The organism is Serratia sp. B501 (assembly GCF_051172315.1).
In the GTDB taxonomy this organism is placed as follows: Bacteria; Pseudomonadota; Gammaproteobacteria; order Enterobacterales; family Enterobacteriaceae; genus Serratia; species Serratia ureilytica.
This window is the reverse complement of record NZ_JBPIZB010000002.1, coordinates 171,168-397,974: the sequence shown is the minus strand read 5'-3', so window position 1 is coordinate 397,974 and position 226,807 is coordinate 171,168. Positions and strand designations below refer to the sequence as shown.

Here is a 226,807-nt window from a genome sequence, read left to right as displayed (position 1 = left end):
CGCATGATGATTTTGCCGTTTTCCGGCAGATCTTTCAGGCTCTTGTACTTCTTCGAGTAGATGCCGATAGGCTCAATATGGATCGCGCCGGCGCTGACGAAGTCGTAGCTCTTGTCGTCGGCGTGGTCTTTCAGCACCGAGTTCAGGTAAGGCACGTGCTGGAAGTAGTTGGCGTCGATGTCGTGGCTGGCCAGCGCGGTGTTCGGCAGGATGTAGTCCTGGAAGCGCTTGATCTGCAGATCGATGCCTTCCTTCGCCAGTATCGGTTTGGCCTGTTCGAGGATCTCGGCGTGCGGCACGTTGGAGGCGCCAACCACCAGCTTGGTCGCCGCGGCGGCGCCGTAAGAGGCGAGGGTGGCGACAGAGGCGAAAGCCAACATCAGTAGGTGCTTTTTCATCATCGTTTTCCTTGGTTAATTAACGTTTATCGAGCGTTCTTGTCAGGGTGTCGCCAATGAACTGAATGACGAAAACGATCAGCAGGATCGTCAGCGTCGCCACCAGCGTCACGTCACTGTGGTTGCGTTGGAAGCCTTCCAGATAGGCCAGGTTGCCCAGGCCGCCGGCGCCGATCACCCCGGCCATCGCGGTGTAGCTCACCAGCGCGATCAGGGTGACGGTGATGCCGGAAACCAGCGCCGGCGAGCTTTCCGGCAGCAAGACGCGGAAAATCAGGGTGCGGTTTTTGGCGCCCATCGAGCGCGCCGCTTCGATTACCCCTTTGTCGACCTCGCGCAGCGCGATCTCCACCAGCCGGGCGTAGAACGGCGCGGCGCCGACGATCAGCGCCGGCAGGGCGGCGTCCGCGCCGAGAATGGTGCCGATCAGCGACTTGGTGAACGGGATCAGCAGCACGATCAGAATGATGAACGGAATGGAGCGGAAGACGTTGACCAGCACGGAGATCAGGGTGTAGACCGTGCGGTTTTGCAGCAACTGCCCCTTCGAGGTTAAAAACAGCAGCACGCCGAGCACGATGCCCAGCACCAGCGTGGCCAAACCGGCGATGCCGGTCATGTAGAGCGTTTCCCAGGTGGCGTCCCACAGTTGGTCCAGACGCAGGTGGGGGAACAGGGATTCAATCATGTTGGATAACCTCGACGGCGATGTCTCTTTCGTTCAGCAGGCTGAGCATGTCGGCGACGTGTTGTTCGTTGCCTTCGGCGTGGATGTACAGTTCGCCGAACGAACCGTTGAGGGTGTGGCTGATCTTGCCGTGCAGAATGTTGACGGTGAGCGGGTAGCGCCGAATCACCTCGGCGATCACCGCCTGATGAGTTTGTTCGCCGACGAAGGTCAGCTTGAAGATCGCCCCCGGCAGGTGGGCGGTGAGCTGCGGGTTGAAGCTCTCAGCCGTGTCCGCATACTGCGACACCTGTTTGACGAACTGCCGGGTGATCGGCTGCTGTGGCCGGGTGAACACCTCGAGCACCGGCCCCTCTTCGACGATGCGGCCGTTTTCCATTACCGCCACGCGGTGGCAGATTTTGCGCACCACGTGCATTTCGTGGGTGATCAGCACGATGGTCAACTTCAGCTGGCGATTGATGGCCAGCAGCAGGTCGAGAATGGCGTCGGTGGTTTGCGGATCGAGCGCCGAGGTGGCCTCGTCGCACAGCAGCACGCTCGGGTTATTGGCCAGCGCGCGGGCGATGCCGACGCGCTGTTTCTGGCCGCCGCTGAGCTGCGACGGGTAGGCGTTTTCGCGCCCCTGCAGGCCAACCAGCGCGATCAGTTCCGCCACGCGCGGGGCAATCCGCGCCTTGGGGACGCCGGCTATCTGCATGGAAAAAGCGATGTTTTGGCTGACAGTGCGCGACCACAGCAGGTTGAAGTGTTGGAACACCATGCTGATTTTCAGCCGCGCCTGGCGCAGGTGGCTGCCTTTGGCGCGGGCGATATCGAATCCGCCCACGTCAATGCGGCCGCTGGTGGGCTTTTCTAGGCCGTTGAGCAGGCGGATCAGCGTGCTTTTGCCGGCGCCGCTGTAGCCGATGATGCCGTAAATTTGCCCGGCTTCTATCGCCAGGCTGACGTCGTCAACCGCCACGACGCGGCCCTGTGCGCTGTCAAAAGTTTTGCAAACGTTCGAAAGAACGATCATAGCGAAGCGGATCCTTATTGATACATCACAGCATTCCGTCCGGGGCGCGTCGCGCCGGACAAGGATCGTTCGGCTTTTCGGCGGGGCACAACCCGGCGGGAAGTGACGGACGGAACCTCTGTTGCGGGTGAATACCGGGCAATCCTACCGAGGGTTGATAGTGACAGGAAGAATGTAAAATCTATTACTTATTCTGATTTGATATATTAGGCGGCGGGCGATAGAAGGGGGAGAAAACCGGCCGCAGGGCGGCCGGCGGAGGCGGACTAGCGTTTTTCCAGCTTCATGTGCAGCAGCGGGAACGGGTTGCCCTGGCCGTCGAGCGGTGAGCGGCCGGTGATGACAAAACCGTAGTGGCGGTAGAAGCCGCTGGCCTGCGGATTTTGCTCGTTCACGTCCAGCTGCAGCTCATCGTGCAGCGTTTCCGCGTGGGTCAGCAGCGCTTTGCCCACGCCTTTGCCGCGCTGATCGGCATCGATAAACAGCATCTCCACCTTGTTGCCGTTCAGACCTATAAAGCCGCAGGGATGCCCCGGCTGCTCTTCGGCCACCCAAACGTTGACCGCCGGCAGGTAGTCGTTCAGCACCAGCGGGAACAGCTGTGCGATGTTGTCTTCGGTTAAAAAGTGGTGAGTGGCGCGCACCGAACGCAGCCAGATATCTGCCAATTGCGCGTTGTCTTCCGCCGCGCGTGCTCTGATGGTAATCATCGAACTCTCTGCTATCTAAGTTGAAGGAAAAGAAACTAGATAGAGGTTTTGTGGGGTTAGTGCCGAATTAACGTGGGTTAACGCCCTGCAAAGTGCCTCTGCAGTGGATCGAATAGGCCCGCCTGGTTGCAAGCGGTATAACAACTGTAATTCAGTAAGTTAAAGCTTTCAACCGCCGCAGGGCGCAATGAGGCGCTCGCCGCGTGATACACTGGCCGCTGAATGAGCAAGAGGGCGGCAGGATGGAAGCGGTACGCGCAGCGATAGAAAAACAGGTGCTCAGCCTGACCGGGCTGGCGCTCGGCGGCGTCGATTTTGAGAATCCGCCCGGCGATCCGGGGCTGTTCGGCCCGCAGTCGGTCATCTGGCAGGTACACCGCGATTTCACCCCGATGCTGTGCGGCGGCGTCAGCGCCTTGCTGTTGCAAATGCTGCACCCGTTGGCGCTGGCCGGCGTATGGGATCACTCCAACTTCCGCGACGATATGATTGGCCGCCTGCGCCGCACCAGCCAGTTCGTGTCGGTCACCACCTTCGGCCCGACCGCCGAGGCGGAGCGGCTGATCGCCAAAGTCAAAGCCATCCACCTGCGGGTGACCGGCGTCGGCAGCGACGGCACGCCCTATGCCGCCAGCGATCCGGCGCTGCTGACCTGGGTGCACGTGGCGGAGAGCAGCCGTTTTCTGGCCAGCCACCTGCGCTACCGCAACCCGCATCTTTCCCGCGATTTGCAGGATCAATACTATCGCGAAGCGGCGCGCGTGGCCGCCGCGCTGGGGGCGACCGCCATCCCTCAGTCCTGCGCGGAAGTAGACGACTATCTGCAGGCGATGCGGCCGCAGCTGGTCTGTGACGAACGCACCCAAGAGGTGGCGCGCATTCTGCTGAAGGCGCCGGCGCCGAGCGCGTTAGCGCGCCCACTCGGCGGGGTGGTGATGCAGGCGGGTATCGATCTGTTGCCCGATTGGGCGCAGCGGCAGTTCGGCTTTCATCCGGGCGCGTTGCGGCGGCGGCTGGTGCGAACGGGGGCTGCAGGCCTCGGCAAAGTGCTGGGCGCGTCGATGCGCAACGGTTCCTATCAGCGCGCGGTGCGGCGCATCACTCAGCCGTCATGAGCCGCAGCCGCTATAATTAGTCTTTGTTTATCTTCGTTTACGGCCGTTTTTGAGACTTTTACGGGTGATCCGGCCAGTAATGCGTTTTACACTTGGGGGCAAAGCCACATTCCATTTTTGGCGCGCAGCCGATTCTGCCGCGCCCTGACCCTATTGAGGTGATATGAACGAGTCATACGTACTTGCTGAAGTCAGCAATGAGAACCAGACGCTGGTCGCGGTGGTTCAGCAAGGGAGCAGGGCAGCCTATTTTTACATCTATCCCGCCGAAGCCTACAGCGATCGCTATCAGGTGCGCGCCTGCTGGCTGCGCAATCTGGCCGCCGCGCCGCTGCAGGAAGATCGCGCCGCGCTGGAGCAGGGGCAACCGCCGATGCTGGCGGCGGAATTTTGCCGCAACCTGGAAGGGGAAGCGCCGCTGAACCCGGAAGGGCTGATGGTGGTGTGGAGCGAAAGCGACGACGGCGCTGCCCTGTGGTATTACGGCCAACTGCTGGCGGTGATCCCCGGCTGGAGCCTGTATATCGACCATTCGGTGTGCTATTCGGCCAGCTGCATCAAGGAGAGCCCGTTGACCTATCCGCTCGGTTCGGCCTCGACCAACACGCAATATGCGCAGGCGGAAAGCACCCGCCAGTTTTGGCGCAGCTGGCAGCGTGAAGAGGGCAATCCGTGGCCGAAGATGCAGCGCGATTTTCAGGCGCGCTATGAGCAGCATTTCGGCCCTTCGGTAAAATACTACGCCATCGATCAGGGCAAGTGGCCGCCGATGGCCATCACTCAGCACGAGCGCGACGGCATCTATTACTTCCTCACCATGGGCGTCAGCATTCGGCCGATGCCGTGGGTGGAGATCCTGTTCAACGATGAGGCTTCGCGCTATCGCCGCATGGAGATGGCGATCGCCATCGACAGCCAATACATGACCGAAGACAACGCGGTGCAGATGGCCAGCGCGCTGGCCGGTTTCGCTCACGCGCCTTGGGCGCGGCTGACCTGGATCGGCGAAGGGCATACGCTGGAGTCCGACGTGGCGCCGTTGGGCTATGAAGGCTATATTTTATCGTCGTCCTTCTACCCGCATCACGCGCACCTGACGTTGCCTCAGCAGTATGGCGACCCGGTGAACCTGTTCTGGGCCAGCCCGGTGTTTACCGCCGAACGCCAGCTGGCGCACGCCACGCCGAACGGCGGGCACGATCTGGTGAACAGGTTGCGCGAGCAGGGCGTCGACCATATTTTCCGCCCGCGCCAGCCGGTGTGCTGACGCCACTTATCTTCTCTTCAGGAGCCGCCATGACCACCGCGCTGTTGATTATCGATGTGCAGGAAGGTTTGTTTACGCCGCCGCCGGCGGATGCCGCGGGCACCGTTGCGCGCATCAATCAACTGAGCGAGCGCGCCCGCCGGGCGGGTGTGCCGGTTGTCGTGATTCAGCACCACACGCCGGACGACGAGCTGCGGCACGGCAGCGCCGCCTGGCAAGTGCTCGCGGCGCTGAAGGTGGCGCCGGGCGACCATCGGGTGGATAAAACCACGCCGGACTCGTTCCTGCGCACCTCACTGGGCGCGTTACTGATTGCCAACGGCGTATCGCAGCTGGTGGTTTGCGGCTACTCCACGCCGTTTTGCATCGATACCACGGTGCGCAGCGCGGCGGCGCACGGCTATCCGGTGACGCTGGCGGCGGATGCCCACACCTGCCACGACAAATCCTATGCCGACGGTTTGCTGATCCGCACCCACCATAACGAGACGCTGTCGAATATCGACAGCTTCGGCGTGCCGATCCGCGCCGTGCCCGCAGCGGACATCGTGTTCTGAGAACGGAAAACGGGGGCCAGCGCCCCCGTTCGTTATTTCAGGCCCGCCCGCCGCGCCGCCACCTTGGCCAGCGCGGCCCAGTCCAGATCCGCATCCCCTTGCGCCATCGCGTCGAGGAAGTTGTCCTTCAGCACTCCGGCGAACGGCATCGGCGTATGGCTGTCGGCGCCGGCGGCCAGCGCCAGCCCGACGTCCTTCAGCCCCAGCACCAGCCGGAATCCGGCGGGTGAATACTTCTCGGTGGCGATCAGCGCACCATAGCCCTGGTAAGCCGGGGCGGCGAAGACGGTGCTGCTCAGCATCTGCAGGTAGTCGGCGCCGGAAACGCCGTAGTTGCGCACCAGCGCGCTGCCTTCCGCCATCGCTTCAATGGCGCTGGCCAGCGTAAAGTTGGTGGCGATTTTGACCACGTTGGCCTGCGCCGGATCGGCGCCGAAGTACCAGGTTTTTTGGCCGAGGGCATCGAACAGCGGCTGCGCTTGCTTCAGCCGCTCGCTATCGCCGGCCGCCAGAATATTCAGCTTGCCGGCGGCGGCCACGTCGACCCGGCCCAGCACCGGCGCGGCGAGATAACCGATGCCGTGTTCCGCATGCAGCGTCGTCAGGCGTTTGGCGAGTTCGACCGAGATAGTCGCCATATTGATATGCAGCGCGCCCGATTTCATCCGCTGCAGCAATCCGCTGTCTACCACCACCTGTTGCGTCGCGGCATCGTCGGCCAGCATGGTGATCAGCACGTCGGCATCGGCCAACTGTTCCGGCCGTTCGGCCTGCCGCGCGCCGGCGCTCACCAGCGGCTGCGCCGCCTGCGGCGAACGGTTCCATACCGTCAACGCAAATCCCGCCTTCACCAGGTTAGCCGCCATGGCGCTGCCCATCCCACCCAGTCCGGCAAATCCGATCTTCATCATGCGCTCCTTTTTCAGGTTGAAGGTTTTACCCTAGCGCGCCGGGCCAGGAACGCAAATGCCGGAGTGTAACGCCGTCTTACGCGCCGGCGGCGGGCTATTGACGCATTGCCGCTGCGGGTATACCTTGATGGCATGAATATATCGATGCACTCCACCCACAATCAGTCATGGTGGCGCCTCTTCTGAGGCGGCACGAGTATTCACATCTCTTTTTAATGCCGCCGGTTTGGCGGCATTATCTTTTGTGGCGTTGATCCGGCGGTCTACAGACCTTCAGGAGCACTGTCATGAGCTACACCATTCTTACCGGCGATCGCGCCACCGGCCCACTGCATTTAGGGCACTTCGTCGGCTCGCTGCGCCAGCGCGTAGAACTGCAGCACCAGCATAACCAAACGGTGATGGTGGCGGATCTGCAGGGCCTGACCGACAACGGCAACAACCCGCAAAAAATCAGCGCCAACGTGCTCAACGTGGTGGCCGACTATCTGGCGGTCGGCATCGATCCGCACAAGACCACCATTTGCCTGCAGTCGGCGCTGCCGGCGTTGGCCGAGCTGACGATGTACTACCTCAACCTGGTCAGCGTGGCGCGGCTGGAGCGCAACCCGACGGTGAAAAGTGAAATCGCCGAGAAGGATTTCGCCCGCAGCCTGCCTGCTGGTTTTCTGATCTATCCGGTCAGCCAGGCGGCGGACATCACCGCCTTCGGCGCCACCCACGTGCCGGTCGGCGAGGATCAGCTGCCGATGCTGGAGCAAACCAACGAGATCGTGCGGCGCTTCAACCACATCGTCGGCCAACCGGTGCTGACGGAGTGCCAGCCGCTGTTAAGCAACGTCGGGCGTCTGCCGGGGCTGGACGGGCAGGGCAAAATGTCAAAATCGCGCGGCAACGCCATTCAGCTTGGCGCCGGCGCCGATGAGGTGCACAAGGCGGTGATGAGCATGTTCACCGATCCCGGCCATCTCAACGTCAGCGATCCCGGCCGGGTGGAGGGCAACATGGTGTTCACCTATCTGGACGCCTTCTGCGAAGACGCCGCGCTGGTGGCGGAGCTGAAGGCGCACTACCGGCGCGGCGGGTTGGGGGACGTGAAAATCAAACGGCTGCTGGAGGATTGCCTGCAGAGCCTGCTCGAACCGATCCGCACCCGCCGCGCCGAATTCATCGCCGATAAAGGCGAGCTGACGCGCATCCTGCAGCATGGCACCCGCCGCGCGCATCAGGTCAGCCAGCAGACGCTGCAGCAGGTCAAGGCGGCGCTGGGGCTGGACTTCTTTAGCCTGGAATGATGCGTACGCCGGGGCGGCACGCGTCACGCCCCGGCCATAAAACCATCATCCCACTGTCATAAACTTATCCGTTAATAGGTGCCCATAATGATTAGCCACTGAAACCAGAGAAATCATATGGCTCAGGCACTGTTAAAATTGGCGAAGCACGACTTTCCAGGGCAGCACGCCGCCGCATCCCGCAAAGTGTTATCGGTAAAGGGGCTCGGCAAAGCTTACAAAGCGCAGCAGCGCGTGCTGGATGACATCAATTTCGATCTGCACGCCGGCGAATTCGTGGCGGTGATCGGCCGCTCCGGCGCAGGCAAGTCCACGCTGCTGCATACCCTCAACGGCACCATTCCTTCCAGCTGCGGCGAGATGCTGCACTTCGAAGACGATGGCGTGGCGCAGGATATCGCCCAGCTTGCCGGCCGCCAGATGCGCCAATGGCGCGCGCGCTGCGGCATGATCTTCCAGGACTTCTGCCTGGTGCCGCGGCTGGACGTGATGACCAACGTGCTGCTGGGGCGCCTGAGCCACACCTCCACCCTGAAATCCTTCTTCAAACTGTTCGATGACGCCGACCGCGCTCGCGCCATCGAGCTGTTGCAGTGGCTTAACATGCTGCCGCACGCGCTGCAGCGCGCCGAGCACCTCTCCGGCGGCCAGATGCAGCGCGTCGCCATCTGCCGCGCGCTGATGCAAAACCCGCAAATCCTGCTGGCCGATGAACCGGTGGCGTCGCTCGATCCGAAAAACACCCGCCGCATCATGGACGCGCTGCAGAAAATCAGCGAAGACGGCATCGCGGTGATGGTGAACCTGCACTCGGTCGAACTGGTGAAAGAGTATTGCTCGCGGGTGATCGGCATCGCCCACGGGAAGATCGTGTTTGACGGGCATCCTTCGCAACTGAACGAACGGATCCTGCACCAGCTGTATGGCGAGGAAGCCAATCAGATCCATTGAAGCACTTTTGACCTTTACCCTTTACACACAAGGCACACCTAATGAAAAAAGTATTGAGTCTGACCACCCTGATGGCCGGCGCGATGATGGTATTTAATGCTGCCGCAGCGGATGCGCCGAAAGAGCTGAACCTGGGCATTCTCGGCGGCCAGAACGCCACCCAGCAGATCGGCGATAACCAGTGCGTGAAGCAGTTCCTGGATAAAGAGTTGAACGTCGATACCAAGCTACGCAACTCATCCGACTATTCCGGCGTGATCCAGGGCCTGCTGGGCGGCAAGATTGACCTGGTGCTCAGCATGTCGCCGTCGTCGTTCGCTTCGGTTTACATCAAGGATCCGAAAGCGGTGGACATCGTCGGCATCGCGGTTGACGACGTCGACCAGTCGCGGGGCTACCACTCGGTGGTGGTGGTGAAGGCCGGCAGCCCGTACCAGAAACTGGAAGACCTGAAGGGCAAGGCCATCGGCTTCGCCGATCCGGATTCCACCTCCGGCTTCCTGATCCCGAACCAGGCGTTTAAAAAGCTGTTCGGCGGCACGGTCGACAACAAATACAACAACACCTTCTCCAGTGTCACCTTCTCCGGCGGCCACGAGCAGGACATCCTCGGCGTGCTGAACGGCCAGTTCGAAGGCGCGGTGACCTGGGCGTCGATGATCGGCGACTACAACACCGGCTACACCAGCGGCGCGTTCACCCGCATGATCCGCATGGATCATCCGGACCTGATGAAACAGATCCGCATCATCTGGCAGTCGCCGCTGATCCCGAACGGCCCGATCCTGGTGAGCAACTCGCTGCCGGCCGACTTCAAGGCCAAAGTGGTCACCGCCATCAAGAAGCTGGATAAAGACGATCACGCGTGCTTTATCAAAGCGATGGGCGGCAAACAGCACATCGGCGACACCACCCTGGCGGAATACCAGACCATCATCGATATGAAGCGCGAGCTGACCAAAGGCGACCGTTGATTCCCGGCTGCCTCGGCCGCCCGAATGAAGGGGTTCAGCATGCTGAACCCCTTGTTCCATAACGATGGAAGACCTGTTTTGAATACCGATTTCGCACACTATTACCAACGGATCCGCAGCAAGCAAAAGCGCGAAGCGCTGCTGTGGTCGCTCGGGCTGGTGGTGCTGTACCTGGGCGCCGGCAACCTCGCCGAGTTCAACCTGCACACCGTCTGGGTGTCTATTCCGCACTTCTTCGACTACCTGGCCGAAACCGTGCCGACGCTGCACTGGAACCTGCTGTTCGCCGATGGGCGTACCGAAGGCTCGCTGGCCTACTGGGGCTATCGCCTGAACATTCAGCTGCCGCTGATCTGGGAGACCCTGCAGCTGGCGCTGGCGGCGACCATTTTCTCGGTGCTGGTGGCGACCGTGCTGGCATTTCTGGCGGCCGGCAATACCTATACTCCGGCCTCGGTGCGGCTCGCGATCCGCACGCTGGTGGCGTTCTTGCGCACCATGCCGGAGCTGGCGTGGGCGGTGATGTTCGTGATGGCGTTCGGCATCGGCGCCATTCCCGGCTTCCTGGCGCTGGCGCTGCACACCATCGGCAGCCTGACCAAGCTGTTCTACGAATCGATCGAAACCGCCTCCAACAAACCGGTGCGCGGGCTGGCGGCCTGCGGCGCCACGCCGCTGCAGCGCATGCGCTTCGGCCTGTGGCCGCAGGTGAAGCCGGTGTTTCTCTCCTACAGCTTCATGCGGCTGGAGATCAACTTCCGCCAGTCGACCATTTTGGGGCTGGTGGGGGCGGGCGGCATCGGCCAGGAGCTGATGACCAACATTAAACTCGACCGTTACGATCAGGTCAGCATGACGCTGCTGCTGATCATCGTGGTGGTTTCCGTGCTCGACTACGTGTCGGGCGAGCTGCGCAAGCGCGTGGTGGAGGGGGCAAAATGACAGCGGGCACTCCGGCATCGGCGGAAACGCAGCGCCAGTTGAAACAGCAGCATCCGGCGATCTTCGCGCAGCAGGGGCGCTACCTGCGCACCGTCGGCCTGATCGCCTTGGCGATCGTGCTGTACTACGTGTTCTTCTTCCTGGTCTTCGGCATTAGCTGGCCGCAGTTTATCAACGGCTGCCAGCAGCTGGGGCGCTATTTCCTGCGCATGTTCGTCTGGCATGACTTCGCCAACTGGCCGTTCATGTACTACTTCCAGCAGATCGGCATCACCATCGCCATCGTGTTCGCCGGCACCATCACCGCGTCGCTGATCGCGCTGCCGCTGTCGTTCTTCGCCGCGCGCAACGTGATGTCGACGCCGCTGCTGCGGCCAATTTCGGTGCTGGTGCGCCGCTTACTGGACGTGCTGCGCGGCATCGACATGGCGATCTGGGGGCTGATCTTCGTGCGCGCCGTCGGCATGGGGCCGCTCGCCGGGGTGTTGGCTATCGTGATGCAGGACGTCGGGCTGCTGGGTAAACTGTACGCCGAAGGCCATGAGGCGGTGGACAAGTCCCCCAGCCGCGGCCTGACGGCGGTGGGCGCCAACGGGTTGCAGAAGCACCGTTACGGCATTTTCACCCAGTCGTTCCCCACCTTCCTGGCGCTCAGCCTGTACCAGATCGAGTCCAACACCCGCTCAGCGGCGGTGCTGGGCTTCGTCGGCGCCGGCGGCATCGGCCTGGTGTATGCGGAGAATATGCGGCTGTGGAACTGGGACGTAGTGATGTTCATCACCCTGATCCTGGTGGTGGTGGTGATGATCATGGACAAGGTCTCGTCGATGCTGCGCAACAAGTACATCATCGGCGAAGATATCCCGCTGTATCAGCAAAAAAGCCAAATCGATTGAGAAACCCCTTGCCGATCCCTATACTGCCGCACATTCAAGGTGTGTGGCAGTCATTTCGTTTCGCAATGTGCGCACGTCCCCGTTAGACAAGTAAAGGCAATGCAATCCCATGATGAACAACGACGTGCTGCGCAGCGTGCGCTATATGCTGAGCATTAACAACGCCAAAATGGTCGAGATTATCAAACTGGACGATTTCGAGGTGGCGGTGTCGGCGATGGACGCTTACGTGATCAAAGAAGGCGAGCCGGGCTACGAGAAGTGCCCTGACGAAGTGATGGCGCACTTCCTCAACGGCCTGGTGTTCTTCAAGCGCGGCAAGGACGACAAGTTCCCGGCGCCGGCGGTTGAACTGCCGATCACCAATAACCTGGTGCTGAAAAAGCTGCGCGTGGCGTTCGAGCTGAAAGACACCGACATGCACCAGATTTTCACCGCGGTGGACTTCCGCATCTCCAAGCCGGAGCTGAGCGCGCTGTTCCGCAAAGAGGGCACCAAGAACTACCGCCCGTGCGGCGATCAGATGCTGCGCTACTTCCTCAAAGGGTTGGCGCAGCGCGTTCGCGGCGAGTAACGCGCAGCGTTCACCGAACATCAGGCGCAATCGCAAGGTTGCGCCTTTTTTATTGTCTCCTCCCTCCTACCTTTGTTGTACTGGCCCTCAGCCACCCGCCATCGATGGAGGGCGTGCCGCCCATCCGGTTACTTTTTCATGGTCAATTCAATCACCCAAACCATGAGGAAAGCAGGATGCCAACCATCACGAAAACCCAATCACTTTACACGTTGACCCGGCCGGTCTGGCTGGATGCGGCAGGCATGAGCAAAGGCATCGATCACGATCGCCAGCACCTGGGCGTCATTCTCGCCGCCGGGCAGGTGCTGCGAGTGCGCCAGACCAACGCGGCGTTTACCGGCAAGCTCACGCTGCGTTTGCTGAATGACGACAGCAAAACGGAGGCGGAATTCAGCGTCGGCGCGAGCTGGGTCGAGGCCCAGGTCAATGCCGTCTCGGTGCCGTTCATCGATACGCCGTATGGGCAGGGCGAGCCGGCGTTGGAGTTCGAGTACCCGGACACGGCGAAAGCGCTGCCGGTTTATCGCCGTGGCGAAAACGAAGCCGCATTCTTTGCCCGCTGGGACGATCGGGACGCCGAGTTTGCCCTGGTCGATGCGGAATACGCAGTGTTGCTGGTGCCGAAAATCAGTAAACCGACGCTGAAGTCACTGGGCGAAGCGAAAAACATCGACGGGCTGATCGCCTACTACGATCGCATTTTCACTTTCTACAATGCGCTGACCGGCGTCTCGTTCGAGGCTGAACACGAATCCGATCGCAATATTCGCAACCGCTACTTTATGAAGGCCGATAAACACGGCGCCGGCGCCGCGTATTACGGCGGCCGCTGGACGGCGGAAACCAGCAGCTCGGTCAGCAGCTTCTGGCTGACGCCGAAAGACAGCAACTGGGGCAGCCTGCATGAGATCGCGCACGGCTATCAGGGGCACTTTATGGGCGACAAATATTTCTCCACCGGTGAGATGTGGAACAATATTTACGCCGCTTGCTATCAAGACGTGATGCTGGGGGAACGCAAATACCAGGAGGGGTGGCTGTATAACTACGGCAACGCGGCCGGCGTCGAGAAGAAAATCATCGATTTGATCGCTCAGGGCACGCCGCTCAACCAGTGGGATCTGCGCTCCAAGCTGTTCTTCGCGATGCTGATGGTCGACAAGGCAGGCAAGAACGCCTTCACGCACTTTAATCAGCAATATCGTCAAAGCTGCAACACGCCGGGCTTCGTGCCGTCGGAACATGCCTTGCTGGATCTGCTGTCGGCAAGCTTCGCCGCGGCCGGTGAGCAGATCGACGTGACGCCGTTCGTCGAGCTGACCGGCGGCGTGATCACCCAAGCGCAGCGCGATCGCAACGCGTTCAGCCACGCCAAGGCGGTGTATCCGCTGTATCAACTGGTGGACGCGCAGAGTCTGTCGGCGGTGCAGGCGCAGCTGAAACTGGATTCCTCGCTGCGGCTGGTCGACTCCTGCCAGCTCAAGGCCAGCGGGCTGAAAGGCGACGTCACCCTGAGTCTGGATATCGATGACTTTGCGCAGATCTACGGTGAAGACCTGATCCTGATGGAAGGGGCGCGCTATGCCCACAAAGTTCGTATCGACGCGCCGACCCTGGCCCTGACTGCGCTGCCGATCGGCGTGTATACCTTGCGGTTGCCGACCGGCAAAGATCGCAAATATCGGCCGACGGCGGGATACCTGACGGTGAAACAGGGGAAAAACGCGGTGACGCTTCGTTTTGAGCGCAAAGCCGCTTCGCCGATCGTGTCGCAGGAGATCAATCTGTTGGGCCTGAGCGATGCGGTCTTCGCCACCGTGGTCGTCGATCGCGCCAAAGGAGCGGTGGTGGTTGACGTGACCAGCACCACGCCGCACGCCTACTTCCCCGGTGAAACCTATGCCCGGGTGACGCTGCGCGATCGGCAGGGCGCGGTGCGCTTCAGCAAGGAGATTCAGGGCACTCAGGCTACGTTAAGTCATGACGAGCTGCCGTTTGCCGAGGGCGATGACATCGAGATTTACCATGTGGAGCCGAGTCGGGTGCGTTTGAATCCGCCGGCGGCCGGCGTCATCGATAACAAAAACAAAACCAACGTGCTGCGTATCGAAACCAGCGGCTTGAAAAACCCGGCGTTGCCCGGCGATCCCGAGCAGGCGCTGCTGGCGCGCCTGGAACAGGCGGCGCAGCGTTTACGTCGCCTGTTGCCGGCTTACTATGCGCCATCGTCGTCGTTCAAGGATGATATTTATCTGGCGATCGGCGCCTTTGCCGAGCCGCAGCGCGAGTCACTGTTGGCGACCTATCGGGATTGCCTGCCGGCCGACAATACGCCGCCGGGCGCTAACGTCGGCAATGCGTTTACCGTGGCGTGCAAAGGGATTGGCGATCGCCAGTTCCTGACCGGCGCCATCGATCTGGTGAAGAAAACCGTCACCGTCACGCTGGCGGCGGGGATTGCTCACCACTACTTTGCCGACAGCTACGCCTTCCTCAGCGTGACGGATGCGGACGGCAACACCTTGCTCAGTTACGACGTCATCGGCAGCCAGAATCAACCGGCCAAAACCTGGGTGTTGCCGCTGTCGGGTTACGGCGGTGAGGTAATCCATCTGCGGCATGAAGAGCCGGACAACCGCCTGGCGATCGTCAACGAAATGCAGCACCTGCGGCTGGCGGAGAAGGGCAAGCAACAGACCTATTGCATTACGCCGGTCGGTTTGAAACGCATCAACGACTGATTCCCCATCGGCCTGCGGGGCGGCGAGTGTCGTCGCCCCGGTTTTTCCTCTGCGTCATCCCGCCATTGCACTCTTTTTGTTCTCCCGCTGCGCGCCGCTGGTGCAGCCCGCTTGCCGCCGCCGTCATAAGTTTTAATTATAATTTATTGAAATCATGAGATTAAAAATTGGCACGCCGGTTGCTCTGTTGAATCCCATCTTGTGTACCAGATGGAATTCAGTCGATGAGCGAACCTGTTGTAGCGTGCGGTTTTACCCTCAGTGAATGGCAACACCATTACCAAACCCGCCCGGCGGGCGAGCGCCTTGCCTGCGTCAGTGCGACGATCGAAACGCTGGTCGCCGGGCTGAACCCAGACGATAACGCCTGGCTGTATCTCGCCACGCCGGCGCAGCGCGAGCAGCAGTATCGGCAGCTGGCACAGAGGTTCGAGGCGGTCGCCGGCGATCTCAGCCGCCTGCCGCTGTTCGGCGTGCCCTTCGCCATCAAAGACAATATCGACGTTGGCGGCTGGCCAACCAGCGCCGCCTGCCCGGCGTTCACCTATCAGGCCGCGGCGGACGCCACCGTGGTCGCCCACCTGCGCGCCGCCGGGGCGATCGCCCTTGGTAAAACCAACCTCGACCAGTTCGCTACCGGGTTGGTGGGCACCCGCTCACCGTATGGCGCGGTGGTCAACAGCTTCGACAGCCGCTACGTCAGCGGCGGTTCCAGCTCCGGCTCCGCCTCGGTGGTGGCGCACGGCCTGGTGCCGTTCGCGCTCGGCACCGACACCGCCGGTTCGGGGCGTGTGCCCGCCGGGTTCAACAACATCGTCGGGCTGAAGCCGACCAAGGGGCGGTTGTCTAACCGCGGCGTGGTGCCGGCCTGCCGGTTGAACGATACGGTGTCGGTCTTCGCGCTGACGGTGGCCGATGCCGCGCAGGTGGCAGAACTGGCGAGCGGCTTTGACGCGGCAGACCCGTATTCCCGCCCCGATCCGCATACCGCGCCGGCGGATATCCCCGCCGCGCCGCGTTTCGCCGTTCCCGCCCAGCTGGAGTTTTTCGGCGACGTTCAGGCCGAGCGGGCGTTTCACCGAGCGCTGGCGCAGCTGCAGGCGGGCGGCGCCACGCTGGAACCCCTCGATTTCGCGCCGTTTCGCACTCTGGCGGAACAGCTGTATTACGGCCCCTGGGTGGCGGAGCGCACGGTAGCCATTGAGCAGGTGCTGGAAGCGAGCCCGCAGGCCATCGATCCGGTGGTGCGCGGCATCGTCGGCAACGGCCTCGGCTACAGCGCCTGCGACGCCTACAAGGCTGAATACCTGCGCGCCGAGCTGGCGCGGCAAATCGCCCAGCGGCTGGCGCCGTTCGACGCGCTGGTGGTGCCGACCGCGCCCACTATCCGCACCCTGGTGGAGATGGCGCAGGAGCCGGTGCTGTTCAACTCGCAATTCGGCACTTACACCAATTTCACCAACCTGGCCGATCTGAGCGCGCTGGCGCTGCCGGGGCCGCTGCGCGAAGACGGTCTGCCGGCGGGCATCACCCTGATTGCGCCCGCCTGGCATGACCGGGCGCTGGCGGCGTTTGGCCTGCGCTGGCAACGGCAAAGCGCCTTGCCGCTCGGCGCCATCGGCCGGGCGTTGCCGCCGCAGCCGGCGCCGGCCCCGTCTTCGGGACACGTGCGTTTGGCGGTAGTGGGCGCTCACCTTAGCGGCATGCCGCTCAACGTCCAGCTGACACAGCGCGACGCGGTGCAGGTGGAGCAAACCGCTACCGCCCCCTGCTATCGCCTGTATGCGCTGGCCGATACCGAGCCGCCGAAGCCGGGGCTGGCGCGCGCGGCGCAGGGGGCGGCGATCCGCGTTGAGCTGTGGGACATCCCGCTGGCCCGTTTCGGCGAGTTTGTGGCGGAAATTCCGGCGCCATTGGGCATCGGCACGCTGCTGCTGGCGGACGGCCGGCGGGTGAAGGGGTTTATCTGCGAAGCCTGGGCGCTGGAAGACGCGACGGATATCACTGAGTTTGGCGGCTGGCGTGACTATCTCGCCAGCGTTAAGGGGGCATGAACATGTTTACTACCGTACTGATCGCTAACCGCGGCGAAATCGCCTGCCGCGCCATTCGCACCCTGAAACGCCTGGGCGTAACCAGCGTGGCGGTCTATTCCGACGCCGACCGCAATGCGCCGCACGTCGCCGAGGCCGACAGGGCGGTGGCGCTCGGCGGCGACAAGGCCGCCGACAGCTACCTGCGCATCGACAAGATCCTCGCGGCGGCAGCGGCCACCGGCGCACAGGCGATCTACCCCGGCTACGGCTTTTTGTCCGAGAGCGCCGAGTTTGCCGACGCCTGCGAAGCGGCGGGCATCGCCTTTATCGGCCCGACGGCGGCGCAGATGCGCGAGTTCGGCCTCAAGCACCGGGCGCGCGAGCTGGCGGCGTTGGCCGGGGTGCCGATGACGCCGGGCACCGGCTTGCTGGAGAGCGTTGAGCAGGCGGTTGCCGCCGCTGCACGCATCGGCTACCCGGTGATGCTGAAAAGCACCGCCGGCGGCGGCGGCATCGGCCTGACGCGCTGTGACGACGAGGCGGCGCTGCGCGACGCGTACGACAGCGTCAAACGGCTGGGAGAGCAGTTCTTCCGCGACGCCGGCGCCTTTATCGAACGCTTCGTCGATCGGGCGCGCCACGTCGAGGTGCAGATTTTCGGCGACGGCCAGGGGCGGGTGGCGGCGCTCGGCGAGCGCGACTGTTCGCTGCAGCGGCGCAACCAAAAGGTGGTGGAGGAAACCCCGGCGCCGCATCTGCCGGCGGCGACCCGCCAGGCGCTGCACCGGGCGGCGGTGGCGCTGGGCGAGTCGGTGAATTACCGCAGCGCCGGCACCGTAGAATTTATCTATGACGCCGCGCGCGACGAGTTTTATTTCCTGGAAGTGAACACCCGCTTACAGGTCGAGCACCCGGTCACCGAAATGGTCACCGGCCTGGATCTGATCGCATGCATGCTGCAGGTGGCGGCGGGCGACGCGCTGGATTGGGCGGCGTTGCAACGCGCGCCGCAGGGCGCGGCGATCGAGGTGCGCCTCTACGCCGAAGATCCGCTGAAAAACTTCCAGCCCAGCCCCGGCGTGCTGACCGAGGTGCATTTCCCTGACGACGTGCGCCTCGACGGTTGGGTGGCGACCGGCAGCGAAGTGTCGGCGTTTTACGACCCGATGATCGCCAAGCTGATCGTGCACGGCGCCGATCGGGCGCAGGCGCTGGAAAAATTGCGCGTGGCGCTGGCGGCGACCCGTTTGCACGGCATCGCCACCAACCTCGATTATCTGCGGCAGGTGATCGCCACGCCGCAATTTCAGCGCGGCGACGTCTGGACGCGCCTGCTGGACGATGTGCGTTTCCAGCCGCACTGCCTCGAAGTGCTGCAACCCGGCACCTACAGCAGCGTGCAGGATTATCCCGGCCGCCTCGGCTATTGGGACATCGGCGTGCCGCCGTCCGGCCCGATGGACGACTTCGCGTTTCGGCTGGCCAACCGCATCGTCGGCAACCACCCGGCGGCTGCCGGGCTGGAGTTTACTCTGCAGGGGCCGACGCTGCGCTTTCACTGCGACGCCACCCTCGCGCTGACGGGCGCGAGCTGCCCGGCCGATCTGGACGGTGAAGCGGTTGCGTATTGGCGGCCGATCGCGGTGCGGGCCGGGCAGGTATTGACGCTGGGGCGCGCCACGCAAGGCTGCCGCACCTATCTGGCGGTACGTAACGGCTTTGACGTGCCGGTGTATCTCGGCAGCCGCTCCACCTTCGCGCTGGGCCAGTTCGGCGGCCACGCCGGGCGCATCTTGCGCGTGGCGGACATGCTGGCGATCGCCCAACCGGCGCTGGCGGCCAGCACCACGCCGGCGCCGATCGCCGCGCCGCAGGCGATGGACGACAGCCTGATCCCGCACTACAGCGACCAGTGGCACATCGGTGTGCTGTACGGGCCGCACGGCGCGCCGGACTTTTTCACCGCTGAATCGATAGAGGCCTTTTTCGCCACCGACTGGCAGGTGCATTACAACTCCAACCGCCTCGGGGTGCGCCTGTCGGGGCCGAAGCCCGAGTGGGCGCGGGAGGACGGCGGCGAGGCCGGTTTGCATCCTTCCAACGTGCACGACTGCGAGTACGCCATCGGCGCCATCAACTTCACCGGCGACTTCCCGGTGATCCTGACCCGCGACGGGCCCAGCCTCGGCGGCTTCGTTTGCCCGGTGACCATCGCCAAGGCTGAACTGTGGAAAGTGGGGCAGGTGAAGCCGGGCGACCGCATCCGTTTCCATCCGATCGGCTTCCGGCAGGCGCAGTCGCTGGAGCAGGCGCAGCTCGGCAGCATCGAAGCGCTGGCGGCGGTGAAGGCCATCACCCTGCCGCCGCCGGATCTGGCCCCGGCGGAGACCGTTTCCGCCGCGGTGCTGGCGGCGCTGCCGGCGGCGGAAGGGCGCCCGGCGGTGGCGTATCGCCAGGCGGGGGACGGCTACATCCTGATGGAGTACGGCGACAACGTGCTCGATCTGGCGCTGCGGCTGCGCATTCATCTGCTGATGCAGTCGCTGCGGGAGGAGGTGATACCGGGCGTGGCGGAGCTGGCGCCGGGCGTGCGTTCGCTGCAGATCCGCTACGACAGCCGGCAGATTAGCCAGGCCGACCTGCTGCAGCGCCTGCTGGCGCGCGAACGGGCGCTGGGGGACGTCAGCCGCCTGAAGGTGCCGACGCGCACCGTGTGGCTGCCGATGGCGTTTGAGGATTCGGCCACGCTGGGGGCGGTGGATCGCTATCAACAGACGGTGCGCGCCTCGGCGCCCTGGCTGCCGAACAACGTCGATTTCATTCAGCGCATCAATGGCCTGAGCCGACGCGAGCAGGTGCGCGACATTCTGTTCGACGCCAGCTACCTGATCCTCGGGCTGGGCGACGTCTACCTCGGCGCGCCCTGCGCGGTGCCGCTCGATCCGCGCCATCGCCTGCTGAGCTCCAAATACAACCCGGCGCGCACCCACACCGCCGAAGGGACGGTCGGCATCGGCGGCATGTACATGTGCATCTACGGCATGGACTCGCCGGGCGGTTACCAGCTGGTGGGGCGCACGCTGCCGATCTGGAACAAGTTTCTCAAAAACCCGCAGTTCACCGCCGGTGAACCCTGGCTGCTGCGCTTCTTCGATCAGGTGCGCTTCTACCCGGTCAGCGAGCAAGAGCTGGACGAGCAGCGCGAAGCGTTCCGTGAAGGGCGCATGCAGGTGCGCATCGAAGAGAGCGAGTTCGACTTCGCCGCCTACACCCGTTTCCTGGCCGACAACGCCGAGGCGATCGCCGACTTCCAGCATCGTCAGCAGCAGGCGTTCAGCGCCGAAGTGGCGCGCTGGCGCAGCGATGACGACGAGGCCGAGGCGCAGCTGTTGCCGCCGGAGGAAGAAGACGCCATCGACGGCGATCTGGTCAGCGCCGATCTGAACGGCAGCGTGTGGAAGATCCTGGTGGAACCGGGGCAGGCGGTGGCGGCCGGGCAGCCGCTGATCGTGGTCGAGGCGATGAAAATGGAGCTGGCGGTCACCGCGCCGCGCGCCGGGATCGTTAAACGCATCAGCTGCCGGCAGGGGCGGCCGGTCGGGCCGGGCGACGCCCTGCTGTGGCTGGAAAAGGCGGTCTGAACGGAGGAGCGATGATGCAAATCACCAACGGAGAGCACAAGGCGCGCCCGGAGGGGCTGGCGGAGCGCATTTATCTGCAGCTCAAGGCCGACATCTTCGAGTTTCGCCTGCTGCCGGGCGATCGCTTCAGCGAAAGCGACGTGGCGCAGCGCATGGCGGCCAGCCGCACGCCGGTGCGTCAGGCGCTGTTTCGGCTGGAGCGCGAAGGCTATGTCGAGGTGTTGTTTCGCAGCGGTTGGCAGGTGCGGCCGTTCGATTTCGCCTACTTCGAAGAGCTGTACGACCTGCGCATCGTGCTGGAGCAAGAGGCGGTGAAACGGCTGTGCGAACGCCCGGCTGGGGAAACGCCGGACGCGCTGGCGGCGCTGAGCCGTTTTTGGACCGAAGCGCCGCGCCTGGCGGACGGCAAGGCGGTGTCGCAGCACGATGAGCAGTTTCATCAGGCGTTGGTGGCCGCAGCGGGCAACGGCGAAATGGCGCGCATTCACCGCGAACTGACCGAAAAGATCCGCATCATTCGCCGGCTGGATTTCACCCAGCAGGCGCGGGTGGACGCCACCTACCGCGAGCACGCCGCCATTTTGCAGGCGATCCTGCAGCGGCAAAGCGGGGAGGCGCAAACGCTGCTCGGCGAGCACATCGCCGTCAGCAAGGCAGAAGTGCGAAAAATAACGCTGCACATGTTGCACCAGGCGCGGGCTCAGCAGCCTGCGCGCTCGGCGTAACGATTTTGATTTCACACACATCAGGAGTTTGAATTATGCAACGTCGTCGTTTTATCAAAGCTTTTGCGCTGTCCGCCGCCGCTGTCGGCCTGGGCCTGGCCTGGAGCGCGCAGGCCGCCGACACCATCAAGGTCGGTATTCTGAGTTCGCTCTCCGGCACCATGGCGATTTCCGAGACGCCGCTGAAGGATGTGGCGCTGATGACCATCGACGAGATCAACGCCAAAGGTGGGGTGCTCGGCAAAAAGCTGGAGCCGGTGGTGGTGGATCCGGCCTCCAACTGGCCGCTGTTCGCCGAAAAGGCGCGCCAGTTGCTGAGCCAGGACAAGGTGGCGGCGGTGTTCGGCTGCTGGACTTCGGTGTCGCGCAAGTCGGTGCTGCCGGTGTTTGAGGAGCTGAACGGCCTGCTGTTCTATCCGGTGCAATACGAAGGCGAAGAGATGTCGCCGAACGTGTTCTACACCGGCGCGGCGCCGAACCAGCAGGCGATCCCGGCGGTGGAATACCTGCTGAGCGAGGACGGTGGCGGCGCCAAGCGCTTCTTCCTGTTGGGCACCGATTACGTCTATCCACGCACCACCAACAAGATCCTGCGCGCCTTCCTGCACAGCAAAGGCGTGCAGGACAAGGATATCGAAGAAGTCTATACGCCGTTCGGCTACAGCGATTACCAGACCATCGTCGCCAACATCAAGAAGTTCGCCGCCGGCGGCAACACCGCGGTGATCTCCACCATCAACGGCGATTCCAACGTGCCGTTCTACAAAGAACTCGCCAACCAGGGCGTCAAGGCCACCGACGTGCCGGTGATCGCCTTCTCGGTCGGCGAGGAGGAGCTGCGCGGCATCGACACCAAACCGCTGGTGGGCAACCTGGCGGCCTGGAACTACTTCGAATCGCTGAATAACCCGACCAACAAACAGTTTGTCAGCCAGTGGAAAGCCTACGCCAAGGCGCACAATCTGCCGAATTACGCCACTGCGGTCACCAACGATCCGATGGAGGCCACCTACGTCGGCCTCCACATGTGGGCGCAGGCGGTGGAAAAGGCCGGCACCACCGACGTCGATAAGGTGCGCGCGGCGATGGCCGGGCAAACCTTCGCCGCGCCGTCGGGCTTCACGCTGACTATGGACAAGACCAATCACCACCTGCACAAGCCGGTGATGATCGGCGAGATCGAGGGCAACGGCCAGTTCAACGTGGTGTGGCAGACCGAGGCGCCGGTGCGCGCGCAGCCGTGGAGTCCGTATATCGCCGGCAACGACAAAAAACCGGATTACCCGGTGAAAGGCGGCAAGTAACGTCACTCAGCGCCGGCGCGGCTCGACGCGCGCCGGCCCAACAGAAGAGGCAGCTGATGCAATCTCCGTTTTTATCCTCTCTGCGCGCCGGGCTGTGGCTGTTGTGCGCCTGGCCCCTGCTGGCGCAGGCCGGGCCGGCCGATGAGTTCGCGGCGGCCACTCGCGCGCAGCAGGCCAAACTGCTGCAGGCGTGGGCGGCCGAGCCGGACGCCGCGCGCCTGCCGTTGCTGCAGGGGCTGCAGCAGGAAACCGTGGCGATCGACGGGGCGAAACGCGCCTTTATCCGCCAGGGCGACCGCTATCTGCCGCTTGAAGGTGAGGCGGCCCCGGTTGGCGAGCCGAAGAAGGTGTGGCTGAACAACCGGCTGCGCATTCTGATCGCCAACGCGTTGTCGGCGCAGCGGTTGGTCAGCGCGGACGCGGCGGTGCGGCTGCAGGCGGCGACCGCGCTGCAGCGCGAGGCGCAGGGCGAGCAGCTGCCGCTGTTGACCCGGCGGCTGGCGCAGGAGAAAGACCCGCAGGTACGTGACGCGCTGAGCATTGCGCTGGCGAACCTGCAATTGGCCGACGCCAGCCCGCAGGTGCGCTTCAATGCGGTGCGGCTGCTGGGGGAATCGGGCGAGCCGGAAACCCGCGCGCGGCTGCAGGCGTTGACCGATGCGGCCAATGAGCCGGACGCCGCGGTGCGCGCCGAGGCGCAGCGCAGCCTGCAGCGCGTGCAGCACCGCCTGATGATCGGCGATCTGCTCGGCCAGGCGTTCAGCGGCCTGTCGCTCGGTTCGATCCTGCTGCTGGCGGCGCTCGGCCTGGCGATCACCTACGGCCTGCTCGGCGTCATCAATATGGCGCACGGCGAAATGCTGATGCTCGGCGCCTATTCCGCCTATCTGGTGCAGGGGCTGTTTCAGCAATTTGCGCCGCAGTGGCTGGCGCTCTACCCGCTGGCGGCGCTGCCGGTGGCGTTCGCCATCACCGCCGGGATCGGTATGCTGCTGGAGCGCACGGTGATCCGCCACCTGTACGGCCGGCCGCTGGAAACCCTGCTGGCCACCTGGGGCATCAGCCTGGTGCTGATCCAACTGGTGCGGGTGCTGTTCGGCGCGCAGAACGTCGAGGTCGCCAACCCGGCGTGGCTGTCGGGCGGCGTGCAGCTGTTGCCGAACCTGGTGTTGCCGTGGAACCGCATCGCGGTGATCGCGTTCGTGCTGCTGGTGCTGGCGTTGACCTGGCTGCTGCTGAACAAAACCCGGCTCGGCATGAACGTGCGCGCGGTGACGCAAAACCGCGCGATGGCGGCCTGCTGCGGCGTGCCCACCGGGCGGGTGGACATGCTGGCCTTCGGGTTGGGATCCGGCATCGCCGGGCTCGGTGGGGTGGCGCTGTCGCAGTTGGGCAACGTCGGACCGGAGCTGGGGCAAGGTTACATTATCGACTCGTTCCTGGTGGTGGTGCTCGGCGGCGTCGGCCAGCTGGCGGGGACGGTGGCGGCGGCCTTCGGCCTCGGCATCGTCAACAAGATCCTCGAGCCGCAGATCGGCGCCGTGTTGGGCAAGATCCTGATCCTGGTGCTGATCGTTCTGTTTATTCAAAAGCGTCCGCAGGGGCTGTTCGCCCTTAAGGGCAGGGTGATTGACTGATGAGCCAACCATTGACCGTAACCGGCGTGCAGAAAGCGCCCCGGCTGGCGTTGAGCATCGGCGGGCTGGCGTTGCTGGCGCTGCTGGTCATGCCGTTCATGACGTTGTTGCCGGCGGATCATCCGCTGGCGGTGTCCACCTATACCCTGACGCTGGCGGGCAAGATCCTGTGCTACGCGGTGGTGGCGGTGGCGCTCGATCTGGTGTGGGGCTATGCCGGGCTGCTGTCGCTCGGCCACGGGCTGTTCTTCGCGCTCGGCGGCTACGCCATGGGCATGTACCTGATGCGGCAGGCGGCGGGCGACGGGCTGCCGGCGTTTATGGCGTTCCTCTCCTGGAACGAGCTGCCGTGGTTCTGGAGCGGCACCCAGCATTTCGCCTGGGCGCTGTGCCTGATCGTGCTGGTGCCGGGCCTGTTGGCTTTCCTGTTCGGCTACTTCGCCTTTCGCTCGAAAATCAAAGGGGTGTACTTCTCGATCATGACCCAGGCGCTGACCTATGCCGGCATGCTGCTGTTCTTTCGCAACGAGACCGGTTTCGGCGGCAATAACGGCTTTACCGGTTTCACCACGCTGCTCGGCTTTCCCATCACCGCCGCCGGCACGCGGGTGGCGCTGTTCCTGGCGACGGTGCTGCTGCTGGCCGCCAGCCTGGCCATCGGCTTTGCGCTGGCGCGCAGCAAGTTCGGCCGGGTGCTGACCGCGGTGCGCGATGCGGAAAACCGCCTGACCTTCTGCGGCTACGATCCGAAGGGCTTCAAGCTGTTCGTCTGGACGCTGTCGGCGGTGCTGTGCGGGCTGGCCGGCGCGCTCTATGTGCCGCAGGTCGGCATCATCAACCCCGGCGAAATGTCGCCGACCAACTCGATCGAGGCCGCCATTTGGGTCGCCCTCGGCGGGCGCGGCACCCTGGTGGGGCCGCTGCTCGGCGCCGGCATCGTCAACGGCGCCAAGAGCTGGTTCACCATGGCCATTCCCGAATACTGGCAGTTTTTCCTCGGCCTGATGTTTATCGTCGTCACGTTGTTTCTGCCCAAAGGGGTGATTGGCCTGCTGCGTCGGAGGAAATCCTCATGAAGGCGATGCAAGTGACCGACGAACTGTTTACCCATCCGCTGCCGGCGGACAAATACCGGCAGCAAACCGATCCGGTGCTGCAGCTCGACAACGTCAACGTCAGCTTCGACGGTTTTCGCGCGCTGACCGATCTGTCGCTGCGCATTGGCGTCGGCGAACTGCGCTGCGTGATCGGCCCCAACGGCGCCGGCAAGACCACGCTGATGGATGTGATCACCGGCAAAACCCGGCCGGACAGCGGCAGGGTGTTTTACGACCAGACCGTCGATCTGACCCGGCTGGCGCCGATGCAGATCGCCCATGCCGGCATCGGCCGCAAGTTTCAAAAACCGACGGTGTTCGAGGCGCTGACGGTGTTCGAAAATCTGGAGATCGCCCAGAAAACCCGCAAGTCGGTATGGGCCTGCCTGCGCGCCCGTTTAAGCAGCGAACAGCGCGACCGCATCGACGAGATGCTGAAGACCCTGCGGCTGGGGCATGAGCGCCACCGGCCCGCCGGGTTGCTGTCCCACGGGCAGAAACAGTTTCTCGAGATCGGCATGCTGCTGGTGCAGGAACCGCACCTGCTGTTGCTCGACGAGCCGGCGGCCGGCATGACCGACGCTGAAACCGACTACACCGCTGAACTGTTCCGCGAGCTGGCGGGCAAGCATTCGCTGATGGTGGTGGAGCACGACATGGGGTTTGTGGAAACCATTGCCGATCGCGTGACGGTGCTGCATCAGGGACAGGTGCTGGCGGAAGGATCGCTGGCGCAGGTGCAGGCCGATGAACGGGTGATTGAGGTATATCTGGGGCGCTGAGGAGGCGTAATCATGCTGCAGGTAGAGGAATTGAATCAGTATTACGGCGGCAGCCACATTCTGCGCGGCCTGTCGTTCGAGGCGCGCATCGGCGAGGTGACCTGCCTGCTGGGGCGCAATGGCGTGGGCAAGACCACGCTGCTGAAATGCCTGATGGGGCTGATCCCGGCGCGCAGCGGCAGCGTCCGTTGGCGGGGCGAAACCATCACCGGTAAAAAGCCGCATCAGCGGGTGCAGGCGGGCATCGCCTATGTGCCGCAGGGGCGGGAGATTTTTCCGCGCCTGACGGTGGAGGAAAATCTGCTGATGGGGCTGGCGCGTTTTTCCGGCGCCGACGCGCGCGCGGTGCCGGATCCGATCTATGAACTGTTTCCGGTGCTGCGGCAAATGAAGGATCGGCGCGGCGGCGATCTTTCCGGCGGGCAGCAACAGCAGCTGGCGATCGGCCGGGCGCTGGCCTGCCGACCGCAGCTGTTGATCCTCGACGAACCGACGGAAGGGATCCAACCTTCGGTGATCAAGGAGATCGGCGCGGTGATCAAACAGCTGGCGGCGCGGGGCGATATGGCGATCCTGCTGGTGGAGCAGTTCTATGACTTCGCCGCCGACCTGGCGGACAGCTATCTGGTGATGTCGCGCGGCAGCATCGTGCAGCGCGGCGCCGGCAGCGCTATGGAACAGGACGGCGTACGCGGGCTGGTGGCGATTTAACGTTGGGTCAGCTGAAAAAGGATTGGCTGAGCGGATCGCGGGAATGATGCAGCACTCTGATGATATTCACCTCCCGCCTGTGCTGTCGAAAATAAATCAGGTGGTTGGCGACGGGCAATACCCATAGGCCGGGGCCGATTGCATCGATGTTTTTGCCGAGTTGGTGGTGGCTAAGGTTATCGAAAGCCTGATGCAGGCGGCGCAGATAATCTTCGGCCACCTGCAAGCCAAAGTGCGCCAACCCGTAAAAATAGATCTCTTCCATATCGTCCAACGCTTTTGGACGAACGGTTACTCTCCTGCGCATCCTTTTGCTTTGCTCCGTATTCTTTCCATGAACACATCACGATCCCATTCGACGGCTTCGCCGCTGTTCTCTCCTTCGGCGATCAAGCGCCTAAGCTCTTCCAGTTTTGAGGCGGCGGTACGTTCGCGCAAAGTGCGCACGGATTCGCGGATGACTTCGCTGGGCGTTCGGTAATCGCCGCTGGCCACCAGGTCTTCGACGAAGCTACGCAGTTCGTCACCCAGATCTACCGTTAGTGTTCTGCCCATTGTTCCTCCTCACTTTCGGCTATGCTGCGTCATTGTAAGATTAGTTCTTACATTGTGCACGTCAAACTATCAGGATCTCAATAGCGGTCCCGTCATGAGGACGGGAGCCACCCGTTTATTCATTAAGGATAACCATGAACGAAATCACTGTGTCACGCCTCGGTTGCATCGTCCTGTCCCTGTTTCCGGCCCTGTGGGGGCTGTTCAGTCTGTTGAACAATACGGCGGATTTCGCCGGCACCGCGCGCAATGCGGTGGGGCCACTGCTCGCCATGCAGGATACTTATCAAACGCCGGGGCTGATGTGGCGCGCGATCAGCGCCGACTGGGCCTGCATGTTGGGGTTGGCGGTCATCACCGCGCTGGAAACGCTGGCCGGCCTATTCGCGACGGCGGGCGTGGCGCTGATGATCGGACGATTGAAAGGCTCTTACGCCGCTTTCGCCAAGGGCAAAGCCTGGGCGATGCTGGGGGCGCTTTGCGCGATAACGGTGTGGGGCGTCGGCTTTATGGTGGTCGCCGGCGACTGGTTTATGGCCTGGCAGGCCAAGAAGGATCCGCTGGCGGTGCAGCTGGGGGCGCTGATCTACCTGGCGCCCAATGCGTTTGCCTTGCTGTTCCTGATGCTGCAGCGGGAGCCGCGCTAAACGACGGCGGAGCGGGGCGCGGTTACAGCGCCTTGCTCATATACCAAATGCCTATCGAGCCCTGGGCGCTGGTGTAGCAGGTCTCGCCACAAATGCTCAATCCTTGACGCTGATAAAAACGTTGGGCGCGGGTGTTGCGTTGCAGCACTTCCAGCCACAGCGTTTTTTGCCGTCGGTCGATAGCCCGCTGCTGTACCTGTTCGTACAGGCGCTGGCCATAGCCGTTGCCGGCATGGTCCGGCAGAAAATAGATTTTCTGCAGCTCTGCGCCGATGTGCTCGGTTGGTGCCAGCAGGCTGTCGAAGTTCACCCGCGCATAGCCGACGAGGGCGTCATCCTCATGGGCCAACAGCCAGCATACGTCGGGATCGCGCAGCGTCCGTTCCAGCGCGGAGACGGAAAAATCCTCCGCCAGAAAGGCCTCCAGCTCGTGCGGGTAGCGCCACAGCTCACCGAAGTGGGCGCGGTAGGTGCGGATGCCGATATCGCGCACTTGCGTTAAATCTTCCAGCAATGCCTGACGAACGGTGAACATTAGTGCCCCTTTGAGTAAGAAAAATTACAGCCGTTGTTCCAGATGCCGGTGAGGCACCATCGCCTGATGCAGAATGGCGAGAACGGTGATGCCGGCAGGGCGGTTGCGGTAGTAGATCCTATGGCTGGCGTAAGGAAAACTGCGTATCTCTTCGCCCAGATCGTGGAAGTGAGCTTTACCCGCTTCCGGCATATCTGCCAAATGATGCATGACCTCTCTCAACTGCTCAAGATAGCGGCGAGATTGCGCTTGGCCCCAGTGCTCGATGGTGAAATGACGAATAGCCAGCAGATCTTGTTGGGCCTGCGGGGTGAGGCGAAACGCGGGCATCTCAGTCTGTTTCATCGGTGAGTAGACGGTTGAAGAAGGCATCGCCGTCTACCGCCTTACCGGCGTCTTCCTCGGCGGTAGCCTGCGCGATTTTTTGCTGCAGTGCGCTTAATTTGAGATCTTCCAGCGCCTGGTAATCTTCTACAGACATGACGACGGCGACCGGTTTGCCGTTGCGATTGATTTGCACCGGTTCACGCTGCGCCTTGAGCAGCAAATCGCCGAATTGGGTTTTGGCCTCGTTCGCGGTGAGTGCGTACATTTAATCGCTCCAGTTAATTAAATCGTTCGATTTAACCATTATACGGCGCGATGAAAAAATCACCAATGCTATTCCGGCGGGCAGGTTTCGTTGGACAGATGCCGCGGTGTTTCACGGCGAAAACCCAAGCCGATGATGCGGCCGAACAGGCGCGGCAGCCAGCGGCTGTTGCCGACGCGGGCGATCAAGCGCGAGCCGCCCGCCGCGCGGCGTTCGCCCGGCTTGCGCTGGCTCATTTTGATCTGCAAAAACTGGATGGCGCGAGTGGGGAATTCGCGCCGGCGCTGCACGCTCAGCAGATGCTTTAGCTGCAGCCGATGCTGGCGCAGCGGCGGGATCAGGGCGTTGGCGGCGGCCACCGCGTCCTGAATCGCCAGGTTGACGCCCACGCCGCCGATCGGCGACATGGCGTGCGCGGCGTCGCCGATGCACAGCACTCCCGGTTTGGCCCAGCGATCCAGACGATCGATGCGAATGCTCAGCAGTTTCACCTGATCCCACTCGACGATCTCCTGCAGGCGATCGTCCTGGAACGGCGCCACCTCGGCGAGGTGCAGCAAAAATTTCTCCAGCCCGCTGCGGCGGATCGCATCGAAGCTGCCTTTGTCGATCGAGTAACCGCACTGCCAGTAGTCGCCGCGATCGATCATGATGAAGTTCTGTTTCGGCCCGGTATGGCCCATCGACCAGGCCGGATCGCCCGGCTGCTTGCTGAGCTTCATCCACAATACGTCGCGCGGCGCGCCGAAGGATCGGCTGCTGAGCGCCGCCTGTTCGCGCACCACCGAGTTGCGGCCGTCGGTACCGACCACCAACTGGCTGCGCACGCGGATCGGGCCTTCCGGCGTGTCGGCCAGCACGCCGCACACCTGGCCGCGGTCGTACAGCAGCTGGTGAACCTGCGTTGAGGTCAGCAGCCTAAAGTTGGGGAAGGCGGCGGCCTGCTGGGCCAAAAAGTTGAGGAACTCCCACTGTGGCATAAAGGCGATAAATTTGCAGCGCGTCGGCAGGCGGGTGAAATCCGCCAGCTTGATGTCGCGTCCGGCGACTTCGGCGTGCAGAGATTCCGCGCGCTGATGCGGCAGCGTCAGCAGTTCGTCGAGCAGGCCCAGTTGATGCATGACTTCCAGCGTCGACGGGTGAATGGTGTCACCGCGAAAATCGCGCAGGAAATCGGCGTGCTTCTCCAGCACCGTCACGTCGATCCCCGCTCGCGCCAGCAGATAGCCGAGCATCAGCCCGGCGGGGCCGCCTCCCACGATGCAGCAGGTGGTGGCGTAAGGTGTGATTGGTGATGACGACATGACGGTTGACCCCGGAGAGCGGCCCGCATCCCGCGAGCCGCAAATGAATATGCAATATTGATAATGATTATCAATATCACATTGAGCTGTCAACCCGCGGCGCAGTGTGGTCAAAGGGAGCGGACAGAGGGGCAGAACCGGCGGGCAGGGTAAAACGGTATTGCATCGCGAGCATAAGGATTCTCCGGAAAGACATTGACCCGGAGAGCGTGACACGCCATCTTTATCAGTAAAATCGGTATTATTTTGATTGATGGTTCAGAAAATCAGGATGGTCAGCATGGGGCGAATAACGTTCGATCTCGAGGATTTGCGCAGCTTCGTCACCGGCGTCGAGCTGGGCAGCTTCGCCAAGGCGGCTGAACGGCTGGGGCGTTCGACGTCGGCGGTCAGCGCCCACCTGAAAAAGCTGGAACAGCAGGTTGGCGCGCCGATCCTGCGCAAGGCCGGGCGCGGCATGGTGATGACCGAGACGGGGGAGACCCTGCTCGGTTACGCGCGCCGCCTGCTGGAGCTTAATGACGAAGCCGCCGCCGCGGTGCGCGGGCTGGATCTGCAGGGCACGGTGCGGCTGGGGCTGCAGGAGGATTTCGGCGAGACGTTTCTGCCGCAGGTGTTGGGCAGCTTCGCGCGCGCCAATCCAAAGGTGAGGATCGAGGCGCGCATCGCGCGTAATGCCGAGCTGATCGACTGGGTGCTGAAAGGCCAGCTGGATCTGTCGCTGGCGTGGGATGGCGGTCTGAGCACGCCGTTTCATCAGGCGCTGGGGCAGCGGCAGTTGCACTGGATTGCGTCGCCCGGCTTCGCGCTGGCGCCCTGGCGAGAAGGGGATGAGCCGTTGCCGTTGGTGATGTTCGACGCGCCCTGTCTGATGCGCAGCGCGGCGACGCAGGCGCTGGATCGCGCCGGCATACCCTGGCGCATCGCCTTTAGTAGCCGCAGCCTGAACGGCGTGTGGGCGGCGGTGAGCGCCGGGTTGGGCGTTACGGTGCGCACGGCGGCGGGCTTGCCGCCCGGCCTGTCGCCTCTGGCCCCCGATCTGCTGCCCGCTCTCGGCCAACTCGGCGTGGTGTTGCACCGCGCCGAGGATCAGCCTTCGGCCGCCGTGCAGCGGCTGGCGCAGATCGTGGTCGAGCGGATCGAAACTTAATCTTGGGCGATAGGCTGCTTGCCGCTCAGCTGGCCCCATTCGCTCCAGGCGCCGTCATACAACTTGACCTGCGGCGCGCCGAGCGACAGCAGGCCAAACGCCAGCACCGCCGCCGTCACGCCGGAGCCGCAGCTGGTGATGATTGGGCCGTTGATGTCCACCCCCTTGTCGCTGAAGGTTTGGCGCAGCGCCTCCAATGATTTGAAGCGGCCGTTTTCCAGCAGCTCGCCGTACGGAATGTTGATGCTGCCGGGAATATGGCCGCGGTGCAGGCCGGGGCGCGGCTCTGGCGCTTCGGCATAAAAGCGCGGCGCGGCGCGCGCGTCGAGAATTTGCACCGGCGTGCCTAACGCTTGCTCCACTTGCCGCATATCCACCACCGCGTCGGCGTTGAACCGGGCGTTGAACGTCTGCGGAGCAGGCTGCGCCGGGCCGGTTTCCAACGCTTGCCCCAGCGCGGTCCAGCCGTTCAGCCCTTCATCCAGCACATAGACGCGCTCGGCGCCGAAATTGCGGAAAGTCCACCAGCCGCGCGGTGCGGAGAACTGGTTGCCCTCGTCGTAAATCACCAGAGTATCGCGCTCGCTGATGCCCAATTGGCCCGCCGCCGCGGCGAATTCCACCGCCGTCGGCAACATGTGCGGCAGCGCAGTGTTTTTGTCCGCCACGTCGTCGATATCAAAATAGACCGCGCCGGGGATATGGCCGCGTTCGAACTCGGCAAGCATGTCTTTTTTCGGCGTCAGCCCGACCGGCGACATCCGAACGTCGATCACCACCAGATTTTCATCGTTGATATGTTGCGCAAGCCATTGGGGAGTCACCAGAAACGGAGAGTTCATCGTCATTGTTCGCCTGTTGTGAAAACGGATTTTCACTATACACCAGGCCGCGCGGGGATGAAGTATGATGTTCAGTCAAAGGCGATGGGGCCGGGAGCGGAGAAATCATGACGGACGAGGCGTTTGGCGGGGCCAAGATCGCGCTGCTGTGCGACGGTCTCTTGCTGGTTTACCAACGGGACGACAAGCCGGGCATTCCGTGGCCCGGTCAGTGGGATCTGCCCGGCGGCGGGCGGGAAAACGGCGAAACGCCGCTGCAGTGCGTGCAGCGGGAAACGCGGGAAGAGTTCGGCGTGGCGATCGCCGAACACCAGGTTGTCTGGCGCCGGCGCTACGCCGGCATTTTGCCCGGCTCCCCGCCGACCTGGTTTATGGCCGGCGAGATCGCCCCGGCGCAGATCGCCGCCATTCGCTTCGGCGACGAAGGCCAGCGCTGGCGGATGATGCCGGTGGCGCAGTTTATTGAGCATCCGCAGGGCATCGAGCATCTGCGCCGCCGGGTGGCGGAGTATTGGCGGCGGCGCGGTTGATGACGGTATTTCAGCGCGTCGCCAGTTGATTGATCTGCGGCGGCTCCAGGATGCGCAAGGCAGTTTCCCGGCGCGCCACCGCCAGCATCGCCAGCCCGATTCGTTCGGTGCTGCTCACCTGCGCGGGAAACAGTCGCAATGCGCCGAGCCACAGCGGCTTGAACAGCCGATAAATCAGATCGTATGCGCGGACTTTGGAGCGAATGCCGTGCAGCGGCACAATGGCGCCGGGGCGGAACATCACCGCGTGGAACGGCAGCGCCAGCAGCGCGTTTTCGGTGGCGCCCTTGACCCTGGCCCACATGCTGCGGCCGCGTTCGCTGCTGTCGGTGCCGACGCCGGAAACGTAGAGAAAGACCATCGTCGGATTCAACCTCGCCAGCGGGCGGGCGGCGGCCAGCGTCAGATCGTAAGTCACCGCGCGATACTCGGCTTCGCTCAGGCCGGCGGACGAAATCCCCAGGCAGAAGAAACAGGCGTCATAGCCGGCGAGCTGTGGCTCCAGCGCCGACAGATCACGCAGATCGGGCAGGGAGAGCTGGCGCAGCTTGGCGTGGCTTTGCGCCACCGGGCGACGGCCGATGCTGAGTACTTCGCTGACGCGCGGATCGCGCAGGCATTCCCGCAACGCGCCCTGGCCCACCATGCCGCTGGCGCCGAAGATAATCACTTTCATGCTCTGTTCTCCCACTGGCCGGCGGTGCGCTGCATGCGCCAGCGGCTGGGCGTCAGCGCTTCCCACTGAATAAAGGCGCGGCTGAACGAATTCAGCTCTTCGAATCCCAGCACAAAGGCGATTTCCCCTGGCTCAAGATCGGTCTCCGCCAACAAGCGGCAGGCGGTGCGGTGGCGGGTTTTGTCCAACAACTGCTGGTAGCTGTAGCCGTGTCGTTGCAGACGGCGCTGCAGCGTGCGCGGGCTGAGATAGAGCTCCGCGGCCACGCTGTTGACGCTGGGGCGCTGGCCGCGCATGCTGCGGCCGAGGATCGTCATCACCTGTGTGGGCAAGTCTTGCTCGGCGCGCGCTTCGGCCAACTCGGCTTCCAGCTCCGGCAGCAGCAGCGCCAGCATGTCCTGGTCGTGGGTGATGAGCGGCTGCTGCATCAGCGCACGGTCAAATACCAGCACGTCCAGCGGCGCGTCGAATCGCACCGGGCAGCCGAAGTGGCGCAGCAGCGGTGAGTGGGGATCGCGACGGCGGGTCACTTCAAGCGCCTTGGGCTGCAGCGGTAAACCGGTGCCACGGCGGCACAGGGTGGTGATAGAGGCGAACATGGTGTCTATCAGCAATTCCGGCGTATGGTCCTCAATCATCGTCCAACGCGTATGCAGCCGAACGCTGTCGCCATCTTCCTCCAGCATCAGTTCTTCCGGGCACACCAACCGTTTGTAGCGAGCGACTTTACGCAGGGCCTCGCCCATCGTGGCGGAGTGCAGTGCGGCGACCGACGCGATATCGTAATGCTCCGGCGCGACGTCGCCGCCCAGCCGCAGACCAAAGGCGGGATCGTCGCTCAGTTGGGCGAGGGCGCGCCAGACGGCGAAGAACTGCTGGGTGGTCAACCGCACTTTTACGCGCCGCTCGCTGAGCAGCCCGGCGGGCAAGCCGGCCAACTGACCGACCCGTTCGAGATCGACGCCTTGCGCCGCGAGGCGCACCGCCAACGCGTTGGAAACCGGAATTTGATCGCTGCTCATGGTTGTTGCCTGCCAGTGGTAAGAGAAGGCATTACTCTAAAACAGCCTGTCCGTGCGCCGATAATCCGATCGCGTCAAGATTTAATCCGATTGCGCCAAACTGTCGGTTGGCATCAGCGCCTGGATGGTGGCGCCGACCCGTTGTACCGCCTGTTCGATCTCCGTCGTCAGCGTCGGCGCATAGTTGATGCGCAGACAGTTGCGGTACTTGCCGGCGGCGGAAAAAATGCTGCCGACGGCGATTTGCACGCCTTGCTGTTCAAGATGGCGGTTCAGCCGCAGGGTGTCGAACGCCTCGTCCAGTTCGATCCACAGCATAAAACCGCCGCGCGGCCGGCTGACGCGGGTGCCAGCCGGGAAGTATTTCAGGATCAGATCGGTCATGCGGTCGCGGTTTTGCTGGTAGCGGGCGCGCATGCGCCGCAGGTGCTTCAGATAGTGCCCGCCGCGGATGAAGTCGGCGATCGCCAGCTGCGGCTGGGTGGCGGTGGCGCCGGAGCCGATGAACTTCATGTGCAGCACCCGCTCCAGATAGCGGCCGGGCGCGATCCAGCCCACGCGCAGCCCCGGCGCCAGCGTTTTGGAAAACGAGCTGCACAGCAGCACGCGGCCATCTTCGTCGAACGATTTGATGGTGCGCGGCCGCGGGTAGTGATAGGCGATGTCGCCGTAAACGTCATCCTCGATGATCGCCGCGTCGTGGCGCTGCGCCAGCGTCAGCAGCCGCTGTTTATGGGCGTCGGGCATGATGTAGCCCAGCGGGTTGTTGCAGTTGGGCGTCAGCAGGACGGCCTTAACCGGCCACTGTTCCAGCGCCATCTCCAGCGCCGCCAGGCTGACGCCGGTCAGCGGATCGGTGGGGATTTCCAGCGCTTTGATGCCCAATCCCTTTAGCGTTTGCATGGTGCCGTGGAAGCAGGGGGAATCGACCGCCACGATGTCGCCGGGTTGGCAAACGGCGCGCAGCCCGGCCGAGATCGCTTCCTGACAGCCGGTGGTGATCAGCAACTGATCGGCGCCGATTTGGCAGCCGGAATCCAGCAGCAGGCGAGCGACCTGTTCGCGCAGCGCAGTCACGCCCTGAATGCTGTCGTAATACAGGCTGCGCAAGTCGCCGTGACGGGCGGCGTTGCGCAGGGCGACGATCAGCGGTTTCATCGTCGGCTCGGCGATGTCCGGCATGCCGCGCCCCAGTTGGATCAGGCCCTCGCGCGGCCGGGTGCGCACCAGTTCCAGCACCTGTTCCCATTGCGAAATGTCCACCGGCCGCTGCGTCGGCGCCGTCATGGCGGGCAGCTCGGCCTGCGTGCGCTGCGCATGCACGAAGTAGCCCGATTTCGGCCGCGCTTCCACCAGGCGCTGTTCTTCCAGCAGGCGGTAGGCTTGTTGCACCGTGCTGATGCTGACGCCGTGTTCCAGGCTCAGTGCACGCACCGAAGGCAAGCGGTGGCCGACCGGATACAGCCCTTGCTGAATGCGTTGGCTGAGAATGGCGGCCAGCGTGGCGTAGCGTGTCATACAGATATCCCTCATCAGGAAAAGTAACCGAAAAACCGGTACAGATGCCTCAAAAGTAAACCATTCAGCGCATTTTGGTATGCAGCTGTATGAAAAAAATAGCGCTAACGTGCATCTGTATTGTTTTTTGCCCGGCGCGCATCATCACAACAAGGCGAAAACATCAGGGGGAATAATAAGATGGCTCTGTTTGATGGCATGACGACGTGGCGACGGGTAGGCTGGTCACGCTGGCGTTGGTATTTGTTGCGTCTCAGAACGCGCAGAGAGTTACTGCTGCTGAACGACAGGCAACTGGCGGATATCGGCCTGACGCGGGCCGATGCCTGGCGAGAAGGGTATAAACCGTTCTGGAGAGAATAAGGAAAGCGGATGCTGAAATTATTGGGCAAAGCCTCATCGATCAACGTGCGCAAGGTGCTGTGGACCAGCCATGAGCTGGGGCTGACGCTGGAACGGGAAGACTGGGGCAGCGGCTTTCGCTCCACGCAGGAACCCGAGTTTTTGGCGCTCAATCCCAACGGCCTGGTGCCGGTGCTTATCGACGGCGCACGGGTGCTGTGGGAATCGAACACCATTTGCCGCTATCTGGCGGGGCGGGAAGGGCGCCGCGATCTGCTGCCGCAGGAACCCGGCGCGCGCGCGGCGGTGGAGATGTGGATGGACTGGCAGGCCACCGATCTGAACGGCGCCTGGCGCTATGTGTTCATGTCGCGAGTGCGCGGGCATGCGGATTACCAGGATGCCGCCAGCCTGGCCGCCGCCGAGCGCGAGTGGAATCGGCTGATGGGCTTGCTGGATGCGCATTTGGCGCAGCACGGCCCTTACGCCGCCGGCGCTGCCTTCACGCTGGCGGACGTGGTGCTGGGGCTGTCGCTCAACCGCTGGCAGATGACGCCGTTCGAGCGGCCGGAGTATGCGGCGCTGGCGGCCTATCAGCAGCGCCTGCTGCAACGCCCTGGCTACGTTCAGCACGGTGCCAACGGTTTACCGTAATATGAAATAAATGGTTCATTTTACCTTATCCGGATACGGCAACGCCGCGTTCGGATTTTCCTTTTGCATCATCCTGTCAACGTTTCATGAACGACATCACGAATCCGAACTTTCTTTTTCCGTGCGCTTGTTATTGAAATTTATATTCCATATAAAACCGTTATCAGCTGGCGCGTTTCACTCAGGGCGCCGGGTTTCAGGCAAGATTTCGGTCACGGGAGAGGATGATGAAACAGGTACGCGTTGGGTTAATCGGCACCGGCTATATCGGGCGTTGTCACGCTATCGCTTATGCGCAGGCCCCCACGGTATTTCCCCTTAAAGGGGATCTGGTGCTGGAGATGCTGGCGGAGGTGACGCCTGAGCTGGCGGCGCAGCGCGCGGCCGAGTTCGGCTTTGCGCGTTCGACGGGCGACTGGCGGCAGCTGGTGGCCGATCCGGCGATCGACGTGGTGGATATCTGCGCCCCCAACTTCTTGCACAAAGAGATGGCGCTGGCGGCGATCCACCACGGCAAGCACGTGTATTCGGAAAAACCGCTGGCGCTGGACGCCGCCGACGCGGCGGAGATGGTGCAGGCCGCCCGCGCCAAGGGCGTGAAAACGCTGGTGGGTTTCAACTACATGAAAAACCCCACCAGCCAGCTGGCGCGCGAGATCATCGCCAACGGCGAAATCGGCGAGGTGGTGCATTTTTACGGCACCCATAATGAGGATTACCTGGCCGACCCGCGCACGCCGATCGACTGGCACTGCCGCCGCGCCAGCGCCGGGCTGGGCGCGTTGGGGGATCTGGCGGCGCATATCGTCAATATGGCGCACTACCTGGTGGGCGATATCGTGGCGGTCTGTGGCGATATGCAGACCGTGATCAAACAGCGGCCGGATCCGCAAGACCCGTCGCGTATGCATCCGGTGGAAAACGAAGATCAGGCCGGCGCGCTGCTGCGTTTCGCCGGCGGGGCGATGGGCACTATCGAAACGTCGCGCATCGCCTGCGGGCGCAAGATGGGGCTGACCTATGTGGTTACCGGCACCAAAGGCACGCTGAGTTATACCCAGGAACGGATGGCCGAACTGAAGCTGTATCGGCACGATGAACCGGCGGAGCGGCAGGGGTTCAAGACGTTGCTGGCGGGGCCGAAGCACCCGGACTACGCAGCATTCTGCATCAGCGCCGGGCACGGCATCGGTTTTAACGATCAGAAGACGGTGGAGATCCGCGATCTGGTCAACGGCATCGCCGCGGGCGATCGCATGTGGCCGGACTTTGAAGAGGGCTGGAAGGTGTCGTGCGTGCTGGACGCGATAGCCGCCTCCGCCGAGCAGCGGCGCTGGCTGGAGATCAACCGCGATTGAAAAGAAAATGGCGCTCTCCGCGGACAGCGCCATTAATTTATTATGTTGCTAGCTTAATAGCTTATTAAATTAATTTTATAATAAGTAATTGGCTTGATAACTTAGAACGAGAAGCACGAACAGCCGAACGCGCCCCAGAAGGCATTCTCGTCCGACACCGGGATGCTGGAGCGGCGCGCGATGTCATGCTGGTGCGCGTGCACGCCGCACGGGCCGCAGCATTGGTGCGCCTGGCTCACTACCCCGACGCGGGCCGCCGCCGACGGCGGCGCGGAGCGGTAATGGCCCGGCACCTGGGTGACCGGCGACCACTCCGGCAGCACAGGCAGCGGCGGCGGCGCCAGCGGCGAGAAGCTGCCGGCGGCGTAGACCACCTTGCCGTCCACCACCGTCATTACCGACTCGATGCCTTTGATCTGCTCTTCCGGCACGCTGAAGTAGTCCTGCGACAGCACCGCCAAATCCGCCAGTTGGCCGACTTTGATCTGGCCTTTCTTGCCCTGTTCGGTGGAGAACCAGGCGCTGCCCTGGGTCCACAGCATCAGCGCCGTTTCGCGATCCAGCCGGGCGCTGTCGTCGTACATCGCCATGCCGCCGACGGTGCGGCCGGAGACCAGCCAGTACAGCGCCGTCCACGGGTTGTAGCTGGCGACGCGGGTGGCGTCGGTGCCCAGCCCGACCGGCAGCTCGGCCGCCAACATTTTCGCTACCGGCGGCGTATGTTTGGTGGCTTCGATGCCATAGCGGTCGGCGAAATATTCCCCCTGGAACGCCATGCGGTGCTGGACCGCAATGCCGCCGCCCAGCGCCTTGACGCGCTCGATATTGCGCTCGGTAATGGTTTCGGCGTGGTCGAACAGCCAGTGCAGGCCGTTGAACGGAATATCGCGGTTCACCTTCTCGAACACGTCCAGCATGCGGCTGATGGATTCGTCATAGGTGGCGTGCAGGCGGAACGGCCAGCGGTGCTCGACCAGATGGCGCACCACCCGCTCCAGCTCGTCTTCGGTGCCCGGCGGCAGATCCGGGCGCGGCTGCAGGAAGTCTTCGAAGTCGGCGGCGGAAAACACCAGCATCTCGCCGGCGCCGTTGTGGCGATAGAAGTCGGTGCCCTGGCCCGGTTTGAGCATGTCGGTCCACAGCTCGAAGTCTTCCAGTTCCTGCTTCGGCCGCTGGGTGAACAGGTTATAGGCGATGCGGATGGTCAGCTGCTTTTTCTCGTGCAGCTCGGCGATCACCTGATAATCTTCCGGGTAGTTCTGGAAACCGCCGCCGGCGTCGATGGCGCTGGTGAGGCCGAGGCGGTTCAGCTCACGCATGAACTGGCGGGTGGAGTTGACCTGCTGTTCCAGCGGCAGCTTCGGCCCTTTCGCCAGCGTGGCGTACAGGATCATGGCGTTGGGTTTGGCGATCAGCATGCCGGTCGGGTTGCCGTTGGCGTCGCGCTGGATCTCGCCACCCGGCGGGTTCGGCGTGTCTTTGGTGTAGCCGACCACTTTCAGCGCCGCGCGGTTGAGCAGCGCGCGATCGTATAAATGCAGAATAAATACCGGCGTGTCCGGCGCCGCCTGGTTGATTTCGTCCAGCGTCGGCATGCGGCGTTCGGCAAACTGGAATTCGGTCCAGCCGCCGACTACTCGCACCCATTGCGGGCTCGGCGTGCGCAGCGCCTGCTCTTTTAACATGCGCAGCGCGTCGGCCAGCGAAGGCACGCCTTCCCAGCGCAGCTCCAGGTTGTAGTTCAGGCCGCCGCGGATCAGGTGCAGATGCGAGTCGTTCAGGCCCGGAATGGCGGTGTGGCCGTGCAGATCGATCACCTGCGTTTCCGGCCCGGCGTGTTGCATGACTTCGGCTTCGCTGCCGACCGCCAGAAACTTGCCGTCGCGAATGGCGACCGCCTGCGCGGTGAGGTTTTGGCGGTCAACGGTGTGAAATTTGCCGTTGGTGAGGATCAATGAAGCGTGGTGGTTCATAACATTCTCCCGGCGAACCGCCTAGCGGCGGATCAGCCATTGATGAAAAACGCGAGTCACGATGGGCATCCACAGGTACACCACCAGGGCGACCACGGTGGCGTCATTGAGAAAATGGCCGAGCAGCGTGCCGTTCAACTGCGGCAGCGTCAGCCCCCAAAACCAGGGCACCAGATTGGTGGAAGGGAAGATCACCAGCAGGGTGATGATGAACTGCTTCCACTGGGGCGGTTGGCGCACGCCGGGGTTGGGCGGGGTAAACCAGAACTCCGCGCCGGGGCGGATCTCGATATGGTCATTCTCCAGCAACAGCGGAGTGACTTCTTCGATGTATTGCTTGCGCAGCGGCGAGTTGAGCCAGCGGTAGAGATTATCGACATTGTCGAAGCGGACCAGCACCGTATAGGCCTGTTCGCTGTCGGATGGGCGGATGACGTTGACGCCCAGATGGCCGGTGAAGCCCGCGGCGTCCGGCATGATGCGGTTCAGCCAGGCCTCATAGGCCTGCTCGTTCCCCGGCGCCAAACGGTGGGTGATCACCAGCGTGACATGCTGCGGATGGGCCATAAAACCGACTCCTGAAAATACCCCGGCGCGGGGCCGGGGCAGGGGGAATTATTTCACCGTGCGGGCCGGTGCGTGGTGCACCATGGTGTAAGCGTAGTCGACGCCCATGCCGTACGCGCCGCTGTGTTCGCGCACCAGCGCCATCACCGCGTCGTAGGTGTCTTTGCGCGCCCAGTCGCGTTGGTACTCCAGCAGCACCTGCTGCCAGGTCACCGGTACGGCGCCAGCCTGCACCATGCGATCGATCGAGCGCTCGTGCGCATCGACGGAGGTGCCGCCGGAGGTGTCGGTCACCACATACACTTCATAGCCGGCTTCCAGCGCCATCAGCGCCGGGAAGGTCAGGCACACTTCGGTCCACAGCGCGGAGATCACCAGCTTTTTGCGGCCGGTGGCTTCCACGGCTTTGACGAAGGCCGCGTCTTCCCAGGAGTTCATCGAGGTGCGTTCAATCGGGGTGATTTCAGGGTGTACCGCCAGCAGCTCCGGCCAGATATAGCCGCTGAAGCTTTCGGTTTCGACCGAGGTGAAAAGGGTAGGAACGTTGAAAATCTTGCCTGCCTTCGCCAAACCAACAACGTTGTTTTTCAGTTGCTGACGATCAATATTAGCCACGCCGAAGGCCATTTGCGGTTGATGATCGATAAAAATCAGTGCGGAGTTGTCTTTATCAAGCAGTTGAAACTTGGACATAATTTACCTTCCCAGTGATATTTCGGTTGAACATCTGATGAGTGTAACGCCGATAAAACCCATGGTAGGCAGAGGGCGATTTCAAAGATACCGCAGAATTTTTGCCGACTTGTTGAGTTTTTTTATACACGGGAGAAAACATGAGATTAAACCTGGAAGCGCTGCTGATTTTGGATGCGCTGGACCGGCACGGATCTTTCGCCGCCGCGGCCGCCGCACTGTTTAAAACCCCTTCGGCACTGAGTTATATGGTGCAAAAGCTCGAGAACGATCTCGACATCACCCTGCTCGATCGCTCCGGCCATCGGGCGAAGTTCACCGATACCGGCAAGCTGATGCTGGAAAAAGGGCGGGTGCTGCTGCGCGCGGCGCAGGATCTGGAACAGCAGGCGCGCTATGTCGAAAACGGCTGGGAAAGCGAGATCACGCTCGGGATCGACGCCTCCTTCCCGTTTGCCCGCCTGTTGCCGCTGATAGAAGAGTTCTACCGGCAGCATCACCATACCCGGCTGCGCTTCAGCCACGAGGTGCTGGCCGGCTCCTGGGAGTCGCTGGTTTACGGCTGCGCCGACATTATCATCGGCGCCATCTGCGAGCCGCCGTCGCGGGTGGGCTATGCGTTCAGCCGCCTGGGGCAGCTGGATTACGTGTTCGCCGTCGCGCCGCAGCATCCGCTGGCCGCGCTGCCGGAACCGTTGCCGAAGGATGAGATCCGTCAGCACCGGGCGGTGGTGGTGCGCGATACCTCGCGCGTCAACGCGCCGCAGAGCCTGAACCTGCTGGAAGAGCAAGACACGCTGACGGTCTTCGGCTTCGACGCCAAGCTGCAGGCGCAGCTGGCCGGGCTGGGCTGCGGCTATCTGCCGCGCGCCTTGGCGGAACCTTACCTGAACAGCGGCGAACTGGTGGCGAAACGCGTCGAATCGGAACGTTGCAACGACATCGCCTACTTTGGCTGGCGGGAAAGCGCCAGCGGCCTGGCGGCCAAGTGGTGGCGCGAGCGGCTGCAGCGTTACGCGGATGACGGTGAGGCTTACCCAGCGGCGCAGTAAGGGCGCTCGATAAAGATTAATCCCCAATAAGGACATAGGGAATGAAAAAGACACTAAGCCTGTTGGCGCTGTTGCTGTTGAGCGGCTGCGGCGCGGGCGCCGGGCGTCAGGCCGGCACCCCCTTGCCGTCGCCGCAGGCCGAGGCGCCGGTTGCGGCGCCGCTCAGCTATCCGGTGCGGGTGCATAACGCGGTGAGCCGCGAGCTGCGTTTGCCGGAGCACGCGCGCGGCCAACGCTGCACCATCAGCATCCGTTTGCGGCCGGACGGGAAACTGGCGAGCAGCAAGATCGTAAGAGGCGATGCGCCGCTGTGCGCGGCGGCCAACGCGGCGGTGCAGCGCGCGCAGTTTCCGCCGATGGCCAGCGCCACAGAGTACGCGCTGTTCAACGCCGTGGTGCTCGATTTCGTTCCCTGAAGGGATGTGACCGACGGGCCGCCTGCGCGGCCCGTTTTTTCTCGTTTCACCGTTTGCGTATTCACGCTTTTCCGCCAATAGTGTTCTCCGGGCATGCACCCAGACAATTTTTCATTGGCCGGCCAACGGGAGCAAAAGACATGAAAGGCGAGCATCATTATCAGGTCTCGGTGACCTGGCAGGGAAATCTGGGCGCAGGCACGGAAGATTATCGCGCTTATGGACGCGATCACCTGATCGGCGCCGTGGGCAAGGCAGATATCGCCGGCTCAGCCGATCCGGCCTTCCGCGGTGACGCGACGCGCTGGAATCCGGAGGATTTGCTGGTGGCATCGCTCAGCGCTTGCCACAAATTATGGTACCTGCATCTGTGCGCCACCTCGGGGATTTCGGTGCTGGCCTATCAGGACGATGCCGTGGGCGTGATGCGCGAAGACGCCGCGCGCGGCGGCTTTTTCACCTCGGTGACGCTGCGGCCGCAGGTCACGGTGCGCGACGGCGACGATCTGCAACTGGCGCAACAGCTGCATGAGAAGGCGCATCACCTGTGCTTTATCGCCAATTCGGTGAATTTCCCGGTGGCGTGCGAACCGCAGGCCGCGTACGCAACCCGCTGAATTTTCACTTAGCTTTGCCATTTTCGTTATTTTGAACGTCACTGCGGCTCACGGATACTGGGGGGAAATCCCCAACCGCGAGCCGCAGCATGTCCCACGCCCACTATTTGCACCCCGAACAACGCGACCGGATCCGGCGGCTTTATCAGCGTTGGTACTGGCGGCTGGAACTGCCCACCTGGGGGATCATGGCGGCAGTGTACGGCGGCTGGTTTGGCGTGGCGCATTATTGGCAGGCGCTGGGCCCGTGGCTTGGCACGCCGCTGCTGATCCTGCTGACCACCGGGTATATGTCGCTGCAGCATGAGCTGATCCACGGCCATCCGACGCGCCGGCCGCGCGTCAATCAGCTGTTCGGCCTGTTGCCGCTGGCGGTGTGGTATCCCTATGGGCTGTATCGCGATTCGCATCTGCGCCACCATCGCAATGAACACCTTACCAATCCGCACGAAGATCCCGAAAGTTACTACTTCAGCGCCGCGCAGTGGCGGCGTTATCCCCGCCTGTTGCCGCTGCTGGCCGCGGTGCGTAATACGCTGATCGGCCGGGTGCTCCTCGGCCCGGCGCTGGATATCGCCGCGACCCTGGCCGCGGCGGTGAAGGCGCTTGCCGGTGGCGCATGGCGCGTATGGGCGATGTGGCTGGTGCACCTGTCGTTGTTGGCGGCGCTGCTGCACTGGCTGCAGGCGCAGGGTATCGGTACGGCGTTTTACCTGTTGGCCATCAGCTATCCGGCGCTGGCGCTGACCAAGGTAAGATCGTTTTTTGAGCATCGCGCCGTGGACGCACCGCAGGCACGTTCTATTATTAATGAGGCGGGCTGGCCGTGGCGGCTGTTGTTTCTCAATCTGAACTACCATTTAGTGCATCACGATCTGCCCGGCCTGCCCTGGTATGGTTTGCGCGAAGTCTATCTGGCGGAACGCGAAGCGTATCAGCGCCGCAGCCAGGGATTTGTCGCGCAAGGCTACGGCGAGTGGCTGCGCGATTACGCGCTGACGCCGATCGACGTCGGCGTGCATCCGCTGAGCGCCGGCGAACGGCGGGAGGAACGCGGTGCCCGGCCGAAGAAAAACTTTATTGCGCGCTGGAAGCGCGTTTCTCAGGATTTTCCAACCGAACTGGCCCATGAGCCAGAAAACATATAACCAGAGGAAAAGTATGGCAATCACCTTATCACGCGGACGTTCCTTTGCCATCGCGCTGGCTCTGCTGGCCACCGGCGGCCTGGCGCAGGCGGCCGACTCGGTACGCGTCGGCTCCAAGATCGATACCGAAGGTTCGCTGCTCGGCAACATCATCGTGCAGGTGCTGGAAGCCAACGGCATCAAAACCACCAATAAGCTGCAGCTCGGCACCACCAAGGTGCTGCGCGGCGCCATTACCTCCGGCGAGATCGACATTTACCCGGAGTACACCGGCAACGGCGCGTTTTTCTTCTCCGATGAGAAAGATCCGGCATGGAAGAACGCCCAGGCCGGCTTCGAGAAGGTGAAACAGCTCGACTACGACAAAAACAAAATCGTCTGGTTGGACGCGGCGCCGGCCAACAATACCTGGACTATCGCCATTCGGCAGGACGTGGCGGACGCCAACCATCTCAAAACGCTGGCGGATCTCGGCAAGTGGATCAACGGCGGGGGCAAGTTCAAGCTGGCGGCCTCGGCGGAGTTTATCGAGCGGCCGGATGCGCTGCCGGCGTTCCAGAACGCCTACGGTTTCAAGCTGAATCAGGATCAGCTGCTGTCATTGGCCGGCGGCGACACGGCGGTGACTATCAAGGCCGCGGCGGAGCAGACCTCCGGCGTCAACGCGGCGATGGCCTACGGCACCGATGGCCCGGTGGCGGCGCTGGGGTTGCAGACGCTGGCGGACCCGAAAGGCGTACAACCCATCTACGCGCCGGCGCCGATCGTGCGCGAAGCGGCGCTGAAAGCGCACGCCAATCTGCCTGAACTGCTGAAACCGGTGTTCGCCTCGTTGGACGGGCCGACGCTGCAAAAGCTCAACGCGCAGATCGCTGTGGAAGGCCAGGACGCCAAACAGGTGGCGGCCGCTTACCTGAAAGAGAAAGGATTTGTTAAGGGATAACGCCGAGGTGCCCCCTCTTGCTACGGGAGAGGGGGAAAACCGATGGCGCCGGAGAGTTTCTTTGACTATTGCCGTAAAACATCGCGTGTTGTTAACGCTGTTCGTGCTGTTGCTGCTGGCCGCCTTCGGCCTGCCGTTCCTCAGTTATGCCCCCAATCGTCTGCTGTCGGGTAAAAGCCTGTCCTTATTCTCCCTGTTGCACGGCCCGGCGCTGTGGCTGCTGTTGCCGCTGGCGGCGTTGGCGATCCTCAGCCTGTTGCCGCCGACGCGGGGGCGTGCGCTGTTGACGGCGCTGGCCGCCTGCGGGGTGCTGACGCTGGTCTTTTGGATCGGCGGACAGGCCGCCGAACGCCTGGCGCAGGAGGGATCGCGCCTGGCGCGCACCTCCTGGGGCAGCGGTGCCTGGCTGACGATGGCGCTGAGCCTGCTGATCGCCGCCGACGCCATGACGCGCCTCACCGCGTCGCATCTGCGGCGAATGCTCGGCAACGCGCTGGTGCTGGTGCCGCCGGCGCTGCTGCTGTTCGGCCATCAGCTCGATCAGCTGTCGCTGCTGAAGGAGTATCACAATCGCCAGGAGGTGTTTGACGCCGCGCTGCTGCAGCACCTGACCATTCTGCTGGCGACGATGGCGCCGGCGCTGGCGATCGGCGTGCCGCTCGGGGTGCTGTGTTTTCGCTCCGAGCGCTGGCAGAGGCCGATCTTTTCCGCGCTGAACATTATCCAGACCGTGCCTTCCATCGCGCTGTTCGGCCTGCTGATCGCGCCGCTGGCGGGGCTGGCAGCGGCGGTGCCCTGGCTGGCGGAACACGGCGTCAGCGGCATCGGCATGGCGCCGGCGATCGTGGCGCTGGTGCTGTACGCGCTGTTGCCGCTGGTGCGCAGCGTGGTGGCGGGGCTGCAGAGCGTGCCGGCCGGGGTGATTGAATCCGCCACCGGCATGGGGCTGACGCGCGGGCAGATCTTCCTGCGCGTGCAGCTGCCGTTGGCGTTGCCCCTGTTCCTGACCGGCGTGCGCATCCTGGCGGTGCAAACCGTCGGCATGGCGGTGGTGGCGGCGCTGATCGGCGCCGGCGGCTTTGGCGCCATCGTGTTTCAGGGGCTGCTCAGCAGCGCGCTGGATCTGGTTCTGCTGGGGGTGATCCCGGTGGTCATGATGGCGGTCATCGTCGATTCGCTGTTTAAATTTTGGGTTTCAATCCTGGACGTATCGCGCCGATGATTCACTTTGAGCAAGTCAGCAAAATTTTTCAGGGCAAGCCGGCGGTAGACGATCTCACGCTGCACATCGCCGAGGGCGAATTCACCGTGTTGATCGGCACCTCGGGTTCCGGCAAGTCCACGACGTTAAAAATGATCAACCGCCTGATCGAACACGATCGGGGCAAGATTCTCTTTGCCGGTGAAGAGATCCAGTCGTTTAAACCGCAGGATCTGCGGCGGCGCATGGGCTATGCGATCCAATCGATCGGCCTGTTTCCACATTGGACGGTGGAGGAGAACATCGCCACCGTGCCGCAGCTGCTGAAATGGCCGCGCGCACGCATTCGCGATCGGGTTACCGAGTTGCTGGAACTGCTGCACCTGGAACCGGATCTGTTTCGTCGCCGCTACCCGCACCAGCTTTCCGGCGGGCAGCAGCAGCGGGTCGGAGTGGCGCGCGCGCTCGCCGCCGATCCCGAGGTGTTGTTGATGGACGAACCGTTCGGCGCGTTGGATCCGGTCACCCGCGCGGCGCTGCAGGCGGAAATCGCCCGCATTCATCAGATCTCGGGCCGCACCATTGTGCTGGTGACGCACGACATCGACGAGGCGTTGAGCCTGGCGGATCGCCTGGTGCTGCTCGATCAGGGGCGGGTGGTGCAACAGGGCACGCCGCTGACGCTGTTGACCGCCCCGGCCAACGACTTCGTGCGTGACTTCTTCGGGCGCAGCGATCGCGGCATCAAGCTGCTGTCGCTGGGGACGGTGGCGGAGCGGGTGCGGCCCGGTGTCGCCGGGGGCGAACCGATCGCCGCCGCCATGAGCCTGCGCGAGGCGCTGTCGGTGTTCGTGGCGCGCGGCAGCGACTGCCTGCCGGTGGTGGATGAACGGGGCGAAGCGTTGGGGGTTCTGCACTTCCACGATCTGATCGCCGGGCAGGCGCTGTCATGAGCGGGCGTCTCTGGCGCCTGCTGCGCGATCCGCTGCCCTGGACGCTGGCGCTGCTGTTGGCGCTGGTGTTCGGCATGGATCATCTGCGCGGCCTGTTTGCCGCCTGGTTCCCCGATCTGGACCGGCCCATTTATCAGCAGGACAGCTTTATCGCGCTGGTGGAGGCGCACCTGTCGCTGGTGGCGATCTCCAGCCTGATCGCGGTGGCTCTCGGCGTGGCGGCGGGCGTCGCCGTGACCCGACGCGGCGGCCGGGAGTTTCGTTCGCTGCTGGAAACGGTGGTGGCGGTGGGGCAGACCTTCCCGCCGGTGGCGGTGTTGGCGGTGGCGGTGCCGGTGATGGGCTTCAGCGAGCAGCCGGCGATCATCGCGCTGGTGCTGTACGGCTTGCTACCTATCCTGCAGGGCACGTTGGCGGGCATCGAATCGGTGCCGCCCGCCACGCGCGAGATCGCCCGCGGCGTGGGGATGAGCGCCTGGCAAATTCTGTGGCGGGTTGAACTGCCGCTGGCGGCGCCGGTGATTGTCGCCGGGATCCGCACGTCGGTGATCATCAACATCGGCACGGCGGCCATCGCTTCCACCGTCGGAACCAAGACGCTCGGTTCGCCGATCATCATCGGCCTGACCGGGTTTAACACCGCCTATGTGATCCAGGGCGCGGCGGTTGTGGCGTTGTTGGCTATTATCACCGATATGCTGTTCGAACGTTGGGTGCGTTATCTCACCGCCTGGCGTCAGCAGACGCTGGCGGCCACTCCGGCGGGGTAAGGGGGAAATGATGCAGGTGTCTCTACCGATGTACGGCGTTGGCCGGGAGCAGGCCGACGCTTTCTGGCAGGTCTTGCGCGGCAAGCTGCTGCGGCTGGGGCTGCCGGCGGCGCCGGAACGGCTCAGTTGGCCGGACGATTTAGCGCAGCATTGGCGGCGCGAGGATCTCTTGCTCAGCCAAACCTGTGGTTATCCGTTGGTCAGCAGCCTGCCGCAGGTGCAGCTGATCGGAACCTATCATTATCGGGTGGAGGGGTGCGACGGGCCAAATTACCGCAGCTGGCTGGTGGTGCGCGCAGGCGACTCCGGCGAACGGCTGGCGGATTTTCGCGGCCGGACGGTGGCGTATAACAGCACCGATTCCCAGTCCGGCTACAACGGTTTGCGCGCGCTGATCGCGCCGCTGGCGCAGGACGGGAAATTCTTCGGTGCGGCTATCGCCTCCGGGGCGCATTATCAGTCGCTGAAACTGATCCGCAGCGGGCAGGCGGATATCGCCGCCATCGATTCCATCAGCATGGAACTGCTGCGCCGCGCGCAGCCGCAGGCGCTGGAGGGGCTGAAAATCATTGGCCGCACGGCGGCAGTGCCGGGTTTGCCGCTGATCACCGCAGCCGGCACGCCGCCGGAACAGGTGGACATCCTGCGCGCCGGCGCCCGAGCGATGCTGGATGAGGCGGTCAGCGACCGCCTGCTGATCGGCGATTTCAGCCTGGTGCCGCGCTCGGCTTATCAGATTATCACCGTGCTGGAGCAGCAGGCAGCCGCACAGGGCGTAACGGCGCTCTAGCCGCCGTTACAGCAGGCCGCCGCCGTCGATATCGATCACGCTGCCGGTGACGAAACCGTTCTCCATCGCCAGCAGGTAACCCGCTGCGACGTCGGCCGCCTGGCCGATCCGGCCGACCGGCAGACTGACGCCCACGCGCTCGAACAGCGCCTGACGCTGCGCGGCGCCCATGCCGTCGTAGGCTTCGGTGGCGGTGATGCCGGGGCTGACCACGTTCACCCGCCGCGGCGCCAGTTCCTTCGCCAGCTGTTTACCGACCGCTTCCAGCGCGGCGTTGATGCCGGTTTTGATCAACTGACCGCCGAGGTATTTGCGCGACAGCTGGCCGGAGGTCAGGGTGATGGAGCCCCGCGGCGCCAGCGTCGGCAGCGCGGCCTGCACCGCGCGCAAGCTGCCCCAGAATTTGACGTTGAAGTCGGCCTGTGCCTGCTCAAAAGCAGTCTCCGCCAGCGGTTTCGCTTGCACCAGCGGCCCGGCGGTGATCACCAGATGGTCGAAAGCGCCGACGGCGGCAAACAGCGCATGCAGCGACGCTTCATCGGTCAGATCGGCCTGCATCAGATGCAGCGCGTCGTTTTTCTCCCCGGCGTGGGGAAGGCGGCGCGAAGCCAGCACCACTTCAGCGCCGCGCGCCGCCGCTGCGTAGGCCACCGCGGCGCCAATGCCGCTGGTGCCGCCCAGGATCACCAGCTTTTGTCGTTTCAGGGGGGAGTCAGGAATTGTCATGTTAAGGCCTCTTTTTAGGTAAGTTTCAACGGGATCTATCTTTCCTGATTGAAAATCACCTAACAATCGGCCTTGCTGACAAACTCTTATTAATATTTTTTAAAGATCATGCGGCGCTAAAGCGGGCGTTTAGCTTCTGATCCACGATGATTTCGAAATCGGTAAACAGCGCTCGGGGTTTCACTGAACGCCCCTGTTTTTCCAGTGCCACCAGGCCGTGCCCGCTCAGCGTTTTCAGCGTGGTGGACAGATTGCTGACCTGGCGCCCCGACAGTTCGGCCAACTGGCTGATGGTCTCGGGGCGGGCAGTGTCGATCAGACGCAGCAGGGCAATATTCTCGTTGCTGAGCACCTGGGCCAGCGCAATCATCGACGTAAACCACACTTTGGGCTCACGTTCCTGTGGCTGGTATTCCCCTTTTGCGATCGCCAGTGTGCGCTTGCGAATCAGTTCTTCAGGCATCACGCCAATCAGTGCTTTCATCATCAACCTCGGTTTTCTCTCTTGCGTATGACTTCGTCTATCCGGGTAAAAAAATCTTCCACCAACTGATAGGCGGAATGAAACTCGTAGGGTGAGCCTTTGTCCGTCGGGGAGTCATGTTGGTGATCGTAAACGACGCGGCCCGAAAATTTACCTTTGCGGGGTGTTTTAATGGCATGCGCGTTGTCTATGCCAAAAACCCGGGTATTGTGGTTATCATGCAAGGTCAAATTGTAACGGATGCCGTGAGGGATAAAGGCCGTTTGGGTCACCGTCCAAGCCTCGATTTTCCACCAATAGCCATCCTCACGATTGACCCGCGTGCCATGCAGGCTAAGGATGTAGTCCAGTCCGTTGTGTTCATCCATTGATCAAAGCTCCATTTATTATGATCTAATCATAACAATTGGGCGTTTTATCGTCAATCCGATACGCCGTGAATCCGGCTCTCTAAGAAGGGAAATACATGACCTCATTTGTCGATCTCGAGGTGTTTGTTCGCACGGTGGACGGCGGCAGTTTTTCCGCCGCGGCGCGCGCGCTGGACATGACGCCGGCGGCGGCCAGCATTGCGGTGAAAAGGCTGGAGCAGCAGTTGGGCGCGCGGCTGCTGGTGCGTTCCACCCGCAGCCTGAGGTTAACGGAGGAGGGGGCTCGCTATCTCGACAGCGCGCGCCTGGCGCTGGGCGCGTTAGCCGAAGGAGAGCAGGCGATCCGCGAGAAGCATCAGGGGTTGTCCGGGGTGCTGCAGATTTCCGCGCCGTCGGATTTTGGCCGCAATTTGCTGCTCTGCTGGCTGGATGAGTTCCGCCTGCAGCATCCGCATATTCAGCTGCAGCTTCTGATCAACGATCGGCAGGCCGACCTGTTCCGCGAACCGGTGGACGTGGCATTGCGCTTCGGGCCGCTGGCCGACTCTTCGCTGGTGGCGCTGCCGATCTTGCCGCAGCATCGGCGATTGATCTGCGCCAGCCCGGATTACCTGCGGCGTCACGGCGCGCCGCAAACGCCGGCCGATCTGGTTCGGCACAGCATTCTGGTGTATCAGCCCAGCGGCAAACGGCAGGTGGAATGGCGGCTGTGGCGCGGTGAGGAGGGGGTCGAAGTGCCGCTGAACGGCAGCTATTTTACCGATGACGGCGAGGTGGCGCGGCGCTGGGCGCTGGCGGGGCACGGCGTGGTGCGCAAGTCGGCGATCGACGTGGTGGCCGACATTCACGCCGGGCGGCTGGTGCAACTGTTGCCGGAATGGCGCAGCGACGCGGTGCCGATCAATCTGGTCTGCCCGCATCGTTCGCAGGTGTCGGAACGCGTCAGGCAGCTGCAGCGCTTTTTACAGCAGCGCTGCCAGCGTTGGATGGACGATCACTTGGCCTGAAGGGTTTCGGTTTGCGCCGGCGTGGCGGCGGTATCCCCGGCAGGCGCGCTTTCTTCGTGCGGGGTGGTGGAACGGGTGTAGATGTTCAGCCCGGCGAGGAATACGCCGCCCAGAGAACCGAAGGCGCACAGGGCGATGACGATGACGAACGCTTTTTTCAGCATAGGAATAATTTCGCAGGTTGCTTGGAACAGCGGGAATTATAGCCCCTTCGCCGGGTGAAACAAGAATCGTTTTTAACGGCGGCCCGCAGACCGCCCTTTGTGATCATCGCCGTTCGCAGTCGATGGCCTGTACGTTGGCCGGGCGGGCGAACAGGTATTTTCCCAGCGTCACCAGCACCACCGCCGCCACGATGATCACCAGCGCCAGCCACTCGCGCGGCGCCAGCGATTCACCGGCGAAACCGATGCCGAGCAGCACCGCCACCACCGGGTTGACGTAGGCATAGCTGGTGGCGACCGCCGGGCGCACGTTCTTCAACAAGAACATATAGGCGCTGATCGCCAGCATCGAACCGAAGACGATCAGATAGCCCAGCGCCAGAAAGCCGCCGGTGCTCGGCATCTGAACGAGGCGCTCGCCGCTCAGCTGGCTGGCTGCCAATAACACCACGCCGGCGACCAGCATCTCCGCCGCGCCGGCCATCGGCCCGGCCGGCAGCGAGATGCGCGATCCCAACACCGATCCGAAGGCCCAACTGGCCGACGCCAGCAAAATCAGCAGCGCGCCGGTCGGATTGCCCACCAGGTTGTTGCCGGTATTAAGCAGCACGATGCCCACCAACCCGAGCGCGATGCCGGCCCATTCCAGCTTGGTGTTGCGCATGCCCCACAGCAGGCTGAAGCAGAGGGTGAACAGCGGCACCGTCGCCACCATCACCGCCGCGATGCCGGACGGCACGTGTTGGTGTTCCGCCACCGTCACCAGGCCGTTGCCCACCGTCAGCAGCAGAATGCCGATGGCGCCGGCGGCCAGCCACTGCTTCGGCGTCGGCAGCGCGTGGCCGCGCCAGGCCAGGAAACTGAACAGCACGATGCCGGCTAGCAGAAAGCGAATCCCGGCCATCATCAGCGGCGGCCACTGTTCGACGCCCAGACGAATGACGAAATAGGTGGAACCCCAAACGATATATAACGTGAACAACGCCCCGATCAACGGCAGGACGCTACGGCTTTGTTGGCTAAGCATAGGATTGTATTTTGCGGGAATGATTATTATTAGAACGCTCAGTAAACCCGATCGGGCAACCGATAAGCAATGGCCTGCGGCATTATTTTTCCGGCGGCCGAAAGCCGTTCAATGGCCTTGCTGTTTCCACTGCAGCCAACTCACGGCCGGCAGATAAATCGACCAGCCGATGGCCAGCAGCAGCAGCATGAACTCCGGCGGCATGCCGGGGCAGCAGGGCGTCCAGTTTCCAGGACACGGCGTAGGCGAAGGGGCCGAGGGCTGCGCCCAATACCGCCAGCGGCCAGGGCGCCGCTCTGACCACGTCCAACAGCCAATACCACCAGCAGCCGAAGCCGATCCACAGCGCGATGGTCCAGAGCGGCAGGCCGTGTTGCCCGCTGTAATGCAGCACGCCGCTGTAGCTCCACAGACCATCCATGCCGATGCCGCCCAAGGCGGCCAGGGCGGCGCCCTTGCGGCGGGCGGCGGGGGTAAAGATCAGCGCCAGCGCCGCACCGGCCAGCAGTATGCCGTTGAGCCGATCGCGAGTCAGCAGCGCCAGCAGCCAGCAGACGCCCAGCCCCAGCGTCGCCAGCCAGAATCCGGCATGCGGCTTCTTCATCGTTCAACTCCCGTGGGGTTACTCTGCCGCCGTGCGCAGCGCGCCGACGGAGGTGTCAGAACGGGCGCAGGGCCCGTTGTTTGCCTGAATATTCGATAATTCAACCTTAGAAGGGAAGGTGCGGGGTGCACAAGCAGAATAATCTGTACCGGTTGAAAACGCGGGCAAAAACCGGTGTTACAAGAGAGAAATCCGGTAGGCGCAGCGGCGAGAGCCGGCCAGAATGTGTTCGGCGCGCTCCACCTGCGCCTGCAGCACTTCGGTGAAGATGCTCAGTTCAGCGCGGCAGAAGCCCTGGCAGACGGTGGCGGCGGCGCAGATCGGGCAGTGGTTTTCCACCAGCAGATAGGCGCCGTCTTCCTCCTGACGCCATTCGGCCATATACCCTTCGCGGCAGCGGATCTCGGTGAGGCGCGCCACGCGTTCGCGCAGATCGGTGGCGCCGATCATCGCCTGCTTGTAGTTGATGCGGTTTTCCTGCTCACGGGTCTCGATCAGCAGGTCGATCGCCTGTTCACCCAGCTTGTCACGCACGGTGCGCAGCAGCTGCACCGTCAGATCCGCATGGGTGTCCGGAAAGCGTGCGTTACCGGCGGCAGTCAAATGCCACAGCTGCACCGGGCGGCCCACGCCGCGCGTTTCCGCGATCGCTTCGACCAGCCCCTCTTTCGCCAGCTTGACGAACTGCTGGCGGGCCGCTTCACCGGTGGTGCCGAGCACTTTTCCTGCGTCTGAGGCTTGCTGCGGGCCGCGGGTCTTCAATAGCGTCAGCAAGCGGTCACTGACCGATTGTGCGGTGCTGCCGCCATTTTCCAAGTTTATTCTTGACATATTTCTCCGCCTCGCCCTAACTTATTCCAAGATAACTCTTGTTAAATTTAACGCAATCTCATGACCAACTCAATGCCATTCCTCTGAAAACAGGACAACAACCGTGATAACCCATGACGATAGCCGCTGGAGCGACCTTTTCTCCGGCAAAAATGCGGCCAGTGCGATCGCGCTCTCGCTTGGCGTGGCGCTGCATGCCATCAATATTCTGGTCGCCACCACCATTCTGCCCTCGGTGGTGCAGGATATTGGCGGTCTGGATCTCTATGCCTGGAACACCACGCTGTTCGTGGTGGCGTCGATCCTTGGCTCCGCGCTGTCGGCCCGCCTGCTCAGCGGCTACGGCGCGCGCAACGCCTATCTGGTCGCTTCGCTGTTTTTCATCGCCGGAGCGGGGCTGTGCGCGCTGGCACCGAGCATGCCGGTGATGCTGATCGGCCGCACGGTGCAGGGATTCGGCGGCGGGCTGATCTTTGCGCTCTCCTACGCGATGATCAATCTGGTGTTCGAGCAGCGATTGTGGCCGCGCGCCATGGCGCTTATCTCGGCGATGTGGGGCATCGCCACGCTGGTCGGCCCGGCGGTAGGCGGCATTTTCGCCGAGTTGCACGCCTGGCGTTGGGCCTTCGGCATTCTGCTGCCGATCATGGCGCTGTACGCCGCGTTTACCTTCCTCATCCTGCCCAAGGGCCAGGCGCAGCAGGCGGCCGCGCCGCTGCCGACCGCGCAGCTGCTGTTGCTGACCGTGGCGGTGCTGGTGGTGTCCGCCGGCAGCCTGGCGCACAGCGTCTGGATCAACCTGGCGGGCATCGCGCTATCGCTGGCGCTGATGGCCTGGCTGATGAAGCGCGAGGCGCGCTCGCGCGCGCGCCTGTTGCCGCATGGCGCGCTGCGGCGCGGCTCATCGTTGGCGGCGCTCTATATTACGGTGTCGTTGCTGGTGATCGGCATGACCAGCGAAATCTTCGTGCCCTATTTCCTGCAGTTGCTGCACGGCCAGTCGCCGCTGCTCTCCGGCTATATCGCCGCGACCATGGCCGCCGGCTGGACGTTGTCCGAAATCCTCAGCTCCGGCTGGCGCGGGGCGGGCATTCGCCGGGCGATCGTCAGCGGGCCGCTGTTCGTGCTGGTGGGCCTGCTGGCGCTGGCGATCCTGATGCCGACGCCCTCCGGCGGTCACTGGCAGGCGCTGACCCCGATCGTCATCGCGTTGTCGCTGGTGGGATTCGGCATCGGCTTCGGCTGGCCACATCTGCTGACGCGCATTTTGCAGGTGGCGCCTGAAGCGGACAAAGACATCGCCGGCGCCTCGATCACCACGGTGCAGCTGTTCGCCACCGCATTCGGCGCGGCGCTGGCGGGGATGACCGCCAACCTGGCGGGGCTGAACGATCCGGGCGGCGCGGCGGGCGCGGCATCGGCGGCGCGTTGGCTGTTCTTGGCGTTCGCGCTGGCGCCGCTGCTGGCGGTATTCAGCGCCTGGCGCTGCGCCGCGATCGTGCCGCCGGCCGCCGAGACGGGCAATTTTGTACCCAACCCGTCCTCGCGCGAGTGCTAGAACGCTTCTCCTCATTCGGCGATGTTTGCGGTGATCCTGGCGTTATTCCTGCGCGACATTGTTAAAATCCGCTTGCTACATCTCTAATTTGAGATTATTTCTCTTATATGGGATTTTCAAGCGGAGTGTGAACGATGGATAACGGTCTGGACAATGCCGACCTGAGGTTGGCGCAGCGGCTGGCGGATTTGCGCCAGCAACGGGCGTGGTCGCTGGAGGAGCTGGCGCAGCGCACCGGCCTTAGCCGGGCGACGCTCTCGCGGGTGGAGCGCGCCGAGACCAGCCCGACGGCGTCGTTGCTGAACCGGCTGTGCGCCGCCTATGGGTTGACCATGTCGCGCCTGCTGAGCGAGATCGAAGACGAGCCGCCGGAGCTGTTGCGGCCGCAGCAGCAACCGGTGTGGGTCGATCGCGCCAGCGGTTTTCACCGTCGCTCCGTTTCTCCCCCCGCTGCGTTGTATAAGGCTGAATTTATCGAAGCCCGGCTCGATGCCGGCGCGCAGATCGATTACGACCTGCCGTCGATTCCGGCGTTGGAGCACCATCTCTGGCTGCTGTCCGGGCAGTTGGAGTTGACGCTGGAAGGGCGCGTTTTCCGGTTATCATCCGGCGACTGCCTGCGCTACCGCCTGTTCGGCGCCTCCCGTTTCCATGTCCCCGGCGATGAGCCGGCCCATTACACCCTCGTTATCTGCAGGCCATAGCCATGATTGAATTGCAACAGTGGGACGCCGGCGCGGCGCAAAGCGCCATTGTCGAATTGGCCGAGATGCTGCACGCCAGCGTGGCGCACGGCGCCAGCATCGGTTTTGTCATGCCCTTTACGCTGACGCAGGCGCAGGCGTTTTGGCAGGGGGTGCTGCCGGCCATCGCGCGGGGAGAGCGTGCGATGCTGGTGGCGCTCGCGAACGGCCGGCCGGTTGGCACCGTGCAGCTGTTACTGGCGATGCCGGACAACGGCCGTCACCGGGCGGAAGTGGTCAAGCTGATGGTGCACCCGCAGGCGCGGCGGCAGGGCGTCGCCCGGCTGTTGATGCAGGAAGTGCAGGCGCTGGCGGCGCGTCATCGCCGCAGCCTGTTGGTGCTGGATACCCTGAGCGGCAGCGCGGCGCAGGGGCTGTACCGTCAATTGGGGTTCGAGGCGGCGGGCGACATCCCGCAATACGCCCGCGCCAGCGACGGCGGGGCGTTGGAGGCCACCTGCTATATGTACAAACTGCTGTGAGCGTTAGCGCCCGCGCCAGGCTTTGATCGCCTGCTGGCGCACCTGCAGCTTTTGCTGCGGCGTCAGCTTGTTGTAGTCGCGAGCCAGGCCGCTTTCCCAGTCGCCGTACATCGGGTTGGGTAGTACGATGAATTCGGTGCCGAACTTAGCCTGGTTCTCGCTGACGAACGCCCGGCGCTGCGCATTGTCCTGGTGGTAAGTCGCGGCGCCGAAGTCGTTCAGGTTGTCGCCCGCGTACACCACGATGTCATAGCCGGCTTGTTTGATGGCGTCGAAGCGCGCCTGTTTATTGGCGGTGTCGGTGCTGAGCAGCACGGTTTTTGCCGACAGGCCGGTGAAACCGAGCTTCTGCATGTTGGCCACCGTGGCGGCGTAGTCGCTCTGTTTACGGTTCGACACGTAGAACATGGTCCCCTGATGGGCGTTAACATAGCGGGCGAACGCCACTGCGCCCGGCACCGCGGCGGCCTGTTCGGCCTGCGTCCATTTGGCCCAAGTCGCGCCGTCGTACGGTCGGCCCTGCTGCGCCTGCCAGCCGGAGTAGGCGCTGTTATCCAGCATGGTTTCATCCAGATCGACCACCACCGCCTTTTTACGGCCTGGCGCGGCCCTGGCCTGATCGAAGGCGCGCTGCGCGCTGTTGAACGCCTGATGCGCCAGCGCCTGGTATTCGCCGGACTGTTGGAACCAGTTGACCGCCAGCACCGATTGATCCGCCAACCGCTGCTGGGCCTGCGCGTCGGCGTGCGGTGACTGCGCGCAACCGGTCAAGGCCAGCAGCGCGACGCCCATCGCCGCGCCGAGGGTGAGTGTGCGTACCTGTTTTCCTGCCATTGTTATCTCTCTTTTTTATTGTGGGCTGTCCAGCAGCATATCCATCTCGAACTGACGCAGGGGATCCTGCCGCCAGCCAAGATGCGTAAAGAAGGGGGCGGCCACCTCGGGCACAAAAACGTTGGCGGTCAGCGGCAAAGGGGCGAACTGCGCTTGCAGAGCGGCCAGCAAGGCGCGGGCATGCCCCTGGCCGCGATGCTGCGGCGGCACGTAGATCAGGCGCAGCCAGCAGTGCTCGGCGCCGGGCATCACCACGGCGTAGGCTTGGCGTTCGAGGGTATAAGCGCGCGGTTTGCCCGGCAGTTTGAACAGCGATTCGGGGGCGATCAGCCAGGGCAGGTCGGTGGCGCCTTCCGCCGTCAGGCGATGGCTGACGGTCAGCGGATCGACGGCCTGCAGCACCGCCTTGCCTGGCGGCACGGCCGCCGGCGCCTGATGGCCGGTCAGGGTGCGCACGATGCGCAGCCCGGCGCGGTGGTACAGCGCCAGCGCGGCTTCGTTGCCTTCGATCACTTCCAGCGACAGCCGATGGTCGCCGCGCTGACGGGCATCCGCTACTACCCGCTGCATCAGCGCCTTACCCAGCCCCTGACCGCGCATCTCGGGGCGTACGGAAAAGGCCGCGATCCGGCTGTGCCGGCCGCGGCGGGCGATCAGCGCCACCGCCACCGGTTCATTGCGATGGGTGACGATCAGGCTGTCGTTCAGGCTGAGATCTTCGGCGCCGAAGCGGGCGGCGAAGGTCGGCCCGTCGAGGACGAAACGCACGATATAGTTTTCAAAACAGTGGTTGAGGATGTTCGCCAGTTCGTCGCTGCTGTAGCGCACGGCGTTGTGATAGTTAAACCGACTGTCGTTATGCATGGCTGATTCCGCTCGGGGGAAAGCTATACATGTAGACCCGTTTGTTTGGCAAGGCAAGCAGGGGCATTCGCCGGCGGGGAAAATAAAAACAAAAAAGCCGGACGCAGCCGCCCGGCGAAATAAAACTCTGGGTATCAAGTGACGCTAAAGTTTGCAGTGGTGGTTATTCATTCATCACATCAGAACTGATAGGTCAGGGCGACGGCAATCACGTTGTCGTCTTTCAGACCCAGCTTATTATTGCTGTCGAGCTGGTTGATTTTATAATCCACATAGGTCGACATGTTCTTGTTGAAATAGTAGTACGCGCCGACGTCGATATATTTCACCAGGTCGGTATCGCCGATGCCTTCAATATCTTTGCCCTTCTGCTGAACGTAGCCCAGCGATGGACGCAGACCGAAGTCGAACTGATATTGCGCAACCAGTTCCAGGCCTTCGGCTTTATTGGCGAAGCCGCTGACGGAAGTGGAGCGGTTATTGATGGTGGCGGTGCCGGAAATTGGCGCGATGTTGCGGCTTTCCGAGTAGGTCGCGGCCAGGTAGACATCGTTGTTGTCATACTTCAGACCGGCGGCCCAGATATCGGCCTTGTCGCCTTTACCGAAGGTGCCCGCTTTCTGACTGGCGGTGCGGTTGGAAGAGGCATAGGCGGCGCCCACGCTCAGGCCGTCGATGATTTCATAGCTGGAGGAAAGGCCCCAGCCGTCGCCGTTCGCCTTGCTGGCGGAGCGGCCGTCGTTTTCGTTCTTGCCCTGATACTGGACGGCGAATTTCAGGCCGTCGACCAGACCGAAGAAGTTGTTATTGCGGTAGGTGGCGACGCCGTTGGTGCGGCCGTTCATGAAGTTGTCGGTTTTGACGTATGCGTCGTCGCCGAATTCAGGCAGCATATCCGTCCAGGCGCCGACGTCGTAAATAATGCCGTAGTTGCGACCGTAGTCGAAAGAACCGAGGTCTTTATATTTCAGACCGGCGAAGCCCAGACGCGTTTTAGTGTCTTTGGTGCCGTCGGATTCAGAATGGTTAGCGGCGATCTGATATTCCCACTGGCCGTAACCGGTCAGCATATCGTTAATCTGAGTCGCGCCTTTAAAGCCGATACGGACGTAGGTTTTATCGCCATCGTTGCCGGCATCATCGGAGAAATAATGCAGGGCTTTCACACGACCGTAAAAATCGAGCTTGTTGCCGTCTTTATTGTAGATTTCTGCTGCCTGTGCCGCTTGCGCAAGTAAAAGTGCCGGAATAATAACGGCCAGAAGATTACGTTTCATGGGTTACCCTGCTTTATTCGATTAAAAGACGCTATCATCAGTTGCATTGCTGCTTTACTGTGCCGTCCGGTTGTTGGCGGCGGAGAATTTTTACCGTAGTAATGTGATCTATTTATGACAAAAAATTCATTTTCATGTCGAACGATTAAAAAAGTCGCGCAAAGGGTGAATTTTTTCTGCAACCGACGGTCTGCGGCTGGTCTACAGTTACCGATAGCCTGATCGGTTTCCGGAGGAATCATGCACGATACTTATACATTGTTCGGTACGCAGGGGTGTGGCTCGACCATCGTGGCCGCCGCGTTGGTGCTGACCGCGTTCCCCTGGGGCTACGAGGAAGTGGATTACACCCAGGACGGCCCGGAGCGGGATCGCCTGTTGGCGTTGAACCCGCTCGGTCAGGTCCCCACTCTGGTGCTGCCTGATGACGAAGTGATGACGGAGAGCGCGGCGATTATCCTGCTGCTGCACGATCGCGCGCCGCACGCCGAATTGGCGCCGCCCGGCGGCTCGCCGCTGTTGCCGCGCTTTTTGCGCTGGCTGTTGTTCATCAACGCAGAGATTTATCCCACTTTCACCTACGCCGACCATCCGCAGCGCTGGCAGCCGAAAACGGAAGGGGCGGAACAGCTGAAAAACGCAGTGATGAGCTATCGCGAGCGTTTATTGCGGCAGTTGAACGCCGCCGCCGGTGCCGCCGGCCCGTGGTTTCTCGGCAAGAGCTTCAGCGCGCTGGATCTGTACGTGGCGGTGATGTGCAACTGGCGGCCGGGGCGCGCGTGGTTCCGGCAACACTGCCCGCGGCTTTACGCCATCGCCGAACGGGTGGAGCAGCGGCCGGAGCTGAATGCGCTGCTGAGCGCCCATTTCGACGGCGTTGCGCCGCTGGAATCGTAATATCTCCCCGCCGTCGGCGGGGAACCCTCCCGTTTTTCTGAACCGAGACTGCCGAAAATCCCGATTTTCACTCGCCTCGTCGGCGGGTAGCGTAAGGCTATCCGCAACTGACAGGAGAGTGTGATGCAATCAGAATCCCGGGCCGGACAACAGGCGTTCGGCGATATCGCCCCCAAGCTGGCGCAGCTCAGCGACAGCGTCTTGTTTGACGATGTCTGGCAGCGGCCAGAGCTGAGCCCGCGCGAGCGCAGCCTGATCACCGTCGCCGCGCTGGTGGCGCTCAACCGCCTGGAGCAACTGCCGTTTCATCTGCAGCTGGCGCAGCGCAACGGCGTGGCGCATCAGCAGCTGGCTGAGCTCATCACCCACCTGGCGTTTTACGCCGGCTGGCCCGTGGCGGCGTCGGCCGTGGCGCGCCTGCGCGAGCTGGAACCGGAGGCGCCCCATGCCGTTTAGCCGCATCGCCCTGCATCAGGGCAAATCCGCCGACTACCTGCAAACCTTGTCCGACAGCCTGCATCAGGCGCTGGTGGAGGCGTTCGAGGTGCCGCCGGCGGACAGGTTTCAGGCGATCGATCAATACCGCCCCGGTGAGCTTATCTACGATCGCGACTATCTCGGCGGGCCGCGCAGTGCGGATTTCGTGCTGTTCTACATCACCGCCGGGCGGCCGCGCGACAGCGACACCAAGCGGCGTTTTTACCGGCGGTTGGCGACGCTGCTGGCGGAGAACCTGCGGCTGAACCCCGAGGATGTGATGGTGGTGATCGCCACCACCCAGTTGGACGAGTGGTCGTTCGGCGGCGGTCGCGCCTCGATGATCGATCCGCAGGCGTAACTCGGGCTGACGCCGCCGGCGGTCTGTGGGACAATAGCGCCATCATTTCGTTTAGATAAGAGTTGAATGGCGCTCTCCTCCGCAGTTAAAGATCAGATTGGCCAGTGGTACAAAGCCCTGCAGCAGCAAATACCGGATTTTATTTCCCGCGCGCCCCAGCGTCAGATGATCGCCGAGGTGGCGAAGACGCTGGCCGGCGACTACCCGCGCCATCTGGCGATCGAGGCGCCGACCGGCGTCGGCAAAACGCTGTCTTACCTGATACCGGGCATCGCCGTCGGGCGGGCGGAGAGCAAACCGCTGGTGGTCAGCACCGCCAACGTGGCGCTGCAGGATCAGATCTACAGCAAGGATTTGCCGCTGCTGAAGAAGATTATTCCCGATCTGAAATTTACCGGCGCCTTTGGCCGCGGGCGTTACGTCTGCCCGCGCAACCTGGCGGCGATGAGCACCGACGTTAGCCAACAGGGCGATCTGACGCTGTTTCTCGACGACGAGCTGGCGCCGTCCAGCGGTGAAGAGCAGGCGCTGTGTCAGAAACTGACCAAGGCGCTGGCCCGCTTTGAGTGGGACGGGCTGCGCGATCACTATCAGCAGAGCATCGACGATCCGCTGTGGGCCAAGCTGAGCACTGACAAGGCCAACTGCCTGGGACGCAACTGTCACTACATTCGCGAATGCCCGTTCTATATCGCCCGCAAAGAGATTGAGAGCGCCGACGTGGTGGTGGCCAACCACGCGCTGGTGATGGCGGCGCTGGAGACGGAATCGGTGCTGCCGAACCCGAAAGAGCTGCTGCTGGTGCTGGACGAAGGCCACCATTTGCCGGAGGTGGCGCGCGATGCGCTGGAGATCGACGGGGAAATCACCGCGCTGTCGACCAACCTGCAGTTGGACATGATCGTGCGCCAGGTCGAACAGTGCATGACGCAGTACCGGCCGAAGAATCCGCCGGGGCTGGCCAACAGCGAACGGCTGAAGAACCATTGCGAGGAGCTGCGCGAGCTGGTGCAGATCTTCGAGCATCAGGTCAGCGCCTACCTGCCCGGCGACAGCGTGGCGGCCGAGCACCGTTTTGAAATGGGCGAGCTGCCTGCGGAGATGGTGGAGAGCTGCGCGCGGCTGTTCAAACTGACCGATGCGCTGCGCGGGCTGGCGGAGTTCGTGCTTAACGATCTTACCGAACAGACCGGCAAGCACGACATCATGCGTCTGCACCGCTCGATCATTCAGATGAGCCGCACGCTGGGCTATCTGGAGGCGATGAGCAAGCTGTGGCGGCTGGCGGCGCTCGACAAGTCGTCCAACGCGCCGATCTCCAAATGGGTCACGCGCGAACTGCGCGATAACGTCACCCATCTGTATTTGCACTGCGTCGGCATTCGCGTCAGCGATCAGCTGGAAAAGCTGCTGTGGCGCAAGGTGCCGCACGTGGTGGTCACCTCGGCCACGCTGCGTTCACTGAACAGCTTCGCGCGTTTGCAAGAGATGAGCGGGCTGAGCGAGAAGGCCGGCGATCGCTTCGAAACGCTCTCATCGCCGTTCAATCACGTCGAACAGGGCAAGATTGTCATTCCGCAGATGCGCTATGAACCGGCGCTCGCCAACGAGGCGGAGCACCTCGAGGAAATGGCGCGGTTTTTCCGCGCCGAGCAGGCGAGCGGCAAGCACAAAGGCATGCTGATCCTGTTCAGCAGCCACCGGGCGATGCAGACTTTCCTCAGCTACGTGACCGATCTGCGGCTGATGCTGCTGGTGCAGGGCGACCAGCCGCGCTACCGGCTGGTGGAAGAGCACCGCAAGCGGGTGGAGAAGGGTGTCGCCAGCGTGCTGGTGGGGCTGCAATCGTTCGCCGAAGGGCTGGATCTGAAAGGCGAACTGCTGACCCAGGTGCATATTCACAAAATCGCGTTCCCGCCGATCGACAGCCCGGTGATCATCACCGAAGGCGAGTGGCTGAAATCGCTGAAGCGTTATCCGTTCGAAGTGCAGAGCCTGCCGAGCGCCTCGTTCAACCTGATCCAGCAGGTCGGCCGCCTGATCCGCAGCAACCAATGTTACGGCGAGATCGTGATCTACGATCGCCGGCTGTTGACCAAAAACTACGGTTCGCGGCTGTTGGCGTCGTTGCCGGTGTTCCCGATTGAGCAGCGCGCGGTGCCGGAGGCCGACAAGGCGCATCTGGCGGCGCTGAAATCCGCCGCCGACGCGGCTAAAAAAGAGAAGAAGCGCGGCAACCCTTTCGCCCGCAAACGGCGGCGTTGATCAGAGCAGCGGCGGCAGGCGGCGCTTGACCGGCGTGGTTTTCACGATCGAGGTGTTGCTCTGCGCGTGCTCGGCCAGCCGATCGAGGGTGTGGTCGAGCTGTTCCATCGAGTGCGCCACCAGCCGCACGATAAAGCAGTCTTCGCCGGTCACCTTATCGCATTCGACCACTTCCGGGATCGCCTGAATCAGCTGTTCGACCTTCTTCAGCATGCCCGGCAGCGGCTTGATGCGCACCAGCGACTGAAAGGCGTAACCCACCGCCTGCAGATTGACGTTCAGGGTATAGCCCTGGATCACGCCGCTTTCCTCCAGCCGCCGCAGTCTTTCCGACGTGCTCGGCGACGACAGGCCCACCTGCGCGCTCAGCGTTTTCAACGATGCGCGCGCATCTTCCGCCAGAATGGTCAGGATTTGGCGATCGATATCATCCATAACGCCTCCGTTAGGTTTTTTCTTGATTGTGGCTGCGAGAAAAAGGCAGTTAAGCATATCTGCCTTTTTTATGCTATGGAAAGCCGCCCTGCGAAGCCGCAAGCTATGTCTCTGGGCAAGCTTTGAGGAACGCAGAATGAATGCAGAGATAAAACGCGGCTCGCTGGAGATGGCGGCGGCGATGCTGATTTCCGGCTCCATCGGCTGGTTTGTGCTGATGTCCGGCCAGCCGGTGGTCAACGTGGTGTTTTGGCGCTGCGCGGTGGGGGCGCTGGTGCTGCTGGCGGTGTGCGGCGCGCTGGGCCAGCTGCGCCGCGATGCGCTGACGCGCGCCACGCTGCTGCTGGCAATCGCCGGCGGCGTCGCGCTGGTGATCAACTGGCTGCTGCTGTTCGCCGCCTATTCCTATGCCTCTATCTCCATCGCCACCGCGGTGTACAACACCCAGCCGTTTATGCTGGTGGGGCTGGGGGCGCTGTTTCTGGGGGAACGGCTGACCGCCCGCAAGTTGCTGTGGTTGGGGCTGGCGTTCGGCGGCATGATGCTGGTGGTGCTGGCGCAGCCGCGGCAGGCGGGGGAGCAGAGCCATTATCTGGCGGGCATCGCGCTGGCGCTCGGCGCGGCGTTTTTCTACGCCCTGATGGCGCTGGCGGCCAAGCGGCTGAAGGGCACGCCGCCCCATCTTATTGCGCTGATCCAGGTAACGGTGGGGGCGGTGATGCTGCTGCCGCTGGTGGATTTTCATGCGTCGGCCAGCGTGGGGCAGTGGGGGATGCTGGCGACGCTCGGCGTGTTGCATACCGGCCTGATGTACGTGCTGATGTACGGCGCGTTGCAGAAGCTGCCGACTCACCTGATCGGCTCGCTGTCGTTCATCTACCCGATCGCCGCCATGCTGGTGGATCGCCTGGCGTTTGACCACCGGCTGTCGGCATGGCAACTGCTGGGGACGGCGATCATCCTGCTGGCGGCGGCGGGCATGAACCTGCTGGGCGAGCGGCGAGCGCGACTGCTGCCGGCCTCGGACGGCCGGCGCGCCGGCTGATGCTCAGTTCGGTTTTTTCAGCCGGCGCCATAAAGTGGTGCGGCTGATCCCGAGCAACCGGGCGGCGGCGGCGTGGTCGCCCCCGCACCGCGCCAGGGCTTCGCGGGCGGAGACGGGCGCCGCCGGCGTCTCGGGCGGCGGGGCCACCGCCAGCTCCGGCAGCAGCCACTGCAGGGTCTCGCCGCTCGGCGCGACGCCGGTGCTCAGCATCAGCGCCACCCGTTCCATCATGTTGCGCAGCTCGCGCAGGTTGCCGGGCCAGGCGTAATGACCCAGCGCGGCGTAACACCCGGCCAGGGCGGCGCGCAGCGGCTCCGTCAGCGGCACGTCGAGCGCCGCCAGCGACTGTTTCAGAAAGTGTTCCGCCAGCATCGCGATATCGTCGCCGCGCGCCCGCAATGGCGGCAGCCGCAGCCGCAGGGCGCTCAGGCGGTAAAACAGATCGGCGCGAAAATCGCCCTGTTGAATCGCCTGCTCCAGGCGGGTGTGGGTGGCGCTGATGACGCGAAAGTCGACCTTTACCGGCTGTTGCCCACCGACCCGGGTGATGGTTTTTTCTTCCAGCGCCCGCAGCAGCCGGGTTTGCAGGTGCAGCGGCATTTCGCCGATCTCATCCAGAAACAGGGTGCCGCCGTTGGCGGTTTCCAGCAGCCCGCGTCGGCCGCCGCGCCGTGAACCGGTGAAGGCGCCTTCTTCATAGCCGAACAGCTCCGCCTCCAGCAGCGATTCGGCGATGGCGCCGCAGTTGATGGCGACGAACGGCGGTGTCGCGCCCCTGGACGGCGCGCCGCGCCGGGAAAAGTATTCGCGGTGGATCGCCTGCGCCGCCAGCTCTTTGCCGGTGCCGGTTTCGCCTTCGATCAATACCGCCGCCGGCGAGCGGGCGTACAGCATGATGGTGCGCCGGGTCTGCTCCATCTGCGGGGAGTCGCCCTGTAAATCGCTCAGCCCATAGCGCGGCTGCAGGGTATCGCGCGCGGCGTAATCGCCGCCGCGCTTGGCGCCGCCCAGCATCAGGCGCGTTACGTCCAGCGCATCGCTGAAGGCGGCGCGCAGGGTGGCGGCGGAATAGAGAAAAATGGCGGTGAGCCCGGCTTCTTCCGCCAGATCGCTGATGAGGCCGGCGCCGACCACGGCCTGAATACCGGCGGCTTTCAGCTCGGCGATCTGGCCGCGCGCGTCCTCTTCGGTGACGTAACTGCGCTGCTCCAGCGGCAGATCGAAGGTTTGCTGGAACTCCATCAGCGCGGGCAGGGGCGTTTTATAGGTGATGACGCCGATCCGGTCGGCGGTTCTGCGCGCCTGGCTCAGCGCCTGCAGCAGGTCGAAGCCGCCGGGCTTGACCAAAATGACCGGCACCGACAGGCGGCTTTTCAGGTAGGCGCCGTTGGAGCCGGCGGCGATGATGGCGTCGCAAGGCTCGGTAGCCAGGCGAGCGCGGATATGCTGCACCGCCTCCTCGAAGCCGAGACGGATCGGGGTGATGGTCGCCAGATGGTCGAACTCGAGACTGATATCCCGGAACAGATCGAACAGGCGGGTGATGGAGACGGTCCAGATCACCGGTTTGTCCGGCGTGCGGGACGGCGTGATGTGATCGCTCATGGTGGGTTACCGAATGAAAGTGGCTGCATTAGGTGTAGCCTTGTTTCAGTCATGTTTCAAATATGCCGAGTGAAACCGCGATTGAAACGTTAACTGAAACGTTTTTTATCCCTTAGCCTGGCGATTGGCGCAGCAGTTTTTGTAACGTATTTATTTTTATCGCTTTTAATTTTTTCCTCGCCAAAGTGCAACCTGGCCCGCCCCTTGCTCTGTCTGTTCCATCTAGCTAATCGGAGAGAACGTCATGACGCTGCGCTCACCCGGGCTCGCCTTTCGTCAGGCCCTGAGTAAAGAAAAACCCCTGCAAATCGCCGGCGCGATCAACGCCAACCATGCCCTGCTGGCCCAGCGGGCGGGGTTCCAGGCCATCTATCTTTCCGGCGGCGGCGTGGCGGCCGGTTCGCTGGGGCTGCCGGACCTGGGTATTTCGACGTTGGACGATGTGTTGACCGATATTCGCCGCATCACCGATGCCTGCCCGCTGCCGCTGCTGGTGGATGTCGACAGCGGTTTCGGCGCATCGGCGTTCAACGTCGCCCGCACGGTGCGCTCGGTGAGCAAGGCCGGGGCGGCGGCGCTGCATATCGAAGATCAGGTCGGCGCCAAGCGCTGCGGCCATCGGCCCAATAAGGCCATCGTCTCCACCGAAGAGATGGTGGATCGCATCAAGGCGGCGGTAGATGCGCGCAGCGATCCGGACTTCGTGATCATGGCGCGCACCGATGCGCTGGCGGTGGAGGGGCTGGAGGCGGCCATCGAGCGCGCTCAGGCTTACGTGGCGGCCGGGGCCGACATGCTGTTCCCGGAAGCGATTACCGAGCTGGGCATGTACCGCCGCTTCGCCGAAGCGACGCAGGTGCCGATACTCGCCAACATCACCGAATTCGGCGCGACGCCGCTGTTCACTACCGAGGAGCTGCGCAGCGCCCAGGTGGATATGGCGCTGTATCCGCTGTCGGCCTTCCGAGCGATGAATCGGGCGGCGGAGCGGGTGTACCGCGCCCTGCGCGAGGAGGGCACGCAGAAAAACGTCATCGACACCATGCAGACCCGCAACGAGCTGTATGAAAGCATCAACTACTATTTGTTCGAAGAGAAACTCGACGCTCTGTTCGCTCGCCAACGCGACGAATAAGCGCCATTCACGCAGAAGCCAAATGAGGACAGTATGAGCCAAGCGATCCCCCCGCAAAGCCCGACTGACGTTAAGCCGAAAAAATCCGTGGCGTTATCCGGCGTGCCCGCCGGGAATACCGCGCTGTGTTCCGTAGGGCGCAGCGGCAACGATCTGCACTACCGCGGTTACGACATTCTCGACCTCGCGCGCCACTGCGAGTTTGAAGAGGTCGCCCATCTGCTGATCCACGGCAAGTTGCCCAACCGCGACGAACTTCATGCCTACAAGCAGCGGCTCAAAGCGCTGCGCGGCCTGCCCGCCAGCGTGCGCACGGTGCTGGAGGCGCTGCCGGCGGCATCTCACCCGATGGACGTGATGCGCACCGGCGTTTCGGCCCTCGGCTGCACGCTGCCGGAAAAAGAGCAGCACGGCGCGGCCGGCGCGCGCGACATCGCCGACCGGCTGCTGGCGTCGTTGGGATCGATGCTGCTCTACTGGTATCACTACAGCCACAACGGCGAGCGCATTCAGCCGGAGACCGACGACGATTCCATCGGCGGCCACTTCCTGCACCTGCTGCACGGCGCAGCGCCTTCCGCCAGCTGGGAGCAGGCGATGCACGCGTCATTGATCCTGTACGCCGAGCATGAATTCAACGCCTCGACCTTCGCCGGCCGGGTGATCGCCGGCACCGGATCCGATGTCTATTCGGCGATCGTCGGCGCCATTGGCGCGCTGCGCGGGCCGAAGCACGGCGGCGCCAACGAGGTGTCGCTGGAGATCCAGCAACGCTATGAAACGCCGGACGAAGCGGAAGCCGACATTCGCCGCCGCATCGACAACAAAGAGGTGGTGATCGGCTTCGGGCACCCGGTGTACACCGTCTCCGATCCGCGCCATCAGGTGATCAAAGAGATCGCGCTGCGCCTGTCGCAGGAAGCGGGTGCGATGAAGCTGTATGACATCGCCGATCGGCTGGAAAGCGTGATGCACGACACCAAAAACATGTTCCCCAACCTCGACTGGTTCTCGGCGGTGTCTTATCACCAGCTGGGGGTGCCCACCGAAATGTTCACGCCGCTGTTCGTCATGGCGCGCGTCAGCGGCTGGTCGGCGCACATCATCGAGCAACGGCAGGACAACAAAATCATTCGCCCGTCCGCCAACTATACCGGGCCGGAAGCGCGAGCCTTCGTACCGCTGGATCAGCGCTGAGCGCCGGTCGTTATCGTGTCGTTTTCACTCTGGAGCCTTTGGGAATCATGATGCTTGAGTCTGCCAATACCCGCCGTCCGCCGTTCGATCGCGAAATGGTCGATATCGTCGATTATGTGATGAAAGAGGCCGTCGATACCCCGGCGGCGTACCGCACCGCCCATTATTGCCTGCTCGATACCCTCGGCTGCGGGCTGGAGGCGCTGAGCTACCCGGCCTGCAAGAAAATGATGGGGCCGGTGGTGCCGGGCGCCGAGGTGCTGAACGGCAGCCGGGTGCCCGGCACCCGTTTCCAGCTGGATCCGGTGCAGGCGGCGTTCAATATCGGCACCATGATCCGCTGGCTCGACTTTAACGACACCTGGCTGGCGGCGGAGTGGGGCCACCCGTCGGACAACCTGGGCGGGATCCTGGCGGTGGCCGATTGGCTCTCTCGCCAGGCGGTGGCGGCGGGCAAAGCGCCGCTGACCATGCGGCAGGTGCTGATCGCCATGATCAAGGCGCATGAGATCCAGGGCTGCCTGGCGCTGGAAAACGCCTTCAACCGGGTAGGGTTGGATCACGTGCTGCTGGTGAAGGTGGCGTCCACCGCGGTGGTGGCGCAGCTGCTCGGCCTGAGCCGCGAGGCGATCCTGAACGCGGTGTCGCTGGCGTGGGTGGACGGGCAGTCGCTGCGCACCTACCGCCACGCGCCGAACGCCGGCACCCGCAAATCCTGGGCGGCGGGGGATGCGACCGCCCGCGCGGTGCGGCTGGCGCTGATGGCCGCCACCGGTGAGATGGGCTATCCCTCGGCGCTCACGGCGCCGATCTGGGGATTCTACGACGTCTCGTTCAACGGCAAACCTTTCCGCTTCCAGCGGCCGTACGGCGCGTATGTGATGGAGAACGTGCTGTTTAAAATTTCGTTCCCGGCGGAGTTCCATGCCCAGACCGCCGTGGAGGCGGCCATGACGCTGCACCGCCAGATGCAGGCCGCCGGCAAAACCGCCGCCGATATCGCCAGGGTGAGCATCCGCACCCACGAGGCCTGCCTGCGCATTATCGACAAGCAGGGGCCGCTGGATAATCCGGCGGATCGCGATCACTGCATTCAGTATATGGTGGCGATCCCGCTGCTGTTCGGCCGGCTGACGGCGGCGGATTACGAGGACCGGGTGGCCGAAGATCCGCGCATCGACGCATTGCGTAGCAAGATACATTGCCATGAAGATCCCGCCTTCACGCGCGATTATCACGATCCGGAAAAACGCTCGATAGCCAATGCGCTGACGGTGGAGTTCGCCGACGGCAGCCGTCTGGATGAGGTGGCGGTGGAGTATCCTATCGGCCATGCGCGGCGGCGCGAAGAGGGCATCCCGCTGCTGATCGAGAAGTTCAAAACCAACCTGGCGCGCCAGTTCCCGGCCCTGCAGCAGCAGCGCATTCTCGAGGTGTCGCTGGACCGGCAGCGGCTGGCGCAGATGCCGGTCAACGAGTATCTCGATTTGTGGGTGATCTGACGCGAGCGGCGCTGACAAGCCAGGTCGGCGTCGCTATGATGGACGCTCCATCCCCGTCCGTCTTCTTATCAGGTGATTCATGATTGATGCCGCAACGCTGTTGTTGTTTTCCGGTGCCTGCGTGGCGCTGGCGCTGACCCCCGGCCCGGATATGCTACTGATCGCTTCGCGCAGCGTCAGCCAGGGGCCGCGGGCCGGTTTCGCTTCGCTGGCGGGCATTCAACTCGGCACTTACTGCCATGCGCTGGCGGCGGCGCTGGGGTTGTCGCAACTGTTCGTCGCGGTGCCGCTGGCTTACGACGCGGTGAGAATGTTGGGCGCAGCTTATCTGCTCTATCTGGCGTGGAAAACGTTGCGATCCGGCAGCAGTCTGCAGGCTTCCGCCGGGTTGCAGGCGGTGCCGACGGCGCGCATTTTCCGACAGGGGCTGCTGACCAACATCCTCAACCCGAAGATGGCGCTGTTCGTGCTGGCGCTGTTCCCGCAGTTTATCGATCCGCGCGCCGGCTCGGTGGTGGTGCAGATGCTGGCGCTGGCGACGGTGCTGAATCTGGTCGGCTTGCTGATTAACGGCGGGGTGATCCTGGCGGTCAGCGGCATGAAAAGCCGTTTCGCCGGCCGCCGTTTCAGCGCCCGCTGGCCGAACTACCTGCTGAGCGGCGTGTTCGCCGGGCTGGCCTGCAAACTCATTTTCGACAGCCGTCGTTAATCCTCGCGCAGCAGCGCTTCAAACGCCGCGCTGGCCGGTTCGTCCGGCAGCGCGCTGTACATCACCAGCCGCAGATGGTTCTCTTCGTCGACGATGAAAGAGGCATGGTCAAAGGTGACCGGGCCGATCTCCGGGACGACGAAGCTGCGCCGCCCCTGACAGCGTCCGTGAATGTCATGCTGCCGCCAGAGCCGGCGGAACGGCGGCGACACCCGCTCCAGCGCCTGCACCCGTTGGCGCATTACCTCATCCTCCGGCGCGCGGGCGTAGTCGCGGCGGAAGCTGGCCAGGATTTGCGGCGCCTGCGCCTGCCACTCCAGCAGGCGCTCATTGAGCTGCGGATCGGCAAACAGCATCCACAACATGTTGCGCTCTTGCGCTGGGCGCTCGCCGATGGCGAACAGCCGCTGTGCCGCCGGATTCCAGGCGATGATGTCCCAACTCAGGTTCATGACGTAGGCCGGACGCAGCGCCAAATCGTCCAGCAGACGCCGCACCAACGGCGAAACCTGGCACCACTGATGCCCAACCGGCACCGGCGGGCGCTGATGCGCCAATAAGAACAGGTGGTAGCGGCCGGCGGCGTCGAGCTGCAGCACCCGCGCCAGATTTTCCAAAAACGTCACCGACGCATTGATTTCCCTGCCTTGCTCCAGCCAGGTGTACCAGGTGAGGCCGACGCCGGCCAGCGCCGCCACCTCCTCGCGCCGCAATCCCGGCGTGCGGCGGCGGCTGCCGCTCGGCAAGCCGACCGCCTCTGGCGACAGTTGTTCTCGCTTTTGCCGCAGAAAATCCCCCAGTTCGTGGCGGGTGCGTTCGAGGGTGCGTGGGGGCATGTCGGCCGTCCTGTTGCTGTCAGTAATAGTATAAATGGCTATATAGTAACAGTTTAAACCTTGTTCCATACTGCGGCCATCATAATCTCTGGAGGTGGTATGGAACATTCATTATCTCGTGAGCGGCGAGGGCTGCCCGGCCTGCCGGTGCTGCTGTTGGGCGGTTTTGTCACGGTGTTCGATCTGTTCGTGGTCAACGTGGCGGCGCCGGTGATCCAGCGGCAGTTCGCCGCCGATTTCGCCAGGGTCGGTTTGATCGTCGCCGGTTACGAGCTGGCGTTTGGGGTGCTGTTGATCGCCGGTGGGCGCCTGGGCGATCGCTTCGGGCGTCGGCGCTTGTTCAGCCTCGGCATGCTGGGATTCACGTTGAGCTCTCTGCTGTGCGGGCTGGCGGGATCGCTCGGCCTGCTGATCGCCGCGCGTATTCTGCAGGGGGCGACGGCGGCGCTGTTGTTCCCGCAAATTTACGCCTTGATGCGGGTGCTGTACGAGCCGCAACAGCGGCGGCGCGCCTTCGCCTGGCTGGGCATGACGTTGGGATTGGCGGCGATCTTCGGCCAGATCCTCGGCGGATTTATCATCGAGGCCAACCTGTTCGGCAGCGGCTGGCGCATGATCTTTTTGATCAATTTGCCGATCGGCGCACTGGCGCTGTGGGCGGCGCGGCGCATTCCCGAATCGCGGGTGGCGCAGGCGCAGCGGCTGGACGGCGTTGGCCTGTGGCTGGCGGCGACCGGCCTGTCGCTGTTGCTGCTGCCGTTGCTGGAGGGGCCGGCACGCGGCTGGCCGTGGTGGATAGCGCCGATGTTGGCGTTGGCGATGCTGACGCTGTGGGGCTTCCTGCGTTGGGAGCGGCGTCTGGCGCAGCGCGGTGACGATGCGGTGCTCGATCCGGCGCTGTTCCGCCAGGCGGGTTTCGCGCCGGGTATGGCGGTGGTGCTGGCGATTTATGCCACCGCCTCCTCGTTTTTCTTGTGTTTCGCACTGCTGCTGCAGGCGGGGGCGGGGCTGACGCCTTTTCAGGCGGGCAGCCTGTTCGCCCCGGCCAGCGCGGCCTTTATGTTGGCCTCGATGCTGGCGCCCCGGCTGGCGCAGCGGTGGGGCAACGGCGTGCTGAGCGTGGGCGTGGCGATTTACGCCGCCGGGTTGGCGCTATTGATGGCGCAGGCGCTGTGGGATGAGGCGCTGACGCATCCGCTGCGGCTGCTGCCGGGGTTGGTGGTGCTGGGGTTCGGTCAGGCGCTGAGCATGACGCCGCTGCTGAATCTGGTGCTGGGTTTGGCGCAGGAGCGGCAGGCGGGGATGGCGGCGGGTCTGGTCGCCACCGTGCAGCAGGTGGGAGGCGCGTTGGGCATCGTGGTCAGCGGCGTCGGTTTTGTGCCGCTGTTGGCGAGCGGCGGCGCGGCGGAGCGCTATGCCCAGGCCTTTGCCGGCGCCATGGTATTTAATCTGTTGGCGATGGGCGTGGCCCTGTTGTTGTTAAACCGGATCACTCGAAATAGCCAGAAAGCGGATCTTAAGTAGGCCGCCGGCGGGTGCTTTACTGTTGTCATCATGAGAGCGCGATAAGGAGCCCCACTGATGTTTCAACCCGCCGCATTTCGCGAAGACGATCTGGATGCCCAACTGGCGTTGATCCGCGCCCACCCGCTGGGGCTGTTGGTCAGCCACGGCAAGCACGGATTGACGGCCGACCCGCTGCCGTTTGTGGCCGATGTCGAACAGGGGCAGCTGCGGCTGCGGGCGCACCTGTCGCGCGCCAACGAGCACTGGCGGCGGTTGCGGCACGCCGCGGAATGCCTGGTGATCTTTCAAGGCCTGGAAGGTTATGTGTCGCCAGGCTGGTACCCGAGCAAACGCCAGACCGGCAAGGTGGTGCCGACCTGGAATTACAGCGTGGTGCAGCTGTATGGCGTGCCGACGGTGACGGACGATCCGGCCTGGCTGCGCCGCCAACTGATCGCTCTTACCGCGCAGCAGGAAGGGCGACGCCCGGAACCCTGGCGGCTCGATGATGCGCCGGCCAACTACATCGCCGCGCAGCTTAAAGGCATCGTCGGCATCGAGATCGCCGTCACCCGGCGTGAAGGCAAATGGAAGATGAGCCAAAACCGCAGCGCCGACGACGCCGGCGGGGTCATCGCCGGGCTGCGCGAGGGCGATGACTCGCAGCGGCGACTGGCGCAGGAGGTTGAGCGGCGGCGCGGATAGGGTATGCTAACTGAAGGGCAGCCAGGGGAACCTTCGGATGGATTACACCAAAATTATCAAAGAAATAGGCCGCGGCAAAAATCATGCGCGCGACCTGGATCAACAGACCGCTTTTCAACTGTATCAGGCGATGCTGGCCGGGGAGGTCCCCGAACTTGAGCTTGGCGGCATTCTGATCGCGCTGCGCATCAAGGGCGAAGCCGAAGAGGAGATGCTGGGGTTCTACCAGGCGATGCAGCAGCAGGTATTGTCGCTGCAGGCGCCGCAAGGGCGCCCGCTGCCGGTGGTGTTGCCGAGCTACAACGGCGCGCGCAAGCAGGCCAACCTGACACCGCTGCTGGCGCTGCTGCTGGCGAAAGTGGGCCTGCCGGTGGTGGTGCACGGCGTCCTGGACGACAGCACCCGCGTGACCAGCGCCGAGATTTTCCGCGCTCTGGGGCTGCCGTGGTCGGAACAGGCCGCTCATGCCCAGCAGCGCCTCGATAATGGCGAGGCGGTATTCATGCCGGTTTCCACGCTGTCGGCGCCGTTGGCGCGGCAGCTCGGATTGCGTTGGCGCATGGGGGTGCGCAACAGCGCCCATACGCTGGCCAAGCTGGCGACGCCGTTTGGCGAACAGGATGCGTTACGCCTCGCCAGCGTCTCTCATCCGGAGTATGTTGGCCGGGTGGCGTCGTTTTTCCGCCAGATTGGCGCCCGCGGGTTGCTGATGCACGGCACGGAAGGCGAAGCCTACGCCAACCCGCTGCGCTGCCCGCAGATTCATTATATTGCCGGCGGCGAACAGCACGTATTGCTGGAGCGCACCTTGCCGGATGAAACGCCGGCATTGCCGGCGGCGAAAGACGCGGAAACCACCGCGCGCTGGACCGAGCGCTGCCTGGCGGGCGAGGTGGCGATCCCGCAGGCCATCCAGCGGCAGGTCGCCTGTTGCCTGGTGGCCGCCGGCGAGAGCGAGACGCTGGAGCAGGGGCTGCAGCGCCTGCGTCAGGCCTAAGCGCGACTATACTGGGATATTTCCTCATCGGCTGAGAAGGACGGTTATGCAACAGGCTCTCGATTACTTCAATCAATTGAACCAGGATTACCTCGACGTTCACCGCGCCAAAGAAGAGCTGTTCTGGCAAAACTACATGGGCACTGGCGATGAAGACGTCTCGGCGCGCTTTTCCGCCGCGGAAAGCGCCTATAAGCGCTTCGTCGCCGAACCGCGCCGGCTGGCCGAGATCCGCAGTCTGCTTGCCGGGCTGGAAGCGTTGCCGCAGGAGGCGCAGCGCGATGCGCTGATCCATGGCCTGCAAGGTTGGCTGCGTTTCTTCGACTGCAACGCCATTGAAGACTCGCAGGCGCAGGCGCTGTTGGATCAAATCATCCACGCCGAGTCCGATCTCTACTCGCGCCGAAAGGGCTATCAGGTCACGCACCTGAACGCCGACGGGCGGCGGGTGGCGGCCTCGCTCGGCGAGCTGCTGACCAACCAGGCGACCAACCCGAACGAAGACTCTCGCCGCAGCTCGCAGCAGGCGCTGCGCGATCTGGAGCAATGGCTGCTGCATAACGGCCTGCCGGAGCTGATCGGCCTGCGCAACCGCTTTGCGCGCCAGATGGGTTATCGCAACTATTTCGACTACAAGGTGAACAAAACCGAGCGCATGACGCCGGAGCAGCTGTTCGCCATTCTGGATCGCTTCGAGCGGGAAACCCGCGAGGCCAACGCGCGTAGCCTGCGGCAGCTGGCGGCCGACAAGGGCGACCAGGCGCTGGAGCCGTGGAACGTACGCTTCGCCAGCGCCGGCGACGTTACCCGTCAACTGGATCCTTACTTCCCGTTTTCTCGTTCGCTGGAACGCTGGGTCGACAGTTTCAAACGCCTGCACATCGGTTTTGGCGGCGCCGAGATGAATCTCGATCTGCTGGTGCGCAAAGGCAAGTTTGAGAACGGCTTCATGCACGGCCCGGTGCCGCCGTTTGTGCGCCAGGGGGAATGGGTGCCGGCGCGCATCAACTTCACCAGCCTGGCGCAGCCGGGGCAGGTGGGCAGCGGCGCTTACGGGCTCAACACCCTGTTCCACGAGGGCGGCCACGCGGCGCACTTCGCCAACATCCGCCAGAATGCGCCGTGCTTCTCGCAGGAGTTCCCGCCGACCTCGATGGCCTATGCCGAAACCCAGTCGATGTTCTGCGACAGCCTGCTGGACGACGCTGACTGGCTGAAACGCTATGCGAGAAACGCCGCCGGCGAAGCGGTGCCCGATGCGCTGATTGAGGCCGGCATCGCGGCGCGCCAGCCGATGCGCGCGTTCAACGAACGCCATATCCTGCTGGTGCCGTACTTCGAGTGGGCGTTGTATCAGTGGGATGACGAGCAGCGCACGCCGGAAGCCATCACCGCACTGGCGCGCGAGGTCGAGCAAAAGATCCTCGGCATCAGCGGCAGCCCGCGCCCGACGTTGGCGATCCCGCACCTGCTGTCGCTGGAATCCGCCTGTTCCTACCAGGGCTATCTGCTGGCGATGATGGCGGTGGAGCAAACCCGTCACTTCTTCCTGCAGCGCGACGGTTACCTGACGGACAACCCGGCCATCGGCCCGGATCTGGCGCAACACTACTGGTTGCCGGGCAACAGCGTCAGCCATGACGACACGCTGCGCAGCCTGACCGGCGAAGGGTTTAATCCGGACTATCTGGCGCAGGCCTGCAACCAGACGGTGGCGCAGGCGTGGCACGAGGCGCAGCAGACGATGGCCGCCGCGGCCAAGCGCCCGCAGCCGCCGGCAGATTTCGATTTGCAGGCGCACATCCGGGTGGTGGATGGCGAGACGGTATTGGCGGACAACGCTGAGGGTGACGACCGGATGTGCCGCGACTTCGCTGCGGCGATAGAGGCGCGCTTGGCTTAAGGCGGATAATAAAATCCACGCCGCGGCGTGGATTTTATTTAATGGCTAAACCGGGCGCTATTTTATTCGAAATAGACGTCGGGATTATCGGCCAAAGACACGAAGCTCTTGGTGTTTCTATCCAGAGTGCGAATTTCGCCGCTTTCGATGTCGTACACCCAGCCGTGCAGGCGCAGCCCGCTGTTGCGCAGACCCACCGCCACAGAAGGGTGGGTTTTGATATTATTTAGCTGAGCAATAACGTTCTCTTCGACCATAGCGTTAACTTTGTCTGTTTCGCTATTCCACGTTTTCTTCTCGACCACCGCTTTTGCCGCATCGGCATAGTGCAGCCAGTGGGCCACGGCGGGCATGGGATCGAGGCACTGGCAGGAGGCTATCGCTTTCATTGCGCCGCAGTTCGAGTGGCCACAAATCACGATATCGGTAACCCCCAACGCCACCACTGCATACTCGATGGTGGCAGAGACGCCGCCCGGCTCCGGGCCGAAGGAAGGGACGATGTTGCCGGCGTTACGGATAACGAAAAGCTGCCCAGGTTCTTGCTGTGTGACCAGCTCGGGCACTAAACGGCTGTCAGAGCATGAGATAAACAGCGCTTTGGGATTTTGGCTGGAGGCAAGGCTGCGGAACAGTTCCTTGCGCTGCGGGAAAATCTCTTTCTGGAAACTGAGGAAACCTTCAATGATATGTTGCATACAACGCTCTCTGCATCTGTAGTCTGCGTAACATGATAATCATCCTCTCCCGTTAGTCCAGCTATGGGCAGGTAAAAAAATGTGTGTGCAAACCGCCTGCAAACCCCATTGAATACAGGGTTTCTGCCTGTTGGCGACAGAATTTTCCGGCTCGTTTACGCGTGGGGTGCTGACAAAGCGGACGGCAAAAAACTCGCTGTCGTACCCATTCAGCGCTAATGCACTTGAACATAAAAAAAGCCCGCCGGGGTGATAGCCGGCGGGCTTTTTGACGTCTGGGGCGGCGATTATTTGTAGATAACCGCGGTGGCGTGCATCAGGTTATTGCCGCTGGTGGAGGTGATGGTAAAAGCCTTGGCGCCCGCCGCATCGGCTTTGGCGGCCAACTGGGATTTCAGGCTGCTCAGGTCTGTTGCGCCGCTGGCGACGATCACGCCGGCTTTTTCGAATTGGGCGGCATCCTGCGCGCTGACGTGTTCAGCGGCGAAAGTGGTGAAAGAAACGGTAGCCAGAGCGATAGCAGCAGCAAAAGTTTTGATGGTTTTCATGTTCGTCATTCCTGTCAAAGCGGATTAGGGAGAAAGGGAGTGCCTTTCGATGGGAAGATTATTGCGCAGGAGAAGACGTGATGAAATCGGAGAGTGTTGACGGTTTTATTCAGATTTTTTGATTGTTAATTCCCCCGTTCATCTTCTGTATAAACGGGGGAGACGATCAGCGCGTCGGGCGCGTCAGATCGAAACGGTGCTGCTCGGAAATGCCGTAGTAGGCGCTCGGGCCGCCGGCGCGCAGGATCGGTTCGGCGGCGGCGGTCTGGTAAACGCCGTGTTCATCCAGCAGCGCCGGATCGAGATGCACCGCCACCACTTCGCCCAACACCAGCCAGGTCTCCACCTGTTCCCCGGCGGCGGTTTGCAACTGAATGCATTGGGTCAGGCGGCATTCGAAGTTCACCGGGCTTTCGGCCACGCGCTCGGCTTTGACCCGGCGCCCGGGCAGCGGCGTGACGCCGGCGAAGGCGAATTCGTCCTCACCGCGTGGCAGGGTGATGGAACTGTTGTTCATCGCTTCCGCCAACGGGCGCGTCGCCAGGTTCCAGACGAACTCGCCGGTTTCCACGATATTCGCCACGCTGTCTTTCCAGCCGGTGCTGGCGAAACCGATGATTGGCGGGCGGTAGTTGAAGCAGTTGAAAAAGCTGTAGGGCGCCAGATTACGCAAGCCGGCGGCGCTGCGGGAAGAGATCCAGCCGATGGGGCGCGGGCCGACGATGGCGTTCAGCGGATCGTGCGGCAGGCCGTGGCCGGCGGCGGGTTCATAATAATAACGAGATTCACGGCTCATGGGGGCCCCTGTGGCAATCGATGAAGCTTTCATTGTGCCGGGTTTCCCGCCGCTGCGCCATTCCGGGCCGGATGTGTTATCTTACGCGCCGGAAATACCTTCAAGAGAGCCCGTCACGGTGGAAAAAAAGAAAACCTTCCCGCAGCAGAAAAGCGGCTTGCATCCGCGCAACCGTCATCGTTCGCGCTACGATTTCCCGGCGCTGATCGCCAGCTGCCCGGCGCTGGCGCCGTTCGTAAAACCGAACGCCTGGGGCGATGTCTCGGTGGACTTCGCCGATCCGGCGGCGGTGAAAATGCTCAACCGTGCGTTGCTGCAACACTTTTACGGCATCGAACACTGGGATATTCCGGCTGATTACCTGTGCCCGCCGATCCCCGGCCGCGCCGACTATCTGCACCACCTGGCGGATCTGCTGGCGACCAGCAATGGCGGCGAGATCCCGCGCGGCAAGGGCGTGGCGATCCTCGACGTTGGCGTCGGCGCCAACTGCATTTACCCGATCGTCGGCCTGCGCGAATACGGCTGGCGTTTCACCGGCTCCGAAATCGATCCGGTGTCGCTGAACGCAGCCAAAATGATCGTCGAAATGAACCCGACGCTGCGCAACAGCGTGCGTCTGCGGCTGCAAAAACAGCCTGAGCTGATTTTTAGCGGCATCATCGGCGCGGCCGAGAAATTCGACGCCACCCTGTGCAACCCGCCGTTCCACGCGTCCGAGCAGGAAGCGCGCGCCAGCACCCGCCGCAAGCTGCATAAATTGGGCAAAGGGGAAGTGGCCGACAAGCCGGTGCAAAACTTCGGCGGCAAGAACAACGAGCTGTGGTGCGAAGGCGGCGAAGAAGCCTTTGTGCGCAAGATGGTGGAAGAGAGCGTCAGCAAGGCCAATAACTGCCTGTGGTTCACCTCGCTTATCTCGAAAAACACCACGTTGCCGGCCATCTACCATGCGCTGAAAGTGGCGGGGGCGGCCGAGGTGCGCACCATCGAGATGGCGCAAGGGCAGAAGATCAGCCGCTTCGTCGCCTGGACCTTCCATGACGCCGAGCAACAGGCCGCCTGGGCAGCCGAGCGCTGGCGTTAAGTCTTCAGGTGCCTCGGTATGGGAGCAAAGTCCCATACCGAGGACCGGTTTTCCCCGTTTTATTGACTTATCGCATCAGCATTTCTTAACTGTAGTCATACCTATAAAAACCCCTCCAGGCAGTGTGCAATGTCTCTCTTCACGATGTAGGAGACAGGCCGCGGCGCAGCCATGCCGCGAACTTAGTCCATCACACTGACGGGATTTATTATGATTCCTTTAGCTACGCAACAAGAGGTCGGCGCCTTAATCATCGGCATTTTCGGGCGTTTGCCGACGGCGGCGGAAATCGATTACTACGACAGCGCATTTGATATCGGCAGCCAGCCGCCCGCCTATATGGCCAGCATTTTAATGAGCCAACCCGATGCCGGTTGGATGAGCGGCCAAAGCGAATACGACATTCTCAGCCAGGTTTATTTCTCCGTTTACAATACCGCTCCCGATCCGGATTACATCAATGCCTTACTGCAACTGGGGCATTTCAACAGCGCTGTCGCCAGCGTCGTCATCGATCTCTTTAACTATCTGGGGGACGATCCGGTGATGCTGGCGCAGTGTGATGCGCTCGATCAGCGCATTGCAGAAGGTTTGTATCCCGGCACGGCCGCTGATGCCGCCGGCGGGAGCGGCGACGCGCAGGCGATGTTTTATCTGTTGCGAGCGCCCTGGCAGACCGATGAAATTGCGCATGACGGCAAGCTGCTCAATCAGGGGGGCGATCTGGCTGCGTTGGCGCAGAGCAAGATTGCCACCCTGCCACTCAACGATCTTTCCGATCATGACTTCATTTTGCATCTGTTCGCACAGGGATTCGAACGGCCGCCGACGGCGCCAGAGTTGGCTGCTTACCAGCAACGGCTGACGGAAGGCGCGACGCGTGGCGATCTGCTGGTGGATATGATCGCGCAGTTGCGCGGGGTGGTGGCGCCGGAAGATGCGGCGGCTCAACAGTATTTCAATGCGGCGGGCCAGGAATATTCGCCGGGCGAACTGCCGGCGACCGAGTATCTGGAGCAGATAGCGGCGCTGTTCCGTGCATTGCCTGAGCGGGCGGTGGACAGCGTCTCGCTGGACAATTGGAGCAAGACGCTGGCCTCCGGCACCTTGAGCTATACCGAATTGGTCACGGCCCTTCTGGCGACGCCGGAATTTCAGGCGCAGATCGGTGGTTTACAGGGGGACGACTTTATTCAGCACGTCTATCAGGCGGTGCATGGCCGGGCGGCGAATGAACAGCAGTTGGACCACTACCGGGCGTTGGGCGGCGACAAGGCACTGGTCACGCAGGCGGTGATTGCCGATCTGATCAATGCGCCGCCGGCAGGTGACGTTCAGTATGAACAGTGGATGTTTGCGCGCGATGTCGGCGCCAGCCTGGCATATAAAACGACCGCTTTTCTCGCCACCAGCGAGGGCGGCGGCAACGCGTCGAGTACGGTGAATACGCATGCCCACCATACGCTGAGCAATGCGGAAACCGCCGTGCTGTTCAGGGTGTTCCTGGATGCTGACGCGGACGTCACGGTTGACCTGAGCTATGCCTCGCAGCTTTCTTACCTGATCGTCAATGGCGACGCTGCGGCGGATATCTGGCTGCATAATAACCCTGCGGCTCGGTATGGGGTGGACATGACGGTAAACAATGCCAATGTGACAGTGCATGGCACCTATGGCGACGATCGGGTGCAGCTCACCTCGCAGGCCGATCTCGCCACCGCCCAAGGGCACTTTTATCTGAACAACGGCAATGACAGCCTGCTATGGGGAGGCAATGCCGATGGCGGCGCCAATCGTGTGGGGTGGATGTTCAGCGCCGATGGTGGTGCCGGGCGCGATATTTTGTCCGCTAATCTGATCGTCAAAATGACCTCGACGCTCGACCTTTTTGGCGTGCGCATCAGTACGGTGAGCAGCAATGCCGCCCATTTCAGTCATTTCGAACAGATAGATATGGCGGGTTACATCGGCCAGGCGGAAGCTACGCTGACGCAAATCGGTTGGAACGGTTACAGCACAAAAGCGCTGGCGACGAGTGCTCATGTGTTTGACTACGGGGTGTTGAGCGGCAACGCCACCGTAGAGGGAACGGACGCTGGGAAGATCGTGCAGAGTTGGGCGGCGCAGGCGCTTGGCCGTGAGGGATTGCTGTTGTCCGGCCGGGCGGACAACGTCAAGGTGATCAACGCCAATGCCGATGCGGCACGCCTTGAAATCAGCGGCATCGGCGATCATGCGGACAGCAGGCTGGAGATTGCCTTCCTGGAGAATGCCACCGATCGTTTCGATCTGCTTTTCTCCGGGCGCGGCAACGCCGGCTCGTTGGCGCTTGACTCGCATGGGGATGAAAAGCCATTGACGTTGATCGCCATCAGCACCGGCGCTTGGGGAAATGGCGCGCTGACGTTGACGGGGCAAAATGCTCAGGTGCAAGACATTACGCTGTTCGGCGGCGCGAATTTCAATCTGACGCTAACCGAAGGGTATACCCAGGTTCGCCACATTGACGCTTCGGCCTTCACAGGAAATGGGTTCACCCTCACGTCGTCTCATGGCGGCAGCGGTGACGGCACGATCGTTCAAATGCTGGATTTACTGCCCTTGAGTGGCGACGCGCAGGCCAAATTGGCGCCGCTGCTGCAAGATCTCGGGCTACGGGGCGAACAGCTGTTGGTCAAAGGCGGGGGAGGCAGCGATCAATTTAACGTTATGGGGGACACGACGATCGTCGCCGGCGCAGGGAAAAGCCACGTTACGCTGCAGAGCAGCAAGGCAGCATCAGGCGTGACGTTAAAAGACTTTTCGCTGACACAGGGAAGTATCGACGATGTGCTTTCGGGTCTGCGGATTGTCCATGGCGCCGGCGGTAAGCTGGCGGATTATGGGGTCAGCGATGCGCAAAGCATGGAGGCGAGAATCAGCGCCCTGACGGCCGAGCAGGGCGGCAGTGCCAGTCAGTTGTTGGCCGCGTTGCTCGATCTCGGTCAGCCCGGAGCATTGAGCGCCAAGGTCGGGATCAGCAGCGTTATCGGTGGGCAAAGCGGCAGCTATCTTATCGTCGATAACAATGATGACCACCGTCTGGATGAGGCCGACAGCGTGATCCTGCTCCTGGGGCAGAATCATCAAAGTTTGCTCAACGAACTGCGATATGTTCCGGAAATCATGCTCAATGGCATCGTGGTTGAGCCAGAAGCGCTGGTCGCGTAACTGGCGATATTTTCGCTTAACGGCGCCGGTTATCCTGCCGGCGCCGACAAAAATCCGCATTTTACCTTTCAATTTTCATCACTTACGTTATTCTCAATACAGTTATTCATAATAAAAATCTTAGGTTGTTGGTTTATTTAAATTCGAATAATTACTTTACTGAATAAATAAATTTAATCCGGTTAAGAGCAATAACCAGAAGGATCGGCGCTGCCCGCTCCTTCCGCGATGGCACGTCTGCGTGTGGGCGCGGCATGTGGCCAGACAAATAAGAAAAGCGCCATCATCTGCCACAAGGACTACACCCTATGCTTTTACGATTCAGTCAGTTAACTACCCACAAAGGCGCCGAGCTGAGCGCGATAGAACACGCCGTTCCCATGATTGTATTCTCGCCCGACGGCACGGTATTGCGCGCCAACGATCTCTTTCTCAGTACGCTCGGATTTCAACGCGATGACGTGATAGGCCGGCATCACCGTATTTTCTGCGATCCCAACTATGTCGCCAGCCCGTTATATCGCGAACATTGGGAGACGCTGAATAAAGGGCAACCCATCACGGACACGATAAAGCGCATCGCGAAAAATGGCGAGGCGGTGTGGCTGCAGGGCACCTATGCGCCGGTGTTGAATAAACAGGGTAAGGTGGTGGAAATCGTCAAGATCGCCAGCGAAGTGACCGAGCGAGTGACCCAGGCGCAGGAACACCGCAGCCTGCTGGCGGCGCTGAATCGCTCGATGGCGATGATTTCTTTCACGCCGCAGGGCGACATTGTCAGCGCCAATGACAATATGCTGGCGCTGATGGGCTATCGGCTGGATGAGGCGTGCGGGCAGTCGCATACGGTGCTGTGCCCACCGGCGTTCGCCGCTTCCGACGATTATCGGCGGCACTGGCAGCGCCTGGCGCGCGGCGAGTTCATCACCGGGCGTTTTGAGCGCGTCAACCGGCGCGGCGAACGGGTATGGCTGGAGGCCAGCTATAACCCGATCCTCGACAACGACGGCCAAGTGGTGAAAGTGGTGAAGATCGCCCAGGACATCACCCGGCTGATGCAACAGCAGCAGCATGAAGAAGAGATGGTGCGCAACGCGCATCATCTGTCGCTCGATACCGACCGGCAGGCGGCGCAGGGCGCGGTCATCGTGCAGCAGGCGGTGAAGGGCATGCAGCAGGTCGAAGCGGCGGCGCGCGAAACGTCGGACGTGGTCACCGAGCTTGGCAAGTGCTCTCAGCAGATCGGCACCATCGTCGAAGCCATTCGTAAAATCGCCTCGCAAACCAATCTGCTGGCGATTAACGCCTCCATCGAAGCCGCCCACGCCGGTGAGCACGGGCGCGGTTTTGCGGTGGTAGCCAACGAGGTGCGCACGCTGGCGGAACAGTCGCGCAAGGCGGCGACCGAGATCGAACGCATGACCAAGTCTATCCAGCAAGGCGTGGCGGCGGCGATCGCCGGCATGGCGACCTGCGTGGAACAGGCCGGCGGCGGTGTGGCATTGACCCATGACGCCGGAGAAGTGATCAATCAGGTCAACATCGGCATGCATGACGTCGTGAAACTGATGCAGGCCTTTACGTCGGTGAAGCAGGGCGACGCGCTGCACTGAGTTTGCCGGGCGCGGCCCCTGAAAGCGGGGCGGCGTTTGTCTCTTCCCACCGATCTCTGTGCCGTTGAGCCGCGGTTCAATTTTACCGGCCTATGCTATCCTTAAATATGAACGAACGTTCGTTCATTTATTTGTGTCAATTTACGGCGCCCAGCGCCCCTTCACCGTTTCGGGAGCTGCCGATGGGAAACCGAGAAAAGATTGTCGACGCTGCGCTGCACAGCTTTACCCATAAGGGATTTCACCAGACCAGCATGCGGGATATCGCCCAGGCGGCGGGCGTCAGCGTGGGCAACCTCTATAACCATTTTTCCGGCAAGGAGGCGCTGATCGGCGAGATCGCGCTGCTGGAAAACGGCGTATTCGCCGAGTTCGCCGCCGCATTGCGGGCCGAGAAAAAGCGGCCGAAACAGGCGCTGTCGGCCTTTTTCACCGCCTATCACGCTTTTGTCGCCGAACCGGACAATGTGCAACTGTCGGCGGAGATTGTGGCTGAAGTGGCGCGTAACCCGGCATTGGCCGAGCCGTTCAGCGCCAACCAGCGGCAGTTGATTGAGGCGCTGGCGACGACGATCGCCGAGGCTCAGCAAATCGGCGAGATCGCGCCGGCGATAGCGCCCTTGCCGCTCGCGCAGCTGGTGCTGGACGTGATCGAAAGCCAGGCCTGGCGGCAGGCGATCTTCGCGTCGCCTTCGCCGGAGGCGATCACGCCGGTGCGGCTGTTGGAACAGCTGCTCTACCGCCAACCCTAGTCGAGGTTGATATGTTGCACATTGAGCCTTATCGCAACGCTGACCGCCTGCAAACGGCGGCGTTGATCTACGCCGCGTTCTGCGACAAATTCCAGCGCGCGAGCCGTCTGAGCGCCCGCCTTCAGTGGCGTCTGTTCTATCGGCTGTGGAGTTGGGAGCAAAGCGGCAGCCGGGAGCGCAGCTTCGTGGTGAAACAGAATGAACAGGTGGTGGCGGCCTTTGCCCTGAATGCCATCGATGGCGAGAACCGCGCCGGGCTGCGTCCGCACGCCTTGCCGATTTGGCGGCTGTGTCGCCGCTATGGCTGGCTGAACGTTTGGCGCATGTATCTGCAAATTGCGGTGTTGCAGCACACCCCGGCGGCCGATGAGCTGTATCTTTCCTACCTGGCGGTGGCCGAGAGTCAGCGCGGCAAAGGGGTTGGCAGGCGACTGCTGCAGTGGATGAACGACTACGCCGCCGAACAAGGCGCAGGCCGGCGCCTGAGCCTGCACGTCAGCCGGCGCAACGTCGATGCGCAGCGTCTGTATCAGCGCTGCGGTTTTCAGGTGCGGCGCGAAGAACATTACGCCTCGCTGGGCTTGCTGTTCGGCCAGGCCGACTGGGTGTTGATGGAGAAACGCAGCGGGGAGGCGACGTGCGCAGAATAGGGCTGTGTCTCGTGGCGCTGCTCTTGCCGGTGCTCGGCTGGGTGATTTACGTCAACGACTTTCGCTTTGTCACCGAACCGGTCGTGGTGACCGCCGGTGGCAATCGGCTGACCGGCACGCTGGTGCTGCCGGAGCATGCGCCGGTGAAGCCCGGCGTCGTGGTGTTCGTGCACGGCGATGGACCGGCCAACGCCAGCCGCGACGAAGGCTATTACGGCATTTGGGAGACGATGGCGCAGCAGGGCTATGCGGTTTTATCCTTCGATAAGCCGGGCGTGGGCGGCTCCGGCGGCAACTGGCTGCATCAGACCATGGCGGATCGCGCGCGGGAAACCGTCGATATCATCGACTGGGCCCGGCGGGACGGGCGCTTCGATGCGCGCTGCGTGGGGCTGTGGGGCACCAGTCAGGCGGGGTGGGTGATGCCGGAGGTGGCGCGTTTGCGCCCCGACATCGCGTTTACGCTGGCGGTGGCGCCGGCGATCAACTGGCTGCGGCAGGGGCGCTACAACACCCGGGCGGCGATGGCGGCGGCAGGGGACGATGAAGCGTCGATCGCCGCGCGCGAGGCGCACTGGCGCCACATCCAAACGCTGCTCGAACAGCCGGACGGCTACGAACAGTACCGCCGTGAGTCTGGCGCCGCCGCTGCATTGAGCGCCGACCGCTGGCGCTTTATTCGCGCCAACATGGCCAGCGACGCGACGGCGGGATTGCGGCATTTCGCCACGCCGGTGCACCTGATCCTGGGCGGGCGCGACGTCAACGTGGACGCGGACGAAACCGAGCGCGTGTATCGGCAAACGATCCCGGCCTCGCTGCTGACGGTGACGCGCATCGACGAGGCCGATCATGTGATGGTCAAGCCGCTGTTCGCGCGCCATCCGTGGCTGATCAACGTGGTGGGCCTGTTTGCCCCGCGCTCGGTGCAATACGACGCCTACCGGCAGGACGTGGCGGCCTTCCTGGCCGCTCAGCCCTGCGGGCGCGGGCGCTAACCTCAGATCGCCGCGGGCGGCGCCTGCTCGTCATGCGGCTGCGGCGCGCGGGAAATCTGCATCGCCTGCTGCGGCATGCCGATGCCGGCCCGATCGAAATGGATTTTCACCAGCCGGTCGAGGGCGTATTGCACCACCCACTGTTTCAGCGCCTGCGTGCGCACCGTCACGCGAGTGGTGAACGAACGATCGCCCAGCGCTACCACGCCGTTGAAGACCGGCTCGCCAATCAGGAAATGCTTCACCTGTTCATCCTGCTTCAGCGCCCCGATGGCCTGATGCAGCACCTCATTGACCCGATCGATGTCCTCGTCGCGGCTGACGGTGTAATTGGCGCGGTATACCCCGAACTCACGCGCGTAGTTGGCCAGCGTGGTGATCGAAGAGTACGGCACGATGTGATAGACGCCGTAGTCGTCGCGCAGGCCGATCGAGCGGATGGTCATGCGCTCCACGGTGCCGGTGATGCCGCTGACGGTCACGTATTCGCCGGTGTTCATGCCGTTTTCAAACTGGATGAACACGCCGGTGATCACGTCTTTCACCAGCGTCTGGGCGCCGAAGCTGATGGCCAGCCCCAGCGCGCCTGCGCCCGCCAGCAGCGGCGCGATGTTCAGTCCGACCTGCGACAGCACGATCATCACGGTGATGGTGCTGATAACGATAGCCAACACGTTGCGAAACAGCGTCAGCAGCGTGCGTTCGCGCGCGCTCGGCCGCACGCCGTTGCTCAGCTCCAGCGCCAGGCGGTGCTCGATGATGCTGGCCATCAGCGTCCAGCTGAACACGGCGATCAACAGGATCAGCAGAATATGCACCAGCCCGCCGAGCGTCCGCTGGCCATTTTCGCTGCCCGCCCATTGATACAGGTTGATCAGATGCCAGGCATCGAGCAGAAACAGCGTCACTGCCAGCACCACCATCACCCGCAGTATCTTCAACCCGTTGGGGATGTAAGAGTTGATGCGCCGCTCGAGCATCGGATAGCGCAAATTGACGTCGCTCGGTAGCGAAATGCGGCGGAAAATCCAGCGGGTCAGCATGCCGGACAGCAGAGCGCCGACACCGACCACCAGCAGGCTTTTTACCGTGGCGCTCATCATAAAGCGCAGGCTGTTGCCGATGTCGAACTGGGACAGCACGAACAGCACCAGAAAATAGGCGATCGCCAGCAGGTGCCAGACATGCCCCAGCCCGCGCAGGATCACGCTGAAAAACGCCATCGACCGTTCGGCCAGCAGGTTGATCTGTTGCTGTATCGGTTTGCGGTTGTGCAGGATCAGCCAAATGGCGTATAGCGTCAGCGCCAGCATCACCACCAGATTGACGGCGGCGGCGGCCGAATAGCTGATCTGCACCGCCACCACCGGCACCACCACCATCAGGCCATAGCCGATCAGGCCGCTGAGCCAGGCGAGGCGGGTGTTCCAATAGCGCGCGCTCCGATCGCTGAAGGGGAACGGGCGCAGATAGTCGAAGCTGGGGGCGAAAATCAGCCGCAGCACCGCCTTGAAAAATTCAATTACCGCGAAGGCGCTGAGAAACAGGGTCTGCAGCCGCAGGATGGTGGCGCTGTCGGCGTGGACGTGGCGGGCGAACAGGTTGCCTGCCGCCAGCGCCAGCAGCAGCACCAGCAGATCGATGGCGAAAGCGCCGAGAATGGCGGCGGGGCGCTTATACCACGGGCCGCGCTGCAGCCTGGCGTTGTGCCCCCAACTGCCCATGCGCTTGTACAGCGGCGCGATCAGCCGGCGGATCAGGTGGAACAGCGCAAAGGTGACCGCCACCGTCAGCAGAAAGTAGCCCAGCGCGCGGAAAAAGCCGGCGGGATTGAAAACGCGCTTCGGGCCGGAATCGATCAGCTTTTGCAGCGCGCCGAGCTTCTGGTTAAAGGTGCCGATGCCTTCCTGCGCCAGCGAGTTCAGGCTGTCGCTCAGCGTAGCGGGCGTCGATTCCTCCGGCGTTGTCGGCGCGGCGGCCGCAGCGTCGCCGGCGGTCTGTTTCAGGTGGTCGATGAGTTCCGCGCGCGCTTGGTCGTCTTGCAGTAGATCGGCCAGCGCGGCGTAGGCGGCTTTCTGCTGCTCGCTCTTGTCGGCGGGCGCAGGCGGCGCGTTTTGCGCCAGCGCCGGTGGTGCGAAGACGCTCAGGGTCAACAGCAGCAGCAGGAAAAGCAGGTGTTCTCGCAGATGAGAACCTCGTCGGGAGTCTGCGTTTGGCGGCATGGTTCCTCTCTTTGGCGTTCTGTGATCGGCGGATGTCAGAGCAATACGATGAAAAACAATCAATATAGTAGGAAAGGAAACGCGATGGGGCGTGGGAGAGCGTGCGGAATGAAAGCGGCGGGCGCGTGGCGCGCCCGCCGTTAAACCGCCAGGATCAGGAAACGTGCTGCAGGAATTCCTGCAGACGCGGGCTCGGCGGATGGTTGATCAGATCGTGCGGGTTGCCGTCTTCGGCAATCCGGCCCTTGTCGATAAAGATCAGGCGCGACGCCACTTTTTCGGCAAAGCCGACTTCGTGGGTGACGATGACCATCGTCATGCCTTCCTCGGCCAGATCCTGCATCACCTTAAGCACTTCGTGGCGCAGCTCCGGATCGAGCGCGGAGGTCGGCTCGTCGAACAGCATCATTTTCGGCTTCACCGCCAGCGCGCGCGCGATCGCCACGCGCTGCTGCTGGCCGCCTGACAGTTCGGACGGGTAGTGGTGGGCGCGCTCCGCCAGACCGACCTTGGCCAGCAGCTCGCGCGCCAGCTTTTCCGCATCGGACTTCTTCGCGCCGCGCACGCGGATCGGGCCGAAGGCGACGTTTTCCAGCGCCGTCAGGTGCGGGAACAGGTAGAACTGCTGGAATACCATGCCGGCTTCCTGGCGGATCAACCGATCGTCCACTTTCGGATCGTTAGCTTTCAGGCCATCGACGATCAGATCGCCGCTGGTCACCTCTTCCAGCTTGTTGATGCAGCGCAGCAGGGTGGATTTGCCGGAGCCGGACGGCCCGATGATCACCACCACTTCGCCTTTGTCGATCTTCAAATCGATGTTGTGCAGCACCTGGGTTTGGCCAAAATGCTTGGAGACGTTTTTAAATTCAATCACAGGATTTTCATCCTTCTTTCCAGACGACGCAGCACGAAGCTCAGCACCAGAGTAATAATCAGGTAGATAACCGCCACGGCGCTCCAGATTTCCAGCGCGCGGAAGTTACCGGCAATAATTTCCTGACCCTGACGGGTCAGCTCCGCCACGCCGATCACGATGAACAGCGAGGTGTCTTTGATGCTGATGATCCACTGGTTGCCCAGCGGCGGCAGCATGCGGCGCAGCGCCAGCGGCATAATGACGTAGCGGATGGTTTCGCGGCGCGACAGGCCGAGCGCCAGCCCGGCTTCGCGGAAACCGTTATGGATAGACAGCACCGCGCCGCGGGTGATTTCCGCGATGTAGGCGCCGGAGTTGATCATGATGGTCACCACCGCCGCGGTGAACGGATCGATGCGCAAATCGGTGAACGCCATCGGCAGGGCGAAGTAGATGAACATCACCTGCACCACGATCGGCGTGCCGCGGATCACTTCGATAAACACCAACGCGATGTGGTTGGCGATCCATCCGCCGTAGGTGCGGGCAAAGCCGGCGACGAGGCCGATGATCAGGCCGCCAATCAGACCGAGGACCGAAATCCACAGGGTCATTTTGGCGCCCTCTAACAAGATAGGAATGGCGGGCCAGATGGCGCTCCAGTCGAACTGCATGATATTTCTCCCGGTGATCCCAAACGTGGGTATCAGATACAACGAAGCGCAGGGGGTTAAGCGACCCCCTGTGCTTAAGTTAATAGCGTGCCAAGTTCACCGCTTACTTAGGTTCGGTGCCGAACCACTTCTTGTAGATTTCGTTATAGGTGCCGTTCTCGCGCAGGGTTTTCAGCGCGCCGTTCACCTTCTCGCGCAGCTCGTCGCTGCCTTTAGGGAAGGCGATGCCATACTGCTGCGCTTCCAGCGAATCGCCGACGGTTTTGAACTTGCCGGCGCCGGCCGTCTTGATGAAGTATAAGATGTTTGGCGTGTCGTGCAGCACCGCGTCGGCGCGCTTGGTGCCCAGTTCCATATAGGCGTTGTCAATGTTCGGGAACTGACGCAGATCCTTGGTTTTGATGTGCTGCTTGGCGTAATCCACCGAGCCGGTGCCGCTTTTGACCGCCACCACTTTACCGTTCAGATCGTCGATGCCTTTCACGCTGTTGTTGTCGGCATTGACCATGACCAGCAGGCCGCTTTTGTAGTAACCGTCTGAGAAGTCGATGGCTTTCTTGCGCTCATCGGTGATGGTGATGCCGGCCAGCGCCAGATCGACGTTTTTGGTCTGCAGCGCCGGAATGATGCCGCCGAAGTCCATCGGTTTCAGGGTGTAGTCCAGCTTCAGCTCTTTGGCGACGGCGGCCCACAGGTCGATGTCGAAGCCGACGTATTTGTCGCCTTGCTTGAACTCAAAAGGAACGAAAGCGGTGTCGGTGGCGACCACCAGTTTGTCTGCTGCGTGGGAACTTACGGCAAAGGCCAGGGAGAGTGCGGCCAGGGAGACTTTAAAAATCGACTTCATGAGAGGAATTCCTGTACAGGTTGCGGATTACCCATTTTTTATATTGCAGTTGGTGCCATGAAAAAATCGTGCCATGTTTTCAACTAATATAAAAACAAAGAGTTACTGCGTGATGTTGTGCCGTGATGGCGAATAGTTATGGTTATGCACCACGATGAGGCACCGAAATGGTGCGTAAGAATTATCTTGGTGCACGGGGCTATCATTAACCAAATTTTGGCTGTGAAACAACCGTTCTTTAACGTTTTTGCTTCAATATTGATAACTAACTCTAACTTTCATGATCCATTGACGGTGCAAGCGTGACTGCGAGAGGGGAAAAAGGGGAGCAGATAATGCTAGCGCAACTGGCTGTCTTTGCTGCCGCGCCGGTTGTACAGGCTGCTGGCCGCGTGTTTTTTGTCTTGTTCGGCCTGGCAGGCGACACAAAAACGCACCCCCTTCAGCGCCTTGCTGCGCGCCTCGGGGATCGGTTCTCCACATTCCTGGCAATAGCGTTCGCTCTCGCCATGCCCGAGCGCATCACGCGCACGCTGCACCGCATCGTTGACGGTAGAATCAATTTGATCTTGTACGGCGCCGTCCGCCGCCCAGCCGCTGGCCATCATGACCTCCTGACAAGGGAAACCTACCGTTTAATATGGGCCGTTTTTTGCACAATTCAACGGCCGCGCAAAAGAAAACAGGCCGGGCGAAGCCCAGCCTGTTCTGCCCGGCACGACGGGCGGTCTGCAACGCGCTGCGGCGTTATTCGATGTTGGATTCGATGAACCACAGGAACTTGTCCAGATCGCGCGAGGCGGCGGTGAACATGTCGGCGGTGTCTTCGTCTTCCACTTCAGTAATGGCCTTACGGATGTCATTCGCCACCGCGCCGTAGCGATCGGCCAGCGCTTTCAGGTGTTCTTGCACGCTGTGGATATTGGTCGGATAGCTTTTCAGCGGCGTGCGATCGTTCACCACCTGTACGGTGCCCAGCGCCACGCCGCCCAGCTGCACCACGCGTTCGGCGAAGGTGTCCTGGTGCTCGATGATGGCGGTGCGGAAGCCGTCCAGCATTTCATGAACCGCGATAAAGTTCGCGCCACGCATGTTCCAGTGCGCCTGTTTGGTGATCAACGAAAGATCGATGAATTGCACGACCTGATGGTTCAGCGCCTTGATGGCGGCCAGTTTGATTTTTTCGTCCAGATCGTTACGGGTATACAGCAGATCAGAAGATTTCGTTTTCACCAGTTTAGCGGTACTCATATCAGATATCCTCTTGATTAGTCGTTGTCCTATTTCGTTACGGGATCAATTATAGCAGGGCTGTTTATTTTTGCCGGACGAAAATGGCTATTGCACAAATAGGGTTAGCCTACGGATAATGGGTCTGGTTGAATTTTTACTTAATGCAACATAATGAAAAATATAATTATTTATCATTCGCTGATTTATTGTTTATGGCTGTGAAAATTTACCTTGGTTATTTTATTTTTTCGCCTGCGGGCTTCGGCTAAATATCCGCTCTGTTATCGTGGTGTTAATTTCTCATCCATTCATATTGATAGCGGTAATTGATGCCGCTACAGTAGGGCAATTATCCTCTCTCTTTATAGGCGAATAATGAAAATTAACGTCGTCGGCACCAGCGGCAGCGGTAAAAGCACCCTGGCGCGTCAACTGGCGGAACGGCTTGGCGTGCCCTATATCGAGATGGACAGGCTGTATTGGCGGCCCGAATGGCAGGGAACGCCTGATGACGCGTTCCTGGCGCGGCTTGAACAGACGCTGGCCGAAGCGGGGGATGGCTGGGTGCTGGACGGCAATTACAGCCGCACGCAGCCGATCAAGTGGCGCGAGGTCGATTATATTCTGTGGCTGGACTACGGTTTCGGCCGCACGCTGTGGCAGGCCGTGCGCCGCGCGTGCCGACGCGCGGCCGGCAAACGTGAGCTGTGGCCGGGCACCGGCAATCGGGAAAGCTTCCGCCGTTCTTTCTTCAGCCGCGAGTCGATCGTGCTCTGGACGATCCGCACTTACTCGAAGAACCGGCGAAAATACCTGGCGGAGATGGCTCGTCCCGACGCCGGATGCCGTTTCGTGCGCCTGCGTTCTCCCCGCCAGGCCGCCGATTTTCTACGGGCGCTGCCGCAGGTTCACAGCAGCAGACGGTGATGGATCCTCACCACCGCTTTCTTGATTTGCTGCGGCCGCTGCCACACGCAGCCGGTCTTGTGCGGCTCCATCTGGAAAAAGAGGGCGAACATACCGTGCGTCATGTGCAGCGTTTGCGGGTGGCGTTTGATGTCCAGCAGCAGCAGATCGCTATTTTCCGCGTGGGGTTGCTCGCGATGTCCGTTGCCCGCCAGGCCGTATTCGATGCGCTCTTCACCGCTGATCAGCAGATGCAGCGCAATGTATTCCTGATGCATTTCGGCGCGCTTTTCCGCCGCCGGCGCGGTGGTCAGCGTCATCACGTCCATAAAGATGTTGTCGCCGTCGATCGGGTGATGCCCCAGCGCCAGTTCTGGCAGGTCGCATCGGCGCAATTCGGTCAGGGTTGAAACCAGCGCCGGCGCGAGTCCGCGGCCGAAGCGTGGGTTGAACAGGCTGTTGTGAATCACTGTTATTCTCCATGTGAGCGAAAGTCCAAAGAGCCTGCGATACAGGCTAAGGGGAAGTATGCCGACTTGTCACGAGGAAAACAGTTAACCCGCCTGCATTCCGACGTTGCGGTCTGCAGGCGAGTCGGGTCATCAGGAAAGGCTTTCGAGGCGAGGTTTGGGCCGAATGGTGAGGGCGGAACCCATGGAGGCGGCGATGATCGCCGCCAGCGCCAGCCATTGCACGCCGCTCAGGTGTTCGCCGAGGAACAGCATGCCGGATAACGCCGCCATCGCCGGTTCCAGGCTCATCAAGGTGCCGAAGGTGCGCGCCGGAATTTTGGGCAGCGCGATGATCTCCAGCGAATAAGGCAGCGCGGTGGAGAGGATCGCCACCGCCAGGGCTATCGGCAGAATCTCAACGTTGAACAGCACGCTGCCGGTTTGCCAGGCGCCGATCGGGCAGAACACCAACGCGGCGATCAGCGAGCCGAGCGCCACCGTGCCGGGGCCGTGATCGCCGCCGGCCTTCTGGCCGAAGATGATATAGACCGCCCAGCAGGCGCCGGCGCCGAGCGCGCAGGCGGCACCGAACGGGTCGATTCCGCCTACGCCGTGGCCAAGCGGCAGCAGGAACCACAGCCCGGCGATCGCCAACGCCACCCAAAGGAAGTCAATCGGCCGCCGCGACGAGAACATGGCCACCGCCAGCGGGCCGGTAAACTCCAGCGCCACGGCGATGCCGAGTGGCACGGTGCGCAACGACAGGTAGAACAGGTAGTTCATCGCGCCGAGCGACAGGCCGTAAATCAACAGCGGCAAGCGGCTGCCGGCGGCGATGCGCATGCGCCACGGGCGGAAGATGATGAACAGAATCAGGGTGCCGATGAAAAGACGCAGCGTCGTGATGCCTTCCGCGCCCACGATCGGGAACAGGCTTTTGGCCAACGAAGCGCCGCTCTGGATCGACACCATGGCGATGATTAACAGACAAATGGGCAGCAGCGCGGAGGGCGCTCTGCCGGCAGTAGATAACGACATCCTTAACGGGCCTTTTATGCGCCGTTCCTCAGCCTTGAGAAAACGGTCGAAACGGGGATGCGAGCAGTGTAAATGAAATGGCGAAAATCTGTCTGAGAAAAGCGCGCATCGTGGTGAAATCCGCCGATCCTCGGATGAGATGTGGCGGATTTGGTCAAAAAATGCGCTTTTTCTTAAGAATTATCTGGATATTAAATAGGTGATTTTTGTCACAGAAAGTCGTAGAATACGGCCGAAAATAGAGCGAAAAGAAGAAGATACACTGTTCTTGAAATCTTCTGTTACACGATATAAAGCATTAGACACTCATTTCAAGGCAGAGTTTCACGCTAATTTTTGTTATATTTTCAAAGCATGAACAAATGGATGTACTTAATAATAAAACGCGTTTGAGGTGGTTATGAAAAAAATTGCATGTCTTTCCGCAGTAGCAGCTTGCGTATTAGCAGTTAGCGCAGGTACCGCATTCGCTGGTCAGAGCACCGTATCCGCTGGCTATGCGCAGGGTGATTTCCAAGGCGTTGCTAACAAAGCCGACGGTTTCAACCTGAAATACCGTTACGAGTTCGACAACAACCCACTGGGCGTAATCGGTTCCTTTACCCACCTGGAAAAGGACGGTTCTCAGGACGGTTTCTATAACAAAGCTCAGTACAACTCTATCTCTGCCGGTCCAGCATACCGCATCAATGACTGGGCGAGCATCTACGGTCTGGTTGGCCTGGGTTACGGTAAATTCACTACCAACGCTCAGAACGGCACTTCTCGTCACGACACCGCTGACTACGGCTTCACCTACGGCGCCGGTCTGCAGTTCAACCCAATCGAGAACGTTGCCCTGGATGTCGGTTACGAGCAGAACCGCATTCGCAGCGTTGACGTTGGCACCTGGAACGTTGGCGTAGGCTACCGCTTCTAAGTGTGTTCGTGCCTGCGGGCATGAACCTGCGGCCTTGTTTGCCGCACCCATAAAAAATCCGCCTTCGGGCGGATTTTTTTTATCTGTCATTCACCGCCGCGCCCCGTCGGCTGCGTCGAAAAGCGCGCGCTGCGGGCATCGCGCTCGTAACCTTGCGGCTCGGTCAACAACCCGTATAGCTCGGGGCGCCGCCCGTAGATCCAGCGGCGACCGGTGCTGAGCGGGATCAGCGTCAGATCGAGCTCGGCGCTGACCATCCGGTCTTCTGCCGCCCAGGTCTCCGCCACGATCCGGCCGTAAGGATCGAGGATCATCGCGTTGCCGGTGCGTATTTCATCGTCATCTCGGCCCACGCCGTTGCTGAACAGCAAGAACAGCCCGTTGTCGTGAGCGCGCGACGGCAGCCAGCGCATCAGCCAGCCGCGGCCGTGTTCGCCGCGGAAGGCGGCTTCTATCGCCTGCGGATCTTCCGCGCGCCGCTGCCACAGCGCCTGCGGGATCGGCTTCATGCCGTGCGGGCTGCGCGAATGGGTGCCGCCGGTCTGGTGCGGGGCGATAAGCACGTCCGCGCCCAGCAGCGCCGTTGCGCGCACATTCTCCACCAGATTATTGTCCCAGCAGATCAATATGCCCACGCGTACGCCCCAGGGTGTATCGAACACCGTATAGCGGTCGCCGCTGGCGATAGCCGGGTGCTCGAAGGCGTGCAGTTTGCGGTGCACATGCAGTTCGCCGTCCGGCAGACAAACGGCATAGGCGTTGTAACACAGGCCGTCATCGCCCAGCTCGATCAGCCCGACGCCAATCGCCATGTTGTAACGCTCAGCCAGCGGGCGAATGCGCGCCAGCGAAGGGCTGCTCACGATCGGCTCCGCCAGCGCCCGCACTTCGGCGTCGGACAGATGGCGCACGTGCCAATAGCCGGTGACGCACATTTCCGGGAAGGCCAACAGTTGTATCTGTTGTTCGGCCGCTTCCGCGATAAAGCGTTCCATGGTCGACAGGTTGTAATTCTTGTCATTGGCGCGATGCTGGAATTGCACCGTGGCGGCGCGTAATGAGGTGGTCATGGGATCTCTCCGGTTGGGGTCTGCATTGATTACAGCAGGCGAATTGATTACTGTATAATCAATTAAATTCCTTATTTGATAACCTAATGGAATGGATATAAAACAACTGCGCGCCCTGGTGGCGTTGGCGGAGCAGGGCAATTATCGGCAGGCGGCGAGCCTGCTGTGTATCAGCCAACCGGCGCTGAGCAAGCAAATTCAGGCGCTGGAAGCCCAGCTTGACGTTCGGCTGTTCGAGCGTGGCCGACAAGGGGCGGTGCTCACTGCCGGCGGGCGGCGGCTTTACCCGGAGGCGCAGGCGCTGGTGGAGCAGTATCAGCAGTTCCAGCGGCGCGCGCGGCGGGTGGCGCTCGGGGAAGCGGGGCGGCTGGCGCTGGGGTTTGGCCTGTCCAGTTTTCATCTGGCGCCGCAGCTGGTGGCCGCCTTTCGCCAACGGTTTCCCGAGGTGGCGATTGGCCTCGAAGATCTGCCGTCGGAGCGGCAGTATCAGCTGTTGCTGCAGGGAGAGTTGCAGGCGGGGTTCGTGCGCTTGCCGGTCAATACGCCGCTGTGCGGCGTCGCGTTGTTGAGCGATCGGTTGGTGCTGGCTGCGCCGGGTGCGCTGGCGCTGCGCGCCGACGATCTGATGGCGCGTTTCAATCAGCTGCCGCTGTTGCAATTGACCCCTAAACGCGGGCGCGGGCTGAGCGATCAGTCGCTGCGGTTTATCGCCGCTCACCGGTTGACGCCGAACGTGGTGCAGCAGGCCGGTGATATCCAGACGCTGTTGGCGTTGGTCGCCGCCGGCGTCGGCGTCGCGCTGCTGCCGCACAGCATCACGCATATCGCGCCGGCCGGCATCGACATTTTATCGCTGAGCGGCGAGGAGACGGAGTGGCAGGTCGGTATCGCCTGGGATCCGCAGCGCACCGACGCGCTGCGGGATAACTTCATTCAGACGGCGTTGGCGGTGCAACGCGCTTAGGCATTCAAAGCGGGCAGTGCATCACCACGATCGGGTTTTGATGGTACTCGCTGCGGTGGCTTTCGCTGAAGCCGACCTTTTTCGCCAACGCCAGCGAAGCCTGGTTTTCAGGCGAGATGATGCAGACGGTTTTTTCCCCCGGCAGGTGCGTTTTCCCCCAGGCCAGCGCCGCCCGCAGCGCCTCGGTGGCATAGCCTTTGCCGTGCGCCGAACTCACCAGCGTCCAGCCCATCTCCGGCGCATCGAGCGCCGGGGTGATGTCGCGCAGGAAGTTAGAGAAGCCGATGCTGCCGAGGTACTCGCCGCTCTGCTTGTCACGCACCGCCCAATACCCGTATCCCAACAGCGCCCAGTGGCCAACGTAGCGCATCAGGCGCCCCCAGGAGTCTTCCCGGTCGCGCGGGGTGCCGCCGATATAGCGCACCACCAGCGGGTCGGCCCACAGCGCGGCCAGCGAGTCGAAGTCGTCCAGCGTGTGCGCGTCCAGCCGCAGGCGTTCGGTGATAAGCGTTGGCGCGGTGTTGATTACGGTCATGTTGCTGCTCCTGCACAGGATGAAAGGCGATGAAAAACAACGGCGTTCAGTATGCCAGAGAAATCACGCCGCCAGCCACAACAGCCAGGTGAACAGGAAGCCGCTCAGGCCGAGCAGGGTGGTCAACACCGTCCAGGTCTTCAGGCCATCGGCCACCGACAGCCCCAGATAGCGCGTGACGATCCAAAAACCGGAGTCGTTGACGTGCGAAAGCCCGAGCCCGCCGAAACAGGTCGCCAGCGTTACCAGCACCAGCTGCAGCTGATTCAAGCCGCTGACCGCTTCCGACAACAGACCGCCGGTGGTCAGGATCGCCACGGTGGCGGAACCCTGCGAGGCGCGCAGCGCCAGCGAAATGATAAAGGCGGCGGGCACCAGCGGCAGGCCGATGGCCGTCAGCACTTCCGCCAGCGCCTTGCCGACGCCGGACTCCACCAGCACCTTGCCGAACACGCCGCCCGCGCCGGTTACCAGGATCACCACTGCGGCGGTCGGCAGCGCGGCCCCCATCACGTCGCCGGCGTGTTGCAGGCTCCAGCCGCGGCGCAGCGCCAGGAAATAGAAGGCCAGCAGCAGGGCGATCATCAGCGCCACCGCCGGCGACCCTAGCAGCGACAGCGCATCGCGCAGCGCCGAGCCGGCCGGCAGGAGGGTGGCGGAGACGGTGCCGAGCATGATGATGGCGATCGGGATGACGATCAGTGCCGCCACCAGGCCGGCGCCGGGCGGGTTGATGCGATCGCTGAGCGGCGCGTGATCTTCCGGACGCGGCTCCGGCGCCGCCAGCTGCAGCTGTTCCAGCACCTCTATCGATAACGGATAGGTTTTGCGGTTGAGGTAGTTGGCGGCGAAATAGCCGATAACGCCGACCGGAATACAGATCGCGAGGCCGATAATGGTTAGCCAGCCGATGTCGGCGTTGAGCAAGCCGGCGGCGGCGACCGGGCCGGGGTGCGGCGGCAGCGCGACGTGTACCGTCAACATCACGCCGGCCATCGGCAGGCCGAACTTGAGCGGCGACACTTTGGCGACCTTGGCGAAGCCATAGATAATCGGCGCCAGAATGATAAAGCCGACGTCGAAGAACACCGGAATGCCGAGAATAAACGCGGCGAGGGTCAGCGCCGCGACGGTATGTTTCGGCCCCAGACCCTGGCTGAAACGCTGCGCCAGCGACTCGGCGCCGCCCGATTGTTCGATCATGCGGCCGAGCATCGCCCCCAGACCGATGATGATGGTCACCGAGCCGAGCACGCCGCCCATTCCGGCGGTCATCACTTTCATCACTTCGCCGGTCGGAATGCCGCTGGCCAGCGCCACCAGCAAACTGACCACCAACAGCGCGACAAAGGGCTGCACCTTCGCCTTAATCACCATCAATAACAGCAGCACCACGCCGAGTACGGCAATCAGCAACAGCAGAGAGGTAGACATGAAAAAAGCCTTTCGTTGGGTAAGCGTTGGGCACCGCGATCGCCGCGTGGCGATACGGGTGCGTTTCATTGTTATAAAATCGATTTCCTGGTGTCGGCGTGCGGCTTTAGCGGTAAGGCTTCAGCCAGCCGAGCCCGGCGGCGGTGTCGCCGCGCGGGCGGTATTCGCAACCGATCCAGCCCTGATAGCCGAGCGCATCCAGCCTGTCGAACAGCCACGGGTAATTCAGTTCGCCCTCGTCGGGCTCATGACGATCCGGCACCGAGGCTATCTGGATATGCGCGTAGCGCCCGGCCAGCGTCTCCAGCAGCCCGCTGATATTGCCGTCCACCAACTGCGCGTGGAAAAAATCGAGCTGGATGAACACGTTCGGTCTTTCGATCGCCGCCACCGCTTCCGCCGCCTGATGCTGACTGGCGAACAGGTAGTCGGGTTTGACCGGCGGGCTGAGCGCCTCGATCAGCACCTTGACGCCATGCGGCGCAAAAGCGTCGGCGGCATAACGCGCATTGGCGATAAAGGTGTCGAGATAACGCCGCCGATCCGCGCCCGCGGGCACCACGCCGGCCATCAGGTGCACGCAGGGGCAGGAAAGGGCGATGGCGTAGGTCAGCGCGCGATCGATATCGGCGCGCGCATCCCGCTCGCGGCCCGGCAGCGCCGCCAGCCCCCATTCGCCGGCGGCGGCATCGCCGGGCGCGGTGTTGAACAGCACCTGTTGCAGGCCGTGTTCGCGCAGTTTCTCGGCCAACAGATCGGCGGGATGCTCGTAAGGGAACAGGAATTCCACCGCGCTGAAGCCCTGTGCGGCAGCGACGGCAAAGCGATCGAGGAACGGCACCTCGGTAAACATCATCGACAAATTGGCGGCAAATTTAGGCATGGTTCAGCTCCGTAATTCGGCAATTTCATCAGCGGTCAAATAGCGGATCGGACGATCGCCGAGGGTGAAGATCAGCCGCGCCGCATCTTCCATCTCTTCGGTATTGTCCGCCGCCGCTCGCAGGTCTTTACCCGTCACCACCGGCCCGTGGTTAGCCAGCAAAAAGGCGCGGTGGGTCGGCGCCAGGCGGGCCAGATCCTGCGCCAGCCTTTCGTCGCCGGGCCGGTAGTAAGGCACCACCGGCACCTTGCCGACGCGCATCACCACATAGGGGGTGAACGGTTTGATGGCGTTGTCGGCGTCCAGCCCCTGCAGGCAAGAGAGCGCCGTGAGGTAGGTGCAATGCAAGTGCACGACCGCTTTGCATTCGGGGTTGTTCAGATAGAGCGCCCGATGAAAGCTGATCTCTTTCGACGGTTTGTCGCCGGAGAGCCAGTCGCCGTTCAGGCTCACTTTAGACAGGCGATCGGCCTGCAGCTCGCCGAGACAGGAGCCGGTCGGCGTCGCCAGCAGCGCGCCGTCCGGCAGCAACAGCGAGAGGTTGCCGGCGGAGCCGGTGGCGTAGCCGCGTTGGAAAAACGAGGCGCCCAGGCGCACCATCTCTTCACGCGCCTGCTGTTCAATCGTCATGCTCATACCGGGAACTCCGTTTGCGCGCGCGCGAAGAAGGCTTCATCGCCAAAATTACCCGATTTCAGCGCCAGGGAAATCGCCCGATCGCTGGCGCGCACCCAGGGAACGCCGGGGGAAATGCTGGGGCCGATATGGAAGCCGCGAATACCCAGCGCCTGCGTGACCACGCCGGAGGTTTCGCCGCCGGCGACGATAAAGCGGCTGAATCCCAACTGGCGCAGTTGCACCACCAGCTCGGCGAACAAGGCTTCCACCGCCTCGCTGGCGGCGGCGCCATGCCGTTGTTGCGTTTGCTGCAGCGACTCCGGCGATGCAGTGGCGTAGATCAGCGGGGCAAGCGTTTCTCCGGCATGGCGCTGCGCCCAGTGCGCCAACTCGACGGCGTAGGCGGCGCGCGTCTGGGGATCGAAGCAACGGTTGATATCGATGGCCTGCGCCGCCGCGCGTTCGCGATAGTGCGCCACCTGCCGGTTAGTCATGACGGAGCAGGAGCCAGACAGCACCGCCGCCTTTTCCCCCTGCGGCGCGCCGGCCGCCTCTGCCGAACGTTCGCCGTTCTGCGCCCATTGCCGCGCCAAACCGATCGCCAGGCCCGAACCGCCGGTCACCAGCTTCATCGTTTTCAACGCTTCGCCCTGGGTAAGCAGATGCCGTTCGTTGAGCGTGTCCAGCACCGCGTAGCGCACGCCTTCCTGCGCCAATTGCTGCAGCTTCTCGCTGACCGCCTCGGCGCCGCGATCCATTTCCGCCGCCGTCACCAGCCCACAGCGTCCGGCGGCCTGGGATTCCATCAGGCGAAGCAGGTTGCTGTCGGTCATCGGCGTGACCGGGTGATGACGCATGCCGGACTCAGACAGCAGCTGTTCCCCGACGAACAGGTAGCCCTGATAGACCGTGCGGCCGTTTACCGGCAGCGCCGGGGAAACAACCGTGAAATTTTCCCCCAGCGCGGCGAGCAGGGCATCGGTCACCGGGCCGATATTGCCCTGTGCGGTGCTGTCGAAGGTGGAGCAGTATTTGAAGTAGAACTGGCGGCAGCCCTGTTTTTGCAGCCAGGCCAGCGCTTGCAATGCCTGTTCGATCGCCTGCTCTGCCGGGCAGGAGCGCGATTTCAGGCTGATGACGACCGCCTGAGCGTCGACCGGCGTTTCGTCCTGCGGCACGCCGTTCAACTGCACCGTCGGCAGGCCGTTTTGCACCAGAAAACTGGCGATGTCGGTCGCGCCGGTAAAATCATCCGCGATTACTCCAAGCTGCATCAGAGCGTCTCCTTTTTCTGCGGCAGATCGATGCCGGCAAAGATTTTGATCACCGCGCTGTCATCTTCTTTACCGTAGCCGGCGTTGCTGGCGGCGGTAAACATGGTGAAGGCGGTGGAGGCCAGCGGCAGCGGGAAATGCAGCGCCTTGGCGGTATCCGCCACCAGCCCCAGATCCTTGACGAAGATATCCACCGCCGATTTGGGCGTATAGTCGCCGTCGACCACGTGACGCATGCGATTTTCGAACATCCAGGAGTTGCCGGCGGCATGGGTGACGACGTCATACATGACGTCCAGCGGGATGTTGGCGCGGGCGGCCAGCGCCATGGCTTCCGCCCCGGCGGCGATGTGCACCCCGGCCAACAGCTGGTGGATGATTTTTACCGTCGCGCCCAGGCCGATGGTTTCGCCGATGCGGTAAACCTTGCCGGCGATGGCGTCCAGCACGGGTTGCAGGCGCGCGAAGGTGGCGTCGGCGCCAGCGGCCATCACCGTCATCTGGCCTTCTTCCGCCTTGGCCGCCCCGCCGGAAACCGGCGCGTCCAGCATCGCCAGGCCGTAGTCCAGCAGCCGTTGCTCGATCTGTTTGGCGTCATCGGCGGAAATGGTCGAAGACACCATCACCGCCGTGCCCGGCTTGAGCTGCGGCGCCAGGCCTTGCTCGCCGAACAGGATTTGCTTCACCTGCGCGGCGTTTACCACCAGCAGCAACACGGCGTCCAGCTCGGCGGCGAAGTCGCGCGCGCTGGGGGCCGTTTGTTTCGCGCCGGCCTGTTGCAGCGCCGCCAGCGCCTGCGGATTGAGATCGGCGCCGTAGGTGGTCAATCCGGCGCGGAGGCATGAACGCGCGGCGCCCATGCCCATCGCCCCCAGCCCGATGACGCAAACGGCATAATTCCCTGGGTGTGTCATACTGCACTCCTGTTAATTTTAGTGATAATTTGTTTTGTTGTGTTAAATGTAAGCGCTTGTCGGTCGATTATCCGCGATCGTTATCACAATAATTAACAATGCGTGAAACGGACTTTTCGTGCGATTTCTGGCCTAAATCAACATTACAATTATGTTTTTAAATAAGTTTATGTTTGGCTGGCCTAACTGCGCTCGCCGTCACGCTGCGAGAAATAAGGGCTATCGGCGAACGAAAATTGACGTAAAATCACAATTATTATCACCGCAGCAACGAGAGGGAACCGTGATACCTGTAGAACGCCATCAACAAATTCTTGCGCTGGTATCCGAACGCGGCGTCGTCAGTATCGCCGAGCTGACCGAACGGCTGGGGGTGTCGCATATGACGATCCGCCGTGACGTGCAAAAGCTGGAAGAGCAGGGGGCGGTACAGTCGGTCTCGGGCGGCGTGCAGGCGCCGGAACGGGTGGCGAGCGAACCTTCTCACCAGACCAAAGAGGGGATGTTCGGCCGGCAGAAAATCGCCATCGGCCGGCTGGCGGCGCGGCAAATTCCCGCCAATAGCTGTATCTATCTGGATGCCGGCACCACCACGCTGGCGCTGGCGAAACAGATCGGAGAACGTGACGATTTGACGGTGGTGACCAACGACTTTGTCATCGCCGGGTTCCTGATAGAGCATAGCCAGTGCCGAATCATCCACACCGGCGGCACCGTGTGCCGGGAAAACCGTTCCTGCGTCGGTGAGGCGGCGGCGCAGGCGCTGCGCGGTCTGTTTATCGATCTGGCGTTCATCTCCGCCTCTTCGTGGAGCATGCGCGGCCTGTCGACGCCGAACGAAGATAAGGTGATGGTGAAGAAGGCCATCGTCGAGGCCAGCCGCCGCCGCATTTTGCTCAGCGATACGTCCAAATACGGCAAAGTCGCCACCTATCTGGCGCTGCCGATCGCCGCCTTTGACGCCGTCATTACCGATGAGGGGTTGCCCGCCGCCGCGCGGGAGGCCATTGAGCAAGCGGGGATTGCATTGCTGACGGCGGAAGAAGAAGAATAAGAATAAGAACGAACCGGAATCAGGATGAAAGTTCGGTATCGATGCTATGTGCGGGCGGTTCACTGGTTTCAACGCCGCCGCATTCACGCCATTCGCGGCGCCTTTGTTCCCACCACTCTTCGTGGAAGGCTTGCATCTCTTTCAGGCGCTGTTCCTTAACGTGCTGTTGGTAAGTATGGGATGCTATGGGGGCTACGTGGGATTTCGATGACATAGAGGCCGTCCTTTATAAACTCTATTTTGTATAAATAATGCCCTTTGTGCGCGTATTTTTTCAACAAAAAATCATAAATTTTAGCTAATGCTGGCCTTAACGGTGCACTTAAGATGATCCTGGCATGATACTGATAGGCAAACTTGAGAAGAGTTTCCCCGATGCCAACAACGAATAAGCGTTCGCGTTGGAGAAGGGTATAATGCATTGCGGTATAGGTATCGAAAGCTGAGCGCCGATGCCTGCTTACGTCGCTCAACGCCTTAACATCATAAAACTCCAGAGAGAAAGCATTATTGAGGAGAGCAGTGTCCACATACACAGGGGCAAACCAATGGTGCATGTTTTGCCCAATTCTCTTGAAATCCAAATGATAGATGGCCGATTTACCATCACCTTTTCTGACGGCAATCTGATATCTGTATGTGTCTGCTATTCCAGTGTGTGACTCCCTCACATCAATCTCCATGATAAAATCCTTTTTACTATTATTTTTCCTATAGTTATCCCCTTTGTGACGAACAGATTATTAACCGCGGCGGAGACGATCCTCCAGCCGCCGATGAGGGTTGTGCGCAGCACCGCGCAAAACTAAATGCCGCTGAACCAGTTGTAGCCCTGATCCTCCCAATAGCCGCCCGGATTGACGTCGCTGACGAAGATCGCGGCGATATGTTTGGCGTTTTTGAACCCCAGCTTGGTCGGCACGCGCAGCCGCAGCGGGTAGCCGTAGTCCGCCGGCAGCGCCTTGCCGCCGAAATCCAACGCCAGGATGGTCTGCGGATGCAGCGCGGTGGCCATGTCGAGGCTGGCGTAGTAACGGTCGGCGCATTTGAAGCCGACGTAACCGGCATTCAGATCCGCGCCGACGTGCTGCAGAAAGGTGCGCAGCGGCACGCCGCCCCATTGGCCAATGGCGCTCCAGCCCTCAATGCAGATCAGGCGCGTGATCTGGCTTTGCTGTGGCAGCCGCTGCAGCTGTTCCAGCGTCCAGGGCGCTTTTTTCTCCACTTTCCCCGCGACCTCAAGCCGGTAGCCGGCGAGATCGATCTCGGGGACGTTGTATTCCGGGTAAAATGCGTTAAAGGGGAAAGGGTGGGTGATTTGGTCCGGCCGGTAAGTTTGCGCCAACCGCTGGCCGCTGAACAGCCAGGCCTGCACCCGGTCGTTCCAGCGCGACATAGCCCACAGCACCTTATCCACCCGATCGCCGTCTTGCAGATTACACCCGGTCAGCATGGCGATGCCGCCCAGCGTCAGCCCGGAGCGCAACATCAGCCGGCGTTGCAGATTGACCAGCTGCTTTTTTTGGTCCGGTTCCAGCGTCGGCGCGGTTGCTCGCTGTTTTTTCTCATTCATGTTTGCCACCCGTTATCATCGCCCACAGGGTTTTAGGCACGACAGCCACCATAAAGACGTGGATCGCCACAAACAGGCCGATGCCGGCCATGGCGAAGAAATGCACGTAGCGCGCGAAGTCGAAGCCGCCAAACAGCGCGACCAATCCTTGCAGCTGAACCGGTTTCCAAATCGCCAGGCCAGACAGCACCAGTAATAGCCCCAGCGCCAGTACGCCGAGGTACATCAGTTTCTGAATGGCGTTGTAGCGGCCATGCCGGTGGCGCAGGCGCAGCGTCATCGCCAGCCAGATATCCTGCCGCAGCGCGTCGGCGCGAAGCGGCAACAGATCGCGGCGAAAATGGCCGCTGAACAGGCTCCACAGCAGATAGCAGACGGCGTTGAGCGCCAATAGCCACATCACCGCCAAATGCCAACCAATCGCGCCGCCCAGCCAACCGCCGAGCGTCATCTGCGGCGGAAAGCGGAAATCGAACAGCGGCGAGGCGTTGTAGATTTCCCAACCGCTCATGAACATGCACACCATGGCGAACAGGTTGATCCAATGAGCGATTCGAACCGGCCAGCGATGCACCGGCGGCGACGCGTTGGTCTTCATGGCATTCCTCCGGTTACATCGGCGGCACGGTGCCGTCTTTGCCGGCGGAAATACGCGTGGCGACGCGCTGGCCCTTATCGTCGGCGGCGGAGAACAGCACGATGTGCACGCCCGGTTTCAGCAGGCTCAGATCGCCCGGATCCAGCGTTACGATCGGCACGTCTTCCGGCACGACGACGGTTTTCTGCTGGTTGCCATAGGTGACGGTCAGGGTGCGGCCGTTGGATTTCACCAGTTTGCCGACGGTGCCGTTGGTCATGGTATCCACTTTGCCGTCGGCGGATTCCCAGGCCGAATGCCCTTCGCCGGTGCCGCGCAGGCTGGCGGCGAACACGTGCACTTCCAATGCTTTGAGCGTGCCGTCCGGCTGCGGCACGGCGGCGGTGCCGATAAAGCTGTCCGGTTTGATATCGTCCAGCGTGGCTTTGGAAACGCTGAGCACTTTAGTTTGCTCGTTCAGCTTGACGCTGAGTGTCTCGCCCTTGCGGTCGGTCAGCTGCAGATTGCCGTCGGCAACCTGCGTGATGGTGCCGCGCAGCGGTGCAATCACCTTGCCCGGCGGTTGGGCGGCGGCCAATCCGCTGGAAAGCAGTAACGTGGACAACAGTAAACCGGCTATACGATGACGGGTAATCATAACGTTCTCCTGAAATGAGTTTGCCGGTTAAGCATGGTTGACCTACTGGGTCAGCGCCATGGCCGTTTGATGACATTAATGTCATCAAGTTTGTCCGCCGAAGCTGCTAGTATTTTTGCAGACGTAACGAGGTGGCGAGCATGCGAATACTGGTAGTTGAAGACGATATCGGCACAGGGGATTACCTGAAGAAAGGGCTGGGGGAAGCGGGCTATGGCGTCGATTTGGCGCGCAACGGCACCGATGGGCTGTTTCGCGCGTTGGAGCAGGACTACGATGCGATCGTGCTCGATGTCATGCTGCCGGGGCTGGATGGCTGGCAGATCATCGAGGTATTGCGCAAGAAAAGCGACGTGCCGATCCTGTTTCTCACCGCCCGCGATGGCGTGCAGGATCGCATCCACGGTCTGGAGCTGGGCGCGGACGACTATCTTATCAAACCATTTTCCTTTACCGAGCTGGTGCTGCGTTTGCGCACCTTGCTGCGCCGCGGGCCGGCGCGCGAAGCCGATCATTACGCCATCGCCGATCTGCAATTGGACGTATTGCGCCGCCGGGCGGTGCGCCAGGATCAGGTGATCCCGTTGACCAATAAAGAATTCATGCTGCTGCATCTGCTGGTGCGGCGCGAAGGCGAAGTGCTGTCGCGTACGCAGATCGCCTCTCAGGTGTGGGACATGAATTTCGACAGCGACACCAATGTGGTTGACGTGGCCATCAAACGCCTGCGCGCCAAAATCGACCGGCCGTTCGATGTCAAGCTGATCCACAGCGTGCGCGGCATCGGCTATGTTTGCGAGCCGCGCTCGTGAACGCCCGAGCTTCACGTCGGCCGGTGTCGCTGACGCTGCGTACCGCCATGCTGTTCGCGCTGGTGGCCGCCTGCGTGGTGAGCGGGGCGGGCTGGTATCTGTTCGGCGCGATGCGCCAGGAAATGACGCTCCGCAGCGATCTGCAGGTGACTGGGCGCGTAGAGTATTTCCGCCATTTACTGGGGCAGCGCTTTCCTTTGGCGCGCCTGACCGCCAATAACGGCCTGTTCGAAAATATGCTGGGCAATGAACAGGACGTGTTGATTTTCCAAATTCCGGGGCAAAAACCGCTCATCAATGTGAATCCGGCCAGGGTGGCCCTGCCGCCGATCGCGCCGACGCAGCCCGAACAGGCGCAGACGCTGGCCGCCGTGCGCGGCGGGGAAACGGCGCAGGGGGTGCCGCTGCGCGTGGCATCGGCGATGGTGCGTCTGGAAGACGGCAGTTTGCTGCAGATCTCCGCCGCGCACGTCATGGTCAATGAGCAGAAGATGCTGGCGCGTTACCTGTGGCGTATTGTCGCGGCGGTCATTGTGGCTTTCCTGCTGATTGCGCTGCTGGGCTATGGGGTCATGCGCCGGGGATTGAAGCCGCTATGGCGCATGGCGGCGCAGGCGTCCGAGATCGCGCCCAATACATTGTCCACTCGCCTCAGCGAACAGGGGGCGCCGAAGGAGTTGCAGCAATTGACCCGGTCGTTCAATGCGATGCTCGATCGGTTGAATGAAGGCTATCAGCGGCTGACGCAGTTTTCCGCCGATCTGGCCCATGAGATCCGCACGCCGGTGGGCGCGTTGATGGGCCAGTGTCAGGTGGCGCTGTATCAACCCCGCAGCGTGGAGGAGTACGAAACCCTATTGTCGAACAATATGGATGAGCTGGAGCGTATTTCGCGCATGGTGGAAAACATCCTGTTTCTGGCGCGCGCCGGTGAGGCGCAATCCGCGCTGAACTACAGTCGTCTGGATGTGGCGGCCGAGCTGCGGCGGGTGGCGGATTACTTCGAAGGGCTGGCGGAAGAACGCGGCATCGCGCTGAGCTGCGAAGGGGAAGGTGAGCTGAAGGCGGACGCGATGTTGTTCCAGCGGGCGCTGAGCAACCTAGTGGCCAACGCGGTGCGCTATGCCGATGAAAACAGCCTGATCGTGTTGCGGGCTGAACGGCGTGCCGATGCCTGGTGGGTGCAGGTCATCAATCAGGGGCCGCCGATCGCGCCGGCGCATCTGGAAAAGCTGTTCGATCGTTTCTACCGCGCCGATCCCGCGCGCAGCGCCGGCAGCCACGCCAGCGGCCTCGGGCTGTCCATCGTGCGCGCCATCATGACGCTGCACGGCGGTGAGGTGCGCGCCGAATGTATCGAGCGCGCGTCTGTCGCCAGCCTCATTTTCAGCCTGCGGTTCCCGCTAGCGCAATAACCGATATGCCGGATTAACGCGGCGGAATGGCAAAGCGGAAGCAGGCGCCGCTTTGTGGTTGTTCGATCAGCTGAATGTCGCTGTCGTGCAGCTGCAGAATGCGCCGCACGATCATTAACCCCAGCCCGCCGGCGGGGCGTCGGGCGCCGCTCAGGACAGACGGCCGCACGAACAGATCGGCGCGCAGCGTCTGCGGAATGCCGGGGCCGCTGTCGCTGACCTGCACCATCACCTGGTCTTCCTGCCGCCACAGCCGCACGCCGATGTCGCCGCCGGGCGGCGTATGGCGAATGGCGTTGTCCAACAGGTTGGTCAGCACCCGCTCAATCATGCTGAGATCGGCGAACACCGGCGGCACGCCGGGGGCGATGTCGGCGTGCAGCCGCTGGTTGCGCGCCTCCGCCGCCAGCTCGAACTTCTGGAACACGTCCTGCAGCAGTTCGCTGAGGGAGAAGGGCTCTTTCTGCGGTTTCACCACGCCATATTCCAGCCGCGCCAGCTCGAACAGCTCCTGCGCCAGCTTGCCCACCTTGCGGCTCTGCGCCAGCGCGATCTCCAGATAGCGCCGCCGATCGGTGTCGCTCAGGGTGGCGGCCTTGACCGACAGCGTTTCCAGATAGCCGTGCAGCGAGGTGAGCGGGGTGCGCAGATCGTGCGAGACGTTGGCGATGAACTCACGCCGCAGCCGATCCTGCTGCGCCAGCGTTTGCCATTGTTCGGCAAGGCGCTGCGCCATGCGGTGGAAGGCCTGCTGAAGCTGGCTGACTTCGTCGCGCCCGGCCGGCACCGCCGGCAGCGCCGCGTAGGCCTGCACTGCCTCAATGCCGCCGCTGTCCAGCGCATTGACCTGACGGGTCAGGCGCCGGATGGGGCGAGTGACCCAGTAGAACGCGAAACCGCCGGCCAGCAGGCTGAACAGCACCATCACCCCGGAGGTCCACAGCGCCATCCTGGCCGCCGAGTTGAACTGGGCGTTGCTGGCCAGCGCCGTGTACTCTTCACCGAGCAAGACCACATACAGATAGCCCTCGACCCGGCCGTCGATCTTCAGCGGCGCAACGCTGAACACTTTGCGCCCGTCCGCGCTGCGCGGATCGTCGCCGTACACCGGCATCTGCGCGCCATCGAGCAGCGCCTGCAGCGGCGCCAGCGCGACCCGCTGCCGCTTCAGATGCCCGGCCGGCGCGGCGTTGCCGATGATTGCGCCCTGTTTGTCGAGCAGATAAACCTCAACGCTGGGGTTCACCGCCATCAGCTGATCGAACAGGGTATGCACCGCCTGCGGATCCGGCCCGTTAACCCCCAGCAGCGGATTGCTGTCGGCGATATGCTGCGCCAGGTTGCCGGACAGGCGCTGGATCACCGCCTGGCTGTACTGGGTATTGCTGCGCACCTGCATCCAGCCGGAAAAGGCGCAGCCGATGACGATCAGCAGCGCGAAGATAATCGTGAGGCGTTGCGCTAACGTAAGGTTTTTCATGGCTCACTCTTGCGGCGCGGCCGCGAATTTATAGCCCATGCCCCACACCGTGAGGATGCGCTCGGGTTCCGCCGGGTTGCGCTCGATCTTGATGCGCAGCCGGTTGATATGGGTGTTGACGGTGTGCTCATACCCCTCGTGCTGATAGCCCCAGACCTGATTCAACAGGCTGAGGCGCGAGAACACCTGGCCCGGGTGGCGGGCGAAAAAGTACAGCAGGTCGAATTCGCGCGGCGTCAGCTCGATCGGCTGTTGGTGCAGGCGCACTTCGCGGGCGATAGGATCGATGGTCAGATCGTTGAAGCTGAGCGCGCCGGCGTCCATGCGCAGGTTGCGGCTCATCGCCTCCTGGCGGCGAAACAGCGCCTTGACCCGCGCCACCAGCTCCAGCATGGAAAAGGGTTTGGCCAGATAGTCGTCGGCGCCCAGCTCCAGCCCCAGCACGCGGTGCACCTCGCTGGAGCGCGCGCTGGTGATGATGATCGGCGTGTAGCGCGTCATGGTGCGCGCCCGGCGGCAAATCGCCAATCCGTCTACGCCCGGCAGCATCAGATCGAGGATCAAGGCGTCCCAGCCGCCCTGTTCCAGCATCGCCATGCCCTGATTGCCGTCGGCGGCGTGGCTGATGGCGTAACCCTCGTCACGCAGATGCAGCTGCAGCAGCTCGGCGATGTCGCCGTCGTCCTCGACGATCAAAATTCGTTTTGGCTTGTCCATTCTCATTACCGCTGATTAGCCCGATTCTCTCTGAAGTCTACACAACCGCCACCGGCGGAGTTATCACATTTTATTTAACTTTGCGTGAGGTCTTGGGGAACAAATCCGGTGAATACTCGGTTCATCGCATCGTTAGCTGGCAGGAATCGTTATGAGCCTCACTCTCACCCCGGAACAACGACAGACCGTACATCCGCTGTGGCTGCGGTTAACGCATTGGCTGAATGCGCTGGCGATGCTGATCATGGTGACCAGCGGTTGGCGCATCTACAACGCTTCGCCGCTGTTCAATTTCAGCTTTTTCAACGAGCTGACGCTCGGCGGCTGGCTGGGCGGCGCGTTGCAGTGGCACTTCGCCGGCATGTGGCTGTTTGGCGTCAACGGGCTGTGTTACCTGCTGCTGAACCTCGCCAGCGGGCGCTTCAAACGCAAATATTGGCCGCTCAGCCCGAAGCAGTTTCTCGCCGATGTCGGCGCGGCGCTGCGCGGCAGGCTGCAGCACGCCGACCTGCGCCACTACAACATGGTGCAGCGCGTGGCCTATCTGTCGGTGATGCTCCTCGGCGTGCTGAGCGCGCTGTCCGGACTGGTGCTGTGGAAATCGGTGCAGTTTCCGCTGCTGCGCACGCTGCTCGGCGGCTATGAGGCGGCGCGCTATATCCACTTTTTCGCCATGTCGGCGCTGGTGGCCTTCGTCGCGATTCACCTGGTGATGGTGGCGCTGGTGCCCCGCACGCTGCTGGCCATGCTGCGCGGACGCTAAGGAGTGAATGATGGAAAAGGATAAACAGATCATGACGATCGTTGAAGGGCAGGCGATCGTCAAAGAAGCGCAGCGTTTGCTGACCGCGTCATCCCGCCGTCGCTTTCTGCGCAACGGTCTGACGCTGGGCGGTATCGCCATGCTCACCGGCTGCGATCTCAGCGGCAACGCCAACGTCGAGCAGGCGCTGAGCCGCATTTCGCGCCTCAACGACCGGGTGCAGGGCTGGCTGTTCAACGGCGATCGCTTGGCGCCGGTCTACCCGGAGTCGATGATCACCCGGCCATTCCCGTTCAACGCCTTTTACGCCGAGGAGGATGCGCCCGACATCAACGGCGACGACTTTCGGCTGGAGGTGGCGGGGCTGGTGCAGGACAAGCGTGCCTGGAGCCTGCCGCAGCTGCATCGGATGGCGCAGGTCAGCCAGGTGACGCGTCATATTTGCGTCGAGGGTTGGAGCGCCATCGGCAAGTGGGGCGGCGTGCCGTTCGCCACCTTTCTTAAGGTAATCGGCGCGGATCTGAGCGCCCGCTATGTCAGCTTCAAATGCGTCGACGACTACTACACCAGTATCGACATGGCCACCGCGCTGCATCCGCAGACGATTATCGCGCTGACCTACGACGGCCAGATCTTGCCGCGCAAGTACGGCTACCCGATGAAGCTGCGCATGCCGACCAAGCTGGGCTACAAGAATCCGAAGCACATTCAGGTGATCGAGGTCACCAACCGCTTCCCGGGCGGTTACTGGGAAGACCAGGGTTACAACTGGTTTGGCGGCAGCTGAGGCGGCCGCCGGCCATTCTCCGGCACTCCGGTGCCTTTGACATGACGGAAGGAAATACCATGAAAAAGTTATTCGCAATGATGATGTGCAGCGCGCTGATGCTGGGCGTAGCCGGCGCCAACGCCGCGGACGGCATGGGCAAAGACGCGATGAAAAAGGACGGCATGAGCCAGATGTCGCACGACGGCATGGCGAAAGACGGCATGAAGAAAGATTGCATGGGCAAGGCGTGCATGAAGAAAGACAAAATGGGTAAAGACGGCATGAAAAAAGAGGGCATGGCCAAAGACGGTATGGCTAAAGACGGCATGAAGAAAGACGAGATGAAAAAGGACGCGATGGGGCAGTAAGCCGCCGCGCCCGCGGCCGCAAGCGGCAAACCGCGGCGGCTGCGGGCAACATAAGGAGAGAGGATGATGCTGACGACATGGCTGCGGCGCTTTCGGCGCTCGAACGGGGACGTTATCTTTATGCGCGCGGCGCTGGTGGTGATCTTCGCCGCCTTCGGCTACGCCAAATGGTTTGATTACGAGGCGCAGGGGTTGGTGCCGCTGATCGGCAACAGCCCACTGCTGAGCTGGATGCATCAGGCTTTCGGCATTCGTGGCGCCAGCTATGCGCTGGGCGTCGCCGAGTGGAGCTTCGGCTTGCTGCTGCTGGCGGGGTTCTGGTCGCGGCGTCTGGGTTTGCTGGGGGCGATCGGATCGACGGTGACCTACCTGACCACGCTGACGCTGATCTTTTCCACGCCGGGCGCCTGGGAGCCCTCCGCCGGCGGTTTTCCCGCCATGGCCGGGGCCACCAGCTTTTTAATCAAGGATCTGGTGTTGCTGGCCGGCTCCCTGGTGCTGCTGAAGGCCGATTTGCCGGCCGATAAGACGTAAAAAATGTCCAAACTCAAGTAATTCCTGGCGCGTGCGCGATGAACCATAAGCCTATGCTGGGCAAGAGATTAGAAGACCTGCTCGGCACTCCCGCCCGTTTTGCTGTCATAGGCCAGGAACCACATAGGAGCATCACGGGCGGCCAGGACGGGCCACACGAAAGAGATGCCCATCGGCCCCATGTACCAGCTCCGGCGCCGTGACGCAGACATCGTATGTGATCAGGGCGCCCCAATCGTGGCTAATCAACTCCACGGGGCGCCCCGGAGACCAGCGATCGATCAGCGCGAGTATGTCGCTGGTGAAGGCTGCGAAGTCTAACGGCCCCGTTGTCGGGGACGGCGCGTAACCACGAAGCCAGGAGGCTATTACATAACGTCTGCGGCGGGTGGTCTGGGAATCCATGCAGGACGATGGTCGGTTGGCCATCTGGATCTCCCTGCAGCGCGTGAAAGGTGCCGTGGGGCAGGTCGACAGTGACATGTTCGAATTCCATGTCTTCCTCCTCAAACCAGCATCGACTGCTGGGCGGAGATCCCCGCCGTCGCACCTTGCCATATTGCTGTGGTCACGGAGGCCATGGCGGGGTTTGCTAAATCGCCGGCGGCGTAGATACCGGGCATACTGGTTTCGCGGCGCTCGTCGACTTTGAGGGCGATACCGGTTGGCGTTTTGAGCGTGTCGAGGCCCAGTGATTCATGCAGGCTTGCGGACGGCTTGGTGCGCGGATGCGCGAACAAAATATCGACCGCCACATCGGGGGCTGTATCGAGCTTGACAGTGGATTTATGGCCGCCGTGACGAGCGATCCCGACGATCCGGCCATCAGCGACCGATACGTGGCGGTGCGCCATATCGGCCCGGATATCGGGCGCAATATCGTGACCATCAGCGAAGACTGTCAACCTGTCGGTCCAATCGTGGAACAGCCTAACCTGGTTCATCGACTGCGGGCCAGACCAGACGAGGCCCCAATGCCGGTCGGCGACTTCAAACCCATCACAATAAGGGCAAGGCACGATGGATGAGCCCCAGCTTTCGGCAAATCCCGAGACGTCAGGCATCTGATCGACGACGCCATAGCTCAGGATCAGGCGACGTGCCATTAGACATTCGTTATCGTCCGTGACGACGCGGAAATCGTCGATGGTGCCAGACACGCTGTCGGCACGGGCAGTGACCAGCCTGACTGTGGGATAACGCGCGAGTTGCTGCCGCGCCTCGTCCAGGATGTATAGCGGCGGCTTGTGATCGTGGCCGAGCAGGCCATGCGAGCGGTCGGCGAAGCGGTTGCGAGGCCGGCCGGTATCGAGAACGATGACGTGGCGGCGAGCTCGGCCGAGTTGCAGGGCGGCGGCGAGGCCGGCAAAGCTGCCGCCGATGATGATGACGTCATTCATGGTGATGGGTTCCGTGTTATCGATGGTTGATGCTGACTTAGCGGTTGAATTTGACAGCTGCCAACACGCTTGCAAAATTAAGATACTGTTTGGTATCCTATGTTGGTGTTTAGGATACTGTCAAGTACTGGAATTTGCGTGAACGAAAAAAAACATGCTCGACGCGGCCGCCCCACCAACGAAGCCCTCGGCCAAACGATAGTCAGCGCCGCAAACGAACTCTTTGTGGAACTGGGTTTTCAAGCGACGACAATGGACAAGGTTGCCCAACGGGCGAAGATATCCAAGCTGAGCATCTATCGGCATTTCGAGAACAAGGAGGCGCTGTTCAGCGCTGCCATCGCGGCCGGCTGCCATCAGTTGTTTGCACCACAGACCCTTCTTGAAGGCGTCGACGGTTCGGTCGAAGATCAACTGATGGCTGTGGGGGTATCCCTGCTTCGCACGCTGTTGAGATCTGACGTCCGGAGTGTCGAAGCCATGGTTATGGCTGACAAGACGACGCAAAACTCGTTAAGCAAGCTCCATTACGAAGCCGGCCCCGCCAATGTCATCGCACAAATCGAAGCGCTGTTGCGACAGTTGCACACGAAGGCGCTTCTGAACGTGCCTGACCCTCTCGGGTCTGCCCGCCTGTTTGCCGCACTTTTCAAAGGATCCGATCTCTTGATGATCGTACGATTCGATCCGGCGAGAGCAGCGGACGACAACGAAATTGAATCCTATTGCCGGTCTGCCGTTACCATGTTCATTGCCGCGCACGGTGGCGACGGCCAGGCAGGTGGATGGCCGAAGATAGCTGGTCGGCGGGACTGAATCGCCGGCATGGCGTCACCGCCAAAGCCCTGATCGCCCAGCAGCGGATGATGCAGTGGTCAATGATGCCTTGATGGCCGACTCGGGTGCTGGGTTTGTTGCGGGGCCCCATGAACCTCTTGCACAGCTCCTCAACGCTGGACTAGCCATTCCTGTGCCAGCGAGCGGGTCTGTTCGATGGTCAGCGCGCCGGACAGGCCCAAGGCCGGCTTGCGGCGAGCGCTGGCATTCGTTCGGTAGTGAAGCATAAACACCTTGCGACTGGCCGGCGTAATCTTGCAGAGGAGGCCGGGAAGGAGGGAGTCGCGCAGCTCGATGGCTTGTGCTTGGGAGGGGGCTGTATCGACTGCGGGCTTGGTGAGCTTGATCTTAGCCATGATGATCCCTCGGAAAGACCCTATTCCCAGGAGCCTTGTAGGAGCCAGTGGAAGGGAAGCTGGGGCAAGTTTCAGAAAGCACTGGTATATGTTGAGCTTGGTTAACTTATTGATAAATATTATATGTAGACCTATGGCGTAGTCCGGTGAAATGCGGTGTAAGAGTCATCGTGCAATAAAAAAGGGCGTAGCCTGGCTACGCCCTCTGGTTATTTCTCGGCCGTCACATATCCGGGAAGGTCAGGGTGCCCCCCGGCGCTTCGCGATGAATGTGCAGGAAGTTCAGGTGCTTCTCGTACTGGTCGAGAATATCGCCAATCACCTGTTCCTTGCTGTAGTCCATCAGGTCGTTGCCCTGGGTGCCTTCCATCAGGAAGGTTTCCAGCCGGTAGTAGTGCGACTTGCCGGAGCGGGCGCGGTAGGTGAAGCCCGGCACCGAGTAGCGCATCGGCCAGATCTGATAGATGAAGTTCTGTTCCTCGCCCAGGTGCACCAGCAGCTCCAGGTGGTTCAGGCGTTCGTCCTCGGTCGGCGGCACTTCGCTGAACTCCACCTTCGCGCCGCGCAACTCCAGCTCGCGCGCCACGTCCTGCATCGCCGGGCGGCAAACCTTATCCAACATTTTCTGCGTGTACTGGGTGCCCGGGTAGTTCATCACTCGCGACAGACGCTGTTTCCAGTTGAGCACGTCGTGGCTGGAGACCGGCACCGGTGCCAGGGTGCTGAGCGCGCTGGCCTTGCGGTAGTCTTCCACCCGCAGCGATTTGTACAGCCCGGCCATCACGAAGAAGATCACGAAGCTGAACGGCAGGCCCATGATCACCGTGGTTTTCTGCAGCGCCGGCACGCCGTCGGTCATCAGCATGCCGATGGTCAGCAGGCCGATGGCCACCGACCAGAAAATCCGCAGCCAGTTCGGCGCATCATTATTGATGTCGGCCAGGCGCGAGGTGAAGTTACCCAGCACCAGCGAGCCGGAGTCTGCCGAGGTGACGTAGAACAGCAGGCCGGTGATGGTGGCCACCGAGGCGCTGAAGGTGAAGCCGGGGTATTGCGCCAGCAGGCTGTAGAAGCCACGCTCCGGGAACTGCATCACTTCCTGCGCGAATTCCGCGTTGCCGTGAATGATCTGATACAGCGCGCTGTTGCCGAAGATAGACAGCCACAGCAGGGTGAACACGAACGGAATGATCAGCGTGCCGACCACGAACTGGCGAATGGTGCGCCCGCGCGAGATGCGCGCCAGGAACAGGCCGACGAACGGCGACCACGCCACCCACCAGGCCCAGAAGAACAGCGTCCAGTTGTTCATCCACTCCACCGGCCGATCGAAGGCGAAGCTGTTGAGCGTCATGCCCATAAAGCGATTGACGTAATCGCCGACGTTGAGCACCAGCGCGTTGAGCAGGAACTCGGTGTCGCCAAAGAACAGCACGAACAGGATCAGGCCCAGCGCCAGCAGCACGTTCAGCTCGGACAGGATGCGGATGCCCTTGTTGACGCCCGAGGTGACCGAGATGGTGGCCATGATCACCGACAGCAGGATCAGTGAGCCTTGCACCGTCAGGTTTTCCGGGATTTCGAACAGCACCTTGAGGCCGTAGTTGAGCTGCACCACGCCGATGCCCAGCGTGGTGGCGATGCCGAAGATGGTGCCGAGCACCGCGGCGATGTCCACGCTGTGGCCGATCGGCCCGTTGATACGCTTACCGAAAATGGGGTACAGCGCCGAGCGGATGGTCAGCGGCAGATTGTAGCGATAGCTGAAGTAGCCGAGGGCGATGCCCATCAGCGCATACATCGACCAGCCGGTCAGGCCGTAGTGGAACAGCGTCCAGACCATCGCCTGGCGCGCGGCTTCCAACGTTTGCGCGTCGCCTTCCGGCGGCATCATGTACTGGGTCACCGGCTCGGCGACCGAGAAGAACATCAGGTCGATGCCGATGCCGGCGGCGAACAGCATCGCCGCCCAGCTCATCAGGCTGAACTCCGGCTTGGACTGCTCCGGCCCGAGCTTGATCGAACCGAAGCGCGAAGCGGCGATAAACACCACGAACACGATGTATAGCGTCGCCGCCAGCAGGTAGTACCAACCGAAGGTGGTCGACACCCAATTCAGCGTGCGGGTGATCCACTGCCCGGAGAAGTCGGTGAAAAAGATGGTCATCAGCGAGAAGGCCAGGATCAGCCCTGCCGAGGTGAAGAAAACCACAGGGTTGAGGCGGTCCTGCTGCGGTTTGGAGGAGGTTTCGTGGGTTGTCATCGTCATCCTCTGAACTGAGAAAATCGTGCCGCTCCGTATTCCGGGGCGCGTTGGCGCATCCGGAAAACGGGCGAATGAAGGCGGCGGCCGTCTCCGTAGAGGAGGGCCTGAATGATGCCGCTTTCGCCTGTGAATGAAGCGCCGGCGCGCTTCGCGGCGGGAACCGCTTACAGCCACTGATTTTGGTCAGATTCGTTAATTACCTCACAAAAATCAGCCAGTTCCACAACCAGAAAATACATTTTTTTAACCAGGCGGCAATAAAATATATGCAATTTTTATTGAACGTTCAATCAAAAAAAAGTTTAATAGTCCTCATGATGACCTGAATCACGGGCGAAACGGCAGTGAAATTTGCCCGCTGAGATAAGGCCGAAGTCGGTTTTGTGAGAGTCGAAATATGCCAAAGGTAGGAATGCAGCCAATCAGAAGGCAGCAGTTGATTGATGCCACGCTCGCCGCGGTAAACGAAGTGGGAATGCATGACGCCACCATCGCGCAGATCGCGCGGCGGGCCGGCGTTTCCAACGGCATCATCAGCCATTATTTCAAGGATAAGAACGGCCTGCTGGAAGCCACGATGCGCTATCTGATCAGCCATCTGGGCGAGGCGGTGAAGCTGCGGCTGCAGGCGCTGACCGACAACAGCCCGGCGGCGCGGCTGCAGGCGATCGTCGCCGGCAACTTCGACGACAGCCAGATCAACAGCGCGGCGATGAAGACCTGGCTGGCCTTTTGGGCCAGCAGTCTCTACCAGCCGCAGCTCAACCGCTTGCAACAGGTGAACGGCCGTCGGCTCTATTCCAACCTGTGCGCCGAGTTTCGCCGCGTTATGCCGCAGCCGCAGGCGCGGTTGGCGGCCAAGGGGCTGGCGGCGCTGATCGATGGGCTGTGGCTGCGCAGCGCGCTGCGCGGCTCCGCGTTCAATCAGGCGCAGGCGCTGGCGCTCACGACCGAATACATCACGTTCCAACTCCGGGGGCAAACGCCGCCCGGAGGATAACTCAAGGAGATCCTATGTCCCGTTTTGGCTTGCAGAAGCTCTATATTCATGGCGCCTATGTAGACAGCACCGCTGGAAAAACCTTCAACGCCATTAACCCGGCGAACGGCGAAGTTCTGGCTGAAGTCCAGTCCGCCGGCGCTGAAGACGTCGATCGTGCGGTGGCCAGCGCGGCCAGCGGGCAGAAGGTGTGGGCGGCGATGACGGCGATGGCGCGTTCGCGCATCCTGCGTCGCGCGGTGGATATTCTGCGCGAGCGCAACGATGAACTGGCGGCGCTGGAAACGCTGGATACCGGCAAAGCGATGTCGGAAACCACCGCGGTGGATATCGTCACCGGCGCTGACGTGCTGGAGTACTACGCCGGCCTGATCCCGGCCATTGAAGGCGAGCAGATCCCGCTGCGCGATACCTCGTTCGTCTACACCCGTCGCGAGCCGCTGGGCGTGGTGGCCGGCATCGGCGCCTGGAACTACCCGATTCAGATCGCGCTGTGGAAGTCCGCGCCGGCCCTGGCGGCGGGCAACGCGATGATCTTCAAGCCGAGTGAAGTCACGTCATTGACGGCGTTGAAGCTGGCGGAAATCTACACCGAAGCCGGCCTGCCGGACGGCGTGTTCAACGTGGTGACCGGCAGCGGGGCGGAAGTGGGGCAGTATCTGACCGACCATCCGGGCATCGCCAAAGTCTCTTTCACCGGCGGGGTGAAAACCGGCAAGAAGGTGATGGCCAACGCGTCGGGTTCGACGCTGAAGGAAGTCACCATGGAGTTGGGCGGCAAATCGCCGCTGATTATCTTCGACGACGCCGATCTGGATCGCGCCGCCGATATCGCCATGATGGCCAACTTCTACAGTTCCGGCCAGGTGTGCACCAACGGCACCCGCGTCTTCGTGCCGGCGGCGCTGCAGGCGCAGTTTGAGGCGAAAATCCTCGAACGCGTGAAGCGCATTCGCCTCGGCGATCCGACCGATCCGCAAACCAACTTCGGGCCGCTGGTCAGCTTCGCGCACATGGAATCGGTGCTGCGCTTTATCGAGAGCGGCAAAAACAGCGGCGCGCGCCTGCTGTGCGGCGGCGAACGCGTCACCCATGGCGAATTCGGCAAGGGCGCTTATGTGGCGCCGACGGTGTTCAGCGACTGCCGCGACGATATGGAAATCGTGCGCGAGGAGATCTTCGGGCCGGTGATGAGCATCCTCAGCTACCAGAACGAAGAGGAAGTGGTGCGCCGCGCCAACGACACCACCTTCGGCCTGGCCGCGGGCGTGGTGACCAACGATCTGGCACGCGCGCACCGCGTGATCCACCAGCTGGAAGCCGGCATTTGCTGGATCAACACCTGGGGCGAGTCGGCGGCGGAAATGCCGGTCGGCGGCTACAAGCAGTCCGGCGTTGGCCGCGAGAACGGCCTGACCACGCTGGAGCACTACACCCAGATCAAATCGGTGCAGGTCGAGCTGGGCGAATACGCCTCGGTATTCTGATCTTCCCGTCGTCTTTCGAGCCGCAGCCGCGTTGGCTGCGGCCGACAATCTCTAGAGCGCCCAAATACACAGCCTGTTGCCGAGCCGCGCTTCGCGTCTTTGCCTGACCAGGCCTCTATAAAGTAAGGAGATAATGAATGGAATTTGACTACATCATTATCGGTGCCGGTTCAGCCGGCAACGTGTTAGCCACCCGATTGACCGAGGACGCCGACGTCAGCGTCCTGCTGCTGGAAGCCGGCGGCCCGGATTACCGGATGGATTTCCGTACCCAGATGCCGGCCGCGCTGGCGTTTCCGCTGCAGGGCCGCCGCTATAACTGGGCGTATGAAACCGATCCTGAGCCGCACATGAACAACCGCCGGATGGAATGCGGCCGCGGCAAAGGGCTGGGCGGTTCATCCCTGATCAACGGCATGTGTTACATTCGCGGCAACGCGATGGATTTCGACAACTGGGCCAAGGCGCCGGGTCTGGAAGACTGGACCTATCTGGACTGCCTGCCGTATTTCCGCAAGGCGGAAACGCGCGATATCGGCCCGAACGATTACCACGGCGGCGATGGCCCGGTGAGCGTCACCACGCCGAAGGCCGGTAATAACGAACTGTTCCACGCCATGGTGGAGGCCGGCGTGCAGGCGGGCTATCCGCGCACCGACGATCTGAACGGCTATCAGCAGGAAGGGTTCGGCCCGATGGACCGCACCGTGACGCCGAAAGGGCGCCGCGCCAGCACCGCCCGTGGTTATCTGGATCAGGCCCGTTCACGGCCAAACCTGAAGATCGTCACCCATGCGCTGACCGACCATATCGTGTTCGACGGCAAGCGCGCAGTGGGCGTTAACTATCTGCAGGGCGACAGCAATCAGCTGACCCATGCCAAAGCGCGCCGCGAAGTGCTGCTGTGCGCCGGCGCCATCGCCTCGCCGCAAATTCTGCAGCGTTCGGGCGTCGGCCCGGCGGCGCTGCTGAAAAGTCTGGACATCAACGTGGTGCACGATCTGCCGGGGGTGGGGGAAAACCTGCAGGACCACCTGGAGATGTATCTGCAGTACGCCTGTAAGAAACCGGTGTCGCTGTACCCGGCGTTGCAATGGTTCAATCAACCGAAAATCGGCGCGGAATGGCTGTTCAACGGCACCGGCGTCGGCGCCAGCAACCAGTTCGAGGCCGGCGGTTTCATCCGCAGCCGCGCAGAGTTTGCCTGGCCGAACATTCAGTATCACTTCCTGCCGGTGGCGATTAACTATAACGGTAGCAACGCGGTGAAAGAGCATGGCTTCCAGGCCCACGTCGGTTCGATGCGTTCGCCGAGCCGCGGCCGGGTGCAGGTGAAGTCGAAGGATCCGCGCCAGCACCCGAGCATTCTGTTCAACTACATGTCGACCGAACAGGATTGGCAGGAGTTCCGCGATGCTATCCGCATCACGCGCGAAATCATGGCGCAGCCTGCCCTGGACGAATACCGCGGCCGCGAGATCAGCCCAGGGCCGGAGGTGCAGACCGACGAGCAGCTGGACGCCTTCGTGCGCGAGCACGCCGAAACCGCCTTCCACCCGTCCTGCTCGTGCAAGATGGGCGAAGACGAGATGGCGGTGGTCGACGGCCAGGGCCGGGTGCACGGCATGGAAGGATTGCGGGTGGTGGATGCGTCGATTATGCCGCTGATCATTACCGGCAACCTGAACGCCACCACCATCATGATCGCCGAAAAGATCGCCGACCGCATTCGACAGCGCGCGCCGTTGCCGCGCAGCACCGCAGACTACTACGTCGCCGGCGATGCGCCGGTGCGCAAGCAGTAACCGACACGCCCTCTCGCCGTTGAGGGGGAGGGCCGCCGTAGCAAGCAACCCCTCTCCATATGCTCTTCCCCAAGGCGAGGGGGCAACTCTCTTTTTATCCCTTATCCCATCATGCCGCCGGCAGCGAGATCGCCTGATCGAAACTGTTGGGCGTCGCCATGCGCCACATGCGGGCGTAGAACTCGCTTTTGATCTCCGGCTGCAGCAGCGCGCCCGGCTCCAGGTAGTAATAGATATCGGCGTACACCTTGATCTCGGTCGGCGTGATGCGGCGCAGCATATGGTGCGAGGTCAACTGCTCCGGGCGGCTGACGCCGGCCGCCGCCAGCATGTCCGCCAGCGCTTTCACCGTATTTTGATGAAAGTGATAGACGCGCTCCGCCTTGTTCGGCACCACCAACGCCTTCTGACGCAGCGGATCTTGCGTCGCGACGCCGGTCGGGCAGTGGTTGGTGTGGCAGCTTTGCGACTGGATGCAGCCGACGGCGAACATAAAGCCGCGCGCCGAATTCACCCAGTCGGCGCCGAGCACCAGCACGCTGGCGATGTCAAAGGCGCTGATGATCTTGCCGCTGGCGCCAATCTTGATTTGGTCGCGCAGGCCGCAGCCCACCAGCGTGTTATGCACGAACAGCAGCCCTTCGCGCAGCGGCATGCCCATATAGTTGGAGAGTTCGAGCGGGGCGGCGCCGGTGCCGCCTTCCTTGCCGTCCACCACAATGAAGTCCGGCAGAATGCGGGTGTGCAGCATCGCCTTGACGATGGCGACGAACTCCCACGGGTGGCCGATGCACAGCTTGAAACCGACCGGTTTGCCGCCTGACAGCTCGCGCAGCTGCTGGATGAACTGCATCATTTCCAGCGGGGTGGTGAAGGCGCTGTGCGAGGCCGGCGAGATGCAATCGACGCCTTCCGGCACGCCGCGGGTGGCGGCGATTTCCGCATCCACTTTTTTCGCCGGCAGAATGCCGCCGTGGCCCGGTTTGGCGCCCTGGCTGAGCTTGATTTCAATCATTTTCACCTGCGGGCTTTGCGCCTGTTCGGCAAAGCGGCGCGGATCGAAATGGCCGTCGGCGGTGCGGCAGCCGAAATAGCCGCTGCCCAGCTCCCACACCAGATCGCCGTTGTTTTCGCGGTGATAGCGGCTGATGCTGCCCTCACCGGTGTCGTGGTAGAAATTGCCTTTGGCTGCGCCGAGGTTGAGTGCGCGAATGGCGTTGGCGGAGAGCGCGCCGAAGCTCATCGCTGAAATGTTGAAGATTGACGCGGAGTAGGGCTGGCGGCAGTCGGTGCCGCCGATGGTGATGCGAAAACTGGTGGGATCGGCGGCTTCCACCGGCCGCATGGAGTGGCCGATGCATTCATAACCGGTTTGGTACACGTCCAGCAGGGTGCCGAACGGCTTGTCGCCCATCTCGTTTTTCGCCCGGCGATACACCAGCGTGCGCTGGGTGCGGGAGAACGGGATCTCTTCATTATCCTGCTCGAGGAAATACTGGCGCAGTTCCGGACGGATGAACTCGAAGAAGAAGCGCAGGCGGCCGATGATCGGGTAGTTGCGGCAAATGGCGTGGCGCTGCTGCGTGAGATCGTAGATACCCAGCACCATCAGGCAACCGCAGGCCAGGGCCGGCAGCCAGAACCACGGATGGTTGTGCATCATGATCAAGAAAACCAGGGTGAGCAAGATGCTCAGCACAAAGCAGGTATAGCGGCTGAATAAGGACGACTTCATAACATCTCCTGATGTTTATTTTTAATCCACACGACATGACTCACGGATAATCCGTGTGCAAATCGTAGCCAACAGGAGAGGATGTTGTGTGTCTGTTGCTGCTTTGTCGCCGGTTGTTACATTAATTTAACTCAGCGAGAGGGCGGGTTGCCGCGCGGCGTACCGCGCAACAAACCAGGGCGTATTATTTGCCGGCGACGAAGATGGTGCTCATGCTGCGCAGCCGCAGCTTTTTCATCGCGCTGTATTTCTGCGAGAAGATAGTTTTCGGGTGCGTGCCGCGTTTTTCCGCGATATGCAGCAGGCTGTCGCCACGCAGCAGATTGAAGATCACGTCGCTTTCCGCAGGGCTGAGCTCGCGGGTTTTCTGCACCCGGATACCGCCCGGCTCTTTGCTTTCCAGCAGCCGCTGGATTTTTTCCTGCAGCGAATAAAGCGGAATGCGGGTGGAGACCAACTCGACGGAAATCCCCAGGATCGACAGCAGTTTCACCACGCGCTCATCGTCATAGAACACCAACAGGCGCGTTTTGCTGTTGTACTGCTGGTGCAGGGACACCAGGCTTTCGATCACGTTGACGCTCTGCTCCAGGTTTTGCGAGGTGAAAATCAGTGCGATATCGTGCTTGGTGATCTTTTCCGCTTTGGCGCCGCCGTGCATGAAATCGGAAAACAGGCGGATATCGTACGCGCCGTAGTGTTTCTTCAGCAGCACCGACAGGCCAACATAGCTGTACTTACACTCACTAATCACAAGAACGTTGTTTTTAGACATAGGGCAAACACCAATACCGAGTTAAAAGTATTCAGCTGTAAGAAGCGAGTTCAAATCCTTGATGCTGGATTCCTTCCACAGCTTTCCCTGCAGTGCGTAATATGGCATTTCATCCAGCCATTTCTTGTGTTCGGGAGTTTCAACTCCTTCGATAATTACCTTGTAATGATTAAGGTAAAAGAAGCGCAGTAACGCGCGCATCAAGCCCTCGCCGCCGGACTTTTTCATAAAGTCCCAAAGCAGAAAACGATCGAGCTTAACGAAGCGGAACTGGCTGTTGTACAACGCGGAAAAACCCGCATAGCCAGAACCAAAATCATCGAGCCAAAATGAATAACTATTCAATGACGGATCGCCGTGCACGCGATCTTTCACCAGCCGGGTTGAATTCTCGCTGATCTCAAAATGAATACAGCGCAGGGCATTAATTCTTTCGGCAAAGTGAGTATTCGCCAGCGATTGCAGGGAATAATCGTCAACATTCAAAGTGGCTATCACTTGGTTTTCATGAAACCAGTGTTTGTATTTATCGATCAGATTGATCTGATCCATCAAAATCTCAATCCGGGTAGCGCTGTCGGCATGGCGAAAGAACTGTTCAGGAGAAAAATGGGCATATTCGCTATTAAACGTAAAGCGAGACAGGCATTCAACGGCCAGCAATTGTCCAGATTTCGCGAACATTGGCTGGAAAACATAATTAATGCCGTTATTTTTCTCTCTGAAAGAACCGCTCATTTCCCAATCCTTGGATTGATATTTAACTTGTTGATTTTAAATGGTTAAAAAGAAAGTTACTCCGTATTTATTGGTAAATTTCTTATTTAAAGCGTCAGGATGGCCGAAACGTGTCGCCAGACCATTTAACGCGGAATTCGTGCCAAAGTCCAAACGTCGCAATCTGTTACTAAATGTAAATATTCGGGATAATATTCTGATTTTCAGGCCTTAACGCAAAATGTTGAACTCTGTAGCTTTCCCAAACACAGATTATTCCTATTCATATGAATCGTCAACATCGATCGATAGGTATCCGCCGATAGTTTATTCCTATCAAGAGGGGGCTTATGAATGTTTTAAACGATTTAACATTAAGAATATGCTTAGTCTATATTTCGTCCGGCAATGAGTTCATCGAGGCAACGCTCCTTTTCAGCAAGGGAGTGCTATCGCTGAGTGTATGCTCAGTGGCGGCAATATATATATAAGCCCGCCACTGAATCGATTATTTTATTGTTCTATGGAGCTGGAAATGAAAAAAGTATTATTGCCTTTGGCTGCCCTGGTATTGTCTGCAACTGCTTCCAACGCAATGGCAGCAAACGGCAACGTTAAATTCACCGGTGAAATTGTACAGTCCACCTGTAAAGTTGTTGATAAAGACCAGAATAAAGAAGTTTACCTGGGTAAATATCCTACCACCGCTTTCCCAACTGCCGGTTCTACCAGCGGTGCTAAAGCTTTCGATATTAGCCTGGAGAAATGTGAAGCGGGTAACTACACCCTGCGTTTCGACGGTAACACTCCAGCTGGCCACCCAGAGCTGTTGGCTGTAACTGGCGGCGCAACTGGCGTTGGCGTTGAAATTCTGGATAACAACGGTTCTACTCTGCCAATCTCTCAGGAAGTGGCTACCCCAGCTACCGTAACTGTTGCTGCTGATGGCGATAACCCAGGCGCTGCGACTTTCAACCTGCGCGCTCGTTACAAATCCTTCCAGGATCTGGTAACTGCCGGTCAGGCAAACTCTAACGCTACCTTCACCATCGAATACAAATAATTCGCTGGCAGGATAGATAGAGTTATTGGCCAAGGATGGCTAAATTTTGAGAGTTGAGACATTCCGATGAAAAAAATTCTGACTGGTATTTTATTCGCATTCTCTGTTAATGCCTTTGCCGGCATTCAGGTTGATGCGACGCGTGTCATCTATAACAGTGCAAGTAAATCCGCATCGCTCTCAATCAGCAATGACAGCGACGATACCTACATGGTGCAAACCTGGCTGGATACTGGCGACGCAAGCCAGATGCCTAAGAATTTGCCGATCGTGGTGACACCACCCATTTTGAAGCTGGCTGCCAAGAAAGACGCCATTTTGCGTTTTATTTATTCCGGCAGCGGTTTGCCGCAGGACAGAGAATCTCTGCTCTGGGTTAACGTACAGGAAATTCCGCCAACGCCTAAGCAAGATAACGTGCTGCAGGTGGCGATCCGTACCCGTATCAAGCTGTTCTACCGCCCGGATTCGTTGAAAACCAACCTGCAGCAGCAGGCAGAAGCGCTGAAATGGACGCGCCAGGGCGGCAACTTGGTCGTGACCAACGATGGCCCGCTGTTCGTCACGCTGGGCGTATTGAACCTCAAGAGCGGCGGTAAAAGCTGGAAAGTGAACGCCGACATGGTCAAGCCACACGACAGTCTGCGTATTTCCCTGCCTCAGGGGGCGCAATCAGCCAACAATATGTCGTTTACCTATATCAACGACTATGGCGGTCACACCGAGATTAAAAACGTCGCACTGAATTGATTTGAAGCACTTCAAGGAATGAAAGAAATGGCACACAAAAGAATAACAACCCTCGCGCCAAAACGTTTGGTGAAGCTGATTAATGGTGTAATTTATTTTTCTGCTGTGCCTTTTTCATTCTCACATATGGCCATGGCGGAGGAGCAGTTCAACACTTCCTTCATCCATGGCGATGACAATATCGCCCAGGTGGCGTCGTTGGCCAGCGGGGATGATATTCTGCCGGGTAAATATCCGTTTGATATCTATCTCAACGGGCAGCGTATCGATCACCGTGAAATCGAGTTCAAGAAAGAATCCAAGGAATCTCCTGTCGCACCGTGCCTGACGGCGGCGGACTATCAGGATTACGGCGTAAAGCTGCCTGGCGATCTGACCACCGCAGGTGCCGAGCAATGCTACGCATTGCCGCAGCAGATCTCCGGCGCCAAGCTGAACTATGACGCCGCCGTACAGCGTATGGATCTGGAAGTGCCGCAGGTGTTTCTGATCCCGCGTCCGCAAGGCGCCATTTCACCAAAAGTTTACGATCGTGGCATCAATGCCGGCTTTGTAAACTATAACTTTAGCGGTACCCATAACCGCTACGGTAATAATCAGAACGACAAGACCTCAGACTATTATTTTTTGAGTCTCAACAACGGCCTCAATATCGGCGATTGGCGCCTGCGCAACAACTCGACGTTGAACCAACAGTCGGGCGCCGGTACGCATTGGAAGAACATTTCCAGCTGGGCGGAAACGGACATCGTTTCTCTGCGCAGCCGTCTGGTGATCGGCCAGACCAACACTAATAACAATGTTTTCGACAGCATTCAGTTCCGCGGTGTGCAGATGTCCAGCGCCGACGACATGCTGCCGGAAAGCCAGCGCGGCTATGCGCCGGTGGTGCGCGGTGTGGCGACGACCAACGCGCGCGTTGAAGTGCGTCAGAACGGCTATACCATTTACAGCACTAACGTTCCGCCAGGGCCGTTTGCGCTGACGGACATTTTCCCAAGCACCTTGAGCGGTAACCTGGATGTGACGGTCATCGAAGCCAACGGTTCGAGAACCTCATTCGTCGTGCCATTCTCCTCGGTGCCGAACATGCTGCGCGAAGGGATTTGGAACTATCAGCTGACCGCCGGTAAATACCACGACGGCACCAGCCGCTATCAACCCAAGTTTGTACAAGGTACCTTGTCGCACGGCATGTCGTATGACATCACGCCTTACGGCGGCGTTCTGGTGGCGGAAAACTACCGTTCAGCGGTTGTGGGCCTGGGTAAAAACCTGGGGAACTGGGGGGCCGTTTCCTTTGATATGTCCTATTCCGACACCAACCTGGTGAACGGCGATGACAAGCAAGGGGAAAGTTTCCGTTTCCTGTATTCCAAGTCGCTCAACGATTGGGGGACGGAATTCCGCATTGCCGGTTACCGTTACTCGACCTCCGGCTATTATGATTTCTCCGATGCGGTTGCCGAGCGCGAACGCTATGAGAACGGCTATTACCGTAACGATTACTACGATCAAAACGATCGCAACCTGGGCGTGCCGGACTGGGCGGAGTCGCGCCGTCGCAGCTATTATACCAGCCGGTTCAACAACAAACGCCAGCGCGTTGAGCTGTCTGTCAACCAGCGCATCGCCGGTAATTCGACGCTGTACGCCAACCTCAGCAACCAGTCTTACTGGGGCGGGTCCGGCGAAGATCGCACCGTACAGACCGGTTTCAACAGCAGCTATAAAAATATCAGCTATGGCGTCTTCTATCAGGACAGCCGCAGCAACTACGGCTATAAAGATCGCAGCGTCAACCTGACCGTATCGATTCCGTTCAGCTTCTTCAGCAAGGATTCGTCGGACATGACCGCCAGCTTCAACGCCGGCCACAGCAAGCAGAGCGGCAATACCTACAGCGCCGGCCTGAGCGGTACCGCGCTGGATGACAACCGCTTGAACTATGCGGTGCAAAGCGGCCATGATCGTTATTCGGGCCAAACCAGCTCGGCCAACGTCGGTTACCAGGGCAGCATGGGGAACATCAATGCCGGTTACAGCTACAGCAAAGATTATCAACAATCTTCGTTGGGCGTGGCGGGCGGCATCGTCGCTCACTCCGGCGGCGTGACGTTGACCCAGCCGCTGCAGAACACCTTTGTGCTGGTGGAAGCCAAAGACGCTAAAGGCGTTCGCATCGAAAACCAACCGGGCGTCGCCATCGACCGCTTCGGTTACGCGGTAATGACCTCTGCGTCGCCATACCGTCATAACCGCGTGGCGCTGCGCACCGAAGATATCGGCAACGGCCTGGATATCCCGATGGCGGCGCGAGACGTGGTGCCGACTTACGGCGCAATCACCCGCGTGAAGTTTGAAACGCACACGGGCCAAAGCCTGTTGGTGCACAGCAAGATGGCCGACGGCAGCGTACCGCCGATTGGCGCCAACGTCTTCAGTGCGGACGGCAAGAACAACGGTACTGTCGGTACCAACGGCGATATTTATATTTCAGGGGCTTCCGCAGGGGATCGCCTGCTGGTGAAATGGGGCAACGACGCGGGCGAAAGCTGCTCACTGGTGGTGCCGGAATTGAAAGCGGCGACCGAACAGCTGATGGGTTATCAGGAACTTTCGCTGACCTGCGGAAAACCGTAAAAGGAAAGGATATGTCTTCTTTGTTAAAGCACAAGAATCTCGGGTTGGCGGCTGGGCTGCTGGTCACGCTGGGCGCGTTTTCTCAGAGCAGCTATGCGCTGTCTTGTAAGCAGAACGGCAGCATTCGCCAGGATATCGTGCTGGATAAAGCCATCAAGGTGTCGACCGCCAACACCGCGCCGGGCGCGTTGCTGTGGCGTTCGCAGACTTTTACTTCGACCTTCCAATGTACGGATGACTGGAACAACCCGAAAGGGGAGAACGCCTACCTGTACTGGGATCCGCAGTCCCGGATGAGTCAGATCCATAATTCGATCGAAGTGGGTGTCACTTATCAGGGGATTGATGTCAAACCGACTAAAGGTGCGCGTCAGGACGTCGGTCCCGGCACGGAATGTCGCCGTTCGGGCAGCCGTTGTTTGTCTCCGGCCAGATCGCTGACGGTAACCGTGTCTTACGCCATCTACATTAAAGCAACCGGCAAGGCGCCGCCGGCCGGCGGCAAGATCAACGACAACAACTCGTACTCGGTATTTCAGGTTGATGGCGTCGGCGGCTTGAACGGCACGCCGAACAGTAACTTTAACGCCTACATTTCCGGGCTGGGCAACATTCAGTTTATTTCCTGCAACCCAAAAATTACTGTGGTGGCCAACAACGGTTCGACGGTGAATTTCGGCACTATCCCGCGTCAGAATGCGGTGGTGGGTAAAATCGAGAAACAGGTACCGTTCTCGGTGGCCGCCAATATGTCCGATCCGACGACCGGACAGGACTGCCAGGGGGAGACGCTGCAGGCCAGCTTCAGCACCACCTATCCACTGCAGGATAACAGCGTGATCCTGCCGACCAGCGACAGCGGTTTCGGGATTTTGATCTCGCAGGCGGCGACGCCGAATACGCCGATCATGATGAACAGTCCGGTCGATCTGGGCCTGGTCAACGGCACCATCGTTGAAAAGAACTTTATGGCCAGCCTGAAATGGTTGAGCACCAACCCGAAAGTGGGGCCGTTCAGCGCATCGGCGAATATTGACGTCACCTTCAAATAATTCGGTGTCTCGTCAATAAAGAAAGGGTTCAGTTCTCGCGAACTGAACCCTTTTTTGTGCCTTTACCGCGTGGATTAACGCAGCCCCATCCAGCTGGTGCATACGCCTTCCGGCAGTTTGCCGGCAAACCAGCGCGGTAAGGCGGGGGCGTCGCGGTGTTGCTCAGTCTGCGTCTGCGCCGGCTGCGCCGGCCACTCCGCGACATCCCAGCGGGTGGTGCGGCGATACACCGCCGGGGTCTTGCCGAACTGTTTCTTGAAGGCGCGTGAGAACGAAGGCTGAGAGTCGAAATGGTACTGCAGGGCGATATCCAGGATCGGTCGTGGAGTGGAGCGCAGCGCCTGCGCCGCCTGCGACAGGCGCCGCTCGCGGATATAGCTGCCGAGCGCGTGGCCGGTGGTGCTGCGGAACATGCGCTGCAGGTGCCATTTGGAGTAGCCTGACTTGGCGGCGACGTTATCCAGCAGCAGCGGTTGGTCCAGATGAGTTTCAATCCAGTCTAGTAAATCGTGAATGATATTGACGCGATCCATGGTTTTAGTTCTCCCGCAAAAACGACATTCAGGTCACAGTGACTTAGCTTAATTATCCAAGAATATACTTTGATAATAGGCGTGACTACGCCGTTACGCAAGGGTAAACCGGGGGTAAATAGGTGGCCAAAAATGCTCTTTGAGCGGCAGGGGTATAGAAAAAAGGCCGCATAAAGCGGCCTTGTCAGCAGGAAACCACGGGGAATCAGTTAGTTTCCGGTTTCACTTCAATGTAGTTCAGACCCAGCACGCTGCTGGTGTAACCGCGGATCTTGTTGGTCATCTCGATATCGCCGTTCAGCTTGTGGCCGTAAGACGGGATGATCTCTTTCAGCTTGCTCTGCCATTCCGGCGTCGCCACTTTGTCTTTGAACACGGTTTCCATCAGATGCAGCATGATCGGCGCAGCGGTAGAAGCGCCCGGCGAAGCACCCAGCAGAGCGGCGATGCTGCCGTCTTCAGAACTGACGACTTCGGTGCCGAACTGCAGCACGCCGCCTTTATCCGCGTCTTTCTTGATGATCTGCACGCGTTGGCCTGCGGTCCACAGCTTCCAGTCTGCCTGCTTGGCGTCCGGGAAGTACTCTTTCAGCGCGGCGAAGCGATCGTCGTCGTTCATCATCAGCTGGCCGACCAGGTATTTCACCAGATCGAAGTTATCCAGACCGACGTGGGTCATCGGCATCAGGTTCGAGGTGCTCAGCGAGTGCATCAGATCGAACAGCGAACCGTTCTTCAGGAACTTGCTGGAGAAGGTGGCGAACGGCCCGAACAGCAGCACGCGCTTGCCGTCCAGCATGCGGGTATCCAGGTGCGGCACGGACATCGGCGGTGAACCTACGCTGGCCAGGCCATACACTTTGGCCAGGTGCTGGTTGGCGATCTCCGGGTTGGTGGTGACCAGGAACTGGCCGCCGACCGGGAAGCCGCCGTAGCCGTCGGCTTCAGGGATGCCGGATTTCTGCAGCAGGGTCAGGGACGCGCCGCCTGCGCCGATGAACACGAACTTGGCGTTAACGGTGGTTTCTTTGCCGTCGCGGTTCAGATCGGCAACGGTCACGCTCCAGGTCTGGTCAGCGTTGCGCTTGATGTCGCGCACTTCGTGGCTCAGGTTCAGCTTGAACTTGTCGCTGGCGCTCAGCGCGTCAACCAGCTGGTGGGTGATCACGCCGAAGTTGACGTCGGTACCCAGCGGCATGCGGGTCGCGGCGATTTTCTGCGCCGGATCGCGGCCGTTCATCACCAGTGGCGCCCACTGCTTGATCTGCGCAGGATCTTCGGAGTATTCCATGCCGCGGAACAGGGTGCTGTGCTGCAGCGCCGCATAGCGTTTACGCAGGAAGTTGACGTTGTCGTCGCCCCACACGAAGCTCATGTGCGGCACGCTGTTAATGAAAGATTTCGGATCTTTCAGGACATTGTTTTTCACCTGATAAGACCAGAACTGGCGAGAGATTTCGAAAGACTCGTTGACCTTCACCGCCTTGCTGATGTCGATGGTGCCATCGGCTTTTTCCGGCGTGTAGTTCATTTCGCTGAAGGCGGAGTGCCCGGTACCGGCGTTGTTCCAGCCGTTGGAACTCTCTTCCGCTACGCCGTTCATGCGCTCGTACATGTCGATGGTCCAGGTCGGCTCCAGCTCATGCAGATAGGTACCCAAGGTGGCGCTCATGATGCCGCCGCCGATCAGAACCACGTCGACGGTTTTATTCTTCTCTTCAGCCGCCGCCTGTTGCGTAACGCCAAACAGGCTGAGACTGAAAATCAGGACGAGTAATTTTCTCATTGAATTAAATCTCTTGTGTGTAAATTCTACTCATTGCAGGTGAAAGAATTTAGCGGGAGTTACCCTGGAAATAATGAAGCCGACCGCCCGGCGAAAGCCGATAGGCAGCAATAATGCCTTTTTGTTAATAGGGTATTTAACGAAAAGTGAACTATTGCAGGCCGTCCGGATGCAAATTGATCGGTTCACGTTACTGGCGGGGTATTATTGTTTGCGAGAATGTTAAAAACTACTTTTGTAACTAAAAAAAATGAATATAAGCAAAAAACGGCCGGTTGCTGTCGCAGGAATAAACAGAGAGGGGCGAAAGACAATATAACCGCGTTATTTCCATGGTTTAATTGCCGCGTAATTAGACGTTATTTCGTTATCACACAATAATTGCGGTTAAATTGCAAATACCTAGCGGTAACCAATAATAAATGGCCGCCGTTGCGGGCGGCCATCGTTCAGGGGGCGGTCACTTGATACCCATCGCATCGCGCATGGTGAAGAACAGATCGGTCTGATCGGTCAGGCCCACTACGTTGGCGGCGTGCGGGCCGTAGGCCGCGACGCGCAGCTGGGTGCCGGTGTGTCCCTGAGATTCCTCTTCCGAGTTGCCATAGCTGAGGGTCATCGGCGCACCGTCCTTGGTGGTCAGCTTTTGGGTCAGGCCCGGCGCTTTGGCGTCGGCGGAGACGATCTGGCTGGCGTGCGCGTGGTCGGCAGTGACGATCACCAGCGTGTTGCCGTCGGCGCGGGCGAAGGCCAGCGCTTTTTGTACCGCTTCGTCCAGATCGACGGTTTCGCCAATCTGCCCGCACGGGTTGGCGGCGTGATCCTGCTTATCGATCGACGCGCCCTCGACCTGCAGGAAGAAGCCGTTCGGGTTGTCTTTCAACAGCGCGATCGCTTTTTCGGTCATCGCCGCCAGCGTTGGCGTGGCGGCGGTGCGCGCCGGGTTGTTTTCGCAGGTCACTGCCGGTTTGTCGAGGTTGCCGTGGTAGCTGGCTTTCGGCCCCAGCCAACGCACCGGCATATTGCCGTCGGCGAACAGCCCCAGCAGCGGTTTTTGCTGGTTGGCGAGGGTAACGGCCTGCAGTTCGTCGGCGTTGCTCACCCACTGATAACCCTGCGCCGCCGCCTGGTCCTTCAGCGATTTTCCTTGCCATTCGCCGCTTTTCGCAAGCTGGTTGAACGATTTCGCGCCGCCGCCCAGCGTGACGTCGGCGCGGGTTTTCAGCAGTTGTTCGGTGATGGAGCCGCGGCCGCCGTTTTCCAGCGCGTTAGTGGCGCATTTCTCGCTGGTTTCCTCCGGGCCATAGCACTTGCGTGAGATGACGTGCGAGACCAGCGCCGCCGGCGTGGCGTCTTGCAACTCGGCGGTGGAGACGTTGCCGGTGGCCTTGCCGGCCGCCTTGGCGATCTCCAGCAGCGTCGGTTGATCCTTGCCGTTCACGTCCACGCCGAGCGCGCCGTTATAGGTTTTCACCCCGGTGGCCCAGGCGGTGGCGGAGGCGGCGGAGTCGGTCACGTAGTCCGGCTTGTGGGTTTTCCTGTCCAGCGAGTAATGGGTGTATTGTCCGGTCAGCGGCAGGGCGTCGATGCCCTTGAAGTAACCGCCTGCGCCTTCGGCGTAGTTGCGCGCGGCGGTGATCTCAGAATCCCCCATGCCGTCGCCGATCAGCAGGATCACGTTTTTCGCCGTTTTGTCCGACAGCGACGCCTTCAGCGCGGCGGTCTGATCGCCGGCCAGACGGCGGGCGCCGCCCGGTTCGACGAGGTTGCCGCGCGCGGCGCGATCGGTCAGGCCATCGGCATTGGCCGAGGTTTCCGCTGCGATGGCGGAGGAACAGAGCAGGGCGGACAGTACGGCGCCGGCGATCAGGGATACAGCAGGTTGCATGGGGTAAGCTCCTTGTCGTAATACAACAATGTAAATAACATCAAATTGTTACGAAAGGAGAGTAGAGCAGAGGGATGACAATTTTATGACAGCGGAAGGCGGGACGGCCCGGCGGCCACCCCGTTTGACGATCAGGCCGCGCGCGCCGGGATAGCCAGCCCGCGCTGCACCGCCGGACGCGCCAGACCGCGCTCCAGCCACTGCGCGATGCGAGGGAAACTGTCGAACTCCACCAGTTCGCGCGCCTCATAGAAGCCGATCAGGTTGCGCACCCAGCCCAGCAGCGAGATATCGGCGATGGTGTACTCCGCGCCCATGATCCAGTCGCGGCCTTCAAGGCGCGTTTCCAGCACGCCGAGCAGGCGTTTCGATTCGTTTTTGTAGCGCTCCAGCGGCCGCTTGTCTTCATATTCGCGCCCGGCGAATTTATGGAAGAAACCGAGCTGGCCGAACATCGGGCCGACGGCGGCCATCTGGAAGAACACCCATTGAATGGTTTCGTAACGCTGCGCCGGGTCCTGCGGCAGGAAACGGCCGCTCTTTTCCGCCAGGTAGAGCAGAATGGCGCCGGATTCGAACAGCGGCAGCGGCCGGCCGCCGGGGCCATCGGGATCGATGATCGCCGGGATCTTGCCGTTCGGGTTCAGCGCCAGGAATTCCGGCGTCCAGGTTTCGTTGTTGCCGATGTCGATCAGGTGCGCTTCATAAGGCAGGCCGATCTCCTCCAGCATGATGGAGACTTTGACGCCGTTCGGCGTCGGCAGAGAGTAGAGCTGCAGCCGTTCCGGATGCTGAGCCGGCCAGCGTTTGACGATCGGGAATTGGGTGGAATCGAGCATGGAAACTCCTCGGGTTGGCGGGGGCGCTTAAGCATACCCCTAGAGTATTGCAGTAAAACTACCCTGTCGCCGGGTTACACCGTGAGGTCAAAATGTGCGGCCAGCGCTTTTTTACCGGCGGGGGTCAGCTGCAGCTCGCGGCTGTCGAGCCGGCGAAGGATCCAGCCGCGTTGGATAAAGGCGGCTAACAGCGCGGCGCCCAGCGCGCCGCCGAGGTGAGAGCGGCGTTCGCTCCAGTCCAGGCAGCCGCAGGCGAAGCGGCGGCGGGTGGGAGCGGGGGAGTAATCGACGCCCAGCCGCGCCAGCGCGGCCTGACCGATGTCGCTTAACCGGTAGTCTGCTTCGCCGGTCAGCCAGTTCAGCGCATGCAGCCGATCGTGCAGCTTCACCGCCACCTCGCCCGCCATATGGTCGTAACAGGTGCGAGCATATTGCAGCGAGGTGGGCGTGCGGCTTTTCACCGACGGGCGCGGCACGCCCGCCAGCGCCATCAGGCCTTCCAGCGCTGCGGCCACCGGTTGCCCGGCCAGCCGGAAATAGCGATAGCGCCCCTGTTTGACGCAGGCAATCAACTGCTGTTCCAGCAGTTTCGCCAGATGCGCGCTGGCGGTGGACGGGGCGACCTCGACCGCCGCGCTGAGCTCGGTGGCGGTGTAGGCGCGCTCGTCCATCAACAGGCACAGCATGCGCGCCCGGGTGCGGTCGGCGATGGCGGCGCTCAGCGCCGCTAAACGATCTTCTATCTCGATGTTATGCATACTTCGAGGTTAGACGAAGTATGGCTGTGCGTCCATTGCTAGCCTGTGGTCATCGCACTTTGCTGCTGTGCGGCCGTATTCGCTGGATATTGATGAGCGGGCGTTGAAACCGGTGCCGTGGCGCCATTCTTACCCTGCGCGCGTACCGGAATTTTACCGTTGAGAGGAGAAGATAATGATCGCCGTGATTTTTGAACTGCAGGCCGCCGATGGGCAGCGGGAGACCTATCTGGCGCTGGCGGTGGAGCTGAAGCCGCTGCTGGCGCAGATCGATGGATTCATTTCCATCGAGCGTTTTCAAAGCCTGGCCGATCCTGCGCGCCTGCTGTCGCTCTCTTTTTGGCGCGACGAAGCGGCGGTGCAACAGTGGCGCAATCTCGAACAGCACCGGGCGGCGCAGGCGCGCGGCCGTGGCGAGGTGTTGGCGCAGTATCGGCTGCGGGTGGCGGAAGTGGTGCGGGACTACGGGCTGGAGAGCCGCGACCAGGCGCCACAGGATAGCCGTTGTTACCACGCACAGAGCAAGCCTGCGTCGGAGGCGAATTGACAACGCTGCACGGTTGTCATATTCATTAGCTATGAAAAAATCCTACCGCCCATTCGTGCAAATTATTATCACCCTTCTCCAGAGGGTGGGATAGCGCGTGTGTCGCCAATAAAAACCCGCCGGCAGGCGGGTTTTTTTATCCCCTTCCGGCAACGACCGGAGAACGTCATGAAAACCTACCCTGCAGTTTTACACCTGATGTGCGGCAAGGCCGGCGCAGGTAAATCGACGTTGGCGCAGCGTTTGGCCCAGCAGCCGCAAACGCTGTTGCTGTGCGAAGATGCGTGGCTGGCGACGCTGTATGAACAGGAGATGGCCAGTCTGCAAGACTACGCGCGCTGTTCCGACCGGTTGCGGCGGGCGCTGGGTGGGCACCTCGTTCAGCTGCTGCGCGGCGGTTGGTCCGTGGCACTCGATTTCCCGATGAATACGCCGGACAGGCGGCGCTGGGCCAAAGCCTTGGCGGAAGAGGCTGGCGTCGCGCACTGCCTGCACTTTCTCGACGTCAGCCATGCGCAGTGCCTGAACCGGATAACGCTGAGAAATGCGCGCGGCGAGCACCCGTTTACACTGAGCGAGGCGGAGTTTGAGCACCTGGCGCAGTACTTTGTTCCCCCGGCGGAAGAGGAAGGGATGACCGTCTTGCGTTATGGCGAACGGGACTGAAAACCGGCGCCATGACGGCGCCGGCAACAGGGTTAGGCTTCGGCGTTAAACGCGTTGTGGAAGGTGACCTCCGCGCATGGCAGCGCGCCCTGGAAGGCGACGGCGCGGAAGTAGTCTTGCGGCACGCCCGGCAGGGTCAGCGCGCACTGCGCCTGGAAGCCGAAGCGGCCGTAATAGTTTGGATCGCCCAGCACCACGCAGCCTGCGGCGCCTCGTTCCTGCAGTTCGGCCAGCAACTGGCGGATCAGCCGGCTGCCGATCCCCTGGTTCTGACAGGCCGGCAGCACCGACACCGGCGCCAGCCCGTACCACCCGGCGGCGCCGTTGCTGAGTACGACCGGCGAGATGGACGCGTGCCCGATCGGTGTGCCATTTTGCTCGGCGACCAGCGACAGGGTGAGGGCTCCCGCCGCGCGCAGCGCATTGACGATAAACTGCTCGATGTGGCTGCTGTGCTCGGCATGCAGGAACGCGGCGGCGGTCAGGGTGGCGATGGCGCCGACGTCGGCCGGCGTTTCGTGGCGTAACGTGATGTTCATGGTTGTATCCTGATTAAATAAGGCTGTGCCGACCGGGCTGCCTGCCCGGCCGGTATCGATGATTAACGGTTATCCAGCTGCGCCCGCACGGCCTTGAGTCCGGCGAAGGTGACGCGATAAGGGCGCCCCTGGCGAGAGAGGATCAGGCGTTTGGTTTTGAGCTTGGTGAAGACGGCCAGCGAGCAGTCGGCCAGGCCGAGCCCTTCGCGGGTATAGCATTCGACGTGGGTGACGCGACCGGCGTCGTTGCGGGTGAAGGCGATATAGCCGCCTTTGGCCAACACGTGCAGCACGCGTTGTTCCGCTTTGGAAATATTCATGTTGGGAGATCCTGTAATAACCCCAGATACGCGCATCCCCGCGCAAACGCGCGTCGGATACGTCAGAGTCCCTCGCCATGCGGCAAGGAAGCGACTATCGGGTGGTTACAATCTCCAACATACAGGCCTCGGGCAGTGAAAAACGCCAGGGCGGCGTTTCAGCGCAGTTAATGTAGCCAATGGCCGGTTGGCTGTCAATTTGCCGGCGACGCGGGCCGCCGGCGCAAGGCCAATCAGAAAGGCTTGGTCGGCAGGTATTTGCCGTCCAGGGTGATCACCGCGCGTTCGCCGCCGTCCGGATCGGGCACCTTCTTGATATCCAGCTTGAAGTTGATGGCGCTGATAATGCCGTCGCCAAACTGCTCGTGCACCAGCGCTTTCAGCGTGGAGCCGTAGACCTGCAGCATTTCATAGAAACGATAAATGGTCGGGTCGGTCGGCACGCCGCCGGGAATGCTGCCGCGCAGCGGGATGGTTTGCAGCAGCTGCACCGCTTCTTCATCCAGCCCCAGCTTGGCCGCCACCGAGCGCGCCGCCGGTTCCGGCAGCGCATGCTGCCCCAGCAGGGCGGCGGTGACGAACGCCAGACTGAGACCGGTGCCCTCGGCCAGCGCTTCGAACGTCAGGTTATGGCGGATCTTGGCGGCCATGATGGTGTCAGTGAGCGCTTCGCGCGGGGCGGCGTTGTGCAGAGAGTGTGTCATGTTGGCTCCTTTTGTGGGCTTAAAAACGGGCGATCGCCGGCGTGGCGGTCACCTCGGGATGGGTGGCGAGCGGCACGAAGCGGCGGGTTTCGCCGTCCAGCGCCTCGATAGCGCCGCTGGCGATGTCATAGACCCAGCCGTGCAACGCCAGGCGGCCCTGATCCAGCGCCAGGGCGACGGAAGGGTGCGTTTTGATGTTGTTGAGCTGGGCGATGACGTTCTCGCGCACCATGGAAGCGACCCGCGCTTCGTCGCAGGCGTGCGGATAAGCCTGATTGACCGCCTTGGCGGAATCGGCGTAACGCAGCCAGCCGGCGACTGTCGGCAGGTGATCCAGACACTGGCAGGTGGCGATGGCGGTCATCGCGCCGCAGTCGGAATGGCCGCAGATCACGATATCTTCCACGCCCAGCGCGGCGACGGCGTACTCGACCGAGGCGGTCACCCCACCGGGTTCGGGGCCGAAAGACGGCACGATGTTACCGGCGTTGCGGATAACGAACAGATCGCCCGGCTCGCGCTGGGTGACCAGCTCCGGCACCAGGCGGCTGTCGGAACACGAGATAAACAGCGTGCGCGGGTTTTGGCGGGTCGCCAGCCGCTGAAACAGCGCCGTGCGTTCAACAAAGGCTTCGCGCTGAAACTTCAGGAAGCCTTCAATCACCTCTTTCATTGTTTTTCTCCCTGGGGGGTAAGCGATGACGGCATGATGAACGCTTCTGGCTATAGGGTCTAAGACCCATTTATAATGCTGGCTATAGGTTTTACTAATAGCTGGGGCGCTATGCTGCTGCGACATATCCGATATTTTCTGGCCGTTGCCGAACAGGGCAATTTCACCCGCGCCGCCGAAGCGCTGCACGTCTCGCAACCGACGCTCTCCCAACAGATCAAACAGCTGGAGGATGCGCTGGGAGCGCCGCTGTTCGATCGCAGCGGCAGAAGGGTGCAACTGACCGACGCCGGTGAGGCCTGGATGCGCTATGCGCGCCTAGCGCTGCAGGATCTGGACGCGGGCGCGCGGGCGATCCATGACGTGGCGACGCTGGCGCGCGGCCATTTGCGGCTGGCGATGACCCCGACGTTCACCGCCTATCTGGTGGGGCCGACGATCGATGCGTTCTATCGCCGTTACCCGGGGATTACGCTGAGCATTGAGGAGATGGCGCAAGAGCGGATCGAGGCGCTGCTGGCGCAGGATCGGCTGGATCTGGGGATTGCCTTTGAGATGGCGCAGTCGGTGGACGTGGAAGCCTCGGTGTTGTTCAGCGAGACGCTGGAGCTGATGGTCGGCGCCGACCATCCCCTGGCGGCGCGGCGTCGGCCGCTGACGCTGGCGGAGTGGCAACATCTGCCGCTGGCTTTGCTGAGCGGCGACTTCGCCACGCGGCAGTTTATCGATCGCTACTGCACACAGCTGGGATTTCGGCCGCAGGTGGCGGTGGAGGCCAATGCGCTGGGCGCCATCGTCGAGATCGTGCGGCGCGGGCAGCTCGCCACGCTGTTGCCGGCCGCGATTGCGCGCGAGAACCGGCAGTTGAAAAAGGTGGCGCTGGCCAACGCCATGCCGGCCCGTCAGGCGGTATTGCTGCAGCGCCAAGGTGCTTACCGCAGCGCCGCCGCGCAGGCGTTTATCGCCGTCTTGCAGGAACAGGGCGTTACGCCAACGCACTCCAGCGCTGCGTCATCCCCAGCAGATGCACCAGCCCGAAGCCGAGGCAAATCAGCGAGCTGACGACGATGAAGCGTTGGCTGCGGCCGGTATCGCGCAGGGCGAAAGGGCCGGCGACGCCGCGCAGCAGGTAGATAAAGGTGATAATAAACAGCGCGGGCCGCAGCAGCGGCAGCGGTGCGATCAGGCCCGCGCCGGACAGTGCGTACAGCGCCCAAATAAACAGCACCAGCGAGATGCCGGCGGTGACGACGGCCGGGAACTTTTTACCCGCTTCCGCCGCCTTAATGAAGCGATCGCCGGCGCCGCACAGCCGATAGCCGCGCGGCCCGGCGGCGATCACCCAAATATGCAGCAGGGCGGCGATGGCGCTCAGCGCGGCGCCGATCAGCAGCGCGGTGTTATAGAGGTGTGGCATGGTTCAGCATCCTTGTCCTAAATCAGTCTGGTATCAAGCGTAGACCAGAATGGGTAAGTCAGGCCGGGGGGAGCTCAACGGCCGACATTTGCAGCGCGTCTTCAGGCACTACGTGCGCCTGCGCATCGATAAATGCCAGCTGCACCGGCAGCCCGCTGCGTTTATCCACCAGTTGAACGTGGGGGCTGTCATGCAGAATATGCCGGTGGCCCCACGCCATCAGCGCAACCAGGATGGGCCCCAGGCTGCGCCCCTTGTCCGTCAAGACATATTCATGTCGTTCGCGCTCGCCCGGCTCCCGGTAAGCGCGTTTGGCCAACAGTTCTTGTTCTACCATGGCATTCAGACGGTTGCTCAATGCCTGGCGCGAAGCGCCGATATTCTCGCGCAGCTCTTCAAAACGGCGGACGCCGTAGAATGACTCGCGCAGGATCAGTAACGTCCAGCGATCGCCAAGCAGATCCGCGGCCTGCGCCAGCCCGCACAGGGCAAGAGAAACGGTAGGGAGATCGGGAGATTTTGACATGGGCATTTTCCTTCGCTAACCTAAGTCTTGTTTTTAGACTTATCTATATTCAAGGAGAGTATAATGCCATTTGTTAATGTGCAAACGGTGAAAGGCATGCTGGATGAACGGCAAAAAAGCGAATTGCTGTCCCGCATTACCGAACTGCTGGTAGAGATAGAAGGGCGAGGCGATCCGGCGTTCAGGCAGTCGGTTTGGGTCCGAATCGATGAACATGCGCCCGAACAATGGAGCCTGGGCGGCGTGCAGCCGACGGCGGCGATGATTGCCGCGAAGTTCCCGCCGCGTTAATTCAGCTATGCCGCCTGCGAAAAGGATCGGATGCCGCAGGCGCCGCTCAAAATGTCACCGAAACTTCCCGCGATCTCTGCACCCCGTTGTGGCATAATGCGCGCCAAATCACATTCCCTATGTATAAAGAGCGAGCGCTGTGTTAAGCACTAACAACATCACCATGCAGTTCGGCAGTAAGCCGTTGTTTGAAAACATCTCTGTCAAATTCGGCGGCGGCAACCGTTACGGCCTGATCGGCGCCAACGGCTGCGGCAAGTCCACCTTTATGAAAATCCTCGGCGGCGATCTGGCGCCGAGCGGCGGCAACGTGTTCCTCGATCCGAACGAGCGCCTCGGTAAACTGCGTCAGGATCAGTTCGCCTTTGAGCAGTACAGCGTGCTGGATACCGTGATCATGGGCCACACCGAACTGTGGGCGGTGAAGGAAGAGCGCGACCGCATCTACGCATTGGCGGAGATGAGCGAAGAAGACGGCTATAAAGTGGCCGATCTGGAAGTGGCCTACGGCGAAATGGACGGCTACAGCGCCGAAGCGCGCGCCGGCGAACTGTTGCTCGGCGTGGGTATTCCGGTTGAGCAGCACTATGGCCCGATGAGCGAAATCGCGCCGGGCTGGAAGCTGCGCGTGTTGCTGGCGCAGGCGCTGTTCTCCGATCCGGAAATCCTGCTGCTCGACGAACCGACTAACAACCTGGACATCGACACCATTCGCTGGCTGGAAAACGTGCTCAACGAGCGCAACAGCACCATGATCATCATCTCGCACGACCGTCACTTCCTGAACATGGTCTGCACCCACATGGCGGATCTGGACTACGGCGAACTGCGCGTTTACCCGGGCAACTACGACGAATACATGACCGCCGCCACCCAGGCGCGCGAGCGTCTGCTGGCGGACAACGCCAAGAAGAAGGCGCAGATCAATGAGCTGCAATCGTTCGTCAGCCGCTTCAGCGCCAACGCCTCCAAATCCAAGCAGGCCACCTCGCGCGCTCGTCAGATCGACAAGATCCAACTGGAAGAGGTGAAAGCCTCCAGCCGCCAGAACCCGTTCATCCGCTTCGAGCAGGACAAGAAGCTGTTCCGTAATGCGCTGGAAGTGGAAGCGCTCACCAAGGGCTTCGATGAAGGCCCGTTGTTCAGCAAGCTGAACCTGATGGTGGAAGTGGGCGAGAAGGTCGCGGTGCTGGGCGCCAACGGCATCGGTAAAACCACCCTGCTGAAAACGCTGGTGGGCGACGCGCAGCCGGACAGCGGCACCGTGAAATGGTCGGAAAACGCCCGTATCGGTTACTACGCGCAGGATCACGAATACGAGTTCGACGACACCCTGACCGTGTTCGACTGGATGAGCCAGTGGAAGCAGGAAAAAGACGACGAGCAGGCGGTGCGCAGCGTGCTGGGCCGTCTGCTGTTCAGCCAGGACGACATCAAGAAGAAAGTGAAGGTGCTGTCCGGTGGCGAGAAGGGCCGCATGCTGTTCGGCAAGCTGATGATGCAGCGCCCGAATATTCTGGTGATGGACGAACCGACCAACCACCTGGATATGGAATCCATCGAATCGCTGAACATGGCGCTGGAGATGTACGAAGGCACGCTGATCTTCGTCTCCCACGACCGTGAGTTCGTCAGCTCGCTGGCGACGCGTATTCTGGAAATCACCCCGAACAAGGTGATCGACTTTACCGGCAACTACGAAGACTATCTGCGCAGCCAGGGCATCGTATAACCCTCGCGGCAACGCATCAGGGCGGGAATTACCCCGCCCTTTTTTTATCCGTCACGCCCCGCCGCACACCTCGCAGTGCGGATCCTTCGGCAGTTTCATCTCGCGGAACTGCATGCTCATCGCATCGAACATCAACAGCTTGCCGCGCAGCGGTTGACCATACTCGGCCAGCAGCTTGATGGCTTCCATCGCCTGCAGGGTGCCGATAGTGCCGACCAGCGGCGCCATCACGCCCGCTTCGACGCAGGTGAGGGCGCTGTCGCCGAACAGCCGGCTCAGGCAGCGGTAGCAGGGCTCGCCCGGCTGATAGGTGAACACGCTGAGCTGGCCCTCCATGCGGATCGCCGCGCCGGAAACCAGCGGCTTGCGCTGCGCGTGGCACAGGCGGTTCAGCGCGTCGCGCGCCGCCACGTTATCGGTGCAGTCCAGCACCAGGTCGCAGGCGGCGATCTCTGCCGCAACCGCATCGTCTTCCAGACGACCGTCGATGGCGTCGATGCGGATATGCGGATTGATGGCGCTCAGTTCCTGCCTGGCGGAGGCGACTTTGCTCTGGCCGATGCGATCGTCGCGGTGCAGGATCTGGCGCTGCAGATTGGAGAGCGAGATGGTGTCGAAATCCACCAGCACCAGATGGCCGACCCCGGCCGCCGCCAGATAAGGCGCGGCGGCGCAGCCCAGCCCGCCCAGCCCGGCGATCAGCACGCGGGCGGCCTTCAGCTTCTCCTGGCCGTCGAAGTCAAAGCCGCGCAGCACGATCTGGCGGTTGTAGCGCAGCGCTTCGGCGTCGGTCAATTCCGGCAACATGTTCAGCTCCTCAGCAGGGCGTTGAACGGCTCGATCTCCACCGTTTCACCCGCCGCCACCGAACCGCGTTCGCGCTCCAGCACGATGAAACAGTTGCCCTGGCTGTAGGAGCTGAAGACGTGCGAGCCCTGGTGGCCGGTAGTGCTCACCTCCAGTTCGCCCGCGGCGTTGCTGCTGAACACGCCGCGCTGAAAATCGAGGCGGCCCGGCGATTTCTTCAGCGGCGTCAGCGCCCGCGCGCGCAGGCGCGGCGGCAGGCGCCAGTCGCTGTGGCCGGCCAGCTTCGCCAGCAGCGGTTGCACCAGTTGGTAGAAGGTCAGGGCGGCGGAAACCGGGTTGCCCGGCAGGCCGCAGAACCAGGCGTGGCCCAGTTTGCCGAAGGCGAACGGTTTGCCGGGTTTGATCGCCAGCTTCCAGAAGCTGACCTGGCCCAGCTCGTCGAGCATCTGTTTGGTGTAGTCGGCTTCGCCGACCGAGACGCCGCCGCTGCTGATCACCACGTCGGCCTGGCTGTCCGCTTGTTCGAAGGCGGCGCGCAGCGCATCGCGATCGTCGCGGATAATGCCGAGATCGAGCACGTCGCAGCCAAGCTGCTCCAGCATCAGGCGTACCGCGAAGCGGTTGGTATCATAGATCTGGCCCGCCTGCAGCGGCTGGCCGACCGGCTGCAGTTCGTCGCCGGTGGAGAACACCGCCACCTTCAGTTTACGCATCACCTGCACTTCGGCGACCCCGAGCGAGGCCAGCAGCGGCAGCTGCGCGGCGCCCAGCTTCACGCCGGCCGGCAACACGCTGGCGCCTTGGCGAATGTCTTCACCCGCCAGACGAATATTCTGGCCGGCTTCTACCGGCGCGGTAAAACGCACGCCCTGGTCGCTCACTTCGGCCTGCTCTTGCATGATCACCGCGTCCGCCCCGGCCGGGATCGGCGCGCCGGTCATGATGCGCACGCAGCTGTTGGCCGGCCATTGGCCGTCGAACGGCGCGCCGGCGAAGGCTTTCCCGGCGACCGGCAACGGCGCATTGGCCGCCAGATCGGCGAGGCGCACCGCATAGCCGTCCATCGCCGAGTTGGCGAACGGCGGCACGTCGAGCGGTGAGACCACCGGCGCGGCGGTGATGCGACCGGCGGCGGCGGTCAGCGCGACGGATTCGGTCTGTTGCAGCGGGGCGATCTGCCCGAGCATTTTTTCCAGCGCTTGCTCCAGGGAGATGAGATCGGAAGTATGGCAATGATCCATAAGGGGAACTCCGTAATCAGGGTGCGCATTGATAGCGACAAAGTGCGGGTATTATGGCAGAGAACGCCGGGGGGGAGAACGGGTTATGCCCGCCATCTTTCGCACTGCAGCGCTGGGGCGAACGGGTATAAACTGCGTAAAACAGAGGAGAATCATGATGCATAAACAGGTTATCGAGTTCTGGTTCGACGAGATCGAACCGGTGATGTGGTTCAAAAAGGACGATGATTTCGATCGTCTGCTGCACAGCCGTTTCGGCGAAATCTGGCGGGCGGCGGCGGCGGGGGAGCTGGCGCACTGGCGCGACACCATCGAAGGGCGGTTGGCGGAGGTGATCGTGCTCGATCAGTTCAGCCGCAACCTGTTCCGCGGCACGCCGCAGTCGTTCGCCTGCGACGGCATGGCGTTGATTCTGGCGCAGGAGGCGATCCGCAGCGGCGAGTGCGAACGGCTGAGCCGCGAGCAGCGCGGCTTCCTTTATCTGCCGTTCATGCATTCGGAATCGCCGCTGATTCACCAACAGGCGCTGGTGTTGTATACCGAGCTCAATAACGGCGATCAGCTGGAATTCGAACTGCGTCATAAGGCGATCATCGATCGTTTCGGCCGTTACCCGCATCGCAATGCGATATTGGGGCGCATCAGCACGCCGGAAGAAGAGGCCTTTTTACAGCAACCCGGTTCCGGTTTTTAATCGCGGAGTATCTTCGCCCGGCCGGGAAAAAAACGGCAGGCCGGGCGTCGAAATAATGATTATTCAGCGTGAACGTTTATTTCATGACCCCATGCCGCTATTTCCTCTCGCGAAATTACCAATAATCCCAGCCGCACTCTCAGCGGTTTGCTGCTTTTTATAACCTGCTGTTTTTATTCCAATAAGCTATTTCAAGGTGCGAAACGGTCTAAGCGGACTACGCTAAAAGTGGGGCGTGGACGTTATGCTGTACTTCCACAGTCGGGCTAAATAGCATCGAAAAAAGACTGAATAATAATGATACCGCGCTCAGCTTATTCGCTGTGCTACGGCGGGATTAACACAGGGTGTCAGGCAAATGAGCAAACCAGTGATTGCCATTCATGGCGGCGCGGGCGCAATTACCCGGGCGGCGCTGAGTGCGGAAAAGGAACGGCAGTATATTCAGGCGCTGTCCGAGATCGTGGCCGCCGGTCAGGCGATATTGGCACAGGGTGGCAGCGCGCTGGACGCGGTGACCGAAGCGGTGCGGCTGCTCGAAGAGTGCCCGTTGTTCAACGCCGGCAAAGGCTCGGTGTTTACCCATCAGGGCACCCACGAACTGGACGCCTGCGTGATGGATGGCCGCACCTGCGACGCCGGCGCTGTCGCCGGCGTCAGCCGTGTCCGCAACCCGGTGCTGGCGGCGCGCGCGGTGCTGGAAAACAGCGAACACGTGCTGTTTGCCGCCGAAGGCGCCGAGAAGTTTGCCGCCGCCCACGGCCTGGAAATGGTTACTCCCGACTTCTTCTTTACCCAAGAACGTTTTGATCAGTTGCACCGCGCCCAGGCGGAGCAGGGGCGGGTATTGCTCGATCACGACGGCGCGGTGCAGGCCGGCGAGCCGCTCGATCCCGATCGCAAATTCGGCACCGTCGGTGCGGTGGCGCTGGATGCGCTGGGCAACCTCGCCGCCGCCACTTCCACCGGCGGCATGACCAACAAGCAGGCCGGGCGGGTAGGCGACACGCCGATCATCGGCGCCGGTTGCTATGCCAACAACGCCACCGTGGCGGTCTCCAGCACCGGCACCGGCGAAATCTTCATGCGCGGCGTGGCGGCCTATGACGTCTCCGCCCTGATCGAATACGGCGAGCTCAGCCTGCAAGAGGCCAGCGATCGGGTGGTGATGGAGAAGCTGCCGGCGCTGGGCGGCAGCGGCGGCATGATCGCCGTCGATCGCCACGGCAATATCGCGCTGCCGTTCAACAGCGAGGGGATGTACCGCGGTTTTGGCTATGTCGGCGATGCGCCGTCCGTCGGGATTTATCGCTAAGCGTTCACCGGGAGGGTGTATGACCGACGTTTCATTCCGGCCCGCCGGCGACGGGCTGTCATTGCCGCCGCAGCGGGTGCTGACGGTGCGCGATCTGAGCATCAGCTTTCCTCAAGCGGACGGCACCGTAGACGCGGTGCGCAACCTGTCGTTCGATCTCGATCGCGGCGAGACGCTGGCGATCGTCGGCGAGTCCGGCTCCGGCAAATCGGTCACTTCGCTGGGGCTGATGCGGCTGGTGGAGCAGGGCGGCGGGCGTATCGTCAGCGGCGCCATGACGCTGCGCCGGCGCGACGGTGCGCTGCTCGATTTGGCGCGCGCCTCGCAGCACACGCTGCGCACGGTGCGCGGCGCCGACATGGCGATGATCTTCCAGGAGCCGATGACCTCGCTCAATCCGGTATTTCCGGTCGGCGAGCAGATCGCCGAATCGCTGCGTTTGCATCAGGGCATGGACCACCGCAGCGCGCGCCAGGAGGCGCTGCGCATGCTCGATCTGGTGCGTATTCCGGAGGCTAAAGAGGTGTTGGGGCGCTACCCGCATCAGCTTTCCGGCGGTATGCGCCAGCGGGTGATGATCGCCATGGCGCTCTCCTGCAAGCCGGCGTTGCTGATCGCCGATGAACCCACCACCGCCCTCGACGTCACCATTCAGGCGCAGATCCTGCAGCTGATCCGCGTGCTGCAACAGGAGATGCAGATGGGGGTGATCTTCATCACTCACGACATGGGCGTGGTGGCGGAGATCGCCGATCGGGTGTTGGTGATGCGCCGCGGTGAGCAGGTGGAACAAAATCGGGTGCGCGAGCTGTTCGCCGCGCCGCAACAGGCCTATACCCGGGCGCTGCTGGCGGCGGTGCCGAAGCTGGGGGCGATGGCCGATCGGCCGCTGCCGGCAAAGTTTCCGCTGCCGGATGGCGAGGGCGATGCCGCGCCGCAGGATACCGTGCCGCCAGACGCCGCGCCAATCCTGCGGGTGGAGCATCTGGTCACGCGTTTTGATCTGCGCGGCGGGCTGTTCAATCGGGTCACTCGCCGGGTACATGCGGTGGAAAACGTCAGCTTCGATCTTTACCCCGGCGAGACGCTGGGGCTGGTGGGCGAGTCCGGCTGCGGCAAGTCCACCACCGGGCGTTCTTTGCTGAAGCTGGTGGACAGCCAGAGCGGCACCATCACCTTCGCCGGGCGGCGAATCGATCGGTTGAAGGGGCCGGCGCTGCAGCACCTGCGGCGCGATATTCAGTTCATCTTTCAAGATCCTTACGCCTCGCTCGATCCACGCCTGACGGTCGGTTTCTCCATCATGGAGCCGCTGCTGGTGCACAACGTAATGCGCGGCCGTGAGGCGGAAAGGCGGGTGGCCTGGCTACTGGAACGCGTCGGTCTGCAGCCGGAACACGCGCGCCGCTATCCGCACGAATTTTCCGGCGGTCAGCGCCAGCGCATCTGCATCGCGCGCGCGCTGGCGCTGAACCCGAAAGTGGTGATCGCCGACGAGGCGGTCTCGGCGCTGGACGTGTCGATTCAGGCGCAGATCGTCAATCTGCTGCTCGATCTGCAGCGTGAGTTCGGCATCGCTTTTCTGTTCATTTCGCACGACATGGCGGTGGTGGAGCGCATCAGCCACCGGGTGGCGGTGATGTACCTCGGGCAAATTGTCGAGATCGGCCCGCGGCAGGCGGTGTTCGACAACCCGCAGCACCCCTATACCCGCAAGCTGATGGCGGCGGTGCCGGTGGCCGATCCCGCTCACGCCCACAAACGGCAGCCGCTGCCGGCCGATGAGATCCCCAGCCCGGTGCGCGCGCTGGGCGATGAACCCGTTACCGCACCGCTGGTGCAGGTTGGCGCCGGGCACTTTGTCGCCCGCCACCCGATCGCCGGTGCTTTTTAAAGACCTCAGGAGAGACAAGCGACATGAAGCACACATTCAAACGCAATGCGCTGTTGGCCGCCGTACTGCTGGCGGCGGGAACCGGCCCGGTCTGGGCGGCGAAGGACGCGGTGATCGCCGTGGCTTCCAACTTCACCACCCTCGATCCTTACGACGCCAACGACACGCTGTCGCAGGCGGTGGCCAAGTCTTTCTATCAGGGGCTGTTCGGCTTCGACAAGGACATGAAGCTGGTGAACGTGCTGGCGGACAGCTATGAGGTCAGCAAAGACGGCTTGACCTATACCGTCAAACTGCGTCAGGGCATCAAATTCCACGACGGCACCGCGTTCAACGCCGAAGCGGTGAAGATCAACCTCGATCGCGCCAGCAACCCGGACAGCCACCTCAAGCGCTATAACCTGTTCAAGATGATCGACAAAACCGAGGCGGTGGACGCCAATACGGTGAAGATCGTGCTGAAGGCGCCGTTCTCGGCGTTTGTCAACAATCTGGCGCACCCGGCGGCGGCGATCATCTCCCCGGCGGCGCTGAAGCAATACGGCAAGGAGATCGGTTTCCATCCGGTCGGCACCGGGCCGTATCAGTTCGTGGCCTGGAACCAGACCGATTTCGTCAAGGTGAAGAAGTTCGACGGCTACTGGCAGCCGGGGCTGCCGAAGCTCGACAGCATCACCTGGCGCCCGGTGGTGGATAACAACACCCGCGCGGCGATGCTGCAGACCGGCGAGGCGACCTTCGCCTTCCCGATCCCTTACGAGCAGGCCAAGGTGCTGGAGGGCAACGCCAAGCTGGACGTGGTGGCTGCCCCGTCGATCCTGCAGCGTTACATCAGCATGAACGTCACTCAAAAGCCGTTCGACAACCCGAAGGTGCGCCAGGCGCTGAACTACGCGATTAACAAGGACGCGCTGATCAAGGTGGCGTTCGCTGGTTATGCGGTGCCGGCGGAAGGGCCGGTGCCGCCGGCGATCGACTTCGCTGCCCGCTACAAGCCGTGGCCGTACGATCCGGCCAAGGCGCGTGAGCTGCTGAAAGAGGCCGGTTACCCGAACGGTTTTACTACCACGCTGTGGTCGTCCCACAACCACAGCACCGCGCAGAAAGTGCTGCAGTTCACCCAGCAGCAGCTGGCGCAGGTGGGGGTGAAAGTGACGGTGACGGCGATGGACGCCGGGCAGCGCGCGGCGCAGGTGGAGAGCATCGGGGTGAAAGACACCGGCGTGCGGCTGTTCTACACCGGCTGGTCGGCCTCGACCGGGGAAGCGGACTGGGCGCTGTCGCCGCTGTTCTCCACCCAGGCGGCGCCGCCGAAGCAGTTCAACACCGCATTCTACAGCAACCCGCAGGTGGACAAGGATCTGACCGACGCGCTGGCGACCACCGATCGCGCCGAGAAGCAGAAATTGTATCAGGACGCGCAGGATCGCATCTGGGCCGACGCGCCCTGGATCTTCCTGGCGACCGAACGTCTGTTGTCGGCCAACAGCAAACAGCTGAGCGGTTTCTACGTGATGCCGGATACCTCGTTCAACTTTGATAACGCCGATCTGAAATAAGGCGCCCATCCCCGCCTGCGGCCCGACGGCGGCGGGCGGGGGAAGGAATGAGATGCTCAATTATTTTCTGAAACGACTGCTGGGTCTGATCCCGACGCTGCTGATCGTGGCGGTGCTGGTGTTCCTGTTCGTCCACCTGCTGCCGGGCGATCCGGCGCGGCTGGCGGCGGGGCCGGAGGCCGACGAGGCGGTGGTGCAGCTGGTGCGCAAGGATTTGGGGCTGGATAAGCCGCTGCCGCAGCAGTTCGCGCACTTTTTCGTCAACGCGCTGCGGGGCGACTTCGGCATCTCGATGGTGTCCAAGCGCCCGGTGAGCGAAGAGATCGCCTCGCGCTTTATGCCGACCTTCTGGCTGACCGTGGCCAGCATGCTGTGGGCGGTGGCGTTCGGTCTGGCGATCGGCGTGGTGTCGGCGGTGTGGCGTAACCGTTGGCCGGATCGCCTCGGCATGACGCTGGCGGTGTCGGGGATCTCGTTCCCGGCTTTTGCGCTCGGCATGCTGCTGATGCAGGTGTTCTCGGTCGAGCTGGGGTGGCTGCCGACGGTGGGCGCCGACAGCTGGCGGCACTACATTCTGCCTTCGATCACTCTGGGGGCGGCGGTGGCGGCGGTGATGGCGCGTTTCACCCGCGCTTCGTTCGTCGAGGTGTTGCAGGAGGACTACATGCGCACCGCGCGCGCCAAGGGCGTACGGGAAAGCGTGGTGGTGATGAAACACGGCCTGCGCAACGCGATGATCCCGGTGGTGACCATGATGGGGCTGCAGTTCGGCTTCCTGCTCGGTGGTTCGATCGTGGTGGAGAAGGTGTTCAACTGGCCGGGGCTGGGGCGCTTGCTGGTGGACTCGGTGGAAATGCGCGATTACCCGGTGATCCAGGCCGAGGTGCTGCTGTTCTCGCTGGAGTTCATCCTGATCAACCTGCTGGTGGATATGCTGTACGCGGCGATCAACCCGGCGATTCGTTACCAATGAGGACGCGGCATGATTAAGCATTGGCGGCGCAGCGCCGCACTGAAGGCGATGCCGCTTATCGACCCTAACGCGGTACGCACGCCGTGGGGCGAATTTTGGCGGCGTTTTCGCCGCCAGCGGGCGGCGCTGGTCGCCGGCCTGTTGGTGCTGCTGCTGATTGCGGCGGCGCTGCTGGCGCCTTATCTGGCGCCGTTCGATGCGGAAAATTACTTCGATTACGACCGGCTGAACGAGGGGCCTTCGCTGGTGCACTGGCTGGGCGTAGATTCCCTCGGGCGCGATATCTTTAGCCGCATCCTGATGGGCGCGCGCATTTCGCTGGCGGCCGGGGTGTTCTCGGTGCTGGCGGGGGGGGCGATCGGCACCCTGCTGGGGCTGCTGGCCGGTTACTATGAAGGCTGGTGGGATCGCCTCACCATGCGCGTCTGCGACGTGCTGTTCGCGTTTCCCGGCATTTTGCTGGCGATCGGCGTGGTGGCGATCATGGGCAGCGGCATGGCCAACGTGATCGTCGCGGTGGCGATCTTCAGCATTCCGGCCTTCGCCCGCCTGGTGCGCGGCAATACGCTGGTGCTGAAGCACCTGACCTATATCGAGTCGGCGCGCAGCATCGGCGCCTCGGACTGGACCATCATCCTGCGGCACATCCTGCCGGGCACCCTGTCTTCGATCGTGGTCTATTTCACCCTGCGCATCGGCACCTCGATCATCACCGCCGCCAGCCTGTCGTTTTTGGGGCTGGGCGCCCAGCCGCCGACGCCGGAGTGGGGGGCGATGCTCAACGAAGCGCGCGCCGATATGGTGATCGCGCCGCACGTGGCGATCTTCCCCAGCCTGGCGATATTCATCACCGTGCTGGCGTTCAACCTGTTGGGCGACGGATTGCGCGACGCGCTCGATCCGAAACTGAAGGGGGGAGGGCATCGCTGAATTGGCATACCCCTGTTTTACGAGTATAATTGATGAAAATTTAACCCGTGTATATTACAGGGATGGGGAATGGATATGGCAAATAACAATGTGACGAAAAAGACAGTCAACGTAACCATCGATCGCGATCTTTTCCAGCGCGCAAAATCCCTGGGCGTCAATGTGTCATCCGTATTGACGGACGCATTGAGCGTCCGCGTCAGGGATATTGAGATTCAACAGTGGCGCGAGCAAAATCGCGCGGCGTTAGAAGAACTTAATCGTATCACTGAAGAAAATGGTTTGTTGTCTGATGAATATCGGACATTTTAAATATGCAATTTACCGTATATGACAATACGTATCCGGCATCAGCCTATCCCTACTTACTGGACGTTCAAAGCGATCTTATTGATGTCCTCTCGACCCGGTTAATGATCCCTCTTTATGCTTTGGATAACGTCAGGGTTAAAATTTCTGCACGTTTATGCCCGGAGATTGAGGTCAACGGCGAAAAGTTTCTTGTTATGACGCATGAGATGGCTGCCGTACGTATTTCGCAGATTGGGAAGGCCGTTGGTAATGTCAATGAGCACAGGAATCAAATTAAAGCCGCCATCGATTTTCTGATTGATGGTTTTTGAAGAAATCCGGGCGGTTAAACCGCCCGGATTTTTTTATCAGCGGAACAGGTGCTCGGCGTGGAAACGCAGGTGATCTTCCACGAAGGTGGCGATGGTGAAGTAGCTGTGATCGTACCCCGGCTGAATGCGCAGCGTCAGCGGCCAGTCGCGCTGGCGCGCCAGTTCGGCCAGCCGCGCCGGCTGCAGCTGATCGGCCAGGAACTGGTCGTCGTCGCCCTGGTCGATAAGAACCGGCATTTTCTCCGCGCCGCTGGCCAGCAGATGGCAGCTGTCGTACTGCAGCCACTGGCTCTCGTCGCTGCCCAGATAGGCGGTGAACGCTTTGCGGCCCCACGGCACCTGGCACGGGTTGACGATCGGCGCGAAGGCCGATACCGAGCGGAAGCGCTGCGGGTTGCGAAACGCCATCATCAGCGCGCCGTGGCCGCCCATCGAGTGGCCGAAGATCGACTGACGATCGCTGACGCTGAAGTGCTGTTCGATCAGCGCCGGCAGTTCGGCGCTGATGTAGTCGTACATGCGGAAGTGACGATCCCACGGCGCCTGGGTGGCGTTCAGGTAGAACCCGGCGCCCTGGCCCAGGTCGTAGCCTTCGTCGTTCGGCACCTCGTCGCCACGCGGGCTGGTGTCCGGCATCACCAGCACCAGGCCCAGCTCGGCGGCGATGCGCTGCGCGCCGGCTTTCAACGTGAAGTTCTCATCGTTGCAGGTCAGCCCCGACAGCCAGTACAGCACCGGCGGCGGGTTGTCATCGCGCGGCGGCGGCAGGTAGATGCTGAATGTCATGTTGCAATTCAGGCTCTGCGCCGCGTGGCGATAACGCTGTTGCCAGCCGCCGAACATGCGGTGCTCTTCGAGAAGTTCCAATGACAACGTCATCTCTGCCTCCTGGCTTATTTGTCGAAGTGGATGACGGAACGGATCGATTTGCCTTCGTGCATCAAATCGAACGCTTCGTTGATCTGCTCCAGCCCCATGGTGTGGGTGATAAAGTCGTTCAGCGCGAATTCGCCGTCCAGATAGCGCTCGACGATGCCCGGCAGCTGCGAACGGCCCTTGACGCCGCCGAATGCCGAGCCGCGCCAGACGCGGCCGGTGACCAGCTGGAACGGCCGGGTCGAGATTTCTTCGCCGGCGCCCGCGACGCCGATGATCACCGATTCCCCCCAGCCTTTGTGGCAGCATTCCAGCGCGGAACGCATCACGTTGACGTTGCCGATGCACTCGAAGGAGAAGTCGACGCCGCCGTCGGTCAGCTCGACGATCACCTCCTGAATCGGTTTGTCATAGTCTTTCGGGTTGATCAGATCGGTAGCGCCCAGCTTGCGCGCCAGATCGAACTTGCTGGTGTTGATGTCGATGCCGATGATGCGGCCCGCGCCGGCCATCTGCGCGCCGATGATCGCCGACAGGCCGATGCCGCCCAGGCCGAAGATCGCCACGGTGTCGCCCGGTTGCACTTTGGCGGTGTTCATCACCGCGCCCATGCCGGTGGTGACGCCGCAGCCCAGCAGGCACACTTCCTCCAGCGGCGCTTCCTTGTTGATTTTCGCCAGTGAAATCTCCGGCACCACGGTGTATTCGGAGAAGGTGGAAGTGCCCATGTAGTGGAAGATTGGCTTGCCGTCCTTGAAGAAGCGGGTGGTGCCGTCCGGCATCAGGCCTTTGCCCTGGGTGGCGCGGATCGCCTGGCACAGGTTGGTCTTGCCGGATTTACAGAATTTGCACTCGCCGCACTCCGGGGTGTAGAGCGGGATCACGTGGTCGCCGACCGCCACGCTGGTGACGCCTTCACCGACCGCTTCCACCACGCCGCCGCCCTCGTGGCCGAGGATCGCCGGGAACACGCCTTCTGGATCTTTGCCGGACAGGGTGTAGGCGTCGGTGTGACAAACGCCGGTGGCGACGATCCGCACCAGCACTTCGCCTTTTTGCGGTGGCATCAGCTCGACTTCTTCGATCTTCAGCGGCTGGTTCGGGCCCCAGGCAACGGCGGCGCGGGTTTTGATCATCTCCATCATAGTCTCCTCAGTGGTTTTCTTTTTAAATCAGGCGATATCGACAACGTCTGATAAATCGTTGGGGGTGTTTTCATCAACAGCGGCGGTTTCCGTCTGTTCAATAATCAATTCTTTCAGCGCGCGCACGTTCGGCCCGAACGCGTCGCGGCGCCACAGCAGCCAGGTGGCGGTGTCGGCCACGTCCGGCGGCAGGGTGTGAACCCGAACCCGCTCATGGCCCGGCAGCAGGCTGAGCACCGAATGCGGGATCATCGCCAGCCCGGCGCCGCTGGCGACGCAGGCCAGCATGGCGTGATAGGACTGGATCTCCATGATCTGCCCCGGCCGCGCGCCTTCGCGCTTGAACCAGGCCTCCAGCCGCAGGCGGTAGGAACAGCTGGCGCGAAAGGCGAACAGCGTTTCGCCGTTGGCGTCTTTGGCGCTGTGGATCGGCGCGTGATCGAGACAGGAGATCACCACCATATGTTCAGGATAGGCGATGCAGCCGTTTAGCTCGTCATAGGGCACCGGGCCGTCGACCAGCGCTGCCGCCAGCGTGCCGGCGCGCACCCGATCGGCGATTTCGCCGGAGGTGCCGGTAGTCAGCGACAGAGACACCTGCGAGAAACGCTGGTGGTAAGCTGCCAGCAGCGAGGGCAGGCGGGTGGCGGCGGTGCTCTCCATCGAGCCGAGAGCAAAGTTGCCCGCCGGTTCGCCGGCATGGGTGATGCTCATAGCCTCGTCGCTCAGCGCCAGGATGCGATTGGCGTAGCACAGAAAGTTATGGCCCATCGGCGACAGGCGCAGGCGCTGTTTTTCGCGGATAAACAGATCGGCGCCCAGCTCCTGCTCGAGCTGGCGCAGCCGGGTGGTCAGATTCGACGGCACGCGGTGCAGCTGCTCGGCGGCGCGGGCGACCGAGCCGGTTTCCGCTACGCAGCAGAACATGCGAAGCTGGGTCAGATCCATAATATTCTCGTTTCGTGATGAACTTGATGACTATTATTCAGTTTTTGTGAGTTTAATACTGCGGCATGATACTGGCAACTTTCTTTTAACCTTTTGGATACCGGTATGGCTTTACGTATTGCCTTGAGCGGGTTTGCCGCGCTGATCGTGGCGATGGGCATTGGCCGCTTCGCTTTCACCCCTCAGGTGCCGCTGATGATCGCTGACCACCAGTTCAGCCTGACCGGCGCCGGGCTGGTGGCGGCGATCAACTATTTGGGATACCTGTGCGGTGCCTACGACGCGATGCGCGCCACGCGCCACGTCGAGCGGCGCCTGTGGCTGGGCGTATGGGGCGCGATGGCGCTGACGCTGCTGTCGGCGTTGGCGCAGGATGAATGGACCCACGGCGCGCTGCGCTTCGTCATCGGCTGGGCCAGCGGCTGGGCGATGGTGCTGGTGGCGGCCTGGACCAACGAGCGGTTGGCGCACTACGGCCGGCCGGCGCTGAGCGCGGCGGTGTTCGCCGGGCCGGGCGCCGGCATCTTCCTCAGCGGCATGCTGGCGGTGGGCATCAACGCGCTGGGGCTGACGGCGGCGCAGGCCTGGCTGGTGTATGGCGGGCTGGCGCTGGTGCTGGTCGGGGGGATTAGCACCTTTCTGCCGCGCAGCGGCGAGCTGCATCGCCCGGACGTGGCTCCGGAGCCGCTGCTGCTGACGCCGGCGCTCAAGCGTCTGGTGTGGAGCTACAGCCTGGCCGGCTTCGGCTATATCCTGCCGGCGACCTTCTTGTCGCAGATGGCGGCGGCGCGTTTTCCCGACAGCCTGTTCGCGCAGTTCGTCTGGCCGGTGTTCGGCGGCGCGGCGGTGCTGGGGATCGTTATCGGCATTGTGACCCGCCATCGGCTGACCACCCAAACCCGGTTGGCGATCACGCTGTGGGTACAGGCGCTCGGCGTACTGAGCGCCGAAGTGGTGCCGGGCGTGGCCGGCCTGGCGCTCGGGGCGTTGCTGACCGGCGGCGGTTTCCTCTGTGTGGTGCAGCTCGCCCTTCAGCATGGCCGTGAACTGGCGCCGCGCCATGCGCGTTACATGGCCGGATTGCTGACCACCGGTTATGCGATCGGCCAGCTGGTTGGGCCGATGCTGTCGGCGCTGTCGACCGCCTTGACCCATCGGTTGGAACCGGCGCTGTATGTGGCGGTGATAGCGCTGTTGGTGGCCGGAGGGCTGGCGGTGAATACCCCGGCGCGGCGGTTGGCGCAAAAAACGGCGACTCGGTGATTAAAATCCATACAAAAAGCGTGGAGACCCGCAGCCGGCCTGATTGTGCTAAATGCGAAGATTTCACCTCTGGATGAAGCACTATCACTGGATAATCGCCGCGCTCTCATCTACAGTGGGGGCAAAATCTTGACCGGGTTCACGTTATCCACCACGAAAACTCTGCCGTCACGAGAGCAAGCAATTCGCCGGCCGCACGCCCTATCAGGCCGCCGGCGGGTTCCGTCCGCAGGAGAACAAATACATGACATCATTAAGTAAAGAAGCCGCGCTGGTGCATGCGGCGCTGGAAGAGCGTGGTCTGGAGACACCGCTGCGCGGGGAAGTGCTGGATCGCGAAACGCGCAAGCGTCGCATCAAAGAGCACATGACCGAAATCATGCAGCTGCTGAATCTCGATCTGTCTGACGACAGCCTGGCGGAAACGCCGCATCGCATCGCCAAAATGTATGTCGACGAGATCTTCTCCGGTCTGGACTACGCCAACTTCCCGAAAATCACCGTCATTGAGAACAAAATGAAGGTGGATGAGATGGTGACGGTGCGCGATATCACGCTGACCAGCACCTGTGAACACCACTTCGTCACCATCGACGGCAAGGCCACCGTGGCCTATATCCCGAAAGACTCGGTGATCGGTCTGTCGAAGATCAACCGCATTGTGCAGTTCTTCTCCCAGCGTCCGCAGGTGCAAGAGCGCCTGACCCAGCAGATCCTGGTTGCGCTGCAGACCCTGCTCGGCACCAATAACGTGGCGGTATCGATCGATGCAGTCCATTATTGTGTCAAAGCGCGCGGCATTCGCGACGCGACCAGCGCCACCACCACCACCTCGTTGGGGGGGCTGTTCAAGTCCAGCCAAAATACCCGCCAGGAGTTCCTGCGCGCGGTGCGCCATCACCAGGGGTGATGGCGTTGCGGGGCGACTCGCAAAACGACAACAGGCGCCTGCGGGCGCCTTTTTCATGAGCGGAAGACAGCGATAAAAAATGAACAGTCATCCTCTGCCGCGCATCGCTACGCTGGACTGCGTGCGCGGCATCGCCATCCTCGGCATCTTATTGCTGAACATCAGCGCCTTCGGCTTGCCGAAGGCCGCCTACCTCAATCCGGCCTATCTGGGGATGCCGTCATCGCGCGACGCCTGGACCTGGGCGCTGCTGGATCTTTTCGCCCAGGCCAAGTTCTTGGCGATGTTTGCGCTGCTGTTCGGCGCCGGGCTGCAAATGCTGCTGCGGCGCGGCAAAAGCTGGATCCGCGCGCGGCTGTCGTGGCTGGTGCTGTTTGGCCTCGCGCACGCCATCTTCCTGTGGGACGGCGACATTCTGCTGGCCTACGGGCTAATCGGTTTAGTGTGCTGGCGCATGATCCGCGAAGCCAAAGACACATTCCAGCTGCTGAAAACCGGCGTGGTGCTCTACCTGATCGGCGTGGCGGTGCTGCTGCTGCTCGGTTTTGTCTCGCACGGTGAACCGGGCAGCTTCTGGCAGCCGGGCGTGGCGGAATTGCAGTACGAGAAGTTCTGGAAGCTGCAGGGCGGTTTCGAAGCCTGGCGCAGTCGCGCCGATCTGCTCTCGTCCAGCCTGCTGGCCATCGGCGCGCAGTATGGCTGGGAGCTGGCGGGGCTGATGCTGTTCGGCGCCGGGCTAATGCGCAGCGGCTGGCTGCGCGGCAGCTATTCCTCCGGCTATTACCTGCGGCAGGCGGCGTGGCTGTTGCCGCTGTCCGTGCTGATCCAACTGCCGGCGGTGGCGCTGCAATGGCAGGTGCACTGGGACTATCGCTGGAGCGGTTTCCTGCTGCAGGTGCCGCGCGAGCTGGGCGCGCCGCTGCAGGCGCTGGGCTATCTGGCGCTGTGTTACGGTTTCTGGCCCGCGCTGTCTCGCCTGCGCATCGCCCACTGGCTGAGCCAGGTGGGGCGCATGGCGCTGAGCAACTACCTGTTGCAAACGCTGATCTGCACTACGCTGTTTTATCGCTTTGGTCTCTATGAGCAGTTCGACCGGCTTCAGCTGTTGGCGTTTGTGCCTCTGGTCTGGTTGGTCAACCTGGTCTTTTCCGCGCTGTGGCTGCGTTACTTCGAACAGGGGCCGATGGAATGGCTGTGGCGCAAATTGACGCAGATGGCCGCCGGTGAAACGGAATCCAAAGCGCTGAAGTGAGCGCCCATCGGCAGGTTAAAAAAATGTATGTAAACGTTTTCTTTCCTGTGACGTAATTCACGCAGAGCTGCGGGTCAATCGGGGTAGGATAGCGCCACCGGCCACTACCCCGATTTCAGGATCCCGCATGCCTCCAGTTCATCCGATCACTATTCGCGACGTGGCGAAACGCGCCGGCGTCTCCGTGGCGACCGTGTCTCGCGTGCTCAATCACAGCGCGCTGACCAGCAAAGAGACGCGCGAACAGGTGCTGCAGGCGGTGGCGGAACTGGGCTACCGCCCCAACGCCAATGCACAGGCGCTGGCAACCCAAAGCAGCGATACGCTGGGCGTGGTGGTGATGGACGTGTCCGATCCGTTCTTCGGCGCGCTGGTGAAAGCGGTAGACACGGTGGCGCAGAAACACCACAAGTATCTGCTGATCGGCAACAGCTATCATCAGGCGGACAAAGAGCGCCATGCGATCGAAGTGCTGATCCGTCAGCGCTGTAACGCCCTGATTGTTCACGCCAAAGCCTTGAGCGACGCCGAACTGATCGGCTTTCTGGAGCAGGTGCCGGGCATGGTGCTGATCAATCGGATTATCCCCGGCTATGAGCCGCGCTGCGTTGGGCTGGACAACGTCAGTGGCGCTGACATGGCGATGCGTCTTCTGCTCTCGCAGGGCCATCGGCGCATCGGTTATCTGGGCTCCAATCACCCGATCGAAGACGGGCCGCTGCGTCAGCAAGGCTATGCGCAGGCGATGGCCGCCGCCGGGCTGGCGACGCCCGACAGCTGGCGCGCGTACGGTTCGCCGGATCTGCAGGGCGGCGAGGCGGCGATGGTCGAGCTGCTGGGGCGCAACTTACAGCTGAGCGCGGTGTTCGCCTACAACGACGCCATGGCCGCCGGCGCCATGGCGGTGCTGAAAGAAAACGGTATCACGGTGCCGCAGCATTTCTCGCTGATCGGCTTCGACGACATTCCCATCGCGCGCTACACCAGCCCCAAACTCACCACGGTGCGTTACCCGATCGTTTCGATGGCCACGTTGGCGACCGAGCTGGCATTACAGGGCGCAGCGGGCCTGGCGGAGCCGCAGGCGAGCCATCTGTTCATGCCGACGCTGGTGCGGCGCCATTCTGTCGCCCCCTGGCAAAGTGAGGCGACGGTCACTCTCTGACGATTTAATCTTGTGTAACCGTTTTCAATCTGTGAGAAAATTCACAGAATATTAACATCGCGCCGTCTATGCTCTAGGCGTTTTCAGGCGCAAAGGCCCTTGCCGCTGTAACCGTTTATCTCGCGCTGACACAGCATTTCTCGGAAATAACAAGATCCACGGACGACAGGTGTTGAGTGGAAATCGCCTGGCCTGGGGTGCGCGCACTGCCGGTGACCATTGGCTCAAAGACGAGTAATACCCTACACAGAACCGGAGATTGACAATGAATAAGAAGGTTTTCACCCTGGCCGCCATGGCCGCTGCCATGATGTTTGGCGCCGCAGCCCATGCTGATACCCGTATTGGCGTCACGATTTACAAATACGACGACAACTTCATGTCGGTGGTGCGCAAAGCGATCGAGAAAGACGCCAAGGCTTCACCGGACGTTACCCTGTTAATGAATGACTCGCAGAACGACCAGTCCAAACAGAACGATCAGATCGACGTGCTGCTGGCCAAGGGCGTGAAAGCGCTGGCGATCAACCTGGTCGACCCGGCCGCGGCGCCGGTGGTTATCGATAAGGCGCGCGCAAACGATATCCCGGTGGTGTTCTACAACAAAGAACCTTCCCGCAAAGCGCTGGACAGCTATGACAAGGCGTATTACGTCGGCACCGATTCCAAAGAGTCCGGCGTGATCCAGGGCGAACTGATCGCCAAACACTGGAAAGCCAATCCGGCCTGGGATCTGAACAAAGACGGCCAGATCCAATTCGTGCTGCTGAAGGGCGAGCCGGGCCACCCGGATGCCGAAGCGCGCACCACCTACGTGGTGAAAACGCTGAACGAGAAAGGCATCAAGACCCAACAGCTGCAGTTGGATACCGCGATGTGGGATACCGCGCAGGCGAAAGACAAGATGGACGCCTGGCTCTCCGGCCCGAACGCCAACAAGATCGAAGTGGTGATCGCCAACAACGACGCCATGGCGATGGGCGCGGTGGAAGCGCTGAAAGCGCACAACAAGACCAGTATTCCGGTGTTCGGCGTGGATGCGCTGCCTGAAGCGCTGGCGCTGGTGAAATCCGGCGCGATGGCGGGCACGGTGCTGAATGACGCCGACAATCAGGCGAAGGCCACCTTCGAGCTGGCGAAAAACCTGGCGGCGGGCAAACCGGCCACCGAAGGCACCCAATATAAAATCGAAAATAAAGTCGTGCGTATCCCTTACGTCGGCGTAGATAAAGACAACCTGTCTCAGTTCATTAAATAAGAATTGAGATCCCGCTAAGACCCCGCCTGCGGCGCCAACACCAGGGATACCGCCGGCGGGGATGTTTACGACTGCAAGATCGTTAAGCCAGGTGTATTTATGGCCGATAGCTCACGCGAATTTTTGCTGGAAATGACGGATATTTGTAAGTCATTTCCCGGCGTCAAAGCCTTGGACAATGTCAATTTACGCGTCCGTCCGCACTCCATTCACGCCCTGATGGGGGAGAACGGCGCGGGGAAATCGACGTTGTTGAAATGCCTGTTCGGCATTTACAAAAAAGACAGCGGCAGCATTGTATTTCAGGGCCGGGAAATCGACTTCAAGAGCTCGAAGGAAGCGCTGGAGCACGGCGTTTCCATGGTGCATCAGGAGCTGAACCTGGTGCTGCAGCGCACCGTGATGGACAACATGTGGCTGGGACGCTACCCGACCAAAGGCCTGTTCGTCGATCAGGACAAGATGTTCAAAGACACTCAGGCGATCTTCGACGAGCTGGATATCGACATCAACCCGCGCGAAAAGGTGGGCAACCTGTCGGTGTCGCAGATGCAGATGATCGAGATCGCCAAAGCGTTTTCCTATGACGCCAAGATCGTCATCATGGACGAACCGACCTCTTCGTTGACGGAGAAAGAGGTCAATCACCTGTTCACCATCATCCGCAAGCTGAAAGAGCGCGGCTGCGGCATCGTCTATATCTCGCACAAGATGGAAGAGATCTTCCAGCTGTGCGACGAGATAACGGTGCTGCGCGACGGCCAGTGGATCGCCACACAGCCGCTGGAAGGGCTGGATATGGACAAGATCATCGCCATGATGGTCGGCCGCTCGCTGAGCCAGCGTTTCCCCGACAGGCAGAACACGCCGGGTGAGGTGATCCTCGAGGTGAAGAACCTGACGTCGCTGCGGCAGCCTTCGATCCGCGATGTGTCCTTCGATCTGCACCAGGGTGAGATCCTCGGCATCGCCGGGCTGGTGGGCGCCAAACGCACCGACATCGTCGAGACGCTGTTCGGCATTCGCGAGAAGGTGGCGGGCACTATCAAGCTGCACGGCAAGGCGATCGACAACCACAGCGCCAACGAAGCGATTAACCACGGTTTCGCGCTGGTGACCGAAGAGCGCCGATCCACCGGGATTTACGCCTACCTCGACGTGGGTTTCAACTCGCTGATCTCCAACATCCGCAATTATAAAAACAAGCTCGGCCTGCTGGATAACGCGCGGATGAAGAGCGACACCCAGTGGGTGATCGACGCCATGCGGGTGAAAACGCCGGGGCATCACACCCATATCGGCTCGCTGTCCGGCGGCAATCAGCAAAAGGTGATCATCGGCCGTTGGCTGCTGACGCAGCCGGAGATCCTGATGCTGGATGAACCGACGCGCGGCATCGACGTGGGCGCCAAGTTCGAGATCTATCAGCTGATGACCGAGCTGGCGAAGAAGGGCAAGGGGATCATTATCGTCTCGTCCGAAATGCCGGAGCTTTTGGGGATCACCGACCGCATTTTGGTGATGAGCAACGGCCAGGTTGCGGGCATCGTTAATACCAAGCAGACCTCGCAGAATGAAATCTTACGTCTCGCTTCCCTGCACCTTTAAGGATTCGAATTATGAACGCGCTAAATAAAAAAACCTTATTTACCTATTTCAAGGAAGGCGGCATTTACGTGGTGTTGCTGGTGCTGTTGGCCATCATCATCATTCAGGACCCCACTTTCCTCAGCCTGATGAACCTGAGCAATATCCTGACGCAGTCTTCGGTGCGCATCATCATCGCGCTGGGCGTGGCGGGGCTGATCGTTACCCAGGGCACCGACCTGTCCGCCGGGCGGCAGGTGGGGCTGGCGGCGGTGGTGGCGGCCACGCTGCTGCAGTCGATGGATAACGTCAACAAAGTGTTCCCGCACATGGAAACCTGGTCGATTCCCGTGGTCATCCTGCTGGTGTGTGCGGTCGGCGCGGTGATCGGCCTGGTTAACGGCCTGATTATCGCCTACCTCAACGTGACGCCGTTCATCACCACGTTGGGCACCATGATCATCGTCTACGGCATCAACTCGCTGTATTACGATTCGGTCGGCGCGTCGCCGGTCGCGGGCTTCGATCCGAAGTTCTCCACCTTTGCCCAAGGCTTCTTGCGCTTCGGCGACTTCAAGCTGTCGTACATCACCTTCTATGCGCTGATTGCCATCATATTTGTCTGGATCCTGTGGACCAAGACCCGCTTCGGCAAGAACATCTTCGCCATCGGCGGCAACCCGGAAGCGGCCAAGGTCTCCGGCGTCAATGTGCCGCTGAACCTGATCATGATCTATGCGCTGTCCGGCGTGTTCTATGCCTTCGGCGGCTTGCTGGAAGCGGGGCGCATCGGCAGCGCCACCAACAACCTCGGCTTTATGTATGAGCTGGACGCCATCGCCGCCTGCGTGGTGGGGGGCGTCTCGTTTGCCGGCGGGGTGGGGACGGTGTGGGGCGTGGTGACCGGGGTGATCATCTTTACCGTCATCAACTACGGCCTGACCTATATCGGCATCAACCCGTACTGGCAGTACATCATCAAGGGCAGCATCATCATCTTCGCCGTGGCGCTGGACTCGTTGAAATACGCCAAGAAGAAGTAGATCTACCGCAGCAGAGACGACAAGGCCGGCCTATTGCCGGCCTTGTTGCATTCTGGGAGGCAGGGCGCAGCAAAACAGTAAGGCATTATTTGGCAATGGCTGCCGGGGTATCTCGGGATATCGCCTGATCTTAGGTTGGATTGGTTACAGCGCGAAACAGTTTTCGGGCTACCAACGCGGTATGAAGTCAGTAAACTGGTTTTACCTACCGTTTCCGGGGAGCAAACTATGCCTGTATTTACCATTACGCTGAAAAGTCGTAATACGCTTGATAAGAAAAGAATTTCATCAGCTATTCACGCGGCGGTAGTAAAAACCGGCTATCCTGCGAACGATCAATTCCAGCGCTTTATCAGTCTTGGGGAAGACGATTTATATGTGGATCCAACATATCCCGACCTGGATTCGCCCCGCAGCGCCAACTTCGTGTTGATTGAAGCCATGCTTTCCTCTGGTTCCCCTGATGCCCGCAAACAATTGCTCTTGCAATCACTGGTACAGGAACTCGCTCTGATTGGACTGGACAGCAATGATCTGATGGTCCTTTTCATTGAACTGGATCGTTTGAATAGTTCATTCGGCGGCGGCAAAAGGGCATCGCCGCTTTCTATGTCACAATAACGTATGGGCCTACGCAGAGAGTGCTTCCCGCTTTTGAACGGAAGTCATTCGGCGTTCGTGACTCGAATGATGCGCCTTTTTAGCGTATTGCGCAGGGGAGAGTGTAAAGTCCTGAGTTCGGGTGATTAAGGCTGTTTGGCTTTCTGCTTCTCTTCTTTTAGCTTGTGCTCCAGCTCCACCAACTGCTCCGGCGAGACGGCGGGATAACCCTGGGCGTCTTCCGGCACGGTGTGCATGGCGGAGATCGGGATCAGCGGGCCGAGGAAGCGCGGCTCGCGCTTGAGGATATACAGATCGGTCAGCGCGCCCAGACGGGCGAAGATCTCGCGGGCGCGCACCGTCATCATGTCCTTTGGCGACGGCACCGCGTAACACTGCGCCTGAATGCCCATGTGCAGGGCGATAAACAGCGCGCGCTCGCAGTGGAAGCGCTGGGTGATGATGATGAAATCGTTGGTGTCGAACACCTTGCGGGTGCGCACGATGGAATCCAGGGTGCGGAAGCCGGCGTAATCCAGCACGATATCGCTCGGCGCCACGCCGGCGGCGATCAGATCGCGGCGCATGGTCATCGGTTCGTTATAGCTTTGCTGGGCATTGTCGCCGCTCAGCAGCAGGTATTTCACCTTGCCGCTGTTATAGGCGTTGATCGCTCCCTGAATGCGGTAACGGTAGTACTGGTTGATCACGCCGGTGCGATAATACTTGGCGGTGCCGAGCACTACGCCGACCTGGCGATGCGGTAATTCCTGCAGTTCGTCGTAGACGTAAGGCGCGGTTTTCCAGCTGATCCAGCGATCGAGCGCAATAGCCGAGCCCATCAACACCGCAATGATGATGAACAGGCTGATTATCAGGCGTTTCCACATGTTGTTGCCTTACGCGCGCCGGGCTGAAAAAGATGGATCAAGGCTACTTTACCTGACCGACCGACGCAAGACGCGAACCGCCTGAAGCACGCGCGTCGCCGCATTTTTCGGCGGTTTTGCCGCACAAAAAAGCCCGGCGAAGCCGGGCTGGGTCATTTCAGCGCGTCAATCAGAACGAGGTGCGCTTATAGCTGCGGTACTGCGGCCGCCAGAAGTTGTGCTCGATGGCTTTCGACAGTGCGTCTTCGGAGGTGACGATCGCCACACCCTGCAGCTGCGCCGCTTTGCCCACTTCCATGGCGATGCACTTGGATACGCCCTGAATATCGTCGATATTCGGCAGCAGCGCGCCGTGGCCGTCGGTCGCCAGCGGCGAACAATCCGCCAGCGCGCGGCTGGCGGCCATCAGCATGGCGTCGGTGACGCGGGTGGCGCCGGAGGCCAGCACGCCCAAACCGATGCCCGGGAAGATGTAGGAGTTGTTGCACTGGGCAATCGGGTACAGCTGCTCTTTGTAGCTTACCGGCGCGAACGGGCTGCCGGTCGCGACCAGGGCGGCGCCGTCGGTCCAGTTGATGATGTCTTCCGGACGGGCTTCCACGCGCGAGGTTGGGTTGGACAGTGGCATCACGATAGGGCGTTCGCAGTGCTTGTGCATCTCGCGGATCAGCTCTTCGGTAAACAGCCCTGGCTGGCCGGAAACGCCGATCAGAATGGTCGGCTTGGCGTTGCGCACCACGTCCAGCAGCGAGATGGCGTCGCTGGCGGTTTCCCAACCGGCCAGGTTGTCGCTCTTCTGCACCAGCTTGCTCTGGAAGTCGAGCAGGTTCGGCAGTTTGTCGGTCAGCAGGCCGAAACGGTCAACCATGAATACGCGGGCGCGCGCTTCGTCTTCGCTCAACCCCTCGGACTTCATCTGCGCGATGATCTGTTCGGCGATGCCGCAGCCGGCGGAACCGGCGCCGAGGAAGGTGACGGTCTGATCGCGCAGCTGGCTGCCGGCGGCGCGGCTGGCGGCGATCAGGCTGCCGAGGGTGACCGCGGCGGTGCCCTGGATGTCGTCGTTAAAGCAGCAGATCTCGTCGCGGTAGCGGTTCAGCAGCGGGGTGGCGTTGTTCTGCGCGAAGTCTTCGAACTGCAGCAGCACGTTCGGCCAGCGGCGTTTGACCGCCTGAATAAACTCTTCGACGAAGGCGTGGTATTCCTCGCCGGAGATGCGCGGATGGCGCCAGCCCATGTACAGCGGATCGTTGAGGCGCTGCGGGTTGTTGGTGCCGACGTCCAACACTACCGGCAGGGTATAGGCCGGGCTGATGCCGCCGCAGGCGGTATACAGCGACAGCTTGCCGATGGGGATACCCATGCCGCCGATGCCCTGGTCGCCCAGGCCGAGAATGCGTTCGCCGTCGGTCACCACGATCACCTTGACGTTCTGCTTGGTGGCGTTTTGCAGCATGTCATCGATGCGATCGCGGTTCGGGTAGGAAATGAACAGCCCGCGCGCGCGGCGGTAGATATCGGAGAAGTGCTCGCAGGCCTCGCCGACAGTCGGGGTGTAGATGATTGGCATCATCTCGCTCAGGTGCGAGTCCAGCAGGCGATAGAACAGGGTTTCGTTAGTGTCCTGGATGTTGCGCAGGTAGATGTGCTTATCGTTATCGTTCTTGAAATCCTGATACTGACGGTAGGCGCGTTCCACCTGTTCTTCGATGGTCTCCACCGCTTCCGGCAGCAGGCCGTGCAGGTTGAAGTGGCTACGTTCTTCCTCGGTGAAAGCGCTGCCTTTGTTCAGCAGCGGAAATTCCAGCAGAATCGGGCCGGCGTAAGGGATGTAGAGCGGGCGTTTGCTTTCGTATTCTAGTTCCATCAGTTTTACTCTTCACGTATCAGATAACTGTATTGCCGACGATCCTAAAAGATAAAGAGAAGATGTACAGCATTTGTTGCCCGATGATGAACCAGGTTGGCGTAATTATCGACAATCAAATGATTTTTTAACTAAAGAAAGTGTCTCTGGCGGCGTCGGGGCATTGTATTTGGCGGGCGGTGCTGTTAACGGCGGAACCGGATGGCCCCGCCGTCGTGCGCTTAGAAGGCGGCGCGGCTGACGTTTTGGCAACCCAGCGCCGCCAGGGTGACGCGGGTGGCGTCCCATTGGCTGATGCTCGCGTCCTGCGGTTCGGCCAGGACGGCGCGACGGATAGCCTGGCAGTCGCCGCCGGAGAGGTTCAGCAGGATCAGCGCGGCCTGCAGCGGCGGCAGGCTCGGGTTAAAAGCGGCGTTTTCCGCATAGCGGCCGGCGTAGATATTGCCGTCTGCCGTTTCCAGCGCCACGCCGCTGTGGGCGTTGCTGTACGGCGCGTGGCTCCGGTTGGCCGCCGCCAGCGCCGCTTGCGTCAGCGCATCGTTCAGCGGCAGTTGATGCCCGTGATTGACCTCGTCCATCAGCAGTGAAGCGACATCCAGATCTTTCGGGCCGAAGGCGTCCGGCAGATAGTCCGCCAGCGTGGCCGGCGCGCGGCCAGGCAAACGGATTTGCAGCGCGCCGCCGCTGTTCAGCTCATTCATAAACTGGCGGCAGTGGCCGCACGGCGTATAGTTGACGGTGATCGAGGCCAGCGCTTTTTCGCCGCGCAGCCAGGCGTGAGTCACTGCGCTTTGTTCCGCATGTACGGATTGCTGCAGCGGCGCGCCGCTGAATTCCATATTGGCGCCGAAATAGAGATTGCCGCTTTGCCCGCGCGCGATGGCGCCGACGTGGAAATGCGATATCGGGGTTAACGAGCAGGCCGCCGCCAGCGGCAGCAGCGCGAATGCCAGCGCGTCATCGTCCAACCCGCAACCTGAGCGGATCGCCGCCGCTTGCTCGGCCGTGAACATCGCCGGAAAGTCGGACGCGTCCAGATAGGGCTGCAGGGCGGATTGCAGTGTCGCGGGCAGTGCGCTGAAAGCGGTGTGAAAACGCGGATGCATGAAAGGTCTCTCTACAGGTTAACGGGATCACATTCTAGGCAGGCCAGAGACATTAAAGTGTGATCAATATCTCTTAAATGATGAAATCAATGTAATAAAAGGCGTAAATGCGAGATGTATCGCAAGTTTCATCCTGATCAACCGAACAGATGCAACAGCACCGGAAACACAAACGGCGCCAGCAGCGAGGTGATGATGCCGCAGATCACCAGCGCCAGCGAGCCGAAGGCGCCCTCCTGATAGTCCATCTCCGCGCAGCGCGCGGTGCCCAGCGCGTGGGAAGCCGTGCCCATCGCCAGGCCACGCGCCGAGGGGGTCGTGATTTTCAACAGGTTGAACAGCGTGTGGCCGAACACGGCGCCGAGGATGCCGACGAAAATAACGCAAACCGCGCTGATCGCCGGAATGCCGCCGAGCGAGTCCGCGACGGCCATCGCGATCGGCGTAGTGACCGATTTCGGCAAGATAGAGGCGGCGATTTCCGGCGTGGCGCCCAACCACAGGGCGATGGCGCCGCCGCTGATCATGGCGGTCAGGCTGCCGATGAAGCACACCGTGATAATCGACTTCCAGCGCGCGCGGATTTGGTGCAACTGCTCATACAGCGGGAAGGCCAGCGCGACGACCGCCGGCTGCAGCAGATCGTTGAGGATCCTGCTGCCCTGGAAGTAGCGCTCATAGGAAATGCCGCTGAGCAGCAGCAGCGGGATGATCACCGCCATGGACACCAGCAGCGGATTGAGCAGCGGCATGTTCAACCGGCGCGCCAGCCAGCGCGCGGCGAAATAGACCGCCAGCGTCAGCGGCAGCGACCACCAGATTTCATGGATCATGAGTTGCCCTCCGTGTCGTCGGGCTTGCCGGCAATGCGCCGCTCGCGGTGAAAATAGTGTGAGGTATAGCCGACCACCACCAGCACCATCAGCGTGCTGATCAGGCAAGAAATGACCAGCGGGCCCAGATGCGCGACGATCTGGTCGTAATATTTCATCACGCCGACGCCGATCGGCACGAACAGCAGCACCATGTAGCGGATCAGCAAATGACAGCCGGGTTTAACCCATTTGGCCGGCAGGATCTGGGTGGAGAGCAGCGCGAACAGCAAGAGCATGCCGATGATGCTGCCGGGAATGGCGAAAGGCAGCAGCAGCGCCACTGCGTTGCCGACGAACAGACACAGGTAGATGAGGAGCAGGGCCCTGAGGTATTTCCAGCACAGTGTGAGCACGTTGGCCATTGTCTTTTCCCGTTTAATCGATGTATTCATCATACAATTAAACTGTGAGCCACGCCACAGATCGCACTATGAATTCTCGCTATGCCTGCCATGCGCGATCGGCGGGTTGACATCCTGCTTTGAGAGTTGCAGGCAGGGTCAGCGCGTGTCTTCGGCCATTGCCGCAGAACGTTCCGCCAAACGATGGCCGAGGAAGAAAAACAGCAGGCTGAGCAACGCGGCGACGATCAGCATCACGAACATCAGCGGCGGCGCGGCGTAGCTGAGCATGACCCCGCACAGCACCGGGTTGATGGCGCCGCCCAATGCGCTGAGGTTCTGTACGCCATAGTAGCTGCCTTTCAGGTGCGGCGGCGCGATAAAGTCGATGAACATGTATTCCACCGGGATAACGATGATCTCGCCTAAGGTAAACACCGCCATCGCCGCCAGCCATAGCCAGACCGCCTGGCCGGCCACCATAAAACCGAGCAGCCCGACGATGAAAAACAGCGTGCCCAGCGCCAGCCAGCGCAGCATATTCTCCTGGCGCATGCCGCGGCTGAGCAGGTATTGCAGGGCGATGACGATACCAGCGTTGACGATCATCACCAACCCGATGATTTTGTAGGCGAACTCGGCGCTGGAGACGGTGATCAGGTACTGCGACAGATAGCCCGTGAACTGACCGAACACCACCGCGCCCAGCGTGCTGCCGAGGGTGAAGTAGATCAGCCGTCGATCGCTTCGCAAGATGGCCAGCGTTTGACGGAAGTTGGCCAGCGCGGCCGGTGCGGCGGCGCTGGGTGCCGGGCGCTGTTCACCACCGCGCAAGCGCAGGCTCAGCGCCGTCACCGTCGCCAGCGCCAGGCCGCCTGACAGGTAGAACGGCAGCAGCGGACTCAGCCCGGCCACCAGAACGCCGAGCGCAGAGCCGATCGCCCAGCCGACGTTGACCAGCGTGTAGTTGATTGAGAAAGCCTTGATGCGCTGCTCGACCGGCAGCCAATCGGCGAAACAGGCCTTAATGGTGATGCTCAGCACCGAATAACAGGTATGCAGGATCGCCAGCACCACGATCACGCCGCCGGGACGCGGGATCCAGGGAATGGCGAAGAAACTCAGCGCGAACAATAAAATCGACAGCAGGATCAGGCGGTTTTTGCTGAATTTGTCCACCAGATAGCCGCCGTACAGGCTGGCGATGATGCCGAGGGTGAGGCTGACGCCCAGGATCACGCCCACGCTTTTCGGCAACAGCTGGAAGTGCTCGGTGAGGTAGATGGTGATGAACGGCAGCGTGACGCCGCGGCCGATGGTCAACACCAGCGAACTGGCCAGCAGTACGTTGATCAGCGAGGGGAATCCCTTCATTTGAAACCTGTTTATGCATACAGTTATTGGGCGATGCAGATAACATAGCGCATTTTGGCGGGGACGGAAGGGGGCTGCCGATATTTATCTGAAAAACAGAGGCTGCGTCGGCAGCCTCGTGAAAAACAGCATTATTTACCGTGTTCGGTCTGCAGCGTGGCGAACCACGGCTGAACGAAATCGCTGCTGCTGCCCCAGCCGGGGATGATCTTCGCCAGGCCGGCGACGTTGACCGGCCCCGGTTGCGCCAGCAGCAGCGCCTGCGGAATGACCGCCGCTTTGAACTGATAGTTGTCCGGCGTGCTTTCCCCGGCGATCTTGTTGGCCACCAGGCGCAGGTTGACCGCGCCGATCAGCTTCGGATCCACCGCCACGCTGACCTGCCACGGGCTGCCGGCCTCGCGCATCAGCTGTAAATCCTGATTGGAGATATCGATGCTGTACAGCTTGATTTCCGTGCGGCCGTTCTCTTTCAGCGCCTTGTAAGCCCCTTGGGTAAAGGCGTCCCACGTGCCCCAGATGGCGTCGATCTTGCCTTTCGGGTATTTCGCCAGCACCGCGCCCACCTTGTTGGCGGTATCGCCCTGTACGTCGGATGAGACCGCGCCGATCGATTCCAGCTCATGAATGCCCGGATGCTGTTTCAGCAACTGCTGGTAAGCGGCCTGACGGCGCTCCATCGGCGGGAAGCCGGCCACCCACAGCTTGACAATATTGGCCTGGCCGTTGAAATCCTTCACCAGTTGGCCGAAGGAGGCATTGGCCAGTGAAGCGTCGTCCTGCTGCGAGACGGTGACGCCGGGAACGCTGCCGCTGACGTCGGTATCGAAAGCCGCGACGGCGATGCCGGCCGCCGCGATGCGCTTGACCAGGTCGGTGGAATAGGGGGCTCGCCCCTGCGAGAGAACGATGCCGTCATATTTCTGGCTGATAGCCTGATTGACGAAGTCCTGGAAGCGCGCGTCGTCGCCGTTGCTGAGGAAGGTATCCACCTTGAAGCCCAGCTTGCGCCCTTCCTGAATGGCGCCCGCCAAAAATTGCGTGGTGTTGTCGTCGGATCCGAGGTTGCGGATCACCGCGATGCGCACCGGCCCCTGATGCTGAGCGATGGCGGCGGGTACGGCGGCGTTTTCCGCCGCCTGCAGCGGCAGGGCGGACAACAGACTGAGGGCGAGCAGCGAAGTCTTGAGGTTTTTCATTATTATAGGCTCCAAAAAAGCAGGGAAACGATCCCGGTGAAGGTCTGTTATAGAAGTCTTTCTATCTGGACGTCTATTTTGGGTTTCGGAGCATCATAGCCGGATGCGGCGGGCAGGGGAATCAGGGCGGTTATGACTTTTTCTTCATGCTTATAACGTGGGGGGGCAATAAAAAAGGGCCGAGCAAGCTCGACCCTCCCTACGCCGCGCATCTGCGCGATTACTTGACCTGCATGCCAGGCTGCGCGCCGCTGTCCGGGCTCAGCAGGAAGATCTCTTTCCCGCCTGGGCCCGCCGCCATCACCATGCCTTCTGACACGCCGAAGCGCATTTTACGCGGCGCCAGGTTGGCGACCATGATGGTCAGACGGCCTTCCAGCGCTTTCGGGTCCGGGTAAGCGGAGCGAATGCCGGAGAAGATTTGGCGCGATTCGCCGCCCAGATCCAGCTGCAGCTTCAGCAGCTTGTCGGAGCCCTCGACAAAGTCGGCGCTCTTGATCAGGGCGATACGCATGTCAACCTTGGCGAAGTCGTCGAAGGTGATGGTTTCCTGGATCGGATCGTCAGCCAGCGGGCCGGTCACCGGCTTGGCGGCGGCCATGTCTTCTTTCGAGGCGCTGACCATCTCGTTGACCTTGTCCAGATCGATGCGGTTGAACAGCGCTTTGAACGCGTTCACCTGATGGCCCAGCAGCGGCTGCGGGATCGCGTCCCAGCTCAGCTCGGCGTTGAGGAACGCTTCGGCGCGTTCGGTCAGCGAAGGCAGCACCGGCTTAAGGTAAGTCATCAGCACGCGGAACAGGTTGATGCCCATCGAGCAGATGGCCTGCAGATCGGCGTCGCGGCCTTCTTCCTTCGCCACCACCCACGGCGCCTGCTCATCCACATAGCGGTTGGCCAGATCGGCCAGCGCCATGATTTCGCGGATTGCGCGGCTGAACTCGCGGGCGGCGTAGGCTTCGGCGATGCTCTGGGCCGCGTCGACGAAGGTCTGGTACAGCGCCGGATCGGCCAGGGTGTCGGCCAGCTTGCCGCCGAAGCGCTTGTTGATAAAGCCGGCGTTGCGCGAAGCCAGGTTCACCACCTTGTTGACGATGTCGGCATTGACGCGCTGCACGAAGTCTTCCAGATTGAGATCGATGTCATCAATGCGTGAAGAGAGCTTGGCGGCGTAGTAATAGCGCAGGCAATCGGCGTCCAGGTGCTGCAGGTAGGTGCCGGCCTTGATGAAGGTGCCGCGCGACTTGGACATCTTGGCGCCGTTCACCGTCACGTAACCGTGCACGAACAGGTTGGTCGGTTTGCGGAACTGGCTGCCTTCCAGCATCGCCGGCCAGAACAGGCTGTGGAAGTAGACGATGTCCTTGCCGATAAAGTGGTACAGCTCGGTGGTGGAGTCTTTGCGCCAGAACTCGTCGAAGTCCAGATCGCCGCGCTTGTCGCACAGGTTCTTGAAGGAGCCCATGTAGCCGATCGGCGCGTCCAGCCAGACGTAGAAGTATTTGCCCGGCGCATCCGGGATTTCGAAGCCGAAGTAAGGCGCATCGCGGGAGATGTCCCACTGCTGCAGGCCGGATTCGAACCACTCCTGCATCTTGTTCGCTACCTGCTCCTGCAGCGCGCCGGAGCGCGTCCACGCCTGCAGCATTTCGCTGAAGGCCGGCAGGTCGAAGAAGAAGTGCTCGGAGTCGCGCATCACCGGCGTCGCGCCGGAAACCACGGACTTCGGATCGATCAGTTCCGTCGGGCTGTAGGTGGCGCCACACACTTCGCAGTTGTCGCCGTACTGGTCTGGCGATTTGCATTTCGGGCAGGTGCCTTTCACGAAACGATCCGGCAGGAACATGCCTTTCTCCGGATCGTACAGCTGAGAAATGGTGCGGTTCTTGATAAACCCGTTTTCTTTCAAGCGGCTGTAAATCAGGGTGGACAGCTCACGGTTTTCATCGCTATGGGTCGAATGATAGTTGTCATAGCTGATGCCAAAGCCGGCGAAATCCTGTTGGTGCTCCTGGCTCATCTCCGCGATCATTTCTTCCGGTTTAACGCCCAGTTGCTGCGCTTTCAGCATGATCGGCGTGCCGTGCGCGTCGTCCGCGCAGATGAAATGCACTTCGTGGCCGCGCATTCGTTGGTAACGCACCCAGATATCCGCCTGGATGTGCTCGAGCATGTGGCCGAGATGGATGGAACCATTTGCGTACGGTAGCGCGCACGTCACCAATAATTTTTTCGCGACTTGAGCCATAGTGAGAACTTGCTTTCTGTAATGAATAAAAGGGCCTTCGATGTTAACCGATCGCGCCCTTCGCTGCTAGGGCGGTTTCTTACAGGTTATACGCGCCAGCCGCCGCGCAGTTCTGGTATGCTTAGCCGGAAGCTACCCATTCAAAATCAAGGAGCCGGGATGAACGCAAAATCCCCTGAGCAGACCAACCCCGAAGTTCTGCGCGCCCTGGTGACCGGTGTACTGGCCGCCTTTGAACACCCGACGTTGAAAAACAACCTGACCGCATTGAAGGCTATCCATCACTGCGCGTTGCTGGACGATGTACTGCATATCGAACTGACGATGCCCTTTGCTTGGCAGAGCGGTTTTGAAGCGCTGCAGGCGAGCGTCGGCCCTGAGCTGCTGCGCGTGACCGGCGCCGGCGCCATCGATTGGAAGCTGAAACACGATATCACGACGCTGAAGCGCGCCAACGCGCAGGCCGGGATCAAAGGCGTGCGCAACATCATCGCCGTCAGCTCCGGCAAAGGCGGAGTGGGGAAATCCAGCACCGCCGTCAACCTGGCGCTGGCGCTGGCCGCCGAAGGGGCCAAGGTCGGCATTCTGGACGCCGACATTTACGGCCCGTCGATCCCCAATATGCTGGGCACCGAACACGAGCGGCCGACCTCGCCGGACGGGCAGCACATGGCGCCGATCATGGCGCACGGGCTGGCGACCAACTCCATCGGTTATCTGGTGACCGACGACAACGCCATGGTGTGGCGCGGCCCGATGGCCAGCAAGGCGTTGATGCAGCTGCTGCAGGATACGCTGTGGCCGGATCTGGATTACCTGGTGCTGGACATGCCGCCGGGCACCGGTGACATCCAACTGACGCTGTCGCAGAACATTCCGGTGACCGGCGCGCTGGTGGTCACCACGCCGCAGGATATCGCCTTGCTGGATGCCGCCAAAGGCATCGTAATGTTCGAGAAAGTGCATGTGCCGGTATTGGGCATTGTCGAGAACATGAGCGTGCATATCTGCAGCAACTGCGGCCACCATGAGCCGATCTTCGGTACCGGCGGCGCCGAGAAGCTGGTGCAGAAATATAACAGCCGTCTGCTGGGGCAGATGCCGCTGCATATCTCGCTGCGTGAAGATCTGGATCGCGGTACGCCGACGGTGATCAGCCGCCCGGACAGCGAATTCGCCGACATGTATCGTCAATTGGCCGGCCGCGTGGCCGCGCAGATGTATTGGCAGGGCGAGGCGATCCCGACGGAGATTGCGTTCCGCGCGCTGTAATCTGTTTGCGGCAGTGAAAGAACCCGGCTTAACGCCGGGTTTTTTTATGGGGTACGGATAGGCTTGTGCAGGTCGGCACGGGTATAAGGGCGTTCGATCTGCGCCAGCGTTTTGGCGATATGTTCCAGCAATCCCTGGGTGGGGGCCGGCTGCCGCTGCCCCATCAGCGCCAACGGCAAGGCCAGCGCGATGGCCAAATGCGGCCAGGCAAGCTGTGGTCGCGCTTTCCCTCGCTGCAGCCATAAAAACAGCGCGCTGGCCAGGTAGCCTAAAATCAGCCCGCTGATGACCTCGGATACCGAATGCACGCGGATTTCCAGGCGCGACACGCCGATGGTGAAAGGCAATATCCACCCGGTCAACAACGCGATGCTGCGCACCGGATGGGAAAATCGACCGGTTAAAGCCCAAAGCAGCGGCGGCCAGATGCTCGCGGCGAGCGCCGAATGGCCGCTGAATCCAGTGAAGTCATAACTTGCGCTACCAATGCCCCAGCCCATAAAGGCCAACTTGGACAGGCAGACCAGCCCGCCGGTGAAACCGAAAATCAGCGCCCATTGCCAGCCTGCAACGCGGGTGGCGGGCGATGCGAGCAGCAATAAAAAAAGAATTAGCGCGCAGGGCAGCAGCAGCATGCTGTCGCCGAAAAAAGTCAAAAAATACCAATCCAGCACATCATTCTCCGATGAAAGACTACGGGGTCCCTAAGTCAGCGCAGGAGTGTAACCTGTTGCGGGGCATTGCCCTAGCCGTGAGATTCTTAAAATGTCATATCGCCGGTACGGCGCGATAGCCTGAATTCGCCCGCCGTCGCGCAATATACAGTGGCGCAAACCCCGACGACTCCCTATAATTGTCGCGTTTTAGTTCCCTCCCTTCACATTACGAAATCAGGTCTTTAATTTTATGACTGACAATCCGCATCAGTGCGTCATTATTGGTATAGCTGGCGCATCTGCCTCCGGAAAAAGCCTTATTGCCAGCACGTTGTACCGCGAACTCCGCGAGCAGGTCGGCGATGAGCACATCGGCGTTATTCCAGAAGACAGTTACTATAAAGACCAGAGTCACCTGACCATGGAAGAACGGGTCAAAACCAACTATGACCACCCGAGCGCCATGGATCACAACCTGCTGTTCCAGCATTTGCAGATGCTGAAGGCCGGCAAAGCGATCGAACTGCCGCTGTACAGCTACACCGAGCACACGCGCAAGAAAGAAACCGTCCACCTGAAACCTAAAAAAGTCATTATTCTGGAAGGGATCTTGCTGCTGACGGATATCCGCTTGCGCCAGGAGATGAATTTCTCGATCTTCGTCGACACGCCGCTGGATATCTGCCTGATGCGCCGCATGAAGCGCGATGTCAACGAGCGCGGCCGCTCGATGGATTCGGTGATGGCGCAATACCAGAAGACCGTGCGCCCGATGTTCCTGCAGTTTATCGAACCTTCCAAACAATACGCCGATATCATCGTCCCGCGCGGCGGCAAAAACCGCATCGCGATCGATATTCTGAAAGCCAAAATCAGCCAATTCTTTGAATAATGCCGCTTAATGGCCGGGAATGTGTATTTCCGGCCGGCGGCCAACTATTTGCACCCCGGCGTAGACCTTTCGCCCGTTGTGTGGCAATTTTTGTTTAGTTACGCGTTTTGATGGAGAAGAGAGACATGAGACTGTGCGACCGCGATATAGAAGCCTGGCTGGATAGCGAGAAACTGGTGATTTCCCCGCGTCCGCCGCTCGAACGCATCAACGGGGCCACAGTAGATGTCCGTTTGGGCAACCAGTTCCGCGTATTCAGCGGCCATACCGCGCCTTTTATCGATCTCAGCGGGCCGAAAGACGAAGTCAGCGCTGCGTTGGATCGCGTGATGAGCGACGAGATTGTCCTGCCGGAAGGCGAGGCGTTTTTCCTTCATCCCGGCGAGCTGGCCCTGGCGGTGACGTTCGAATCCGTGACGCTGCCGGACGATCTGGTGGGTTGGCTCGACGGCCGTTCTTCTCTGGCGCGCCTGGGGTTGATGGTGCACGTCACTGCGCACCGTATCGATCCGGGCTGGCACGGACGCATCGTGCTGGAATTTTACAACTCCGGCAAGCTGCCGCTGGCGCTGCGGCCGGGCATGCTGATCGGGGCCTTGAGCTTTGAACCGTTGTCCGGCCCGGCGGCCCGGCCATACAACAGCCGGCAGGACGCGAAGTATCGCGATCAGCAGGGCGCAGTAGCCAGTCGAATCGACAAGGACTAACGGCGCGGGATGCACCGTCGGTGTGGCGCTGACAAGAGGGTGGCATGAGAAGATTACTGACGACATTGGCGATTTTACTGGTGGTGGTGGTGGCGGGGATGTCCGCGCTGGTACTGCTGGTCAATCCGAATGATTTTCGCGGTTACATGGTCAAAAAGGTCGAGCAGAAGAGCGGCTATCAGCTGACGCTCGAAGGCGACCTGCGCTGGCATATCTGGCCGCAGCTCAGCATTTTGGCCGGGCGCATGACGCTGACCGCGCCGGGCGCCAAAGCGCCGGTAGTGAGCGCGGAAAATATGCGCCTCGATGTCAAACTGTTGCCTCTGCTGTCGCATCAGCTGTTTGTGAAACAGGTGATGCTGAAAAACGCCGTCATTCGCCTCACGCCCGATAGCGAAGAGCATTCGCAGATGGATGCCCCGATCGCGCCGGCCGGCACTGGCACAGACGCGGCAGATGCGGCCTGGAAGTTCGATATCGATAATCTGCGGGTCGTGGACAGTCTGCTGATTTGGCAGCGCGCCGACAATGAGCAAATCAATGTCCGGGATATCAATCTCACCCTGCAACAAACGCAGACGCGACAGGCGCAGCTGGAACTTTCCAGCCGGGTCAACCGCGATCAGCGCGACCTGACCTTCAGCATGGCGGCCGATGTCGACTTGCAGCAGTTCCCTCGCCAGATTGGCGCCAAAGTCACCCAGTTCAATTATCAACTGGCGGGTGCGGATATTCCGAACGGCGGTATTCAGGGAGAGGGCAATGCGCAGGTGGTCTATCAGCAGACGCCGGCGCAGATTGCCGTCAGCCAGCTGAGCGTCAGTGCCAATAACAGCCAATTGACCGGCGATATCAGCGCCACGCTGGGGGCGGTGCCCGGCTATGTGGTGAACCTCAATTCGGCTAACCTCGATCTCGATGCGCTCTCCGGCTGGCAATCCAGCACCAATGCCGCCGAACAACCCGCCGTGACTTCCGCGCCGGTGATCGCCAGCCAGGTTGACGATCGGCAGCAGAATTTAGAGGCGCTGCGCGATTTCAATGCGCAGTTGAATCTCCAGGCCGCGCAGTTGACCTATCGCGGTATGAACGTCACTCAGTTGGCCGTCGTGGCGGACAACCAACGCGGACTGCTGACGCTGCATAAACTCGCCGGACAATTGGCCGGCGGTGATTTCTCCTTGCCGGGCTCGCTGGACGCGCGCGGCAATAAACCGGTGATCAGCGTGCAGCCGGCGCTGAACCAGGTTGAACTGGGCACGGTGCTCAAAGCCTTCGACATGCCGCAGATGTTGACCGGCAAATTCAGCATGAAAGGGGATTTGACCGGCGATCGCCTCTCTTCACAGTCATTTGAGCGCCGCTGGCGCGGTACGGCGCAGCTGGCGATGCAGGATGCGCAGCTGCATGGCCTGAACATTCAGCAGCTGATCCAGCAGGCTGTGGCGCGCAACGATAACAGCGTGCGTGGGCAAGACAGCTATCAGCGTTATACCGAGGTCAAAAACGTCTCGGCGCAGGCCAGCCTGAATCAAGGCACGATCAAGCTCAGCGGTCTGGCGGCGGATTCTCCTTTGCTGGCGCTGACCGGTGCCGGCAGCATCGATATGCCGGGCAAACAGTGCGATATGGCGCTTAACGTGCGCGTCACCGGCGGATGGCAAGGGCGCGGCGAGCTGATCGAGCAACTGCAAAAAACGCCGATCCCGCTGCGGGTCTATGGGCCGTGGCAACAGCTCAACTATCAACTGCAGGTCGATCAGGTGTTGCGTAAAACGCTGCAGGATCGGGCTAAAGATGCGCTGAACAAATGGGCTGAAAAGAACAAGGATTCGCGCGAAGGTCAGGATCTGAAAAAGCTGCTCGACAAACTTTGAGTCACATCAAGGGGGCTTTGCCCCCTTGATCTAACATGACTGGAATTAATCGGCGATTTTTCCGTATCCTTTCCACACGCCGGGCGTACCCGCCGTCACACATCGCCAACCATCCCATCCCCCAGCGGCAGGTGCGCTGTTGATCACTCTGTCACCTTGACTATAGGTACCGGAGGTGGGAGCCGCAGTGCCATACATTGTGCGTACATTGCCTGGAATAGCGATGCGGAGCCGTTTGCCGAATATCTCATTGCCTGCAATGTTGTTCGCGTAATACACGCCGTTTATACAGTTAAATGCCATATTGCCTAACACGGTGCTATTGATGAATGAGTGGGAAAGCTGAGGCGTATCCTTAGGGTCGGAGAACGTGACATCTTGGGTTACCAGGACGCCATCAAAATGCGCGCCTAAAGCGGGGTTCACCGAACCTTCGACGACGAGAGCGTTCATCGAACCGCCAAACCACCTCAAAGAGCCTGCGGTATTCTTTAAGACGACATTTGCGGCAACCACATTGGAAAACTGGTGATTGCCGTTGTACGCGGAGAGATTTATGTTGCCGACCAAGCAATTTGATAATGCCAACGTGCCTCTTTTTCCTTCGGCACGGACAGTAAGATCGCCGCCTAAGCCTCGGCCGCCGGAAATCGTCGTTCTGCCATAGCCGTTAATAAGCACCGCATTTCTAAAACGAGAACCCGCATGTTCAGATATCTGTACATCTGCGTTGGCGATTTCCATGAAATCTCTTTTCCCCCACATCGCTTTGTCTCTTATTTCAGCGTGGGTCTGATTAAACATCAATCCGATGCCGCTGATGATACGAATGTAAGGGCTGCATTTGTTGTTTTCAATTTGACAATTATTAAATCTGATCATGTTGCACGCATCATTTTTTATCGTGCTGGTCAGTAATAACGCAGGGTGAGTGGTCTTCGTATTATCAGAAGTATCGCCACTTGAATAACCGCCGTCTTGAATATTGGTGGCTTCAAAGACGGAGTCTTGCACTTTGTCCAACCAAAGATTACAACCATTGAATGAATATATTTGAAGGTTGTTAGTATATACGTAGCCGACATTTGCCAGTCGAATAGCACTCAGTGTATAGTTCATGCCGTCAAACGACAGGTTTTCGATACGCAGCCCCCAGCTGAATTTCTTCTCTGTATTATATTCTATTAAAATTATATTGGGGTCGTCAGGGTTTTCGCTCGGCCGAATAATGCAATTACGTGTATTACTGCCGCGAAGTACACCCGCCCAATTTCCGGGGATCTTGACCACTCCTGGTTGCAGGTAGGTCATGCCGCTTGGGAAGACAAGTTCGACACGATAGTTGTTGACGATGGACTCCTGTAAAATTTTGGCATTCAGTGCGCCATATTGTGGTGAGCCTATTCGTATTCCCAACCATTCCAGAGGCCAAATGTTGGTAGAGACGGATTCAAGTCTGATCCAACACCAATCTTCATTGACACGAACGACGATGCCGTTTTTCTCTTTAAGATCGGTCGATTTAACCGCATAAAACTCTCCTCCGCCGGAGGATTTTAAGGTGTCTGTCGCATAGAAACTGACGACATCGATTTTTTGATTGGGAAATTGCGGTATTACTTTCCTTAAAGTGTCGATGTCTGGACAGCGACCAATGTATTTCGCGCCGTCATATTCCGCTAGTTTTAAAGACATTGCAGAGAGCGTATTGGTTGACTGCAAGTCTTTTTCTTTCTCAGGGGGAATAATGCTGCGAATATTATCCGTTGCGTACGTTTTTCCGACTAAAATACCCGATGTTCCGGCTATTATTGTTTTTACAAGATTACGCCTATTCATGTAAATGACCTCTTTGATAGCGGTAGGGCCAGAACCCTCAACTATACTAACAGCGAAGTGTGAATGAACAAATTTAAGTTGTTAAATGCGATTTCTTAACCTCGCTTCTTGTTTATTCCTGTAGAGCCTGAAAGGCGGGTTTCGGCCGTGTATCTGCTAGAGGTGCGCCGGAGATTACCAAAAAATAGTTTACTGAATTGATTTGTATCACTTGTCGTGGCTGAGGATTTCACTACTATGCCAGAAAAATTTATCTTCTCTGCTTTTTGAGGTTCATATGGTTGAGCTCCTTATTGGCGCCGCAGTCGCGGCGGGCGTGGGCCGTTACATTATCAAGGGATATTCCGCTACCGGCGTCTTGTTGGTGGGGGGGCTGCTGCTGCTCGGCATCAGCGCGCTGATGGGAAAAACGCTGTTGCCGTCCGGCGCCGTCTCAACCGGCTGGCGCGCGACCGACATGATCGAGTACGTCAAGATTTTGCTGATGAGCCGCGGCGGCGATCTCGGCATGATGATCATGATGCTGTGCGGCTTTGCCGCCTACATGACGCATATCGGCGCCAACGACGTGGTCGTCAAGCTGGCTTCGCGTCCGCTGCAGATGATCAATTCGCCTTATCTGCTGATGGTGGCGGCGTATTTTGTCGCTTGCCTGATGTCGCTGGCGGTCTCTTCCGCCACTGGCCTCGGCGTGCTGCTGATGGCGACGCTGTTCCCGTTGATGGTGAACGTGGGCATCAGCCGCGGCGCGGCGGCTGCCATTTGCGCTTCGCCGGCGGCGATTATTCTGGCGCCGACGTCCGGCGACGTGGTGCTGGCGGCCAAAGCGGCGGAGATGCCGCTGGTGGACTTCGCGTTCAAAACCACGCTGCCTATCTCGATTGCCGCCATTGTCTGCATGGCTGTGGCGCATTTTTTCTGGCAGCGTTATCTCGACAGAAAGAGCAATGAACAACATCACATCATGGACGTCAGCGAAATCAAAACCCATGCGCCGGGATTTTACGCGATATTGCCGTTTACACCGATCCTCGGCGTGCTGATTTTCGACGGTAAATGGGGACCGGAGCTGCACATCATTACCGTGTTGGTGGGGTGCATACTGTTGGCGGCATTGATTGAGTTCGTGCGCAGTTTCAGCGCGAAACAGGTATTCAGCGGCCTGGAAGTGGCTTATCGCGGCATGGCGGACGCATTCGCCAGCGTGGTCATGCTGTTGGTGGCCGCCGGGGTCTTCGCGCAAGGGTTGAGCACCGTCGGCTTTATCAGCGGGTTGATCGGGCTGGCGCAGTCGTTCGGCACCGGCGGTTTGATCATGATGTTGGTGCTGGTGGTGATCACCATGCTGGCGGCCATGACCACCGGCTCCGGCAATGCGCCGTTCTATGCGTTTGTCGAACTGATCCCGAAACTGGCGGCGCAAATGGGCGTTAACCCGGCTTATCTGGTGATCCCGATGCTGCAGGCGTCTAATCTCGGCCGCACGCTGTCGCCGGTCTCCGGCGTGGTGGTGGCGGTCTCCGGCATGGCGAAAATCTCACCGTTCGACGTGGTGAAGCGCACTTCGGTGCCGGTGATTGTCGGGCTGGTGGTGGTGATCGTGGCGACGGAGTTGCTGGTTCCCCAGTAAAACCAAGGCCGGGCAATGCCCGGCCTCAATGTTAAACCTCGTAGTCCTCCGGTGGGGGAGGCGGGGTGATCTTCACTTTCAGGATACGGTGGCTGTTGACCTCCAACGGCTCAAACAGGTAGTCACCGATCGTGATTTGTTCGCCTTCTTGCGGCACGCGCTGGCTGTGTTCCATCAGCAGCCCCGCCAGCGTGTGGTATTCACGCTTTTCTTCCAGCGGCATCGGCAGGTACAACACCAGATCTTCCAGCGGCATATAGCCGTTGGCGGTCCAACTGCCATCCTCGTTTTGCTGAATGTCGTGGCGTGCATCCACCTCTTCGCCGGCCTCCGGCAGGTTGCCGGCGATGGTTTCCATCACGTCCGTCAGGGTGACGATGCCTTCGACGGAACCGAACTCATCGACCACAAACGCAAAGTGCGTCTGTGCCTGGCGGAATTGCTCAAGGGCGCTCAACAGCGTGAGCTGTTCCGGGAAGATCAGCGGTTGGCGTATCAGCGCGCGCAGATCCAGCGGCGCCTGCGCCAGCTGCTGTTTGAGGACGTCGATAGTGTGGATAACGCCCAACGGCTCATCGCTGGCGCTGCTTTCTACCACCACGATGCGCGTGTGTTGATTGCGCTCCAGCAATTGCGTCAGCTTCTCCTGCGGATCGTTCAGCTCAAGGTATTCGACGTCGTGACGTGAGGTCATGATGCTGCTGACCGTGCGCTGCGCCATACCCAGCACGCGTTCGATCATGCGCCGCTCTTGCTGATTGAAGATCTCGCCGTTTTCGCTGTCGCTGTCGGCCAGCAGATTGGCGGAATGACTGTCGACCTCGGCTTCTTCATGTTTGCCGCTCAGCATGCGTAGCACCGCCTCGGCGGTACGCTCGCGCAGCGGCCGCACCTTCGACAGGAAACGACGGCGGTTGAATTGCGCCAGTTGGTTCAATGCTTCGATCATCACCGAGAAGCCGATCGCCGCGTAGAGATAGCCTTTCGGAATGTGGTAGCCGAAGCCCTCCGCCACCAGGCTGAAACCGATCATCAGCAGGAAGCTCAGGCACAGAATGACGATAGTCGGGTGAGCGTTGACGAAGCGCGTCAGCGGTTTGCTGGCCAGCAGCATCAGGCCGATGGCGATACAGACCGCGATCATCATCACCGCCAGGTGGTCGACCATGCCGACCGCGGTGATCACCGAGTCGAGCGAGAAGACGGCATCCAGCACCACGATCTGCGCCACCACCGGCCAGAAGCGCGCGCCTTTGCGTGTGCCATGCTGCTCTTCATCCTTGCCCTCCAGCCGCTCGTTCAGCTCCATGGTGGCTTTGAACAGCAGGAATATCCCGCCGACCAGCATGATCAGATCGCGGCCGCTGAAGGGGTGTTCTGCGACGATGAACATCGGTTTGGTCAGCGTCGCCAGCCACGAGATGGAGGCGAGCAACGCCAGACGCATCACCAGCGCCAGCAACAGACCGACGACACGAGCCTTATCTCTTTGTTGTTTTGGTAGTTTATCCGCCAGAATGGCGATGAAGACAAGGTTGTCTATACCCAGAACGATTTCCAGCACGACCAATGTGGCCAGGCCGGCCCAAATTGTTGGATCAGCGATCCATTCCATACGCCCAATTTCACCTGTAAGTTCTACGGCTTATGCCGCACGGGAATGATGGGCGCTGAGGCGGCAAAATTCAACTCTAATCCGGGACATGTCGACAAAAACGGGCGTTGCAAGACTTTGCGCAACAAATATTGTTCGCCGATGCTGGGCATGAAAGCGGCGGGCGGTATCAGGCTGTTTTTGCCGGAATACGCCTCGCTCATAAAAAGAACGTCTCTATAAATCTATTTAAATCAAAATATTAAAATCTCTCTCCACGTCAGGAGCTCGTTACGGTATGTGGCATGAGTAGTCTTATTCTGAAAACGGCTGGCTGGGGGGATCTAAGGCTTGTATCACTTGGACATTAGTATAAGAATCCTAGCCATATAAACGTCAGTAACTAACATTGTTTGGTTATAAAGGCTCCAGTTTTTTTATTGTTTTGTGAGCGGTGCGGCAATCCAGATTAAGAGCAAATGCCGCTTTACAAAAAGTGATTTAGCTCACGGGGTGACGTGAGTGAAAACGTCAATAACAGTACTTTGGTAGCTGCAAGCCAAGGGCGGTAGCATGCTTGATGAATGTTCCCTTTTTACTTGCCGCGGGGATGCAGCGCCACGATGAATTGGAATGAAAATGCAGAAAAGACTCAAGGCAGTGATCCCTGTAGCGGGCTTGGGAACCCGAATGTTGCCGGCAACCAAAGCCATCCCTAAAGAAATGTTGCCGGTGGTCGATAAGCCCTTAATTCAGTACATCGTCAGTGAGTGCGTAGCGGCGGGCATCAAAGATATCGTTTTGGTTACCCATTCATCAAAAAATGCGATTGAAAACCATTTCGATACCTCCTTTGAGCTTGAGGCGATGCTCGAAGCGCGCGTGAAGCGTCAGTTGTTGGCCGAAGTAAAAAGCATTTGCCCACCGGATGTGACCGTGATGCAAGTGCGCCAGGGCCAGGCGAAAGGACTGGGACATGCCGTATTGTGCGCCAAGCCGATGATAGGCGATTCTCCTTTCGTGGTGCTGCTTCCGGATGTTTTGCTGGATGATGCAACCGCGGATCTGCGCACAGAGAATCTGGCCAGAATGCTCCAGCGTTTCGACGAGACGGGATTCAGCCAGATTATGGTTGAACCGGTGCCGGAACAGGATGTGTCCAAATATGGCGTAGTTGACTGCGCCGGCGCGACGATCGCTGTGGGTGAAAGCGCGCCGATGACGGCCGTGGTAGAGAAGCCGGCTCGCGAGGATGCGCCTTCCAATCTGGCGGTTGTTGGCCGTTATGTGCTTGCCGCCGATATTTGGCCGTTGCTTGAAAAGACGCCACCCGGCGCGGGCGATGAGATCCAACTGACCGATGCGATCGCGATGTTGATGGATGAACAAACGGTGGAAGCGTTCCACATGAGCGGTAAATCCCATGATTGTGGTGACAAGCTTGGCTACATGAAGGCATTTGTGCAGTATGGATTGCGTCACGGTTCCGAAGGCGAAAACTTCAGCCGCTGGTTGAAGCAGACGTTGAATAAGTAACAGGCTGTCGCCACTGCGGCTGAAAGCGATCACCAGATTGAATGAGGGCTACTATGACGAAGTTGAAAGCGGTTATTCCTGTGGCAGGGCTGGGTATGCGTATGCTTCCGGCGACCAAGGCGATTCCGAAAGAAATGTTGCCGATCGTAGATAAACCGCTGATTCAATACATTGTCAATGAATGTGTTGCTGCCGGGATCAAAGAGATCATCTTGGTGACGCATTCTTCTAAGAACGCCATCGAAAACCATTTTGATACCTCATTCGAGTTGGAGGCGATGCTGGAGGCTCGTGTGAAACGGCAGCTGTTGGATGAGGTGCAGTCGATAACGCCAAAAGGCGTCACGCTGATGCATATACGGCAGGGGCAGCCAAAGGGGTTGGGCCACGCGGTGCTCTGTGCCAAACCTTTGGTCGGTGATTCGCCGTTTGTCGTTCTGTTGCCGGATATCTTGCTGGATGACGCAAAAGCCGATTTGAAGAAAGACAATCTGTCACACATGATTGCGCGCTTTGAACAAACCGGTCTGAGCCAGGTGTTGGTTCAGACGGCGGATGAACACGTCCTGCATGACTATTCTGTGGTGCAGTGTGAAGCCAGCAGCCTGGCTCCTGGCGAAAGCGCTCGTATCACGTCGATTATCGAAAAACCGGCGCCGGAAACCAAGTTGGAATCCAACTATTCGGCGGTGGGACGTTATGTGTTGTCAGCGGATATTTGGCCTCTTCTGGAGACGACCAAACCGGGGGCCTGGGGCCGTATTCAACTGACCGATGCGATTGCCGAATTGTTGAAACACAAACCGGTAGAGGCAACAGAGTTGGTTGGGGAGTCGTTCAACTGTGGTGAAAAACTGGGGTACTTGCGGGCGTTTGTCACCTACGGTTTGCGTCATCCTACTCAGGGCAAGGCTTTCCGGGAATGGGCTGAACAGCTGGCGTTTTGAACTAGACTGGATGGTTTCCCATCGGCCCGATCACTGTAAGGAAATCAGGAGAGTGGTTGAATTTTGGGGAATTTCACTGTCTCAATTTTTATATTAGTATACATTCAATAGCGGGTTGCTGAGTTGCATTGGCGAGTGATTTTTGCACGAACTTGCCAGGCTGCTCTGCAATATACTGTTATTAATACAAATTAAAGCCCGAATCGGCCCCGGCATCGATTTTCGCCAATGCGAGGCTTCTCAGCTTATTTATCTTGCCAATAATAGCTTTGCTCTTATCAACGGCAGATAAACGTTTTTGAAAATTGCAACAGGGCGCTTATTGAGAGACGGCGCAGCAAGTGTCAGGCATTTTGATAAGGTTACAGCGACGCAGCCACGGTTGGCTAGCATTGTAGCTTTGCAGATACATTTACTTGAAAGTGATGATAATTTGATGGCAAAACGACAATTGAAAGTGATATCGCTATTGATATCAATCAGCGTAATCAGTGGATGCACGGTGTTTCCTGGAACCCATTTATCGACCAGTGGAAAAGAAGTCGTAAAACAAGAAGATGCTGACTTCGACATTGATAAGCTGGTTAATATTTACCCTATGACGCCTAAGCTGCTGGATTCGTTGCGTCCTGCGAAAGTGATCGCACAGTCCAATGAGCAATTGGATGCGTCGCTGAGCAAATATGAATACCGGATTGGTGTGGGTGACGTTCTTAACGTGACGGTCTGGGACCATCCTGAGTTGACAACGCCGGCTGGTCAATACCGCAGCGCCAGTGACACCGGTAACTGGGTGCATGCCGACGGTTCAATTTTCTATCCTTATATCGGCAAGGTGAGCGTGGTAGGCAAAACGGTCACCGAAATCCGCGATCAAATCGCCAGGAGACTGGCGCAATACATTGAAAGCCCACAGGTTGACGTCAATATCGCCGCTTTCCGTTCTCAGAAAGCGTATGTGACGGGGGAAGTCGCCAAGTCGGGCCAACAACCGATCACCAACGTGCCATTGACGGTGATGGATGCCATCAACGCCGCCGGCGGGCTGACCGAAAATGCAGACTGGCGCAATATTATTCTCACGCACAATGGCAAAGAGTCGAATCTGTCTCTGCAAAAGCTGATGCAGAATGGCGATCTGACGCAAAACCACCTGCTCTATCCTGGCGATATTCTGTATATCCCGCGTAATGACGACCTGAAAGTATTTGTGATGGGGGAAGTCAGAACGCCGGCCACGCTTAAGATGGATCGCAGCGGTATGACGTTGACGGAAGCGTTGGGAGCAAGCCAGGGGATAGCGCAGTCCAGTGCTGATGCGACAGGCATCTTTGTTATTCGACCTCTGCATGGCACTCAGGGCAATAAACTGGCGAACATCTATCAGTTGAATATGTCGGATGCGACAGCCATGGTGATGGGGGCAGAGTTCCACCTTCAGCCTTATGACATTGTCTATGTCACTGCGGCGCCGGTCGCTCGTTGGAATCGTCTGGTCACGCAGTTGGTGCCAACCATTGACGGCTTCAACAACCTGACGGAAGGTACGCTGCGTATTCGTAACTGGCCGTAGAGGATACGCTATGTTTGATTCTGTTTTGGTTGTCTGTGTTGGAAATATCTGCCGTTCTCCGACGGGGGAGCGGCTGTTGAAAAAACATCTGCCACAAAAAAAAATCGCGTCGGCCGGTATCGGCGCACTCGTCGGTAAGCCGGCGGATGAGGCTGCGGTGGCGGTGGCGGAAGAGCATGGTCTTTCTTTGGATAACCATGTTGCACAGCAGTTGACCAAGGAAATGTGTCGTGAATATTCGCTGATACTGGTGATGGAAAAAAGTCACATTGAGGCCGTTTGCCGTTTAGCCCCCGAAGTCAGGGGGAAAACCATGCTGTTCGCTCACTGGATGGGGCAGGCTGAAGTTCCTGATCCGTATAAGAAGAGTCACGAAGCGTTTGAGTTTGTATATAACCTTCTGGCTGAAGCTGCGCAGAAATGGGCAAAAGCATTAAATCGTTAACCAGAGATGACAATGATTGATAATAGCAAACTGGGTCCGGCTGCGGGCGCAAGTAATGATGAGATTGATTTAGGTCGGTTGCTGGGAACGCTGCTGGATCATCGGTGGCTGATTATAGGGATTACGACATTCTTTGCCGTGATCGGCATCGTCTATTCTCTGTTCGCAACGCCTGTATACCAGTCGGATGCATTGATTCAAGTTGAACAAAGTTCGGGTAACTCGATCCTCAATAACCTTTCCGAAATGTTACCTACGGCACAGCCTGGCTCTGCGGCGGAGATTGAGCTGATCAAATCCCGCATGGTGCTTGGCAAAACCGTCGCAGATTTGAACCTGAATACGGTCGTCGAACAAAAATACTTCCCGATCTTTGGGCAGGGTTGGAATCGTTTGATGGGGAACGAACCCGGCAAGATAGCCTTGTCGCGTTTGTCTATTCCTTATTCATGGAATGAAAAAGACCTTGAGCTGGAAGTGATTGATAAAAACAGTTTCGCTCTCAGCGTTGATGGTGATGAATTCCTCAAAGGCAAAACGGGTGAGCTGGTCAATCAAAAAGGTGTGACCATGCTGGTCAGCGAAATTGACGCGGCGCCTGGTACGGTCTTCAAAGTGACCAAGCGCAGCGATCTGATGGCTATTAACGCGTTGCTCGCGGCGTTGACGGTTGAAGATAAAGCCAAGGACACCGGCGTGTTGGCGTTGACCCTGCAAGGGGAAGATCCTGAGCTGGTGGGTAAAACGCTCGACAGCATTTCGAAAAATTATTTGCTGCAGAACGTTGAGCGTAAGTCGGAAGAAGCGGCCAAGAGCCTCGAATTTCTGAAAGAGCAGTTGCCGCAGGTGAGAACCTCTCTGGACATCGCCGAAGATAAGCTGAATAAGTTCCGTCAGGACAATGATTCCGTCGATCTGTCGCTTGAAGCCAAGTCTATGCTGGACAGCGTGGTTTCTGTCGAGGCACAACTGAATGAGTTGACCTTCAAAGAAGCTGAGATATCGAAGCTGTACACTAAAGAGCACCCGGCATATCGTGCTTTGATGGAGAAGCGTGGGACCCTGGAAGGGGAACGCGCGAAGCTGAACAAACGTATTAGCGTAATGCCTAAGACGCAGCAGGAAATCTTGCGGCTAACCCGAGATGTTGATGCGGGTAAAGAAATCTACATGCAGCTGCTGAATAAGCAACAAGAGCTTGGGATCACCAAAGCAAGTACCGTGGGTAATGTGCGTATTGTCGATCCGGCGGTGACACAGCCAAAACCGGTTCAGCCACGTAAAACCTTGATTGTTCTGCTGTGTGTGGTATTGGGCGGGATGTTCTCCATCGGCATCGTGGTGCTTAAAACCATGTTGCACCATGGAATCGAGAGCCCTGACGAGTTGGAGCAGCGGGGAATCAACGTCTACGCCAGCATTCCATTGTCTGAATGGCAGCAGAAAAAAGACCGTGAAGTATTGCTGCGCACTCATCGTAAGTCCAATACGCGCGCTAACTCGTTGCTTGCCGTCGGCAACCCGGCTGACCTTGCCATCGAAGCCGTTCGCAGTCTGCGCACCAGCCTGCATTTTGCGATGATGGAAGCGAAGAATAATGTGTTGATGATTTCCGGCGCCAGTCCAAACATCGGTAAGACCTTTGTCAGTATCAACCTGGCGGCGGTTATCGCTCAGGCGGGGCAGCGTGTGCTGGTTATCGACGCCGATATGCGAAAAGGGTATTCACACACACTGCTGGATGCCAATTGGCAAAATGGTCTGTCTGATATTTTGTCAGGCAAAATCGATGCGGCCAGCGCGGTTCGCCCTACGCAAATTAACGGAATGGACTTCATTCCTCGCGGTCAGATTCCACCGAATCCTTCTGAGTTGCTGATGCACAGCCGTTTTGCCGATTTGGTCGAATGGGCGGACAAGCATTATGATCTGGTTCTGATCGATACCCCGCCTATCCTGGCTGTCACCGATGCGGCAATTATTGGCCACCATGTCGGTACGGCGCTGATGATCGCGCGCTTCGGTATGAACACGGTTAAAGAACTCGAGATCAGCGTGCGCAGATTCGATCAAAACGGTATCGAGATCAAAGGCATTATTCTGAACGCCGTTGAACGTCGCGCAAGCAGCTATTATGGCAACTACGGTTACTACCAGTACGAATACAAATCTGGCGGTAAAGACGCGTAATAAAGCAAATCTCCCTTCAAGAGGTTATAAGTGTCTTTATAACCTCTCTTTATCTAAAGCGCCTAGTCTTACGGCGCCGAAATACCTGATAAAAACCGGCTATTATGAATATATTAATTGTTAATACATTATATGCACCATTCAAGGTTGGCGGCGCGGAAGTGTCTGTGCAACTTTTGGCGGAAGAGCTGGTTTCAAAAGGCGATAGAGTTCGCGTAGTTTGTTTACACGATGAAAAGTTCAGAAAGCAGACGGAAATAAATGGCGTTGAGGTGGTTTATTTACCGCTGAAAAATCTGTACTGGCCTTTCAGTAATGAGCAAAAAGGGAAGTTGTCAAAAGTCGTCTGGCATTTGGTTGACAATTTCAATCCAATGATGGGAAAGGCTTTCTCCAGAGAGTTGGATAATTTTAATCCCGATGTGGTACATACCAATAACATCAGTGGCTTTTCTGTTGCGATTTGGGACTGTGTCAAAAAAAGGAATATAAAACTCGTCCATACGGCTCGTGATTATTATCTCTTTCACCATAACTGTACGCTGTTTCAACATGGGGAAAATATGGATGTAGGTTCTGCAGCGGTCCAGTTGACATCTATGGTGAAAAAGCGAAAAAGCCAGAATGTCGATAGGTTTGTCGGCATCAGCAAATACATCTCTGCATTGCATCAAGATAATGGCTTTGCCATTAATGCCCGACACAGCCACATATACAATCCGATAAAAAAATGTCATGTTGCCGACCAATCGTCGTCGGTTATCCGGATTGGCTTTATTGGCCGTTTGACCGCAGATAAAGGGTTCAAGGCGTTCTGCGCCAAAGCGTTGGAAATGACGATACCGGGTGAGGTGGAGTTTTACGCTGCCGGGCGTTTTTCCTCCTCCGATGAAGGCCGCGCCTTGCAACTCAGGGCGGAGGAGGCTGGCGTCCATCTGTTGGGGTTTGTGCCGGTAGAATCCTTCCTGGCTCAGATTGATATGGTTTATTTGCCTACACTCTGGAATGAACCGTTTGGCCGAGCAGTAGCGGAAACGGCTGCTGCCGGCAAGCACGTCTTCACTTCTTTCGCCGGTGGCGTTGCTGAAATCGCTGAACATTACCCCAATGTATATCAGCTAAGTGAATTTACGTTGGAAAAACTGCGAATCTTAAAAAATGAGCGCGTCGAGTTTGTTGATGTGAATCCCTTTGACGCCGGGCGGTTGGCTGCGGGTTATCAAGAGGTTTATAAGAGCTGATATGGGATTCTCATCGAAAAAATTCGCAGACTATTTTGTTATCACCTATCTGGTAGTAATTTCAATCAGTGGGGTTATCAATATCGTCGCTCACAATACGACGCGCCTGATACTGCTTTATAAAGATGTCTATTCATTGGCATTACCGGCGTTTTTGCTGCTTTATCTGGCGGCCAATAAGAGTAGAACCGGCCCGGGTTTTAGAAGCTACCTACTGCTGTTTATTGGCATGGTTATGCTTTCCCTGTCATATGTTCTTATTTCTATTCTTAACAGCAATTTTAAAATTGGTAACGTCGTTACGCAATTCCGCTTCGAATTGTTTACCTATTCGTCGTTGCTGGTTGCCGCACTCTTGGTGTGTCTAGAGCCTGAACATCGCATGAAATTGCTGATGAGGCTGATTAAAGTTTACGTCATAGTCACCGTTGTCAATGCTATTTTCGCCATACTGGAAAGCGTGTTTTCAGGTTTGCTTTATGCGCTGACCGGGGTAAGTCCTGGATTGCAATTTACGCAAGTGGGAAAAGATAATGGGCTGATTTTACGTACCGCAAGCGGATTCTTTAGGGCGATAGGTCTTTTTAGTAGTCCTTTTACACTATCTGAGTTTTTATTCTTCGGTCTCATATTAAGTCCATTTGTTAGTAAGAAAAATCGCTTGAGATATATATTGATTGTCTCGGCCGGTATTGTCTGTTCCACATCGAAAACAGCTATAATTATGGCCGGTATTTATTTTGGCTATCTGTTTGTTCGTCGATTCCTATCGTTGAAAGCCAGTTTAGCCAGTGTGGTGCTTGTATGCGTGGCATTGTCATCATTCTTCTACGCAACCATGACGGACATGGGGATCTATAAATCTATCTATTCAAGCGATAATAATTATGCAGAGCAAAGTATTCTGGAAAGGATCTTACTGATTGAAGAAGTGAGAAATAGTGACACCTATTCAATTTTTACCGGAGCAGGTTACGGCGTTAACGGTAATGCCGCGGTCGGTGATGATGCTGCGCTGCCGTTGGACAGTATCTATATCTTCTTGCTTTCCAACTATGGCGGAGTGGGAATTTTCATCTTCTTACTTGCTGCGTCAATTATTTTACTGAAACTGTATAATAAAGTCCGCTATGGACAGTTCTACACGGGCGTGTTCCTGTATTGGATGATTTCGCTATCTATCAACTTAGTTTATAACAACCCGATTACTAATTATCCAGGGTATGTTTTCTCGATTATTATTTCTGCTTTGCTTTTGTCATTTAGACAAGATGAGTTTTCTAAGGTGGCTGATGCCCAAAGGCTCCAAGCGCAGACACGATAAGCTTGAATTGTATAGTGGCGTCGTCATAGAGGTATATATGATTGTTGTTAATGCACGATTTCTCACACAAGAGTTAACAGGGGTGCAGCGCTTTGCTGAACAGATTAGCCTGGCGCTACGGGAACTACGCGACGATATCGTTTTTGTTTCACCTGGTGACATAAAGAATACGAAGGCTGCTGAGTCGCTCAATGTAAAGGTGGTTGGACATCGAACCGGGCATCAATGGGAACAACGAGACCTGCCAAAATATCTGAAAGCCAATGGCAATCCATTGTTGATCAATTTAGGGAATACTGCGCCGCTGTGGTATAAGAATAAGGTCGTGACTCATCATGACGTGACTTATAAGAAATTCCCGCAGAGCTATTCTAGAAAGTTTCGGTTGATGTATAACCTGCTGATTCCCATCATGCTAAAAAACAGCCGTGCACTATTGACCGTTAGTGAATTTTCTAAAAAAGAAATTACGACGGCTTATGGTTACAATCCGAAAAATACCTTTGTGATCGCCAATGCTGTATCCGATCTTTTTTCTCGCAGAAGTGTCGAGAGTGCCAGCAATACTGATGAGCGTTTTCTGTTGGCGGTTTCTTCGCCTAACTATCATAAGAACTTTCATGGTTTACTGGCCGCTTTTTCTGCCGCATGTCAAAATACGGATGTTAAACTTAAGATTATCGGTGGAAAGAATAAGAATTTTTCAGGCATGGATTTCTCTGGCAATGATGAGAACGCCATGAAGAATGTTGAATTCTTAGGGCGAGTCACCGATGAAGAGTTGGTGGCGATTTACCAACGCGCTTTAGCGTTTGTTTTTCCTTCGTTCTATGAAGGCTTTGGTATTCCTCCATTGGAAGCCCAAGCTTGCGGATGTCCCGTCGTTTCGTCGAACCAGGCCTCCTTACCCGAAGTATTGGCGGATAGTGCCCTGTATTTTAACCCGTATAAGCATCAGGAAATGGTTGATGCACTGAATAGAATTATCAACGATGAATCGTTGCGCGAACAGCTCAAAGAGAAAGGGTACAACAACATCGGTCATTATTCCTGGCTTGAATCGGCCAAGAAGTTGGAAAATATTATCACTCAGTTGAGATAGCGCTAGGGTATTAGGCATTCGGTAATTGTAGAACGTTATTATGAAATTACGGATGCCTGGCATATCTGAAGAGACGTTGAGAAGATATCATTCAGCGATTCAGAAAAGCCGAATCATTAGTGAAGAGTATTCTTGTATTGGGATTTCAAATTTAAGGTGAGTTGGGGAGAGGTATGTCTGAACAGAAGTCGTTAAATGTCGGGGTCGTAGCCGATTGGTTGGTGACCTACGCAGGGGCTGAGCGCGTAATAAAAGAGTTTATTGACATATATCCCGATTCTACTCTCTATTCCGTGGTCGATTTTTTGTCGGATGCCGCTCGACAACAGATTCACAACAAGCATGCCACAACCACATTCATACAAAATCTACCGAAAGCCAAGACCAGCTACCAAAAATATTTACCTCTGATGCCGTTGGCTATTGAGCAGCTTGATGTCTCCTCTCATGATGTCGTGCTATCCAGCAGTCATGCTGTGGCCAAAGGCGTTCTGACTGGACCCGATCAGCTGCATATCAGCTATGTGCATTCGCCCATCCGTTATGCCTGGGATCTGCAGCATCAATACCTGCGCGAGGCTAACTTGATGAAGGGCATGAAAGGGCGGTTAGCTAAATGGTTGTTGCACAAAATTCGCATGTGGGACTATCGTACCGCTAACGGCGTCGACCATTTTATCGCTAATTCACAGTTTATTGCGCGTCGTATTAAGAAAGTGTATGGCCGTGAAGCTGACGTTATTTATCCACCTGTTGATGTGGATCGATTCTTACTTAATGAAAACAAGGATGATTTCTATTTTACGGCGTCGCGAATGGTCCCTTATAAGCGCATGGACTTGATCGTTGAGGCTTTCAGTGCGATGCCTGACAAGAAGCTGATCGTGATAGGCGACGGCTCGGAGATGGCGAAGATCAAAGCCAAAGCGGGCAAAAACGTTGAGATCCTGGGGTACCAGAGCAATGAGGTATTGCAGGATCACATGTCCAGAGCCAAAGCGTTTGTTTTCGCTGCTGAAGAAGACTTCGGCATTACGCCGGTAGAGGCGCAGGCATGCGGGACACCCGTTATCACCTTCGGTAAAGGTGGCGCGTTGGAAACCGTGCGTCCGTTTGGCGTCAGCAATCCTACCGGGCTTTTCTTCTCAGAACAAACGGTCCCTTCGTTGGCCGCTGCCGTAGAGCAATTTGAGAAAATACAGGACAAAATCAGCCCTGTTGACTGTCGTACTCAAGCCTGCAAATTCTCTGCGGAACGTTTTCGCAGTGAGCTGACCGAATACATTAATGCCAAATGGCATGAGTTCAATACCGCGAAAACCATAAAATACTGATCGGTGAGATTTATTATGAGTAATATTTATCCTGTAATTATGGCTGGCGGTACCGGAAGCCGTTTATGGCCTCTTTCAAGAGAATTATTTCCGAAACAGTTTTTAGCGTTGTGCAGTGAATTTTCCATGTTGCAAACCACGGTCAACAGACTTGATGGGTTGGAGATATCAAACCCGCTGGTGATCTGCAATGAAGAGCACCGTTTTATTGTTGCAGAACAGCTGCGACAGATTACTCGTTTATCCCACAACATTATTTTGGAGCCGGTTGGGCGCAATACGGCACCGGCCATTGCACTGGCCGCGTTGCAGGCGACCGCTGGCGGCGAAGATCCCTTATTGCTGGTTTTGGCAGCAGATCATGTTATCCAGAATGAGGAAGCATTCCGTACGGCTGTATTGCAAGCGGTGCCTTATGCTGAAGCAGGAAAGCTGGCGACCTTCGGGATTGTGCCGACCGGTCCGGAAACAGGGTATGGTTATATCCATAAAGGTGAAAGTATTGATGGGGCGCTTGCCTCTCGGGTGTCCCGCTTTGTTGAGAAACCGAATCTGTCGACGGCTAAAGAGTATCTTGCCAGCGGAGAATACTTATGGAACAGCGGGATGTTCCTGTTTAAAGCCAGCCGTTATCTCGAGGAGTTGAATAAATTTCGTCCGGATATTTTGGCTGCGTGTCGTCAGGCCTTGCTGCATACGGCGCCGGATCTGGATTTTGTCCGTGTCGATCGCGAAGCCTTTATTCTTTGCCCGGATGAGTCCATAGACTATGCGGTGATGGAGCAGACAGCGGATGCCATCGTGGTGCCGTTGGATGCGGGGTGGAGCGATGTCGGTTCCTGGTCGGCGCTTTGGGACATCAGTGCGAAAGATGCAAACGGCAACAGCACCTTTGGTGATGTGTTGCAACATGATTGTTCAAATAACTATATTCGTGCCGAACATAAATTGGTCGCAACGGTAGGTGTAGATAACTTGGTTATCGTTGAAACCAAAGATGCTGTGTTGATCTCGAATAAAGATAAAGTGCAAGACGTTAAAGAGATCGTCAATCATCTGAAACGTGGACAGCGTTCGGAATGCAAGCAGCATCGTGAGGTCTACCGCCCATGGGGCAAGCATGACGCCATTGCGCAAGGCGAGCGTTTTCAGGTACGTAAGATAACGGTTAAACCTGGCGAGAAACTCTCATTGCAGATGCACCATCATCGTTCAGAGCATTGGGTGGTCGTTTCTGGTACCGCCAAAGTTATAAAAGGCGGTGAGACGAAGTTTGTAACTGAAAACGAATCTATTTATATTCCATTAGGTACTGAACACTCATTAGAGAACCCAGGGAAAATTGCATTGGATTTGATTGAAATTCAATCCGGCTCTTATTTGGGTGAAGACGATATTATTCGCATTGATGATAATGGAAAATACAAATAACGGTGATGTGTCTTAAGCGTGACATGTTTTCGTAAATTTTTTTGGTAAGGATTTTTAGATGACTCAAACTTTAACTTGTTTCAAAGCATACGACATTCGTGGCCGGTTAGGTGAGGAGTTAAATACGGATATTGCCTATCGTATCGGTCGGGCTTACGGTGAGTTTTTGCAACCACGCGAAGTTGTGGTTGGTGGCGATGTTCGTTTGACCAGTGAAGAGCTGAAACTGGCGCTGGCTGAAGGTTTGCGTGATGCCGGCGTTGACGTACTGGATATCGGGCTCAGCGGTACCGAGGAGATTTATTTCGCGACTTTCCATTTGGGTATTGATGGTGGCATTGAAGTGACCGCCAGCCACAATCCTATGGATTACAATGGCATGAAGCTGGTGAGAAGCCAGGCCAAACCGATCAGCGGTGATACCGGCTTACGCGATATTCAGCGATTGGCCGAAGGGAACGAGTTTGCCGAAGTGGATCCCTCTGCGCGTGGCAGCTACCGTAAGATTTCCGTAGAGGATGCCTATATTGAGCACCTGCTAGGCTATATCGATGTCAAAAATCTGAAGCCGCTTAAACTGGTGGTCAATTCCGGCAATGGTGCAGCAGGGCATGTGATCGATGCCATTGAAGCACGTTTCAAGCAACTGCAAGTTCCGGTCGAATTTATCAAGGTTCACCATCAGCCGGATGGTAATTTCCCTAACGGTATTCCTAATCCTCTGTTGCCTGAGTGTCGTGAAGATACGGCGCAAGCGGTTCGCGCGCATGGTGCTGATATGGGCATTGCGTTTGATGGCGACTTCGATCGTTGCTTCCTGTTTGACGAGAAGGGCGGCTTTATTGAAGGTTACTATATTGTTGGCCTTCTGGCTGCGGCGTTTCTGGAGAAAGAAACCGGTGCCAAAATCATTCACGATCCGCGCTTAAGCTGGAACACGATTGATGTGGTCAACGCCAGCGGTGGCGTGCCTGTCATGTCGAAAACCGGCCATGCCTTTATCAAGGAACGCATGCGTAAGGAAGATGCTGTCTATGGCGGTGAGATGAGTGCTCACCACTATTTCCGCGAGTTTTCTTATTGCGATAGCGGCATGATCCCATGGCTCTTGGTTGCCGAATTGCTTTGTCTGAAGAATATGTCCCTCGGACAATTGGTGGCCGATCGCATGGCTGCCTACCCGGCTTCCGGGGAGATTAACAGCCATCTGCAAGATCCTCAGGCATCGATTGATAAAGTCCTGGAATGCTATCGGTCTGATGCGCTGCTGTTCGATCACACCGATGGTATCAGTTTGGAGTTTTCTGACTGGCGATTCAACTTACGGAGCTCGAACACGGAGCCGGTGGTTCGCTTAAACGTTGAGTCGCGGGCGAATCCGTCATTGATGCAGCAGAAAACAGAGGAAATTCTTGCCTTGCTCCGCAGTTAAACTCTGCACTTACGCTATATTGGAAGTTCGGGGCTGTATTGCCCCGGCTTTAGGAATATAGGTACCAGAGAAAACTAACAAAAGGCATCTATACTATGCTAGCGAATAGGCCGTTATCTATGAATGGTTTCCGTCGTGGGAGTTTGCATACCAATGCGTCCCTGACATCAATGTTGCAACGATTTTCCGATATTTTTATCGTTTTTTGCGGGCTCTACTTATCCTGTCTGATTTCAGGAACGCGCTTCGCCATACAACACTGGGTTATGGTCTTAACGTCGATTGTGATATTTCAAATGATCGGCGGCATTACGGATTTTTATCGTTCCTGGCGCGGTGTGCGAGCAGGGTTAGAAATTCGGCTTATTATCCAAAACTGGACGATAAGCTTGGTGATGACTTCGGGCGCTGTTGCATTTGTCAATGATTTTAATAATGAATATATAGTATATATTCAATGGTACTTATTTGTTTGCTGCGGTTTAGTCATTACACGCAGCACTATCCGTTTGATGCTGGGATATATGCGGAATTTAGGATTTAACACCCGTAATATCGCCATCATGGGATCGATGCCGGTTGGTATTCGGCTCGCGGAAACGTTGAGTGATGCGCATTGGATGGGATTCCGGGTACTGGGTATCTATGATGACAGTGCAGAGCCATTGGACAGTGTGATCGAACGCCGTGGTGATTTAGCGCAACTAATTGAGGACGCTAAGTGTGGTCGAATTGATCGTATTTATATCGCGATGCCTATGGAGCAAGAAAAGCTGATCAAGGATACGGTGACTGAACTTTCCGATACCACGTGTTCCGTGATGCTGATTCCAGACATATTCACCTTTAATATGTTGCAGTCGCGCTCGGAAGAAATTAACGGCGTATCCGTTGTCTCGTTGTTTGATACACCAATGAGTGGTATTAACCAGGTGATAAAGCGGGTAGAAGATATTGTTCTCTCCATTTTTATCCTGCTCTTTATTTCACCGGTACTGGTGTTGATTTCAGCCGCAGTGAAGTTTACTTCTCCCGGCCCGGTGATTTTCAAACAGCGCCGATACGGCATGGATGGCAAGGCGATTGAAGTGTGGAAGTTCCGCTCCATGAAGGTAATGGAGAATGGCGATAAAGTCGTTCAGGCGACAAAGGGCGATTCGCGGGTGACACCGGTGGGAGCATTTCTTCGCCGTACTTCACTCGATGAGCTGCCACAATTTATCAATGTGCTGAAAGGCGACATGTCGATTGTAGGGCCACGCCCTCACGCCGTTGCGCATAATGAGCAGTATCGTAAGTTGATCAAGGGTTATATGCTGCGGCATAAAATGAAGCCTGGCATCACAGGTTGGGCCCAGATAAATGGCTGGCGGGGTGAAACCGACACGCTGGATAAAATGGAAAAGCGTGTTGAATTTGACCTTGACTACATTCGGAACTGGAGCGTTTGGTTGGATGTAAAAATTGTTTTCTTGACGATATTTAAAGGGTTCGTCAGTAAAACAGCCTATTAATTACTCTGATGGTAAATTGCCTCATCGGGCTTCCTGTTCAACAGGTTGCCTGGGGGCGTGCAGGAGGTCGCGTTGAAAATCCAGCCTGGTACCACACGTAGCCCCGTAAACGGCTATGCGAAAATAGTAAAAGCATGCGCGGTTGCGGGTGCGTTATTGTTCGGTTCATACGGATACGCGAATGCGTTTGAGGTGGGTGTGAACGTACATTTGCGTCACTACCCCAAACCGACAGACAACTATCTGTCGTTAATCAAGGAGTATGGCTTTACTTCTTTCCGAGCCGGCTATTTGTGGGGATTGGTAGAGCGAACACCCGGTACGATGAACGTCGCAGATCCGTTGACTAAGGAAGATGATGCTTATCAACACGGTCTCTCTCAGTATGGGTTGAATTCTTTACTCATTCTCGCCTACGGGAATACCGCCTATAACGCACCTGACTACCCCACAACGCCTGCGGCTATCGATGGATTTGCCAATTATGCATACTGGACCGCAAAGCGCTTTAAAGGAAAGGTAAAATATTACGAAGTTTGGAATGAGTGGACGGTGGGAACCGGTATGAGTAAAAAAACGGCCATTCCTCCGCCAGAAGTGTTTACAGAGCTGGTTAGGAAGACATCCGCCGCCGTAAAACGCGCAGACCCTGATGCCATCGTTCTCGCCGGTTCGCTTAATCCTCTGGGGCCGGCGGGGCTAAGTTGGTTCGACCAATTGATGAAGCTAGGCATACTTAATGATATTGACGGTATCTCGTTGCATCCTTATTCCTACCGTTTGCCGGACTTAGCGTTAAGAACGCCAGAGGATAACCTCAACGCTATCGATAAATTTGAGCAAAGGGTGAAAGCCTTCGCCAAGAAAAGCGTCCCTGTTTACATTACAGAGATGGGGGTGCCGACTTACAATGGCCCCGGTGGATTAAGTGATGCTGCTGCGGCGCAATACGTTGTTAAGTATACGATGTTGGCTAAATCGCGACCGTATATCAAAGGTATTTGGTGGTATGATCTCATTGATGATGGTGACAACCCGGCAATCAATGAACATCGGTTTGGCTTGCTAAATCGACAGGAACAACCAAAAGCTGCCGCATTGGCTTACGAAAAAATTGCCAAGGTAGCGCGCGATTTCACCGTAAGTGACTACAAAGCATCGTCTGACGGCGTGATAAGTATTGCGTTGAAGGGCAGCGGTAATCAGTATGCGATGCTCTATTGGCAAAAACCGCAAGTGGTGCAACCTTCAGCTCAGGCAAATGGTTTGAGATCATTAATCAGCAGCGCGCCAGTACAGAAGACGAAAGAGTCTGCCGCCCAACCGTTGATTGAGTTAAACAGCCAGAAAACTGTGTTGCAAGGAGATACTCCCGTGTTGATGTTATCCGATAAGCCTATCTCATCGCCGACGCGTTAATATTCTTTTTTACTATTTTGGGCTTTTATTTTTCCTGGATTATGACTGATAAATATTTTTCTCAACATCAGGTGGTTTCTATGCAAATAGATAAACAGGCGAAAACCACCGCTGACAATAAAACTCCTGTTCGTTTGGACTATGTAGACTCGATACGAGGGATTGCGGCTATAAGTGTAGTTATTGCCCATTTTCTGGTGCCGATTTACGGTTACGATAAGTATATTTTTTCCCATGTTTTTGATATCGGTAAAATAGGTGTCGTATTATTTTTTATTATCAGCGGGTTTATCATTCCCTTTAGTTTTCGTCGTGAAAACGGCGGTGTTCAAGCCTTCTTCATCTCGCGCTTTTTCAGGCTTTACCCTGGATATTGGTTCTCGTTGTTTTTGTATCTTGTTGTTTCTTATTGCTTTGGTGAGCAGTTCCCCTTGCGGCAAATTTTGGCCAACATCACCATGTTTCAAACGGCTTTACACGTGAAAGATATTGTCGGCGTATATTGGACGCTGTTTATTGAACTGGTCTTTTACATCATGTGTGTATTTGCCTTCATTCTGGGATTACTCAACAAGGTAAGATTCAATTTTATTTCTGCGCTTGTCATGTTAGGTGTTGCTCTGGCGATGGGAGTTGCCAGGCATAAACTGGATGCTGCGTTTCCTGTCGCTCTGCCGCTTGCATTGTCACTCATGATGTTTGGCGGTTTATGGCGTTCATATTTGTTGGAAGGCGATCTATTCGCTAAAAAACAGGCGATTTACTATATCGCGATTTTTGCTTGCGTCATTCCGCTAGTCAGTTTCTATTCCTATGGTTCGGAGCCCGGGCATACGATGAGATATACTTTGACGTATTATTTCAGCATGCTGCTGTTCATCCTGTTGACAACGCGGCTAAAAATTCATAACAAATTCATGGTGCTCATGGGTGTTATTAGCTACTCTATTTATCTGATTCATCCTAGCCTGTTGATTGTATTCGAACATCTGACAGCTAATTTCGATAATGGCGCTCGCTATTTTTGGGGGAGCGTCGGGGCGACTTTAACTTTGCCGGTTTCATATTTGGTATACAAATATATCGAGTTGCCATCGATCCACTTTGGCAGAAGAGTTAAGTCCAGCTTGGTCAAAGCGATGCCTCTCTGAGCATGTTTGCTGCAATTACCTGATTCATTTCTACAGGTATTATCTATGGGCATCTTCATCACCATCGATGAAGATGCCTTTTTTTATGCCTGTTTCCCGCCTTCATCACCGCGCTCCAACTTTTCAACGCTCATGTAATATCTTTATTCTTCAATGAGATAGTTTTTATCTTTATATCACTTATGCCCCTATCCCCCATCCCTCCGCGGCGACTAACCGGCATTGCACGTCTGAAAAAATCCTCTCTATTTAGTATGGTTTTTCTCTGTCTAACTTAGGTTTGAGCCATCACTGAAGCGATCTTTATATGAAAATGGCAATATCATTGCCATTTTATTCGAAGTTTAAACAAATCATCTTATTAACCATCGCCTTACCGTTAGATGTGCTGCGTTTAATTGACATAACAATAATCTCATTGCGTTCCTTGACAGATCCGGTCATCAGATACTTTACTCAGTAAATAACTATGGGCGCGTTTAGGAGAGTTATTTAGCTGGAATTGATTTTATTGCTATTAATTTGATGTTGAGTTTACAGGCAAGACCAAACTTCTTTAAATTCAGCAGCTAAGCTTATGTTGCTGAACATCGAAAGTTGTGTGGAACGTTCTTTTTACCTTATCTCACTTAGATTAGGAGTTTTTTATGGCTTCTCTAGCATCTCAGCAGCAGGCGGCGGCGATCTACTATTCGGTTTTGGGACGTACTCCGTCTCTGACCGAGATCAACACCTATGGGCAGCAGCTCGAGGGTGGCACACAAACCGCAGCGCAACTGGCACAGTTCTTCATCAGCTCTTCCGGCGGGAATGCGCTCTATTCTGGGAAAACCGACTCGGAAATTCTGCAGATTATCTATACCCGTGAGTATGGCTCTGCCGCCACATCTCAACAACTGACTGATTTCCTGAATGGCAACACCCTGAGTTCGGCGGTTTCCAATGTCGTCAGCGGGTTGCTGAACTACAGCGGTAGCGACGCCACGATATTGGCTCAACAGACCGCATTCCAAAACACGGTTAACACGTTGCTATATCCTTCGACGGCCTCCGCTGCCTTAGGGCAGGGTGCATCGGATATTCAAGCTATTTTGCATGTTATCGGTTCGACCGTGACTGCCGATGCTGTCAACTATTTTGGCGCTAAAATCAATGCCGGGATGACGATCACTCAGGCCGCGGCCGCCAACATTGCGGGACGTTCTTACCTGACTTCGCTGAGTGATGACGCATTTATCGCCCGTCTGTTCCAATTTGGTTACGAGCGTGCGCCATCCTCTGCCGAATCTGCCAGCTTCCTGTCATTGCTGCAGGGGGGCGCGACTCGTGCCGATCTGGTGGTTGATATTATCCAGGCATTGCGTGGCACCGTCGCGGCCGGCGATCTGACGGCGCAGCAACATTTCAATAGCGCTACGACCGTGTACCAACCAGGCCATCTCCCAGGATTGGCGTTCCAGGAACAAATCGCGGCTGTCTACCTGGGCGTTCCGGAACGCGGCGTTGATGCATCCGGTTTAGACACCTGGAGCAAAGCGTTAGCCGCCGGCATGTCATATAACTCATTGATCGGTAACCTGGTTAGTTCTTCCGAGTTCCAACGTAAGGGCGGGCAGTTAACCGGCACTGATTTTATCCAGCATGTTTTCACCGCGGTGCACGGCGTTGCCGCCACGACGGCCCAATTGGCTATTTACAGCGCATTGGGCTCAGACAAAGGGATCATTACCCAAGCGATTATTAATGATCTGCGCTCTTCGACCGCAACGGATGCGGCAACCGTAACTCAACAGCATGCTTTCGAATTCGATATCGGCACCAGCTTGTTGTATAAAACTAATGCCAATCTGTCTGTTACGGCGGGGGGCGGCAACGGCACCGGCACCGTCAATACCGGCGCCAGCCATGCGTTGAGCAATGCGGAGACCGCGGTGTTGACCAACGTGGTGTTGAACGCCAACGCCGCCAGCCTGGTCAACCTGAAGTTCGCCGATCACTTAGCCAACCTGACCATCAACGGCACCAGCGCGGCAACGGTGAATCTGTCTGACAACGGCGCCAGTTCTGGGGTTGCTGTCACCGTCAACAACGGCAACGTGATCCTGAATGCCAGCTCCGGCGCAGATAACGTGGTCGTCACTTCGACGGCAAACATCGCGACAGGTACCGCGCAGTTTAACCTTGGCGCCGGCAACGACAGCCTGCACTGGGCGGGTAACGCCGTCGCCGGCGCGGCGAACACCGTCGCCAATACCGTCAAGGCTGACGGCGGCGCAGGGACGGACTCCATCTCCGCCAACTTCATCACCAAAACCGTGGTGACCAACCAGAACGCCCTGGGCGTTCGTACCAGCACCGTAACCAGTAACGCCAACAACTTCTCGAACTTCGAGCAGATTGATCTGACCGGCTATATCGGCAAGTCTGTCGGTACGCTGATTACGACACCGCTGGTTGGTTCACCGACTACCACTACCGTCACAACACCGACCAACACCTTCGACTTTGGCCTGACCAACGGCACGTCCACGGTGGAAGGCACCACGGGGGGCACTGTCACCCAGAACGCGGCGGCGACCAACCTGGGTGCGCAAGGGTTTGTGATCTCCGGCCTGGCTAACGTCAACGTCATCAACGCCGCCGGCGGCAACGCCGCGCAGCTGGAAGTGAAAGGGGACGCGACCTCCGCCAGTACGCTGAACTTCACCTTCGTGCAGAATGCTACCGATCACTTCAACATCAACTTTGATGCGGTGAGCTCTGCCAACGTGAATGCTGGCGCCATCAGCCTGAACAGCAGCAGCAGCGTTCTGTTGGGGACGGCATTGACGACGGTGAACGTGGCTTCCGGCGGGACCGGTGCGTTCAGCAATATTCTGTCTCTGGCAGGCACCAACGCGCAGGTTCAGAATATCAACGTGACCGGCGACCATGCGTTGAACCTGACCGTGGGCGCGGGCTACAGCAACGTGCGCGACATCAATGCCTCTGCCAATACCGGTGGTTTGAACCTGGATTCAAGCCATGCGGGTACCGGTGACGGTATTATCGTGCAGCTGCTGAAAGCCTTGCCGTTGAGTGCGGCTACCACGGCGCTGCTAACTCCGCTGCTGAACACGCTGGGTCTGAACGGTTACCAATTGACGGTGGAAGGGACGTCGACGACCGACAGCTTCAACGTGCTGGGTAACACCACGCTGACTGGCGGTAACGGAGCGAATACTTACGATCTGAAATCCAGTAACTCGCAGGCGGGGGTCACCATCACCGACTTCAGCACCGCGAAAGACAAGATCGTCGATGCCGCTTCCGGCCTGACCTTGTCCAATACCGGCACTGCGGTATCAGACTACGGTACTCGCGCTGCAGATACGCTGGATGCGCTGTTGGGATCGTTGGTTGGCGGTCTGACCACCGGCGTCGTCGGCCTGTTGGGCGGCATCCTGGGGCTGAGCAATCCAAACTCGCTGACCGGGAAAGTGGGTGTGGCCTCTGTGGTGTTCAGCGGGACAGGTAACAATGCTGACTCCTATGTGATTATTGACAATAACAATAACCACACGCTGGATGCCAACGATACGGTCATTTACCTGACTGGCCAGAACCACCAGCAATTGGTGGATACTCTGCACTACGCCTAAGGGTAAAGTTGCAATAACAAATAGTTCCACATGGAACTATTTTGGATTAAATAATGCGGGGGCGTAATCCCCCGCATGTTTAATTTTGTGAGCGGCGTCATCCTCTCTAAGTTATTCCATTTCGTTATCTTCCCTTCTTGCTTTTATTTTCTCATATCACATTGTTTTATTAGGGTTTTATAAGGCACGGCGATCGGCTTTTTTTTTATAGCTCACCTTGCCGGTTTTCACTTTCTCTACCTATAGTTAACGAAAGTATCTGCAGTCTCGGGCATTTCTTTGGGGTGAGCCTTCTCGGGATAATTCTTTTTTTAGGAATTTCTTTAGGGAGGGGGTCAATGCGGATTGGACTGACAGTGCACATGATGTAAGGGCAGAACGTGAATCAATTTATCCCGCGCAACGAAATTGCGGATGTTATACGTACACGCAGCAAAGTCTTCTGGACCGTTGGTATATTTACTGCGTTTATTAACCTGTTAATGCTGGTTCCTTCCATTTACATGCTCCAGGTTTACGACCGGGTGCTGCCTTCGCGCAATGAAATCACGCTGTTAATGCTGACGCTGATCATGTTGGGTATGTTCGGCATGATGTCCTTGCTGGAATACGTACGCAGCATGGTGGTGATCCGCATCGGCAGCCAGCTGGACATGCGCCTCAATACGCGCATTTATACGGCGGCTTACGAGGCGAATTTAAAGAACGGCTCGTCTGATGCCGGCCAGATGCTGAGCGATCTGACCAACGTGCGCCAATTCCTGACCGGTAGTGCGCTGTTTGCCTTCTTCGATGCGCCCTGGTTCCCGATCTATCTGCTGGTGATTTTCCTGTTTAACCCTTGGTTGGGGCTGTTCGCCCTGGTGGGCTCCTTGCTGTTGATCGCTCTCGCAGTGATCAACGAAGTGGTGTCGAAGAAGCCGCTGGCGGATGCCAGCCGGCTTTCAATCATGTCAGGCAACCTGGCCAGCACGAATTTGCGCAATGCCGAAGTGATCGAAGCTCTGGGGATGCTGCCTAACCTGAAGGGACGCTGGTTCGGTTTACACCAGCGCTTCCTGAATAGTCAGCGTATCGCCAGCGAGCGGGCATCGCGGGTGACATCGATCACCAAGTTTGTGCGTTTGTCGCTCCAGTCGCTGGTTTTGGGGCTGGGGGGCTGGCTGGCGATCGATGGGCACATCACGCCGGGCATGATGATCGCCGGTTCCATCTTGATGGGGCGCACGCTGGCGCCGATCGAGCAAGTGATTAACGTGTGGAAAAGCTGGAGCTCTGCCAAGCTGGCTTATCAGCGCCTGGTGCGCTTGCTGGAACAGCATCCGCCGCGCGGTACCGGCATGTCGCTGCCGCGGCCGGAAGGGGTGATTTCCGTTGAAGGGGTGACCGCCACGCCGCCGGGCTCGAAAGGGAGCGCGGTATTGCATAACGTCAGCTTCGCCGTTCAGCCGGGAGATGTGCTGGGGATTATTGGGCCAAGCGCCTCCGGCAAATCGACGCTGGCGCGTCTATTGGTCGGCATCTGGCCGGTGAGTGAAGGCATCGTGCGACTGGACAATGCCGACATCTACCAGTGGAACAAGGACGAGTTGGGACCCTATATCGGTTATCTGCCGCAGGATATTGAACTGTTCGCCGGCAGCATCGCGGAGAACATCGCCCGCTTCAACGAGCTGGACTCGGAGAAAGTGATTGAGGCCGCCAAGTTGGCCGGCGTGCATGAGCTGATTCTGCGCTTCCCCAATGGCTATGATTCGGTGATCGGCAGCGGTGGCGCCGGGCTTTCCGGCGGCCAGAAACAGCGTATCGGTTTGGCGCGTGCGCTGTATGGCGATCCGTCTCTTATCGTGCTGGATGAACCCAACTCCAATCTGGATGATGCCGGTGAGCGGGCGTTGAACCAGGCCATTACGTTCCTTAAACAGCGCAATAAAACGGTGATCCTGATTACTCACCGCACCAATCTGCTGGCGATGACCAACAAGCTGTTGCTGCTGGTTAACGGGAACGTCAATGCATTTGGCCCAACGCAGCAGGTATTGCAGGCCCTGGCGAATGCGCAAAAAGCGCAGGTGCCTCCGCAGGCGGTGCGTGCGGTGAACTCCGAGCCGGATGAAGGCGATATCCCTAAAACTCAAACTAATTAAGCCGTGAACTCGCCTGGCGGCGCCGTTGCGTCGCCGGCAGTCAAAGGAGTTGGTATGTCTACGCATATTGGCGAGCCGCATGACTCGTACTCAGAACAGATCCCGTTGGATGAGCGTCGTTATACCCGCCTGGGGTGGTTGGCGCTGGGAGTGGGCGTGTTCGGCTTTTTGGCCTGGGCGGCGTTTGCGCCTCTGGATAAAGGGGTGGCGTCGCCGGGCTCGGTAACCGTTTCCGGCAATCGTAAAACGGTGCAGGCTCCGGCCAGTGGCATCATCAAAAATATCGCGGTGAAAGACGGCGATAAGGTGAAAGCCGGCGAGGTGCTGGTGCAACTGAGCCAGGTGCAGGCGCAAGCGCAGGTCGATTCGCTGCGCGATCAGTACTACACCACCTTGGCTACCGAAGGGCGCCTGCTTGCTGAACGGGACGGGCTGGGCAATGTCACGTTTTCCCCGATCTTCGCCAAGATCAAGGATCAGCCGCGCGTCGCGGAGATTATTGCGCTGCAAACGCAGCTGTTCGCTTCCCGCCGCCAGGGGCTGCAAAGTGAAATAGACGGCTATAAGCAGTCGATGGACGGGATCCGCTTCCAGTTGAAAGGCCTGCAGGATTCGCGTGCCAATAAACAGATCCAGCTTTCCAGTTTGCGCGAACAGATGAACAGCATGAAGCAGTTGGCCGCGGATGGATACCTGCCGCGCAACCGCTACCTGGAAATTCAACGCCAGTTCGCCGAGGTGAACAGCAGTATCGACGAAACCGTCGGGCGGATTGGCCAATTGCAAAAGCAACTGCAGGAATCTCAGCAACGCATCGATCAGCGCTTTGCTGATTATCAGCGCGAGGTCAGAACGCAGCTGGCGCAAACCCAAATGGACGCCAGCGAGTTCCGCAACAAGCTGCAAATGGCCGATTTCGATCTGGGCAACACTGCCATCACCTCACCGGTGGACGGCACCGTGGTCGGATTGAATATCTTCACTCAGGGGGGCGTCGTGGGAGCGGGTGACCACCTGATGGACGTTGTGCCCAGCCAGGCGACTTTGGTGGTGGATTCTCGCCTCAAAGTTGACCTGATCGATAAGGTGTACAACGGGTTGCCGGTGGATCTGATGTTTACCGCCTTCAACCAAAACAAAACCCCGAAAATTCCGGGAACGGTCACGTTGGTTTCCGCCGACCGTCTGGTCGACAAAACCAATGGCGAACCCTACTACCAGATGCAGGTCACGGTCTCGCCGGAGGGCATGAAAATGCTCAATGGCGAGGACATCAAGCCGGGGATGCCGGTGGAGGTGTTCGTGAAAACGGGGTCGCGCTCGCTGCTGAGCTATCTGTTTAAACCTATTTTGGATCGCGCTCATACTTCATTAACCGAGGAATAATTTTGATTCATTCAAAACGACAGGCTGCCGGTCTGGTTATCGGCACCCTTTTGTTTGCGATGTCTGCGCCGGTTTATTCGATAGGGATTTTAGACGCATATTCGCTGGCATTAGAAAAGGACCCGACCTTCCGGGCGGCTATAAAAGAGAAAGAAGCGGGAGATGAGAACGAAAATATCGGCAGGGCGGGGCTGCTGCCGAAGGTATCGCTGAACTATCAGAATTCGCCGCGCAACTGGCAGACGCAAAAGTATCCGGCGAGTGACATTTTCGGCAACAGCCTTGGAGAGGCAACCAAGCGACAACAGTATCGCAGCCATTCCAGTTCGATAACGTTGACGCAGCCGCTGTTCGATTATGAGGCCTATGCGCGTTACAAAGGCGGCGTGGCGCAGACGATGATGTCGGATGAACGCTATCGTGGCAAACTGCTCGATCTGGCGGTGAGGGTGATCAGCGCGTATGTCGAAGTGGCCTATGCCAAAGATCAAATCGCCTTGGCCGAGGCGCAGAAAGCAGCTTATAAAGAACAGTTGGCGTTGAACGATCGTCTGATGAGCGCGGGTGAGGGGACCCTGACCGACGTCTCCGAAACGCAGGCGCGCTACAGCCTGGCAGAGGCGCAGGTGATAGAAGCGCGCGACGCGCTGGACGCTGCGCAGCGTGAGCTGGAGGTGATCATCGGCGTGCCGTTGAATCAATTGGATGAGCTGCAGAGCTTACGGCCAGGGCAATTCAAGGTGGCGCCGCTGATCCCGTCGAAGTTTGAAGAGTGGCAAAAGATCGCCCTGGAAAACAACCCAGTGCTGGCCGCCTCGCGCCATGGCGTCGATGCGGCGAAATACGAAGTGGAGAGAAACCGCGCCGGCTTTATGCCGAACGTGCAACTTTACGCTTCGCATTCGGAAAACGACTCCAGCAGCGATAACACGGTTAACCAGAAATATCGTACCGACAGCATCGGCGTGCAGGTGAGCCTGCCGATTTACTCCGGCGGCGGCGTGGCGGCCTCCACCCGGCAGGCCGCGGCGCGCTACGGCCAGGCGATGGCCGAAATGGACACGCAAGTCGGCACGACGCTGAACGATCTGCGCAAGCAGTTCAATCTGTGCATCAGCAGTCGTGCCAAACTGGCGGCCTACGAATTGGCGGTGAAGTCGGCGACTACGCAGGTGACGGCGACCCGGCAGAGCGTGTTGGCGGGGCAGCGCGTCAACGTCGATGTACTCAACGCCGAACAGCAGCTCTACAGCGCCCAGCGCGATTTGGCTTCTGCTAAATACACTTACATCAAATCCTGGATCACCCTATTGAGTGACTCCGGCACGTTAGACGAGAAAGATGTACTGCGCGTGGCGCAGTATTTTGCCCGTAATCGCTAGAGGTTATTCCACTATAAGCATGACTCTGAAAGAGCAGCGTTAAGCTGCTCTTTTTCAATTTCATGCGTGTATTTCTCAGGTTGTGTTTACTTGTTTTTTATTTGATTCATAAAGAATGTCTGCTTGGGCTTGGGCTTGGGCTTGGGCTTGGGCTTGGGCTTGGGCTTGGGCTTGGAATGCGGTCATGCTCCTGAGAGGGTATCGAATTCTGCCGAAAGATAACGAGAAGCCACCCAAGCGCGATTCCACGCTCACCCCCAGGAAAAGGTGATGCTGCAGTTAACCCTTTATCGCTCAAGAGGCGCACATACCGTTTTCGCTTCATGCGTGAACCATTGAGCTGTATTATGCGTTTTGTCATCAATGGATGGTTTGCGTGAACGTCTCATGAAACAAACGGTCTTCTTATAGAACGAGTAACTATGCTTCGATGCTATCGAAGCGTAAGGGGTTGATATGGCAATTTTAGTTACCGGTGGCGCTGGTTACATCGGATCGCACACCGTGCTATCGCTTCTGGAGCGTGGCGAGGACGTTGTGGTGCTGGATAATTTGTCCAACTCATCTGCGGAGTCATTGCAGCGCGTGGAGAAACTGACGGGGAAAGCCGCGGTGTTTTATCAAGGCGATGTTCAGGATACTGAATGCCTGCATCGTATCTTCGGCGCGCATGATATCACTGCCGTGATTCACTTCGCCGGCCTCAAGGCTGTTGGAGAGTCAACGCGCAAACCGCTTGAGTATTATCAGAATAACGTCACCGGCACGCTGGTACTGTTGGATGCTATGCGCCGTGCCGGCGTACATGATTTCATCTTCAGTTCCTCCGCCACTGTCTATGGTGCCAATTCGCCGGTGCCTTATGTTGAAACGACACCGATCGGCGGCACGACCAGCCCTTATGGCACGTCTAAGCTGATGGTGGAGCAGATCCTGCAGGATTTCGCTAAGGCTGAACCGCAGTTTTCGATTATTGCCTTGCGTTACTTCAACCCGGTCGGCGCTCATGAATCGGGTTTGATCGGCGAAGATCCTAACGGTATTCCCAATAACCTGCTGCCTTATATTTCGCAGGTGGCTATCGGCAAACTGGAGAAGTTGGGTATTTTCGGTGGTGACTATCCAACAAAAGACGGCACGGGCGAGCGCGACTATATTCACGTTATGGACTTGGCCGACGGTCATCTCAAAGCGATGGATCATCTGGCGAAGATCAGCGGATTTAAGGCTTATAACCTGGGGGCTGGTGTAGGGCACTCGGTGTTGGCGATGGTTCAGGCATTTGAAAAAGCTTCCGGCGTAACGATCCCTTACCAAATCTTGCCTCGCCGCGACGGCGATCTGCCTGCTTTCTGGGCGAACGCGGATCTGGCATATCAAGAGCTAGGATGGAAAGTACGTCGGAATATTGATGACATGATGCGCGACACTTGGAACTGGCAGAAGAAAAATCCGCAAGGGTATAAGTAAGAAAACTGATATAAAGTTAAGCAACGAAAAAGCCCACATCTCGATGTGGGCTTTTTCGTTGTTGGTCATGAAGATACCGGGGAGTACTTTTTTTGTAATTAATAATCATTCTCAATTAACCAGTGTTTTTATTAGCGTGCTTATTAAATTTTGCTTTTTTTGGCCACTCTTACCCTGCGGTAGCAAAAATGGCACCTGGCGTCAGGAGGTTTTTAGGACAAGTTTGAAAGCATGAATGGTTTATTTTTTATTGTTATTCAGTGTGTTAGGATTTTTCTTGGTGGCTGGCGGTTACTGCATAGACAAATGACGTTTTGTCTATGTGGCGTTAATGTATTAACTTCCCACATGGGTGTATAATTCAGCCCGAAGAAAATAGAGGTCTCTTGGTTGCATAACCAAGGACGGCGATAACGTCGAAATGTTATCGCGATAATTTTGACATGTTGCATTAATGAAACTGAAGTCGTTGGGAGCCCCCACAGATATGCTGAAAGCTGTCATTCCCGTTGCCGGTCTTGGTACCCGCATGTTACCGGCCACTAAGGCGATTCCTAAGGAAATGCTACCGGTTGTCGACAAACCTCTTATCCAATACATCGTAAATGAATGCGTCGCCGCCGGTATTAAAGAGATTATTCTGGTTACGCACTCGTCAAAAAATGCTATTGAAAACCATTTTGACACCTCGTTTGAATTGGAAAGCATGCTGGAGTCACGCGTTAAGCGCCAACTGCTGGAAGAAGTTCAGTCTATCTGTCCGAAAGGCGTGACCCTGATGCATGTGCGGCAGGGGCAATCCAAAGGGTTGGGCCATGCGGTACTCTGTGCCAGACCCCTGATCGGTGATGCGCCGTTTGCCGTGTTGCTGCCGGATGTGCTGATGGACGACATCGCCTCTGATCTGACGAAAGATAACCTCGCCAGCATGATCGCTGAATTTGAAGCGCACGGTCGCAGCCAGATCATGGTAGAACCTGTGCCAGAAAAAGACGTGTCCAAATACGGCGTGGTTGATTGTCGCGGCGTGGCCGTGGCGCCAGGCCAAAGCGTGCCGATGCATGCGATCGTCGAAAAACCCTCGCAGGAAGAGGCTCCTTCAAATTTGGCTGTCGTTGGCCGCTATGTTTTGGCTGCTGATATCTGGCCGCTGCTGGAAAAAACGCCTTATGGCGCTGGCGGTGAGATCCAGCTTACCGATGCTATCGCCATGCTGATGGAGCAAAAACCGGTTGAGGCTTTCGCCATGGTTGGGCGTTCGCATGACTGCGGTGATAAATTAGGTTATATGAAGGCCTTTGTTGAGTATGGTCTTCGTCATCCGACGCAGGGTGAAGCATTTTCTGAGTGGTTAAAGGGGATGTTGCAGGCTTAAGCGTCTGCTATACCTGACGAATCCAGCCGATTCCTAAAGTAAAATGAATTGGCTGGATGTAGCTTGAGGGCAGGTTACACGCGCTCATCGCGCTGTGTAGCGAACTGGGTGCAGGAAGTTTTCCCGGTTATGAAGTAAAATCAACAGGTTGTTTTAAGTGTGCTCTGGTTGCCGCAATGCCAGGGGCGGTAGCGTGGTTGCGATTAGTTCAGCAACGCATTCTACCCGTCATGCCATCTGGCTACGCTGGACCTGAAGACGTACGGCCATGTTTCATCTGTCAGGGAATTTCAATCTTAAATCGAGTTTTTATATGAAGTATAGCTTAGGTTATCTTTGGGATTTGGCTTCGGTCATCACAGAGAAAGAATTAAAAGTAAGATATAAAAGCAGCTTCTTTGGCTATTTATGGTCAATTGCTAATCCATTACTCTTTGCTATGATCTATTATTTTATTTTTAAATTGGTCATGCGGGTTCAAATACCAAACTATACCATTTTCATTATTACAGGCCTGTTCCCTTGGCAGTGGTTTGCCAGCTCAACGACTAACTCCTTGTATTCGTTTATCGCAAACGCACAGATCATCAAAAAAACCGTATTTCCGCGTTCGGTCATTCCTTTTAGTAATGTCCTGATGGAGTGTCTGCATTTCCTCTGCACGATTCCGGTCATTATCTTCTTTCTCTATGTCTATGACATGCGTCCATCAATTGATTGGCTTTGGGGGGTTCCGCTTATCGGCATTGCGCAGATGATGATGACCTTCGGGATCGCGATGATGTTATCGACGCTGAATCTTTTCTTCCGCGATCTGGAACGTTTCATCACGCTGGGTATCATGCTGATGTTCTACTGCACGCCGATTTTGTACTCCGGTGATATGATTCCTGAACAATATCGCTTCCTGATTGATTTTAATCCACTGGCTAACATGATACTGAGCTGGCGTGATCTTTTTATGAATGGCGTAATTGATTATCACCAGATAGGCATGCTTTACGGATATGCGTTGCTGTTCATTATCATTGGTGTCAGCATTTTCAATAAGTTGAAGTACAGATTTGCAGAGATATTATAATGAGCGTAGCTATAGAATTTAAAAATGTGACTAAGCGCTATCCATTATACCATCATATTGGATCTGGCATTAAAGAGCTGATTTTTAACCCGCGTCGTGCACTAAGCTTACTGAGCGGTCGTAGTTATCTGGCGATTGAAGATATCAGTTTCCAGGTTAAAAAAGGCGAATCGGTTGCGCTTATTGGCCGAAACGGTGCGGGGAAGAGTACGTCGCTTGGTTTGGTCGCCGGTGTGATGAAACCGTCATCCGGTTCTGTTCATGTAGTTGGCCGTGTGGCTTCGATGCTGGAGTTAGGCGGTGGGTTTCACCCCGAGCTGACTGGCCGTGAGAATATTCGACTGAATGCGACGCTGTTAGGCCTTCGTCGTAAGGAGTTGAAGCAGCGTTTGGATAAAATCATCGAGTTCTCCGAGCTGGGTGAATTTATTGACGAGCCCATCCGAGTTTACTCCAGCGGTATGTTGGCGAAGCTGGGTTTCTCTGTCATTACGCAGGTTGATCCAGATATTCTGATTATCGATGAGGTTTTGGCAGTCGGGGACATCTCGTTTCAACGCAAATGTCTCGAAACTATTAATGAGTTCAAGAAGAAAGGGGTGACAATTCTTTTTGTTAGCCATAATCTTCGTGATATCGAAAAAATTTGCGATAGAGTCATCTGGATAGAAAACCATAAGATGAAAGTTATGGGTGAGGCTCATACTGTTATAGCGCAATATAAAGAAGCAATGAGTTGAAATTCATAACCGTGATTGCCAGGTAGTGCAAATGCAGAATATTAAAATATATACGTGTCATCACAAGCCTAGCGCTTTTCTCGACTCAAAGTGGATACAACCAATTCATGTCGGTAAGGCTAATAGTCTTACCGAGATTGGATGCCTTGGTGATGATACGGGTGATAATATATCGTTCAAAAACCCATTCTATTGTGAGTTGACTGCGCATTATTGGGTATGGAAAAATGCAGAGCCAGCCGACTATGTTGGGTTTATGCACTACCGGCGTCATCTAAATTTCTCTAACGATCAGCAGGCCCCGGAGGACCGATGGGGCGTGGTGAGTGCTGAGAAGGTAAGTCGAGAATACCAAGATAAATTTGGTTTGAATGATGAAACGATTCCTCTTTGTCTCGAAGGCGTCGACATTATTTTGCCTAAAAAATGGGATGTTGGTGCTGCAGGTAGCAAAAATAATTATCAGCATTATAAAATCTCTAACCACTTGCATATCGAAGACTATGATGCCGCATTGACCGTATTGGGAGAGCTTTATCCCGAATATATCACTGCCGCAGAAAAATTTAACCAAGCCTCAGATGGTTATTATACGAATATGTTCGTGATGAGAAAGGACATCTTTGAGGACTATTCAATCTGGCTCTTTTCTATTTTAGATAAGTTGGAAGAGAGGCTGAGGTTTAAAAACTACAGCGATCAGGAAAAGCGAGTTGTCGGCCACATTGCAGAACGGTTACTTAACATTTATGTTGGTCACAAGCGAGAAGTTGGCACCTTAAATATTAAAGAGCTGCAGAGAACCTTTATTCAGAATGAAACCTTCTCGGCGACGCTGGAACCTGCATTCTCTGATAATAATGTACCGGTTGTCATTTGCTTCGATGATAATTATGCGATTAGCGGGGCTGCATTAGTCAACTCTATCATTAAGCATGCTAATCCTCTTTTGAATTATGATTTGGTGGTGCTTGAGAACGGAGTGTCTCAGGCGAATAAGCAACGTTTCTTCTCTCTGCTTGCTGAGCATGACAATATCAATCTCCGCTTCTTTGATGTTAACGCTTTTTCAGAGATAAAGAATGCGTTTACGCGTGCACATTTCAGTGCTGCAACCTATGCACGTTTGTTTATTCCTCGGCTGTTTGCTGAGTATGAAAAAGTGATCTTTATTGACTCGGATACTGTAGTCGAGAATGATTTAGCAGAGTTACTCGATATCCCGTTGGCCGATAACTTGGTTGCGGCGGTAAAAGATATCGTGATGGAAGGGTTTGTTTTGCTTGGCGCCATGTCACAATCCAGTGACGGAGTGATGCCGGCGAAGGAGTACCTTTCTTCTTCATTGGGTTTAATCAATCCAGATGAATATTTCCAAGCGGGAATATTGGTATTTAACATTGTTCAGATGAATAAAGAGAATACCTTTTCCAGCCTGATGGAGGCGATGCAGGGTAAGCAATACTGGTTCCTCGATCAGGATATTATGAATAAAGTTTTCCATGGCCGCGTACATTATTTGCCGTTGGAATGGAATGTCTATCATGGTAACGGTAATACAGAGACATTTTTCCCCAATTTGCCATTTTCGACCTACATGCGTTTCCTTGAGGCGCGTCGTAATCCGAAGATGATTCACTTCGCTGGTGAGAATAAACCGTGGAATACGCGTTACGTTGATTTCTTCGATAATTATCACAAGAATATACTGAATACGCCCTGGGCTCCGGAGCTTTATGCCCGCTTGCAAGGCGAGAGGAAGGATTCGTCACCCGTACGTAAGAAGAGTGGGGCACCGATATTGAAACGCTCCATAATGTTTATTCTTAATCGTGTAGCGCCGAAAGGGACAACGCGGCGTAATGCAATGACCAAATACTACTACAAATTTAGACAGCTAATTCGCGGATCATAAGATGATGAACAGTAAGAAAATTTTAATCGTTGGAGCAGGCTTTTCCGGTGCGGTGATCGGGAGAAAATTGGCTGAGCAAGGCCATCAAATTCATATTATCGATCGCCGTACTCATATCGCTGGCAACTGCTACGACGCTCGGGATGAAAAGACGGACGTGATGGTGCATACCTATGGTCCGCATATTTTCCATACCGACAACGAGCAAGTCTGGAACTTTGTGAATCAGTACGCCACAATGATGCCTTATGTTAACCGCGTAAAAGCGACGGTAAACGGCCAGGTTTTCTCGCTGCCGATCAATTTGCACACCATCAACCAGTTCTTCAAAAAAACCTGTTCACCAACGGAAGCGAAAGCCTTGATCGCCGAGAAAGGCGATTCCAGTATCACCGATCCGCAATCGTTCGAAGAACAGGCGCTGCGCTTTGTCGGCAAAGAACTGTATGAAGCCTTTTTCAAAGGTTACACCATCAAGCAATGGGGCATGTCCCCGGCACAGTTGCCGGCTTCGATTCTGAAGCGTCTGCCTATTCGTTTTAATTATGATGATAACTATTTCAATCATAAGTTCCAGGGGATGCCGAAAGACGGTTATACCAAAATGGTGGAAGGTATTCTGGATCACCCGAATATCTCGGTGACGTTGGATACCCAGTTCCAAATGCAGGATCGTGAGGGCTACGATCATGTGTTTTACAGCGGTCCGCTGGATGCGTTCTATGACTTCCAGTTTGGGCGCCTCGGCTACCGTACGCTGGACTTTGAGAAATTTACCGTGGAAGGGGATTATCAAGGCTGTGCGGTGATGAACTATTGTGAACAGTCGGTACCTTATACTCGCATCACCGAGCATAAGTACTTCTCCCCTTGGGAACAGCACGAAGGGTCGGTTTGCTATAAAGAGTACAGCCGCACTTGCGAAGAAAATGATATCCCTTATTACCCGATTCGTCAGGTCGGTGAAATGGCATTATTGGAAAAATACGTCGATTTGGCCGAAAAAGAACATGACATTACCTTCATTGGCCGCCTGGGTACGTATCGCTACCTGGATATGGACGTGACCATTGCCGAAGCACTGAAAACGGCTGAAACCTATCTGGCCAGTCTGGAGCAAGAAAACGCTATGCCAGTATTCACGGTCAGCATCAGATGAGATGTTCGGCGTTAATTGTTACATTCAATCGCCTGGAAAAATTGAAACAATGTTGGGCGGCAACCTCTGCGTTGCCGTTTGATGACATTGTCATTGTCGATAACGCGTCGACCGACGAAACGCAGTCGTGGCTACACAGTATCGAAGATAGCCGTTTGCACGCCATACGCGCTGCGCAAAACGACGGCGGCGCAGGCGGGTTCAGGCTCGGAAGTGAATATATTGCGAGTAAGATAGACACCGACTGGGTGTTTATGTTCGATGATGACGCTTATCCCGATCGCACATTGTTGACACGTTTCGCTGAATTGGCGCAACGGTTCGACTATGAGGCCTACTGTTGCCGAGTCCTGGATAGACAAGGGACGTTATGCAAAATGAACGTACCTTTCAGCAAGATGCCTACGTCGTTGGTAAACACGTTGGGTTATATCGCCAGACCCGAACGTTACATCCCCGCAGAGCTTAAGCCTGCGGATGTCGTGACTTTCTCATTTGTTGGTGCAATAATACGCAAAGACGTTTTAGCCGCTAACATTGAGTACATTTGGCCAGAACTTTTTATTTATTATGATGATCTTTACTTCTCTTACAGGTTGAGTCAACAAGGGTATCGGTTCCGGTACTCACCAGAGTTGGTATTTCTGCACGATGTGCCTGCTGGCCAGGGGGGGATAAACCCGCCCTGGAAAGTCTACTATCTGGTCAGAAACCTGCTCCTCTCAAGGATGCTTTTCAAAAAACATGAAAGACCTTACTCACTCGGAGCTATCGTGTTACGTATTGCAAAATATTTACTTTCTTTTACCTCTCAAGGCAAAAAAGGTGAATATATTAAATACGTAGTGCGCGGTATTGTTGACGGTATATCACGTAAAAATGGTAAACAACATTAGCCGGTAAGAGTTAAATGAAAAAGATTTGTTATTTTATCAACTCAGATTGGTACTTTGAACTGCATTGGGTTGAAAGAGCGCTGGCGGCTCAGGCTGCTGGCTATGAAATCCACGTTGTTAGCCACTTTGTGGGAGACGACATTCAGCAAAAGTTGGCAGATAAAGGTTTTATCTGCCACGATTCATCAGTATCTGAGCTGTCCATCAACCCATTCAACTTCTTTGGTTCATTGGCCAAGGTATGGTCGTTGCTCAAAAAAATTGACCCAGACGTACTGCATTGCATCACTATCAAACCTTGTTTGATGGGGGGGTTCTTTGCGCGTTTTTACAACAAACCGATTATTCTGGGCTTTGTCGGGCTTGGGCGTGTCTTTATGGAAGACAAATTGTCAATGAACGTCATTCGTTATCTGACGTTACATTCGTACAATCATATCTTTAAGAACAAAAAATGCTTGCTGGCCTTTGAGCACGAACACGACCGCGATCGACTTCTTGCGCTGACTGAAGCGAAAAAAAGCCAAACGGTTGTTATCGATGGTGCCGGCATTAACCCCGATATTTATCACTACTCGCTAGAAATCAACCGCGAAAAACCGGTCGTCTTGTTCGCCAGCCGATTGCTCTGGAGCAAAGGATTGGGCGATCTGGTCGAGGTGAAAAAGCGCTTGGCGCAGAAAGGCGTTGATTTTGTGTTGAATGTGGCGGGAATTTCCATTGTTGACGATCCGGATGCGATTCCGCTGTCGCAAATAGAAGAATGGCACCAGCAGGGGCTCATCAATTGGTTGGGTCGTTGCAGCGACGTTTACAGCCTGATTGAGGCCTCTAACGTTGTCGCTCTGCCTTCTACGTATTCAGAAGGCATTCCGCGTATTTTGCTGGAAGCGTCTTCGGTTGGGCGTGCTTGCATCGCTTATGACGTGGGTGGTTGCCAAAGTCTGATTATTGATGAGTACACCGGCAGCCTGGTGGAGATGCGCAATATCGAGGTTCTGGCAGAGAAGTTGGAGCAGTTGCTTACCAGTCCAAGCAAGCGCGTTGAGATGGGCGTGCGCAGCCGTGAGCGTATCGAGAGCAAATTCGCCTCATCATTGGTTATTGATGACACGTTAAAGCTCTATCAGCGTGCGATCGCA

The 226,807-nt window shown here is 59.2% G+C and carries 213 protein-coding genes and 1 pseudogene (2 of these 214 only partly in view); 126 read left to right on the top strand and 88 right to left on the bottom strand.

All coding sequences use genetic code 11. From position 1 onward, the window contains the following. The 4 genes from ACSBQV_RS08355 to ACSBQV_RS08340 all read right to left on the bottom strand — a co-directional run. Window positions 1-398, bottom strand: the 5' end (the start) of a protein-coding gene (locus tag ACSBQV_RS08355; RefSeq protein WP_033652662.1) for a MetQ/NlpA family ABC transporter substrate-binding protein. It extends 421 nt beyond the left edge of the window; 398 of the gene's 819 nt are visible here — the first part of the coding sequence; its start codon is at window positions 396-398; its stop codon lies off the left edge, out of view. Between the two features lie 19 nt (window positions 399-417). Then, on the bottom strand, window positions 418-1,086 hold the full coding sequence (locus ACSBQV_RS08350; protein WP_033642316.1) for a methionine ABC transporter permease: 669 nt from the start codon (window positions 1,084-1,086) through the stop codon (window positions 418-420). Then, window positions 1,079-2,104 carry a methionine ABC transporter ATP-binding protein gene (locus ACSBQV_RS08345; protein WP_099785243.1) on the bottom strand — a complete coding sequence of 342 codons (1,026 nt, stop codon included), beginning with the start codon at window positions 2,102-2,104 and terminating at the stop codon, window positions 1,079-1,081. The genes ACSBQV_RS08350 and ACSBQV_RS08345 overlap by 8 nt, the downstream gene beginning before the upstream one ends. 266 nt (window positions 2,105-2,370) lie before the next feature. Further along, window positions 2,371-2,814 carry an acetyltransferase gene (locus tag ACSBQV_RS08340; protein ID WP_033642318.1) on the bottom strand — a complete coding sequence of 148 codons (444 nt, stop codon included), beginning with the start codon at window positions 2,812-2,814 and terminating at the stop codon, window positions 2,371-2,373. A gap of 242 nt (window positions 2,815-3,056) precedes the next feature. On the opposite strand from ACSBQV_RS08340, the gene ACSBQV_RS08335 reads away from it, so the two are divergent. From ACSBQV_RS08335 to ACSBQV_RS08325, 3 genes are all read left to right on the top strand, one after another. After that, window positions 3,057-3,929: an oxygenase MpaB family protein gene (locus ACSBQV_RS08335; protein ID WP_033652666.1), complete on the top strand. Its 873-nt coding sequence runs from the start codon at window positions 3,057-3,059 to the stop codon at window positions 3,927-3,929. Window positions 3,930-4,092: 163 nt separating this feature from the next. Further along, window positions 4,093-5,196, top strand: coding sequence for a suppressor of fused domain protein (locus tag ACSBQV_RS08330; RefSeq protein WP_099785241.1), 1,104 nt, complete (start codon window positions 4,093-4,095; stop codon window positions 5,194-5,196). Window positions 5,197-5,225: 29 nt separating this feature from the next. Next, window positions 5,226-5,753, top strand: coding sequence for a cysteine hydrolase family protein (locus ACSBQV_RS08325; protein WP_099785239.1), 528 nt, complete (start codon window positions 5,226-5,228; stop codon window positions 5,751-5,753). A 32-nt stretch (window positions 5,754-5,785) separates the two neighbouring features. On the opposite strand, the gene ACSBQV_RS08320 is transcribed toward ACSBQV_RS08325, so the two are convergent. Further along, window positions 5,786-6,661 carry an NAD(P)-dependent oxidoreductase gene (locus tag ACSBQV_RS08320; RefSeq protein WP_099785237.1) on the bottom strand — a complete coding sequence of 292 codons (876 nt, stop codon included), beginning with the start codon at window positions 6,659-6,661 and terminating at the stop codon, window positions 5,786-5,788. A gap of 290 nt (window positions 6,662-6,951) precedes the next feature. Between ACSBQV_RS08320 and trpS the strand changes: the two genes are divergently transcribed. From trpS to urtE, 15 genes are all read left to right on the top strand, one after another. Continuing rightward, entirely contained in the window at window positions 6,952-7,959 is a 1,008-nt protein-coding gene (trpS, locus tag ACSBQV_RS08315; protein WP_099785235.1) for a tryptophan--tRNA ligase, read from the top strand. A gap of 117 nt (window positions 7,960-8,076) precedes the next feature. Continuing rightward, window positions 8,077-8,910 (top strand): phosphonate ABC transporter ATP-binding protein, encoded by an 834-nt coding sequence (gene phnC, locus ACSBQV_RS08310; RefSeq protein WP_099785233.1) that lies wholly within the window; start codon window positions 8,077-8,079, stop codon window positions 8,908-8,910. A gap of 41 nt (window positions 8,911-8,951) precedes the next feature. Then, window positions 8,952-9,884: a phosphonate ABC transporter substrate-binding protein gene (phnD, locus tag ACSBQV_RS08305; RefSeq protein WP_004939482.1), complete on the top strand. Its 933-nt coding sequence runs from the start codon at window positions 8,952-8,954 to the stop codon at window positions 9,882-9,884. Between the two features lie 78 nt (window positions 9,885-9,962). After that, window positions 9,963-10,826: a phosphonate ABC transporter, permease protein PhnE gene (gene phnE, locus ACSBQV_RS08300; protein ID WP_016928590.1), complete on the top strand. Its 864-nt coding sequence runs from the start codon at window positions 9,963-9,965 to the stop codon at window positions 10,824-10,826. Then, window positions 10,823-11,722: a phosphonate ABC transporter, permease protein PhnE gene (gene phnE / locus ACSBQV_RS08295; protein ID WP_099785231.1), complete on the top strand. Its 900-nt coding sequence runs from the start codon at window positions 10,823-10,825 to the stop codon at window positions 11,720-11,722. Before phnE (ACSBQV_RS08300) ends, phnE (ACSBQV_RS08295) begins: the two co-directional genes overlap by 4 nt. A gap of 109 nt (window positions 11,723-11,831) precedes the next feature. After that, window positions 11,832-12,296: a DUF1456 family protein gene (locus tag ACSBQV_RS08290; RefSeq protein ID WP_004939471.1), complete on the top strand. Its 465-nt coding sequence runs from the start codon at window positions 11,832-11,834 to the stop codon at window positions 12,294-12,296. Between the two features lie 176 nt (window positions 12,297-12,472). Further along, a complete protein-coding gene (locus ACSBQV_RS08285) occupies window positions 12,473-15,040 on the top strand; it encodes a putative mucin/carbohydrate-binding domain-containing protein (RefSeq protein ID WP_099785229.1) in 2,568 nt (855 codons plus the stop codon). A 224-nt stretch (window positions 15,041-15,264) separates the two neighbouring features. Further along, the gene (atzF, locus tag ACSBQV_RS08280) at window positions 15,265-17,094 is read left to right on the top strand and encodes an allophanate hydrolase (RefSeq protein WP_099785227.1); all 1,830 of its coding nucleotides are present in this window, start codon (window positions 15,265-15,267) and stop codon (window positions 17,092-17,094) included. A gap of 2 nt (window positions 17,095-17,096) precedes the next feature. After that, window positions 17,097-20,717 carry an urea carboxylase gene (gene uca, locus ACSBQV_RS08275; protein WP_099785445.1) on the top strand — a complete coding sequence of 1,207 codons (3,621 nt, stop codon included), beginning with the start codon at window positions 17,097-17,099 and terminating at the stop codon, window positions 20,715-20,717. Between the two features lie 14 nt (window positions 20,718-20,731). Then, window positions 20,732-21,442, top strand: coding sequence for a GntR family transcriptional regulator (locus ACSBQV_RS08270; protein WP_033652689.1), 711 nt, complete (start codon window positions 20,732-20,734; stop codon window positions 21,440-21,442). 35 nt (window positions 21,443-21,477) lie between these two features. Beyond that, on the top strand, window positions 21,478-22,746 hold the full coding sequence (gene urtA / locus ACSBQV_RS08265) for an urea ABC transporter substrate-binding protein (protein ID WP_099785225.1): 1,269 nt from the start codon (window positions 21,478-21,480) through the stop codon (window positions 22,744-22,746). 56 nt (window positions 22,747-22,802) lie between these two features. Beyond that, window positions 22,803-24,383: an urea ABC transporter permease subunit UrtB gene (gene urtB, locus ACSBQV_RS08260; protein WP_060447578.1), complete on the top strand. Its 1,581-nt coding sequence runs from the start codon at window positions 22,803-22,805 to the stop codon at window positions 24,381-24,383. After that, window positions 24,383-25,459 carry an urea ABC transporter permease subunit UrtC gene (gene urtC, locus ACSBQV_RS08255; RefSeq protein ID WP_025302022.1) on the top strand — a complete coding sequence of 359 codons (1,077 nt, stop codon included), beginning with the start codon at window positions 24,383-24,385 and terminating at the stop codon, window positions 25,457-25,459. The genes urtB and urtC overlap by 1 nt, the downstream gene beginning before the upstream one ends. Then, complete coding sequence (gene urtD, locus ACSBQV_RS08250; protein WP_015377102.1) at window positions 25,456-26,262, top strand: urea ABC transporter ATP-binding protein UrtD; 807 nt, start codon at window positions 25,456-25,458, stop codon at window positions 26,260-26,262. The genes urtC and urtD overlap by 4 nt, the downstream gene beginning before the upstream one ends. 12 nt (window positions 26,263-26,274) lie before the next feature. Further along, on the top strand, window positions 26,275-26,973 hold the full coding sequence (gene urtE, locus ACSBQV_RS08245) for an urea ABC transporter ATP-binding subunit UrtE (protein WP_033642334.1): 699 nt from the start codon (window positions 26,275-26,277) through the stop codon (window positions 26,971-26,973). A 7-nt stretch (window positions 26,974-26,980) separates the two neighbouring features. Here urtE and ACSBQV_RS08240 read toward each other — a convergent pair whose 3' ends face one another. Then, window positions 26,981-27,280: a type II toxin-antitoxin system RelE/ParE family toxin gene (locus ACSBQV_RS08240; protein WP_042783942.1), complete on the bottom strand. Its 300-nt coding sequence runs from the start codon at window positions 27,278-27,280 to the stop codon at window positions 26,981-26,983. Further along, a complete protein-coding gene (locus ACSBQV_RS08235; RefSeq protein ID WP_004939442.1) occupies window positions 27,265-27,528 on the bottom strand; it encodes a type II toxin-antitoxin system ParD family antitoxin in 264 nt (87 codons plus the stop codon). Before ACSBQV_RS08235 ends, ACSBQV_RS08240 begins: the two co-directional genes overlap by 16 nt. A gap of 134 nt (window positions 27,529-27,662) precedes the next feature. Here ACSBQV_RS08235 and ACSBQV_RS08230 point away from each other — a divergent pair, with 134 nt between their 5' ends. Then, window positions 27,663-28,175 carry a DUF2165 family protein gene (locus ACSBQV_RS08230; RefSeq protein ID WP_085819318.1) on the top strand — a complete coding sequence of 171 codons (513 nt, stop codon included), beginning with the start codon at window positions 27,663-27,665 and terminating at the stop codon, window positions 28,173-28,175. 22 nt (window positions 28,176-28,197) lie between these two features. Here ACSBQV_RS08230 and ACSBQV_RS08225 read toward each other — a convergent pair whose 3' ends face one another. From ACSBQV_RS08225 to ACSBQV_RS08210, 4 genes are all read right to left on the bottom strand, one after another. Next, complete coding sequence (locus ACSBQV_RS08225; RefSeq protein ID WP_055315535.1) at window positions 28,198-28,710, bottom strand: GNAT family N-acetyltransferase; 513 nt, start codon at window positions 28,708-28,710, stop codon at window positions 28,198-28,200. A 24-nt stretch (window positions 28,711-28,734) separates the two neighbouring features. Continuing rightward, on the bottom strand, window positions 28,735-29,082 hold the full coding sequence (locus tag ACSBQV_RS08220) for a type II toxin-antitoxin system RelE/ParE family toxin (protein ID WP_055312493.1): 348 nt from the start codon (window positions 29,080-29,082) through the stop codon (window positions 28,735-28,737). Beyond that, complete coding sequence (locus ACSBQV_RS08215) at window positions 29,042-29,302, bottom strand: type II toxin-antitoxin system Phd/YefM family antitoxin (RefSeq protein ID WP_016928576.1); 261 nt, start codon at window positions 29,300-29,302, stop codon at window positions 29,042-29,044. Before ACSBQV_RS08215 ends, ACSBQV_RS08220 begins: the two co-directional genes overlap by 41 nt. Window positions 29,303-29,370: 68 nt before the next feature. Further along, window positions 29,371-30,606, bottom strand: a complete 1,236-nt coding sequence (locus ACSBQV_RS08210) for an FAD-dependent oxidoreductase (protein ID WP_033652678.1) — start codon at window positions 30,604-30,606, stop codon at window positions 29,371-29,373. Window positions 30,607-30,886: 280 nt separating this feature from the next. Between ACSBQV_RS08210 and ACSBQV_RS08205 the strand changes: the two genes are divergently transcribed. Then, window positions 30,887-31,756 carry a LysR substrate-binding domain-containing protein gene (locus tag ACSBQV_RS08205; protein ID WP_033642340.1) on the top strand — a complete coding sequence of 290 codons (870 nt, stop codon included), beginning with the start codon at window positions 30,887-30,889 and terminating at the stop codon, window positions 31,754-31,756. Here the strand turns inward: ACSBQV_RS08205 and sseA are convergent. Next, complete coding sequence (gene sseA, locus ACSBQV_RS08200) at window positions 31,753-32,598, bottom strand: 3-mercaptopyruvate sulfurtransferase (RefSeq protein WP_046686649.1); 846 nt, start codon at window positions 32,596-32,598, stop codon at window positions 31,753-31,755. The genes ACSBQV_RS08205 and sseA overlap by 4 nt on opposite strands. 107 nt (window positions 32,599-32,705) lie before the next feature. Here sseA and ACSBQV_RS08195 point away from each other — a divergent pair, with 107 nt between their 5' ends. After that, window positions 32,706-33,128: an NUDIX hydrolase gene (locus ACSBQV_RS08195; RefSeq protein WP_033642342.1), complete on the top strand. Its 423-nt coding sequence runs from the start codon at window positions 32,706-32,708 to the stop codon at window positions 33,126-33,128. A gap of 10 nt (window positions 33,129-33,138) precedes the next feature. Here the strand turns inward: ACSBQV_RS08195 and ACSBQV_RS08190 are convergent, their stop codons facing one another. The 3 genes from ACSBQV_RS08190 to ACSBQV_RS08180 all read right to left on the bottom strand — a co-directional run bounded on the left by ACSBQV_RS08190 (window position 33,139) and on the right by ACSBQV_RS08180 (window position 36,344). Beyond that, window positions 33,139-33,804 (bottom strand): epimerase, encoded by a 666-nt coding sequence (locus ACSBQV_RS08190; RefSeq protein ID WP_033642343.1) that lies wholly within the window; start codon window positions 33,802-33,804, stop codon window positions 33,139-33,141. After that, window positions 33,801-34,826 (bottom strand): AraC family transcriptional regulator, encoded by a 1,026-nt coding sequence (locus tag ACSBQV_RS08185; RefSeq protein ID WP_033652681.1) that lies wholly within the window; start codon window positions 34,824-34,826, stop codon window positions 33,801-33,803. Before ACSBQV_RS08185 ends, ACSBQV_RS08190 begins: the two co-directional genes overlap by 4 nt. A gap of 81 nt (window positions 34,827-34,907) precedes the next feature. Further along, on the bottom strand, window positions 34,908-36,344 hold the full coding sequence (locus ACSBQV_RS08180) for a PLP-dependent aminotransferase family protein (RefSeq protein ID WP_099785223.1): 1,437 nt from the start codon (window positions 36,342-36,344) through the stop codon (window positions 34,908-34,910). A gap of 180 nt (window positions 36,345-36,524) precedes the next feature. Here ACSBQV_RS08180 and ACSBQV_RS08175 point away from each other — a divergent pair, with 180 nt between their 5' ends. The 3 genes from ACSBQV_RS08175 to ACSBQV_RS08165 all read left to right on the top strand — a co-directional run bounded on the left by ACSBQV_RS08175 (window position 36,525) and on the right by ACSBQV_RS08165 (window position 38,698). Then, window positions 36,525-36,707 carry a DUF1127 domain-containing protein gene (locus tag ACSBQV_RS08175; RefSeq protein WP_099785221.1) on the top strand — a complete coding sequence of 61 codons (183 nt, stop codon included), beginning with the start codon at window positions 36,525-36,527 and terminating at the stop codon, window positions 36,705-36,707. A 9-nt stretch (window positions 36,708-36,716) separates the two neighbouring features. Continuing rightward, a complete protein-coding gene (locus tag ACSBQV_RS08170; RefSeq protein WP_099785219.1) occupies window positions 36,717-37,340 on the top strand; it encodes a glutathione S-transferase family protein in 624 nt (207 codons plus the stop codon). Window positions 37,341-37,567: 227 nt separating this feature from the next. Continuing rightward, window positions 37,568-38,698 (top strand): Gfo/Idh/MocA family protein, encoded by a 1,131-nt coding sequence (locus tag ACSBQV_RS08165; protein WP_099785217.1) that lies wholly within the window; start codon window positions 37,568-37,570, stop codon window positions 38,696-38,698. Window positions 38,699-38,799: 101 nt separating this feature from the next. On the opposite strand, the gene ACSBQV_RS08160 is transcribed toward ACSBQV_RS08165, so the two are convergent. From ACSBQV_RS08160 to ACSBQV_RS08150, 3 genes are read right to left on the bottom strand one after another with little or no spacing between them, the layout of a single operon-like run. Beyond that, on the bottom strand, window positions 38,800-40,671 hold the full coding sequence (locus ACSBQV_RS08160) for an amidohydrolase (RefSeq protein ID WP_033652684.1): 1,872 nt from the start codon (window positions 40,669-40,671) through the stop codon (window positions 38,800-38,802). A gap of 21 nt (window positions 40,672-40,692) precedes the next feature. Further along, window positions 40,693-41,238, bottom strand: coding sequence for an antibiotic biosynthesis monooxygenase (locus ACSBQV_RS08155; RefSeq protein ID WP_099785215.1), 546 nt, complete (start codon window positions 41,236-41,238; stop codon window positions 40,693-40,695). A 48-nt stretch (window positions 41,239-41,286) separates the two neighbouring features. Continuing rightward, entirely contained in the window at window positions 41,287-41,931 is a 645-nt protein-coding gene (locus ACSBQV_RS08150) for a hydrolase (RefSeq protein ID WP_004939390.1), read from the bottom strand. Between the two features lie 140 nt (window positions 41,932-42,071). On the opposite strand from ACSBQV_RS08150, the gene ACSBQV_RS08145 reads away from it, so the two are divergent. The 9 genes from ACSBQV_RS08145 (at window position 42,072) to ACSBQV_RS08105 (ending at window position 49,821) form a co-directional block, all read left to right on the top strand. Beyond that, entirely contained in the window at window positions 42,072-42,983 is a 912-nt protein-coding gene (locus tag ACSBQV_RS08145; protein WP_033642350.1) for a LysR substrate-binding domain-containing protein, read from the top strand. A 41-nt stretch (window positions 42,984-43,024) separates the two neighbouring features. Continuing rightward, window positions 43,025-43,399, top strand: coding sequence for a cell envelope integrity TolA C-terminal domain-containing protein (locus ACSBQV_RS08140; protein WP_033652687.1), 375 nt, complete (start codon window positions 43,025-43,027; stop codon window positions 43,397-43,399). Window positions 43,400-43,539: 140 nt separating this feature from the next. Then, window positions 43,540-44,016 (top strand): OsmC family protein, encoded by a 477-nt coding sequence (locus ACSBQV_RS08135; RefSeq protein ID WP_033642352.1) that lies wholly within the window; start codon window positions 43,540-43,542, stop codon window positions 44,014-44,016. 89 nt (window positions 44,017-44,105) lie between these two features. Continuing rightward, the gene (locus tag ACSBQV_RS08130; protein WP_099785213.1) at window positions 44,106-45,164 is read left to right on the top strand and encodes a fatty acid desaturase; all 1,059 of its coding nucleotides are present in this window, start codon (window positions 44,106-44,108) and stop codon (window positions 45,162-45,164) included. A 13-nt stretch (window positions 45,165-45,177) separates the two neighbouring features. Beyond that, window positions 45,178-46,107 (top strand): glycine betaine ABC transporter substrate-binding protein OsmF, encoded by a 930-nt coding sequence (gene osmF / locus ACSBQV_RS08125; protein WP_033650522.1) that lies wholly within the window; start codon window positions 45,178-45,180, stop codon window positions 46,105-46,107. Between the two features lie 61 nt (window positions 46,108-46,168). Next, entirely contained in the window at window positions 46,169-47,329 is a 1,161-nt protein-coding gene (locus ACSBQV_RS08120) for an ABC transporter permease (RefSeq protein ID WP_072628081.1), read from the top strand. Next, window positions 47,326-48,261 (top strand): ABC transporter ATP-binding protein, encoded by a 936-nt coding sequence (locus ACSBQV_RS08115; protein WP_047572208.1) that lies wholly within the window; start codon window positions 47,326-47,328, stop codon window positions 48,259-48,261. The genes ACSBQV_RS08120 and ACSBQV_RS08115 overlap by 4 nt, the downstream gene beginning before the upstream one ends. Next, window positions 48,258-49,031, top strand: a complete 774-nt coding sequence (locus ACSBQV_RS08110; RefSeq protein WP_099785209.1) for an ABC transporter permease — start codon at window positions 48,258-48,260, stop codon at window positions 49,029-49,031. The genes ACSBQV_RS08115 and ACSBQV_RS08110 overlap by 4 nt, the downstream gene beginning before the upstream one ends. 28 nt (window positions 49,032-49,059) lie before the next feature. Then, window positions 49,060-49,821, top strand: a complete 762-nt coding sequence (locus tag ACSBQV_RS08105) for a phosphate/phosphite/phosphonate ABC transporter substrate-binding protein (RefSeq protein ID WP_080273377.1) — start codon at window positions 49,060-49,062, stop codon at window positions 49,819-49,821. Between the two features lie 6 nt (window positions 49,822-49,827). On the opposite strand, the gene ACSBQV_RS08100 is transcribed toward ACSBQV_RS08105, so the two are convergent. From ACSBQV_RS08100 to ACSBQV_RS08090, 3 genes are all read right to left on the bottom strand, one after another. After that, window positions 49,828-50,547, bottom strand: a complete 720-nt coding sequence (locus ACSBQV_RS08100) for an SDR family oxidoreductase (protein ID WP_099785207.1) — start codon at window positions 50,545-50,547, stop codon at window positions 49,828-49,830. Between the two features lie 106 nt (window positions 50,548-50,653). Then, the gene (locus tag ACSBQV_RS08095; RefSeq protein WP_033638702.1) at window positions 50,654-51,031 is read right to left on the bottom strand and encodes a MarR family transcriptional regulator; all 378 of its coding nucleotides are present in this window, start codon (window positions 51,029-51,031) and stop codon (window positions 50,654-50,656) included. A 2-nt stretch (window positions 51,032-51,033) separates the two neighbouring features. Next, window positions 51,034-51,399 carry a DUF6516 family protein gene (locus ACSBQV_RS08090; protein ID WP_004939355.1) on the bottom strand — a complete coding sequence of 122 codons (366 nt, stop codon included), beginning with the start codon at window positions 51,397-51,399 and terminating at the stop codon, window positions 51,034-51,036. Between the two features lie 98 nt (window positions 51,400-51,497). Here ACSBQV_RS08090 and ACSBQV_RS08085 point away from each other — a divergent pair, with 98 nt between their 5' ends. After that, entirely contained in the window at window positions 51,498-52,409 is a 912-nt protein-coding gene (locus ACSBQV_RS08085; RefSeq protein WP_047572204.1) for a LysR family transcriptional regulator, read from the top strand. On the opposite strand, the gene ACSBQV_RS08080 is transcribed toward ACSBQV_RS08085, so the two are convergent. The 4 genes and pseudogenes from ACSBQV_RS08080 to ACSBQV_RS08065 all read right to left on the bottom strand — a co-directional run bounded on the left by ACSBQV_RS08080 (window position 52,397) and on the right by ACSBQV_RS08065 (window position 55,035). Further along, window positions 52,397-52,573 (bottom strand): hypothetical protein, encoded by a 177-nt coding sequence (locus ACSBQV_RS08080; protein WP_004939348.1) that lies wholly within the window; start codon window positions 52,571-52,573, stop codon window positions 52,397-52,399. The genes ACSBQV_RS08085 and ACSBQV_RS08080 overlap by 13 nt on opposite strands. A gap of 103 nt (window positions 52,574-52,676) precedes the next feature. Further along, window positions 52,677-53,600, bottom strand: coding sequence for a drug/metabolite exporter YedA (yedA, locus tag ACSBQV_RS08075; RefSeq protein WP_099785205.1), 924 nt, complete (start codon window positions 53,598-53,600; stop codon window positions 52,677-52,679). 108 nt (window positions 53,601-53,708) lie between these two features. Continuing rightward, window positions 53,709-54,204: pseudogene (locus ACSBQV_RS08070) on the bottom strand (DUF2878 domain-containing protein). A 177-nt stretch (window positions 54,205-54,381) separates the two neighbouring features. Further along, complete coding sequence (locus ACSBQV_RS08065) at window positions 54,382-55,035, bottom strand: helix-turn-helix transcriptional regulator (RefSeq protein WP_033642364.1); 654 nt, start codon at window positions 55,033-55,035, stop codon at window positions 54,382-54,384. A 103-nt stretch (window positions 55,036-55,138) separates the two neighbouring features. Between ACSBQV_RS08065 and ACSBQV_RS08060 the strand changes: the two genes are divergently transcribed. The 3 genes from ACSBQV_RS08060 (at window position 55,139) to ACSBQV_RS08050 (ending at window position 57,818) form a co-directional block, all read left to right on the top strand. Continuing rightward, window positions 55,139-56,593: an MFS transporter gene (locus ACSBQV_RS08060; RefSeq protein ID WP_099785203.1), complete on the top strand. Its 1,455-nt coding sequence runs from the start codon at window positions 55,139-55,141 to the stop codon at window positions 56,591-56,593. A 134-nt stretch (window positions 56,594-56,727) separates the two neighbouring features. After that, on the top strand, window positions 56,728-57,297 hold the full coding sequence (locus ACSBQV_RS08055) for a helix-turn-helix domain-containing protein (RefSeq protein WP_033642366.1): 570 nt from the start codon (window positions 56,728-56,730) through the stop codon (window positions 57,295-57,297). 2 nt (window positions 57,298-57,299) lie between these two features. Then, on the top strand, window positions 57,300-57,818 hold the full coding sequence (locus tag ACSBQV_RS08050; protein ID WP_099785201.1) for a GNAT family N-acetyltransferase: 519 nt from the start codon (window positions 57,300-57,302) through the stop codon (window positions 57,816-57,818). Between the two features lie 3 nt (window positions 57,819-57,821). On the opposite strand, the gene ACSBQV_RS08045 is transcribed toward ACSBQV_RS08050, so the two are convergent. From ACSBQV_RS08045 to ompC, 3 genes are all read right to left on the bottom strand, one after another. Next, window positions 57,822-58,652: a 5'-nucleotidase, lipoprotein e(P4) family gene (locus ACSBQV_RS08045; RefSeq protein WP_099785199.1), complete on the bottom strand. Its 831-nt coding sequence runs from the start codon at window positions 58,650-58,652 to the stop codon at window positions 57,822-57,824. A 15-nt stretch (window positions 58,653-58,667) separates the two neighbouring features. Continuing rightward, complete coding sequence (locus tag ACSBQV_RS08040) at window positions 58,668-59,516, bottom strand: GNAT family N-acetyltransferase (RefSeq protein ID WP_434991434.1); 849 nt, start codon at window positions 59,514-59,516, stop codon at window positions 58,668-58,670. Between the two features lie 179 nt (window positions 59,517-59,695). Next, entirely contained in the window at window positions 59,696-60,793 is a 1,098-nt protein-coding gene (gene ompC, locus ACSBQV_RS08035) for a porin OmpC (protein ID WP_033637639.1), read from the bottom strand. A 240-nt stretch (window positions 60,794-61,033) separates the two neighbouring features. On the opposite strand from ompC, the gene ACSBQV_RS08030 reads away from it, so the two are divergent. The 4 genes from ACSBQV_RS08030 (at window position 61,034) to dinG (ending at window position 64,793) form a co-directional block, all read left to right on the top strand. Then, on the top strand, window positions 61,034-61,690 hold the full coding sequence (locus tag ACSBQV_RS08030; RefSeq protein WP_094144109.1) for a glutathione S-transferase family protein: 657 nt from the start codon (window positions 61,034-61,036) through the stop codon (window positions 61,688-61,690). 123 nt (window positions 61,691-61,813) lie between these two features. Beyond that, the gene (locus tag ACSBQV_RS08025) at window positions 61,814-62,146 is read left to right on the top strand and encodes a carboxymuconolactone decarboxylase family protein (protein ID WP_099785197.1); all 333 of its coding nucleotides are present in this window, start codon (window positions 61,814-61,816) and stop codon (window positions 62,144-62,146) included. Next, complete coding sequence (locus tag ACSBQV_RS08020; RefSeq protein WP_099785195.1) at window positions 62,136-62,528, top strand: tautomerase family protein; 393 nt, start codon at window positions 62,136-62,138, stop codon at window positions 62,526-62,528. Before ACSBQV_RS08025 ends, ACSBQV_RS08020 begins: the two co-directional genes overlap by 11 nt. 66 nt (window positions 62,529-62,594) lie before the next feature. Beyond that, entirely contained in the window at window positions 62,595-64,793 is a 2,199-nt protein-coding gene (gene dinG, locus ACSBQV_RS08015; protein ID WP_033642371.1) for an ATP-dependent DNA helicase DinG, read from the top strand. On the opposite strand, the gene ACSBQV_RS08010 is transcribed toward dinG, so the two are convergent. Then, the gene (locus ACSBQV_RS08010) at window positions 64,794-65,228 is read right to left on the bottom strand and encodes an Lrp/AsnC family transcriptional regulator (RefSeq protein WP_042783967.1); all 435 of its coding nucleotides are present in this window, start codon (window positions 65,226-65,228) and stop codon (window positions 64,794-64,796) included. Between the two features lie 136 nt (window positions 65,229-65,364). Here ACSBQV_RS08010 and ACSBQV_RS08005 point away from each other — a divergent pair, with 136 nt between their 5' ends. Further along, window positions 65,365-66,273, top strand: a complete 909-nt coding sequence (locus ACSBQV_RS08005) for a DMT family transporter (protein ID WP_099785193.1) — start codon at window positions 65,365-65,367, stop codon at window positions 66,271-66,273. A 3-nt stretch (window positions 66,274-66,276) separates the two neighbouring features. On the opposite strand, the gene prpR is transcribed toward ACSBQV_RS08005, so the two are convergent. Then, complete coding sequence (gene prpR / locus ACSBQV_RS08000; RefSeq protein WP_099785191.1) at window positions 66,277-67,878, bottom strand: propionate catabolism operon regulatory protein PrpR; 1,602 nt, start codon at window positions 67,876-67,878, stop codon at window positions 66,277-66,279. A gap of 244 nt (window positions 67,879-68,122) precedes the next feature. Between prpR and prpB the strand changes: the two genes are divergently transcribed. From prpB to ACSBQV_RS07980, 4 genes are all read left to right on the top strand, one after another. Beyond that, a complete protein-coding gene (prpB, locus tag ACSBQV_RS07995; protein WP_099789397.1) occupies window positions 68,123-69,013 on the top strand; it encodes a methylisocitrate lyase in 891 nt (296 codons plus the stop codon). A gap of 33 nt (window positions 69,014-69,046) precedes the next feature. Then, window positions 69,047-70,210 carry a bifunctional 2-methylcitrate synthase/citrate synthase gene (prpC, locus tag ACSBQV_RS07990; RefSeq protein ID WP_099784277.1) on the top strand — a complete coding sequence of 388 codons (1,164 nt, stop codon included), beginning with the start codon at window positions 69,047-69,049 and terminating at the stop codon, window positions 70,208-70,210. A gap of 50 nt (window positions 70,211-70,260) precedes the next feature. Then, window positions 70,261-71,712 carry a bifunctional 2-methylcitrate dehydratase/aconitate hydratase gene (locus tag ACSBQV_RS07985; RefSeq protein ID WP_099784374.1) on the top strand — a complete coding sequence of 484 codons (1,452 nt, stop codon included), beginning with the start codon at window positions 70,261-70,263 and terminating at the stop codon, window positions 71,710-71,712. A gap of 79 nt (window positions 71,713-71,791) precedes the next feature. Continuing rightward, complete coding sequence (locus ACSBQV_RS07980) at window positions 71,792-72,421, top strand: LysE family translocator (RefSeq protein WP_033650543.1); 630 nt, start codon at window positions 71,792-71,794, stop codon at window positions 72,419-72,421. On the opposite strand, the gene ACSBQV_RS07975 is transcribed toward ACSBQV_RS07980, so the two are convergent. Beyond that, window positions 72,418-73,257, bottom strand: a complete 840-nt coding sequence (locus tag ACSBQV_RS07975; RefSeq protein WP_046686666.1) for a helix-turn-helix transcriptional regulator — start codon at window positions 73,255-73,257, stop codon at window positions 72,418-72,420. The genes ACSBQV_RS07980 and ACSBQV_RS07975 overlap by 4 nt on opposite strands. A gap of 99 nt (window positions 73,258-73,356) precedes the next feature. Between ACSBQV_RS07975 and ACSBQV_RS07970 the strand changes: the two genes are divergently transcribed. The 4 genes from ACSBQV_RS07970 to ACSBQV_RS07955 are packed head-to-tail and all read left to right on the top strand — an operon-like array spanning window position 73,357 to window position 78,368. Beyond that, entirely contained in the window at window positions 73,357-74,781 is a 1,425-nt protein-coding gene (locus tag ACSBQV_RS07970; RefSeq protein WP_099784279.1) for an MFS transporter, read from the top strand. A gap of 57 nt (window positions 74,782-74,838) precedes the next feature. Further along, window positions 74,839-75,468: an FMN-binding negative transcriptional regulator gene (locus ACSBQV_RS07965; RefSeq protein WP_099784282.1), complete on the top strand. Its 630-nt coding sequence runs from the start codon at window positions 74,839-74,841 to the stop codon at window positions 75,466-75,468. Between the two features lie 37 nt (window positions 75,469-75,505). Further along, the gene (gene ybiB, locus ACSBQV_RS07960) at window positions 75,506-76,465 is read left to right on the top strand and encodes a DNA-binding protein YbiB (protein ID WP_099784284.1); all 960 of its coding nucleotides are present in this window, start codon (window positions 75,506-75,508) and stop codon (window positions 76,463-76,465) included. A gap of 46 nt (window positions 76,466-76,511) precedes the next feature. Beyond that, entirely contained in the window at window positions 76,512-78,368 is a 1,857-nt protein-coding gene (locus ACSBQV_RS07955) for a M3 family metallopeptidase (RefSeq protein WP_099784286.1), read from the top strand. Window positions 78,369-78,430: 62 nt separating this feature from the next. Here the strand turns inward: ACSBQV_RS07955 and ACSBQV_RS07950 are convergent, their stop codons facing one another. The 3 genes from ACSBQV_RS07950 to ACSBQV_RS07940 all read right to left on the bottom strand — a co-directional run bounded on the left by ACSBQV_RS07950 (window position 78,431) and on the right by ACSBQV_RS07940 (window position 80,410). Then, window positions 78,431-79,066, bottom strand: coding sequence for a carbonic anhydrase (locus ACSBQV_RS07950; protein WP_004939270.1), 636 nt, complete (start codon window positions 79,064-79,066; stop codon window positions 78,431-78,433). 287 nt (window positions 79,067-79,353) lie between these two features. Then, a complete protein-coding gene (gene bhsA / locus ACSBQV_RS07945) occupies window positions 79,354-79,614 on the bottom strand; it encodes a multiple stress resistance protein BhsA (protein ID WP_015377148.1) in 261 nt (86 codons plus the stop codon). 166 nt (window positions 79,615-79,780) lie between these two features. Further along, window positions 79,781-80,410 (bottom strand): flavin reductase family protein, encoded by a 630-nt coding sequence (locus tag ACSBQV_RS07940; RefSeq protein WP_047025039.1) that lies wholly within the window; start codon window positions 80,408-80,410, stop codon window positions 79,781-79,783. 118 nt (window positions 80,411-80,528) lie between these two features. On the opposite strand from ACSBQV_RS07940, the gene rlmF reads away from it, so the two are divergent. The 6 genes from rlmF to ACSBQV_RS07910 all read left to right on the top strand — a co-directional run bounded on the left by rlmF (window position 80,529) and on the right by ACSBQV_RS07910 (window position 88,717). Beyond that, window positions 80,529-81,494 (top strand): 23S rRNA (adenine(1618)-N(6))-methyltransferase RlmF, encoded by a 966-nt coding sequence (gene rlmF / locus ACSBQV_RS07935; protein WP_167325058.1) that lies wholly within the window; start codon window positions 80,529-80,531, stop codon window positions 81,492-81,494. A 210-nt stretch (window positions 81,495-81,704) separates the two neighbouring features. Continuing rightward, on the top strand, window positions 81,705-84,704 hold the full coding sequence (locus ACSBQV_RS07930; protein WP_099784288.1) for a DUF4214 domain-containing protein: 3,000 nt from the start codon (window positions 81,705-81,707) through the stop codon (window positions 84,702-84,704). Between the two features lie 308 nt (window positions 84,705-85,012). Continuing rightward, window positions 85,013-86,317: a methyl-accepting chemotaxis protein gene (locus tag ACSBQV_RS07925; RefSeq protein ID WP_099784290.1), complete on the top strand. Its 1,305-nt coding sequence runs from the start codon at window positions 85,013-85,015 to the stop codon at window positions 86,315-86,317. 182 nt (window positions 86,318-86,499) lie between these two features. Then, on the top strand, window positions 86,500-87,069 hold the full coding sequence (locus tag ACSBQV_RS07920) for a TetR/AcrR family transcriptional regulator (protein WP_033642384.1): 570 nt from the start codon (window positions 86,500-86,502) through the stop codon (window positions 87,067-87,069). A gap of 11 nt (window positions 87,070-87,080) precedes the next feature. Beyond that, a complete protein-coding gene (locus ACSBQV_RS07915; RefSeq protein ID WP_099784292.1) occupies window positions 87,081-87,719 on the top strand; it encodes a GNAT family N-acetyltransferase in 639 nt (212 codons plus the stop codon). Continuing rightward, window positions 87,707-88,717 (top strand): alpha/beta hydrolase family protein, encoded by a 1,011-nt coding sequence (locus tag ACSBQV_RS07910; protein WP_089196784.1) that lies wholly within the window; start codon window positions 87,707-87,709, stop codon window positions 88,715-88,717. The genes ACSBQV_RS07915 and ACSBQV_RS07910 overlap by 13 nt, the downstream gene beginning before the upstream one ends. A gap of 2 nt (window positions 88,718-88,719) precedes the next feature. On the opposite strand, the gene ybiO is transcribed toward ACSBQV_RS07910, so the two are convergent. The 6 genes from ybiO to dps form a co-directional block, all read right to left on the bottom strand. Then, window positions 88,720-90,939 (bottom strand): mechanosensitive channel protein, encoded by a 2,220-nt coding sequence (gene ybiO, locus ACSBQV_RS07905; protein WP_099784296.1) that lies wholly within the window; start codon window positions 90,937-90,939, stop codon window positions 88,720-88,722. Between the two features lie 154 nt (window positions 90,940-91,093). After that, complete coding sequence (gene glnQ / locus ACSBQV_RS07900) at window positions 91,094-91,816, bottom strand: glutamine ABC transporter ATP-binding protein GlnQ (protein ID WP_004939230.1); 723 nt, start codon at window positions 91,814-91,816, stop codon at window positions 91,094-91,096. Beyond that, complete coding sequence (glnP, locus tag ACSBQV_RS07895; RefSeq protein WP_004939229.1) at window positions 91,813-92,472, bottom strand: glutamine ABC transporter permease GlnP; 660 nt, start codon at window positions 92,470-92,472, stop codon at window positions 91,813-91,815. Before glnP ends, glnQ begins: the two co-directional genes overlap by 4 nt. 103 nt (window positions 92,473-92,575) lie before the next feature. Further along, the gene (gene glnH / locus ACSBQV_RS07890) at window positions 92,576-93,319 is read right to left on the bottom strand and encodes a glutamine ABC transporter substrate-binding protein GlnH (protein ID WP_033642388.1); all 744 of its coding nucleotides are present in this window, start codon (window positions 93,317-93,319) and stop codon (window positions 92,576-92,578) included. Between the two features lie 338 nt (window positions 93,320-93,657). After that, the gene (locus tag ACSBQV_RS07885; RefSeq protein ID WP_434991433.1) at window positions 93,658-93,924 is read right to left on the bottom strand and encodes a DksA/TraR family C4-type zinc finger protein; all 267 of its coding nucleotides are present in this window, start codon (window positions 93,922-93,924) and stop codon (window positions 93,658-93,660) included. Between the two features lie 142 nt (window positions 93,925-94,066). Next, complete coding sequence (gene dps, locus ACSBQV_RS07880) at window positions 94,067-94,570, bottom strand: DNA starvation/stationary phase protection protein Dps (protein WP_016928514.1); 504 nt, start codon at window positions 94,568-94,570, stop codon at window positions 94,067-94,069. Between the two features lie 357 nt (window positions 94,571-94,927). Here dps and ACSBQV_RS07875 point away from each other — a divergent pair, with 357 nt between their 5' ends. Further along, a complete protein-coding gene (locus tag ACSBQV_RS07875) occupies window positions 94,928-95,479 on the top strand; it encodes a shikimate kinase (RefSeq protein WP_099784300.1) in 552 nt (183 codons plus the stop codon). On the opposite strand, the gene nanQ is transcribed toward ACSBQV_RS07875, so the two are convergent. Next, on the bottom strand, window positions 95,461-95,928 hold the full coding sequence (gene nanQ / locus ACSBQV_RS07870; RefSeq protein WP_033642391.1) for an N-acetylneuraminate anomerase: 468 nt from the start codon (window positions 95,926-95,928) through the stop codon (window positions 95,461-95,463). The two genes, ACSBQV_RS07875 and nanQ, sit on opposite strands and share 19 nt — an antisense overlap. A gap of 132 nt (window positions 95,929-96,060) precedes the next feature. Further along, a complete protein-coding gene (rhtA, locus tag ACSBQV_RS07865; protein ID WP_033650558.1) occupies window positions 96,061-96,948 on the bottom strand; it encodes a threonine/homoserine exporter RhtA in 888 nt (295 codons plus the stop codon). Between the two features lie 400 nt (window positions 96,949-97,348). Between rhtA and ompX the strand changes: the two genes are divergently transcribed. Next, window positions 97,349-97,867, top strand: a complete 519-nt coding sequence (gene ompX / locus ACSBQV_RS07860) for an outer membrane protein OmpX (protein WP_019454480.1) — start codon at window positions 97,349-97,351, stop codon at window positions 97,865-97,867. Between the two features lie 86 nt (window positions 97,868-97,953). On the opposite strand, the gene ACSBQV_RS07855 is transcribed toward ompX, so the two are convergent. Then, on the bottom strand, window positions 97,954-98,937 hold the full coding sequence (locus ACSBQV_RS07855; RefSeq protein WP_099784304.1) for a nitrilase family protein: 984 nt from the start codon (window positions 98,935-98,937) through the stop codon (window positions 97,954-97,956). 91 nt (window positions 98,938-99,028) lie between these two features. On the opposite strand from ACSBQV_RS07855, the gene ACSBQV_RS07850 reads away from it, so the two are divergent. Continuing rightward, window positions 99,029-99,901: a LysR family transcriptional regulator gene (locus tag ACSBQV_RS07850; RefSeq protein ID WP_099784306.1), complete on the top strand. Its 873-nt coding sequence runs from the start codon at window positions 99,029-99,031 to the stop codon at window positions 99,899-99,901. A 4-nt stretch (window positions 99,902-99,905) separates the two neighbouring features. On the opposite strand, the gene ACSBQV_RS07845 is transcribed toward ACSBQV_RS07850, so the two are convergent. The 6 genes from ACSBQV_RS07845 to ltnD all read right to left on the bottom strand — a co-directional run bounded on the left by ACSBQV_RS07845 (window position 99,906) and on the right by ltnD (window position 105,559). Next, complete coding sequence (locus ACSBQV_RS07845; protein ID WP_033650561.1) at window positions 99,906-100,436, bottom strand: GNAT family N-acetyltransferase; 531 nt, start codon at window positions 100,434-100,436, stop codon at window positions 99,906-99,908. 63 nt (window positions 100,437-100,499) lie between these two features. Then, window positions 100,500-101,870 (bottom strand): GntP family transporter, encoded by a 1,371-nt coding sequence (locus ACSBQV_RS07840; RefSeq protein WP_033642396.1) that lies wholly within the window; start codon window positions 101,868-101,870, stop codon window positions 100,500-100,502. Window positions 101,871-101,976: 106 nt separating this feature from the next. Next, window positions 101,977-102,753 (bottom strand): 2-oxo-tetronate isomerase, encoded by a 777-nt coding sequence (otnI, locus tag ACSBQV_RS07835; protein ID WP_099784308.1) that lies wholly within the window; start codon window positions 102,751-102,753, stop codon window positions 101,977-101,979. A 3-nt stretch (window positions 102,754-102,756) separates the two neighbouring features. Beyond that, window positions 102,757-103,389, bottom strand: a complete 633-nt coding sequence (otnC, locus tag ACSBQV_RS07830) for a 3-oxo-tetronate 4-phosphate decarboxylase (RefSeq protein ID WP_089191378.1) — start codon at window positions 103,387-103,389, stop codon at window positions 102,757-102,759. Beyond that, on the bottom strand, window positions 103,386-104,645 hold the full coding sequence (gene otnK / locus ACSBQV_RS07825) for a 3-oxo-tetronate kinase (RefSeq protein WP_099784310.1): 1,260 nt from the start codon (window positions 104,643-104,645) through the stop codon (window positions 103,386-103,388). The genes otnC and otnK overlap by 4 nt, the downstream gene beginning before the upstream one ends. Continuing rightward, window positions 104,645-105,559, bottom strand: coding sequence for an L-threonate dehydrogenase (gene ltnD, locus ACSBQV_RS07820; RefSeq protein ID WP_033642399.1), 915 nt, complete (start codon window positions 105,557-105,559; stop codon window positions 104,645-104,647). Before ltnD ends, otnK begins: the two co-directional genes overlap by 1 nt. 283 nt (window positions 105,560-105,842) lie before the next feature. Here ltnD and ygbI point away from each other — a divergent pair, with 283 nt between their 5' ends. Then, the gene (gene ygbI, locus ACSBQV_RS07815) at window positions 105,843-106,613 is read left to right on the top strand and encodes a DNA-binding transcriptional repressor YgbI (RefSeq protein WP_099784314.1); all 771 of its coding nucleotides are present in this window, start codon (window positions 105,843-105,845) and stop codon (window positions 106,611-106,613) included. A gap of 155 nt (window positions 106,614-106,768) precedes the next feature. Here ygbI and ACSBQV_RS07810 read toward each other — a convergent pair whose 3' ends face one another. From ACSBQV_RS07810 to ACSBQV_RS07795, 4 genes are all read right to left on the bottom strand, one after another. After that, window positions 106,769-107,296 carry a hypothetical protein gene (locus ACSBQV_RS07810; RefSeq protein WP_099784316.1) on the bottom strand — a complete coding sequence of 176 codons (528 nt, stop codon included), beginning with the start codon at window positions 107,294-107,296 and terminating at the stop codon, window positions 106,769-106,771. A 122-nt stretch (window positions 107,297-107,418) separates the two neighbouring features. Further along, window positions 107,419-108,186 (bottom strand): molybdopterin-dependent oxidoreductase, encoded by a 768-nt coding sequence (locus ACSBQV_RS07805; RefSeq protein ID WP_033650565.1) that lies wholly within the window; start codon window positions 108,184-108,186, stop codon window positions 107,419-107,421. Then, window positions 108,179-108,784 carry a cytochrome b/b6 domain-containing protein gene (locus tag ACSBQV_RS07800; protein ID WP_099784318.1) on the bottom strand — a complete coding sequence of 202 codons (606 nt, stop codon included), beginning with the start codon at window positions 108,782-108,784 and terminating at the stop codon, window positions 108,179-108,181. The genes ACSBQV_RS07805 and ACSBQV_RS07800 overlap by 8 nt, the downstream gene beginning before the upstream one ends. 13 nt (window positions 108,785-108,797) lie before the next feature. Further along, the gene (locus ACSBQV_RS07795) at window positions 108,798-109,421 is read right to left on the bottom strand and encodes a hypothetical protein (RefSeq protein ID WP_099784320.1); all 624 of its coding nucleotides are present in this window, start codon (window positions 109,419-109,421) and stop codon (window positions 108,798-108,800) included. Between the two features lie 140 nt (window positions 109,422-109,561). Between ACSBQV_RS07795 and ACSBQV_RS07790 the strand changes: the two genes are divergently transcribed. Together ACSBQV_RS07790 and ACSBQV_RS07785 are read left to right on the top strand one after the other, a co-directional pair. After that, a complete protein-coding gene (locus tag ACSBQV_RS07790) occupies window positions 109,562-110,233 on the top strand; it encodes a heavy metal response regulator transcription factor (protein WP_033650568.1) in 672 nt (223 codons plus the stop codon). Continuing rightward, window positions 110,230-111,648: a heavy metal sensor histidine kinase gene (locus ACSBQV_RS07785; RefSeq protein WP_099784322.1), complete on the top strand. Its 1,419-nt coding sequence runs from the start codon at window positions 110,230-110,232 to the stop codon at window positions 111,646-111,648. Before ACSBQV_RS07790 ends, ACSBQV_RS07785 begins: the two co-directional genes overlap by 4 nt. A 13-nt stretch (window positions 111,649-111,661) precedes the next feature. On the opposite strand, the gene ACSBQV_RS07780 is transcribed toward ACSBQV_RS07785, so the two are convergent. Both ACSBQV_RS07780 and ACSBQV_RS07775 read right to left on the bottom strand, forming a co-directional pair. Then, window positions 111,662-113,128 carry a sensor histidine kinase gene (locus ACSBQV_RS07780; RefSeq protein ID WP_099784324.1) on the bottom strand — a complete coding sequence of 489 codons (1,467 nt, stop codon included), beginning with the start codon at window positions 113,126-113,128 and terminating at the stop codon, window positions 111,662-111,664. A 3-nt stretch (window positions 113,129-113,131) separates the two neighbouring features. Next, window positions 113,132-113,845: a response regulator transcription factor gene (locus ACSBQV_RS07775; RefSeq protein WP_099784326.1), complete on the bottom strand. Its 714-nt coding sequence runs from the start codon at window positions 113,843-113,845 to the stop codon at window positions 113,132-113,134. A gap of 151 nt (window positions 113,846-113,996) precedes the next feature. Between ACSBQV_RS07775 and ACSBQV_RS07770 the strand changes: the two genes are divergently transcribed. The 4 genes from ACSBQV_RS07770 to ACSBQV_RS07755 all read left to right on the top strand — a co-directional run bounded on the left by ACSBQV_RS07770 (window position 113,997) and on the right by ACSBQV_RS07755 (window position 116,279). Then, a complete protein-coding gene (locus tag ACSBQV_RS07770; RefSeq protein ID WP_033650571.1) occupies window positions 113,997-114,608 on the top strand; it encodes a cytochrome b/b6 domain-containing protein in 612 nt (203 codons plus the stop codon). A 10-nt stretch (window positions 114,609-114,618) separates the two neighbouring features. Continuing rightward, entirely contained in the window at window positions 114,619-115,395 is a 777-nt protein-coding gene (locus ACSBQV_RS07765) for a molybdopterin-dependent oxidoreductase (RefSeq protein ID WP_099784328.1), read from the top strand. Between the two features lie 59 nt (window positions 115,396-115,454). Further along, window positions 115,455-115,745, top strand: coding sequence for a pentapeptide MXKDX repeat protein (locus ACSBQV_RS07760; protein ID WP_099784330.1), 291 nt, complete (start codon window positions 115,455-115,457; stop codon window positions 115,743-115,745). Window positions 115,746-115,811: 66 nt separating this feature from the next. Next, complete coding sequence (locus tag ACSBQV_RS07755) at window positions 115,812-116,279, top strand: YkgB family protein (protein ID WP_232099990.1); 468 nt, start codon at window positions 115,812-115,814, stop codon at window positions 116,277-116,279. A 506-nt stretch (window positions 116,280-116,785) separates the two neighbouring features. Here ACSBQV_RS07755 and ACSBQV_RS07750 read toward each other — a convergent pair. Further along, window positions 116,786-117,679 carry an NAD(P)/FAD-dependent oxidoreductase gene (locus ACSBQV_RS07750; protein ID WP_099784334.1) on the bottom strand — a complete coding sequence of 298 codons (894 nt, stop codon included), beginning with the start codon at window positions 117,677-117,679 and terminating at the stop codon, window positions 116,786-116,788. Between the two features lie 138 nt (window positions 117,680-117,817). Here ACSBQV_RS07750 and ACSBQV_RS07745 point away from each other — a divergent pair, with 138 nt between their 5' ends. After that, window positions 117,818-118,495 (top strand): TetR/AcrR family transcriptional regulator, encoded by a 678-nt coding sequence (locus tag ACSBQV_RS07745; RefSeq protein WP_241900187.1) that lies wholly within the window; start codon window positions 117,818-117,820, stop codon window positions 118,493-118,495. 131 nt (window positions 118,496-118,626) lie between these two features. On the opposite strand, the gene ACSBQV_RS07740 is transcribed toward ACSBQV_RS07745, so the two are convergent. Together ACSBQV_RS07740 and ACSBQV_RS07735 are read right to left on the bottom strand one after the other, a co-directional pair. Beyond that, window positions 118,627-118,872 (bottom strand): Arm DNA-binding domain-containing protein, encoded by a 246-nt coding sequence (locus tag ACSBQV_RS07740; protein WP_220377699.1) that lies wholly within the window; start codon window positions 118,870-118,872, stop codon window positions 118,627-118,629. Between the two features lie 223 nt (window positions 118,873-119,095). Continuing rightward, window positions 119,096-121,135 carry a choline transporter gene (locus ACSBQV_RS07735; RefSeq protein WP_094141929.1) on the bottom strand — a complete coding sequence of 680 codons (2,040 nt, stop codon included), beginning with the start codon at window positions 121,133-121,135 and terminating at the stop codon, window positions 119,096-119,098. A gap of 400 nt (window positions 121,136-121,535) precedes the next feature. On the opposite strand from ACSBQV_RS07735, the gene betI reads away from it, so the two are divergent. From betI to betA, 3 genes are all read left to right on the top strand, one after another. After that, on the top strand, window positions 121,536-122,138 hold the full coding sequence (gene betI / locus ACSBQV_RS07730; RefSeq protein WP_033642409.1) for a transcriptional regulator BetI: 603 nt from the start codon (window positions 121,536-121,538) through the stop codon (window positions 122,136-122,138). 14 nt (window positions 122,139-122,152) lie between these two features. Beyond that, window positions 122,153-123,625, top strand: a complete 1,473-nt coding sequence (betB, locus tag ACSBQV_RS07725; RefSeq protein WP_046896960.1) for a betaine-aldehyde dehydrogenase — start codon at window positions 122,153-122,155, stop codon at window positions 123,623-123,625. Between the two features lie 137 nt (window positions 123,626-123,762). Further along, complete coding sequence (betA, locus tag ACSBQV_RS07720) at window positions 123,763-125,430, top strand: choline dehydrogenase (RefSeq protein WP_004939099.1); 1,668 nt, start codon at window positions 123,763-123,765, stop codon at window positions 125,428-125,430. A 109-nt stretch (window positions 125,431-125,539) separates the two neighbouring features. Here betA and ACSBQV_RS07715 read toward each other — a convergent pair whose 3' ends face one another. The 3 genes from ACSBQV_RS07715 to ACSBQV_RS07705 form a co-directional block, all read right to left on the bottom strand. Next, on the bottom strand, window positions 125,540-127,165 hold the full coding sequence (locus tag ACSBQV_RS07715; protein ID WP_046686690.1) for an FMN-binding glutamate synthase family protein: 1,626 nt from the start codon (window positions 127,163-127,165) through the stop codon (window positions 125,540-125,542). Between the two features lie 184 nt (window positions 127,166-127,349). Beyond that, window positions 127,350-127,940, bottom strand: a complete 591-nt coding sequence (locus ACSBQV_RS07710) for a LuxR family transcriptional regulator (protein ID WP_004939094.1) — start codon at window positions 127,938-127,940, stop codon at window positions 127,350-127,352. A 21-nt stretch (window positions 127,941-127,961) separates the two neighbouring features. Next, entirely contained in the window at window positions 127,962-128,678 is a 717-nt protein-coding gene (locus tag ACSBQV_RS07705; protein WP_016928483.1) for an EAL domain-containing protein, read from the bottom strand. Between the two features lie 514 nt (window positions 128,679-129,192). Here ACSBQV_RS07705 and ACSBQV_RS07700 point away from each other — a divergent pair. From ACSBQV_RS07700 to ACSBQV_RS07685, 4 genes are all read left to right on the top strand, one after another. Further along, window positions 129,193-129,720: a fimbrial protein gene (locus tag ACSBQV_RS07700; RefSeq protein WP_004939088.1), complete on the top strand. Its 528-nt coding sequence runs from the start codon at window positions 129,193-129,195 to the stop codon at window positions 129,718-129,720. A gap of 66 nt (window positions 129,721-129,786) precedes the next feature. Further along, complete coding sequence (locus ACSBQV_RS07695; protein ID WP_047025023.1) at window positions 129,787-130,470, top strand: fimbrial biogenesis chaperone; 684 nt, start codon at window positions 129,787-129,789, stop codon at window positions 130,468-130,470. 27 nt (window positions 130,471-130,497) lie between these two features. Beyond that, window positions 130,498-133,113 (top strand): fimbria/pilus outer membrane usher protein, encoded by a 2,616-nt coding sequence (locus ACSBQV_RS07690; RefSeq protein ID WP_099784340.1) that lies wholly within the window; start codon window positions 130,498-130,500, stop codon window positions 133,111-133,113. A gap of 11 nt (window positions 133,114-133,124) precedes the next feature. Continuing rightward, complete coding sequence (locus ACSBQV_RS07685; RefSeq protein ID WP_033642412.1) at window positions 133,125-134,165, top strand: fimbrial protein; 1,041 nt, start codon at window positions 133,125-133,127, stop codon at window positions 134,163-134,165. A gap of 74 nt (window positions 134,166-134,239) precedes the next feature. Here ACSBQV_RS07685 and ACSBQV_RS07680 read toward each other — a convergent pair whose 3' ends face one another. The 5 genes from ACSBQV_RS07680 to ACSBQV_RS07660 form a co-directional block, all read right to left on the bottom strand. Continuing rightward, complete coding sequence (locus ACSBQV_RS07680; RefSeq protein WP_046686691.1) at window positions 134,240-134,698, bottom strand: helix-turn-helix domain-containing protein; 459 nt, start codon at window positions 134,696-134,698, stop codon at window positions 134,240-134,242. A 205-nt stretch (window positions 134,699-134,903) separates the two neighbouring features. Beyond that, window positions 134,904-136,484 carry a malate dehydrogenase (quinone) gene (gene mqo / locus ACSBQV_RS07675; protein ID WP_047025021.1) on the bottom strand — a complete coding sequence of 527 codons (1,581 nt, stop codon included), beginning with the start codon at window positions 136,482-136,484 and terminating at the stop codon, window positions 134,904-134,906. A gap of 460 nt (window positions 136,485-136,944) precedes the next feature. Beyond that, window positions 136,945-138,372 carry an alkaline phosphatase gene (gene phoA / locus ACSBQV_RS07670; RefSeq protein ID WP_099784344.1) on the bottom strand — a complete coding sequence of 476 codons (1,428 nt, stop codon included), beginning with the start codon at window positions 138,370-138,372 and terminating at the stop codon, window positions 136,945-136,947. Window positions 138,373-138,503: 131 nt separating this feature from the next. Then, window positions 138,504-139,211 (bottom strand): glutathione S-transferase N-terminal domain-containing protein, encoded by a 708-nt coding sequence (locus ACSBQV_RS07665; RefSeq protein ID WP_099784346.1) that lies wholly within the window; start codon window positions 139,209-139,211, stop codon window positions 138,504-138,506. Between the two features lie 74 nt (window positions 139,212-139,285). Further along, window positions 139,286-139,969, bottom strand: a complete 684-nt coding sequence (locus ACSBQV_RS07660; protein ID WP_434991432.1) for an ArsR/SmtB family transcription factor — start codon at window positions 139,967-139,969, stop codon at window positions 139,286-139,288. Window positions 139,970-140,144: 175 nt separating this feature from the next. On the opposite strand from ACSBQV_RS07660, the gene ACSBQV_RS07655 reads away from it, so the two are divergent. Then, window positions 140,145-140,516, top strand: coding sequence for an antibiotic biosynthesis monooxygenase family protein (locus tag ACSBQV_RS07655; RefSeq protein WP_099784350.1), 372 nt, complete (start codon window positions 140,145-140,147; stop codon window positions 140,514-140,516). A gap of 168 nt (window positions 140,517-140,684) precedes the next feature. Continuing rightward, window positions 140,685-141,182, top strand: a complete 498-nt coding sequence (locus ACSBQV_RS07650) for an AAA family ATPase (protein WP_099784352.1) — start codon at window positions 140,685-140,687, stop codon at window positions 141,180-141,182. Window positions 141,183-141,214: 32 nt separating this feature from the next. Here the strand turns inward: ACSBQV_RS07650 and ACSBQV_RS07645 are convergent, their stop codons facing one another. The 4 genes from ACSBQV_RS07645 to ACSBQV_RS07630 all read right to left on the bottom strand — a co-directional run bounded on the left by ACSBQV_RS07645 (window position 141,215) and on the right by ACSBQV_RS07630 (window position 143,418). After that, window positions 141,215-141,721, bottom strand: coding sequence for a GNAT family N-acetyltransferase (locus tag ACSBQV_RS07645; protein ID WP_099784354.1), 507 nt, complete (start codon window positions 141,719-141,721; stop codon window positions 141,215-141,217). Window positions 141,722-141,783: 62 nt separating this feature from the next. Next, window positions 141,784-142,041, bottom strand: a complete 258-nt coding sequence (locus ACSBQV_RS07640) for a YjhX family toxin (protein ID WP_004939031.1) — start codon at window positions 142,039-142,041, stop codon at window positions 141,784-141,786. A gap of 233 nt (window positions 142,042-142,274) precedes the next feature. After that, window positions 142,275-142,745, bottom strand: coding sequence for a cyanase (cynS, locus tag ACSBQV_RS07635; protein WP_099784356.1), 471 nt, complete (start codon window positions 142,743-142,745; stop codon window positions 142,275-142,277). Window positions 142,746-142,764: 19 nt separating this feature from the next. Then, on the bottom strand, window positions 142,765-143,418 hold the full coding sequence (locus ACSBQV_RS07630; RefSeq protein WP_033642426.1) for a carbonic anhydrase: 654 nt from the start codon (window positions 143,416-143,418) through the stop codon (window positions 142,765-142,767). A gap of 111 nt (window positions 143,419-143,529) precedes the next feature. Between ACSBQV_RS07630 and cynR the strand changes: the two genes are divergently transcribed. Continuing rightward, complete coding sequence (gene cynR / locus ACSBQV_RS07625; RefSeq protein WP_099784358.1) at window positions 143,530-144,480, top strand: transcriptional regulator CynR; 951 nt, start codon at window positions 143,530-143,532, stop codon at window positions 144,478-144,480. On the opposite strand, the gene ACSBQV_RS07620 is transcribed toward cynR, so the two are convergent. Then, the gene (locus ACSBQV_RS07620; RefSeq protein WP_099784360.1) at window positions 144,404-144,835 is read right to left on the bottom strand and encodes a hypothetical protein; all 432 of its coding nucleotides are present in this window, start codon (window positions 144,833-144,835) and stop codon (window positions 144,404-144,406) included. The genes cynR and ACSBQV_RS07620 overlap by 77 nt on opposite strands. A 58-nt stretch (window positions 144,836-144,893) precedes the next feature. Then, a complete protein-coding gene (locus tag ACSBQV_RS07615) occupies window positions 144,894-145,361 on the bottom strand; it encodes a winged helix-turn-helix transcriptional regulator (RefSeq protein ID WP_033642428.1) in 468 nt (155 codons plus the stop codon). A gap of 63 nt (window positions 145,362-145,424) precedes the next feature. Here ACSBQV_RS07615 and ACSBQV_RS07610 point away from each other — a divergent pair, with 63 nt between their 5' ends. Continuing rightward, window positions 145,425-145,652 (top strand): tautomerase family protein, encoded by a 228-nt coding sequence (locus ACSBQV_RS07610; RefSeq protein ID WP_033650586.1) that lies wholly within the window; start codon window positions 145,425-145,427, stop codon window positions 145,650-145,652. A gap of 139 nt (window positions 145,653-145,791) precedes the next feature. Next, window positions 145,792-147,384 carry an ABC-F family ATPase gene (locus tag ACSBQV_RS07605; RefSeq protein WP_033642430.1) on the top strand — a complete coding sequence of 531 codons (1,593 nt, stop codon included), beginning with the start codon at window positions 145,792-145,794 and terminating at the stop codon, window positions 147,382-147,384. Window positions 147,385-147,435: 51 nt separating this feature from the next. On the opposite strand, the gene moeB is transcribed toward ACSBQV_RS07605, so the two are convergent. Together moeB and moeA are read right to left on the bottom strand one after the other, a co-directional pair. Further along, window positions 147,436-148,191: a molybdopterin-synthase adenylyltransferase MoeB gene (gene moeB / locus ACSBQV_RS07600; RefSeq protein ID WP_099784364.1), complete on the bottom strand. Its 756-nt coding sequence runs from the start codon at window positions 148,189-148,191 to the stop codon at window positions 147,436-147,438. Window positions 148,192-148,193: 2 nt separating this feature from the next. Next, entirely contained in the window at window positions 148,194-149,432 is a 1,239-nt protein-coding gene (gene moeA / locus ACSBQV_RS07595; protein ID WP_099784366.1) for a molybdopterin molybdotransferase MoeA, read from the bottom strand. 157 nt (window positions 149,433-149,589) lie between these two features. Between moeA and ACSBQV_RS07590 the strand changes: the two genes are divergently transcribed. From ACSBQV_RS07590 to ACSBQV_RS07555, 8 genes are all read left to right on the top strand, one after another. Continuing rightward, window positions 149,590-150,126, top strand: a complete 537-nt coding sequence (locus tag ACSBQV_RS07590; protein WP_033650589.1) for a DUF924 family protein — start codon at window positions 149,590-149,592, stop codon at window positions 150,124-150,126. A gap of 358 nt (window positions 150,127-150,484) precedes the next feature. Next, complete coding sequence (locus tag ACSBQV_RS07585) at window positions 150,485-151,441, top strand: isoaspartyl peptidase/L-asparaginase family protein (protein WP_434991431.1); 957 nt, start codon at window positions 150,485-150,487, stop codon at window positions 151,439-151,441. 19 nt (window positions 151,442-151,460) lie between these two features. Continuing rightward, window positions 151,461-153,335, top strand: a complete 1,875-nt coding sequence (locus ACSBQV_RS07580) for a dipeptide ABC transporter ATP-binding protein (RefSeq protein ID WP_046686700.1) — start codon at window positions 151,461-151,463, stop codon at window positions 153,333-153,335. 23 nt (window positions 153,336-153,358) lie between these two features. Continuing rightward, window positions 153,359-154,894, top strand: coding sequence for a glutathione ABC transporter substrate-binding protein GsiB (gene gsiB / locus ACSBQV_RS07575; protein ID WP_099784368.1), 1,536 nt, complete (start codon window positions 153,359-153,361; stop codon window positions 154,892-154,894). Window positions 154,895-154,946: 52 nt separating this feature from the next. Continuing rightward, window positions 154,947-155,867 (top strand): glutathione ABC transporter permease GsiC, encoded by a 921-nt coding sequence (gsiC, locus tag ACSBQV_RS07570; RefSeq protein ID WP_025302141.1) that lies wholly within the window; start codon window positions 154,947-154,949, stop codon window positions 155,865-155,867. A 9-nt stretch (window positions 155,868-155,876) separates the two neighbouring features. Beyond that, window positions 155,877-156,797 carry a glutathione ABC transporter permease GsiD gene (gsiD, locus tag ACSBQV_RS07565; RefSeq protein WP_199169664.1) on the top strand — a complete coding sequence of 307 codons (921 nt, stop codon included), beginning with the start codon at window positions 155,877-155,879 and terminating at the stop codon, window positions 156,795-156,797. A 69-nt stretch (window positions 156,798-156,866) separates the two neighbouring features. Next, complete coding sequence (locus tag ACSBQV_RS07560; RefSeq protein WP_078061989.1) at window positions 156,867-157,109, top strand: type II toxin-antitoxin system CcdA family antitoxin; 243 nt, start codon at window positions 156,867-156,869, stop codon at window positions 157,107-157,109. A gap of 2 nt (window positions 157,110-157,111) precedes the next feature. Then, entirely contained in the window at window positions 157,112-157,420 is a 309-nt protein-coding gene (locus tag ACSBQV_RS07555) for a CcdB family protein (RefSeq protein ID WP_025302144.1), read from the top strand. 36 nt (window positions 157,421-157,456) lie between these two features. Here ACSBQV_RS07555 and fghA read toward each other — a convergent pair whose 3' ends face one another. The 3 genes from fghA to ptrR are packed head-to-tail and all read right to left on the bottom strand — an operon-like array spanning window position 157,457 to window position 160,389. Then, on the bottom strand, window positions 157,457-158,299 hold the full coding sequence (fghA, locus tag ACSBQV_RS07550) for an S-formylglutathione hydrolase (protein WP_015377214.1): 843 nt from the start codon (window positions 158,297-158,299) through the stop codon (window positions 157,457-157,459). 14 nt (window positions 158,300-158,313) lie between these two features. After that, window positions 158,314-159,438, bottom strand: coding sequence for an S-(hydroxymethyl)glutathione dehydrogenase/class III alcohol dehydrogenase (locus ACSBQV_RS07545; RefSeq protein ID WP_016928454.1), 1,125 nt, complete (start codon window positions 159,436-159,438; stop codon window positions 158,314-158,316). Window positions 159,439-159,468: 30 nt separating this feature from the next. Continuing rightward, window positions 159,469-160,389 carry a putrescine utilization regulator PtrR gene (gene ptrR, locus ACSBQV_RS07540; protein WP_047572137.1) on the bottom strand — a complete coding sequence of 307 codons (921 nt, stop codon included), beginning with the start codon at window positions 160,387-160,389 and terminating at the stop codon, window positions 159,469-159,471. Window positions 160,390-160,494: 105 nt separating this feature from the next. Here ptrR and ACSBQV_RS07535 point away from each other — a divergent pair, with 105 nt between their 5' ends. The 8 genes from ACSBQV_RS07535 (at window position 160,495) to ACSBQV_RS07500 (ending at window position 169,488) form a co-directional block, all read left to right on the top strand. Further along, window positions 160,495-161,652 carry a YbfB/YjiJ family MFS transporter gene (locus ACSBQV_RS07535; RefSeq protein ID WP_099784370.1) on the top strand — a complete coding sequence of 386 codons (1,158 nt, stop codon included), beginning with the start codon at window positions 160,495-160,497 and terminating at the stop codon, window positions 161,650-161,652. Window positions 161,653-161,896: 244 nt separating this feature from the next. Further along, the gene (gene folE, locus ACSBQV_RS07530; protein WP_004938969.1) at window positions 161,897-162,562 is read left to right on the top strand and encodes a GTP cyclohydrolase I FolE; all 666 of its coding nucleotides are present in this window, start codon (window positions 161,897-161,899) and stop codon (window positions 162,560-162,562) included. A gap of 79 nt (window positions 162,563-162,641) precedes the next feature. Then, complete coding sequence (gene yeiB, locus ACSBQV_RS07525; RefSeq protein ID WP_042784037.1) at window positions 162,642-163,814, top strand: DUF418 domain-containing protein YeiB; 1,173 nt, start codon at window positions 162,642-162,644, stop codon at window positions 163,812-163,814. Between the two features lie 127 nt (window positions 163,815-163,941). Then, entirely contained in the window at window positions 163,942-164,979 is a 1,038-nt protein-coding gene (galS, locus tag ACSBQV_RS07520) for an HTH-type transcriptional regulator GalS (protein WP_042784038.1), read from the top strand. 265 nt (window positions 164,980-165,244) lie between these two features. Beyond that, window positions 165,245-166,237, top strand: coding sequence for a galactose/glucose ABC transporter substrate-binding protein MglB (mglB, locus tag ACSBQV_RS07515; RefSeq protein ID WP_033650594.1), 993 nt, complete (start codon window positions 165,245-165,247; stop codon window positions 166,235-166,237). Window positions 166,238-166,336: 99 nt separating this feature from the next. Next, window positions 166,337-167,845 (top strand): galactose/methyl galactoside ABC transporter ATP-binding protein MglA, encoded by a 1,509-nt coding sequence (gene mglA, locus ACSBQV_RS07510; RefSeq protein ID WP_004938959.1) that lies wholly within the window; start codon window positions 166,337-166,339, stop codon window positions 167,843-167,845. Window positions 167,846-167,856: 11 nt separating this feature from the next. Then, window positions 167,857-168,867, top strand: coding sequence for a galactose/methyl galactoside ABC transporter permease MglC (gene mglC / locus ACSBQV_RS07505; RefSeq protein ID WP_033642445.1), 1,011 nt, complete (start codon window positions 167,857-167,859; stop codon window positions 168,865-168,867). A 228-nt stretch (window positions 168,868-169,095) separates the two neighbouring features. Next, on the top strand, window positions 169,096-169,488 hold the full coding sequence (locus tag ACSBQV_RS07500) for a tautomerase family protein (RefSeq protein WP_099783537.1): 393 nt from the start codon (window positions 169,096-169,098) through the stop codon (window positions 169,486-169,488). Window positions 169,489-169,613: 125 nt separating this feature from the next. On the opposite strand, the gene sanA is transcribed toward ACSBQV_RS07500, so the two are convergent. The 8 genes from sanA to metG form a co-directional block, all read right to left on the bottom strand. After that, entirely contained in the window at window positions 169,614-170,357 is a 744-nt protein-coding gene (sanA, locus tag ACSBQV_RS07495) for an outer membrane permeability protein SanA (RefSeq protein WP_004938948.1), read from the bottom strand. A gap of 169 nt (window positions 170,358-170,526) precedes the next feature. Further along, entirely contained in the window at window positions 170,527-172,224 is a 1,698-nt protein-coding gene (locus ACSBQV_RS07490) for an NAD-dependent malic enzyme (protein WP_004938945.1), read from the bottom strand. 221 nt (window positions 172,225-172,445) lie between these two features. Next, window positions 172,446-173,330, bottom strand: coding sequence for a cytidine deaminase (cdd, locus tag ACSBQV_RS07485; protein ID WP_099783539.1), 885 nt, complete (start codon window positions 173,328-173,330; stop codon window positions 172,446-172,448). 137 nt (window positions 173,331-173,467) lie between these two features. After that, entirely contained in the window at window positions 173,468-174,163 is a 696-nt protein-coding gene (locus ACSBQV_RS07480; protein ID WP_033650597.1) for a CidB/LrgB family autolysis modulator, read from the bottom strand. Next, on the bottom strand, window positions 174,160-174,567 hold the full coding sequence (locus tag ACSBQV_RS07475) for a CidA/LrgA family protein (RefSeq protein WP_099783541.1): 408 nt from the start codon (window positions 174,565-174,567) through the stop codon (window positions 174,160-174,162). The genes ACSBQV_RS07480 and ACSBQV_RS07475 overlap by 4 nt, the downstream gene beginning before the upstream one ends. A 138-nt stretch (window positions 174,568-174,705) precedes the next feature. Beyond that, window positions 174,706-175,920, bottom strand: coding sequence for an MFS transporter (locus ACSBQV_RS07470; protein ID WP_099783543.1), 1,215 nt, complete (start codon window positions 175,918-175,920; stop codon window positions 174,706-174,708). A gap of 131 nt (window positions 175,921-176,051) precedes the next feature. After that, window positions 176,052-177,119 (bottom strand): sugar ABC transporter substrate-binding protein, encoded by a 1,068-nt coding sequence (locus ACSBQV_RS07465; RefSeq protein WP_099783546.1) that lies wholly within the window; start codon window positions 177,117-177,119, stop codon window positions 176,052-176,054. Between the two features lie 220 nt (window positions 177,120-177,339). After that, window positions 177,340-179,367, bottom strand: a complete 2,028-nt coding sequence (metG, locus tag ACSBQV_RS07460; RefSeq protein WP_099783548.1) for a methionine--tRNA ligase — start codon at window positions 179,365-179,367, stop codon at window positions 177,340-177,342. Between the two features lie 159 nt (window positions 179,368-179,526). On the opposite strand from metG, the gene apbC reads away from it, so the two are divergent. Continuing rightward, the gene (gene apbC / locus ACSBQV_RS07455; RefSeq protein WP_033650602.1) at window positions 179,527-180,639 is read left to right on the top strand and encodes an iron-sulfur cluster carrier protein ApbC; all 1,113 of its coding nucleotides are present in this window, start codon (window positions 179,527-179,529) and stop codon (window positions 180,637-180,639) included. 44 nt (window positions 180,640-180,683) lie between these two features. Here apbC and ACSBQV_RS07450 read toward each other — a convergent pair whose 3' ends face one another. Beyond that, window positions 180,684-181,313 carry a phosphatase PAP2 family protein gene (locus tag ACSBQV_RS07450; RefSeq protein WP_099783550.1) on the bottom strand — a complete coding sequence of 210 codons (630 nt, stop codon included), beginning with the start codon at window positions 181,311-181,313 and terminating at the stop codon, window positions 180,684-180,686. 232 nt (window positions 181,314-181,545) lie between these two features. Between ACSBQV_RS07450 and udk the strand changes: the two genes are divergently transcribed. The 3 genes from udk to asmA all read left to right on the top strand — a co-directional run bounded on the left by udk (window position 181,546) and on the right by asmA (window position 184,771). Continuing rightward, the gene (udk, locus tag ACSBQV_RS07445; protein ID WP_033642454.1) at window positions 181,546-182,187 is read left to right on the top strand and encodes a uridine kinase; all 642 of its coding nucleotides are present in this window, start codon (window positions 181,546-181,548) and stop codon (window positions 182,185-182,187) included. 125 nt (window positions 182,188-182,312) lie between these two features. Continuing rightward, entirely contained in the window at window positions 182,313-182,894 is a 582-nt protein-coding gene (gene dcd, locus ACSBQV_RS07440; protein ID WP_019454407.1) for a dCTP deaminase, read from the top strand. A 44-nt stretch (window positions 182,895-182,938) separates the two neighbouring features. Continuing rightward, window positions 182,939-184,771, top strand: a complete 1,833-nt coding sequence (asmA, locus tag ACSBQV_RS07435) for an outer membrane assembly protein AsmA (protein WP_099783552.1) — start codon at window positions 182,939-182,941, stop codon at window positions 184,769-184,771. A gap of 45 nt (window positions 184,772-184,816) precedes the next feature. Here the strand turns inward: asmA and ACSBQV_RS07430 are convergent, their stop codons facing one another. Then, complete coding sequence (locus ACSBQV_RS07430; RefSeq protein WP_099783554.1) at window positions 184,817-186,610, bottom strand: hypothetical protein; 1,794 nt, start codon at window positions 186,608-186,610, stop codon at window positions 184,817-184,819. 277 nt (window positions 186,611-186,887) lie between these two features. On the opposite strand from ACSBQV_RS07430, the gene dcuC reads away from it, so the two are divergent. Next, the gene (gene dcuC, locus ACSBQV_RS07425) at window positions 186,888-188,240 is read left to right on the top strand and encodes an anaerobic C4-dicarboxylate transporter DcuC (RefSeq protein ID WP_099783556.1); all 1,353 of its coding nucleotides are present in this window, start codon (window positions 186,888-186,890) and stop codon (window positions 188,238-188,240) included. 31 nt (window positions 188,241-188,271) lie between these two features. On the opposite strand, the gene ACSBQV_RS07420 is transcribed toward dcuC, so the two are convergent. Next, window positions 188,272-189,855, bottom strand: coding sequence for a TerC family protein (locus ACSBQV_RS07420; RefSeq protein ID WP_033642457.1), 1,584 nt, complete (start codon window positions 189,853-189,855; stop codon window positions 188,272-188,274). Window positions 189,856-190,473: 618 nt separating this feature from the next. Between ACSBQV_RS07420 and galU (ACSBQV_RS07415) the strand changes: the two genes are divergently transcribed. The 26 genes from galU (ACSBQV_RS07415) to ACSBQV_RS07290 form a co-directional block, all read left to right on the top strand. Then, complete coding sequence (gene galU / locus ACSBQV_RS07415) at window positions 190,474-191,370, top strand: UTP--glucose-1-phosphate uridylyltransferase GalU (protein WP_033650760.1); 897 nt, start codon at window positions 190,474-190,476, stop codon at window positions 191,368-191,370. Window positions 191,371-191,423: 53 nt separating this feature from the next. After that, window positions 191,424-192,317 carry a UTP--glucose-1-phosphate uridylyltransferase GalU gene (galU, locus tag ACSBQV_RS07410; RefSeq protein ID WP_033650605.1) on the top strand — a complete coding sequence of 298 codons (894 nt, stop codon included), beginning with the start codon at window positions 191,424-191,426 and terminating at the stop codon, window positions 192,315-192,317. 436 nt (window positions 192,318-192,753) lie between these two features. Then, a complete protein-coding gene (locus tag ACSBQV_RS07405) occupies window positions 192,754-193,890 on the top strand; it encodes a polysaccharide export protein (RefSeq protein ID WP_099783683.1) in 1,137 nt (378 codons plus the stop codon). A 10-nt stretch (window positions 193,891-193,900) separates the two neighbouring features. Then, window positions 193,901-194,335: a protein-tyrosine-phosphatase gene (locus ACSBQV_RS07400; protein WP_033650606.1), complete on the top strand. Its 435-nt coding sequence runs from the start codon at window positions 193,901-193,903 to the stop codon at window positions 194,333-194,335. A gap of 12 nt (window positions 194,336-194,347) precedes the next feature. Further along, the gene (gene wzc / locus ACSBQV_RS07395) at window positions 194,348-196,525 is read left to right on the top strand and encodes a tyrosine-protein kinase Wzc (protein ID WP_099817907.1); all 2,178 of its coding nucleotides are present in this window, start codon (window positions 194,348-194,350) and stop codon (window positions 196,523-196,525) included. Between the two features lie 104 nt (window positions 196,526-196,629). Next, window positions 196,630-197,766, top strand: a complete 1,137-nt coding sequence (locus ACSBQV_RS07390; protein ID WP_099783562.1) for a glycosyltransferase family 4 protein — start codon at window positions 196,630-196,632, stop codon at window positions 197,764-197,766. Between the two features lies 1 nt (window position 197,767). After that, window positions 197,768-199,090: a hypothetical protein gene (locus ACSBQV_RS07385; protein WP_099783564.1), complete on the top strand. Its 1,323-nt coding sequence runs from the start codon at window positions 197,768-197,770 to the stop codon at window positions 199,088-199,090. A gap of 37 nt (window positions 199,091-199,127) precedes the next feature. After that, on the top strand, window positions 199,128-200,192 hold the full coding sequence (locus ACSBQV_RS07380) for a glycosyltransferase family 4 protein (protein ID WP_033650762.1): 1,065 nt from the start codon (window positions 199,128-199,130) through the stop codon (window positions 200,190-200,192). A gap of 173 nt (window positions 200,193-200,365) precedes the next feature. Then, the gene (locus ACSBQV_RS07375) at window positions 200,366-201,526 is read left to right on the top strand and encodes a glycosyltransferase family 4 protein (protein ID WP_099783566.1); all 1,161 of its coding nucleotides are present in this window, start codon (window positions 200,366-200,368) and stop codon (window positions 201,524-201,526) included. A 15-nt stretch (window positions 201,527-201,541) separates the two neighbouring features. Further along, window positions 201,542-202,957 (top strand): mannose-1-phosphate guanylyltransferase/mannose-6-phosphate isomerase, encoded by a 1,416-nt coding sequence (locus tag ACSBQV_RS07370; RefSeq protein WP_099783685.1) that lies wholly within the window; start codon window positions 201,542-201,544, stop codon window positions 202,955-202,957. Window positions 202,958-203,015: 58 nt separating this feature from the next. Next, entirely contained in the window at window positions 203,016-204,389 is a 1,374-nt protein-coding gene (gene cpsG, locus ACSBQV_RS07365) for a phosphomannomutase CpsG (protein WP_033650612.1), read from the top strand. Window positions 204,390-204,508: 119 nt separating this feature from the next. Further along, window positions 204,509-205,903 carry an undecaprenyl-phosphate glucose phosphotransferase gene (wcaJ, locus tag ACSBQV_RS07360; RefSeq protein ID WP_033650763.1) on the top strand — a complete coding sequence of 465 codons (1,395 nt, stop codon included), beginning with the start codon at window positions 204,509-204,511 and terminating at the stop codon, window positions 205,901-205,903. A gap of 72 nt (window positions 205,904-205,975) precedes the next feature. After that, on the top strand, window positions 205,976-207,322 hold the full coding sequence (locus tag ACSBQV_RS07355) for a cellulase family glycosylhydrolase (protein WP_241900188.1): 1,347 nt from the start codon (window positions 205,976-205,978) through the stop codon (window positions 207,320-207,322). An 80-nt stretch (window positions 207,323-207,402) separates the two neighbouring features. Further along, window positions 207,403-208,473: an acyltransferase family protein gene (locus ACSBQV_RS07350; RefSeq protein WP_033650613.1), complete on the top strand. Its 1,071-nt coding sequence runs from the start codon at window positions 207,403-207,405 to the stop codon at window positions 208,471-208,473. 647 nt (window positions 208,474-209,120) lie between these two features. Further along, the gene (locus ACSBQV_RS07345) at window positions 209,121-212,114 is read left to right on the top strand and encodes a beta strand repeat-containing protein (RefSeq protein ID WP_099817908.1); all 2,994 of its coding nucleotides are present in this window, start codon (window positions 209,121-209,123) and stop codon (window positions 212,112-212,114) included. Between the two features lie 380 nt (window positions 212,115-212,494). Continuing rightward, entirely contained in the window at window positions 212,495-214,261 is a 1,767-nt protein-coding gene (locus tag ACSBQV_RS07340; RefSeq protein WP_099783568.1) for a type I secretion system permease/ATPase, read from the top strand. A 54-nt stretch (window positions 214,262-214,315) separates the two neighbouring features. Further along, entirely contained in the window at window positions 214,316-215,647 is a 1,332-nt protein-coding gene (locus ACSBQV_RS07335; protein ID WP_099783570.1) for an HlyD family type I secretion periplasmic adaptor subunit, read from the top strand. A gap of 2 nt (window positions 215,648-215,649) precedes the next feature. After that, window positions 215,650-217,029: a TolC family outer membrane protein gene (locus tag ACSBQV_RS07330; protein ID WP_099783572.1), complete on the top strand. Its 1,380-nt coding sequence runs from the start codon at window positions 215,650-215,652 to the stop codon at window positions 217,027-217,029. Between the two features lie 456 nt (window positions 217,030-217,485). Continuing rightward, window positions 217,486-218,499, top strand: coding sequence for a UDP-glucose 4-epimerase GalE (gene galE, locus ACSBQV_RS07325; RefSeq protein WP_099783574.1), 1,014 nt, complete (start codon window positions 217,486-217,488; stop codon window positions 218,497-218,499). A 487-nt stretch (window positions 218,500-218,986) separates the two neighbouring features. Continuing rightward, on the top strand, window positions 218,987-219,874 hold the full coding sequence (gene galU, locus ACSBQV_RS07320; RefSeq protein ID WP_033650619.1) for a UTP--glucose-1-phosphate uridylyltransferase GalU: 888 nt from the start codon (window positions 218,987-218,989) through the stop codon (window positions 219,872-219,874). A 313-nt stretch (window positions 219,875-220,187) separates the two neighbouring features. Then, window positions 220,188-220,955: an ABC transporter permease gene (locus ACSBQV_RS07315; RefSeq protein ID WP_019454384.1), complete on the top strand. Its 768-nt coding sequence runs from the start codon at window positions 220,188-220,190 to the stop codon at window positions 220,953-220,955. Next, complete coding sequence (locus ACSBQV_RS07310) at window positions 220,955-221,695, top strand: ABC transporter ATP-binding protein (protein ID WP_033650620.1); 741 nt, start codon at window positions 220,955-220,957, stop codon at window positions 221,693-221,695. Before ACSBQV_RS07315 ends, ACSBQV_RS07310 begins: the two co-directional genes overlap by 1 nt. Window positions 221,696-221,726: 31 nt before the next feature. Next, entirely contained in the window at window positions 221,727-223,610 is a 1,884-nt protein-coding gene (locus ACSBQV_RS07305) for a DUF4422 domain-containing protein (RefSeq protein WP_099783690.1), read from the top strand. A 4-nt stretch (window positions 223,611-223,614) separates the two neighbouring features. Further along, the gene (glf, locus tag ACSBQV_RS07300; RefSeq protein ID WP_099783692.1) at window positions 223,615-224,769 is read left to right on the top strand and encodes a UDP-galactopyranose mutase; all 1,155 of its coding nucleotides are present in this window, start codon (window positions 223,615-223,617) and stop codon (window positions 224,767-224,769) included. Beyond that, window positions 224,766-225,665, top strand: a complete 900-nt coding sequence (locus ACSBQV_RS07295; protein ID WP_033650621.1) for a glycosyltransferase — start codon at window positions 224,766-224,768, stop codon at window positions 225,663-225,665. The genes glf and ACSBQV_RS07295 overlap by 4 nt, the downstream gene beginning before the upstream one ends. Window positions 225,666-225,679: 14 nt before the next feature. After that, a protein-coding gene (locus ACSBQV_RS07290; protein WP_033650622.1) for a glycosyltransferase family 4 protein crosses the window boundary here: on the top strand, window positions 225,680-226,807 show its 5' portion. 15 nt of this gene lie beyond the right edge of the window; the window shows 1,128 of its 1,143 coding nt (coding positions 1-1,128); it begins with the start codon at window positions 225,680-225,682; the stop codon falls past the right edge of the window.

Excerpts from the sequence above, each read along its gene's own strand:
- ACSBQV_RS08350 (WP_033642316.1), bottom strand. The coding sequence starts at position 1,086 with ATGATTGAATCCCTGTTCCCCCACCTGCGTCTGGACCAACTGTGGGAC.
- ACSBQV_RS08345 (WP_099785243.1), bottom strand. The coding sequence starts at position 2,104 with ATGATCGTTCTTTCGAACGTTTGCAAAACTTTTGACAGCGCACAGGGC.
- ACSBQV_RS08340 (WP_033642318.1), bottom strand. The coding sequence starts at position 2,814 with ATGATTACCATCAGAGCACGCGCGGCGGAAGACAACGCGCAATTGGCA.
- ACSBQV_RS08335 (WP_033652666.1), top strand. The coding sequence starts at position 3,057 with ATGGAAGCGGTACGCGCAGCGATAGAAAAACAGGTGCTCAGCCTGACC.
- ACSBQV_RS08330 (WP_099785241.1), top strand. The coding sequence starts at position 4,093 with ATGAACGAGTCATACGTACTTGCTGAAGTCAGCAATGAGAACCAGACG.
- ACSBQV_RS08325 (WP_099785239.1), top strand. The coding sequence starts at position 5,226 with ATGACCACCGCGCTGTTGATTATCGATGTGCAGGAAGGTTTGTTTACG.
- ACSBQV_RS08320 (WP_099785237.1), bottom strand. The coding sequence starts at position 6,661 with ATGAAGATCGGATTTGCCGGACTGGGTGGGATGGGCAGCGCCATGGCG.
- trpS (WP_099785235.1), top strand. The coding sequence starts at position 6,952 with ATGAGCTACACCATTCTTACCGGCGATCGCGCCACCGGCCCACTGCAT.
- phnC (WP_099785233.1), top strand. The coding sequence starts at position 8,077 with ATGGCTCAGGCACTGTTAAAATTGGCGAAGCACGACTTTCCAGGGCAG.
- phnD (WP_004939482.1), top strand. The coding sequence starts at position 8,952 with ATGAAAAAAGTATTGAGTCTGACCACCCTGATGGCCGGCGCGATGATG.
- phnE (WP_099785231.1), top strand. The coding sequence starts at position 10,823 with ATGACAGCGGGCACTCCGGCATCGGCGGAAACGCAGCGCCAGTTGAAA.
- ACSBQV_RS08290 (WP_004939471.1), top strand. The coding sequence starts at position 11,832 with ATGATGAACAACGACGTGCTGCGCAGCGTGCGCTATATGCTGAGCATT.
- ACSBQV_RS08285 (WP_099785229.1), top strand. The coding sequence starts at position 12,473 with ATGCCAACCATCACGAAAACCCAATCACTTTACACGTTGACCCGGCCG.
- atzF (WP_099785227.1), top strand. The coding sequence starts at position 15,265 with ATGAGCGAACCTGTTGTAGCGTGCGGTTTTACCCTCAGTGAATGGCAA.
- uca (WP_099785445.1), top strand. The coding sequence starts at position 17,097 with ATGTTTACTACCGTACTGATCGCTAACCGCGGCGAAATCGCCTGCCGC.
- ACSBQV_RS08270 (WP_033652689.1), top strand. The coding sequence starts at position 20,732 with ATGCAAATCACCAACGGAGAGCACAAGGCGCGCCCGGAGGGGCTGGCG.
- urtA (WP_099785225.1), top strand. The coding sequence starts at position 21,478 with ATGCAACGTCGTCGTTTTATCAAAGCTTTTGCGCTGTCCGCCGCCGCT.
- urtB (WP_060447578.1), top strand. The coding sequence starts at position 22,803 with ATGCAATCTCCGTTTTTATCCTCTCTGCGCGCCGGGCTGTGGCTGTTG.
- urtC (WP_025302022.1), top strand. The coding sequence starts at position 24,383 with ATGAGCCAACCATTGACCGTAACCGGCGTGCAGAAAGCGCCCCGGCTG.
- urtD (WP_015377102.1), top strand. The coding sequence starts at position 25,456 with ATGAAGGCGATGCAAGTGACCGACGAACTGTTTACCCATCCGCTGCCG.
- urtE (WP_033642334.1), top strand. The coding sequence starts at position 26,275 with ATGCTGCAGGTAGAGGAATTGAATCAGTATTACGGCGGCAGCCACATT.
- ACSBQV_RS08240 (WP_042783942.1), bottom strand. The coding sequence starts at position 27,280 with ATGCGCAGGAGAGTAACCGTTCGTCCAAAAGCGTTGGACGATATGGAA.
- ACSBQV_RS08235 (WP_004939442.1), bottom strand. The coding sequence starts at position 27,528 with ATGGGCAGAACACTAACGGTAGATCTGGGTGACGAACTGCGTAGCTTC.
- ACSBQV_RS08230 (WP_085819318.1), top strand. The coding sequence starts at position 27,663 with ATGAACGAAATCACTGTGTCACGCCTCGGTTGCATCGTCCTGTCCCTG.
- ACSBQV_RS08225 (WP_055315535.1), bottom strand. The coding sequence starts at position 28,710 with ATGTTCACCGTTCGTCAGGCATTGCTGGAAGATTTAACGCAAGTGCGC.
- ACSBQV_RS08220 (WP_055312493.1), bottom strand. The coding sequence starts at position 29,082 with ATGCCTTCTTCAACCGTCTACTCACCGATGAAACAGACTGAGATGCCC.
- ACSBQV_RS08215 (WP_016928576.1), bottom strand. The coding sequence starts at position 29,302 with ATGTACGCACTCACCGCGAACGAGGCCAAAACCCAATTCGGCGATTTG.
- ACSBQV_RS08210 (WP_033652678.1), bottom strand. The coding sequence starts at position 30,606 with ATGTCGTCATCACCAATCACACCTTACGCCACCACCTGCTGCATCGTG.
- ACSBQV_RS08205 (WP_033642340.1), top strand. The coding sequence starts at position 30,887 with ATGGGGCGAATAACGTTCGATCTCGAGGATTTGCGCAGCTTCGTCACC.
- sseA (WP_046686649.1), bottom strand. The coding sequence starts at position 32,598 with ATGAACTCTCCGTTTCTGGTGACTCCCCAATGGCTTGCGCAACATATC.
- ACSBQV_RS08195 (WP_033642342.1), top strand. The coding sequence starts at position 32,706 with ATGACGGACGAGGCGTTTGGCGGGGCCAAGATCGCGCTGCTGTGCGAC.
- ACSBQV_RS08190 (WP_033642343.1), bottom strand. The coding sequence starts at position 33,804 with ATGAAAGTGATTATCTTCGGCGCCAGCGGCATGGTGGGCCAGGGCGCG.
- ACSBQV_RS08185 (WP_033652681.1), bottom strand. The coding sequence starts at position 34,826 with ATGAGCAGCGATCAAATTCCGGTTTCCAACGCGTTGGCGGTGCGCCTC.
- ACSBQV_RS08180 (WP_099785223.1), bottom strand. The coding sequence starts at position 36,344 with ATGACACGCTACGCCACGCTGGCCGCCATTCTCAGCCAACGCATTCAG.
- ACSBQV_RS08175 (WP_099785221.1), top strand. The coding sequence starts at position 36,525 with ATGGCTCTGTTTGATGGCATGACGACGTGGCGACGGGTAGGCTGGTCA.
- ACSBQV_RS08170 (WP_099785219.1), top strand. The coding sequence starts at position 36,717 with ATGCTGAAATTATTGGGCAAAGCCTCATCGATCAACGTGCGCAAGGTG.
- ACSBQV_RS08165 (WP_099785217.1), top strand. The coding sequence starts at position 37,568 with ATGAAACAGGTACGCGTTGGGTTAATCGGCACCGGCTATATCGGGCGT.
- ACSBQV_RS08160 (WP_033652684.1), bottom strand. The coding sequence starts at position 40,671 with ATGAACCACCACGCTTCATTGATCCTCACCAACGGCAAATTTCACACC.
- ACSBQV_RS08155 (WP_099785215.1), bottom strand. The coding sequence starts at position 41,238 with ATGGCCCATCCGCAGCATGTCACGCTGGTGATCACCCACCGTTTGGCG.
- ACSBQV_RS08150 (WP_004939390.1), bottom strand. The coding sequence starts at position 41,931 with ATGTCCAAGTTTCAACTGCTTGATAAAGACAACTCCGCACTGATTTTT.
- ACSBQV_RS08145 (WP_033642350.1), top strand. The coding sequence starts at position 42,072 with ATGAGATTAAACCTGGAAGCGCTGCTGATTTTGGATGCGCTGGACCGG.
- ACSBQV_RS08140 (WP_033652687.1), top strand. The coding sequence starts at position 43,025 with ATGAAAAAGACACTAAGCCTGTTGGCGCTGTTGCTGTTGAGCGGCTGC.
- ACSBQV_RS08135 (WP_033642352.1), top strand. The coding sequence starts at position 43,540 with ATGAAAGGCGAGCATCATTATCAGGTCTCGGTGACCTGGCAGGGAAAT.
- ACSBQV_RS08130 (WP_099785213.1), top strand. The coding sequence starts at position 44,106 with ATGTCCCACGCCCACTATTTGCACCCCGAACAACGCGACCGGATCCGG.
- osmF (WP_033650522.1), top strand. The coding sequence starts at position 45,178 with ATGGCAATCACCTTATCACGCGGACGTTCCTTTGCCATCGCGCTGGCT.
- ACSBQV_RS08115 (WP_047572208.1), top strand. The coding sequence starts at position 47,326 with ATGATTCACTTTGAGCAAGTCAGCAAAATTTTTCAGGGCAAGCCGGCG.
- ACSBQV_RS08110 (WP_099785209.1), top strand. The coding sequence starts at position 48,258 with ATGAGCGGGCGTCTCTGGCGCCTGCTGCGCGATCCGCTGCCCTGGACG.
- ACSBQV_RS08105 (WP_080273377.1), top strand. The coding sequence starts at position 49,060 with ATGTACGGCGTTGGCCGGGAGCAGGCCGACGCTTTCTGGCAGGTCTTG.
- ACSBQV_RS08100 (WP_099785207.1), bottom strand. The coding sequence starts at position 50,547 with ATGACAATTCCTGACTCCCCCCTGAAACGACAAAAGCTGGTGATCCTG.
- ACSBQV_RS08095 (WP_033638702.1), bottom strand. The coding sequence starts at position 51,031 with ATGAAAGCACTGATTGGCGTGATGCCTGAAGAACTGATTCGCAAGCGC.
- ACSBQV_RS08090 (WP_004939355.1), bottom strand. The coding sequence starts at position 51,399 with ATGGATGAACACAACGGACTGGACTACATCCTTAGCCTGCATGGCACG.
- ACSBQV_RS08085 (WP_047572204.1), top strand. The coding sequence starts at position 51,498 with ATGACCTCATTTGTCGATCTCGAGGTGTTTGTTCGCACGGTGGACGGC.
- ACSBQV_RS08080 (WP_004939348.1), bottom strand. The coding sequence starts at position 52,573 with ATGCTGAAAAAAGCGTTCGTCATCGTCATCGCCCTGTGCGCCTTCGGT.
- yedA (WP_099785205.1), bottom strand. The coding sequence starts at position 53,600 with ATGCTTAGCCAACAAAGCCGTAGCGTCCTGCCGTTGATCGGGGCGTTG.
- ACSBQV_RS08065 (WP_033642364.1), bottom strand. The coding sequence starts at position 55,035 with ATGTCAAGAATAAACTTGGAAAATGGCGGCAGCACCGCACAATCGGTC.
- ACSBQV_RS08055 (WP_033642366.1), top strand. The coding sequence starts at position 56,728 with ATGGATAACGGTCTGGACAATGCCGACCTGAGGTTGGCGCAGCGGCTG.
- ACSBQV_RS08050 (WP_099785201.1), top strand. The coding sequence starts at position 57,300 with ATGATTGAATTGCAACAGTGGGACGCCGGCGCGGCGCAAAGCGCCATT.
- ACSBQV_RS08045 (WP_099785199.1), bottom strand. The coding sequence starts at position 58,652 with ATGGCAGGAAAACAGGTACGCACACTCACCCTCGGCGCGGCGATGGGC.
- ACSBQV_RS08040 (WP_434991434.1), bottom strand. The coding sequence starts at position 59,516 with ATGCATAACGACAGTCGGTTTAACTATCACAACGCCGTGCGCTACAGC.
- ompC (WP_033637639.1), bottom strand. The coding sequence starts at position 60,793 with ATGAAACGTAATCTTCTGGCCGTTATTATTCCGGCACTTTTACTTGCG.
- ACSBQV_RS08030 (WP_094144109.1), top strand. The coding sequence starts at position 61,034 with ATGCACGATACTTATACATTGTTCGGTACGCAGGGGTGTGGCTCGACC.
- ACSBQV_RS08025 (WP_099785197.1), top strand. The coding sequence starts at position 61,814 with ATGCAATCAGAATCCCGGGCCGGACAACAGGCGTTCGGCGATATCGCC.
- ACSBQV_RS08020 (WP_099785195.1), top strand. The coding sequence starts at position 62,136 with ATGCCGTTTAGCCGCATCGCCCTGCATCAGGGCAAATCCGCCGACTAC.
- dinG (WP_033642371.1), top strand. The coding sequence starts at position 62,595 with ATGGCGCTCTCCTCCGCAGTTAAAGATCAGATTGGCCAGTGGTACAAA.
- ACSBQV_RS08010 (WP_042783967.1), bottom strand. The coding sequence starts at position 65,228 with ATGGATGATATCGATCGCCAAATCCTGACCATTCTGGCGGAAGATGCG.
- ACSBQV_RS08005 (WP_099785193.1), top strand. The coding sequence starts at position 65,365 with ATGAATGCAGAGATAAAACGCGGCTCGCTGGAGATGGCGGCGGCGATG.
- prpR (WP_099785191.1), bottom strand. The coding sequence starts at position 67,878 with ATGAGCGATCACATCACGCCGTCCCGCACGCCGGACAAACCGGTGATC.
- prpB (WP_099789397.1), top strand. The coding sequence starts at position 68,123 with ATGACGCTGCGCTCACCCGGGCTCGCCTTTCGTCAGGCCCTGAGTAAA.
- prpC (WP_099784277.1), top strand. The coding sequence starts at position 69,047 with ATGAGCCAAGCGATCCCCCCGCAAAGCCCGACTGACGTTAAGCCGAAA.
- ACSBQV_RS07985 (WP_099784374.1), top strand. The coding sequence starts at position 70,261 with ATGCTTGAGTCTGCCAATACCCGCCGTCCGCCGTTCGATCGCGAAATG.
- ACSBQV_RS07980 (WP_033650543.1), top strand. The coding sequence starts at position 71,792 with ATGATTGATGCCGCAACGCTGTTGTTGTTTTCCGGTGCCTGCGTGGCG.
- ACSBQV_RS07975 (WP_046686666.1), bottom strand. The coding sequence starts at position 73,257 with ATGCCCCCACGCACCCTCGAACGCACCCGCCACGAACTGGGGGATTTT.
- ACSBQV_RS07970 (WP_099784279.1), top strand. The coding sequence starts at position 73,357 with ATGGAACATTCATTATCTCGTGAGCGGCGAGGGCTGCCCGGCCTGCCG.
- ACSBQV_RS07965 (WP_099784282.1), top strand. The coding sequence starts at position 74,839 with ATGTTTCAACCCGCCGCATTTCGCGAAGACGATCTGGATGCCCAACTG.
- ybiB (WP_099784284.1), top strand. The coding sequence starts at position 75,506 with ATGGATTACACCAAAATTATCAAAGAAATAGGCCGCGGCAAAAATCAT.
- ACSBQV_RS07955 (WP_099784286.1), top strand. The coding sequence starts at position 76,512 with ATGCAACAGGCTCTCGATTACTTCAATCAATTGAACCAGGATTACCTC.
- ACSBQV_RS07950 (WP_004939270.1), bottom strand. The coding sequence starts at position 79,066 with ATGCAACATATCATTGAAGGTTTCCTCAGTTTCCAGAAAGAGATTTTC.
- bhsA (WP_015377148.1), bottom strand. The coding sequence starts at position 79,614 with ATGAAAACCATCAAAACTTTTGCTGCTGCTATCGCTCTGGCTACCGTT.
- ACSBQV_RS07940 (WP_047025039.1), bottom strand. The coding sequence starts at position 80,410 with ATGAGCCGTGAATCTCGTTATTATTATGAACCCGCCGCCGGCCACGGC.
- ACSBQV_RS07930 (WP_099784288.1), top strand. The coding sequence starts at position 81,705 with ATGATTCCTTTAGCTACGCAACAAGAGGTCGGCGCCTTAATCATCGGC.
- ACSBQV_RS07925 (WP_099784290.1), top strand. The coding sequence starts at position 85,013 with ATGCTTTTACGATTCAGTCAGTTAACTACCCACAAAGGCGCCGAGCTG.
- ACSBQV_RS07920 (WP_033642384.1), top strand. The coding sequence starts at position 86,500 with ATGGGAAACCGAGAAAAGATTGTCGACGCTGCGCTGCACAGCTTTACC.
- ACSBQV_RS07915 (WP_099784292.1), top strand. The coding sequence starts at position 87,081 with ATGTTGCACATTGAGCCTTATCGCAACGCTGACCGCCTGCAAACGGCG.
- ybiO (WP_099784296.1), bottom strand. The coding sequence starts at position 90,939 with ATGCCGCCAAACGCAGACTCCCGACGAGGTTCTCATCTGCGAGAACAC.
- glnP (WP_004939229.1), bottom strand. The coding sequence starts at position 92,472 with ATGCAGTTCGACTGGAGCGCCATCTGGCCCGCCATTCCTATCTTGTTA.
- glnH (WP_033642388.1), bottom strand. The coding sequence starts at position 93,319 with ATGAAGTCGATTTTTAAAGTCTCCCTGGCCGCACTCTCCCTGGCCTTT.
- ACSBQV_RS07885 (WP_434991433.1), bottom strand. The coding sequence starts at position 93,924 with ATGGCCAGCGGCTGGGCGGCGGACGGCGCCGTACAAGATCAAATTGAT.
- dps (WP_016928514.1), bottom strand. The coding sequence starts at position 94,570 with ATGAGTACCGCTAAACTGGTGAAAACGAAATCTTCTGATCTGCTGTAT.
- ACSBQV_RS07875 (WP_099784300.1), top strand. The coding sequence starts at position 94,928 with ATGAAAATTAACGTCGTCGGCACCAGCGGCAGCGGTAAAAGCACCCTG.
- rhtA (WP_033650558.1), bottom strand. The coding sequence starts at position 96,948 with ATGTCGTTATCTACTGCCGGCAGAGCGCCCTCCGCGCTGCTGCCCATT.
- ompX (WP_019454480.1), top strand. The coding sequence starts at position 97,349 with ATGAAAAAAATTGCATGTCTTTCCGCAGTAGCAGCTTGCGTATTAGCA.
- ACSBQV_RS07855 (WP_099784304.1), bottom strand. The coding sequence starts at position 98,937 with ATGACCACCTCATTACGCGCCGCCACGGTGCAATTCCAGCATCGCGCC.
- ACSBQV_RS07850 (WP_099784306.1), top strand. The coding sequence starts at position 99,029 with ATGGATATAAAACAACTGCGCGCCCTGGTGGCGTTGGCGGAGCAGGGC.
- ACSBQV_RS07845 (WP_033650561.1), bottom strand. The coding sequence starts at position 100,436 with ATGACCGTAATCAACACCGCGCCAACGCTTATCACCGAACGCCTGCGG.
- ACSBQV_RS07840 (WP_033642396.1), bottom strand. The coding sequence starts at position 101,870 with ATGTCTACCTCTCTGCTGTTGCTGATTGCCGTACTCGGCGTGGTGCTG.
- otnI (WP_099784308.1), bottom strand. The coding sequence starts at position 102,753 with ATGCCTAAATTTGCCGCCAATTTGTCGATGATGTTTACCGAGGTGCCG.
- otnC (WP_089191378.1), bottom strand. The coding sequence starts at position 103,389 with ATGAGCATGACGATTGAACAGCAGGCGCGTGAAGAGATGGTGCGCCTG.
- otnK (WP_099784310.1), bottom strand. The coding sequence starts at position 104,645 with ATGCAGCTTGGAGTAATCGCGGATGATTTTACCGGCGCGACCGACATC.
- ltnD (WP_033642399.1), bottom strand. The coding sequence starts at position 105,559 with ATGACACACCCAGGGAATTATGCCGTTTGCGTCATCGGGCTGGGGGCG.
- ACSBQV_RS07810 (WP_099784316.1), bottom strand. The coding sequence starts at position 107,296 with ATGGAGATTGATGTGAGGGAGTCACACACTGGAATAGCAGACACATAC.
- ACSBQV_RS07805 (WP_033650565.1), bottom strand. The coding sequence starts at position 108,186 with ATGAATGAGAAAAAACAGCGAGCAACCGCGCCGACGCTGGAACCGGAC.
- ACSBQV_RS07800 (WP_099784318.1), bottom strand. The coding sequence starts at position 108,784 with ATGAAGACCAACGCGTCGCCGCCGGTGCATCGCTGGCCGGTTCGAATC.
- ACSBQV_RS07795 (WP_099784320.1), bottom strand. The coding sequence starts at position 109,421 with ATGATTACCCGTCATCGTATAGCCGGTTTACTGTTGTCCACGTTACTG.
- ACSBQV_RS07790 (WP_033650568.1), top strand. The coding sequence starts at position 109,562 with ATGCGAATACTGGTAGTTGAAGACGATATCGGCACAGGGGATTACCTG.
- ACSBQV_RS07780 (WP_099784324.1), bottom strand. The coding sequence starts at position 113,128 with ATGAAAAACCTTACGTTAGCGCAACGCCTCACGATTATCTTCGCGCTG.
- ACSBQV_RS07775 (WP_099784326.1), bottom strand. The coding sequence starts at position 113,845 with ATGGACAAGCCAAAACGAATTTTGATCGTCGAGGACGACGGCGACATC.
- ACSBQV_RS07770 (WP_033650571.1), top strand. The coding sequence starts at position 113,997 with ATGAGCCTCACTCTCACCCCGGAACAACGACAGACCGTACATCCGCTG.
- ACSBQV_RS07765 (WP_099784328.1), top strand. The coding sequence starts at position 114,619 with ATGGAAAAGGATAAACAGATCATGACGATCGTTGAAGGGCAGGCGATC.
- ACSBQV_RS07760 (WP_099784330.1), top strand. The coding sequence starts at position 115,455 with ATGAAAAAGTTATTCGCAATGATGATGTGCAGCGCGCTGATGCTGGGC.
- ACSBQV_RS07755 (WP_232099990.1), top strand. The coding sequence starts at position 115,812 with ATGCTGACGACATGGCTGCGGCGCTTTCGGCGCTCGAACGGGGACGTT.
- ACSBQV_RS07750 (WP_099784334.1), bottom strand. The coding sequence starts at position 117,679 with ATGAATGACGTCATCATCATCGGCGGCAGCTTTGCCGGCCTCGCCGCC.
- ACSBQV_RS07740 (WP_220377699.1), bottom strand. The coding sequence starts at position 118,872 with ATGGCTAAGATCAAGCTCACCAAGCCCGCAGTCGATACAGCCCCCTCC.
- ACSBQV_RS07735 (WP_094141929.1), bottom strand. The coding sequence starts at position 121,135 with ATGACAACCCACGAAACCTCCTCCAAACCGCAGCAGGACCGCCTCAAC.
- betI (WP_033642409.1), top strand. The coding sequence starts at position 121,536 with ATGCCAAAGGTAGGAATGCAGCCAATCAGAAGGCAGCAGTTGATTGAT.
- betB (WP_046896960.1), top strand. The coding sequence starts at position 122,153 with ATGTCCCGTTTTGGCTTGCAGAAGCTCTATATTCATGGCGCCTATGTA.
- betA (WP_004939099.1), top strand. The coding sequence starts at position 123,763 with ATGGAATTTGACTACATCATTATCGGTGCCGGTTCAGCCGGCAACGTG.
- ACSBQV_RS07715 (WP_046686690.1), bottom strand. The coding sequence starts at position 127,165 with ATGAAGTCGTCCTTATTCAGCCGCTATACCTGCTTTGTGCTGAGCATC.
- ACSBQV_RS07710 (WP_004939094.1), bottom strand. The coding sequence starts at position 127,940 with ATGTCTAAAAACAACGTTCTTGTGATTAGTGAGTGTAAGTACAGCTAT.
- ACSBQV_RS07705 (WP_016928483.1), bottom strand. The coding sequence starts at position 128,678 with ATGAGCGGTTCTTTCAGAGAGAAAAATAACGGCATTAATTATGTTTTC.
- ACSBQV_RS07700 (WP_004939088.1), top strand. The coding sequence starts at position 129,193 with ATGAAAAAAGTATTATTGCCTTTGGCTGCCCTGGTATTGTCTGCAACT.
- ACSBQV_RS07695 (WP_047025023.1), top strand. The coding sequence starts at position 129,787 with ATGAAAAAAATTCTGACTGGTATTTTATTCGCATTCTCTGTTAATGCC.
- ACSBQV_RS07690 (WP_099784340.1), top strand. The coding sequence starts at position 130,498 with ATGGCACACAAAAGAATAACAACCCTCGCGCCAAAACGTTTGGTGAAG.
- ACSBQV_RS07685 (WP_033642412.1), top strand. The coding sequence starts at position 133,125 with ATGTCTTCTTTGTTAAAGCACAAGAATCTCGGGTTGGCGGCTGGGCTG.
- ACSBQV_RS07680 (WP_046686691.1), bottom strand. The coding sequence starts at position 134,698 with ATGGATCGCGTCAATATCATTCACGATTTACTAGACTGGATTGAAACT.
- mqo (WP_047025021.1), bottom strand. The coding sequence starts at position 136,484 with ATGAGAAAATTACTCGTCCTGATTTTCAGTCTCAGCCTGTTTGGCGTT.
- phoA (WP_099784344.1), bottom strand. The coding sequence starts at position 138,372 with ATGCAACCTGCTGTATCCCTGATCGCCGGCGCCGTACTGTCCGCCCTG.
- ACSBQV_RS07665 (WP_099784346.1), bottom strand. The coding sequence starts at position 139,211 with ATGCTCGATTCCACCCAATTCCCGATCGTCAAACGCTGGCCGGCTCAG.
- ACSBQV_RS07660 (WP_434991432.1), bottom strand. The coding sequence starts at position 139,969 with ATGCATAACATCGAGATAGAAGATCGTTTAGCGGCGCTGAGCGCCGCC.
- ACSBQV_RS07655 (WP_099784350.1), top strand. The coding sequence starts at position 140,145 with ATGATCGCCGTGATTTTTGAACTGCAGGCCGCCGATGGGCAGCGGGAG.
- ACSBQV_RS07650 (WP_099784352.1), top strand. The coding sequence starts at position 140,685 with ATGAAAACCTACCCTGCAGTTTTACACCTGATGTGCGGCAAGGCCGGC.
- ACSBQV_RS07645 (WP_099784354.1), bottom strand. The coding sequence starts at position 141,721 with ATGAACATCACGTTACGCCACGAAACGCCGGCCGACGTCGGCGCCATC.
- ACSBQV_RS07640 (WP_004939031.1), bottom strand. The coding sequence starts at position 142,041 with ATGAATATTTCCAAAGCGGAACAACGCGTGCTGCACGTGTTGGCCAAA.
- cynS (WP_099784356.1), bottom strand. The coding sequence starts at position 142,745 with ATGACACACTCTCTGCACAACGCCGCCCCGCGCGAAGCGCTCACTGAC.
- ACSBQV_RS07630 (WP_033642426.1), bottom strand. The coding sequence starts at position 143,418 with ATGAAAGAGGTGATTGAAGGCTTCCTGAAGTTTCAGCGCGAAGCCTTT.
- cynR (WP_099784358.1), top strand. The coding sequence starts at position 143,530 with ATGCTGCTGCGACATATCCGATATTTTCTGGCCGTTGCCGAACAGGGC.
- ACSBQV_RS07620 (WP_099784360.1), bottom strand. The coding sequence starts at position 144,835 with ATGCCACACCTCTATAACACCGCGCTGCTGATCGGCGCCGCGCTGAGC.
- ACSBQV_RS07615 (WP_033642428.1), bottom strand. The coding sequence starts at position 145,361 with ATGTCAAAATCTCCCGATCTCCCTACCGTTTCTCTTGCCCTGTGCGGG.
- ACSBQV_RS07610 (WP_033650586.1), top strand. The coding sequence starts at position 145,425 with ATGCCATTTGTTAATGTGCAAACGGTGAAAGGCATGCTGGATGAACGG.
- moeB (WP_099784364.1), bottom strand. The coding sequence starts at position 148,191 with ATGTTGCCGGAATTGACCGACGCCGAAGCGCTGCGCTACAACCGCCAG.
- moeA (WP_099784366.1), bottom strand. The coding sequence starts at position 149,432 with ATGGATCATTGCCATACTTCCGATCTCATCTCCCTGGAGCAAGCGCTG.
- ACSBQV_RS07590 (WP_033650589.1), top strand. The coding sequence starts at position 149,590 with ATGCATAAACAGGTTATCGAGTTCTGGTTCGACGAGATCGAACCGGTG.
- ACSBQV_RS07585 (WP_434991431.1), top strand. The coding sequence starts at position 150,485 with ATGAGCAAACCAGTGATTGCCATTCATGGCGGCGCGGGCGCAATTACC.
- ACSBQV_RS07580 (WP_046686700.1), top strand. The coding sequence starts at position 151,461 with ATGACCGACGTTTCATTCCGGCCCGCCGGCGACGGGCTGTCATTGCCG.
- gsiB (WP_099784368.1), top strand. The coding sequence starts at position 153,359 with ATGAAGCACACATTCAAACGCAATGCGCTGTTGGCCGCCGTACTGCTG.
- gsiC (WP_025302141.1), top strand. The coding sequence starts at position 154,947 with ATGCTCAATTATTTTCTGAAACGACTGCTGGGTCTGATCCCGACGCTG.
- gsiD (WP_199169664.1), top strand. The coding sequence starts at position 155,877 with ATGATTAAGCATTGGCGGCGCAGCGCCGCACTGAAGGCGATGCCGCTT.
- ACSBQV_RS07560 (WP_078061989.1), top strand. The coding sequence starts at position 156,867 with ATGGATATGGCAAATAACAATGTGACGAAAAAGACAGTCAACGTAACC.
- ACSBQV_RS07555 (WP_025302144.1), top strand. The coding sequence starts at position 157,112 with ATGCAATTTACCGTATATGACAATACGTATCCGGCATCAGCCTATCCC.
- fghA (WP_015377214.1), bottom strand. The coding sequence starts at position 158,299 with ATGACGTTGTCATTGGAACTTCTCGAAGAGCACCGCATGTTCGGCGGC.
- ACSBQV_RS07545 (WP_016928454.1), bottom strand. The coding sequence starts at position 159,438 with ATGGAGATGATCAAAACCCGCGCCGCCGTTGCCTGGGGCCCGAACCAG.
- ptrR (WP_047572137.1), bottom strand. The coding sequence starts at position 160,389 with ATGGATCTGACCCAGCTTCGCATGTTCTGCTGCGTAGCGGAAACCGGC.
- ACSBQV_RS07535 (WP_099784370.1), top strand. The coding sequence starts at position 160,495 with ATGGCTTTACGTATTGCCTTGAGCGGGTTTGCCGCGCTGATCGTGGCG.
- folE (WP_004938969.1), top strand. The coding sequence starts at position 161,897 with ATGACATCATTAAGTAAAGAAGCCGCGCTGGTGCATGCGGCGCTGGAA.
- yeiB (WP_042784037.1), top strand. The coding sequence starts at position 162,642 with ATGAACAGTCATCCTCTGCCGCGCATCGCTACGCTGGACTGCGTGCGC.
- galS (WP_042784038.1), top strand. The coding sequence starts at position 163,942 with ATGCCTCCAGTTCATCCGATCACTATTCGCGACGTGGCGAAACGCGCC.
- mglB (WP_033650594.1), top strand. The coding sequence starts at position 165,245 with ATGAATAAGAAGGTTTTCACCCTGGCCGCCATGGCCGCTGCCATGATG.
- mglA (WP_004938959.1), top strand. The coding sequence starts at position 166,337 with ATGGCCGATAGCTCACGCGAATTTTTGCTGGAAATGACGGATATTTGT.
- mglC (WP_033642445.1), top strand. The coding sequence starts at position 167,857 with ATGAACGCGCTAAATAAAAAAACCTTATTTACCTATTTCAAGGAAGGC.
- ACSBQV_RS07500 (WP_099783537.1), top strand. The coding sequence starts at position 169,096 with ATGCCTGTATTTACCATTACGCTGAAAAGTCGTAATACGCTTGATAAG.
- sanA (WP_004938948.1), bottom strand. The coding sequence starts at position 170,357 with ATGTGGAAACGCCTGATAATCAGCCTGTTCATCATCATTGCGGTGTTG.
- ACSBQV_RS07490 (WP_004938945.1), bottom strand. The coding sequence starts at position 172,224 with ATGGAACTAGAATACGAAAGCAAACGCCCGCTCTACATCCCTTACGCC.
- cdd (WP_099783539.1), bottom strand. The coding sequence starts at position 173,330 with ATGCATCCGCGTTTTCACACCGCTTTCAGCGCACTGCCCGCGACACTG.
- ACSBQV_RS07480 (WP_033650597.1), bottom strand. The coding sequence starts at position 174,163 with ATGATCCATGAAATCTGGTGGTCGCTGCCGCTGACGCTGGCGGTCTAT.
- ACSBQV_RS07475 (WP_099783541.1), bottom strand. The coding sequence starts at position 174,567 with ATGGCCAACGTGCTCACACTGTGCTGGAAATACCTCAGGGCCCTGCTC.
- ACSBQV_RS07470 (WP_099783543.1), bottom strand. The coding sequence starts at position 175,920 with ATGAAGGGATTCCCCTCGCTGATCAACGTACTGCTGGCCAGTTCGCTG.
- ACSBQV_RS07465 (WP_099783546.1), bottom strand. The coding sequence starts at position 177,119 with ATGAAAAACCTCAAGACTTCGCTGCTCGCCCTCAGTCTGTTGTCCGCC.
- metG (WP_099783548.1), bottom strand. The coding sequence starts at position 179,367 with ATGGCTCAAGTCGCGAAAAAATTATTGGTGACGTGCGCGCTACCGTAC.
- apbC (WP_033650602.1), top strand. The coding sequence starts at position 179,527 with ATGAACGCAAAATCCCCTGAGCAGACCAACCCCGAAGTTCTGCGCGCC.
- udk (WP_033642454.1), top strand. The coding sequence starts at position 181,546 with ATGACTGACAATCCGCATCAGTGCGTCATTATTGGTATAGCTGGCGCA.
- dcd (WP_019454407.1), top strand. The coding sequence starts at position 182,313 with ATGAGACTGTGCGACCGCGATATAGAAGCCTGGCTGGATAGCGAGAAA.
- asmA (WP_099783552.1), top strand. The coding sequence starts at position 182,939 with ATGAGAAGATTACTGACGACATTGGCGATTTTACTGGTGGTGGTGGTG.
- ACSBQV_RS07430 (WP_099783554.1), bottom strand. The coding sequence starts at position 186,610 with ATGAATAGGCGTAATCTTGTAAAAACAATAATAGCCGGAACATCGGGT.
- dcuC (WP_099783556.1), top strand. The coding sequence starts at position 186,888 with ATGGTTGAGCTCCTTATTGGCGCCGCAGTCGCGGCGGGCGTGGGCCGT.
- ACSBQV_RS07420 (WP_033642457.1), bottom strand. The coding sequence starts at position 189,855 with ATGGAATGGATCGCTGATCCAACAATTTGGGCCGGCCTGGCCACATTG.
- galU (WP_033650760.1), top strand. The coding sequence starts at position 190,474 with ATGCAGAAAAGACTCAAGGCAGTGATCCCTGTAGCGGGCTTGGGAACC.
- galU (WP_033650605.1), top strand. The coding sequence starts at position 191,424 with ATGACGAAGTTGAAAGCGGTTATTCCTGTGGCAGGGCTGGGTATGCGT.
- ACSBQV_RS07405 (WP_099783683.1), top strand. The coding sequence starts at position 192,754 with ATGGCAAAACGACAATTGAAAGTGATATCGCTATTGATATCAATCAGC.
- ACSBQV_RS07400 (WP_033650606.1), top strand. The coding sequence starts at position 193,901 with ATGTTTGATTCTGTTTTGGTTGTCTGTGTTGGAAATATCTGCCGTTCT.
- wzc (WP_099817907.1), top strand. The coding sequence starts at position 194,348 with ATGATTGATAATAGCAAACTGGGTCCGGCTGCGGGCGCAAGTAATGAT.
- ACSBQV_RS07390 (WP_099783562.1), top strand. The coding sequence starts at position 196,630 with ATGAATATATTAATTGTTAATACATTATATGCACCATTCAAGGTTGGC.
- ACSBQV_RS07385 (WP_099783564.1), top strand. The coding sequence starts at position 197,768 with ATGGGATTCTCATCGAAAAAATTCGCAGACTATTTTGTTATCACCTAT.
- ACSBQV_RS07380 (WP_033650762.1), top strand. The coding sequence starts at position 199,128 with ATGATTGTTGTTAATGCACGATTTCTCACACAAGAGTTAACAGGGGTG.
- ACSBQV_RS07375 (WP_099783566.1), top strand. The coding sequence starts at position 200,366 with ATGTCTGAACAGAAGTCGTTAAATGTCGGGGTCGTAGCCGATTGGTTG.
- ACSBQV_RS07370 (WP_099783685.1), top strand. The coding sequence starts at position 201,542 with ATGAGTAATATTTATCCTGTAATTATGGCTGGCGGTACCGGAAGCCGT.
- cpsG (WP_033650612.1), top strand. The coding sequence starts at position 203,016 with ATGACTCAAACTTTAACTTGTTTCAAAGCATACGACATTCGTGGCCGG.
- wcaJ (WP_033650763.1), top strand. The coding sequence starts at position 204,509 with ATGAATGGTTTCCGTCGTGGGAGTTTGCATACCAATGCGTCCCTGACA.
- ACSBQV_RS07350 (WP_033650613.1), top strand. The coding sequence starts at position 207,403 with ATGCAAATAGATAAACAGGCGAAAACCACCGCTGACAATAAAACTCCT.
- ACSBQV_RS07345 (WP_099817908.1), top strand. The coding sequence starts at position 209,121 with ATGGCTTCTCTAGCATCTCAGCAGCAGGCGGCGGCGATCTACTATTCG.
- ACSBQV_RS07335 (WP_099783570.1), top strand. The coding sequence starts at position 214,316 with ATGTCTACGCATATTGGCGAGCCGCATGACTCGTACTCAGAACAGATC.
- galE (WP_099783574.1), top strand. The coding sequence starts at position 217,486 with ATGGCAATTTTAGTTACCGGTGGCGCTGGTTACATCGGATCGCACACC.
- galU (WP_033650619.1), top strand. The coding sequence starts at position 218,987 with ATGCTGAAAGCTGTCATTCCCGTTGCCGGTCTTGGTACCCGCATGTTA.
- ACSBQV_RS07315 (WP_019454384.1), top strand. The coding sequence starts at position 220,188 with ATGAAGTATAGCTTAGGTTATCTTTGGGATTTGGCTTCGGTCATCACA.
- ACSBQV_RS07310 (WP_033650620.1), top strand. The coding sequence starts at position 220,955 with ATGAGCGTAGCTATAGAATTTAAAAATGTGACTAAGCGCTATCCATTA.
- ACSBQV_RS07305 (WP_099783690.1), top strand. The coding sequence starts at position 221,727 with ATGCAGAATATTAAAATATATACGTGTCATCACAAGCCTAGCGCTTTT.
- glf (WP_099783692.1), top strand. The coding sequence starts at position 223,615 with ATGAACAGTAAGAAAATTTTAATCGTTGGAGCAGGCTTTTCCGGTGCG.
- ACSBQV_RS07295 (WP_033650621.1), top strand. The coding sequence starts at position 224,766 with ATGAGATGTTCGGCGTTAATTGTTACATTCAATCGCCTGGAAAAATTG.